The following is a 230,686-nucleotide window of genomic DNA, read 5'->3' as shown; positions in this document are numbered from 1 at the left end:
GTTGGAGGAGATGCGCGACTGGCTGTCGTCGGCCGAGGCCAGGCACACCCCGCTCGCGCTGCATGGTCTGGGCGGCGTCGGCAAGAGCCAGATCGCCCTGGAGTACGCCTACCGCTTCCGCGCCGAGTACGACGTCGTCTGGTGGATCTCCGCACAGCAGCCGAGCGTGATGCGGCTCGCCCTGGCCTCGCTCGCCGACCGGCTGGCTGCCAAGGCGGACACGCCACTCGGGGGCAACGTCGCCGAGCGGGTCCAGTGGGTGCTGGACGCCCTGCGTCGGGGCGACCCGTACCGGCGGTGGCTGTTGGTGCTGGACAACGCCGACGACCCCGCCGAGTTGCACGACCTGATGCCGCAGGGCTCCGGGCACGTGCTCGTCACCACGCGCAACCACGTCTGGGCACGGCATGCCCGCAATCTCGAGGTGGGCGCCTTCGACCGGGCTGAAAGCACCACGTTGCTGCGTCGGCGGATTCCCCGCCTGCCCCTGGCCGACGCGGAGATGGTCGCCGCGCGCCTGGGCGACCTGCCGCTCGCCGTGGAACAGGCCGGGGCGTGGCTGGCGACCACGGGCGAGTCGGCCACCCAGTACCTGCGGCGGCTACGCCGCTACCTGCCCGGCATGCTCTCCGACGAGTTGCCCACCGACTACCGGCAGACCGGCGCGGAGCCGTGGCTCGTCTCGCTGGAGAGCCTGCGGGAGCGCAACCCTGCGGCGGCGAAGCTGCTGGAGGTCTGCGCGTTCTTCGCCGCCGAGCCGATCCCGATGTCGCTGCTCTACGACGACAGCTTCATCGACGTGCTGCTCCCCTACGATCCCTCGGTTCGCGATCCCCTGCTCATGGGGCGCGCGTTGCGGGATGTCGGCCGATACTCGTTGGCCCGCATCGACAACGTGCGCGGACGCACCTCGGACCGCGGTGACGACGGCAACCAGGCCAGCCTTCGTATGCACCCACTGGTGCAGGAGCTGATCCGGGAGTCGCTGTCCGACGAGGTCAAGGCGGAGAACCGGCGTCACGTGCACGCGATCCTCGCCGCCGCCAACCCGAAGGACCCCGACCAGCCCCGCAACTGGCCGATCTACGCCGACCTCTGGCCCCACCTGCTGCCGTCGAAGACCCTCAACTCACCGCAGCCGGAGGTTCGGCAACTGTTGCTGGACGTGGCCCGGTACATGTGGACCCGGGTCGACTTCGCCACCTGCTCCGAGCTGGCCGAGAAGGCGATCGAGGCGTGGCGGGCGGAGCATGGCGCGGACGACCCGCCGACCCAGATGATGCGCTTCCACCTCGCCAACGCGCTGCGCCTCGAAGCCCAGTACCAGGCCGCGTACGACATCGATCAGGACGTGTACCAGCGGCTCTCCGACACTCTCGGCGAGAACCACGAGTACACGGTGATCGTGGCCGGCAGCCTCGCCGCGGACCTGCGCGCGCTGGGGTTCTTCGAACGGGCGCGCGAGTTGGACACCCGGACGGAGGAGTTGGCCCGCGAGGTGTTCGGCGAGGAGCACTCGCGGGCGCTCATCGCCGCGCACAATCTGGCCCTGTCGCTGCGTCTGGTCGGCGACCTGCGCGGGGCGTTGCGGCTCAACGAGCGCACGTTGACCCGCCGCCGCGACACCCTCGGGCCGATGCATCCGTTCACTCTTTTCTCCGAGGGGCAGTACGGCCGGGACCTCCGCGACACCGGTGACCTCAGCGAGTCCCGACGGGTCCTGGAGGCGGCCGTGCAGGCGGACCGGCAGGTGCTCGGGGAGGAGGACAGCGAGACCCTACGGGCGAGCAAGAGCTACGCGGTGACCCTGCGGAAGCTGGGTGAGTTCGAGCGGGCCCACGCGTTGAGCGCGGACGTGCTGGTCCGGTCCCGCCGCCGGCACGGTCCCGATCATCCGGACGTGCAGGCCGCCGCGATGAATCTGGCCTGTGACGAGTCCGCCCTGGAGGACGACGCGGGGGCGCTTCGCCGGGCGCGCCCGGTGTACCGCTGGTATCGGGATGCGATGGGCGAGGACCATCTGTTCACCCTGGCGTACGGCAACAATCTGGCCATCTTCCTGCGGAAGGCCGGGGATCTGGACGCGGCGTTCGCGTTGTCCGACGAGGTCGTCAACCGGTTCACCGAGCAGATCGGTGCCGACCACCCGTACACGCTGGCCGCGAACATCAACCTCGCCAACTGTTGGTACGGGCGTCGGGAGTTCGCGGCGGCCCTCGCCACCGACCAGGACTGCTACGAGCGGGCCCAGCGCATCCTCGGCCCGTCGCACCCGGACACTCTGGCGGTGGCGAACAACTTGGCCACGAGTTTGAGTGTCGCCGGGGACCACCGAGGCGCCCGCGCCCTGCGCGACTCGGTGATGCCGCTCTTCCGCCGTGTCCTGGGCGAGCACCACCCGAACACCATCGCTCTGGTCGAGGCGAACCGCCTCAACTGCGATCTGGAACCGCCACCGACGTGACCGAGGGTTCTCCGTCGGGTTCGATGCCCGGTGCCGCCACGCAGGTCACCGGCGCGAGCCAGCGGGCCAGCTCCAACGGGTCCTCGGGGTGCCCGTCCGTACGCAGCTGGCGGTAGACCGCGCGGCACAGCTCGGGGTCGGCCCCGCCGGTCTTCTGCGCCGCCGCCAACCGCTGTTCGGCGAGGGCCAGTCCGACCCAGGCGGACAGCAGTTCCGGGTCGACGCACACCTGCCGGCGGTAGCTCTCGCGCGCGGCGAGGTCATCCCCGGCGGCGAGGGCGAGGTCCCCGTCGGACGCCGTGGGCAGTGCGTCGACGAGGGGTTCCGCGCCGGTACGCAGCCGCCTGAACCGCTCCGGATCGGTCAGCCGTAGCCGGACCAGGTCGAGTCGCGGGCTGAGGCTCAGCCAACGGCCGTCGGCCGGCTCCACCCGCAGCACGACGGTGACGGCGGGGCACGGCAGTCCGGCCGCACGGGCGGCGGCGAGCTGGTTGACGACGTGTGGGTCGGGTCGGCGGTTCCGCAGCCGCCAGACCGTCCAGTGGTCCTCGGCGGCCTCCCGGGCGAGTTCGGCCGCTCCCTGATCCACCGGGTCCCGCCAGTCGTCGATGACCCGCCGCAGGCCGGCGACGAACTCGCGGCCGGCGGGGGTCAGGCGGCCGAACGACTCGATGTCCGCGCAGGTGCGGGACACCCGGTCGCGCCAACGGGCGAACTCCACCTCGGCCATCCGGGCCGGGCCGCCGCTGAGCAGCGCGCGACGACCCCGCCAGAACTCGGTCACCGCGATGAACGCGTACACGCCCTGGAGGGCGGCCCCGAGAGGGCGCGGGTCGTCGCGCCAGGGGGCGTAGTAGTACCGGCGGTCGTCGCGGTCGTAGAGGGGTTCGACGTCGAGCGTCGCACCGAGCTTGGCGTGCTGGAACTCGTGCAGCAGGCCGAGCGCGAACGCCTGCCCGTCGATCGGACGGGTCATCGAGACCGAACCGAACGCGTCCATGCTGGTGACGTTGACCCCGGCGCTGACCGAGTCGGCGACCAGCGGCACGAGCCAGCCCAGTCCCTCGGCGATCGCCTCGGCGTGCCGGCGGTGGTGGCGTACCAGGATCGGCCACGCGTCGTCGAGCAGCCGTTGCCACTCGGCGACCTCGGCGGGTGTGAGTCGCTCGGCGGCGCAGAGCCGGTGCCGGTCCCGGTAGGGGTCGAGGTCGTCGAGGGTGATCCGCAGCGTCAGCCCGTCGGCCGTGCTGCGCAGTCGGTGCAGGCCGGACCAACCGGCTGTCTCCGCGCCCGGCCCCGCGTCCGACGGTGCAGCCGGTGACACCTCGACCGGCCCGATCAGGAGCCGCGACCCCACCCGCGAGATGGTCACCCGCTGCGCGCCCCCGACCCGCGCCAGCCCGAGCGTGGGCAGGTAGACGGCGCCGTCGCGCGGCACGACACTGAGCTCGAAATCCATTCCGGCCCGGAGGGCCGCCACCGCGGCGAGCGACCCGAGCGCTGTCAACTCGGCTTCGACGGGCGGTTCCGGCGCCGTCTGCACCAGCAACCCGCCGGTCGTACGGCCGGCTGCCGCGTCGGGCGCCGGAGCGGACGGCGTCGGTGAGCGCAGTCGCCGGAGCGCGCTGGCCAACCAGGCGCCGGTGTGCGGCAGGGCCAACACCGACGGCCCCGCCTCGGGTGACCGGCCCGCCGCCGTCGCCCAGAGCCGGAAGTGCCGGTGGGTCTCCTCCGAATCCACGGTGTCGAGCAGGACGCGCAACTGGAGCATGCGTTTGCTCACCTGGCCGTCGCGCAGCAGTCGGATGGTCCGCTGGTCACCGAGGCCGGCCGCGAGCGCCGCGAGGTCGTCGGAGGTGAGCCGGTGGTATCCCGTCACGAGCCCCCCCGGGGCATGGCTGCCAGGTCCGTTCGGAGGCGTCGCTCGACGTGGGCGATGAGGTGCAGAAGGTCGGGACAGTAGACGGAGGGGTTGGCGAAGCTCCCCGCCCGGTACCGGTGCGGATAGTTGCCGCCACCGCAGACCCGGTGCACCGGGCACGTACGGCAGGTGGCGGCGAGCGCGTCCACCCCGATCTGGCGGGCGATGACAGCGGGGTGGTGCAGCACGTCGTCGAAGGTGTCGGTGAAGACGGTCAGGTCGGTGCCGACCGCGCCGGGGTAGGTGGAGCGCAGCGTGTCCACCTGCTCGTACGCCCCGTCGGTGTTGATCACCACGGCGGCCACGGGGCTCAGCCCGAGGGACTCTGTTCGGCTGCGCCCGCCGAACAGCAGGTTGATGAGTTCCTCGAAGAGTCGGACCCGGGTCAGTCGGGGCGAGGTGTCGTACCAGGCGTCGAAGGCCGCCGCCAACCAGGTGCCGTAGGGGCTCCGGTCCGCACCTCGCCGTGGCGGCGGCGCCTCCCAGTTGGCGTGCGGGAGCAGGAAGTCCACCATCGGCGGCCGGTACGACAGCAACGCCTCGTAGGTCTGTCGGGGGTCGGCGGCGAGGTCCACGACGCAGAGCACACCGGCGTACGCGTCGGGCCGCTCGGCGAGCAGGCGCAGGGCCCGGTCGACCTCGTCGTAGCTGCTGCGGCCCGACGCGTACCGCCGGTGCCTGTCGTTCGCCGTCCGGTCGCCGTCGAGGCTGACGCCGACCCGCACCTGGGCGTCGGCGAGCAGGGCGAGGGCGTGTCGGGTCAGGAGGGTGCCGTTGGTCTGCACGGTGATCTGAGCCTGCGACGGGGCGAGTGCCTCCCGGAGTCGGCTCGCCATCCGGACCAGGTTGGGGGCGCCGACCAGGAGCGGTTCGCCGCCGTGCAGGACGATCCGTACGGCGTTCTGTCGGTGGGCGTGGACGTGTTCGCGTATCCGCCGGCAGACGTGGTCGAAGACGTCCGGGGCCATCAGCAGCGGGTCGGCGAGGGCGCTGCGGTCCGCCAGTTCGTACATGTAGCAGTAGTCGCAGGCCAGATTGCACCGGCTGTGGACCTTGAGGATGAACTCCGAGAACGGGACGGGCCGTGGGCGGGTGGACACGCCGCCCTCGGCTACCGTGGCGGCCCCCGTCGAGCCGCGCCCGCCACCCGGCATCCTCACATCGCCGAATTCCACCCGGCGACCGCCTCCTGCGGGCGATCGATCTCGTCGAGAATTCGGCGTAGCGAGTGGGCGAACACCGACTGGTCCAGCTCCTGAAGGTCGGCGAGGCTCACCTCGCTGAGGTCCACGAGGGTGCCCTGAGGTGCGCCATCGGTCGTATCCATCATGATCCGTCCACCCGCGAAAAGGACTCGCGCCCGAGTGAGCAATGAATTGTGCGGAAGCCGCCGGGCCGAGACCCGTCACAACGCCGACCCCGCCGACGAACCGGGTCATCCTAGCGGCCGCACGCTGTTTGCGCGGTGGGTCGGGCGGGTCATCCGGTTCAACGCCACAGTGCGGTCCGCAGACATTGTTCTCGGCCATCCGTCCATGGAGAATCCGGCGTCCGGACGGGAAGGACCATCGATCCGGTGACCGGCTACGGCGACACGTTCGATCAGCTCCGACCGCAGCGCCGGCAGGTGCCACGGCGACGCAGGTGGTACGCGTAGGTCGCCGCGCCGAGCGCCACGCCCCAGAGCGGCCAGAGCAGCATCGGCGCCCCGGTCAGGCTGAGCCCGCCGGTGAGTTCCCAGAACTTCGGGTTGCTGAGCAGCCCCAGCGAGGCCGCGGTCACGGAGATGGCGACCAGGGCGGCGGGCAGCACGGCCAGCCTCACCGGCACCCGCCGGCCGGCGAGACCGAGCATCCAGCGCGGGAACCGCTCGCCCCAGCGCTGCGCCAGCCCGAGGGTGAGGATCGCGCCGACGGTGGCGAACGCGGCCAGCCCGAACCCGGCCCAGACCAGCCCGGTGTCCTGCATCTCGGTGAGGAACTCGCGGGAGATGCCGAGCGGGATGCCGGCCGCCCAGGCGAACCGGGTCACCGCGTACGTGAACGGGATGGCCGCGGCGATGCCCACGGCCCACCGACCCCAGCGGGTGGCGGCGGCCGGCGTGGTCCACCGTGTGCCGGTGTCGGCGCGACCGCAGCCGACGCAGGCCCCGGTGGTGCGGCGCTGCCAGGTGAGCACCGCCCCGGCCAGCAGCAGACCGCCGGCCAGCGCCGCGAACCGGGCGAACAGCGCCCAGTTGAAGACGTCGGCGTAGTCGACGGGCGGCCAGCCGAACGGCGCCCCGACGATCAGTATCGGCAGGTAGCCGAGGACGATCAGTACTCGGACGTCCGGCACGACCAGGACGAGCGCGAACGCCACCGCCCAGCCGTACCCGGCGAGCAGAGCCCGCAGCGGGCCGGGCGGGCGCACCGCCGGGCGGCTCATCGCCAGGGCGGCCACCGCGGCGGTGAGCAGCACGGCGGCGAAGAGCGGGGTGGCCACCTCGACCGGGACCAGGCGCAGCAGGCTGACGTCGCCGCCGTTGGGGTCGTTCGGGCCGAGCGGGTAGCCGCCGTCGGTGAGCATGCTGACCAGGGCCAGCACGCCCCACAGGCCGAGCCAACCGGCGGCCAGCGGGGCGAGCCGGTCCGGCCGGCGGGAGTCGGCACGGGGAGGGGAGACATCGAGTTCCGTCATGCTCCCAGCGTCGACGGACAGCTGCCTGATTCCCTCCCGGCAAGCGGTGAACCCGCTCCCCCGGGTGAGGGACCCGTCAGCCGGACGGGGTGACGAAGCCGGACTCGTAGGCGGCGATCACCGCCTGCGTGCGGTCGCGGGCGCCCAGCTTGGCCAGCACGTTGCCGACGTGCGTCTTGACCGTCTCCACACCGACCACCAGGTGCGCGGCGATCTCCGGGTTGGACCGGCCGGTGGTCATCAACCGCAGCACCTCGGCCTCCCGTTCGGTGAGCCGGGCGGCGCGCAGTCGGTCGCCGCCCACCGGCCCGTACGCGCCGACCAACTGGCGGATCGCGGCCGGGAACAGCAGTGACTCCCCCGCCGCGACCACCCGGACGGCCTCCACCACCTCGGGGGGCCGGGCCCGTTTGAGCAGGAAGCCGGAGGCGCCGGCGCGCAGCGCCTCGTAGACGTACTCGTCGTTGGCGAACGTGGTGACCACCAGCACCCGGGGCGGGTCGGCGGAGGTGGCCAGCAGGTGCCGGGTGGCCTGGATGCCGTCGATGCCGGGCATCCGCACGTCCATCAGCACCACGTCGGGCCGGTGCCGGGCCACCAGCGGCGGCACCTCGGCACCGTCGGCGGCTTCGGCGAGGACGCGCAGGTCGGGTTGGGCGTCGATGATGGCCCGCAGCCCGATCCGGATCAGTTCGTCGTCGTCGACGATGAGCACGCCGGTGGTCATCGGGCCTCCTCGTAGGGCAGGCGGGCCCGGATCAGCCACCGGTCGCCGTCCGGTCCCACGGTGATCCGGCCGCCGAGCAGCAACACCCGCTCCCGCATGCCGTCCAGACCGCGACCGCCGTGGCCCAGCGGGGTCCGACCGGGGCGGCTCATCGCGTTGACCAGCTCCAACTCCAGTGCCTCCGGGTGCAGGTCCAGCCGCAGCGCCACCGGCCCGTCGCCGTAGCGGGCGGCGTTGGTCAGTCCCTCCTGGACGATGCGGTAACCCTCCCGGGAGACCGCCGGAGGGACTCGCGCCGCGTCGCCGACGCGATGCGCGTGCACCACCAGCCCGGCCGCGCGGGCGTCGGTGACCAACCGGTCCAGGTCGGCGAGGGTACGCTGCGGCGCCACCACGGGGCGTCCGTTGCCGGTCTCCCGGAGCAGCCCGAGCACGTGGTCCAGCTCGTCCATGGCGGTCCGCCCGGTCTCCTCGATGGCGGTGAGCGCCCGCCGGACGAACTCCGGGTCGGTGTGCAGGACCTCGCGGGCGGCCCCGGCCTGGAGGGTGGCGACTGTCAACGCGTGGCCGATGGAGTCGTGCAGCTCCCGGGCCAGCCGGTTGCGTTCGGCGAGCCGGACGGCCTCCGCCTCCAGGGCGGCGATCCGCTCCGCCGGGGCCGGCCCGAGCAGCACCGGCGCCATCGAGCCGGCGAGCGCGCCGAGCCCGGCGACCGCGTAGCCGAGGCCGACCAGCAGGAGCACCCCGCTGACCGTCAACCAGCCGCCGTCGCGCCCGTCCAACGGCCCGAACCGTTCCCGGCTGATAAGTTCGGTGCCGATGCCGAACTGCTGGGCGATGAAGGCGAGCGCCATCGGCAGGGCGCTGAACAGCGCGATCATCACCACCGCACCGACGATGAGATGGGTGGCGATCCAGAGCGCGCTGCGCAGCCGGGTCTCCCGGTCGCCCCGGTGCCCGGGCGCGGGTTCGGGCAGGTCGACGCCGAGCAGGGCCCGTACGGCGGCGATCTCCAGTGCCCGGCTGCCGTCCAGCAGCAGCGGCAGCCCGGCGATCAGCGCCGCGATCACCAGCAGGGCGTAGACCAGTGGGCGGGGGATCGCCGAGTCGGCGAACAGTTGGGCGAAGGTCACCGCGAGCACCCCGTACGGCAGTGCCAGCACCCCGCCGAGCAACAGGAAGACGCCGCGTCGCCAGGTGGTGCCGGCGACCAGCGGGGTCAGCGCCGCTCGGACTGTCACCTCGTCATTCTGCTGCCGAACCGGGCTCGGGCGACTCCCCCGTGCCGGGGAGATCTCAGCGGTGGTCGGCGACGTACTGCTGCGGGTCCTTGTCGCGAAACGGCAGGTTGCGGCCGTTCTTGTGCTCGCCGTAGAAGGTCAGCCAGCGTTGCCCCAGCTCGGCGCGGAGTTCGACGCTGGCGTGCCGGCGGAAGTCGGGCAGCGCCTCGTCCTCCTCCTCGGCGAGGTGCTCGCTGTTCTCCCGGCGGGCCGTGCCGACCGCCGCCCACCACTCGTCCGAGCCGACCGGGTGCAGCTTCGCCTCGGCGATGGCGTCCCGGATCTTGTTGTGGTCGCCGATCGCGTCGGCGGTCTCGTCCTCGCCGTCGTCGCCGTGCTTGACCAGGTGCGGGTAGAGGATCGCCTCCTCCGCCTCGGCGTGGATGTCCAGGTGCAGGGCGAGGGCGTCCCAGACGGCGAGCATCTCCTGCTCGTCGCGGGCGTCGTCGAGGCGGGCGAAGCCACGCCGGAAGGCGGCGTGGTCGTCCAGGATCAGTGCGGTGATGTCGTCCACGTCGCTCACTTCCGCTGGGCCGGGGCCGGTCGTCGCGTCGAAACTACCGCGATGTCCGGGTTCGCACGCCCGATCCCCGGCAGCGCCGGCCAGAGCTAGGCTCATGATCGTGACCTACCTCGCCGCGGATGACCGCTACGACTCCATGACCTACCGGCGCAGCGGGCGCAGTGGCCTGCGGCTGCCCGCCGTCTCCCTCGGGCTCTGGCACAACTTCGGCCCGGACCGCCCGTTCGAGCGGCAGCGCGACATCGTGCGACGCGCCTTCGACCTGGGTGTGACCCACTTCGACCTGGCCAACAACTACGGTCCGCCGCCCGGTTCGGCGGAGGAGAACTTCGGCCGGATGCTCGCCACCGACCTGAGGGCGTACCGGGACGAGCTGATCATCTCCAGCAAGGCCGGATACCTCATGTGGCCCGGCCCGTACGGCGAGTGGGGTTCGCGCAAGAACCTGATCTCGTCGTTGGACCAGTCGCTGGGCCGGATGGGCTTGGACTACGTCGACATCTTCTACTCGCACCGGTTCGACCCGGACACTCCGCTGGAGGAGACGATGGGCGCGCTCGACGCCATCGTCCGCTCCGGCAAGGCGCTCTACGTCGGCATCTCGAACTACGACTCCGAGCAGACCACGCGGGCCGCCGCGATCCTGCGTGACCTGGGTACGCCGCTGCTGATCAACCAGCCGTCGTACTCGATGCTCAACCGCTGGACCGAGTCCGACGGCCTGCTCGACACGCTGGAGCAGGTCGGCGCGGGTTGCATCGCGTACAGCCCGCTGGCCCAGGGCCTGCTGACCGACCGCTACCTGGGTGGCATCCCGGCCGACTCGCGGGTGCGCACCAGCGTCTTCCTCAGCGAGAGCGACCTCAGCGACGAGAAGATGGCCACCATCCGGGGCCTCGGCGCGGTCGCCGAGCGGCGCGGCCAGTCGCTCGCGCAGCTCGCGCTGGCCTGGGCGCTGCGCGACCCACGGATGACCAGCCTGATCATCGGGGCGAGCAGCGTCGAGCAGTTGGAGACGAACATCGCCGCGCTCGACAACCTCGACTTCACCGCCGACGAGTTGGCCGAGATCGAGCAGCACCTGGGCTGAGCACCGCCGGGTTGCGGGCGGCCCGGGTCACCAGATCCGACGCCGCCCGGCCCGGTGGTTACGTACCTCGCACTGGCGGCCCTCGGGTGCGGCGGCGCCGCGACGGCGCAGGTTCGCGCCGACCAGCAGCAGCAGGACCAGCACGACGGCGGTCCCGGCCAGCACCGGCCACCGGCCGCCGAGGTCGGTCACCGACGCCACCGGCACGCCCGGGTCGGCGGCCGCCGCCACCGCCGGGCCGCTGGCCGTCGGCTCGCCGGCGGCGGTACGCGGCGCGCCGGTCGTCGCGGCGGCGGCCTTCGACGGGGTGGCCTTCGACGGGGTGGCGGTGGCCTTGGCACCACGGAACACCACGTCGGAGCAGGAGTAGTAGGTGTCCGGGGTGGTGGAGTTCTGCCAGATCGTGTAGATCAGGTGCCGGCCCGTACGACCGGCCGGCAACCGGCCCGCCAACTGGTACGCCCCGGCCCGTACCGGTGGGTCTGTCAGCGTCAGAAACGGACGCGCTTCCAGGTCCGCCCAGGTCAGCGGGGCTTTGGGGTCGTAGTCGCGGGTGGTGACGTAGAGCCGGAAGGTGCCCCGGTGCTCGATCGTGGTCCGGTACCGGAAGGTGAACGTCGCGCCGCTGGTCAGCTCGGTGCTCGGCCAGTCGGTGCGCGGCAGGTCCAGCCCCCGGTACGCGGACAGCCCACCGCTGCACAGTTCACCGTCCGGGATCCGTTCCCGGTCCCGGCCGTTGATCGCGGCGACGCGTACGTTGTCCCATTCGCGGACCGCCGCACCCGCCTTCACGGCCGCCCGGCAGGCGCTGGTGGCGGCGTACCGGCCCTCGGGCCCACAGGCCGCCGCCCGGCTGACCGGGTCGGTGGGCGCGCCGTGGGCTGCGGCGGGCGTGGCCGCCCACGGCACTGTCGCGGCGACGACCAGCGCCAGGGCGAAGATCCGGCGTACGGGCATGGGATGACCTCCGCCCACTGGTACGGCCCTCGCTGGGCAAAGGTTCGACGGCGACCGGCGGGAATCCCCGGGGTGGGCGGGGCGTTTCGATACCCGGAACCGCTTGCACCGAGGAGGCAGAGATGAAGGTACGTAGCTCGTTGCGTGCGCTGAAGCAGAAGCCGGGTTCGGTGGTGGTCCGCCGTCGCGGCCGGACGGTCGTGGTGAACCGCGCCAACCCGCAGTGGAAGAGCCGCCAGGGCTGACCCCGGCCCGTACCGGACATACAGTCGACAACCGCCCTGACCGGGTCTCCCGGTCAGGGCGTTTCGTCTGTCGGCCCCACCGTCACGAATCGTCAAGAAGCTGCGCGAGTCGACTCTTGTCCGGTTTGCCGCTCGGCGCGAGCGGAACCCGGTCGACGACCGTGACGGTTCGCGGCACGGCAGCATCGTTCACCTGCGCGGCCACGAGCTTGCGTAACACGTCCGGGTCAGGCGTTCTCCCGGCCACCGGCACCACGAAGGCGTGCACGGCCTCGCCGGTCATCTCGTCCGGGCGCCCGACGACGTACGCCTCGCCGACCGCGGCGTCGGCGACGAGCGCCCGTTCCACCGGTCCGGCGTGGACCAGCTGCGCGTTGACGATGATCACGTCCCGGGCGCGCCCGAGCAGCCGCAGGTAACCGTTCGCGTCGAGCTCCCCCAGGTCACGGGTACGCACCCAGCCGTCCACGAACACCTCGGCCGACTCGTCCGGGTCCTGCCAGTACGAGGACGCCTGCCCGGGTGTGCGGGCATAGATCTCACCGTCGCGAATGGAGACGTCGACGGCCGGGCGACCGACCGTGGCGAGCGTGGCGGCGTCTCCCACCATCTCGGCGGGGGTCACCATGGCGATCATCGACGTCTCGGTCTGCCCGTACCCGTGGAAGAGCACCGGACCCAGCAGGTCGAGGGCCTCCGCCAGTCGGCCCGGCGCGAGTGGCGACCCGGAGACCATCAGCGCCCGCAGGTGACGCAGGTCCACCGGGTGGGAACGCTGGTCCCGGATCAGCTGGTGCAACTTGCCGACGGTGATCACGCTCGCCGTGGCCCGGTGTTCGACCAGGGCGTCCGGGAAGACCGGCCGGGGTGCCACGACCAGGGTGCCGCCGGCCGCCAGGGCGACGACGCCGTACTCCAGCATCACCTGACTGGCCAGCGAGCCGAAGACCAGGTAACGCTGCATCCGGGTGGCCAGGTCGGCGACCGCCGGCGGCCACCGGTCCGGGTACGGGGCCCAGGCCGCCGACATGGCCGCGTACGTCTGGACCACACCCTTCGGCGTTCCCGTACTGCCACTGGTCCAGGTGATCCGCGCGGGATCCTCGGCCCGTCCCGCCGCGACGAGTGGCAGCCCGTCGTCGGGATGCCCGGTGAGCGAGGCCAGCCTGGCCGAGTCGACGAGGAGGGAGCCGGACAGCTGTGCCGGGCGCAGATCGGCACGCCACCCGGACACCCGCGCCCCGACGGCGAAGGCGGCCATCGTGGCGGCGAAGGCGGCGGCGGTGACCGGCAGATCGAGCGTCACACCCACTCCGGGCCCCGCGCCGGTCGAGCGCAGCCCGGCCGCGACGCGCCGGATCAGACCCGCCATCTCCGCAGCGGTGGTGACGACCGGCCCATCCTCGAAGACCGGCCGGTCCCCGCCGGCCGCCAGGAGGTCGAGGACGGGCTGCGGCCAGACGTCACCGGGCATCGGCGAGGACACCCTTGACGAAGACCTCGAGGGGCTGCCGGTGCACGGTCGGCAGGTCCCAGGTGTTCTCCAGGTTCTCCGCCAGGTGGTGCTCGGCGACGACCTGCCCGTCGCGCAGCACCCGGACGACGGGGTGGAGGTAGCTGGCGTCGTGCGCGGCGTTCGCGTCGTTCTCGGCCGGACGCGGCACGGTGATGTCGAACGGGTCGACCTGGTCGTGGTCGGGGCCGTACTCCAGGGTGACCAGGAACGCGAACAGGTCCGGCTCCGCCTCCCGCAGATACGCGACCGGCACCTCCTCGCGGTAGCGGGCGGAATCGCTCTCGACCGTGATGACATCGCCGAGCACCGAGAACTGTTGCCACAGCGCCGAGGTCACGTTGATCCGGGCGATGATCGAGTCGGCGATCGCCTCCGGCGTCAGGGCGATCCGCCGGGACGGCCAGGGCTGCCCGTGGTGCCGCTCGCGGAGGATGTGGTGCAGGGCGCGGGTGGCGTACCGGAAGCCGTGGATGAAGCCGTTCGTGGACTTCTTGAAATCACGCTGCTGGCTGAGGGTGCCGGCGAAGTAGAGACCGCTGACGTTCACCGACTCGAAGGCCGGCGTCTGCGCCGGGAACCGGTCCTTGATGACCAGCTCCGGCCGGGCGGACTCGGCGAAGATGGACGCGTCGAAGCGGAATCCGGTGCAGAGGACGACCCGGTCGTACTCCAGCTCGCGCAGATTCTCGACCGTTCGGGCGTACCGGAAGAGCACCCGGAACCCACCGTCCTCCCGCCGGCTGATCTGCTCCACCGTGCCGTCCAGTACGGCGTTCTGCGACTTCAGTTGATAGGTGTCCAGGAAGTTGTTGTTCACCGCGCGCAGGTGCCCGACGTAATGGGACTGCCAGGCCAGCTTGATGGAGTGCGGCCCGGCGACGTGAATCGTGGCGGCGGTCTCGACGAGCGCGTCCGCGGTCTCGAAGGCCGAGTTGCCCTTACCGATGATCAGCACACGCTGGTTGACGAAATCGGCGGGGTCGACGCTGACGGTGTCGTAGCGCTCGGCCAGGTCGGCGCCCTCGATCGGCGGCACGTAGAGCTGGGAGACGCCGGTGGCGACGACGACTCTCCGTGCCGCCCAGCTCTGGTCACCGGCCTGCACGGTGAACACGTCGGCGGTCTTCGACACGGCTGTCACCCGGGTGTCGTAGCGGACGCGCAGACCCCGCGCGAAGTCGGCGAGATAACGCACGAGGTCGTCCGCGGCCGGGAAGTAGCGCGTGCTGTAGTTCTTGAAGAGCAGCGCCGGATCGTCGGTCAGCAGCGAGTTCCAGTCCGACCGTAGGTTGAACTCCGGATCCGTCGACCCGGTCCACACCTTGTTGATCGAGATCAGTTGGCGGTGCCGGGGATAGGTCTCGAAGAACGTGCCCGGCCGCGGGCCGCCCTCCAGCACCACATAGTCGTGACCGTCGCGCTCCAGCAGGGCCGCGAGCTGCAGACCCGCCGGCCCGGCTCCGATGATCAGGCAATCGTGCGTCATGTGGCGCAATGTACTGAGACGATTTCAGAGCGCTCTGAGAACCCGTCTCTAGCATCCGCTTCCATGACGATTGAGGTGGATCTGGCAGCTCCGCTGCGCCCCGCCGACCTACGCGTCGCGGCGGGCCCGGTCACTGTGGTGATCGGCGACGAGGTACGCAAACGGGTGGCGACCGGCCGCACATTCCTCGGCAAGGCACTCGGCGACGACCGGGCGATCTACGGTGCCACCACCGGTTTCGGGGCGCTGGTCGGCTACGCGGGCCGAGCCGACCAGCGCGACCAGGCCGACAACACCCTCGCCCACCTCGGAGCGGGCCAGGGCCCGGACCTCGCCCCGGAGGTCGTACGCGCGACGCTGCTGGTCCGCGCCTGGTCCCTGGCCCGGGGCGCGTCCGGGGTCTCACCGCACGTGGTCGACGCGCTCGCCGCCATGCTCGGTACGACGTTCACACCGGCCATGCCCAGGTTCGGCTCGGTGGGGGCCAGCGGCGACCTGATCCCGCTCGGCGCCGCCGCTCAGGCGCTGCGCGGTCGCGGGTACGCCTATCTGGACGGCGTCCGGATGCCCGCCGGTGAGGCCCTGACGAAGGCCGGCCTGGAGCCGTTGCCGCTCGATGGTCGCGACGCGCTCGCGCTGGTCAACGGCACGTCGCTCACCACCGCGGCGCTGACCCTCGCCCTGGACCGGGTCCGCACCTCGCACCGCGTGGTGCGGACGCTGAGCTGCCTCCTCGCCGACCTGCTCGGCAGCGATCCGCAGTTCCTCGATCCCGCCCTCCTCGACGCCTACGGTCACCGGGGCGCCGTCGAGGTCGGCGCCGCGATGCGAGCGACAGCCGCCGGTCTGCGGGCGTCCGGCACCAGACCGCTGCAGGAGCCCTACAGCATCCGCTGTGCGCCACAGTTGCTCGGAGCGGCCGAGGACGCCCTGCGCTACGTCGACGGCGTCGTGGCGGCTGACCTGCGCGGGGTGAGCGACAATCCGCTGTTCTTTCCGAACGACGACAAGGTCGTGCACGGCGGCAACTTCTTCGGCCAGCCCGCCGCTTTCGCCTCCGACGTCCTGTCCATGGTGATCGCCCAGGTCGGCAACCTCGCCGAGCGGCAGCTCGACCTGCTGGTGGATCCCGGGCGAAACGGCGGGCTGCCGCCGATGCTCGCGGCGGGGCCGGGTCAGCAGCACGGGTTGCAGGGCGTACAGCTCGCGTCGACGGCACTCGTCGCCGAGATCAGGCGCGACACCGTGCCCGCGAGCGCGCAGAGCCTTCCCACCAACCTGCACAACCAGGACGTCATCCCGCTCGGCACACAGGCCGCGCTCCGCGCTCTGGACCAGGCGGAACTCCTGCGCCTGATCACCGGGTCACTCGGGCTGGGACTGCGCCAGGCGGTGCACGTGGGGGCACGCCGGCCCACGGCGATGGGCTGCGACCGTGTCCTTCGGGCGTTGGAGGAGGCGATCCCCCCGATCGACCCGGACCGGCCGCTCGACGGTGACGTGCGAACGGCGGCGGCAGTTCTGGAGGAGCTTGAAAATTCTCTGAATTCCCGCTCGTACGGTGAGCGCCGTGACGCTTGATTACCTGATCATCGGAGCCGGTCCGGCCGGCCTTCAGCTCGCCGCCCTGCTCGAGGCCGACGGAAAGCGTGACTATCTGGTGCTGGAGGGCGCCGACGGGCCGGGGGCGTTCTTCGCCACCTATCCGCGGCACCGGCAGCTCATCTCGATCAACAAACCGCACACCGGCACCGACGACCCCGAACTGAATCTGCGGCTCGACTGGAACTCCCTGCTCACCGACGACCCGGCGCTGCTGTTCACGCAGTACACCGAGCGGTACTTCCCGGACGCCGACGTGATGGTGCGCTACCTCGCGGACTTCGCCGCGAAGACCGGCGTCAAGGTCAGTTACGGCACCCGGGTGACCCGGGTGTCCAAACACGACGACGTGTTCACCGTCGAGGCCGGCGATCGGCGCTGGGCGGCCCGCGCGGTGATCGTCGCCACCGGCGTCTCGAAGACCTACGAGCCGGACATCCCGGGATTCGAGCTGGCCGAGGGGTACGACGTGATGAGCGTCGAGCCACGTGACTACCTCGACCAGAAGGTGCTGATCATCGGCAAGGGCAACTCCGCCTTCGAGACCGCCGACAACCTCATGGAGACCACGACACTGATCCACCTCGCGGGGCCCAGCTCGGTCCGGATGGCGTGGCGCACCCATTACGTCGGGCACCTGCGCGCGGTCAACAACAACTTCCTCGACACCTATCAGCTCAAGTCGGCGAACGCGATCCTCGACGGCACGATCAAGAGCATCGAGCGCGACGGTACGGGCTACCGGGTGGCGTTCAGCTTCTCCCGGGCCAACGAGGTCGTGAAGGAACTGCATTACGACCGGGTGTTGGCGTGCACGGGATTCCGATTCGACGACTCGATCTTCGACGCCTCGGCCCGGCCCCGACTGGCCATCTCCGACCGGTTCCCGGCGCAGACCGAGGAATGGGAGTCGGTGAACGTACCGGGGCTGTTCTTCGCCGGCACGATCTCGCAGCAACGCGACTTCAAGAAGTCCACCAGCGGTTTCGTGCACGGCTTCCGCTACGCCGTACGCGCGCTGCACCGGATCCTCTCCCGCCGCTACGACGCCGAGGACTGGCCGTCCACGCGGCTCACCGCCGACCCGGCGGCCATGACGGCGGCCGTCATCGAGCGGGTCAACCGCACCTCGGCCCTGTGGCAGCAGTTCGGGTTCCTCGCCGACGTGCTGACCGTCGCCGGGGACGAGGCCCGCTACCACGAGGAGGTGCCGGTGGACTACTTCACGTCGACCGGTCTGCGCACCGCCGAGCACGACTACGACCAGGCGTTCGTGATCACGTTGGAGTACGGCCCCGACCACGACCAGGTCGACCCGTTCGACATCACCGTGACCCGCGTCGCCCAGGACGTGGTCGGGCAGGCGCACGACGCGGCGTACCTGCACCCGGTCGTCCGTCACCACCGCGCGGGCCGAGTGGTCGGCACCCACCACCTCGCCGAGAACCTGGAGAACCGGTGGGACCGACCCGAGGTCCACGTGCGGCCGCTCCAGGAGTTCCTGAGGCGCTGCCTCTCCGGCGCCGAGGGCTGACATGGACCCTGTCCACCAGGACTTCTTCGAGGGCGGCGCCGGGCGGGAACGCACGGTGGCCGCCAACGAGCGGGCCTTCGAGCGACGGTGGATCGTGCCACGAGTGCTGCGGGCGACCGGCGAGCGGGACCTGCGGACCACGGTGGCCGGCACATCGCTGGCCGCCCCGGTCCTGGTCGCTCCGACAGCCTTTCATCGACTCGCACACCCGGACGGCGAGACGGCCACGGCGCGCGGGGTCGCGGCGGCCGGGACCGCGATGGTGGTCAGCATGGCGGCCACCCAGCCGGTCGAGGAGATCGCGGCGGCGGGCGCGTCGCTGTGGTTCCAGCTGTATCCGCAACCCGATCTCGCCTTCACGGAGTACGTGGTCAAGCGTGCCGAGTCGGCGGGCTGCCGGGCGCTCGTGGTGACAGTGGACTCCCCGGTGTTCGGGCGGCGCGAGCGTGACCTGCGCAACGGCTTCACCGACCTGCCACCCGGCTACGCCTGCGAGAACATGCGCGACGCGACCGGCCGGGTGCGCTCGATCGCGATGGACGCGACGGCGGGGTGGGATCGGATCTCCTGGCTGCGTGGCGTCACGGGACTACCGATCCTGCTCAAGGGGATCCTGCATCCTGCGGACGCCCGCCTCGCGGTCGAGCACGGCGTCGTCGGCGTGATCGTGTCCAACCACGGTGGGCGACAGCTCGACGGGGCGATCCCGACACTCGACGCGCTGCCCGGAGTCGTCGCAGCCGTGCGCGGGCAGATCCCGGTGCTGCTCGACGGGGGTGTGCGCTGCGGCACCGACGTGCTGATCGCGCTCGCGCTCGGGGCGCGGGCGGTGCTGGTGGGGCGTCCGGTGGTACGCGGGCTCGCGGCGGGCGGCGCGGCGGGCGTACGGGAAACACTCGAACGACTGACGACGGAGCTGGATCAGGCCCTCGCCCTGGCCGGGGCGCGGCGGCCGACCGATGTGACGCCCGACCAGGTGGTGAGCCGGTGAAGGCCGTGGTCACCCTCCGGGAGTGGATCTTCGAGCGGGTCAACGGGCCCGAGGGCGTTCCCGTCCCCGGGCCGCTGGTGGGGCCGGAGGACTTCGAGCGGGTCTACAGCGACCCGGCCGCCGACGGGCGCAGCCGCGGAGCGGGCCTGTCGGACCTGTTCTGGTACTGGCTCGCGCCCGGTCCGCAGATGCACCAGGAGCACCTGGAGCCCGGCGAGCGGTACCGGACGGTCGCGCGGACGACGCGTCAGGTGCTCGCCGTCCCACACGCTCGCTCCGACGAGCTGGCCACGGCCGCGACCCGGCGGATCCTCGACACACTGCCGACCGGCCGGATCAGTCACGTGCGGCTACGGGACCTGATGATGCCGATCTGGGCCGAGGTCTCCTACGAGCTGGTGTTCGGCGCGCCCTGCCCGCGCGACGTGCGGGAGCTGGTGGTGGCGAACGCGGACGACGTGGTCACCGCACTGAAGGGGATGAGTCTGCGGCACATGTCCCGGCGGGACCGCCTGACGCGTTACCTGCTGGACCGGATCGACGCCGGGACGTGCCCGGTCGTGCTGCCACCGCCGTTCACCGCCCTGGAGACCGCCTGGTATCTGCAGGGTGCGTTCTTCAACACGGCGGTGGTGCAGATGTCGGAGGCCATGACGCACATCCTGCTGTGCGCCGGGGCCGTCACGGACACCTCCGACGGCTCTCTCGACCGGCTCATCGACGAGACGCTGCGGGTGTACCCGCTGTTCGGTATCGCGCACCGGATCACCTCCGGACCCATCACCGTCGGCGATCACGTCCTCCCCACCGGATCGGTGCTGCTCTTCAACTATCCGGCCTACCAGCGCACCGGCCCCGCGGCGGACGCCGAGTTCAACCCGGACCGCTGGTCGACGTTGCGTCGGCAGGACGCGCATTTCATCCCGTACGGCGTCACCGCCAACCGGGCCTGTCCGGCGCGCGGCTCGGCCCCCGTCCAACTGCGCGCGGCGACCCGCGAGGTGCTGCGGCGCTTCTCGGTCAGCTCGTCGGTGGCGCACACCCGCTCCCTGCCGAGCCGCGGTCCCGCGTACCTGACACCCTGCGGCCTCCCCGGTCCCGGCCGCGACCGGCTCGCCCTGATGCGGCAGCGCGACCGGTTCTTCGACGTGGGGCGGTCGGTCAAGCAGCTCGTCTGCGGCACCTGGATGGTCGTCGACGCCCGGCGACAGAAGTTGTGCACCCGATTCTTTGAGGAGGCAGGCCCGTGACCCCCACCGAACTCGCCCCGCGGTTCTTCATCGCGGTCACGGTCATTCTGCTCTTCTGCAAGTTGGTCTCCTGGCTGCTCGGCAGGGCGGGTCAGCCTCCGGTGGTGAGCGAGATGCTCGCCGGGGTGCTGCTCGGCCCGTCGCTGCTGGGCCTGCTGTGGCCGGGCGCGCAGGCCGCGCTGTTCCCCGCGCCGCTGCTGCCGATCCTGTACGTGGTGGGCCAGGTCGGTCTGGTGCTGTTCATGTTCCAGGCCGGGTACGCCTTCACCTCACACCGGGTGACCGGGCTGGCGGGCACGGCGGGAGCGGTGTCGCTGGCGGGTGTCACGGTTCCGCTGGTGCTGGGGGTCCTGTTGGTCCTGGGCATGGCGGGGTTCGTCCCGATCCGCGCGGAGGGCGTGTCGCTCGGTGTGTCCGCGGCGTTCGTCGGTGTGGCGCTGGCGATCACGGCCTTCCCCATGCTCGCCCGCATCATCACCGAGCGCGGCCTCGCCGGCACCCGCTTCGGGCTGCTCGCCCTGGCCTCCGGCGCGATCGACGACATGGTCGCGTGGATCATGCTGGCCGTGGTGCTGGCGTTCGCCTCGGGCGCGGTCGGCCCGGCCCTGGTCTGCGCGGGTGGCGCGGCGCTGTTCGCGGTGGTGCTGTGGCTGGGCGGGCGGCGGGTGACCGGTTACGTCATGGGGCTCCCGGGCGACCGTGCGCGGCTGCTGGGCACCGTGGCGCTGCTCTTCCTGGTCGCCTGGTACACCGACGAGATCGGGCTCTACGCGGTCTTCGGCGCCTTCGCGGTCGGCGTGGTGATGCCGCACTCCGCCCAGACCGACAAGGTGGTGGACACGTTGACGCCGATCGCCGCGACGGTGTTCCTGCCGCTGTTCTTCACCTACTCCGGGCTGCGTACCGAGTTCGCGCTGCTGGGCAACCCGGCCGTGCTCGGCTTCGCCGCCGCGTGCGTCGCCGTGGCGATCATCGGCAAGTTCGGCGCCTGCTGGGGCGCGGCCCGGTTGATGGGCGAGCCGAACGGTGTCGCGTTGCGCGTCGGGGCCCTCATGAACGCCCGGGGCCTGATGCAGTTGATCGCTCTCAACGTGGGGCTGGAGGCGGGCATCGTGAACTCGTCGCTCTTCACCGTGCTGGTGCTCGTCGCGCTCGTCACCACACTCATGACGACACCGCTGCTCAGCTGGATCGAGCGGCGCGAGGCGCGCACTTCCGCCGCCACACCGTCGCTCGTGACCACCGGAAGCCGGTAGATTGTTTGTTTGAGGCGACAAGTTTTCCGGAACATAGAGACTTGTCGATGCATCGGTGTCACTATCTAGGCATGACTCGACTCCTGCTCGTCGAGGACGACTCGGAGCTACGCGGCATGGTCGCGGAGACCCTGACCGACGAGGGATACGTCGTCGACCAGGCCCCCGACGGCCAGCGCGGCCTCCACCTGGGGCTCACCCGGCCGTACGACGTGATGGTGATCGACCGCCTGCTCCCCGCCCTCGACGGGCTGGATCTGGTCGTCCGGCTGCGTTCCCGCGCCGTGGTCGCCCGGGCGCTGCTGCTGACCGCGCTCGGCACCGTCCACGACCGGATCGCCGGGCTCGACGCGGGCGCCGACGACTACCTGACGAAACCCTTCGACCTCGACGAGCTGAGCGCCCGCATCCGGGCCCTCTGCCGCCGGACCTCCGAGTCGACCGAGGTGCTGCGGCTCGGCCCGGGCCAGCTCGACCTCTCGGTACGTGACGTCGTCCTGCCCGACGGCACCCGCATCGCCCTGTCCGCCCGCGAGTTCGAGCTGTTGCGGGTGCTGGCGGCCCGGCCGCACACCGTCCACTCCCGATCCGAGCTGCGCAGCCGGGTCTTCGACGAGGCGGCAGCGGCGTCCCTGGTCGACACGTACGTCTACTACCTACGGCGCAAACTCGGCCGCTCGGTGATCCGGACCGTGCACGGTCTCGGCTACCGACTGGGGACACTGTGAGCTTCGAGGACACCATGCTGCGCCGGGCCCGGGTGCGGGTCAGCATGCTCGTCGGGCTCACCATCACAGCGCTGCTCGCCCTGGGCGCCGCCATCTCCTACGCCACGCTGCTGCACAGCCAGCACGAACAGATCGAACGAGAGCTCACCTACGGCGCGGTCAACGGCACCATCGACGGGCCGCCGGGGTGCAACTGGATCATCCTGTACGAGGGCGGCACCATCGACTCGGGCCGCAACCCGCCACCTCCGGGCTTCCCACTGCGCTCCGCCATCGACGCGGTGGCGCTCGACCGCCAGGTCCGCAGCGACAAGGTCGACCGCAACGGCACGACCTACTACGTACGCACCCAGCCGCGCGGGACCGGCGTCGTGCAAGCCGTGTTCGACGCGCGCTTCCAGGTCTCCGACCGGCGTCACCTGCTCGCCGCGTTCCTCCTCGCCGCGATCGTCGGCCTCGCCGCGGCGGCACTCACGGGCATCACCGTGGGCCGCCGGGCGGTGGCACCGCTCGCCGAGGCGCTCGGCCGGCAACGCCGCTTCGTCGCCGACGCCAGCCACGAACTGCGCACCCCCATCGCCCAGGTCCACACCCGCGCCCAGATCCTGGCCCGCCGCGCCGGTGCCGACCGCGCCGACTACGACCGCCTGATCGAGACCACCGGCCGCCTCGGCGAGATCGTCGACGAACTCCTGCTCTCCGCCCGCCTCGCCGCCACCCCGGCCGAACGGCAACCCTCCGAGCCCGTCAACCTGGCCCGCCTCGCTGCCGAGGCCGTCGACTGCGAGGCCGACCGCGCCGCCGAGCAGGGCGTACAGGTGCACCTGACCGTCCCGGACACTCCGGTCCTGGTCCCCGGCGTCGCCTCGGCCCTGCGCCGGGTGGTCGGCGAGCTGCTCGCCAACGCCCTCACCCACACCCCGGCGGGTGGCCGCATCGACGTCGCCCTGCGCGCCTCCCGGCGTAGCGCGGAACTGGTGGTCACGGACAGCGGAGCCGGCTTCGACCCCGCTGACGTGAAACACCTCTTCGACCGCTTCCACCGTGGCGCCGGGGCCAAGGGCCGGCGCTTCGGCCTGGGTCTGGCCCTCCTGCGCGAGGTGGTGACCAGCCACGGCGGGACGATCTCCACCGACAGCCGGCCCGGCGCCGGGGCGACCTTCACTGTCTGCCTGCCGACGATCCCGCCACGCACATCCGCAGCGGAAACAGATCAGCGGCCCGGCTTGATGAGCATCAAGCCGGGCCGCTGACCGGTAAAACAAGGGTGGAGCCGAGGGGACTCGAACCCCTGACCCCCACACTGCCAGTGTGGTGCGCTACCAGCTGCGCCACGGCCCCTTGCTGTCGCCCGGTCGCCCGGGCACTCGGAAACTATACACAGACCGGCCGGCATGGTCATCTCGCGGGGGTCCCCCGCCGATGTCGGGTCAGTTGAGCGCCACGTCCGGCGGGAAGTGCGCGACGGCGGCCATCATCCCGCCCTGCCGGCGCAGGACCATCGGCCACAGGTCGTCGGGCCGGTCGACGAAGGCGTCACCGGGCAGCGCGTCCAGCACGAACCAGGAGCCGTCGGCGATCTCCTGCTCCAACTGGCCGCCGCCCCAGCCCGAGTAGCCGGCGAAGACCCGGATGCCGCCGATGCCCTCCCGCAGCCGCTCCGGGTCGACCGAGAGGTCGATCGTGCCGACCGCTCCGGAGACCTGGTGGAAGCCTTTGAGCCGACGCATCGGGTGTCGCATGCGGGCCAGGCAGATGGCCGAGTCGGGCTGCACCGGGCCGCCCTCGAACAGCACCGCCGGGTGGCGGGCCAGGTCACTCCAGTCGCCGAGCACGTCGGCCACCGGCACCTCGGTGGCCCGGTTCAGCACCACGCCGAGCGCGCCGCCCGGCTCATGGGCGACCAGCAGCACCACCGTACGGTCGAAGTTCGGGTCCTTGAGCGCCGGAGTCGCGACCAGCAGCCGCCCGGTCATCGACTCCATCGCTCGTCCGCCGATCGCCTGGCCCTCTCCCTGCATCCCACACACCCGTCAACCGTGAGCCGGCGCCGGGGATCGGTCATCTGCCGGATCCACCCGGTGCGCCGGAATCAGCCGCGCTGTCAACGCCATGCCTGGCACCATAGCCTGCGTCCCCGGTGCTGGCTAAGGTCTGACCGGCAGGTGATCGGACAGTTGAGACGGAGATTCGACACCCCCGGCGACGAACCTCCTGGTGATCGATGCTCTTGGCCACAGTCGGTGGAGAAACGCCCGAAAGGTCCGTCACATCCCGATAGATTCGGCTGATCGGGAGGGTGACCACGGTCGTCCCTGCCCGCGACACGGAGGCGGGTGGCGATGGCAACGGTCCGGGACGCGACGTACGACGTGCTCCGCACCCTCGGCATGACCACGGTCTTCGGCAACCCCGGATCCACCGAGGAGCCGTTCCTCCAGGACTTCCCCGCCGACTTCCACTACGTCCACGCGCTGCACGAGGCGTCGGCGGTGGCGATGGCCGACGGGTACGCCCAGGCCCGTGGAGTACCGGCGCACGTCAACCTGCACACCGCTCCGGGCACCGGCAACGGCATGGGCAACCTGGTCACCGCGTGGCACAACAAGACCCCGCTGATCGTCACCGCCGGACAGCAGACCCGGGAGATGCTGCTGCTCGAACCCCGGCTGGCCAACCGTCGCCCCACCGAACTTCCGCAGCCGTACGTCAAGTGGGCCTACGAGCCGGCCCGAGCGCAGGACATCCCCGCCGCGGTGCTGCGGGCGTACGCGACGGCTGTGCAACCACCGGCCGGACCGGTCTTCCTCTCGCTGCCGATGGACGACTGGGCCCAACCGGCCGACCCGCCGCCCGCGCCGCGCTCGGTCGCCACCCGGTTCGCACCGGATCCGGAGCGGTTGGACGAGTTCGTCCGGGTCCTCGCCGGCAGCCGCAACCCGGTGCTGGTGTACGGGCCGGGGGTGGACCGCTCCGGCAGTTGGTCGACAGCCGTCGCGCTGGCCGAGCGGCTGGCCGCACCGGTCTGGTCGGCTCCCGCCCCCGAGCGTGCCGTGTTCCCGGAGGACCACAGCCACTTCCGTGGCGTGCTGCCGTACGCGATCGGTCCGCTGGCCGAGGCGCTACGGGGGCACGACACCGTGCTGGTCGTCGGTGCCCCGGTGTTCCGCTACTACCCGTACGTACCGGGCGGGCACCTGCCCGACGGGGCCCGGCTGCTACACGTCACCGACGACCCCGACGAGGCCGCCCGCGCCCCGGTCGGGGACAGCCTGCTCGGCGACCCGGGGTTGACCCTGACCGCGTTGACCGAGCGGGTGCCACCGGCCGACCGGCCACCGCCCGCGCCCCGGGAAGCACCGGCGGCACCCGATGTCACCGCCCCGCTGAGCGCGGACGCCCTGTTCGCCGCGCTGGCCGCGCACTGGCCGGCGGACGGCGTACTGGTGCAGGAGTCACCCTCCAACCTGTCCGCGCTGCGCCGCCGGCTCCGAATCAACCGCCCGGCGTCGTACTTCACGATGGCCAGCGGAGGGCTCGGCTACGGCCTGCCGGCGGCGATCGGGGTGGCCCTCGCCGAGCGGGACACCGGGCGTGGACGACCCGTGGTGGCGGTGATCGGCGACGGTTCGTTCCACTATTCGGTGCAGGCGCTGTGGACCGCCGCGCGCCTCGCCCTGCCGGTGGTGGTCGTCGTCCCGGTCAACCAGCAGTACGCGATCCTCAAGGCGTTCGCCGAGCTGAAGGACACGCCCGGAGTGCCCGGACTGGACCTGCCGGGGCTGGACGTCGTCGCGATCGCGGCCGGCTACGGCTGCGCGACCGAGGTGGTGGAGACCCCCGACCACCTCGGCGCCGCGCTCGCCGCCGGACTGCGCGCCGACCGACCCACCGTGCTGCCCGTGCCGATCAGCACCGACGTGCCCAGCATCCTCTGAGCCGACCGGTCAGCGCGGCGCGATCGACAGCGCGGCGCCGCTGGACACGTCCAGCACCGGCCGGGCGCCCAGCGGCGCCGCGAGGGTGACGGTGACCGGTTCCATCTTGAGGATGGCGGGGCAGACGTCGGTGCTCCGGGTGACGCTGCCGCCGACCACCACGACGTCCGGCCGTTCCCACACCAGCGGAGTGATCGCGGTGTCGCAGGCACCGACGCCGAGCCGCACGATCAACCGGGCACCGTCGACCGCCGCGAGGTCCTGAGCGGACACCAGCCCGTCCGGCAACGGCTCGGCTGGCGCGGTGGGCTCGGGCACCCGGCCCACCGCTGTGGGCGCGACGGCGAGCCGGGCCACCGGGGCGGCCAACTCCTCGACGTCGAACAGCCAGGCCGGGACCTGCGCCTCACCCCGGCTCGTCCGGACCGGCACGCTGCCCAGCGTGACCCCGGTGACGGTGAGCGAGCGGCAGGCGGTCGGGGCCGCCGTGCTGGTGGTCCAACCATCCGGCCCCGGTTCGACGGTGGGGCCGCCGGGGGTGGGCAGGCCGGGTCGCTTCGGTCGCCCCGGGCAGGGCAACGGGTCACCCTGGTCGAGCTGGCGGTACGCCTCGGCGGCGCTGACCAACGGCAGCGTCAGTCGGCCGTCCGGGAATCGGATCTCGCCGCCGACCCTGGTGGGGTACAGCGGAACCTGCGCCTGGTACCAGCCGGCCCGGAAAGCCGCCTCCGTGTCGGGGGTGAAGCGCGGGTCGCCGGTGAGGACGGTCGGCCCCTCCAGGGGGACGTACCCCGTGCGCCACTCCGGGCCGGGTTGCCACGCCTCGGCCACCTGGGCGGCCCGCTGGTCGAAGGCTTCGGCACGCTGTGGGTCGCTGGGACCGTCGAACAGATCCGCTCGGGTGGGGGCACAGCCGGCCACGACCAGCAACGGGAGGACGAGCAACAGGACCGGTCGACGCATGACCGGTTCGACGCGGCCACCGACCCCACGGTTCCCCGAGGTGGGCTCAGGTCTCGCCGCCCAGATCCGTCTGGTACGCCTCCCAGAGCAGGTCCGCACCGCGACGCCGATGGCGGGCCAACTTCCGCAGCAGGTGCCCCGCCCGATGTCGTAACTCGTCCGGGTGCGCCTCGGGCTGCTCGGCGATCCGCTGGACCGCGAGGAGCGCGGCCACGATCGGCGCGTGCTCCCGGGTCAGCAGGCGCACCCCGTGTTCCAGCCGTGGCGACTGGGTGAGCAGCTCCCGGTAGAGACCTCCGGGGCCCTCGGTGACCCGGACGTGCTCGGCGAAGCCCTGCCGCACCGGACGCAGCCGTGACAGGACCTCCTCGCGCCAGCGCGGCTCGGTGGTGGGGACGGCGACGGCCCGGCCGAAGGCGTGCACGTCTCCGGCGAGCCCGGCCGGGCGGGGTTCTCCGGGTAGCCCGACGGGATGTGGATCGACGGGGTGCACGGCACGCGGACGGGCGACGAGTGACGGCTGCTGGACCGGACCGGTGACCATGGCACCTCCCGCGCGACGCTGCTATCCCATACCGCGATGGTGAGGCTCACCGGTCGGCCCTGTCCAGGGCCCTCAGGCGGCTCATCTGCCCCGTTGGCCCCGCTCGCCCCATCCGCATCAATGGTCACCGGTTACGGGGCCAGGAGTGGCCTAGCGAGGGTGTGCCGCCAGGCGGTGCAACTCGTCGGCGACGGTGTGCGCGGGGTCGTCGCGCCCGTCGGCCGGTCGGCCGGTCGTGATCGCGTCCGCCAACGCGCGCAGCTCGGACGGGGGCAGGTTGTCCAGGCCCATGCCGCGCAGGGGGATGACCACCCGCGGAGCGCCGGTCCGGTCGACGGCGACGACGACGGAACGCAGCCGCTGCCCGACCGTCGGAGCGTCGTCCCCGCGCTGCGACACCCCGTCGGCGTCGATCCGGGCCGTGGCGAGGTCGACGGTACGGGTACGGAACGCGCCCCGGACCCGTACCCGGGTGCCGTCCAGCCACGCGGCGGTGCGGAGCACCCGCAGCACGAGGTAGACGCCGAGCAGGACGAACGGCAGGCCGCACAGCCCGACGACCGGGGCGAAACCAGACTGGTCCGCGCCGTCGGCGGAATCCCGCAGACCGGGCGGCAGCATTCCCGGCGGCAGATCGCGGGCCTCCTCGTAGGAGGCGAACGCGTCCCCGGGACCGGTCAAGCGACGCAGCAGCCCGCCCGCGAGCAGGGGCAGCGCCACGAACGCCACACCGACGGCCGCGACGAAGACACCGGACAGGACCGCCACGGTGCGCTGAGCGGGTGACGCGCCTACCGACAGGCGAAGCTCCTCGTGGCTCACAGCAGGCAGCGTAGGACCTCCGACACGACGAAGCGCCCCGGCTGGTGGGCCGGGGCGCTTCGTTCGAGGTGGTGGAGGTGCCGGGAATCGAACCCGGGTCCTTCGCCGGTTTGTCAGGGCTTCTCCGAGCGCAGCTCGCTGTGCCTCTACTCGGCCCCACCGCTCACGCGAGCAAGTTGGTGTGACGGGCCCAGTCGCTGATTGATCTCGCCGCACGGACCCCGCGACCGGGTCCGATTGGCCAGCCTTCTAGCTGATGCCGGCTAACTGGGTCGAAGGCGCTCCCAGGCCGACAGACTTGCTACTCGCCTCAGGCGGCGAGAGCGAAGTCAGCGCGAGTGTTCTTGGCGCTTATTGGTTTCCGACGACCGATTCTCGAGACGACGTCGGCTTCCTCGGCTCGCTTCCCCTGTCGCTGCGTACGAAGTCGAAACCAGTCACCCCCTCGACAGGCCACCGATGTGGTGGCACTGACAAGACTAACGCCTGGCGCAACGGCTTTCATCCCGAGCCCCAGGGCGACGCGCCGACCCGGACAAACAGGATGAATCAGTCGTCCATGCCCTTGCCGCGTCGACCGGACACCCGGGCGATCTCCCGGTCCGCGTCCCGCTTCGCGAGATCCTGACGCTTATCGTACGCCTTCTTGCCCTTGGCCAGGGCGATCTCGACCTTGGCCCAGCCGTCCGAGAAGTAGACCTGCAGCGGGACGATCGTCAGACCACCCTCGCGGGTCTTGCCGACCAGCTTGTCGATCTCACCCCGGTTGAGCAGCAGCTTGCGCGTACGCCGGGGCTCGTGGTTGGTCCAGGTGCCCTGGGTGTACTCCGGGATGTGCATGGCGTGCAGGTACAACTCGCCGTCGCGCTCCTGGGCGAAGGCGTCGACGAGCGACGCGCGCCCGGCCCGGAGCGACTTGACCTCGGTGCCGGTCAGCGCCATGCCCGCCTCGTAGGTGTCCAGGATCGCGTAGTCGTGGCGCGCCTTCTTGTTGGAGGCGACCACCTTGCGCCCTTTCTCCCGTGGCATCGGTGCCACCCCCTCTCCGGCGTCGGTGGCCGGGCTCACCCCGGCCGGACAACCGATCATGTTACAAGGACCCTCCCGCGCCGTTTATTTCCGGCTGCGGGAGGGTCCTTGAGGAGACCACGGGACGACCCGTACGGTGCCTAGACCCGCAGGTAGAAGCGCAGGGTGATCCAGGCGGTGCCCGCGCTGACCAGACCACCGACACCAGCCATCACCGGGAAGATGAACAGGATGTCACCCCAGGTGATCGGCGAGAGCAGACCCTGCAACGCGCTCAACGAGCCGTCGAAGAGCAGATACTTCGCCGCGATCAGGGCCACCAGACCGAGCAGCGAGCCGATCAGGCCGGCCACCACGGCCTCCAGCACGAACGGCGCCTGGATGAACCAGTTGGACGCGCCGACCAGCTTCATGACCGCGACCTCCCGCCGCTTGCTGTACGCGGCCACCTGAATGGTGTTCGCGACCAGCAGCAGGGCGGCGATCGCCATCACGATGGCGGCGGCCAGTGCGATGTTCTGGATCGACGTGAGGATGTTGAAGATCTTGTCGAGCAGCTTGCTCTGGTCGACGATCTCGTCGACGCCCCCGGTCTCCTTGTACTGGTCGTAGATGTTCTTGTACTGCTCCGGGTTGTTCAGCGTGATCCGGAAGGACTCCGGCAGCTGGTCCGGCTTGACCGCGTTCACCAGGTCCGGAGCGTCCTGGTACATCGTCTTGAAGCGCTCGTACGCCTGGGCCTTGTCGACGTAGATGACCTCCTTCACCAGGGGGTCACCGTCGAGCTTGGTCCGCAGATCGGTGCGCTCCTGCTCACTCACCTCCTGGTTGAGGAAGATCGCGACCTGGATGTTCTTGAAGTAGAGGTCCTTCATGTCGTCGACCTGGCGGTACATGAGACCGCTGGCGCCGAGCATGGTCAGCGAGACCGCCATCGTGATGATCATCGCGATGGACATGGTCACGTTGCGCCACAGTCCGACCAGTACCTCGGACAGGACGTATTTCACGCGCATCGGGATTTCCTCCGGGTCTCCGGCATGAGGTGTTCGTCGTCAGGCTGCGCAAGGGTGAAGCGTCGGCTCACCCGTAGACGCCGCGGGCCTGGTCACGCACGATGCGACCGCTCTCGATCTCGACGACGCGGCGGCGCATCTGGTTCACGATGTTGGAGTCGTGGGTGACCATCACGACGGTCGTGCCGGTGCGGTTGATCCGGTCCAGCAGGCGCATGATCTCGATCGAGGTGTCCGGGTCCAGGTTTCCCGTGGGCTCGTCCGCCAGCAGGATCAGCGGACGGTTCACGAACGCCCGGGCGACCGCGACCCGCTGCTGCTCACCACCGGAGAGCTCGTGCGGGTAACGGTGCTCCTTGCCACCGAGCCCGACCAGCTCCAACACCTCCGGCACGACCCGGCGGGCGACCGCCTTGGTCTTGCCGATCACCTCGAGGGCGAACGCCACGTTCTCGTAGGCGGTGCGGTTCGGCAGCAGCCGGAAGTCCTGGAAGACACAGCCGATGGAGCGCCGGAAGTGGGGTCGCTTCCAGGAACGCATCGACGTGACGTCCTTGCCGTTGACGACGACGCGCCCCTTGTTGGGGGCCACCTCGTGCAGCAGCATCTTGATGATCGTGGACTTGCCGGAGCCGGATGGACCGATGAAGAAGACGAACTCGCCCTTCTCGATCGAGACGGACACGTTGTCGAGCGAAGGCCGGGACGCCTTCGGGTACGTCTTCGTCACTTGCTCAAGCTGAATCACGGGTGGTGAGTCTACGCGGTGTAACAACTGAGCCAAGCCCCACGCCCCGCCGATCCGTCACGAGTCGCCGAATCAGGCTCCCACCTGGAGATCGATGACGCGCTGCGCCCACGCGCCGTTACGCACCGTCGTCAGCCAGTTGCCGCTGCTTGCGCCAGCGGATGCCCGCCTCGATGAAACCGTCCAACTCGCCGTCGAAGACCGCACTCGGATTGCCGGTCTCCTGCTCGGTTCGGAGATCCTTCACCATCTGATACGGGTGCAGGACGTAGGACCGCATCTGGTCGCCCCACGAGCCGGCCGCGTTCTCCTTGAGACCTTCGAGCTTGGCCTGCTCCTCCTGGCGCTTGCGCTCCAGCAGCCGGGCCTGCAACACCCGCAGCGCGGAAGCCTTGTTCTGCAGCTGGGACTTCTCGTTCTGGCAGGTCACCACGATGCCGGTCGGGATGTGGGTCAGCCGGACCGCCGAGTCGGTGGTGTTGACGCTCTGCCCGCCGGGGCCGGAGGAACGGTAGACGTCGACGCGTACCTCGTTCTCCGGGATGTCGATGTGGTCGGTCTGCTCGGTGACCGGCAGGACCTCGACGCCCGCGAAGCTGGTCTGCCGGCGGCCCTGGTTGTCGAACGGGCTGATCCGCACCAGGCGGTGGGTGCCCGACTCGACGCTGAGCGTGCCGAACGCGTACGGCACCTTCACCGCGAAGGTGGCCGACTTGAGGCCCGCCTCCTCGGCGTACGAGGTCTCGTAGACCTCGGTCGGGTAACCGTGCCGCTCCGCCCAGCGCAGGTACATCCGCAGCAGCATCTCGGCGAAGTCCGCGGCGTCCACGCCACCGGCACCCGCCCGGATGGCGACCAGTGCCTCCCGGGAGTCGTACTCGCCGGAGAGCAGGGTGCGGACCTCCATCTCCTGGATGGCCTTGGTCAACCCGGTGATCTCCGACTCGACCTCGGCCAGCACGCCGGGGTCGGACTCGGCCTCGGCCAACTCCAGCAGCACCTGGGCGTCGTCGAGGCTGGAACGGAGGCTGCCCAGCTTGCTGATCTCGCCGTTGACGTACGACAGCTGCGAGGTCACCTGCTGGGCCTTGGCCTGGTCGTCCCAGAGGTCGGGGGCGGAAGCCTCCTGCTCGAGGCGGGCCTTGTCCTCGTGGAGCCGGTCGATGTTGAGCACGGCCTCGATGTTGCGCAGGGTCGCGTCGAGTTCCTTGAGCTGTTCGGCGTAATCGGCAGCGGTCACGACAGACAAGCGTACTGCGCGGGCGACGAGTGAGCTTGCGAGGCCCGCAGTTCAGCGCAAACGTGGCGTGGCGACCCGGAAGGCACGGCCGGGTCCCGGCCGGCGAACCCGCCGGAGATCACCCGACCGGGGCGGACTTCAGCCAGGACAGGGCCGCCTTGTGGTAGGCGACGGCGAACTCCAGCGCGCTGGCGTCGTACGTCTCGCCGTCCCGTTTGGCGTTCTTGACCTGTTCCCGGACCTGGGCGAGGGCCTCGGTGTGGTATTCGTTGGCCGAGGCGTACAGGCCCTTCAGCTGGCTCGCCGAGTGCAGGTTGCCGAAGGCCATCCGCAGCGCGATCGGGTTGCGGATCGTGTCCCGCCCCGGGTTCTCCGCCAGCCAGCGGGAAAACGTCCGTTTCCCGCTGGCGGTGAGTGCGTACGGCTGGCTCATCCGCGGCCCCGGCTTACCGAGACGCACGAAACCCCGTTCGGCCAGCACCGGCAACTCGCGGTAGACCTGACTGCGGGTCATCGACCAGTACGGCGCCAGACGGCGCTCAGCGGCGGCCATCAACTGACCGCCTGTCATCGGGCCCTCGTGCAGGAGCCCGAGCAGGGCCGCCGCCGTGGGGTTGACTCCGGAATCCGCCATGCCCACTACGCTGCCACTTTGCGCACCCGGCGTCCAGGATTTGCCAGTTTGCCACCCGACAGGACTTCCTAAGTGCACTGTCGGCGGCAGACTGTCCGTTCAGGACTATCGATGGATTGCGGCGGATCGGCCGACCGCCGGCAGCGCCGCGCGCCGCCGGCGGTCGTCGCCGGTCAGCCCATGTGGGGGTACGTGTGGTCGGTCGGCGGCACGAAAGTCTCCTTGATCGTCCGCGGTGACAGCCACCGGACCAGGTTGAGCCAGGAGCCCGCCTTGTCGTTGGTGCCGCTCGCCCGGGCACCGCCGAAGGGCTGCTGGCCGACCACCGCGCCGGTCGGCTTGTCGTTGATGTAGAAGTTGCCGGCCGCGTACCGCATGCGCTCGGCGACCGCGTCGACCACCCGGCGGTCGGTGGCGAACACCGAGCCGGTCAACGCGTACGGGGCGATCGACTCGGCCTGCGCGACCACGTCGTCGAAGCGGGCGTCGTCGAACACGTGCACGCCCAGGATCGGCCCGAAGTACTCGGTGGTGAAGGTCTCGTGGGCGGCGTCGGAGCACTCGAACAGGGTCGGCCGGACGAAGTAGCCGACCGAGTCGTCCGCGGTGCCACCGGCCAGCACCCGGCAGGAGTCGTCACCGGCGATCAACTCCAACGCGGCGGTGTGCCTGGCGAACGCCTTGTCGTCGATCACCGCGCCGCCGAAGTTGCCGAAGTCGGCCACGTCCCCGTAGGTGAGCGAGTCGGTGGTGGCGGCCAGCCGGTCGCGCAGCCCACCCTCCCAGATCGAGCGTGGCACGTACGCCCGCGAGGCCGCCGAGCACTTCTGACCCTGGTACTCGTACGCGCCGCGGATCAGGGCGGTGTGCAGGGCGTCCACGTCAGCGCTGGTGTGCGCGACGACGAAGTCCTTGCCGCCGGTCTCGCCGACCAGACGCGGGTAGCCCCGGTACCGGGCGATGTTGTCGCCGACGGTCCGCCACAACTGCTGGAAGACCTTCGTCGACCCGGTGAAGTGGATGCCGGCCAGGTCCGGGTCGGCGAGCACGACGTCGGAGACCTCCTCGCCCCGCCCGGTGACCATGTTGATCACGCCGGGCGGCAGGCCGGCGGCCTCGAACAGCCGCATCGTGAAGTGCGCGGCGAACTGCTGGGTCGGGCCCGGCTTCCAGATCACCGTGTTGCCCAGCAGCGCGGGCGCCGACGGCAGGTTGCCCGCGATGGCGGTGAAGTTGAACGGGGTGACCGCGTAGACGAAGCCCTCCAGCGGGCGGTGGTCGAACCGGTTCCAGACGCCCGGCGAGGACGCCGGCTGCTCCTCGAGCAGACGGCGGGCGAAGTGCACGTTGAACCGCAGGAAGTCGATGAACTCACACGCCGAGTCGATCTCCGCCTGGATCGCGGTCTTCGACTGGCCGAGCATCGTGGCGGCGTTGAGGGTGTCGCGCCAGGGACCGGCCAGCAACTCGGCCGCACGCAGGAAGATCGCGGCGCGCTCCTCGAAGGGCAGCGCCCGCCACATCGGAGCGGCGTCCTTGGCCGCCTTGATCGCGGCGCGGGCGTCGTCGTGGGTCGCGTGACCCGTCACGCCCAGCACGTGCGCGTGCTTGTGCGGCTGGACGACGTCGATCGAGTCACCGGCGGCCATCCGCTGCTCACCACCGATGGTCATCGGCAGGTCGATGCGCTCGGCGGCGAGTTCGGTCAGCCGCCGCTGGAGCCGGTCCCGGTCGGGGCTGCCCGGCTCGTAGTTGCGAACCGGCTCGTTGCGCGGCTCGGGAACGGAGAACACGGCATCCATCAAGGCTCCTGGCGATCTCGACAGCAGTGGCGAAACCGGACCCGCGGGCACCGACCGGACGGCCGGACACCGGACGCCACCCGGGGGCCGAGCAGCGGCGGGACCTCCCGTGATTCTCCCATGGAGAGCTGCGCGCCCCACCTCCGCCATCACCTTCAGCCAAGGACCGGCCCACCCCTTCTCCCCTTACCGACCGGGCTCGATCCGGCAACTCGACCCCGGTGCCGGTCATCCGCCCTGCGCGTACCCCCTTCCGGTCCTCCCGGGGCGGCGGGCGGCCCAGCGGGCCCGCGTACCCTGAATGGTCGGTGACCTGCCGCCTCGAAGGGGAGACGATGACCAAGCAGCCCGGCCGCGTCCCGGCCGCGGAGTCGGACGACCCGGCGGCCGAAGCGGCCACCCCCACCAACCGACCGCTGCCCGCGCCCGGCGCGGCGGTCCTCGCGCTGCTGGCACTCGGGTGGTTGACCGCCATGCTCTGGTCCACCCGGGAGGCCATCACCTCGGCGGCGGCCGGGGTCACCGCGATCAGCCTCTCCGCGTTCGCGCTGCCCGGCGTGATCTCGGCCGCGCTGGTGGCCGGGGCCGCCGTCGCGCTGGCGGCGGGCAACCTGCTGGCCCGTCGGTACGGCGACTGGGCCACGCTGCGCTTCACCGGGGCGATCGGCGGCGGCATGCTGGTCGGTCTGGGTTCCGCGCTGGCGATCAACCTCACCTACTTCGACACCTCGACCACCAACGTGATCGCCGGCACCACCGCGGCCGCGGCGATCATCGGCGGTGCCGTGGCCGCCGCACGCACCGCCCCGGCGGTCGGCGCGGTGGTGACCGCCGCGCTGGGCACGCTCCTCTTCGTGGTCGCCTTCAGCCAGGCCCGGGACCCGCTGTTCGACCTCTTCGGGGCCGGAGACAGCCAACAGTCGGTGGTCGACGCCGCCAAGTGGGTGTCCCGCACCGAGTCGCTCGTCGCCGGGCTGCTCGCCGGGCTGCTCGCCTACGGCTACCTGACCTGGTCGCGACGGCGAGCCCTCCGCCACGACCCCGAGGCTCCGGCGCTGCGCTGGCCGGCGTACCTGCTCGCGGGCGCCGGGCCGGGGCTGTTCCTGCTGCTCGCCGAGGTGATCATCCGGGTCGGCGGCCGGTCGCTGCTCGACCTCGCCAGCGCGCTCAGCGAGGCGGACGCGGTCGCGCAGACCTCCCTGGGCACCTCACGGGTCGACAACGGCATCTGGGTGCTCTTCGTCGGGGCGCTGACCGCGCTCATCGCGTTCGGCCGCACGCTCGGCCCCGCACACAACGACGACGAACCGGCCGACAGCCCGGAGCCGGTCGCCTCGGAGGCCGCCGAGCCGGACCCGGCCGAGGTGTTCGACAGGCTCGACACCGACCCGGCCAAGGCCGACCCCTCCCGCTGACCCGCGGTTCACGTCCGGCTCGTGGCGGGTCGGGCTGAAACCGGCCTGGCGCCTGACCGGCGGGCCCCGCACCTCGCGGCGTCGCTTCAGCGCCTGACCGGCGGGCCCCGCACCTCGCCCGCTCGCGGCGGCGTCCGGCTCAGCCGGCTACGCGCAGCAGCAGGTCCAGCTCCGTCACGTCGTACCACTCCAGCTCGTGGTCCTCAGCGCCGTCGACGGCGAACTGCGCGTCGGGGTCGCCAGCGGCGGCCTCGGTCACCACGTCGGCCGCCGCGGTGACGTCCTCGACCGCCTCCGCCCCATCCACGTGGATGGCCGCGATGGCACCGACCTGCACCGCGTCGACCAACGTCACCGTGCTGGAACCCAGCTCACCGTCGCCCCGCCCGACCGCGCCCGCCGGCAGGTCGACCGAGACGACGACACGGCGGCGGGGAGCGCTCGGGTCGGCCCGGAGCAGGTGCAGTGCGTCCTGGGCGGCTCGGGTGAACGCGACGTACTCCAGCTCCTCCTCGTCGCCCTCGGCGTACCACTCGCGCAACGCCGGAGTCACGGCATGCGCCTCGTCGGCGGCCAGGCCCTCCGTGCGCAGCCGGGCCAACATCGGTACGGTCGCCGGCACGTACACCCGGACAAGCTCGTCGGTCACCGGTCGTCTCCCCGCATCGTCCACCGCCGGCGGCCGCCGGCACGGGCGCAGATCATGCCGCACGCCGTGACCGTCATACACCCCGCCTCCGGCCGGTGGAAGTTTCCGGCCGGTGTGTCTCGCGCGGTCCGGCCTGCCATCGGAGAAGCCGGGTGCTGGGCGGCACGGGCCGTCGGTGGCAAACTGAGCCAAACGACACCAACCCCGGGAGTTCCTGTGGAGCCGAGGTTCCTGCTGCTCTCCGACGTCGCCGCCGAGCTGAACGTGTCGGACTCGCAGGTCTACCACATGGTGCGCAGCGGCGAACTGCCCGCGATCAAGATCGGTGGACGCGGCCAGTGGCGCGTCGAACGCGCGCGCCTGGAGGACTACATCGCGCGCAAATACCACGAAACAGCGGAATGGGTACAGAGCAACCCCCTGGTCGACCGCGACCCGGAGTAAGTCAGGTTCCTCACCTGCGCCGCACCCCTTGATCCACTCCACATCGGCGAGGTTGGGGTGTCCGCGCCGCCGGGATACCGCGATGTCGGCGAAGTCGCGTGGATCAAGCCTTTCGGGGCCGGCCGACCCACCCTCAAGGCATTGACCGAAGCCGTTTCGTCGCCCAGAATTGGTTTCATCGTAGGCAAACGAAGGCAAACGCAAGATCAAGGAGGGGTGATGAGCGAGGCGCGACCCGGGCCTTCCCGACCACCAGTGCGGTTGCGCCCCGTCCCGCCCATCGATCCGCCCTACGCCGACGAGGTCGACGACTCGTACTGGCCGGCTCCCGTCCACGGCCAGCTCGCCCTCGACCTGTTCGCCTCGACCCGACCAGACCCGGTGCGACCACCCGAGCGCCGAGCCGCCCTCCGCCCAGTGCGCACTCGGTCCACCACGCACCCGGTCACATCGCTCCCCCCGGCGACCGCCCCGGAGTCCACCCGAGCCGCGCATCGGTTCGTCGGCACCTGCCTCGAAGTGATCAACGGCTACCGCTCGCCGGCACAGCTACGTGCCTTGCTCGACCCACCACGAGCGGGTGACCTACTGGCCGAGCTGGCCCGCGCCTCCACGCGAACCGGCGCACCTCGCCGCCGCGCCACCCGGCCGACGGTCCGACTGCTCCGGCTGCGCGTCTGCGAGCCTCGGGAAGCCGCCGTGGAGGCGGCTGCCGTCCTCACCGGCACAGCCGGCCAGAGCTGGGCGATGGCGCTCCGCCTGGAACATCGTCGGGGCCGCTGGCTCTGCACCGCCCTGCACGTCCTCTGACCGACCCACCCGAGCCAGCCCAGGCCGAGCGAAGCCGGACCGGACCAGGCCGGGCCAGGCCAGGCCGAAACCGGACCGGACCGAAGCCGGACCGGACCAGGCCGAAGCCGGACCAGGCCGGGCCAGGCCAGGCCGAAACCGGACCGGGTCAGGCCGAGCAAAGCCGAAGCCGGACCAGGCCATGTCAGACCACGCCAGCGCCAGCCGCGCCGGCAAGGGTTGATCGACTCGGGTTCTTGGAAGTCGGGCCATCAACCCGTCGATGACACCCCGACTTCCTTGAACACGAGACGATCATCGGGGAGGTGCGGGGAGGGGCGAGAGGGGTGAGAGGCCCGCGCAGACCGCGGACGACGGACGGCCGGAAACGACGAACGGGTCCCGGCCTTGTCGGCCGGGACCCGATTCGTCAGGTGCTGATGGTCAGTTGCCGCCGTTGGGGGCGCCGTGGCAGCGCTTGTACTTGCGACCCGAGCCACACGGGCACGGCGCGTTGCGGGACGGGCCGTTGCTCGCTTCCGCCTGGTTCGGTGCCGGACGACGGGAGCCCGCCGTCGGGAGCGCCGGGCCGCGAAGGCCGGATGCGGGCCGCTGCGGAGCGGACGGGGCGGTCTGCCCCGGTGCCGCCGGAGCGTTCGAGGCGGGTCGGCCCACGCCGAGCGCCGGAGCCTGCTGCTCGGCCTGTTCGACGGCGACCGCACCCGGGCTGGCCTCGCCATCGATGGTGGGAGCGGAGTATTGCAGGCCCTGCCGCCGCGGCGCCTGGTTGAGGCCCTTGGCCCGGATCTCCACCGGCTTGTCGAGCAGGGTGACCTCGTCGGCCCCCTCCTCCGGCTCCGGCTCGGTCACCTGGACGTCGATGTTGTAGAGGAAGCCGACCGTCTCCTCCTTGATGCCGTCCATCATGGTGGCGAACATGTCGAAGCCCTCGCGCTGGTATTCCACCACCGGGTCGCGCTGGGCGTACGCCCGGAGGTTGATGCCCTCCTGGAGGTAGTCCATCTCGTAGAGGTGCTCGCGCCACTTCCGGTCGATGACCTGGAGCAGCACCATCCGCTCCAGCTGGCGCACACCCTCGGTGCCGAGCTGCTCCTCGCGCCGGTCGTACGCGGCGTTCGCGTCGTCCTTGAGGCGGGCGACCAGGAAGTCGGCGTCCATGCCGGCACGCGAGCCGCCGGCCTCCTCCTCCAGCTCCTCGATCGTCACGCCGACCGGGTAGAGCTGCTTCAGGCTGGACCAGAGCTGCTCGAGATCCCAGTCCTCGCCGTAGCCCTCCGAGGTGGCGCCCCGCACGTACGCCTCGACGGTGTCGTCGATCATGTTGCGGACCTGGTCGGAGAGGTCTTCGCCGTTGAGCACCCGGAGCCGCTCGGCGTAGACGACCTGGCGCTGCTTGTTGAGCACCTCGTCGTACTTGAGGACGTTCTTGCGGATCTCGGCGTTCTGGCCCTCGATCTGGGCCTGGGCGCTCTTGATCTGCCGGGTGACCATCTTCGACTCGATGGGCACGTCCTCAGGGATGTTGAAGCGCTCCATCACCGCCTCGACCGCGCCGGCCCGGAAGCGTCGCATCAGCTCGTCCTGCAGGGACAGGTAGAAGCGGGACTCGCCCGGGTCACCCTGCCGGCCGGCACGACCGCGCAGCTGGTTGTCGATCCGGCGGGACTCGTGCCGTTCGGTGCCCAGCACGTACAGGCCACCGGCGGCGGCCACCTCTTCCGCCTCGGCGTCGCAGGCCTGCTTCCACGTGGGAAGGACCTCCTCCATCGCCTTGGCGTACTCCTCCTCGTTCTCCAACGGGTCGAGGCCGCGCTGGCGCAGCTCGTTCGCGGCGAGGAACTCGGCGTTGCCGCCGAGCAGGATGTCCGTGCCACGGCCGGCCATGTTGGTCGCCACGGTGACCGCGCCCTTGCGCCCGGCCTGGGCGACGATCTCGGCCTCCCGGGCGTGGAACTTGGCGTTCAGCACGTTGTGCGGGATGCCGCGCCGACGCAGCAACTGGGAGAGGATCTCCGAATTCTCCACCGAGACGGTGCCGACCAGCACCGGCTGACCCATCTGGTGCCGCTCGGCGATGTCCTCGATGACGGCGTTGAACTTGGCCTTCTCCGTCTTGTAGATGACGTCGGGCCGGTCCTCGCGGACCATCGGGCGGTGGGTCGGGATGGTCACGACGCCGACCTTGTAGACCTTGTTGAACTCGCCGGCCTCGGTCTGCGCCGTACCGGTCATGCCGGACAGCTTCTCGTAGAGGCGGAAGTAGTTCTGGAGGGTGATCGTGGCCAGGGTCTGGTTCTCCTGCTTGATCTCCACCCCCTCCTTGGCCTCGATCGCCTGGTGCATGCCCTCGTTGTAGCGGCGGCCGTGCAGGATGCGACCGGTGAACTCGTCGACGATCAGGACCTCACCGTCGTTGACGATGTAGTCCTTGTCGCGCTTGTAGAGCTCCTTGGCCTTGATGGCGTTGTTGAGGTAGCCGACCAGCGGGGTGTTGACCGACTCGTACAGGTTGTCGATGCCGAGCCGGTCCTCGACCTTGGCGACACCGCGCTCGGTCACCGCGATGGTGCGCTTGGAGTGGTCGACCTCGTAGTCGCCCTCGCCGTCGGTGCCGGGCTGGAGTCGGGCCACCACACCGGCGAACTCGCCGTACCAGCGGGCGGAGTGCTCGGCCGGGCCGGAGATGATCAGCGGGGTGCGGGCCTCGTCGATCAGGATGGAGTCGACCTCGTCGACCACCGCGAAGTTGTGCCCGCGCTGCACCAGCTCGTCCTTCGACCAGGCCATGTTGTCGCGCAGGTAGTCGAAGCCGAACTCGTTGTTGGTGCCGTACGTGATGTCGCACTCGTACGCGGCACGGTGCTCGGTGGCCGGGCGGTTGGGCAGCACCACGCCGACGGTCAGGCCGAGGAACTCGTGCACCCGGCCCATCCACGCGGCGTCGCGCTGGGCGAGGTAGTCGTTGACCGTGATGACGTGCACGCCCTTGCCGGACAGCGCGTTGAGGTAGACGGCCATGACCGAGGTCAGCGTCTTGCCCTCACCGGTCTTCATCTCGGCGATGTTGCCGAAGTGCAGCGCCGCGCCGCCCATCACCTGGACGTCGTACGGACGCTGGCCCAGCACCCGGGCGGATGCCTCGCGGGCCACCGCGAACGCCTCCGGCAGGAGGTCGTCGAGGGTCTCCCCGTCGGCGAGCCGTTCCCGGAACTGTTCGGTCATGCCGCCCAGTTCCTCGTCGCTGAGGTTGACGTAGTCGTCCTCGATCGAGTTGACGGCGGCGGCGATGGCCTTCAGCCGGCGCACCATGCGCCCCTCGCCTGCGCGAAGGACCTTTTCCAGAATCGACACGGATCAACGCTCCCCTAGACGGTCTCGAACCATCGTAGGCGCTCCATCGGCGTGATGGTCACTGGTAGCGGCGGTCCATCGCGCCGAACCAGACATAACTCGCGTAGCGGGTACGCCGGGGACGTTATCCGGTTACGCCGTCGGCGAACGGTGCGGCACGATGCACGGGTGGAGCCTGCGGAGATCATCGAGGACGGCGTACTGCTGCGGCCCTGGCGGGAGGCGGACGCCGAGGCCGTGCACCGAGCCTGCCAGGACCCGGACATCCAGCGCTGGACCACGGTGCCGCGCCCGTACCGTCCGGAACACGCACACGGATTCGTCACCGAGATGAGCCGGAAGGCCTGGGCCGAGGGCACCGGGGCGCCGTTCGCGGTCTGCGACCCGAGCACCGGCGAGGTGTGGGGTTCCGCCGGGCTGATCTCGATCGACGGGAACGGCACCGGTGAGGTCGGCTACTGGACGGCGCCCTGGGCGCGCGGTCGGGGCGTGATGACCCGGGCCACCCGGGCCGTCGCCCGCTGGTCCTTCGACACCCTCGGGCTTCGTCGGCTCATCTGGCAGGCCGAGGTGGGCAACCACGCCTCCCGGCTGGTGGCCCTGCGGGCCGGTTTCCGGGTCGACGGCCGGTTGCGGCTGGCCGATCCGGCGCCGCACGGCGCCGCGGACGGCTGGATCGGCTCCCTGCTGCCCGGCGAGGTGCCCGCCCTCGGGTCGACCGGTCCGGCCGGACCAGGCACCCTCGTCGCCCGGCGGGCCGCCGTCTTCGGCCGCCCGCAGCCCGTCCTGTTCGCCACGGCCGCGACCGGCGAGCTGCGGCTGCGGCCCATGGAGGAGCAGGACCTGGACGCCGTGGTGCGGACCTGCCAGGACCCGGAGAGCATCCGCTGGACGACGGTGCCGGACCCGTACGACCGCACCGACGCGCAGGGCTACCTGGCCTACGGCCGGGACGCCTGGGCTCGGGGGGACGCCGCCTGCTTCGTGATCGCCGACCCCGACGACAGGTACGTGGGCACCATCGACCTTCGACTCTCCCCCGGCGACCCGCTGCTGGCGGACGTGGGGTTCATGACCGCCCCGGAGGCCCGTGGCCGGGGATACCTGCCGGCCGCGCTGGTCGCCCTCAGCGCCTGGGGCTTCAGCACGGTGGGCCTGGCCCGCATCGAGTGGCGGGCGAACGTCGGCAACACCTCCTCCCGCCGGGCGGCGGAGAAGGCGGGCTTCACCGTCGAGGGGACCGCCCGGGCCGGGGTGCAGCACCGGGGCGAGCGCGTCGACGTGTGGGTGGGCGCGCTACTCGCCAAGGACCTGACATGAGCTTCGAACAGGTCGTCGAGGCGTACGGGGTGCGGCTGCGGCCGTTCCGCACCGAGGACATCCCCGATGTGGTCGACGGCTGCGCCGACCCGGTCAGTCAACGGTTCGTGTCGAGCCTGCCTGCGCCGTACACCGAGGTCGACGCCCGCTGGTGGATCGACGCGGGCGCCCCGGCGGCCTGGACCGGCGGCGGCGCGGCGTACGCCGTCGCGGACCCGGCGACCGACCGGCTGCTCGGCACCGTGGGCCTGTCCAACCCGGTGCCCGCGCGGGGGCAGGCCGAGATCGGCTACTGGTTGCGACCCGCGGCGCGCGGACGAGGCGTGGCCACGGCGGCGACGCGTGCGCTCGGCGAGCACGCGTTCGCCTCGGGGACGGCTCGACTGGAGCTGCTGACCCACCCGGAGAACACGCCCAGCCAGCGGGTCGCGCTGGCCGCCGGTTTCCGCTACGAGGGTTCCCGCCGGTCGGCCGCCGTCGCCCGCGACGGCAGTCGGCACGACCTGCTGGCCTGGGTACGCCTCGCCGACGATCCGCCCGGCCCGGCCGCCCGACTGCTGCCCGACCTGCCCGACGGGGTGCTCACCGATCAGGTGGTGGCGTTGCGGCGACTCGCGCCGGACGACGCGGAGCTGATGCACCGGTTGCACACTCGACCCGAGGTGGTGGCGAACCAGGCGCCGCCCGTGCCGCCGACGCGGGAGGCGATCGAGCGGCGCTGCCGTCTCGCGGAGAGCGGATGGCTGACCGGCGAGATCGCCCGACTGCTGATCACCGACGTGTCCAGCGGGGAGCCGGTGGGCAGTTGCGGGCTGTCGTACACCGATGTGGCCGGTGGCGAGGCGTCGGTGGGCTACGCCCTGCTGCCCGACTGGCGCGGCCGGGGGTACGCGACGCGGGCCGTCCGACTGCTCGCGGCCTGGGCGTTCGGCGTGGTCGGAATCGCTCGGCTGGGCGCCGGCACGGTGCCGGACAACATCGCGTCGCACCGGGTGCTGGAGCGGGTCGGGTTCCACCGTGAGGGCCTACAGCGTGGCCGCCTGCCGGGCCTCGACGGCACCCGTCTGGACGATCTGACGTTCGCGCTGCTCCCCGGCGATCTGCGCTGAGACCGGACCAGGGAGTTGTGGCGGGACGTCCCGCCACAACTCCCTGATCGACGCGGTCAGGTGGCCAGGGAGATGATGCCGTAGTCGTAGGCGTGACGCCGGTAGACGACGCTGGGGCGGCCGGACTCCTTGTCCTGGAACAGGTAGAAGTCGTGGCCGACGAGTTCCATTTCGAAGAGCGCGTCGTCGATCGTCATCGGCTCCGCCGGGTGCACCTTCTCCCGGGCGATGTGCCAGGGCTGCTTGTCGTCGTACTCCTCTTCGACCCGCTCCGCGACGGCGGTGCCGGCGCGGGCGCCGTCGGCCGGGGCGCTCAGCGCGGGGGCCACCAGGTCCGCGACGGGCAGGCCCGCGGTGGCCTCAGCGACGGAGATCGGCGCGTGCCGCCCCCGGTGTACGCGGCGACGGTCGGCCGCGCGGCGCAGCCGGGTGTCGAGCTTGGCGATGGCGGCGTCGAGCGCGCTGTAGAAGTCGTTCGTGCAGGCCTCGGCCCGAATCACCGGGCCCCGGGAAATGCAGGTGATCTCCACCCGCTGGCAGTGGTCGGCCTGGCGCGGATTGCGCTCGTGAAACAGCTCGACATCGACACGAATGAGTTTGTGGTCGTAGCGTTCGATCTTTGCGAGTTTCTCGGCTACGTGCACCCGGTAATGGTCCGGTACTTCGACGTTTCGGCCCTTGACCACGATGTCCACGTGACCTCCCTTGTTCGGACGGTCTTCGATCCGGTTGACCCGGTCGCGCGCCGTGGGGAGACCCGCTGGCGTCGACCGGTTGGTACGGCTACGCCTCCTCTCACCGCCAGGGGCGGGTGGAACGACCTCCTACCCCCGACAGCGAAACGCTAACTCCTGTTCGCTCGACAGTCACCCCATGTCGCCGAGACCGCCCAGGATTTTTCGCAGCTCGTACACCAATGGGTGAAACGGAAACACGATCGGTTACGAGTGGTGTCTTTTCTCGGTCGCCGCGAGCACCGCGGCGACACTCGGTGCCCAGCCGGTGGCGGTCAGCACCCGGGCTGCGGCGGCCAGGGTGACGCCGGTCGTGACGATGTCGTCGAGCAGCACCACGACGGGTGCCCCGCCACCCCGGCCCGGCGTGGTGGGGCGGGGCCGGAACGCCGCCTCGGCCGCCGCCGCCCGCCCCGCGCTGTCCAGGGTGACCGAGTCGGGCCGGGGCAGCGCCCGCAGCGGACGGTGCACCCGCACCACCCAACCGCTGCGGGCGAGGCGGGCCGCGCAGTGCCGGGCCAGCCGGTCCAGGTGGTCCCCGTACCGGGAGCGGGCCGCTGCCGCCGTGTCCGGGACCGGGACCAGCGCCAACGGACGGGCCCCGCCGACCGCCGCCGCGACGACCTCCGCGAGTAGTGCGCCGAGCGGACGGGCCAACCCGTGCCGACCGTGGTCCTTGTACGCCAGCAGAGCCTCACGCAGCGGGCCGGCGTACGGGCCGAGCGCGACGCAGGGCGGCAGGCCCGACGGGGCGGGTGTGGGCCGGACCGACAGGGGACGCAACGCCTCCAGCGCCGCGACGCAGGCCGGGCAGACCCCGTGCCGCAGGCCGGGCCGGCGCTCCCGACAACCCGCGCAGGTGGTGGGCAGAACCAGGTCGGCGAGGTCCGCCCAGAGCCCGCTCACCGTGTCAGTAGAGGAAGAAGGGCGCCGACGGGTTGCTCGGGCGTACGCCGGCCGGCACCGGTGCGATGTCCCGCACGCGTTCGGGCTCGATCCGCTCGAACGGGCTGCTGCGGTAGGCCACCCCGTTGGCCTCGTACATGTAGGCCCCGCTGGGTGATCGCACGGTGCGGTTCGTCGGGTACGCCGTCAGGTGGTTGACCTTGGCTCCGACGTCGGTCCGCAGCGGTGTCTCCAGGGCGCCGTCGACGCTGATCTCGTAGATCGCCTGCTGGCCCGCCGTCCCCGCCACCACCAGCCGGTCCTCCCGGCCCCAGTCGACAGCCGTGAGGCCGGTCTGCGAGGTGGCCAGTTGCCGGGGCGGCCCGATCGAGACCCCGCCGCCGTCGAGGTTCACCGCGGCGACGTAGAGCCGGCCTCCCGCGATCAGCGCCACCCGCTGACCGTCGAGCGCTGCGGCCACCGCCGTGACGTTGCCGGAGGGCAGGTTGAGCGGCACCTGGTACATGCCGGCCGCCTCGTCGAAGCGGTAGAGCTGCCCGTCGGCGACCACCAGGCCGCGAGCGGCCCGGGTGTCGGCGGTACGCAGCCAGACCGGGCGACTCATCGAGGAGTACTCCGTCTCGCTGCGGCTCACGCCGGTGACCGGCGCGGCGCCCGTGCCGACCGACAGACGGTACCGGCCGTTGCTGCTGCCCGTGGTGATCATCGCGGCGAGGATCCGCCGGTCCCTGGCCACAGCGAGGTCGGCGGAGACGATGTTGCGGTTGACCTCGGGCGTCAGCGGCACCGCCCCGCTGAGCTCGCCCTCGAAGTCGAGCGGGTGGATCGCACCCTCGTACACGCCGTACCGCCGCGGGCTGTCGGCGTTCGGGTAGAGCTGCTGGGCGCTTCGTCGCTCGCTCAGATCCTGCACGGGTTGCGAGTTGTTACGGATCTTCAACTCCAGCTTGCCGGTCAGGTCACCGAGCGACCAGGCGAGTTGGGTGATCAGCTGGTCGATCCCGTTCCGGTCGTCACCGGACATGTCGAGGTTGACCTCCCACCGGCTGTCCGCGCCGGTGGCGTTGTTGATCAACTCGGTGCGGTCGGGCAGCCCGACGACCCCCGGCCGCAACCAGTCGGACGGGCCGCCGACCAGCCACTTCACCACCTCGTTGACCCGGCGTTCGCTGGGCACCGCCAACGGCCGGTAGCGCTGGTCCGGCACCAGGCGGCTGCGGTCGGAACTCCAGAAGTAGATCGTCTCGTCCTGGTAGTACTGCTTGAGGGCGACGTCGCTGAGCAGCAGCACGTTCGGCGGGTCGAGGACGTAGAGGCCGGCACGGTCGTCGTTGGCACCACCGTCGAATGCCGCGCTGCGGAGTCGGAACTCGTACTCCGACTCGGTCGCGACGGGTGGGGCCAGGACCCCGTTGGCCCGCAGCACGCCGATCTGCTGCACGGTGATCTTCACGGTGGTGGTGGAGTCGCTGTTCAGGGTGTAGACCGCCTCGCGCAGCCGGACCACGTTCAGCGCGACCTCGCTGCCCTTCTTGTCCTGCAGGCGAGATTTGGACTCCGGGGCGACGTACGCCTTGACCCGCTCGTAGGCCCGGTCCGGCTCGCCCGCGGCGGCGGACAGGAAGTTGCGCACGAACATCTCGTTGTCGCTGCCGCTGGACGTCCGCTTCGGCGGCTCGCCGCTGCGCAGGTCGACCACGCCGGCCCCCGTCGCCGCCCCACCCTTGCCGTCCACCCGCACGTCGGAGCCGGCCGGGATGCCGCAACCGGCACCCAGCATCACCACCACACCGAGCGCCCCGAAGAGGGACTGCCGTCTCATGAGCGCACCTCCGCCCGCTGCTCGTCCCCGGCCGGAGCCGGACCACCCGCCGACGCTCCACCGCCGCCGGGGCCGCCGCTGCCAGGGCCGCCGCTGCCGGGGCCGATCGCCAAGGCGCCGCCGGTGCCCGGGCCGATGGCCAGCGGGCCGCCGTCGCGCGGGCCACCGAAGGGCAGCGCGGCGTCGGCCGGGACCAGTCGCAGCGGTGAGGTGGTCAGCCGGTCGCCGGCGCGGGCCGGCAGCGTGAGCCGGAACTGTGCGCCCTGCCCGGGAGCACCCCACGCCTCCAGCCAACCGCCGTGCAACCGGGCGTCCTCCAGGCTGATCGACAGGCCCAGCCCGGTGCCACCGGTCTGCCGGGCCCGGGACGGGTCCGCCCGCCAGAACCGGTTGAACACCAACTTCTCCTCGCCCACCTTGAGCCCCACCCCATGGTCGCGGACGGTGATCGCCACGGCGGTCTCGTCGACGCCGAGGGTGATCAGCACCGGGCGGGCCTCGCCGTGCTCGACCGCGTTGCCGACCAGGTTGCGTAGGACCCGCTCGACCCGGCGCGGGTCCACCTCGGCGATCACCGGTGCGCTCGGCAGGTCGAGCTCGATCGGGACCCCCACCCGCTCGGCCAGCCCGGCCAGCCGGTCGACCACCCGGTGCACCACCGGCACCAGGTCGGTCGGCTCGGAATCCAGCATGGCGAAGCCCGCGTCGAACCGACTGATCTCCAGCAGGTCGGTGAGCAGCTCCTCGAACCGGTCCAACTCGGCCTGGAGCAGCTCGGCGCTGCGGGCCACCGCCGGGTCGAACTCGTCGCGCTCGGCGAAGATCAGGTCAGCGGCCATCCGGACGGTGGTCAGCGGCGTACGCAGCTCGTGCGAGACGTCGGAGGTGAAGCGGCGCTGCAACCGGGACATCTCCTCCAGGCGCAGGATCTGCCGTTGCAGGTTGGTGGCCATCTGGTTGAACGAGGCGGCGAGCAGGGCGAGGTCGTCCTCGCCGTTGACCACCATCCGCTGGTCGAGCAGACCGGCGGAGAGCCGCTGGGCGGTCCGCGCGGCGACCCGGACGGGGTTGACCACCAGACGGGTGACCAGCGCCGCGAGCAGCCCGAGCAGGATCACCAGGGCGACCCCGGTGGCCACCACCGTGGCTCGGGCGTCGGCGGCGGTGACGTCCTCGCGGGTCAACGGAACCAGGTAGTAGATCTCGATCTGACCGAAGCGGGTGGGCACCGGTGAGCCGTAGACCAGGTATTTGGTCGGCTCGCCGGTGAGCCGCCCGGTGCGGATCTGGCTGGCCACCTTGCCGTCGGCGATGGCCGCGCGCAGCTCCGGGCTGATCAGCGGTCGGACGTTCGCGGCGGGCGCGGTGCGCGTCTGGATCTGGTCGGGATAGCCGTTGGCCGTGATCGCCACCACCACGCCGCTGGTCTGCTGCGGGTCGCCACCGGCGAGGTAGTTGACGGTGTCGTCGATCGTCTCCTGGAGCTGCGCCTCCTGCGGCTGGCCGTAGAGCGAGACCTGCTTGGTGGCGTAGCTGGCGCCGCTGGTCACCCGTTGCCGGACGTCACTGCGGGCGTTGTCCAACAGGATGGTGGTGATCTTGTCAGCGATCAGGAACGCGAAACCGCCGACCAGCAGACTGGACGCGACGAGCGTGATGGTCACGACCCGGACCTGGAGCGATCGACGCCAGGTCTGGTGCACCCGGGCCACGACCCGGGCGACCCGGCCGCTCACGGCACGCCAGACCTCCCCGCCGACGCTGAGCCGGCGGGCTGACGTGCTCGGGGAGGGTGTGGGCGGCGAGGTCGACACAGTGCGACCAGGCTATCCGGTCCCCGCCTTGTAGCCCACGCCCCGCACGGTGAGGATGATTTCCGGCCGCTCCGGGTCTGGTTCGATCTTGGCCCGCAACCGCTGGACGTGGACGTTGACCAGACGGGTGTCGGCAGCGTGCCGGTAACCCCAGACCTGTTCGAGCAGCACCTCACGGGTGAAGACCTGACGGGGCTTGCGGGCGAGCGCGACCAGCAGGTCGAACTCCAGCGGAGTCAGCTTCACCTCCTCGTCGTTGCGGCTCACGGTGTGCGCGGGCACGTCGATGGAGATCTGGTTGTCGGGCGGCCCGATGGTCAACATCTCCGGAGCCACGTCCTCGCCACGGCGCAGGCGGGCCCGCATCCGGGCGACCAGTTCCTTGGGCTTGAACGGCTTGACCACGTAGTCGTCGGCACCGGACTCCAGGCCGAGCACGACGTCCACCGTGTCGCTCTTGGCGGTGAGCATGACGATCGGCACGCCGGACTCCGCCCGGATCGACCGGGCGACGTCGATACCACTCATTCCGGGCAGCATCAGGTCAAGCAGCACGATATCGGGGCGACTATCACGGAATGCGGCCAACGCCCGCTCGCCGTCCGCCACGAACGAGGGCAGGAAACCCTCACTGCGCAGCACGATGCCGAGCATCTCGGCGAGCGCGGGGTCGTCGTCGACCACCAGTACGCGGGCTCTCATGGGATTAATATTGCATCCTCATTCAGTTCGGTGGGACCGGCGTCTGCCTGGCTGTCACCATGATCCCCCTTCGGCGCCGCCCGGCGCCACCGCAGCCCCGGCCGTTTCCGCTGTCGCCATCCGGACGGCGGTCAGTCGAGGAGCGGCACAGCTCTCTGCCCCGGTGGGCCCCGCGTGCGGACCGATCAGTGCGGGACGGCTGTGGGAGGATCCCCGCCGTGAAGGGATTCCTGCCGTGGCTGGCGGTGCTGGCCGTGGTGCTGCTGCTCAGCGCACTGCGCATGCGGGCGCTGGCCACCATCGTGTCGCTCGGCTGGCTGGCCTGGTGCGTCTGGACGTGGTTCCGACCCACCCGGCGTGACCCCCGCTCCGGCTGAGCAGACGGCGGAGACGACGAACCGGGCCGGCTGCGAACAGCCGACCCGGTCCGGAACCGTCGATCAGTAGCGGTAGTGGTCCGGCTTGAACGGACCCTCCGGGGAGACACCGAGGTACGCGGCCTGCTCCTTGGTCAGCGTGCTCAGCTTGGCACCGAGCGCGCCCAGGTGCAGCCGGGCCACCTTCTCGTCCAGGTGCTTGGGCAGCACGTAGACGCCGATCGGGTAGTCCTCGGTCTTGGTGAACAGCTCGATCTGGGCGATCGTCTGGTTGGCGAACGAGTTCGACATCACGAAGCTCGGGTGGCCGGTGGCGTTGCCCAGGTTCAGCAGGCGACCCTCGGAGAGCACGATGACGGCGTGGCCGTCGGCGAAGCGCCACAGGTCGACCTGCGGCTTGATGTTGACCCGCTCGACGTCGGAACGCTTGGCCAGACCGGCCATGTCGATCTCGTTGTCGAAGTGGCCGATGTTGCCGACGATGGCCTGGTGCTTCATCCGAGCCATGTGCTCGTTGGTGATGACGTCGAAGCAGCCGGTGGCGGTGATGAAGATGTCCGCCTGCTCGACGACGTCGTCCAGGGTGGCGACCTGGTAGCCGTCCATCGCGGCCTGCAACGCGCAGATCGGGTCGACCTCGGTCACCACGACCCGGGCGCCCTGGCCGCGCAGCGACTCGGCGCACCCCTTGCCCACGTCGCCGTAGCCCATCACCACGGCCATCTTGCCGCCGATCAGCACGTCGGTGGCCCGGTTGATGCCGTCGATCAGCGAGTGCCGGCAGCCGTACTTGTTGTCGAACTTGCTCTTGGTCACCGAGTCGTTGACGTTGATGGCCGGGAAGAGCAGGGTGCCCGCGCGGTGCATCTCGTAGAGCCGGTGCACGCCGGTGGTGGTCTCCTCGGTCACGCCCTTGATGCCGGCGGCGATCCGGGTCCACCGCTGGCCGTCCTCGGCGAGCGAGCGGTGCAGCAGCTCGAGGATGACGGCGTACTCCTCGGAGTCGGCCGACTCGACCGGCGGGACCACACCGGCCTTCTCGAACTCGGCGCCCTTGTGCACCAGCAGGGTGGCGTCACCGCCGTCGTCGAGGATCATGTTCGGGCCCTGCCCGTCCGGCCAGGCGAGCACCTGCTCGGTGCACCACCAGTACTCCGGGAGGGTCTCGCCCTTCCACGCGTACACCGGAACGCCGGCCGGGGCCTCGGGCGTGCCGTTCGGGCCGACGACGATCGCCGCGGCGGCGTGGTCCTGGGTGGAGAAGATGTTGCACGACGCCCAGCGCACCTGCGCGCCGAGCGCGACAAGCGTCTCGATCAGGACGGCGGTCTGGATGGTCATGTGCAGCGAGCCGGTGATCCGCGCGCCGGCGAGCGGCTGCGCCTCGGCGAACTCCCGCCGAATCGCCATGAGGCCGGGCATCTCGTGCTCGGCGAGCTGGATTTCCTTACGCCCGAACTCGGCGAGCGACAGATCCGCCACCTTGAAGTCGCCGTCGGCGAGCGTGCTCGGCCGGGCCTCGGACGACGTACCGCTGGCGGCCGCCGGGAGGGTGCTGGTCATGAAAGCTCCTGTCGAACGATGTCTGCGCCGACCCTCCACCTTACGCGCGTCGGCGGCGGGCATCCGGGGGACGGGCCGCGGAACAGCGCACGGGGCGGTCGGTGGTGGACAGACTCAGCCGCCCACGTCCCGCCCGCCCCGTGCATCCCCCCGGTTTGGTTCCCCCGCACGTTCTCGGACCGTCGTCGCGATAACGCTGCGTACTCATAGAGTCACACTCAGGCAGGGTCGCGTCAAGCTATTCCGGAAAAGTCGGACTTGTGTCGTGGTCCGGACAGCCGTCAGCTCAGCCCCGACGTCGCCACGTACGCGTCACCGTCGCCACTGATCCGCAACGGTTCACCCGCCGCCGTGCCGATCGCCGCCTGGCCGGACACGAGCGTCACCGCTCCGGCGCCATCGTCCACGGTGATCGACCCACCACCGCAGAGCACCACCCGGGGACCGGGCAGCGGCAGCGTGACCGAGGGCACCGCCGCGTCGACCCGTACGTGGTGCAGCGCGAAGTCGTCCACCGGAACGGGCCACCAGTCCACACCCGGGCCGACCGGCTGGGCGGAGCGCACCGGATCGTCGAGCACCTCGAAGCGCAGCACCCGCAACAACTCGTCGACGTCCACCCGCTTCGGGGTCAGGCCGCCGCGCAGCACGTTGTCACTGGCCGCCATGATCTCCACACCGCAGCCACTCAGGTAGGCGTGCAGGTTGCCCGCCGGCATCCAGATCGCCTCCCCCGGGACCAGCCGCACGTGGTGCAACAGCAGTGCCACCAGCGCGCCCGGGTCGGCCGGGTACGCCTTGGCCAACCGGTGGACCAGCTCCGCGTCCGGACCGTCGGCCGAGGACGCCAGCACCGAACCCAACAACGCCTCGCGCTCGGCCACCGGCCAGCCGAGCAGCGTCCGCACCGCCGTCCGCAGCCCCGTCGGCCCGTCACGCAACGCGGTGACCACCGGCGTCAACTCCGGTACGCCGAACGCGGCGAGGGCCTCGGCCGACTCCGTCGGGTCCCGGAAGCCGCACAACGCCTCGAACGGGGTGAGCGCGACGAGCAACTCCGGCTTGTGGTGCGGGTCGGCGTAGTTGCGCTCCCCCTCGGGACGCCCCTGCTCGGCCGCGTAGCCGACCCGGGCCTGTTCGGCGTCCGGATGCGCCTGCAGGCTCAGTGGGGCGTCGGCCGCGAGGACCTTGAGCAGGAACGGCAGGCGGTCACCGAAGCGCTCGGACACCCGCTGGCCGAGCCACTGCCCCGGCTCGTCCCGCACCAGGTCACAGAGGCTCACCCGCAGGCCGGCACGGGCCACGCTGGCCGGGGCGCCCGGGTGGGCGCCCAACCACAGCTCCGCCTCCGGCCCCTCGCTGGGCACCGGCCGCCCCTGCAGGAGAGCGATGGCGGAGCGGGACCCCCAGGCGTAGTCGCGGATCGGTCCGTACAGCGGTTCCACCCGTCAGCCTCCGGCCCGCCCGGCCGCCTCACCGGCCGCGCCCTCTGCCGGCGGCACAGCGGTGTCGGCGGCGGCGCCGGTGCCGGCGTTGGCGGCGGCGACGCTGTAGACGTCCGGCTCCAGGTAGATCACCCGGGCGATCGGCACCGCCGCGCGGATCCGCGCCTCGACGGCGTTGATGCCGCGCGCCAGGTCGTGGGCGTTCTCCCACTCCGGCACGGCGATCTTGGCAGCCACCAGCAGCTCTTCCGGCCCCAGGTAGAGCGTCTTCATGTGGATGATCCGCTCCACCTCGGGGCCGTCGGTGACGGCCCGCTCGATGGCGGCCAGCTCGGACGCCTCGGCACCCTCACCGAGCAGCAGGCTCTTCGTCTCGATGGCCAGCACCACGGCGATGACGACCAGCAGGATGCCGATCATCGCGGTGCCGGCGGCGTCCCACTCACCGTTGCCGGTGATCAGCGTCATGGTGACGCCGAAGAGCGCGAACACCAGACCGACGAGCGCCCCGAAGTCCTCCAGGAGCACGACCGGCAGCTCCGGTGCCTTGGCCCGGCGGATGAAGCGCACCCAGGACTGGTTGCCCCGGATGTGGTTGGACTCCTTGATGGCGGTCCGGAAGGAGAACGACTCCATGACGATCGCCACCACGAGCACCACCACCGGCAGCCAGTGCCAGGACTCGATGCCGTGCGGGTCGTGCCACTTGTGGTACGCCTCGTACAGCGCGAACAGGCCACCGATGCTGAACAGCACGATGGACACGATGAACGCGTAGATGTAGCGCTCCCGGCCGTACCCGAACGGGTGCTCCGGGGTGGCCGCCCGCTTCGCCCGCTTACCGCCGAGCAGCAGCAGGCCCTGGTTGCCGGAGTCGGCGACCGAGTGGACCGCCTCGGCCAACATCGACGACGAGCCGGAGAGCAGGAACGCAATGAACTTGGTGACGGCGATGCCGACGTTGGCCAGGAGGGCGGCGACGATCGCCTTCGTCCCACCGTTGGCGCTCATGCCACCGCTCCGCTTCGCCGTACGAAGCCGACCGGCCCGCGCATGACGCGCCGCCCCCTACGTCCGTTCACTGGTTCGACAGCTCCTTCATCTCGGTGATGGCCGGCACGGCCATCGGGTCCAACCCGTGGGCCAGGGCAAGGTAGATCGAGGCGAAATCCGGGACCGCGACCAGCGAGGCCAGCCGCTCCAGCGCGGAGCCACCCTCGGCGGTCACCACGTCGCACCGCACACCGCGACGCTCGGCGAGGGTCTGCACCGCGTCCGCGCGGCGCTCCTCGACGGCGAAGGGTTCGTCGGTGTCGTCCTCGGCGTTGAGCCCGCCATCACGCAGCAGCACCAACCGCAGTCGGGTGCCCTCGCCGTCGGTCTCGGTCGGGTCGGCGAAGATGTCGCGCTCCCCCTCGGCCAGGCCACCGAAGACGCCGTCGAGCAGCCCGACCCGACCCCGACCGGCCTCACCGAGCGCTCCGGTGACCACCGGGTAGCGGGCGTTGGCGGACAGGGTGTCGCCGAACCGGCGGGCGGCGACGGTCGCCAGCGGGGACGAGCCCCACACGATCGGGATCGAACCGGCCAGCCCCAGGGCCAGCGACTTGGCCGGGTTGACGAACGACTCGGCGGAGGACCGGCAGCGGTCTGCCTCCGCGTCCAGCCGGGCCGCGGTCTCCGCCAGGTCCGCCTCGTTGACCTTCACGAGCCCGAGGGAACGGGCGGCGAGCAGGACCGGCACGGTGAGCGCCCAGAGGCTGGCCCGCGCCGGGGCACGCCGAGGCACCGGAATGAACGGCGCCCGAGCCTGCTCGGCGATCGACTGCAACTGCGAGTCGGGAGCGCCCACGGCCACCAGTCGGGCACCGCGCCGGTGCGCGGCCTCCGCCGCGCCGAGCGCCTCCGGGCTCCGACCGGACGCGCTCACCGCGATCACCACGTCGGCCGCGCCCACCCAGCCGGGCACACCCGCGCTGCGGTGCGCGATGACCGGGACCGGGCAGCGCGGCCCGGCGACAGTGGCGAGCACATCCCCGGTACGCCCAGCCGTGCCGATGCCGGCGATGACGACGGCTCGGGGCCGCCCGTCGTCGGCGAGGACCGACAGGTTCGCCTCAGCAGCCAGTGCGGCGCTCTCGCGGACCTGCGCGCCGGCCGACGCGGTGTGCCGGAGCATGCCGCCCGGGTCGTGCTCGGCCAGCGCGTCCGGGTTGTCGAGCAGGGCCTCGTCCGCTTCGCGACGGCCGCTGACCCCAGCCGTGCCGTCGATCATGAGGGCTGCCCAGGGCCGCCGCGCGCCTCGTCGAGCAGCAGCACCGGCACGTCGTCGCGGACCTCGAAGATCCGACCGCACTCCGTGCAGGTCAACGTCTGCGCCTCGGCATCGTAGGTGAGCGGGGCGTGGTGCGTGTCCGGACAGGCGAGAATCTCGAGCAACTGCGGATCCAGGGCCATGGCACGGCTCCTTCCACGTGTGCGGCTTCACCGACGGCGGTGCCGACCGGCGCAGGCGATCTTATCGGCGAACGCGCTCGAGCACGTCGTCCCGGAGCGAGACCATCCGATCACGGGAGGGTGCCTCGACGTTGAGCCGCAGCAACGGCTCGGTGTTGGACGCGCGCAGGTTGAACCACGCGCCGTCGGGGAAACGCAGGGTGAGCCCGTCCATCTCGTCGGCCACCGCCTCCGGGTACGCGGCCCGCACCTCGGCCACCGCCGCCGCCTGGTCCGCGACCGTCGAGTTGATCTCACCGGAGGCGATGTAGCGCTCGTACTCGCCGGCCAACACGGACATCGGCAGGGACTGCTCGCCCAACGCCGCCAGGGTGTGCATCGCCGCGAGCATGCCGGTGTCGGCGAACCAGAAGTCGCGGAAGTAGTAGTGCGCGGAGTGTTCGCCGCCGAAGACGGCGTTGGTCCGGGCCATCTCCGCCTTGATGAACGAGTGCCCGACCCGGGCGACGACCGGCTCTCCACCATGCTCACGGATGATCTCCGCGACCGCGCTGGAGGTGATCAGACCGTGGATCACCGTGGAACCCGGGTGCTTGGCCAGCTCACGCGCGGCGACGAGAGCGGTGATCGCCGAGGGCGAGACCGGCTCGCCGCGCTCGTCCACCACGAAGCACCGGTCGGCGTCGCCGTCGAAGGCCAACCCGATGTCGGCGCCGTGCTCGACCACCGCCCGCTGGAGGTCGACCAGGTTCGCCGGGTCCAGTGGGTTGGCCTCGTGGTTGGGGAAGCTGCCGTCCAGCTCGAAGTAGAGCGGCACGATCTCCAGCGGCAACGGCGACAGGGCGGCGTCGCCCAGCACGGTCGGGACGGTGAAGCCACCCATCCCGTTGCCGGCGTCGACGACCACCTTCAGCGGCCGGATGCCCGAGAGGTCCACCAGCTTGCGCAGGTAGCCGGCGTAGTCCGGAAGCAGGTCACGCCGCTCGGCCGGCCGGGTCGGCTCACCGGCCGGACGGGCTTCGCCCGAATCCAGAAGGGCCTGAGCCCGGTCCCGGATCTCCGCCAGACCGCTCTCCTGCCCGATCGGACGGGCACCGGAGCGGCACATCTTGATGCCGTTGTACTGCGCGGGGTTGTGGCTGGCAGTGAACATCGCACCGGGCAGGTCGAGCGAGCCGGAGGCGAAGTAGAGCAGGTCGGTGGAGGCGAGACCGATCTCGATCACCGAGCGGCCCTCGGCGCGTACGCCGGCGGCGAACGCGGCGGCCAGCCCGGGCGAGGTGGCCCGCATGTCGTACCCGACGACAACCGCGTCGCCCGGCTCGTCAGTGGAGTTGAGCAGCTGGGTGAACGCGGCCCCGAGCGCCTCGGCGACCCTTTCGTCCCACTGGTCCGGTACCGTCCCTCGAACGTCGTACGCCTTCACGATCTGGGACAGATCAGACACGTGTTCCACTCCTTGGCCGCAAGTTAGACACCGAGCCTGAGCCTAACGGAGGCGGCAGGTCCAGCCTCGCTCAGCCGGGGAGCCGGGGAATGAAGACGGTGTGGCCGCCCTCGTCGGTCGGCGGCGTCCCGGTCGGCGGTCCGCCGGGCATCGGCTGCGTCGCCTCGGGAGTGGTGCCGCCCGGCCGTGCACCATAGACCCCGCCGCCGGCCGGGGGGCGCGGCGACGGCACGGCACCCCAGCCGGCGGCCGGTGGCTGCTGGCCGTACACCTGGCCTGGGCGACCGGGCGCGGCCGGTGACCCACCACCGACGCGGTAGGTGGTGCCGCCGGGGTTACCCGGAAGCGAGTCCGGTGACTCGTCGGACGGCTTGCGGTCCTGCCGCGAGCGACGCAACAGCAGCACGATGAGCAGCAGACCGACCGCCACCATCACGATGCCGAAGAACATCACCGGTGATCCACCGCCGGACGACTCCGCGGCAGCCGCCTTGGTGTCCGGCGCGTCGGACACCAGGGCTGCCGGGGTCACCGCCTCGTCGACGGTCGCGACCTCGGTGGGGGTCGGCGTGGGCGACGGCGTCTTCGACGGCGTCGGCGACGGCGTCACCCGCCCACCGGTGACCCGGGCCGCGTCGCTGTGGTGACCCAACGTCTGACCTTCGGCGCTGAGACCCACACCGGTCACGACGAGCCGACCACCGGGGGCGCCCGCGGCGATCGCCACCCGGTACCGCATCGTGATCGCCTTGCCCTTGCACAGCCTCGGCTTCGCGGGCGACGTCTGCGCGGTCTGCACCGTGCCAGTGCCGCCCGACACGCCCACCGGAAGCCAACGCCCATCCGCGGCGACTTCGACCTTCACCTGGTCCGGTTGAAGACCGTCAAGGCGCAGACCCAACGTGGTACGCAGCAGGACGCACCCGTCGGTGCGCTTGCGCACCGCGACGTTCACCCCCTGCGGGGAACCGCCGGCGGCGAAGCTGCTGGCCGCACCGACCCGGACCACGTCGCTGTCGGCGGACGCCGGCGACGCGCCGAGCAGCACCAGGCCGCCCACCAGCGCGCAGACCGCCGCGAGCCGCGTCGTGCGTCGACGCACCGTCATGATCACCTCGCCGTTCTCCCCGGGTGGGGTCCGCGGGACAGGCTACTACCGGCCCATCAGGGCCGCCGGTCATAGAGCGGGCCGGATGTGTGCGGCGTTACGGTTTACGACCCTGTTTGCGACCCGGCCCGTCGACCGGCGGAGAGGATCAGCATCGCCGCGGTTCGCCGCAGGTGGAGGGCCCGCCCAGGCAGGGTGGACCGGCCCGCGCTGTGCGCGCTCGGGCGGTCGGCGGCCTGCCTCAACGCGGGCGCTCGGGCGGTCGGCGGCCTGCCTCAACGCGGGCGCTCAGCCACGGTCAGTCGGCTTGTTGGGCTTGGGCTTGAGCCTCGGCGAGGGCGTCGCGGCTGAGGCGGTCGGCGGTGCGGGTGGTCTCCGGCAGCCGGTAGCGCGGTGTCAAGGCGAGCACCTGCGCTGTCGCGTTCTCCAGGCTCATCCGATGCCCGACGCTGACGAAGACCGGCTTCACGCCGTCCTGGGTCCGCAGCACCCGGCCGACGACGTCACCGCCGTCGCGCAGCGGCGACCAGGCGCCCCGCTGGCCAGCCGGCGGATCCCACGTCCCGACCAGTGGCGTCTTCCCCACCCCGATCGCGGGCAGCCCGGTGACCACCCCCAGGTGGCAGGCCAACCCGAACCGACGCGGATGGGCCAGCCCGTGCCCGTCGCAGACCAACAGGTCCGGCACGACGGTCAGGCGGTCCAGTGCGGCGAGCAGCGCGGGCAACTCACGGAACGCGAACAACCCCGGCACATAGTCGAACGCGGGCCGCCCCACGCTGACCGCCGATTCGGTCACCTCCAACGTCCGGCCGTCCAACACCGTCACGGCCGCCGCCAGAAGGTCACCACCCAGGGAGTACGCGACATCCAGGCCGGCCACCGTCGCAGGCGCGCTCGGCCCCGGCCCGACCAGATCGACCAGCGGCCGCAACTCCTCCTGTACGGCCAACGCCTCGGCCACACCGCCCGGCCCCGCCGGCTGCGCGCCGATCACTGGGCTTGCGCTGCCATGTGGCTGTGCGCTGGTGCCCGGCTCGGCGCTGGTGCCCGGCCGTGCGCTGGCGCCTGGACCGGCGCTGGCGCCCGGCCGTGCGCTGATGTCCGGCTCGGCGCTGATGCCCGGCCGCGCGGTCGTCCACGGCCGTGATCCACTCGAGTTCATGGAAACCGGGCCATCCAACGCCGCTGGATGCCCCGTTTTCGTGAAACGCGAGTCGATCATGGTCAGAGGGGACGGTCCGGGCCCACGCCAGTGGCACTGCCGTCCGTCGCACCCTTGGTCGACTGATCACGGGCGTCGCCCTGGTCGGGAAGACCTGCCTGAGCAGCCTCGACGGTGGACTTTCGGTCTCTGATCGCGCCAAGGCCGACCGCGAAGGCAACGCCGAGGGCGACGCCGAAGGCCACTCCACCCTTCGCGCCGAACACGGGGATGCCGACGGCCAGACCGACCGCGATGCCGACCGGCCATGCCCAGACAGTGGACCAGATGCTCTCCGAGCCGGATCTCGCCATGCGTCGATCTTATTCGGCAGTGCCTACCCCGCGCCTATCCGGTCCGTGCCAACTCGTGCCTGTCCAGGCCGCCCGCGTGGCGCTCCTGTTCGCTGACGCCGGTGGCTATCGACCAGTATCATCTGAATCGGACGGAAACATGGCGCGGATGCTGTCCTCATCAAGCAGAGGGCTACCGCCAGTGATGGCCTCGGCCACTCTCTCAGCCGTCGACCTGTTGACTGTTTCGAACCGATCATCGTTCCGGTAGTCATTAACGAAACGTGCCACAAGGGCAGGGTCGAAGGCCCAGCCTCCGCGTCGGTGATCCCACAGGATCGCGTTTCCGGTACCCGCATCAGCCACGAAGAGTCCGGCCGCCCCTCCCTCCCTCTCGTCATTGCGATAAATTACGTAGTACGTCAACAATTTCTTTCTCCAACTTGACGGCAACATCTTCCGCTATTGGGAAGTCGCTGGAATCCAGCCCCAACTCTTCAGCTATCTGCGAGAAGCTAGCCCCTTGACGATCAAGCCACGATTGATACTTGCTCCACGCATCTCCGTTTCTGCTCAGCCACTTGGCGAAGCTCGCGTCCTTGGTTGGAAAGCGATCCGCCAAACCGGGGGGCACACATTCCGACATCCGGCGCTCGCGGTTCGCGGCAAGCATCCTCAGAAATGCGTGCACGTGCTCCTCTGGACTACTCCCGACCCGACGCAGAATCTCATAGTCGACATGAGTCTGCATCCATGCCGCTCGTGAATCTCGGGTGTGCAGTTGCAACTCGACAAGAAGGCCGTCGGGAGACTGGAGCGTGCAATTGAATCCGTAAAACCTGTTGCCCGCCCGCCAGAAGTTCTTGAGCTCCGCCGGCGGGACGGAAAAACCTGCCTCCGTGAGACTTGCGAGCACTAACTCAACACCAACCCGATATTTTTCGCCAGGCGGCATCTCGAACAAGAACCGCAGAGCGTCGTTAACGGTACCCGCGAATTGCTCAACGCTGATGGCCAAACTCCGCGCCTCGTCGAGGAACTTCCGCGCCAAAGAGTTCAGACCTTTGACACGAGTGCCCTTGTCACGCAACTGGATCGGCTGTGGGAGGCCCATCGCCTCCGACACGATCCGCCCAACTTGAGCAAGTTCCCCCTCAACATGATTGGCAACCGCGATCGCTCGTTCACGAAGGTCCGTCAAGCCTGCCAACTCCTCTGCCGTGAGCTGCGCCAACTCAACGTCTGGAGGATGCGATCCGCTTGCTTCGTCCTCGTCGCCGACCGGCGTGACCGGGTGCTGCGCCGAGCCAGGGCCGTCCAGGAGTAGGTACATCCGGTTGACGTACGGGTCGCCGTGGCCGGCGTTGTCGTACGTCGAGGGGTGGTCCGGCAGGTCCGGCCGCTCGCTGAACCGGCCCCGGGGCAGCCCGCCGAGCGGCATCGGTCGGCCGGTCCCGTCCAGCACCAGGGCGTCGATGCCGCTCACGTCGGGGTACAACGGCCGGTCGCGGACCACACCGGTCTGCGGGTCGACGTAGAGCACTGTGCCGTTCTGGTTGAGCGCCACCCAGGCGTGCGATCCGCCGTGTGCCCACTCGGTCACCAGGAACGCGTAGCTGCCGTGGCCTCCCAGGAGCAGTTGGTCGTGCAGGTTGCGGTACCCCCGGTCGGCGGCCTCCCGGCTGTGCTCGGCATAGGTGCGTTGACCGGACGGGGCGAGGAGTTGTTGGAAGCGCCCGCCGGTGACGTCCTCCACCCGGCCTGGGCCGCCTGCCTCGCCCCGGATGGGTCGGCGGATGTCACCGTTGAGGTAACCGTCGAAGGTACGTGGTGCCGACACCCGTGGCCGCCCGTGCACCCAGGTCTCGAACAACGACAGGGTGCAGTCCAGGCAGTTGATGCCCCGGGTGGCGTCGGCGGCGGGACCTCCGTCGTTGAGGAGCCGGAACCAGCCGCCCCGTCGGGGGTCGGCGGTGCGGGTGATGGTGCCGTCCGGCTCGCGGGGCATCTGCCGTTCGACGTCCACCTGGTGCAGGGCGAGCGGCGGACGTAGTCCGCCGGGCTTTCCGTACGGTCGGGAGTCGTCGATCGGTGGCGGATGGTCGTCGCCGGTGAGCCGGGACGGGCCGCCGGTCTCCACCGCGCCGAGCGCGAGGGCGCCCACGTCCCGGTTGGCATGCTCGAAGGTGGCCGCACCGAGGTCCACGACCTGCGGTGCCGTGGTGCCGGCCAGCACCGCGTCGGCCAGGTCACGCCATTGGGCGTACGCGCGTGCCTCGTCGTTCGCGGCTCGCTGCCAGCCGTCGGCCCACTGCCGGTTACCCGCGCGGTGCAACTGTCGGGCGTAGGTGGCGTACTCGACGGCCCGACGATCGTGCTCCGCCGCCCGGGCGCGCAGACGGATCGCCTCCGCCTGGCGGCGATTGCGTTCGAAGCCGGTCCGCTGTGATTCGTAGTGGCCCTGGTAGCGCCGCCGCTCGGCGGCTTCGGCCTCGGCGGCCCATTGCGCCGCGTAGGAGTCGTCGGCCTCGGTCGCCGGCACCACCGGGTCACCGAAGACCAGCTCGACGGGGATCGACGCCCTGCCCCGGGCCGGGTGCTCGGCTGCTGGTGCCGGTGCGCGCACGCCTCGTGCCGCTGGGCGGGACGGCACGGTGGACCGGCCGACCACTGTCGGGGTCGTACCGATCAGCGGGGTAGCGACGGTGCCCGGCGGCATCACGCCGGGCGCTGTTGTCGGTGCGGGCGCGCCGGTCGAGGGAGACCAGGCGACCGGGCCGGCGGTGTGTGGCGGGTTTCCCGGCTGGCCCGGCGCGACACCGGTGACCGGCTCAACGGCCCCGGGCGTGGTCATCGCAGACATCCTCGGATCCGGGGCCACCGACGACAACGTCGGATCGGCAGCCACCGTCGGCACACTCCGACCAACGTCTGCCGACGACACGGCCGGATCACCGATCACCGGCGGCAGAGCCGGATCAGCAGCGTCCGTCGGCAACACCCGACCCGCATCCACCGACGACGACGCCGGATCAGCAGCGTCCGTCGGCAACACCCGACCCGCATCCACCGGCAACGACGCCGGATCAGCAGCCACCGACGGCAACACCCGACCCGCATCCACCGACGACAGCGTCGGGTCGGCGGCGATCTGCTGTGTGGCGCTCACGTCCGTCGGGTGAAGTGTGTTCGGCTCGGGGGCACGCAGCGGACTGTCGAGGCCGTCCATGTCGGACCCGGCGGCCACCGATGGTGACGCCGACACGTTCACGTCGGCGGCGGGTGGCCGGTCGGCGCGGGGCGGGGCCACCTGGTCCGGTGGCGTGGCCTGCGTCGGAACGACCGGAGACACCCCGGCCGGATCCGCCTCGGGAGGCGGGAAGGAGACTGGTGCCGCCACGGACGGCAGCGTGGGGCCGACGAGTGACGCCCCGGCGAGGGCGTCGGCCTGGGCGTCGAGCCGGGCGCGTAGGGCGTGGTCGGTCTGGCCGGTCACCGAGCCGGTGGCCCCGGAGGCGGCGGCCCGGGCCACGTCCTCCATCGAGGTCAGGCCGTGGCCGGTGGCGAGGCTGGCAGCGCTGTCGGCGAGCACCTCGCCGGTCATCTCCCGCCCCAGGTGCTCACCGACGCGGGCCGCTCGCCCGGTCGCGTGTCGGCCGAGGCCGGCGAGGGGCGCGACCGCCCCACCGGCGAGCCCACCGACCGCCGAGGCACCGAGGTCGGTCAGGTCCAGGCCGTGGGCCCGGCCGGTGGAGTTCTGGTACGCCTGGGTGGCCAGCGTGACGCCGCTCTCCTCCGCGGCCTCCTCCAGCCCTTCCCGGGCGGCCCGCTTGGCGAGCCCTCGCACCCCGTCTCGGGCGACCTCCTTGGCGGCTCGCTCGCCGGCCTCCCGGAGCCCGTGTTTGAGGGACTTGCCGGCCAGTTGACCCATCAGCCGCTTGATGATCTGTTGGACCAGCAGCCTCGTGGCGGTGATCGCCGCCCCGGCGGCCGGGGTGGCGGCACCGGCGGTCAGCACCGCCGCGACCGCCACCGAGAGCAGCTCGATGACGAGGATGCCCAGCTCGATCCAGACTTCCAGCTTGGCGCCCTCGATGTCGCAGCCGCACTCCTCGACCAGTCGGCCGAGATCGGCGGTCACCGCGAGCAGCACGGGCAGCGGCGCGTCCGCGCCTTCGGCGATGCCCCGCCAGGCGGCCTCGAACGCCGCGTCGACCGCCCCGACCCCGCCGTACCCGTTGCGCACCTCGACGGCGGCCGCGGCGGCGTCGGCATGCGGACCGGCGAGCACGGCGGCGACGTCGTACCACTGGTCGGCGACGTCCCAGACGGCTCGCTCGTCACCCTCCGGCCACTGCACACCGACCACCCAGTCGAGGGCCTCGTAGATCCACCCTGGAACGTCCCAGGGTGCGAGGTCCAGTGGGTGCGGAATCGGGCTGGGCAGCACGGTCATCGCGATCCCCGGCCGTCAGTGCCGGTCGGTGATCCGAGCGAGCCGACCGGCGTTGGCAGCGTCGGTCTGCACGCTCGCGTCGACGGCGCGAACCACGTCGCCGCCCAACTCGGTGAGTCGGTGCCCGACCCCCGCCCAGGCCCGCATGACGATCTGCTCGATCTCGCGGTAGTTACGCTCGAACGCCGCGCCGATGTCGTCGCGACCCCACGGCCTGGCACCGCTCGCGGCCTCGATCGCACCGCCTTCGGCCGCTCGACGGGCCGTCACCGCCTCCCCGGCGAGCGCCAGGTCGGCGCCGCCTCGACACGCCCGGGACGGATCGAGCCAGAGTCGCCCGTCGGTCATGGCTGCCCCTCCCGCCTGCCGAGCACCGCGTCGGCTCGACCGAGCAGGGCCGCGTAGTCGCCGGTACGCAGGAACTCCACCGAGCCGGACCTGGCCGGCATGCTCTCCGCGACGAGGTCGCGAGTGGCGTCGACGGCGGCGGTCGCGGCGGCGTGGACTGTTTCGGTGATTTTTCGGCCGAGCGCTGCGGCGTCGCGCTCGCGGTAGACGGTCGACGCCAGCTCCACCTGGATCAACTCGCCGCGTGCGCCAACTGTCGCGGTGACCTGACCGTCGGCCGATCGCCGGGTGACCCGCAGCTCGGCGAGCCGTGTCTGCAGATTGTCCAAACCGGACCTGAGCTGCTGATACTGCCCGTACACGTCGTCGAATCGGGCCCGCAGCTCGCGGTTGGCGTGCCGGTCCACGTGTTCGCTCACCGCCGTTCCTCCCGTCACCGTCGGTAGAGCAGCACCATACCGGCTGCCATCGATCCGTGTAGTCCGGTAGTTTCAGAGCGTGATCGACCGTCAGCAGGCCGAGCAGCTCGCCGCCACGTGGGCCCGCCGCGACTCGCAGCGCCTGGGCCACGAGTGCACAGCGATGGTGGACGAGTTCGACCTCGGGTACGTCATCACGTCCGTCGTGCCCACCGAGGTGCGGACGGTCCCCGGGGACCTGCCGACGACAGTCATCGACAAGCAGACCGGCACGGTCACCACCTGGCCACGGGTGCCGAGCGATGTGGTGGCGGAGTTGTACCGGCGCAGTCAGCCGGCCGGGCCGACCGCTCCCCGCACCGTCGACCCGTCGAGGCTGCTGGTCCGGGAGATCCACCGGGTGCCCACCCCGAACACGTCGGCGCACCTGACGATCGACGGGCGGATCTGGACGGCGGAGGGCGCGAAGGGCGACGTGCCGCTGAATCATCACCCGCTGGTCCGCACCTATCTGGACCAGTTGCCTCCGGGCGAGCTGGTCCGGGGCGGGGACGCCCACGCCGAGCTGATCGTGGTCTCCGACGTGCTGCACGAGTACGACCACCGCCGGGCCGCCGAGGGCATCGCGCCGATGGGTCGGGCCGAGGCGGCGGCGTTGCTGGAGGGCGCCCGGTTCGAGATCTTCCGAATCCGGGAGCCCGGCGATCCAGCCGGTGGCCCGGCGGAGCTGCCCTGCGACTCGTGCATCAGCTTCCTGGTGCGCGCCAACGTCCTACCGGAGACGGCTCGGGCGTACACCGAGACCTGGCGCGCTCCGGCGGCGACCGACCCCGACCCCGGGCGCTTCCCGGCGGAGGTGGCCAACGCGCTGGTCGCGGCCGGCTGGCGACCGCACATCGGCGACCAGATCATGGCCGCCGCGGCGGTACGGGACGTGACAGCGGTGCCGGGGGCGACCCATCGACACTCGGTCTTCCCGGCCGCCGTGGAGGCGCTGACCGCGTTTCCCAGCCTGGTCGGTGCCCGGCGCGGCCGGGGCGAGCAGGTGTGGATCTCCCGTTTCGACATCCGCCCGCACACGATCGCGCACACCGCCGACACGCTCGCGGACTTCGGTGCGGTGCTCGGCGTACGCCTCTTCCCGATCGGCACCGAGCAGCAGGACAGCATCCTGGCCGTCGACGAGCGGGGGCGGGTCTTCGCGCTCGACCAGGCCGGAGAGTGGTTCCTCGGCGACACCATCGACGCCGCACTGACCACTCTGCTGCTCGGCCGCGCCCCGGCTCGGGTCCGCGACAACGGCACCTGGCAGGCGGACTAGTACTCCGACGTCACTCGTCTAGGGCTCGAGCGTGGCGGGCATGCTGAAGGCGGCGACGTGACGGGCACCGATGAAGGCGTTGCTCTCTACGATCTTCCCGTTCTCGATCCGGAGTACGTCGACGACCAACGCCTCGTAGTGCGGGCTGCCGGGCCGGCGGAGATAGTTGATCAGTGCCGGGCGCCCATTGGCCGAGGTGGGGAACGTACGCCAGTCGAGCGGTCGGCCGAGGAACTCCGCGGCCGCGTCGATCCCGACGACCGGCGGCTCGGGCGGCATCGTGATCCGTACGTCCTCGGCGAGCAGTGCCCGGATCGTCTCCGGGTCCTTCGCGTTGGCGTAGCGGCGCAGGATGTCTTCGTCCTCACTGGTGAGCTGCGGGCGGCGCCAGTCCTTCGGGTCCGACGGAGCGCGCCCCCGGAGGGTGTGGCGGGCCCGCTGGAGGAGGCTGTTGACGGCCGCTACGGCGGTGTCGAGCGCGGCGGCGATCTCCTGCGGTGTCCAGCCGTAGACGTCGCGCAGCACGAAGGCCGCCCGCTGCCGCGGCGGCAGGTACATGAGCGCCGCGATCACGGCCAGTTCGACGGTCTCCCGGGCGGCGAGACCGGTCTGCGGATCGTCGGCCAGCAGAGCGTCGGGATAGGGACCAAGCTCGGTGGACCACTCCAGCGGATCACCGTACGGCACCGTGCGGTTACCGGCCGCCTTGCGGCTGTCGAGGAAGACGTTCGTGGCAATCCGGTAGAGCCAGGTGCGCGCCGACGCGCGACCCTCGAAGCGGTCGCGAGCCCGCCAGGCACGCAGGAAGGTCTCCTGCACCAGGTCGTCCGCGTCGGTGACGTTCCCGGCGAGGCGGTAGCAGTGGACGTGTAGCTCATGTCGGTGCTCGTCGAAGGCGCGCTGCAGCCAGACCGCCTGCTCGTCAGGCGAGTCGGGCATGTGATCTCCCCGGGGCTGATCGGTTCTCACAACCGTACTGACGACAGCGGACCCCATCCGTCATCGGTCAACGATGACGATCGCCGACTCCGTCGTCTGTACCTGTGACCGATCCCCACCCCACGAAGGAGATAGCCATGACGGCAACCCCCGCCTTCAGCGCCGCCGCGCCCCCGGTCGTCGACCGGGAGACCTGGCTGCGTGAGCGCGACGAACTGCTGGTCCGGGAGAAAGCCCATACCCGCGAAGGAGACGCGATCGCAGCCGCTCGCCGTCAGCTGCCGATGACCTTGATGCCGACGGTGGCGGTGCGGGGCGCTGGCGGGGACACCCCGCTGGTGGAGGTGTTCGAGGGCCGCCGGATGCTCATCGCCTACTTCCACATGTGGCACGACGGCAAACCGTACGAGCATCAGTGTGAGGGGTGCACCTTCTCGACCTGTCATGTGCAGATGCTGGACTACCTGCACGCTCGGGACGTCACCTACGCCGTGTTCTGCCAGGGCCCCTACGACGAAAGTGCTCCGTTCGCGGAGTTCATGGGCTACCGGTTCCCCTGGTATTCGGCGAAAGACTCCGACCCGGTTCTGGTCGACGGTCGCGGCTTCGGGTTCATCGCGTGCTACCTGCGCGACGGCGACGAGGTCTACGAGACCTACTGGACCACCGGGCGGGGCGTGGAGGCCTTGATGACCACCTACCACGCCCTGGATCTCACGGTGTACGGCCGGCAGGAGAACTGGGAAAACTCGCCTGAAGGCTGGCCGCGGGTCACCGGGCACCCGTGGCGCCTCAACGGCCGCCCCACCGCGCAATGGTCACGCCCCGGCGTCGCACCGCGATGACGTCCCGATGATCGAGGTGATCATGCTCGGGTCGGCCGCGGTGTCAGCCTGCTGCTGCGTCGTGCCGCGGGCGGGCGCTTCCCGCAGAGCCCGCATGGTTGCGGGTGCGATGGTGGCTGTCATGGCCGCCGTGGCCCTCGACGCCGCACCGGTTGTGCAGTACGCGGGCACGCTGCTGCTCCTGGCCTTGGCGGTGGCAATCGTCGTCGGCGGTCCGACCGAGCGCGGCGCGGAGGTGGAGTGGCACCGTACGGCCGGGGCCGTGCTCATGGCGCTCGCCGTGCTGATGCATCAACCCGCCGAGTCGATGGTTACCCACCACATGACCGGCGGACCCCGGACGGACCACGGCACCGGCCCCGGCCACGACGCGGCGCTTGTGTTGCTACGCGCCGCCATGGCGGCTTACCTCTGCTGGATGGCAACCGCACTAGTCCGGCTGCGCAGTACACCGATCACGAACCTGCTCCGTTGGGAGCACCTGGCCATGGGGGCGAGCCTCGCGGCCATGATCTTCCTCATGAGCTAGCCGAGCAGGCCAGACGGCGATCACCTGACGTTGGAGTAGGGGCCCGATGCACGGGCCCCTACTCCGGGATCAGCGAAGCACCTCGACGGTGTTGCGGCGGACCAGGTTCTTGCCCGGCTCACGGATCTGCTCCATCGCGGCCGAGTTGAGCAGCACACAACTGCCCGACGGGCCGGTCACCGTGACGGTGGTCGCCCGGTTGTTGTCCAGGTTGGTCACCCGCAGCCGGGTGCCCACCGGGAACTGCCCGCTGGTGGCCGCCGGACCGGCGGCCTCCTCGAAGAAGGTGATCGCACCGGAGCAGGCCGAACGGGGTGCCGGGCCGGACGCGCCGGGTGAGGCGGCGCCGGGGCGTACCGTTCCGGGTGCCGGCGCGGCGGCGGGCGGCGCGGCACCGTCGAGGCGTTCCACCACGTTGCGGCGGATCACGTTCTTCCCGGGCTCCCGGACCAGCTCCATGGCCGCGGCGTTGAGCAGGACGCAACTGCCCGACGGGCCGGTCACCGTGACGGTGGCCGCCCGGTTGTTGTCCAGGTTGGTCACCCGCAGCCGGGTACCCACCGGGAAGCGATCGCTGGTCGCCGCAGGCGCCCCGCCCTCCGCGGAGAAGGTGACCGAACCGGAGCAGACGGACGACCGTGTCGGGGAGGTGCCGGCGAACCCCAGGTTGGTACCGACCGCTACACCCGCTGCGGCGAGCACCGCCACGCTCGCCGCCAGCACGTGCTTGCGCTGCACCCTCATCGCCGTCACTCCCGTCCTCGGTGTTTCCGTCACCGCCTGGTACGGACGGGAGCGCCCTACCGTTCAGCCGGGACGGGAATCGATCGGGCGACGGTCAGGTCCACCGGCCCGTACCTGGTGCGTGGCGCGCCGGTGCTCAGCGCCCAGTAACGGTCCCCGTACGACCAGTGCCACCACTCGGTCGGGTAGTTCACCATCCCGACACCGCCGAGGGCGTCCACCATGATCTGCCGGTGCCGACGGGCGGTCGCGCTGATGGTGGGCGCGTCGGTGAAGCAGGCGTCGGCGCTGTCCTCCGGGGTGGCGTCGATGGCCGTGCCCAGGTCGAGTTCCACGCCGTCGTCGGTACACAGTGTCAGGTCGACGGCCCCGCCCGTGCTGTGCGGGGCCACCTCGACCGGTGAGACGAACTTGGTGGTCTCCCGGTGCAGCCGCTCGGGGGACCAGTCCGGGTGCCGACGACGCAGCTCGTCGCGGTAGCCGGTGAAGATGGCCAACTGCGCCTGGTACGGCCGGTAACCCTCGACCACCAGCAAGCGTAGACCGCCGGGCAGGGCACGCTGCGCGGCCAGCAGGCGGTCCACGACCCCGGCGCGCAACCGGGCGTACGCCCCGGCGGGGTCGGCGGCACGGCCGTCGAGGCGCAGCTCGGGCAGGGCCCGCAGGTCCACCAGCGGGTCGCCGTCGTCGGCGCTGGGCACGGCCGCCACCCGGGGATCGGAGAGCAGGATCATCGGACGCTCCCCGCCGTCATCGCGGGCCGTCCGCTGTGCCGGACGCGGGCCAGCTCGACGAGTCGGTCCACCACCTCCCGGTACCCGACACCGACGGCAGCCCATACCTTCGGGTACATCGAGTGCGCGGTGAAGCCGGGCATGGTGTTCAGCTCGTTGACGTACACCGCGCCGGTCTCCTCCTCGTAGAAGAAGTCGACGCGGGCCAGGCCCCAACCGCCGATCGCGGCGAACGCGCGCAGCGACAGGTCACGGATCCGCTCGGTCACCTCGTCCGGCAGGACGGCGGGGACGATCATCGGGTCGGCGACGCCGAAGTACTTCTGCTGGTAGTCGAACCAGCCGCCGACGACCTGCACCTCACCGACCGCCGACGCCTCGGGGCGCGAGCCGCCGAGCACCGCGCACTCCAACTCGCGACCGGTGACCCCCTGCTCGACCATGACCACCTGATCGTGCCGGAGCGCCTCCGCCACGGCGGCGGCCAGGTCGTCGCCCTCCCCGACCCGGGTGATGCCGATCGAGGACCCCATGCCGGCCGGTTTGACGAAGAGGGGTCGGCGCAGCCCGGCGACGAGTTCCTCCGGGTCGTCGACCGTCCGGAAGGTGTGCGAGTCGAAGGCGACGTACGGGGTGACCGGAATGCCCTCGGCCCGCAGCGCCCGCTTCATCGCCACCTTGTTCATGCCCACCGCGGAGGCGAGGATGCCGCACCCGACGTACGGCACGTTCAACGACTCCAACAGCCCCTGGACCACACCGTCCTCACCGAACGGGCCGTGCAGCACCGGGAAGACCACGTCCAGCTCGGCGTGCACCGCCCCGGGTGCGTTGGCGGCGGCCACCTGCACGACTCCGGGGCGCGGGCCGCGACGCAGCTCGACGGCCGGGCCGGTGACCGTCAGTTGGTCGTCGATGGCCCGCTCGGCGGATGGCCGGTCGCGCAAATCGGCCAGGACCGCGTCGGGCATCAGCCGGAACCCGCCACTGCGGGTGACGCCGATGGCGACCGTGCGGTAACCGCTGCCGGTGAGCGCCCGGGCGACTCCGAGCGCCGACGCGCAGGACACCTCGTGCTCGGCCGACGGGCCGCCGAACAGGATGCCGATCCGAACGGGTGCGCTCACGCCGCCACCCCCTCCGCCGCCGTCACCGCGACGGGCCGCTGGACCACCAATCGGGCCAGCAGCGACGCCTCGACGTTTCCGCCGGTCAGCACCACACCGACCGTCCGCCGCCGACCGAAGCCCACACCCGCGTCGCCGGTGAGCCGGAGCGCACCGGCCAGCCCCGCCGCACCGGACGGCTCGGCGAGCACCCTGAACTCCATCAGGATCAGCCGGAACGCCGCGCTGATCTCGTCGTCGTCGACCCGGACGACCCCGCGCAGCACATCGCGCACGATGGCGAACGGCAGCTCACCCACGCAGGTCGGCCGCAGCCCGTCCGCGATCGTGGGCGCGGGCGCGACCGGCACGCGCTCACCGGCCGCCAGGCTGCGGGCGAGCGAGTCGCAACCCACCGGCTCCACGCCGTACACCTCGATGCCTTTCCCGGCCGCGGCCAGGCACGCGCCGGCCACCCCACCACCACCACCGACGGGTACGACGAGCGCGTCCAGCGGTGTGCCCGCGCGCTCGGCCTCCTCGATCAGCTCCAGGCTGGCCGTCCCCTGCCCGGCGATGACGTCCGGGTGGTCGTACGCGTCGACGACCGGATGACCGGTCTCGTCGCTGAGCTTGTCGGCCGTCGCCACCCGCTCCCGCACGTCGGTCCCCGCGAGCACGACGCGCGCCCCCGCCGCGCGGGCCCGGTCGACCTTCGTCGGTGCCGCGTCGACAGGCAGCACCACGGTCGCGGCGAGCCCGTGCTCCCGGGCGGCCAACGCCACCGCGATCGCGTGGTTCCCGGTGCTCTGGGCGATCACGCCGGAGTGGCCGTCCGCGGCGAGCCGACCCACCGCCCGCAGCGCGCCCCGCATCTTGTACGAGCCGCCGTTCTGGAGGTTCTCGGCCTTCAGCAGGATGCGCGCCCCGGCCAGATCGTCGATCACCGGGGACCGCAGCACGGGGGTGCGGACCACCCGTCCGGCGAGCCAGTCGGCGGCCTCCCCGACATCGACCCGGACCCGGCCAACGGTGCGTGACATCGTTTCTCCTTTCGGGCACGCCGCAGGTGGGGTCCAGCGGTACGCGGACCCGAGCGGTGTGGTGGAAGCGTCAGTGCGTGTCGGGTAGTCGGACGTCGACTCTCAGGCCGCCGTGCTCGGCGGGCCGGGCCGCGATGGTGCCGTCGTGTGCCTGGGTGATCGAGCGGGCGATGGCCAAGCCCAGGCCGGCGCCCCCACCCTGCGCGGTGCGGTCCCGGGCCAGTCGGCGGAACGGCTCGAAGAGACCGGCCACCGCTTCGGCGGGTACGGGCTGGCCGGTGTTGACCACGGACAGCGCCGGTTCGCCGCTCACCACGACGGTGAGTGAGCCGCCGCGCCGGTTGTACTTGATCCCGTTCTCCACCAGGTTGGTGACCAGGCGTTCCAACAGCACCCGTTCACCGACGACGATCCGGGGCGCGAGGTGGGTGTCGATCGTGACGTCGGCTTCCCGGGCCCGGTCCTGATAGCCGGCGAGCACCGCCTCGACGATGGTGTCGAGGCGCTGCGGTATCCGTGACCGCAGGCCCTGGTCGCTCTCGCTGAGCGCGAGCAGACCCTCGATCAGCCGCTCGTTGCGCTCGTTGGTCTCCAGTAGTTGGCTGGTCAGCAACTCCAACTGTTCGCCGCTGAGCGCTCGGGCCATACCGACCTCGATGAGGGTCCGCTGCACGGCGAGGGGCGTGCGCAACTCGTGCGAGGCGTTGGCGGCGAAGCGCCGCTGCCCGTCGTACCCGGCGGAGATGCGTTCCATCATCGCGTCGATCGCCCGGGACAGCTGGGCCAACTCGTCGCGACCCCGGGGCCGGATCCGGTGACCGAGGTTCTGCGGGCCGACGTGCTCGATGGGCCCGGTCAGGTCACGGACCGGACGTAGGCACCACACCGCGCCGAGCCAGACCCCCACCAGCGCGGCCACCGTCACGAGCAGGACGGCCGCCAGGGGCAGCACGAACGCCCCCGGGCGTACGTCCGCGCAGACCGTGTACAGCCCGGGTATCGGCAGGTCGCAGAACTGCTGCCCCCAGGTCCAGGTCACCCCCGTCAGCCATGTGCCCAGTGTCGGCAGCGCGGGCCCGGCCAGCAGGGCCAGCAGACCCACGAGCAACACCCGACGTCGGGGCGTCCAGGTCACGCCGTCCCGCCGATGCGGTAGCCGGCCTTCGGAACGGTGTGGATGATCGCCGGGTCGCCGAGCTTCTTGCGCAGGGTCATCACGGTGACCCGTACGGCGTTGGTGAACGGGTCCGCGAACTCGTCCCAGGCCTGTTCCAACAGATCCTCGGCACTGACGACCTGGCCGTCCGCGCGCAGCAGCACGTGCAGCACCGCGAACTCCTTCGGGCTGAGCGGGAGCGGGCGGCCGTCCCGGGTGGCCGTGTGCCGACCCACGTCCAGCACCACGCCGTCCTGGGCGAGCACCGGCGGCAGCGCGGGCGTGGACCGGCGGCCGAGAGCCTGTACCCGGGCGACCAGTTCGGCGAAGGCGAACGGCTTGGTGAGGTAGTCGTCCGCGCCGAGGCCGAGACCCTCCACCCGGTCGCGGATGCCGGCGGCGGCGGTGAGCAGCAGCACCCGCGTGCCGACCTGGGCGTCGGTGATGCTGCGGCACACCTCGTCGCCGGTGTGCCCGGGCATGTCCCGGTCCAGCACCGCGACGTCGTACCGGTTCACCCCGATCCGCTCCAGCGCACCGTCACCGTCGTAGCAGACGTCCACGGCCATCGACAGGCGGCGCAGCCCTTCGGCCACCGTGTCCGCCAACAACCGCTCGTCGTCCGCCACCAGCACCCGCACGTCGTCCGCTCCCCCGAGTTCCGCTTACCCGGCATACCGTGGCAGGCCCGGGTTAAGGGTTCTGTAAGCACCCGCCGACAGCCATCGTCCACGGCATTGCCCCAGGGACAAGTAGCCGCGACCCAGGTGGCCGCCGGATTCGTCCCATTCCCGCATCGCCCACGCCCCGAATCCCGCCCGCCCCGACGGCAGGTAACGGAAAGTGAGCCGCGTCACCCGGGCACCGGGACCGTTCGGCCCGACAAGCGATATACCTCTGAGTCATAAATATGACTCAGAGGTATATCGCTCTCTGCCCTTCCTTCCTCGGGGGAGGTGACGCCGCGTGAGCACGGGTCGCCGGGCGGGTCAGTCGCAGGCCGTGCCGTCGCCGTCGCGGTCCAGGTCGTAGATGTCGGACCCGATGACGCGGATGGGGCCGCTGACGTAGGCGGGTCCGTTGCCGCTGCCGCCCGCGCAGTCGACGTCGCTGGCGATCGGGACGCAGCCGCTGTAGTTCGGGTCGCACTTCGACGACTGCGGCTTCTTGGTGCCGACGGCGACGACCTGGGTCACGGGCTGCTTCGTCACCGTGGACTTGACCAGCTTCCGGGCCGTCCGCACCCCGTCGGTGGTGGTCACCTCGTAGGTCAGGGTTCGTACCCCGTTGACGCCCTTGGTCCGGACGACCCGCTTGCCCTCGGCCAGAGACGAGTCCTTGACGGTCTTTTCGGCGTACCGGATGGTGGCCTGCTCGGTCTCGGTCGTCACCTTGACGACCGGCGCGGGCGCGGCATCCGACGGGCTGGGCGAGGCCGTTGCCGACGGCGCGACGGCGTCGGGTGTGGCAGTCGGCGCGGCGGCCGGAGTCGAGGTCTCTTCGGTGGGCTCGACGGACGCCGCCACGATGGGCTGCTGCGCCTGGTCGGCGGCGGTGCCGGTCTTGGTCGGCTCCGGATCGCCGGTCAACGCGCCGATGATGGCGGTGCCGGTGCAGCAGAGCAGCAGGATCGACAGGGTCACCGAGCCGAGGATCACGGCGGTACGGCTGGCGGGACTGGCCCGACGGAACCAGTTCGGGCGGGCCGCCTGACCAGACGACGGGTACGGCGGGCCCGGATTCTGTGGTGGTTGCATCGTCACGGCGATGAGTGTCGTCGCAAACACCGTCCGCAATATCATCCGTCGCGCTCGTCACCTGCGCCGTTCGCTTCGCACCGATGATCCGTGGGCGCGTCCTCGGACGACGAGACGTCACCCGGGGCAGCCCTCCAGGCCGGTCGGCCACGGCCGATCGTGCGGCTGCATTTGCCGCCAACCACGGCAAATCCGCATCCACCACACCCTCCTGCGGTCCACCAGCGGAGGAGGACCGGGGATGTGTCGCGATGTCGTCAGCAGACGGGCTCAGCGGCCCGAGCCGACCCGGCGATCCGGCCGACCCCGCAACGAGCTGAGCCCGACCAGCAGCAGCGCGATCGCGAACATCGCGGTGCCGATGACGTTGACCTGCGGCGGGATGCCCCGCTGGGCAGCGCCCCAGACGTACATCGGGAAGGTGACAGTGGTGCCGGCGTTGAAGTTCGTGACGATGAAGTCGTCGAAACTCAGCGAGAAGGCCAGCAACGCGGCGGCCACGATTCCGGGCAGCACCAACGGCAGGGTGATCCGGCGGAACGTCTGCCACTCGCCGGCGTAGAGGTCCATCGCGGCCTCCTCCAGCCGCCGGTCCATCCCGGCCAGCCGCGCCTTCACGGTGACCACCACGAACGACATGCAGAACACCACGTGTGAGATCACGACGGTCCAGAAGCCCTGTGGCACCCCGGCGGACACGAACAGGGCCAGGAGCGACGTGCCCATCACCAGCTCCGGGGTGGCCAACGACAGGAAGACCAGCAGGTTGATCCCGGTCCGCCCCCGGAAGCGGTGTCGGACCAGCGCGAACGCCATCAGGGTGCCGAGCACGGTGGCCACGGCGGTGGCGAGGAACCCGATCTGCACGCTGCGAACCACCGCGTCGCACATGTCCGAGGTGGCGCACGGCCGCCGCCAGTTGTCCAGAGTGAACTCGTGGAAGTCGTACGACAGCCGGTTCGACGGGCGGTTGAACGACAGCGCCGCCACCACCAGATTCGGCAACGCCAGGTAACCGAGCACCAGCAGCGCCACGATCAGCACCCAGCGGTCGGCCAGCCAACGCGCGATCCTCACCGCATCTCCTCCCGGCCGACCGTGCGGAGATATCCGTAGACCACGGCGAGGATCGCCGCCATCAGGAGGACCGACAGCGCGGCGCCCTGCGGGTAGTCCAGCCGGACCAGGAAGGCCGAGTCGACCACGTTGCCGATCATGTACTCGTTCGGGGTGCCGAGCAGCTCCGCGTTGATGTAGTCGCCACTGGCCGGGATGAAGAACAGCAGCGTGCCGGCGACCAGACCGGGCATCGACAGCGGCAGCGTCACCCGACGGAACGCCCGCGTCGGGCTCGCGTACAGGTCGCCGGCCGCCTCCAACAACCGGGGATCCAGCCGCTCCAGGCTCGCGTACAGCGGCAGCACCAGGAAGGGCAGAAAGGTGTACGTCAGGCCGAGCACCACCGCGAACGGGGTCGCCAGCAGGCGACCCTCCGGTGCGAGCAGGTGCACGTCCCGCAGCACACCGACGAGCGCCCCGTTGTCCGACAGGACCGTCTTCCAGGCCAGCGTCCGGACCAGGAAACTGGTGAACATCGGTGCGACCACGCACACCAGCAGCAGGTTCCTCCACCGACCGGCCTTCACCGCGATCGCGTACGCCAGCGGGTAGCCCAGCAGCAACGCCACCACCAAAGCCGATCCGGCGTAACCGAACGAGCGGAGGAACTGCGGCCAGTACGCCCGCACCACGTCCGGGTAGTTGCCGAACGCCCACGTCATCGCGTAACCGGTGGTGAGCGAACCGCTGGGGTCGTAGAGGCTGGCCGCCGCGAGCTGCGCCAGCGGCACACCGAAGAAGAGCAGCAGCCAGGCCGCGCCGGGGAACACCAGGAGGTACGGCAGGAGCCGCAGTCGCGCCCGCCGGGTCACGACGACGCGCTCAGCAGGAACGCGTGCCGTGGATCCCAGTGCGCCACCGCCGTACTGCCGACCGCCACCCGCGTCGACGTTCCACTGTTGGCCGCGAACACCGACAGCTCGGCGCCCCAGCCGGTACGCAGCAGGTACTGCGTGCTGACCCCCACGTAGGAGGCGTCGGTGACCACCCCGGTGACGTGTTGATGCCCCACGGGCACCTGGTCGGCGGAGCCGACCAGAATCAGCTTCTCCGGGCGTACCCCCAGGTGGACCGGCCCGTGGTCGGCCCGGCAGCGGCCGACGGGCACCGAGAAGCGCGCGCCGTGCGCCGTCACCGTGACGTCGCCGCCGCTGACGCCGGTGGCCTCCCCGGCGAGCAGGTTGGACTGGCCGAGGAAGTTCGCGACGAACGCGGTGGCGGGGAACTCGTAGATGTCGGCGGGCGCGCCGAGTTGCTCGATCCGGCCGGCGTTCATCACCGCGACCGTGTCCGCCATGGTCATGGCCTCCTCCTGGTCGTGGGTGACGTGCACGAACGTGACGCCGACCTCGGTCTGGATGCGCTTCAGCTCGATCTGCATCTGCCGCCGCAGCTTCAGGTCGAGCGCGCCCAGCGGCTCGTCCAGGAGCAGCACCTGCGGCCTGTTGACCAGCGCACGGACCAGCGCGACCCGTTGCTGCTGGCCGCCGGAGAGTTCGGCGGGGCGACGGCTGCCGTAACCGTCGAGCTGTACCAGCGAGAGCATCCGGTCGACCTCGTCGTCCACCGAGCGGATGCCGCGTCGACGCAACCCGAAGGCCACGTTCTCGAACACGTCGAGGTGCGGGAAGAGGGCGTAGCTCTGGAAGACCGTGTTGACCGGTCGCTGGTGCGGGCGCAACCGGCCGATGTCCCGGTCGCCGAGCAGCACCTGACCGCTTGTCGGCTGCTCCAGACCGGCGATCATCCGCAGGGTGGTGGTCTTGCCGCAGCCGGAGGCACCGAGCAGCGCGAAGAAGGAGCCCTGGGGAATCGTCAGGCTGAGGGCGTCGACAGCGGTACGGGTGCCGAACCGCTTGGTCAGGTCGGCCAGCCGCAGGTCACCGCCCGGTGTCTCGCGCGCCATCCGCGTCACGCTCCGATGACCTGCTGGAACTTGCCCTCGTACTCCCTCTCCTGCTTCTCGTCCAGGGTCATGAACACCGTGGCCCGCGACAGCAACGCCTCGTCGGGGAAGATCAGCGGGTTGGCCGCCAAATCCGGGTCGATCTTCTCCATCTCGGCCTGGGCGCCCCGGACCGGGCAGATGTAGTTGACGTACGCGGCGACCTTCGCGGCGACCGCCGGCTCGTAGTAGTAGTTGACGAGTTGCTCGGCGTTGGCCTTGTGGGTGGCCTTGTTGGGCACCAACATGTCGTCGCTGTAGAGCATCGCGCCGGAGTCGGGGGCGACGAACCTGATCTTGTCGTCCGCACCGGCGAGTTGGATGACGTCGCCGGACCAGCCGATGCACGCGGCGATGCCACCCTTGGCCAGCTCCGGCGCGTAGTCGTTGCCGGTGAACCGGCGGATCTGCCCGGAGTCGACGGCCTTCCTGAGCTTGCTCAGCGCGTCGTCGAACTGGGCGGGTGTGAAGTTCGCCGGGTCGTGCCCGTTCGACGCGAGCAGCAGGCCCATGGTGTCGCGCATCTCGCTGAGCGCGGTCACCCGGCCCTTGAGGTCGGGGCGGGTGAGCAACTCGTCGACAGTCCGCAGTTCCTTCGTGACGTTGCCGTTGTACGCCAACCCGGCGAGACCGGACTGCCACGGGATGGAGATGCGGTTCTCGGGGTCGAAGGAGCGGTCGAGCAGCGACGGGAGCAGGTTGGCCCGTACGTTCGGGATCCTCGCCGGGTCGAGCTTCTGCACCCAGCCGAGCCGACTCACCCGGGCCGCCATCCAGTCACTCAACACGATGATGTCCCGGTCGATGCTCTGGCAGGCGGCGAGCTGGTTCCGTACCTTGCCGAAGAACTCGTTGTTGTCGTTGATGTCCTCGGTGTACGTGACCTCGATGCCGGTCTTCGCGACGAACTCGTCCAGACTGGGCCGCTTGGACTCGTCGGTCTCGTCCACGTCCAGGTACTGCGGCCAGTTGGAGAACGCGAGCTTCTTCTCGGTGCCGGACAGGTCCTCGCTGACGCAGCCGGCCTCGGTCTGCTGGACGCCCTCGGTGCCGCAGCCGGCCAGGCTGCCGCCCGTGGTGAGCAGGGCGACCGCGCCCAGAGTGCCGGTGAGTAGTCCACGCCGGGAGAGGGGCCGGAGGGGCGCGCGCATCAGTTTTCCTCAGGGTCGGTGCGGTGGACGCCTGACACGATGACAAACCCGCAGCGCCGAAAGAGCATCGGGGCCAGCGTGTCACCACTCGTGCAGGAGGCCGTCACGCTCAGCTCGCCTCGCTCGCCTTCCGAGGGCTTGGTCGGCTCGCCATCCCGGCCGGGCTTGGTCGAGTCGCCTTCCCGGGCGGGCTCTGTCCACTCGCCCCCCGGCCGGGCTTGATCGACTCGCCTTCCGAGGGCTTGATCGACTCGCCTTCCGAGGGCTTGATCCACTCGCCTTCCGGGAAACCGGGCCATCCCCGCGCCGTGATACCGCGCTTTCCTTGAACCCGAGTGGATCAGCGGTCGGCCGGGCGGCCAGCGATCAGCGGTCGGCCAGGCGGCCAGCGATCAGCGGTCGGCCGGGCGGCCAGGCAACGGCAGTCCTTCAGCCGACCAGCGATCAGCAGGCAGGCAGGCGGCCAGCGATCAGCAGCGGGGCAGGCGGCCGGGGCTCAGCGGCCGGGCCGACGGACGCCCTCGACGAACGCCGACCAGGCGGTCGGCGCGAAGGTCAGGGTGCCGCCCTCGCGGTCCTTGCTGTCTCGCACCAGCACCCGACCGGGCAGGTTGTCGGCCACCTCGACGCAGGCACCACCGTTGTTGCTGCTGCGGGTCGCGGTGCGCCAACGGGCGTCGGTCATGTCCATGTCGTGGCCACTTCCCTGATCAGCTCGGTCGACCGGCGTTGAGGTAACGCCTCGCCGGTGACGCTCTCCCACCTGCGTCCCAGGCTAGCGACATCGACGGGATCGGTCACGATCTGGCCGCGGAGCTGGTTGTCGAGATACGCCAATTCCGTCCCGTCGGGCAGACGGCCCAACACGAAGGGGCCGGCCAGACCGGTGTGCCATGGACTGTCGGCCGGGATGACCCGAACCTGCACGTGCTCACACTCGGCGACCGCCGCCAGGTGGGCCAACTGCCCGGACATCACCGCGCGGTCGCCGACCAGGCGGCGCAGCACCACCTCGTCGATCACCACGACGAGCTGCGGCGGGGCATCGCGATCGAGGACCGCCTGCCGTTCGAGACGGCTCGCAACGATCAGGTCCACCTCGGACGGTGCGACCAGGCCGCCGGTGCCCAGCACCGCGCGAGCGTACCCCTCGGTCTGCAGCAGGCCCGGCACGAGCAGCGGCTCGTACCATCGGATCGAGATGGCGTCCTGTTCGAGGTCGGCCCACGGCCGGAACCACGGCAGGTCACGGCGGCGGAACGGCTCCGGCCAGAGGTCGGCCGCGTCCCGGCCGAGGACCTGGGCCACCGCCACCCGAGTACGCGGATGCGGGATGTGCCCCACGGCAAGCCACCGCGCGGTCGTCTTCGGGTGCACGCGAACCTTCTCCGCCAGCGACTCGACAGTCTCCCCCGCCTCAGCCATCGCCACCCGCAACGCCTCGTTCGCCACCGGAGCCTCCCGCCCGCCAGGCGCACACCGTGACCTCGTTCGATGTACGTTGCGGCGCATGGTAACCACGCTGCGTGGCGGTGTCTGCGGCCTACCGGCGTGTGGTGGTCGGACGTTTCGGCGCACTTTCAGAACGCCCCCGGAACGCCCCCAAGCCGCCCCACCAACGCCCCCGACCAGCCAGCGTGCCCGTAGCGACGGACCAAGCCCCCCGCGGCGATTGATCCACTCCACATCGCCGATAAGGCGGTATCAACCAGCCCCAACACCGCCACATCGCCGATCTGCTGTAGGCCACCCAACGCCACACCCCCGCGCCCACCCCACACCCCGCCCACTCCTGTTGATCAAGAGGTTTCGGTCAAAGACCGGCGCATTCTTGACGCAAACCTCTTGATCAACACCGAGGAGGGCGGGGGCAGCCCGGGGGGGGCGGGACCAGCCCGGGGGGGCGGGACCAGCCCGGGGGGCCCGGGGGGGCAGCCACGGGCGGGGGCAGCCGGGGACAGGGGGCGGGGCGCCCGGAGGGGGATGGCGCGCGCCGGGGGGATTAGTGGTTCGGGGGGATTACCCGGAGGTGGCCTCGGCGGCCGGTGGAGTGGGCCTGGTCGGGGTGCGACCGGTCGTGGGGCTCCTCCGGAGGGCGGGGAGCCGGGCGGGCGGCTTCGCGGACCGCCTCGGCGAGCGCGACCAGGTCGTCGGTGGTGGGGGGCGGGGGCTCGAACTCGCCCTCGTGCCGGACCACATCCCAGCCCCGCGGTGCGGTCAGGCTGCGGGCGTGCGGCTCGCACAGGTCGTACGTGTGCGGTTCGGCGAACGCCGCCAGCGGCCCCACCACCGCTGTCGACTCGTTGTAGACATAGGTCAATGTGGCGACCGCTTGCCGGGGGCAGCCGTTACGGGAGCAGCGCCGTGGTGACCTCACGGCGGCAGGGTATCTCCATTACCGGGTCCGGCGCACCGCTTCGCGTTGCGACACGCCCGTCATGGTGATCACAGTTGACCGTTCTGGGCGCGCCGCGCCACAGGAGCGGCGCTACCGCTGACCAGCCCGGCACGGGCGCTACCCTTTGCCTCATGACAAGCCCGGAACACCGCCGCCCCGGCTCCGGCCGGCGTGCGCACCGCGACCGGCACGGGCGCGGCCTGCGCGGGCGGCTGGTGCCGGCGACCGTGCCGTTGGCACGGACCAAGGCCGAGGTCTTCGACGACCTGGTTCTGGACACGGTGGAGACGCTGGAGCGCCGGTTCGCCAAGGAGTTGGCCGGGGTCGAGTTCGCTGTCGAGGACGTCCCACCGGACCTCAACGTCTACGACTCCGACGTCCTGGAGGACGGCGAGGTTCCGCTGGCCCGACTGCTGCCCGGTCGCCCGGGCCGACAGGAGGTGCCTCCGAGGATCGTGCTGTATCGGCGACCCCTGGAGTTCCGGGCGATGGACCGTGAGGATCTCGCCGACCTCGTCCACGACGTGATCATCGAGCAGGTGGCGAACCTCCTCGGGGTCGACCCCGACGAGCTGGCCTGAGCAGCCCGGCCGTGCGCCGCGCGATCAGCTGGCCGAGCGCGCAGACCGAACACCGCACCGCACCGAGCGACCAGGACGAGCGCCGCACCGAGCGATCCGGCGCCACACTGCGCCGCGCTGGGCGATCCATCCGAGCGGAGCAGTCCGGCCGTGCGCCGCGCCGAGCGGCCTGAGCCGCGCGCTGCGCTGAGCGACCCCCCGCGGGCCGGACTCCGCTTCGGTCGAGCTGCCTGCCGGGTGTGCTGTCGGGCGGCCCCCACCGCCGACGACCGCACACCGCTCAGGCGGCCCGCCGCTTCAACTTGCGCCGCTCCCGCTCGGAGAGCCCACCCCAGATGCCGAACCGCTCGTCGTGGCCCAGAGCGTATTCAAGGCATTCGGTCTTGACCTCGCAGCGCCCACAGATCCTCTTCGCCTCGCGGGTGGAACCGCCCTTCTCGGGAAAGAACGCCTCGGGGTCGGTCTGCGAGCACAGTGCTCGCTCCTGCCACTCCGGCGCGTTTCCGAGCAGGTCGGCCACCTCAAGCTGGCCGTCCATCAAATGCCTCCTTGTCGCGCACCGGCGTCATCGCCGCTGCAACCCCCCACGCGAAAGGCGTGCTTGTCCGTCCGGTCCCGTTTTGTTGCGTTCCGTGCGAACAACCCCATTCAAATTACACGCGTGTAATACGTGCGCCGTCAAGCCAAACTTGATAATGGAGTCGCCCTCCCGACACCCCCGGCCGGCCTTCCAGGCCGCCCAGCCTCGCAACCTGCCCTATCGATTCAGACCCCGGCCGAGTAACGCCCTCCCCGGCGAGTCGCCCGACTTTTCTGCCGTGGCGCTCCCCTGACGGGTCGCCACCAGGCACCTCCACCCTCAAGCTGATCTTGGTGGGGGACAGGTTAACGCGGCACGGCACAGACCGCCCGCCGAGCAGTGGACAGCACGTACGCCCCGTCCACGATGTGGACGGGGCGGGACGCGCGAATCGGGGCGGAGAGGTCAGCCGGCGGCCCCGAAACCGCTGCTCGGCCACACGAACTCGGCTATCACTCCACCATGGACAGAAACCGTCCCGGCGGAGGTCTTCTCGTCCCACCAGACGGTATAAATTCCGGCCGGTAGATCCGGGTAGACCGCACTGTGGAACGAGCCGTCCCGTACCCGGCGCTCACGAACCGCCGAGTGGACCCGACGGTCCTCGTCCCGGCTGATCTCGATCTCCCGGCCGTGCAGGTCCCGGCTCGTGTAGACGATCAGGGCACCGGTGTCGCCACCCAGTTCGAGAACGACACTCCCGGTCTCGGACGGCCCGTACGCGTGCTCGTGCACCCGCTGCTCCCCCGCGCCGATCAGGACCCCGCCGACGGGTTGTTGAACCCGTCGTACGGCGTACCCAGGTAGGGGAAGGTGGCGAGGAACGGCGCCGTCACATCGGCGGCGCTCAACCCCGGGGTTACCGCGGCGGCCGCCGCGTCCGGGCGGAACGTCTTGTCCACCAGCGGGACGGTCAGCCCGGCGATCGCCCGCAGCGCGATGCTCACCACGTCGTCGCCGACCCGCCGCCCGTTCGGGAAACCGGCCAGGTCACCGCCGAGCACCCCGAACCGGTCCGGGCGGGCAGCCGGCCGGATCGCGGTGTTCAGCCGCAGCATGTCCGCCTGCACGTCGCCGGTGGCGTTGGTGAAGCCGTCGATCAGCCCGGCCGGTACGCCGGTGAGCAGGATCGCCACCAGGTCGGCGCGGGCCTTCTTCGCCTTGGTGAGCTTGTCCAGGTTCGGGAACACGTCCGGGTAGAGCGCCGGCAGCAACGCGGCCAACTCCGGCTGCTCGACGAACTGGGCGAACCGCTTGTCCTCCGACGGCGGCAGCGAGTTCCACAGGTCCTTCTTGGACATCGGCACGATGACCTCGTTGAACAGTGGATTGCCCAGCCGGGAGACCTGGGTGAACGGGCCGGTGGCGGTGTCCGCCGCGCCCCGGTCGCCGAGCACCCGCACCTGCCGACGCGACGCCGAGGTCCACACCCCGATCACCGACGCCGGGTCACCGACGCCGTACCGGCTGGCACGCCGACGCACCCGGTCCAGTGGCACCTGGACGGCGATGCTGTGCACGTTCATCCGGTCGGTGGCGTTGACCGGCTCCCCCTCGGCCTTGAAGATCTTCTTCCCGGCGACGTGCAGCTGCTGGAACGGCCGGAGCGTGCCGAGATCGAAGATCGCCCCCAGGTCGACGAAGAAACCGTCCGCGCGCTGCCCGGCGAAGACCCGCTCCCCGGTGGACAGGGAGTAGGTCGCCTGCCGCACCAGGTCGGCGTACTTCGGGGTGGACAGCGGGCCGACGTTGCACGGCGGGCAGGGCAGGCGATGCGCCAGCCGCTGCTCCCGGCCGTCGGCCACCCGGGTCAGGCTGTAGAACTGCCGCCGGTTCCAGGTCTTGCTGTCGAGCGAGTCGATCGGGCCGGTGTTGTAGAGAAAGCTGTTCGGGTTGGTGATCTCGGTGGTGAATTCGAACCGGTAGGTGACATCCGGGCGGCCGTCGCCGTCGTTGTCGATATGGATCTCGTAGCGCACGTCGTCGCCGAACTCGAAGAAGTTCGGGCCCCCGGAGGGCAGCTGCAACGGAACGTAGTTGGCGATCAACGTGACCGTGTCGCGCTTGTCCGGGCTGACGAACGCGTACAGGTCGGAGCTGTCGGCGACCGGATCCTTGGCGATCTCCGGGGCCTCGCGGTGGGAAGACATGGCGGACCAACCTCACTGGGCGGGATCGGGGAGCGGAGCGGGGTGTCGGGTCAGCGCCGGGCGGCGCGTCGCAGTCGATCCGCCAGGCCGCGGTCGCGTACCTCGATCCGGGTCTCACCGACGAAGACGTCCATCGTCCCGGAGGCGGCGTCCCGCAGGTGCACGATGATCGGCTCGTCGGCCCGCTTGGCCGCACCGGGGGCGTTCTGGGCGGCCGACAGACCCGGCACGGTGAGCGCGGCGGCGCCCAGGGTGGCGGTGGCCGCGGCGGTCAACGTCTGCCGGCGGGTCAGTCGCGGCCACTGCCGCTTCCGCTGATCACTGGTCATGGGCAACCTTTCCGGCGGCGGCGCGAACGCGCCCGCGAGGACGGACGGGTCCGGTGCCGTCCAACGACGCCGGGCCCCGAGGGGGACACCGGCGGCGGTCCTCGCCGCGACCGCCACCGGCATCGCGTGGTACGGCCGGGGGCGGGGAAAGGTTCGACGTCAGCGCCGGGCGTGACCGTACGCAGTCGTCCGCTTGCGCGCCGGCCGTCCGGCCGCGGTGGCGATGGCCCGCAACTGCTCCTCGGTACGCGCCGAACCGTTGCCGGAGCCGGCCATCCGGGAGATGGTCTCCTCCATCAGCGTGCCGCCCAAGTCGTTGCAGCCGCCCTGGAGCATCGCCACGGTGCCCTCGTCGCCGAGCTTCACCCAGGAGCACTGGATGTTGTCGATCCGGCCGTGCAACAGCAGCCGGGACATGGCGTGCACCACCCGGTTCTCCCGCCAGGTGGGCCCGGGACGGGCGATGCCGGCCAGGTAGATCGGGGCGTTGGTGTGCACGAACGGCAACGCCACGAACTCGGTGAACCCGCCGGTACGGTCCTGTACCCCGGCCAGCACCCGGAAGTGCGCCAGCCACTGCCCAGGATGGTCGACGTGGCCGTACATCATCGTGGAGCTGGACCGGATGCCCAGCTCGTGTGCCGTGCTGACCACCTCGACCCAGGCGGCGGCGGGCAGTTTGCCCTTGGTCAGCACCCAGCGCACGTCGTCGTCGAGGATCTCGGCGGCGGTGCCCGGGATGGTGTCCAGCCCGGCCTCGCGCAACTGGGTCAACCACTCGCGGACCGGCACGCCGGCCTTCGCGGCGGCGGTGACGATCTCCATGGGCGAGAACGCGTGCACGTGCATCTCGGGCACCCGGGCCTTGATCGCCCGCACGATGTCGGCGTACCCGGTGACCGGCATCTTCGGGTCGATGCCGCCCTGCAGGCAGACTTCGCTGGCCCCGGCGGCCCACGCCTCCTCGGCCCGGTCGGCGACCTGGTCGACGGAGAGCCGGTACGCGTCGGCGTCCCGTTCACGCTGCGCGAAGGCACAGAACCGGCAGCCCACGTAGCAGACGTTGCTGAAGTTGATGTTGCGGTTGACCACGTAGGTCACGTCGTCGCCGACCACGTCCCGGCGCACGTCGTCGGCCAGACGGCACAACTCGTCGAGCGCCCGCCCGTCCGCGCCGAACAACGCCAACGCCGCGTCGGCGTGCCGGGGGTCGAGCAGCGCCGCCGGGTCGTCCGCCGCGAGCCGCAGCCCGGCCGACAGGTCACGGTCCGCGGCCACCATCGGGGGTACGCCCGCGCGACGCGCGACCGCCTCCGGGGCGACCTTGCCGGCCACCTCGGACCAGTCCCCGTAGACGCTGTCGAAGTCACCCCGCCGGTCGTCGGTCCGACCGGTGGTGTCGATCGTGGCGTGCAGGTCGACCCGCCCGCCGAACGTCTCCTCCGGCTCCTGCCACGGAAGACCCTGCGGCCGAGCCGACTCGACAGCCATGCCGGTCGCCGGATCGGCTAGCGCACTCACGTGCGGCAGCAGCCGAGGATCGAGCCACGGGTCGCCCGCGCGCACGTACTCCGGGTAGATCGTCAACCGCTCCCGCAGCGTGAACCCGGCCGACTCGGTGTGCCGGGCCAACTCCTCGATCCGCGGCCACGGGCGCTCCGGGTTGACGTGGTCCGGGGTGAGCGGCGAGACACCACCCCAGTCGTCGATGCCGGCCCGCAACAACAGGTCGTACTCGCCCGCGATGAGGTTCGGCGGAGCCTGGATCCGGGCCTTCGGGCCGAGCAGCAGCCGGGCCACCGCCACCGTCGCGGCCAGGTCGTGCAACTCCGCGTCGGGCATGCCGCGCATCGCCGTGTCCGGCTTGGCGCGGAAGTTCTGCACGATCACCTCCTGGAGGTGCCCGTACTCCCGATGTGCACGGCGGATCGCGAACAGCGCGTCCACCCGCTCCGCCGGGGTCTCCCCGATGCCGATCAGGATGCCAGTGGTGAACGGCACCCCCACCCGGCCCGCGTCGTCGAGCACCCGCAACCGGACCGCGGGCTCCTTGTCCGGTGAGCCGAAGTGCGGGCCTCCCGGCTCGGACCACAGCCGGGTAGCCGTCGTCTCCAACATCATGCCCATGCTCGGGGCGACCGGCTTGAGCCGCTGCAACTCCGACCAGGACAGCACCCCCGGGTTGAGGTGCGGCAACAACCCGGTCTCCTCCAGCACCGCCACCGCGCAGGCGCGCAGGTAGTCCAGCGTGGAGTCGTAGCCCCGCTCGTCCAACCAACTCCGGGCCGCCGGCCACCGCTCCTCCGGCCGGTCACCCAGGGTGAACAGGGCCTCCTTGCAGCCCTGCGCGGCACCCTCCCGGGCGATCGCGAGGACCTCGTCGCGGTCCAGGAACGGCGCCGGCAGCCGGTGCGGCACCGTCGCGAACGTGCAGTAGTGGCAGCGGTCCCGGCACAGCCGGGTCAGCGGGATGAAGACCTTCTTGGAGTACGTGACCACACCCGGCCGCCCGGCGTCGCGCAGCCCCGCGTCCCGGATCCCCCCGGCCACCCGCAGCAACTCGTCGAGCGCGTCACCTCGGGCGGACAGCAACGCGGTCGCCTCGTCGACATCCAGCGCCCTCCCGGTCGCGGCTCGGCCCAGCGCCCGCCGCACACTCGCGTCGCTCGGGCCGGGGTCGCTGCCCGCGCCGGAGCCGCCGCTCGGACCGGAGCCGCTGCCCGGGCTGGAGTCGCCGCTCAGACCGGAGCCGCTGCCCGGGCTGGAGTCGCCGCTCGCGCCGGAGTGGATGCGATCAACCATCCGCTCAGCCTATGCGCAGCGCGAGCCCGCTCGACCGGCCAGTGCCCGCACCGTGAGAAACGGCCCACCTCGGCTCCCGCCCGGCTCGGCACCGGCGTGGTGACGGTGCCCGCTGATCTCGCCGCGCCGGGCGCTGCGATCCACATACCTGGTGATCAAATGATGAAAAGTAGGTCCCAGAGCGTCTGTGGACCTACTTTTCATCACTTGATCATGGAGTCCGACTCAGCAGGGCTGGTCGGGGTGCTCGCCGGGCTTGATGTGCTGGGTGCGGTCGTCGTCCGAGTCGGCGGGGCGGGTGATCGCCTGCGTCGGGTCGGCCGGGCGGGGAATCGCCTGGGTCGGGTCGGCCGCGGCCGGGTCGGCGGGGCGGGTGATCGCCTGGGTCGGGTCGGCGGCGGCCGAGTCGGCGGGCTGACGCGGGATGGCCTGCGTGGGATCGGCCGACGGCGGCTGCCCGAACGGCGGCGCGGCAGGAGACGGCGGTGCCTGGTTGACCGGCGGGGCGGACTGCGGGAACGGCGGTGCCGACTGCGGCGCGGACTGGAACGGCGGCGCGGACTGCGGGTGCGGTGCCGACTGGAACGGCGGCCCGGACTGCGGGTGCGGCGGTGCCGACTGCGGGGCCTGGAAAGGCGGGGACGGCTGACCGAACTGGCCCGGGAACTGCGCCGACGGGTACCCGCCCGGCTGGCCGGGAGTGGGCCAACCGCCCTGCGGCTGCCCACCGGGCTGACCTGGCCAACCACCCTGCTGCTGCGGCCAACCACTGTGCGGCTGACCGGGCTGCGGCTGACCGTAGACGCCGGGCTGGGGCTTGGGCCGCGGCACGTAGTAGTGGGCACGCCAGACGGTGTAGACGACCCACGCGGCGACCGCGAAGACGACCATCCAGGCGAACCGGGTGAGCACGCCGAGCAGCGCGTCGAGGATCTCGGCCTGAGCCAGGCGGCCGACGGTCCAGATCAGCATGGTCAACGTTCCGAAGAACGCACTGACCGCGTACTCGACGAGGGCGACCTGCGTGATCAGCTTCGCCTTCGGCAGCACCGGCGAGATGTGCGTGGCGAGCAGCACGGCCAACAGCGGCAGACCCACCGCCTCCACCCCGATGAACGAGTAGAAGGCGCTGCCCGACCGGTCGGTGAAGGTGCCGTAGTCGCTCGGAGCGATCAGCCGGAGCAGGCCCACGAAGAGGAACACGGCGTTGGCGCCGAGCAGCGCGAGCGCGGCGAGCTCGCGTAGTGGCTTGGTCAGCTGACGGGCCTGCGACGCGTCGGTCGACGCGGGCTCGGCGGGGCTGGTCACGAACTCCCCCTCGGGGCAGGAACGGACAGGGCGCACGTGAGCCTAGTCTCCCGGGTCACCGGCGGACCGGAGGCGTCACGTGCGCGAGGATGGTCGACATGCGCATCGTGGTTCTGGCCGGCGGCATTGGTGGCGCCCGGTTCCTGCTCGGCGTCCGGGCGTACGCCCGGGACGTCGGCGCGGAGGTGACCGCCGTTGTCAACGTCGGCGACGACCTGTGGCTGCACGGGTTGAAGATCTGCCCCGACCTGGACAGCGTCATGTACACGCTCGGCGGCGGCGCCGACCCGGAGCGGGGCTGGGGTCGGGTCGGCGAGAGCTGGACGGTCAAGGACGAGCTGGCCGCGTACGGCGCACAGCCGACCTGGTTCGGCCTCGGCGACAAGGACATCGCCACGCACCTGGTGCGTTCCACCATGCTCAACGGCGGTTACCCGCTGAGCGCGGTCACCGAGGCGCTGTCCACCCGCTGGGAGCCGGGGGTACGCCTGTTGCCGGCCACCGACGACCGGCTCGAGACGCACGCCGTCGTCGAGGACGAGCAGGGGCAGCGGGCGATCCACTTCCAGGAGTGGTGGGTGCGGTACCGGGCGGACATCACCACCAGGCGCTTCGTGTTCGTCGGCGCGGAGACGGCGAAGCCGGCACCCGGGGTGCTGGAGGCGATCGGTTCGGCCGACCTGGTGCTCGTCGCGCCGAGCAACCCGGTGGTGAGCGTCGCGCCGGTGCTGGCCGTACCGGGGCTGCGCGAGGCGGTCGTGGACGGCCCGGCGCCGGTGGTGGGTGTCTCGCCGATCATCGGCGGCGCTCCGGTGCGCGGGATGGCCGACCGCTGCCTCGCTGTGCTCGGCGTCGAGTGCAGCGCCGCCGGGGTGGGCCGCCTGTACGGAGGCCGGTCGGACGGTGGCCTGCTGGACGGGTGGCTGGTGGCCGAGGAGGACGCGGGCACTGTGGTGCCCGAGATGACGGTCCGCGCGGTGCCGCTGCGGATGACCGACGAGGCGGCGACGGCGGCGATGGTCCGCGCCGCGGTGGAGTTGACGTGAGGCTGGAGATCCTGCCGGTGCTCGGCATCGGCCACGTGACCGAGGGTGACGACCTGCCGGCGGTGATCGCGACGGCGGCGCCGTGGCTGCGCGACGGTGATGTGCTGGTGGTGACCAGCAAGATCGTTTCCAAGGCGGAGGGGCGTCTGGTCGACGTCCCGGCGGACGGGCCGGAGCGGCTGGTGGCGCGGGACGAGATCCTGGCCGGTGAGACCGCCCGGGTGGTCGCCAGCCGAGGGCCGACCCGGATCGTGCAGACCCATCACGGCTTCGTGATGGCGTCGGCGGGTATCGACGCGTCGAACGTGGACAAGACCCGACTGGTGCTGCTGCCGGTCGATCCGGACGCTTCGGCACGGGCCCTGCGCGAGGCGCTGCGGGAACGCTACGACCTGGACGTCGCGGTGATCATCAGCGACACGATGGGTCGACCCTGGCGCAACGGGCTGACCGATGTGGCGCTCGGGGTGGCGGGAATGCCGGCCATCCGCGACCACCGGGGCGAGGTGGACCCGTACGGCAACGAGCTTCAGTTGACCCAGATGGCAGTGGTGGACGAACTGGCGGGTGCCGGCGAACTGATCAAGGGGAAGTGCGACCAGGTTCCGGTCGCGGTGGTGCGGGGCTACCTGTCCGCCACCGACCCGGATGACGCCGCCGGTGCGCGGGTCCTGGTCCGCGACGCCGCACAGGACCTGTTCTCGCTCGGCACCGCCGAGGCCCGGGCCGCCGGGCTCGCCGACGCCGCCGCGCTGACCGACGCTCTCGGCTCGACGCCGGCCGACCTGGGCGCGGTACGACGGGCGATCGACGCGATCGCCGACGTCGTCGCCCCCGGCACGGTCTTCACCCTGGTGGACGAGGCGGAGGTACGCGCCGGACTGGTCGCCGAGATGCCGGGCTGGCCCGAGGGTGCCGCGCTGGTGTTGGGTGAGGCTCCGACGCCCGTCGAGCCGCTCGGTCTGGTCCGCTTCGGCGCCGACCTGCACCGACTACGCGTCGCCCTGGCCGCCGAGGGGGTCCAGTCGACCCTGTTGCCGCCGCCGCCGGGCAGCCCGGCGAGCGCCGCACTCGCCCTGTGAGCGACGGCCGGGTCAGGCGTCCAGCATGGCTCGGCCGAGCGGCGTCAACATGTGCAGCACGCTGTTGCGCTCCCGGTGACTGACCAGCAGGCCCGCGTTGCGCAGCACGGTGGCGTGCTGGCTCGCCGCGGCGGGCGAGATGTTGAGCTGGCGGGCCACCTCGCCGGTGGTGCAGCCCTCGTCGCTGGCCTGCAGAACCGCGGCCCGGGTGCGCCCGAGCAGCGCGGCGAGTGAGTCGCGGGTGGCACCGGACGGGGCAGCACCGATGCCGTTGGCCGGTGCCAGCCCACCCAGCCGGTCCACCGGGTAGACCAGCACCGGCGGCAACGCCGGGTCGAGCAACGCGACCGGAGTGCTCGCACAGAAGAACGACGGCACCAGCAGCAGCCCTCGACCGTCCAGGTGCATCTCCCGGCTGTGCGGGTAGTGCCGGACCTCCAGCACCCCATTCTCCCAGCGCATGGCCGGCCGGAGGCTGGTGAGGAGCCCTTCGACACCGCCGTCGAGCAGCGCGCGGGCTCGGCGGGCCCGGTCGGCCGCCACCGCGGCCTGGATCCGACTCCAGTACGGGCTGATCGCCAACGACCGGTACTGATGCATCGACTCGGCGAGGTGGTGCAGCACCGCCACCTCGCCGCGGGCCAGCGCGGCGGCCGAGGAGGGCAGCTGGTTCTCGGCGGCCAGCACGCTCAGGTCCCGGTGCAGCAGCTCGGTGGGGGTACGGCGAAGCGCGTCCAGCCCGGCCTCGAAACCTTCCACGCTGGCGTACGGGGTGAGGAAGTCGGGGAAGTAGCCGCGTGGCGGGTTGAGCGCGAACAGCAGTCGGAGCTGCTCGGACGCGGCGTTCTGACGCAACCCCCGGGACACGGTGCGCCGCCAGTGCGCCGTCAACGGATCACGGTTGCGGCCCTGGAGCACGTGCAGGCTGAGGACCAGCTCCCAGATCGGGTCCGCAGCCGGTGCCACCCGGGTCCGGAGGATGTCCTCCCCAGAAAAGTAGATCTTCAGCATGGTGCGCTCCCGTGTCGCCGGCAGGGGGATACCGGGTGACCGTTCGACTCTACCTGGACGGCACTAATCTCCATCTTTAAGCCTGAGCTGAAAAACCTCGACGTGCTCCCGGCCGGTTCGGCATGCTTCCAGTGCTCGAACAGGTGCCGGCGCGTCCTCGACGCTTCCGGCCCTTGGGCACCGGGACCGGGGAGGCCCCGGTGATCGGGCGGCACCACGAGGGTCTGCGGCCCCTTGCTCCGCAGAGGTGCCGCCCGGTCACCCGAATACACGCACCCACCCGTTGTCGGCCGACGGATTCGACGAGTCGCCGCGTCACCGAGCCGGCCTACGGAGCGCACCCTCGTACAGTGTCGGGGTGCCCGACACCGCGATCCCCGGACCGACCGTCCACCCTGCCGATGCCGCGACGTACGCCGCGTTGCACGCCGACGCCACCGCGCTGCTCGACGGCTGGCAGCCCACCAGCCCGGACGCGGCCCGCGCACGGGACCGCACCCTCCGCCTGCTCGACGCCGGCCCGGTCGCGATGAGCAGGCAGCACCGTCCCGGGCACATCACCGCCAGCGCCCTGGTCCTCGACGCCACCGGCTCGCGTGTGCTGCTCTGCCTGCACGGCAAGTTCGGGCGTTGGGTGCAACTCGGCGGGCACTGCGAGCCGGTCGACCAGACGCTGGTGGCCGCCGCGCTCCGGGAGGCCACCGAGGAGTCCGGGATCGCCGGCCTCCGCATCGACCCGGTGCCGATCGACGTGGACGTGCACCCGGTGCAGTGCCAGGGCGGCTCCCTGCACCACGACGTCCGGTTCGCCGTACTCGCCCCGCCCGCTGCGGTGGAGCAGGTCAGCGACGAGGCCGAGGAGTTGGGCTGGTTCCCGCCGGACCACCTGCCCGAGCCGCTGGCCGGCGGGACCGTGCAACTGGTCGCGCCGGCCCTCGCCGCCCTCAGACGTAGCCCTCTTCGCCTCGCTCCTTGAGCTCGTCGACCAGGGTTTTGACGTCCTGCGCCCGGTCGCGCGGGCAGACCAGCACCGCGTCCGACGTGTCCACCACGATCAGGTCACGCACCCCGAGGACGGCCACCAACCGCCCCGACTGCGGCACGACCACCAGGTTGGCGCTGTCGCGCAGCAGCACACCCGGCTTCGCGTCGGTGCCGAGCACCACGTTGCCCGCGTCGTCGCTCGGCAGCACGTCGCCGAGGGTGTGGAAGTCGCCGACGTCGTTCCAGCCGAAGTCACCCGGCACGGTCGCGACCCGACCGGCGGTGGCGGCGCCCTCCATCACGGCGTAGTCCACCGAGATCTTCGGCAGGGTCGGCCAGATCGCGCCGAGGACCTCGTCCTGCTCGGGGGTGCCCCAGGCGGCGGCGATCGCGGCGACCCCCGCGTGCAACGCCGGCTGCTGGCGGGCCAGCTCGGCGAGGAAGACGTCCACCCGCCACACGAACATGCTCGCGTTCCACAGGTGCCGGCCCGAACGGACGTACGCCTCGGCGACCTCGGCGGCCGGCTTCTCCTTGAACTCGGCCACCGGCCGCCACGGCGAACCGTCGGTCTCCTCGCCGGTCTCCAGGTAGCCGTAGCCGGTCTCCGGTCGGGTCGGGGTGATGCCGACGGTCATCAGCATGCCCTGCTCGGCCCCGCGGACGGCCTCCTGGACCGTGCGAACCCAGCTGTCCGGGTCGCGGATCAGGTGGTCGGCCGCGAAGCTGCCCATCACCGCGTTCGGGTCGCGCACCGCGATGACCGCCGTCGCCAGCGCGATGGCCGCGCAGGAGTCCCGAGGCGAGGGCTCGACCAGGATGTTCTCCTCGGGCAGACCGGTCAGCTGCCGGGCCACCGCCGCGACGTGCGCGGCACCGGTGACCACAAGGGTCCGATCCGGTGTGGTCAGCGGCGCGAGCCGCTCCACGGTCGCCTGCAGCAGCGAGGCGCTGGTGCCGGTCAGCGGATGGAGGAACTTGGGGTGGCCGGCGCGGGACAACGGCCACAGCCGTGTACCGCTGCCACCTGCCGGGATGACCGCATAAAGCATCCGCACATCATGCCCGACGAACCTGCACGAAGTGGCACGGGTCACCACCCGGGCCGGAGGGTCAGGAACGAGCCCGACTCCAGGCGGCGATGTGCACCTCGGCGCTGGACTCCCAGGTGAACTCCTTCGCCCGGTCGAAACCCGCCTTCGCCAGTGACAACCGTCGTTGCTCGTCGTCGAGAAGGGCGGCCAGGTCGGTGGCGATCTGGTCCGGGTCCTCAGAGGTGTACGCGACGGCGTCGCCACCCACCTCGGGCAGTGACAGCCGCGGCGTCGTCAGCACCGGGGCGGCGCACGCCATCGCCTCCAGGATCGGCAGACCGAACCCCTCGCCGTAGGAGGGGTAGGCGGCGACCAGCGCACCACCGAGGAAGCCCGGCAGGTCCCCGTAGCGCAGGTAGCCGGGACGCAGCAGACGCAGGTGCGACGGGACCTCGGCGACGGCCCGGTCGATGTCGTCGTCGTGCCCCTGCCCACCGGCGATCACCAGGGCCGGCGGGTCGGACCGGTCGGCCACCGCCCGCGCCCAACCACGGATCAGATTGGGTACGTTCTTGCGCGGCTCCTTGGCCCCGAGGAACGCGACGTAGCTGCTGTTGCCGAGCCCCAACCGGGCGCGGACGCGGGCCTTCTCCTCCTCGGTGGGAGCGTGGAAGGCCGCCTGGTCGACACCGTGGTAGGCCACGTCGATCCGCGTCGGGTCGGCGTCGAGCAGCCGGATCAGCTCGTCCCGGGTGGCCTTGCTGGGCACGATCACCCGGTCGGCGCGGCGCAGCGAGGTCTTGATGGCGCTGCGGAAGAACGTGCGGCGGGACTTGTCGTAGTGCTCCGGCTCGGTGAAGAACGTCGCGTCGTGCACGGTGACGGTCACCGGACAGCCGGCCCGCAGCGGGCAGGTGTAGAAGGGCGAATGCAGCACCTGTGCGCCGACCTGCTGGGCGAGCAGGGGCAGGCCGGTCTGCTCCCAGGCGAGCCGGGCCGGACGGTGGGCCACGGCGGCCGGGGCCGGGATGATCTCCGCGCCGGGCAGCATCCGGGTGTAGCGCTCGAGGTCGGTGCGGAGGCTGACCACCGCCAGCTCCACCCCCGACCCGCACACCTTGCCGAGGGCACCGAGCAGACCGTCGACGTAGCGACCGACACCACCACGGTCGGCGGGGACACTCGTGGCGTCGATGAGCACGCGGGGCGGGCGACCGGCGGTCACGGGGCGACTCCTTGCACTGGCGGGTCTGTGGGGAAAAACACTCCGGGGGCCAAGCCTACGCCGGAGCGCGGGGGCGGCGCTGACTGCGACCCGACGGTACGCCGACTTGTCATCGTCATCGAGTACGGGCGGCAGGGGCGTATCGTTCGCGCCGATGGCCGACAATATTGCCCGGGTCTTCGCCGACGCGATCGCTACCGACCCGACCAGACCGTTGCTCACCTGGTACGACGATGCCAGCGGGGACCGCACCGAACTTTCCGGCGCCACCCTGGCGAACTGGGTGGCGAAGACCGCCAATCTTCTCGTCGACGAGGTCGGCCTCGCCCCGGCCGCCCCGGTCGGCGTGTTGTTGCCGCCGCACTGGCAGGCCGCGGCGGTGCTGCTGGGCTGTTGGTCGGCCAAGCTGAACGTCGTCGACACGCCGGGAGACGTGGACGTGCTCTTCGCCGCCGTCGACCAACTCGACGAGGCACAGTCGTGGGCGGCCGACGAGCGGTACGCCCTCGGGTTGGCCCCGCTCGCCGCCCCGCTGCGGCAGGTGCCGCCCGGGTTCGCCGACTACGTCGTGGAGGTACGCGGACACGGCGACCACTTCACGCCGCAGCCTGGTCCGGGCCCCGCCGACGCGCGCCTGCTGACCCGGGCCGGGGCCCGCGCCGACGAGCTGGGCATCGAGCGTGGGGCACGGGTCCTGGTCGACGCCACCCGCTACCCGGACCCGATCGACTGGCTGCTGGCCCCGCTGACCCGGGCCGCCACAGTGGTCCTCTGCGCCAACCCGGACCCAGCCCGCCTAACCACCCGCCTGAGCACCGAAAAGATCACCCACCCCCTCCCCTAACCCCACCCCACCCGCCCCCAGCCCCAGCCCCGCCCTCAGCCCCAGCCCAGCCCCGCCCTCAGCCCCGTCGATCATGGAGTTGTGGTGAGGGACTCCTGCGACTACGCCCCTTTTGTGAACACCACAACTCCATGATCGACCAAGAGGGCGGCGGGGCTTGCGGCAAGATCCACTCCACATCGGCGATCTGGCGGTATCCCGTGGCCCGGATACCCCAAGGTCGCCGATGTGGAGTGGATCATCTACCGGCGCGCCCCGACGGCTGTGCGGTCCGGGGCAGGGGCCGGGGCCCAGGGCAGGGGCCGGGGCCCAGGGCAGGGGCCGGGGCCCAGGGCAGGGGCCGGGGCCCAGGGCAGGGGCCGGGGCCCAGGGCAGGGGCCGGGGCCCAGGGCAGGGGCCGGGGCCCAGGGCAGGGGCCGGGGCCCAGGGCAGGGGCCGGGGCCCAGGGCAGGGGCCGGGGCCCAGGGCAGGGGCCGGGGCCCAGGGCAGGGGCCGGGGGCCGGGGCCGGGGCGGGGCCGGGGCCGGGGGCAGCCGCCCTAGGCGGGGGTTCTCGACTGGGCGAAGGTGGCGAACGCGGTCAGGGACTCCGGGTTGGCCAGTGCGCCCTTGGCGGCGGCCTGGTCGACCGGGGTGCCGGTGAGGATCTTCTTGACCGGCACCTCCAGCTTCTTCGCCGACAGGGTGCGGGGCACCGAACGCACCTGGTGGATCTCGTCAGGTACGTGTCGGGGCGAGAGCGCGGAGCGCAGTTCGCGGCAGATCGCCGCGCGCATCGGGTCGTCCAACGTCAGGCCGTCGGCGAGCACCACGAAGAGCAGTAGCTCGCCGGCGCCGCCCTCGTCGTCCTCCAGGTGCACGACGACGGAGTCGAGCACCTCGTCCAGCCCTTCGACCACGGAGTAGAACTCGGCGGTGCCCAGCCGCACCCCGCCCCGGTTCAGGGTGGCGTCGGAGCGTCCGGTGATCACGCAGCCGCCCCGCTCGTTGATGGTGATCCAGTCCCCGTGCCGCCACACGCCCGGGTAGACGTCGAAGTACGCCTCGGCGTAACGGACGCCGTCCGGGTCGTTCCAGAAGCCCACCGGCATGCTCGGCATCGGCTCGGTGATCACCAACTCGCCCAACTCGCCGATGACCGGGGTGCCGTCGGCGGAGCGGGCCTCCACCTTGGCGCCCAGGGCACGGCAGGCGATCTCACCGGCGTACACCGGCAGCAACGGCACCCCACCGACGAAGCCGGTGCACACGTCGGTGCCGCCGGAGAGCGACTGGAGTTGAAGGTGGTCGCCGACGGTCTCGTACACCCAGCGGAAGCCCTCGGCGGGCAACGGCGCACCGGTGGAACCCACCCCGCGCAGCGCGGACAGGTCGGCGATCTCCCGGGGGACCAACCCGGCCTTGCGGCAGGCCAACAGGAACGGTGCCGAGGTGCCGAAGTACGTGGTGCCGGTCTCCGCCGCCAACCGCCACAGCCCGCCGAGGTCCGGGTGACCCGGGTTGCCGTCGAAGAGCACGATCGTCGCGCCCACCGCCGGGCCGGAGACCAGGAAGTTCCACATCATCCAGCCGGTGGTGGTGAACCAGAAGAACCGGTCCGCCGGGCCCAGGTCGTGGTGCAGGGCGAGCATCTTCAGGTGTTCCAGCAGGATGCCGCCGTGGCCGTGCACGATCGGCTTGGGCAGCCCGGTGGTGCCCGAGGAGTAGAGGACGTAGAGCGGGTGATCGAACGGCACCGGCGTGAACGTCAACGGCTCGTCGGTCGGCGCGGCCAGCTCGGCCCAGCCCAGCGCCCCGTCCGGCGGTGTGCCCTGCCGGTCGAGGTAGGAGATGCTCACGGTGTGCCGCAGCGACGGCAGGGCGGCCCGGATCGCGGCCACCTCGGCGCGGCGGTCCACCGGCTTGTCGCCGTAGCGGTAGCCGTCCACGGCGACCAGCACCGTCGGCTCGATCTGCTGCCACCGGTCGGTGACACTGCGGGTGCCGAACTCGGGCGCGCAGGACGAGAAGATCGCGCCCAGGCTGGCGGCGGCCAGCAGGAGGACGTACGTCTCACCGATGTTGGGGGCGTACGCCGCCACCCGGTCACCGGCGGTGACGCCGAGGCGACGCAGCCCGGCCGACACCCGGCGGACCTGCTCACGCAACTCTCCGGCGGTCAGCGTGACCGGCGGTCGGGTCTGCCCGTGCGCGATCACCACCGGGTCGTCGTCGGCACGCCCCGGCATCCGCAGCACGTTCTCCGCGTAGTTGAGCGTGGCCCCGGGGAACCAACGGGCCCCGGGCATGCTCCGCTCGGCGAGCGTGGCGGTGGGCGGGGTGTGCGCGATCACCTCGAAGTGGTCCCAGATGGAGCGCCAGAACCCGTCCAGGTCGGTGGTGGACCAGCGCCACAGCGCGTCGTAGTCGGCGAAGTCCAGCCCCCGGTGCTCCCGCAGCCAGCGCAAGTAGTCGCCGATCCGGGACCGCTCGCGTACGTCCGTCGGCGGCGCCCACAGCATGTCACCCACTGGTCCACCCTCCCCTGGCCCGGCACGACACTGTGTTTGGGCCGTGGCGCCATCTTGCCCTACCTCGAAGCGCCATTCTGCGCAGCGGGTACGCCGACCGACGCGTGCCCGTCCCACACTCCACCCGGCCGACCTGTGTGGGTCAGCCGGCGCGATGGGCCTGGATGGCGCGGCGGCGGGCGAGGCGGTGCGCCCGGCGGATCTCCGCCTCCTTGTACCGGCGCTCGTCCTCCGCCGTCTCCGGCAGCACCGGGCGGACCACCCGCGGCGCCCCGCCGACGTCCACCCCGACGAAGACCAGGTACGCGGTGGCCACCCGGACCGCGGCGTCCTCGGCCGAGTCCCACCGTTCGGCCACCACCCGCACGCCGACCTCCATCGAGGTCTGGCCGGTCCAGTTCACCTGCGCGTGCGCGTGCACCAGGTCACCGACCCGGACCGCCTCGGAGAAGACGATCTCGTCGATCGCCGCGGTGACCGCCGTGCCGCCACTGTGCCGGGCCGCGGCGGCACCCGCCACGTCGTCGACGAACTTCATCAGTACCCCGCCGTGCACGGTGCCGTACAGGTTCACGTCCACCGCGGTCATGATCTTGCTTAGCGTGACCCGCGAGTACGACGTCGGCTTGCCGATCGGAGCGGCGGAGAGGTGCTCAGTCATGTCGAAAACGGTACGGTGCGCGGATGCGACATCTCTGGAGCTTCCTCGCCGGGCTGGTGGTGGCGCCCATCACCTGGGTGCTGGTCACACTGGGGCAGGACGGGTCGAGCCGGACGGTCGACCGCTGGGTGGAGATCGGCACGTTCAACACCGCCAACCTGATCGAGCCGGCCGTGTACCTCGGTGTCGGCGGTGTCCTGTTGGGCCTGCTCGGCACGCTGCGTTTCTCACCGCTGGGCCCGCTGGTGGCCGGATTGCTGCTGGTCACCCCGTACATCGGGATGTTCGTGGCGCCGTTCACGGTGCGGGACGCGATCCCGCACGAGTGGAAGGTGTTCGGCGATCCCCTGCCGCTGCGGCTGCCGGTGGAGAACGGCACGCTCTTCCTGATCGGCCTGCTGCTGCTGATGGCGACGTTCAGCATGCAGCGGTGGCGGCAGTGGCCCAGCCCGGCGACCGAGCCGGCCGCGACGCCGGCCCCCGCGCCGGACGGAGGCCCCCGCAACGACGACTTCACGCTCACCGACTGGCCGCCGGCCACGCCGGCGGAGCGGGACACCGCGCCCCTCACTCTGGGTTACCCGGCCGATTCGCCGACCGAGCCGCTACCGCGCCGGGTCGGTGGGGAATCGCCCTGGTCCGCTCCGCCGCGCGGTCAACCGCGTCCGGAGGACACCACCGAGATCCGCTGAACCGTCGGGCGGGCCGGGGTCACCCGGCCCGCCCGCTGTCTCGCCCGGCTAGTGCACCGCGACCGCGAGGTCCGGGTCGACGGTGCCGAGACCGGCCCGGGGAACCACGACGAGCATGACGGCCAGCGAGGCGGCCATCCCGCCCGCGATGACGATCGCCATCGGCACGCTTCCGGTGCCGAACAGACCCGCCAGCGGCGCGGACAACGCACCGATGCCGAACTGCACAGCGCCGAGCAGCGCCGCGGCGGTGCCCGCGGTCTCGCTGTGCCGACTCATGGCCAGCGCCGGGGCGTTCGGCAGGGCCAGTCCGGCGGCGGCCAGCACGAGCCACAGCGCGGCGAGCAGGGTGCCCAGACCGCCGAAGCCGGTGGCCGCGAACAGGATCAGCAACAGCCCGGCCGCCGTGCCGGCGATCAGGGCGCTGACCAGGATCTGCTGCGGGGTGTAGCGACGCAGCAGCCGCACGTTGAACTGGGTGGCCGCGATCAGGCCCACCGCACCGGCCCCGAAGGCCACACCGAACTCCTGCTCGTCGAGGCCGTACTCCCGCTGGAGGACGAACGACGACCCGGAGACGTACGCGAACAGGGCGGCCATCGCCAGCCCGGCGACCAGCACCAGCCCGACGAACGCCCGGTCGTTGAAGAGTCCCCGGTAGTCGCGCAGGGTGGCAGCCAACCCTCCGTGCCGTCGACGCGCCACCGGGAGGGTCTCCTGGAGCCGGAGTGCGGCCACGACGATCAGCAGCACGCCCAGCACCGCCAGGGCGGCGAAGACGCCCCGCCAGTCGGTCCACCGCAGCAGGCCGCTGCCGAGGGTCGGCGCGAGGATGGGCGCCAGACCCATGACGAGCATCAACCGCGAGAAGATCCGCGCGAAGGAGGCCCCGCTGAAGAGGTCGCGGACGACCGCGGTGGCGACCACGGTGGCGGCCGCGACACCGAGCCCCTGGAGGACCCGCAGCGTGCCGAGCACCGCGATGTTGGGCGCGAAGACGCACAGCACGGAGGCCACGATGTGCGCGGCCAACCCGGCCAGCAGCGGAGTGCGCCGTCCGACCACATCGGAGAGCGGGCCGATCAGCAACTGGCCCAGGGCGAGGCCGACGAGCGTGCCGGTGAGCGTCAACTGCACAGCGGTCTCGGTGGTCTCAAGACCCGCCGTGATGGCGGGGAGCGCGGGCAGGTACATGTCGATGGTCAGCGGCCCGATCGCGATCAACGCACCCAGGACGAGGACGAGTTGCGCCCGCTGACGGTTGGTCATCAGATCGCCGGGCAGGACGCTCGCGGTGGTCGTCGGATCTGCCGTGCGGGTGCCCGCTCCGGTCTCTTCCACGGACTGCTTCATCGTCTCGTTCTCTCTGCGGATGTGACGAGCGGGGGTCGTGGTGGAGGTGAACGCGCGGAAGGCGTGCGGCGTTCCCGATGTGTGGAGAGTCACCGATGCCGGGTGTGACGACGGTCACGGTCCAGAGAGAACCCAAGCAGGGGTACGCGTCGTCTTGCCTTTCGTGAGACGAAGTCTGGACGGGCTCGACGAGGGCGAACTGCTCCGCCGGGTCGCTCGGGGCGACCGGCGCGCGTTCGACGCGCTGTACCGGCGTACCGCCCCCTGGTTGACCGCACGCCTGCGGCGGCGCTGCGCCGACGAGGACGTGGTGGCCGAGGTGTTGCAGGAGACGTACCTGGCGGTGTGGCGGTCGGCCGGAAGCCAGGCGCGGTCGTCCTCCGCCTCCGGCAGCGCGGTGGGCTGGTTGTGGACGATCGCCGCCCACCGGCTGGTCGACGCGTTCCGCCACCGGGCTCGGCGCGAGCGGATCCCGGCGGTGCAGACCTTCGAGACGGTGGCCCCGGCCGCCGAGGAGGAGGCGCTGGCCGGGGGGATGGACGCGAACCTCGAAAAGGCCCTGCACGCGCTACCTCCGGAGTTACGACAGGTGCTCCGCGCGATGGTCCTCGACGGTCTGACCGCCCGGGAGACGTCGCTGCTGCTCGGCATGCCCGAGGGCACCGTGAAGACCCGTGCGCGACGGGCCCGAATCGCACTCCGGGAGGCGCTGTCATGACCACTCACCCCACAGCCGCTCTCATCTCCCACTACGCCTCGGGCGGTGTCGGCGTCGACGACCCGACCATCTGGGCGGTGGAGGCGCACCTGGAGACCTGCGCCGACTGCCGAGGGCTGCTGGCCGACGCGGTCGACCCCGGCACGCGTGAACTGCTGGACCGGGTGGCCGGCGTGGTCGCCGCCGGGATCGCCGGCGGCCCCGGACCGGTGCGTCCGCGACGGTTACCACGTACCGGGGTCGCCGCTCGGACCCTCCCCTGGCTCGCCACCGCCGCCGGGCTGATGCTCGCCGCGGTCCTGTTCGAGAAGACCTTCGCCAGTCTGCCGTCGCTGGTGCTGCTGGTCGCTCCGGTCGCGCCACTGCTACCGGTGGCCGCCGTGTGGAGTCGACGAGTCGACCCGGCCTGGGAGTTGGCGGCCACCACCCCCCGTACCGGCCTGCCGCTGCTCATGCGCCGCACGTTGGGGGTGCTGGTCGCGGTCCTGCCGGTGCTGGCGGTCGCCGGTTGGGGCACCGGCCACTCCCCCGGCCTCTGGTTGCTTCCGGCGCTGGGCTTCACCGCCGGGGCGTTGGCGCTCGGCACGATGCTGGGGATCGACCGCGCCGCGCTCATCCTGGCGCTCACCTGGTCCGCGGGCGTGGTGGCGCCGAGCCTGGTCGGCGGGCGACTCCCGGCCGTCCTCGCGGGCGGCAGTCCGACCGGTTGGACGCTCGCCACAGTGCTGTTGCTGGCCGTGGTCCTCGTCCAGGCCCGATGGCGGTCGCAGCTACCCACCAGCACCTTCCGATGACGAGATACGGAGAGATGATGATGCGTACGGTCAGCGTGGCGGAGACCGCGCCGTCGACGTACCCGTGGGCGGTGCACGCCGAGACGTTGCAGGTCAAGGCCGGTCGACACCTGGCGGTCAACGGTCTGGACCTGTCGTTGGGCATCGGCGTGCACGGGCTGCTCGGCCCCAACGGCGCCGGCAAGACGACGTTGATGCGGGCCCTGGCCACCGTGGTGAAGCCGGCCGCCGGCCGGCTCACCCTGCTGGGCGCGGAGGTCACCGCCGGGGCGGACCTGCGCCGGGTACGACGTGGCCTGGGCTACCTGCCGCAGCACTTCGGTTTCTACCCGCGTTTCACGGTCCGGGAGTTCGTCGAGTACCTGGCCTGGCTCAAGGAGATGCCGAAATCGGTCATCCCCGGTGCGGTGCAACGGGCCATCGAACGGGTCGGGCTGGCGGATCGCGCCGACTCCCGGATGAAGACGCTGTCCGGCGGGATGCTGCGCCGCGCCGGCATCGCCCAGGCGATCGTCAACGACCCGCAGGTGCTGCTGCTCGACGAGCCGACCGTCGGCCTGGACCCGGAGCAACGCCTCGACTTCCGTGAGCTGCTGCGCGAGATCGGCCTGGACAGCTGCGTACTCGTCTCCACCCACCTGGTCGAGGACGTGGCGGTGGCCTGCACCGACGTGGTGCTGGTCAGCGAGGGCCGGTTGGTGTGGCAGGGCAGCACCGGTGAGCTGGCCGAACAGGGCGGCGCCGACGACGCCGGTGACAGCGCCACCGAACGCGGCTACTCGTCGGTGCTGCGCGCCTACCGTGGCCGGGTGTCGGCGTGACCGGACGAATTCTGCGCATCGAACTACGCCGGTCGGCGGCGGTGGCCATCGCCCTGCTGATACTGGTGACCGGCACGGTGCTGCTGCTCACTGCCACCCAGTTCTTCGCCGGGCGCTGGATGCAACTGGCGGTCACCACCCGGACGATGCTGATGGTGATGCTGCCACTCGCGCTGGCCGGCGGGGCGTTGCTGGGCCGCCGCGACGCCCGTTGCCGGGTCGACGAGTTGTTCGCCAGCACCGTCCGGCCACGGTGGCAGCGCGTGGGCCCGACCGCCAGTGCGCTCGCGATCTCGGTGGCGACCGCGTACCTCCTGGTGTTCCTCATCGCGGCCGGGTGGGTGGTGCGGACGTCGGGTTACTTCACGGTCGCCGCGATCGTCGTGACCGCGGTCGGCGTCCCGGCGTTGGTCGCCGCGGCCTGGCTGGGCATGGCCGCCGGCCGGGCCGTGCCCCGGTTGATCACCGCACCCATTCTCGCCGTGGTTGGTTTCGTCCTGGTGGGGCTGGTACCGGACCTGGTCATGCTGGCTGACACCGCCTCGACTCTGACCAGGTTCCGGCCGGAACCGTCGGCCGTGCTGCTCATCCCGGTCTTCAGCGGCGGCGTGGACGACTTCCAGACGGTCGTCAACCGGGTCAGCCTGCTCCAGATGGTGTGGCTGGTGTCCCTCGCCGCCACCGGGCTACTGCTCCTGGGCGCGGTCCGGCGTCGGGCCATCGCGCTGGCAGTGCTCCCCGCGGTGCTCGGCGCCGCCGTCACGGTACCGCTGCTGCCAGTGGGCGGAACCCGCGGCGCTGTCGCTACCGACCCGGTCGCCGTCGAGCTGGTCTGCGACAGCAACGGCCCGCAGGTCTGCGTGACCCGCGCACACGCTGGAACGCTGCCCGACGTCGTCGGCCCGGCCCGGGAGGCCCTGGCCTTGATGGCAGCGAAGCTACCCAACGCCCCGGTCCGGGCGGTGGAGACCCAACAGGTCGCCTATTGGGCGCAACTCTCACCCGACCTGTCACCGCCCCGGCACCCCGTCGACACGCTCGTCTTCGAGGCCCCGACGATCAACCGCAGCGGAGGTGCCGACCTGTCCGACGGTTACTTCGTGCCGTCGCTGCTGCGGGCCGTCTGGGAGCAGGAGTGCGGCGAAGGGCCGGAGGACGACGAGCCCCTCGCCCGGATGGTCGCCGCCGCCTGGCTGACCGACCAACCACCGACACTGGAGTCCTGGTGGGACCGCGCGGACGCCGAGCGGGCACAGCGTGCCTACCAGGCGCTGGTGAGCCTGCCGCAGGCCGAGCAGCGGCAACGGATGGCAGCGGCACGGGAGGCAGCGCTGGACTGCCGGACCGACGCCCTGCTGGCGCTGCTGCCCGAGGACAAACCGTGAGATGGCTTCAGCTGTACCTGCGCTCCCGTCGGGTGCCCTTCGCCCTGGGCACTGCGACCGCGATGATCACGCTGGTGTGGGCGATGTCCCTGGCCTACACGGACGCGACGACCATCCACGCGCGCGCGGCCAGCCTCGCCATCATGCTGGCGGTGGCCGCCGTCGGCACCACCCTCAACGGTGCCGACGACGCCCTCGACCACACCGCGTCGGTCAACTGGCCGCTGCGGCGGGCCGGGCACCTGCTCCTCGCCGCCGCCGTGATCACCGCCCTGCTGTCGCTCAGCGCACTCACCGACGTGCGGTACGAGCCGCTCGCCCTCGTGCTGCGCAACACCGCCGGCCTGCTCGGGCTGACCGCGCTCGGCACCGCCCTGTTCGGCGCCGCGCTGTCCTGGATCGCCCCGCTCACCTGGACCCTCATCGCGGTCCTGCCGTTCCTGGGGCCAAGCACTGACGTGCGCGTCCAGGTCGCCAGTTGGCTGACCCAGCCCGCCGGCACCACCGCTGCCACCGCCTGCGCCACAGTGCTGGCCGTGACCGGTCTGCTGGCGTACGCGCTGCGCGGCGGCCCGCTGCGACCCGCCAGCGAGACGACCTCCGACCGGTGACGACATCGTCGGTGGTCGGGGCTGCCGACGCCGGACGTTCCGGTCGTTCCCGTCCGACCCGGGTCCACCCCGGAAAACCACCTCAGACCCGACCGCAGAGACTCTATTCTCATCCGGTAGTCACCGGACCCGGAGGATCGTCGCCTTCCGCCACCTGCGGGAGTGCCGACTGCTCAGATGCCGGGGCGTGGTGACGTCGCCCGGTACAAGTTGCGTCGGCGCAGCCGGTCTGACGAGAACTCACAACGACGGGGCATGAGGCCCGGCCACCCCATCGAACCAGACGGACACCGTGGCCGCTTCCGACGCGGGCTCGCGGTCGTCCTGCTGCTGACGGGGCTGCTGACCACCGTCGCCCCGGCATGGGGGGCCGACGGTGGTCCGACCGGCAGCGCCGGGGCCATCTCCGACGGGGCGGTCTCCGACGGGGTTGCGGTCGGCACCCCCACACCCCTGCGCAACGTGCCCTCGGTGATCGCCGACGTGGCCGACGGCCAACTCATCGTCTACCGGATGCCCGGCATCCGGGGAGACCAGATCAACGCCACCGCCATGCTGTTCCTCCCCACGCAGGCGCCCCCGGCCGGTGGGTGGCCGCTCGTGGTCTGGGGGCACGGCACCGTCGGTTGGGCCCCGGAGTGCGCGCCGAGCGTGCAACTTCAGGAGCATGGCAAGTGGGTTGACGGGCCGAACGCCGCCCTGCTGGCGGCCAATCTGAGAATGAACACAGCCGTGGTCGCGCCGGACTACGAAGGACTCGGCCCGGTGGCCGAGGGGGTCCCGGAGGGGCACGGCTACTACGAGTTGTCCAGCGAGGGAAAATTCGATGGTCTTCGCCGCGGTCGCCGCGCAGCGACTCCTCGGCGACCGGCTGTCGGGTCAATGGGTGCCGGCCGGATGGTCGGAGGGAGGCTTCGCCGCCCTGGCCGCGGTGTCGGTGGTGCGGGAGCCGCGCATGGTCTTGCCGTCCACGGCGACCGCCCGTCTGCCCGCCGGTGATGTGGCCGCAGTTCGCGCGGCGAGCCAGCCGCTGACGGCAGTGGTGAGACGGTCCGGGTCCAGGGCCTGCAGCAAGCGGCGGATCATCGCCTCCGACGGACGCCGGTGCGGGGCGATACCCAACGCCAACGCGGTGGTGTCCGGGACGTCGGCGACCCACTCGGCGATCGCGGTGTAGGAGCGGTAACGAGCCACCACAGCGCACACCGCCGCGGTCACCACAACTACCAACCCGTGCCGCACGCGGCGGGTACGGGGATCCAGCAGGTTGGCCAGCGCTGCGGCCAGCCCAGCAGCGGTTTCGGGCACCGTGACAGCCGGTGCGCAGGGCAAGGACGAGATCAGCGATGATGGCAGCGCGGGCAGGGCTCACTTAGGACGATCAAGGCTTCGACACCCTGATGATCATCTGAACCGGTCATGCCCGCCCTGCTGCTCGCAACTCCGGCGCTTCTCAGCCGAATGCCTCATCCCGGACGCGTCCACGACTTTGCCGGGGCCCAGGGCCACTACGACGTGCCTCTGAGCTGGGAGAACTCGCCCTCACACCGTCCTCTCCCGGCTTCCCCAGAGCTAGCCATCATTTGTACAGTCCCGGCATGCCCGGCTGGGCTCTCACAGGACATCAGCTGCGTAGGGCCTCAGCCGGGCCGACCCGACTCGCCTTCCATGCCGGCATCACGCCCGCCACTGTTCCGATCAGCAGCCCCAGCACCGGAGCGGCTAATAGCACCTGCGGTTCCAGCACCACGAGCCACTCCCGCCAGAGAGCGACGGCGACGGTGACATCAACCGCAACCACCGTCCCGAGGATGCCGCCTGCCAGGCCGAGGAAGCCCGACTCCACCAAGAACTGCAACGCCACACCCCGTCGGGATCCACCGATCGCGCGCCTCAGGCCAATCTCCGCCCGCCGTTCGAGGACGGCGACCATCATCGTGTTGGAGACCCCGAGAGCACTGATCGCGAGTGAGACGAGGGCCAAGCCGAGGAACAATGCCTTGGTGTCCGCCTCGACGCCCTTGCGGAAGGTCCGCAGGTCCGGCGGGACGAGGGCGACCACGGCAGCGGGATCGGCCGGACTGACCGCAAGCCGCCCCTCGGCTGCCACCTGGTCGGCAGCACCGAGGGCGGTCCGCACCACCGCGTCCGGAGGTCCAAAGGCCCAGCCCAGCCCTCGCTCCTCGGCACAGCGCTGGTAGGGCACGACGACGGCACCAGTCAATCTGACCTCACCCGCCGGTGCCGCGTATACGCCCAGGACACTTACCGGCACCCCGTCCACGTAGATGAGCTGACCAGCGTGGTGGATTCCGAGATCCCGTGCCGTGACGCTGTCCACCACCGCCACCGGGTCCGCACGCTCGCCGTGCCCCTCGTCGAACATCCGGCCGGTCAACAGTCGGGTGCCCATCGCGGAGAGCGCCGACGCCTGCGCCGCTACGAGGTTCACCCTCCGAGACAGGGACGTTGAGTGTTGTGGTGCCAACATTGTGGCCCGGTGTTCGTCCCGGCTGGCCCCACAGAGCAGGCCGGCCGCGATGACGCCGTTGAGCCGGGTGACGGCGGCGAGCACCGACGCCGGCGGCCGGGGCGCGCCGTCCTTCCACCGCAGCGTGACGCTTGTGGCACGCACGGCATCGAATTTGTCCGAGATAGCGGCGGACGCAGTCGCCGTCACCTGAAGCGTGGCGACGGTGGCCGCGACACCGAGGCCGACACCGATGGAGGTGAGCAGTGAACGCGTCCAACGCCCGACGACCGCCAAGTGCGCCTGCTCGAGAACGTCACGTAGCCCCCCGAGACCCACACCGCCCATCGCGCACCTCCACCCGTCGGTCCGCGCAGTCCTGGACCTGCTGGTCATGCGTGACGATCACCACTGCACGCGTGACGGAGACGAGTCCGCGGAGCAGCTCGAGGATGGCATCCGTATTCTCGCTGTCGAGGTTGCCCGTCGGCTCGTCGCACAGCAGGACGGGCGGATCGTGCACCAGTGCACGGGCGATCGCCACCCGCTGCTGCTCGCCACCGCTGAGGGTGCGCGGCGATGCGTGCTGCCGATGCGCGAGACCAACCCGGGTGAGGGCCGCTTCGGCCCGTTCGCGCCGCGTCGCCCGCGCCGCGTGCTGGTGTACCAGCGGTAGCATGACATTGTGCACCACGTCGAGGTGACGGACGAGGTGGAAGGCCTGGAAGACGAAACCGCTGCCCCGTGACCGCAGGCCGTCCCGCTCGCGCTCGCGCAGGTCGGCGGTGTCCACGCCGTTGAACCGCACCAGGCCCGTCGTCGGCGTGTCCAGCAGCCCCATAATGTTGAGCAGCGTGGACTTGCCGGACCCGGACGCACCGACCACCGCCACCAGTTCCCCCCCGTTGAGGTCGAGGTTCGCGTCGCGCAGGGCGTGCACCTGTGGCGGACCGGGGAAGGTGCGGCTGACCCCGACCACGGACAGGAAGGGCTCACCCATCGGTCACAACCACCTGATCGCCGTCTCTCAACTCGCCGGTGACTGCCGCCTCGCCGCCCACGGTAAGCAGCACGTCGACCGGTATGTCAATGATGGAGGTCCCGCTCACGACCCGGACGTGGACCCGCCCGTCCGTACCCGTCCACAGTGCAGACACCGGCACGACGGTGCTCCGGTCGCGACTTCTCGCGCGCGTCATGACCACCTGTTGCGCCTCCCCGAACCGGACGGCCGCCCGGCCGGCAACGCTGAACACAGCGTGTCGCTTTGCTGGCGTGCCGCCGGACGCCGGAACCTGTTGGATCTTCATCAAGTCGGTGCGGCGGTCCTTGAGTGGACCCTGACCGAACGCGAGGCCGGGCCGGTCTGCCTCGCCGAGCATCCGGGCCGTCTCGTCGTCGAGTTCGACGCGCACCTGCCAGCCGCCGAAAGCCAGGGTCGCCACCGGGCCGTCAACCGTCGTGCCCACTGCGGCAGGCAGCGCGGTCACGGTGGCCGGCAGGGTGCAAAAGGCGATCTCCCCGGACGGGACCAGGAGGTGATGCCCGACGGCGGCCGGAGTGTTTGCCGGCCGGTCCGCAGGAGATCCCTCGGCCGGCGAAACCTCGGCCGGTTGATCAGTCGGCACGGGCTTGGTCGCACGGTACGCCGCTCGGTAACCGGCACGTTGGTAGAGCCGACGCAGATCCCTCTCGGTTCGCTCGTCGAAAGCGCCAGTGACCGGCGTGCCGTAGCGGATCCCCAGGGCGGCCTGGAGTTGTCGGACGTCGGGGCCGGCGTCACCCGGGGCGAGATCGCGGTAGGCCGGGAACCGGCCTGGCAGCACGATGACAGGCCGGCCGGAGATCTCGACAATCACGTCACCGGCGTCGATCTTGTCACCAACCCGCACGGGAGCATCGGTCACGACCAGCCTGGTGGCGCCGGCCACCGCAGCGGGACCGATGACGTCGGCGCTCACCCGAGCCTCTACCACGCCGTCCAGCACCGTCTCATCGACCAATTGGCCATAGCGTACGGTCGCGGTTACGACCGAGGGAGTCGGCGGTCCGGCCGAGGCGGCCCTCTGGCTCGGGGTTCGCGCGCGGCCGGCCGCAGCGATGCTCGAGCCCGTGACCGCGACCAGGCCCACGATCCCACCGGTGACGAGCAGTCGTCGTCGCCTCACCAGTCATCTCCGCGTTCGTGTGCGAGAGCGCCGATCTGGACGGGCGCCGCGCCGCAATGAGGAAGTCGAGTCGTCATTCGCGTCAGATCCAGCCGCGCTTGGCGGCGTTCGTGCCCGCCTGAAAGCGGCTACGGGCTCCGAGCCGCACCATCAGTTGGGCCATGATCCGACGTACGGTCCGCAGCGAAACGCCAAGTTTGCGCGCTATATTCTCGTCGGTTTGGCCGGCGGCCAGCATCCGAAGAATCTGCTGTTCCGTCAAGGAGACCCCGTCCTGGCTCAACGACGCCGCACATTCAGGCGCGACGGCAGCGGTCCACATCTCCCTGAACAACGCGATCGCCAGGGTGACGACCCCGGGGCTGCGCACCTCGATCGCCCCTCGGCCCGCCTCGTCGGGGTCCATCGGCATCAACGCGACATGTCCGTCGACTATGAGCAGAGGCTGCGGAAGGACAGGCATGGCGCGGACCTCGCCGCCGCGTTCGGCGAGCCACCGCGCGACCTCGGCGGCAGCCGGGCTGCGGAGCACACAGTCCTGCCAGACAGCCCGGACTCGTACACCGCGTCCCACGGCATCACCAACAATCTCGCCGGCTGTCGCGCCGGGCTCCCACATCTCGAATCCGCCCGGCGCCAACACCAGGTACTCCTGCTGTGCCGAGGTGCCCAGCCCGACGAGGCGTTCTCGAACGGCGTCGACGCCGTCGAGGCGAATAATGGTCTCCTGCACTCGGCCCGCATTCTGCTCCGCTGCGAGCGCGAGCATGGCGGCCCGAGCATGGTCGATTTGCTTGACTTTGTAATCGACATGGGCCTCGGCCTTGGTCAGCAGCCAGGCCAGACCTACCTCCGGGCTGACCGGCAAAAGTTCCTGCGGGTCATGCCGCGCCGGACGCACGAGAGACGCCCGGGTGAGTTCGTCCAGTGCAGTCCGAACCGCGTCCTCCGGCAGGAGCAACTCGGTTACCAGGCCCTCCGGCCGACATCCGGGCCGCGCCAGCAACGCGCGATATACAGACTCCGCCTCGGGCGTGAGCCCAAGCACCTCGAGCATACGATCCCCCGTGATCCATCGAATTGTGGCGATCAGAGGATCACGGGTTACATCCAAAGACAATTAGACGTATAGGCAGTGGCATGATCCTGCCACGCAGGATGCTGACAACGGCCGCGGTTGCGGGAACAGAGTGGCTACCGGATATTCCTGACATGACTCACTCGTCATTGGTTCCGGCCCGGCCGAGGGCACCATGAGCTCCATCGTCACGTTGTCCGGCGCGGTCGCGGGTGCCCTCTTGTTGCTCACTGCCGGCATCCTTCACGTTCGTGCACCCCGCGAGTTCCGGGCAGCCCTCGCCGGGCACCGCATCCTTCCCTTCCGCTGGCAGCGGACGACGGCGAGACTGCTACCGGCCGTCGAGATCATCGTGGGCGCCGTGGCGCTTACGACTATCGTGACTGGGCTTCCGGGGGCCACGCCGGCGCTGGCGGCCCTCTGTTTCGTCTACGCAACATTCACCGCATACAGCTACCTGCTGTTGCGGCGGGGCAATGCCGCAGCCTGCGGCTGCTTTGGCGGACGGGAACCGGTCACCCTCGCCACGGTGCTACGCAACGCCCTGCTCGCGGTGACGGCGGCGGGCAGCCTCATCCCGGCGGTCACCACGCCGACCGGCCCCGCTCTGGCGCTGACACTGGCCGTCGGACTGGTGGTCGCGGTCCTCGGCTGGATGTGGCCCGCCCTGTTTCGACCCTGACCGACGGCAGGCGCGCCGCGCCTGGACGTACGACCGTCCAGGCGCGGCACACATCACAGGGTCTTCTTGCAGATCGACAGGAAGTTCGACCGCTCTCCACAATAATTGGCGTTGGTTCTGCCGTCGGAGCAGCGGTAGCCGCCCCACACCCAGGCGTTACGACCGGTACCGGTCTTGCCGACACAGGTGTAGTGCTCCACCGAGTAGTCCTCGTAGTCGCACCCGGCCTTGAGCGAGTCGTCCCGGTGGAAGCCGGCGCCGTTGCAGTAGCCGCTACTGATGACGCCGCCCGTGCAACTGACGAAGTTGTGCGTTGAGCAGGAGGTCCAGGTGGGGTACGTCGAACTCCAGCCAGCGTGGGCGGAGCGGGCGAACGGCAGCGAACCGATTGCACCGACCCCTATCGCCATCCCGGCCCCCAGCACCGTGCGCAGCAGGCCCCGCCGGGACATGTCGACATCCCGCAGGTAGTTTCCGACTGCCGAAGGATCCGGGTTCTCCGGCGCCCGGTCAGCGTCCGGAATGGTCGTCGTCATGAGGGACATGTTCACTCCCAATTGGTGTTGGCGCGGTCAGGGCCGGGTCCAGGCGACGCCGGACAACCGGTCGAGGAACTGCAGGCGTGGCGTCTCATCGGGGTTGTTCGCCTCAGGATCGACGATTGTCACTGTCGTGGTCGTGGCGTGCAGCAGGAGGGTCCGCGTTCCCTGGTCGGAGACCACCTCCTTGCGCCACACCTCTCCAGAGGCGACCTGGGCGCCGCGGTGCCGGGGCACCAGGTCGACAGCCTGTTCCGCCGGAAGGATGCTCAGGTTGCCCACACCGGGCACGGTCTTGTAGACGCGCTCAGCGAACATCGTCTCCGCCGGGACAGGGCTCGTCCGGACTCGCAGGCCGACCGGCGAATCCTGGAAGGAGAGCCGGTCGAAGCGACGCAGCGCGTCCAGACTGGTGACCTCCGGGTCCTCGATGAAATCGAAGACTTCGTGCCAACGGCCCTGCCAGACCACGATGGTCGAGCCGGTCAGATCGCTTCGTGCGACCAGGAACCGTCCGCCCTGCCCTGACGCCTCCTCGACGATCCGACCCTTGATCACGCGCTCGATGATGCCCTTGCAGTTGCCCGAACGGGCGATCTGTAGCGCACGTTCCTGCAGCGACGGGTTGGTGCCGACGTAGGGTCTATCCAGGCGCAGGCGGAACCCGCACAGCCAGGGCTCGCCCAGGTCGTAATCGGGGGCATCGATGCTGACCACCCCCCCGCTGGGCGCCATGAATCGAGGTAGCGCATCCGGAATGGAGCGCGCCCAATTCGGTGCAACTGTCATCTGACCTTCCTCTCTCTAGACACCGTCTCCGATTGCCCGATGATCCGATCCCGCATGGGACCGCCAATGCGGGCCAGTTCTCGTCACCGACTTAGAGCGGAAGCAGGGCAGCTGCCAGGGCTGCCGTCGACGCCGCCAGGAGCAGGACCCGGATCAATCGGTCGTGACGGGTCAGCGCCTCGTCCCACGCCTCGGCGCCGACATGCCAATGCCGTCCGAGAAACATCCAGGACCGGCCGGCGCCGAACGCGATGCCGGCAGCGAGCCCGGTCCGCCAGTCGGCCAGCAGTAGCAACCCAATCGCGAGCACGTGTGGCAGCCCGGATGTCATGTACGTGCGGACGCCCGTACCCATCTCGAAGCCAAACTGCAGAGGGCCCCAGAACTGACCGTCCCACATGATCGACCGCGGTACCTGACGGGCGTTCTGCGGAAGCGGCAGGCGGTAGAGGCCGAGTTCCTGGAGCGCGACCGCCGCGAACGCGACGGCGAGCAGGGTCGTCGCAATCACCGCCGGTACCAGTGGCCGCAAGAACGCGCCCACGAGGACAGCAAAGAAGGCGGAGGTGAGTCCTCCCAGCAGGAGCCCGGCCGGGAACCACCACTGAGCATTGCCACGCCAGACCGACGTGGTCAGCAGCATCGCTGAGTTGTAGCTTCAAACGGATCCGGAAATCGAGTAACCGGCGGCGAAGGCGAGCGCGATCCAGGCCAACACCATGGGCACGCCAGCCACCACGTCCGCCACGAGGAGCGCGAGTCCGGCGGCGGCGATCAGGGCGGCCGAGCCGGCCGGATGGGTGACCCGGCCGAACACGCGTGTCGCCGACGGGAGCGTCCGCACGACGGCCTACCTCGCCCGGGTCCGGGTGTCGGTGACCCGATCGACGACCGACCTCAGCGCGGCTTCGGATCCGGCGGGCTCGGCCAGCAGGATCTCGCCGTCGCGGTCGACGAGCGCGACGGCGGGTCGCCAGCCCGGATCGAGAATGTGGTAGCCAACACTGTCGGCTAGGTAGCCGACGCCCTCGACGGCCGAGAACTTGTCGCTGCGGGCCGCGCTCAACAGGGTGAACATGATGTCGCCCTGGTGTGCGGCCGCCAGCTCGGCGAATACCGGCGTGACTTCGGCACAGACGGCACAGCCTTCGTCGACGAGCAGGACGAGGCTGAGGTTCTTGTCGCCGGTAGGCAGGATCGTGCCGGGTAGCTGCCGTTGTGGCACCAGACCAGTCCGGTGTCCCTGCAACGTGGCCTGGATGTCCCGGATCTGCCGCAGCACCCCGGCTAGGGCGAAGGCGAGCAACACCAGGACGATCCAAGCCAGGATCACCGCGGCGGTGATCAGGTCCATACCGAACTCCTTCCTGCCGCTTCTTACAAGCAGTTCTGCGTGCAACGACGGTCCCAGGCCAGCGGAGTTCTCGTCACCGGGTGCGCACTGGCAGCAAGATGCATGACAGCTTGTGGACGCCGCGCCTGGTCAGGTTGCTGCCCGGCAGCATGCTGTCGCGCCCTGCGTCGTGACTTCCCCGGCGCCGACAGACAAGACTCCTGTCGCACACCGCACCGGAGGTGCAATCGATGCAGGGGGTCAGATGCCGCGTCAGCGACGCTCGACGGCCGTCCTGTTGATGTTGATCGCCCTGGTGACGCTGCGCATGGACGCCGGCATCGCGAACCGGACCGCCGCCGCCGCGCTCGACGATCCGCCTCCCGGTCCAGACACAACCCGCCTGGAGTTGGTCGACTGGGCCGAGCAACAGCTCGTCGCCGAATGTATGCGCCAGCGCGGTCACCGGTACCACATCCGCTGGCACCGGGCCGCCCAGCCTGCCCCACCTGCAGGTTGGCGTTATGGAAGCGACGACGTGCAGTTGGCGCGCCAGACCGGATACGGCTCAACCCGGTCGCAGCCACGCACAAATGACAGCCCCAACTCCCGCTACCTGGCAGGATTAACTCCCGGGCAGTTGGACGCCTACACCTTCGCCCTACATGGGGGCCGCTCGGATGTCGTGACCGTGGCGCTCTCGGACCAGGGCCGAATGAGCATGAGTCGGCTCGGATGCCTTTCGGCCGCCCGCCGCACCCTCTTCGGCGACTTCGACCGCTGGTTCGAAATCACCACTGTCCTGACCAACCTGCAGGTCGAGTACGTGCCGGCGGTTCTGCAGGACGCGCGGTACCGGATTGCCCTCGCGGACTGGCGGGCGTGCATGCACGACGCCGGAAGACCGTACGACGACCCGTCGGCGGCCCGGCAGGACGCGATGGAGCGACCGCAGTCGGCGGTCGACATCGCCGTCGCCGACGCGACCTGCGCCGCCCGAAGCCAGCTGATCGCCGTGGCCGTCGCCGTCGAGGAGCGCGAGCGCGCCCGGGCGGAGCAGCGGCACCAGGTGGAGCGGCGGGAGCTCGAAGCGATGTACGCCACCGCCGAGGCGTACGCCCAGACCCTCCTGCGCCGGACGCAGGAGCAGGTTTCGCCACGATCGGAAGGAGCTCACGGGTGAGCAGACTGAGAATTGCCGCGGCGGCCGTCCTCGCGACGGCAACCCTGCTGTCCACCAGCACACCTGCCGGCGCCGGACTCCGCATCCGGGTCGCCGACCGCACCTGTCAGACCGGCTACCTGTGTGCCTGGGTCTTCGACAACTTCGCTGGCTCCGGAGTCGGCTTCTACAACACCGAGGCCGACTGGGGCGTCGGCTCGTACAACTACATCAACAACAACTCGTGGTCCTGGGCGAACAGCGGGGTGAACGACGTTTGGATCCACGACGTCCCTGGCAACCAGGACCACCGGGTCGAGGCGTGCCTCCAAAGCGGCGGCTGGTACCAACTCGCCGACCGGTCGCACATGAAGGACAAGACGTCAGCCAACCTGTTCACGCCGAACTGCTGAGCGATCCTGCCCGAAGCCGCTACCCGGGAACGGCTTGCGGCTTCGGGCACGGGACGAGACGAGACGAGACGAAGGGATACGACGATGAGGGGTGGCATCGCCGTCGCCGGCGTCGCCTGTCTGATGCTCGGACTGACATCGTGCACCTCGCCAGCGAAGGTACCGAGCCCGGCGACCGGAGCGACGGTGGGGCGGCATGGTGAGGCGGCCTATCGGGAGGTGCGCCAGCGGGTTCGGGAGGCCGAGGAGGTGAAGGAGCGACTGATCGAGCGGTGCATGACCGATAAGGGCTTCACCGTCCATCACCCGGTCTGGCTCCCCCCGGAGGTTGATCCACTCGCCTATCCGGACGTTGACGCACCGTCCGTCGGGGAGGCCGAGCGGACCGGATACGGGATCGGCCGGGGGCACACGCCGACGTCCGCCAAGGAGGATCTGCCCGGCCTGGCGGAGTGGACCCAGTTGCCGCAGACCGAGCGCGAACGGTACCTCCGGGAGCGGGAGGGTCGCGTGGATGAGTTCGCCCTCGAGGACGGGACGCGGCTGTCGGTCAGTCGAGGCGGTTGCGCCGGCGAGGTGGTTACCTCGCTCTACGGCGATCCGGCGGCCTACGTCCGTCTGCGGTGGCTCACCGACGGCGGAGCAGCCAACCACCTGCGGTTCGCCCTGCGGGACGACCCCCGGGTTCGGGACGCTACCGCTGGTTGGGCCGAGTGCGTCGGCAGCCAGGGATTTCAGGGTGTCTCCGTGCCGGAGGACGCCCAGGAACTGGCCTCCATGGCGTATCTCGGTGGCGAGGGCGCACTGCCGCTGGAACCCACCGCAGCCCGCGAGCGGGAGGTTGCGATCGCGACCGCACACGCCCGTTGCGCCGAGAACGAACGCCTCAACGAGATCAGCCGGGCAGTCTTCGGCGAGCTGCGCGCCAGCTACGTAGTCGAACACGAGACAGAGATCATCGCATACCGGGATCTCATTGTGGCGGGCATCGACCGGGCGCAGCGGCAGTTGCAGACCGGGTGACCGGTGAGTCGTGCGCCCGTCCGCGATGGCCGGTCCGGACCCCGGACCGGCGCCGAGGGTGCCGGAACATTCCGGCAGTCCGCCGACTCAACCTCGGGACGGGCGGACGGCGTTAATACGGGTAGGACGCAGAAGGGGGCAGGATGAGTGATGCGGACAGGTACGCCGGGTTCCGCGAATTCGCCATCGCGCGCGGATCGTCCCTCTCGCGGACCGCCTACCTGCTCGTCGGCGATCACCAGGAGGCGCAGGACCTGCTTCAGGAGGCGCTGGCGAAGACGGCCCGGCACTGGCGTCGGGTGCAGGCCGGCGGCCACCCGGAAGCCTACGTCCGCACGGTGATGCTCAATCAGCTCCGCTCCTGGCGCCGCCGGCGGCGACCTACCGAGGTGACCTCCGAGGCGGTTCCCGACGCGACGTCCGGCGACGACCTCGCCGGCGACACCGCCACGCGGGTCACCGTGGCAGGCGCACTCGCTACCCTGCCCGCGCGCCAGCGGGCGGCGCTATACCTGCGCTTTTACGAGGATCTTTCGGAAGTGGAGACCGCCCGTCAACTGGGGTGCAGCGTCGGCACTGTGAAGCGGCACGTCCACGACGCCCTGGTCCGCCTACGACGGCACATTCCCTCAGCTCCGCCCACCGCGTTCGAAGGCGTCCAGCCGTCGGAGGTTGACCATGTCTGACGCGTTCCGTCGTGTTTACCAAGATCTGGCCGAGCACGGCCGCAACTACGCCGATCCCGACCGGGCGATCGCCGCCGCTCGACGCCGCCGGATGAACCTCACGGTCGGGGTGTCTGCCTGCGCCGGGGTCCTTGCGGTGATGACGGCGGCGGGGGTGGTCATGCAACCGCTCGGGGAGGTCGGCCCGAGCACGCCGGGGTCGACAGCCTCCGGCACGCCGGCCGGCCTCGCACCGCTGGCGGTCAATCCGCTCGCCCCGGCGCCAGCACTGCCGTCCACGGGCGTCGGCCACGCCACTCTCGTCTACGCCACGTGCGCGGCCGGTTGCGCACCACGGCTCCTGCTCCCGGACGGCCAGCAGTTCACACTTCCGGTGGCCAGCCCGATCGGCGTGGCTCTGTCCCCCGACGGACGGTGGTTGGGCTATCCCGACGCAAGCCGGTACTTGGTACGCGACCTGGAAGGCGGGCAAGTCCTGTCGATCGAGCCGAAGTCCACGGGTGGTCGGGTCACCGGACGGGCCTGGTCTCCGGACTCGGGCTGGCTCCTCCTCGACGAATCCGCGTCGGTAGAGGGCGGAGAGTTCGTCCTCGTCCGTCTGAGCTCCGGCACGCAGCGACGGATCATGGGTTCACCAACCGAGGTGATCGGGGTGCTGCGGGGAGGCGAACCGCTGTCCGTCCCGCGCCGGCGGGATCAGACGCGCCTGACCACGCTGACCGTCACCGCCGGCCTGGCGGGCACGTCGCCACCAGTCACGGTCGAGGTCAGGGACCGGATCGGACCCGACGAAACGATCGACCGGTCCGGCATGGTGTATCCGAGCCGCGACAGCCGGCTACGGGTCGTCGTCACAACGATGGACGGTGATCGTCCTACTCGGGTGCTCGATGTCGACCTGAGCGGTCGGATCCAATCCGAGCAGCAGGTACCGATGGACTCCGGCCGCTGGTACGTCATCGGCTCCGACGGCGAGCGGATCTTCCTCGGCCGACAGATCAATCTGAGCTCGGACGGCCCTCGGACGATCGTGCTGTCGATGGACGGCCTTAACTTGCGTGAGGTGGCCACCCTCCCACAGGACGCCATCGTGGTGATGCCCGGCGGACGCACCGGCTGACCCGACCTCGGCTGCGGTACCGCACCTGCGCGGCCATCGGCACCGGTGTTCAGATGCGTGTCGGCGGGAAGCGGCCGCCAGGTCTCTACCTGCGGAAACGCTCCGGCGCGGGCATTGCCGGAGCGCATCCGTAGAGTACTCACATCTCGGTGCCGCACCAATCACTCCGCCGGATAAAAATACGTCAACATCAGTGCTTTGGCCTGCGCAGACGTAGCCTCTCAGTCCTTCAGGAGCTGCCTCGCCATGACGATTCGCTGCACCTGGTTCGTTCCTTCGTAGATCTGGGTGATCAACGAGGGACTGGCTTCTGAGCTGGTAAAACTCTGCCGTCCGCCGCGTGCCCCAGGATTTCCCCAGAGTGCGTGTAGGCCCGGAACGGAGAAACTTGCTTACTGTGCGCGACCTCGGTGCCCAGTCAACGACCCGCAAGGTGCAGTACCGACTGAAACTAGGTGGGGTCTCCCGAGCAGAACCGCGCCACCTTCTGGGACAGTAGACAGAACGCGCCACTACCTAACGTCACGACATTTGGAACACGACTATAAGGGACGCGTGGTAGTCGGGATGCTCGCCCGGCCCGAGAACCGGGCGCAGCCACCCGCGCCATCGCGCTGGGCTACCCACTCAGGAGTTGTGATCCTCGCCCGGTGTCCGGGGACCGGGCACAGCTGGCGCAGCGCGCCGGCTGGTCTGCGCGCGGTTGCGGCCGTTGCGATCCTCGCCCGGTCCGAGAACCGGGCGCAGCGTGGTCGCCGTTGGACGCGGAGATGTCGTTGTTGGAGTTCCGATCCTCGCCTAGCGGAGGTCGTGCGCAGCTAGCCCTCAGCATGGAACCTTAGGCGGGCAATCCGAACGGCGGGTCTTGAGGCCGGGCGCGAGTCTGGCTTTCGGCCTGGCTCGTGGGGTCGGCCAGCGGATGCCGAATTTAGGGAGTGCGCGACCGGCCGGCTTGGCGACCCCAGAGACCGGGCCTAGCGATCCGTACGGCAACCCGTGCGCCCTGGGCGAGGAGCAACGCTCCTCCACCGTCTTTCGGCGTCAAGCCCCCATCCGCTGTCGCACGAGGCGACGACCTACTTGTCGGTTCCGCCTGAAAACTGACCCCGTGGTTCCGGCTGAATTTTGACCCCTTCCGGAAGCATCGGGAGGTGCTGAGCGTGGAGGACTGGGCGGAGATCCGTCGGTTGCACCGGGCGGAGCAGATGGCGATCAAGGCCATCTGCCGCCGGCTGGGGGTCTCGCGGAACACGGTGCGCAAGGCCTTGGCCAGTCATGAGCCGCCCCGCTATCAGCGGGTAGCGAAGGGCTCGATCGTGGATGCGGTCGAGCCGCAGATCAGGGCGTTGTTGACGGAGTTCCCGGACATGCCCACGACGGTGATCATGGAGCGGGTCGGGTGGACCCGCGGCAAGACGGTGTTCGCCGACCGGGTGCAGCAGCTGCGGCCGTTGTTCCGGCGCCCGGACCCGGCCCAGCGGACGGAGTATCTGCCGGGAGAGCTGGCGCAGTGTGATCTGTGGTTCCCGTCGGCGGACGTGCCGTTGGGCTTCGGGCAGGTCGGCCGGCCACCGGTGCTGGTGATGGTCTCGGGGTATTCGCGGTGGCTGTCAGCGGTGATGATCCCGACCAGGCAGTCACCGGACCTGCTGGTCGGGCACTGGACGCTGATCTCCGGCTGGGGGCGGGTGCCAAAGGCTCTGGTGTGGGACAACGAGTCTGCCATCGGGCAGTGGCGGGCCGGCAGGCCTCAGCTGACCGAGGCGATGAACGCCTTCCGCGGCACCCTCGGCATCAAGGTGATCCAGTGCCGGCCGGCGGACCCGGAGGCCAAGGGCCTGGTCGAGCGGGCCAACGGCTATCTGGAGACCTCATTCCTGCCCGGCCGCCGCTTCACCTCACCCGGCGACTTCAACGCCCAGCTCACCGAGTGGCTGGTGCGGGCGAACAACCGCCAACACCGGATGCTGGGCTGCCGCCCGCTGGACCGGTGGGACGCCGACCGGCAAGCGATGCTGCCACTGCCACCGGTGGCGCCGGTGGTCGGGTGGCGGCAGGCCACTCGGCTGCCTCGCGATCACTATGTTCGCTTGGACGGCAACGACTACTCGGTGCACCCGTCGGTGGTCGGCCGGCGGGTCGAGGTCACCGCCGACGGCAACCACGTGACGGTGCTCTGCGACGGCCGACCCGCAGCCCGACACGACCGCTGCTGGGCGAAGCATCAGAGCATCACCGACCCCGCCCACCGCAGGGCCGCCGCGGACCTGCGCGTCGCCGCCCAACGCACCCCGACGACCGCCGTCGACGCCCAGGTCGAACGCCGGCCGTTGAGCGACTACGACCGCATGTTCGGCCTCGATGAGGTGGCTGCGTGATGGCCACCAAGACCAGCCGCAACGTCGCATCCGAGATCGCGTTCCTCACCCGGGCCCTCAAGGCGCCGTCGCTGGCTGCCTCCGTCGAGCGCCTGGCGGAGCGGGCCAGAACCGAGTCCTGGACGCACGAGGAGTTCCTCGCCGCCTGCCTGCAACGCGAAGTCGCCGCCCGTGAAGCCCACGGCGGTGAGGGACGCATCCGGGCAGCGAGGTTCCCGGCCCGCAAAAGCCTGGAGGAGTTCGACTTCGAACACCAACGCTCTCTGAAGCGGGAGACGATCGCTCACCTCGGCACGCTCGACTTCGTCGCGTCGAAGGAGAACGTGGTGTTCCTCGGCCCGCCCGGCACCGGCAAGACCCACCTGTCCATCGGCCTCGGTATCCGGGCCTGCCAGGCCGGACACCGGGTCGCGTTCGCCACCGCCGCCCAATGGGTGTCCCGCCTCGCCGACGCCCACCACGCCGGCCGGCTCCAGGACGAGCTAGTCAAACTCGGCCGGATCCCGCTGCTGATCGTCGACGAGGTCGGCTACATCCCCTTCGAAGCAGAAGCCGCGAACCTGTTCTTCCAGCTCGTCTCCAACCGCTACGAACGCGCCTCGCTGATCGTCACCAGCAACAAGCCCTTCGGACGGTGGGGCGAAGTGTTCGGCGACGACGTGGTCGCCGCCGCCATGATCGACCGCCTCGTCCACCACGCCGAAGTCATCTCGATGAAGGGCGACAGCTACCGGCTCAAGGACCGCGACCTCGGCCGCGTCCCCGCAGCCACCAAGACCAACGACTGAACATCAACAACCAGCGAGGGGGTCAACATTCGGCCGGAGCAGAGGGGTCAAAGTTCAGCCGGCGTTGACATGCTCAATCCTGACCAGTAGGTGATCAGGCACCCGCTCACCGTGATGCGTCACCTACGCATTGTGTCCCCGTGGTCGCTGGAACGCTCAGTTCGGCAAGTGGTGTGTCGACGGGTAGGCCGGATAGCCAGTAGCCGGTGGGTTCGTCCTGGTCAGCCCGGTCACGAAGTCCTCCAGCCGTGTCCGCACCCGTGTGAGTCCTCGCTCGTCCACGGACGCGAGCCAAACACAACCCCAAAAGCCCCACAAGACCAGAACAACCTAACTAAGCACTACTAGACCGGCGGGAACACCGTGCCGGCCGTCGCCCGCCTCGTCCAGGCCGATGAGACACGATCCGACAGTTCATCCACCGGTTCAACGAGATGGGGATAGCCAGCCTGGCAGCGGGTGCTAGCGCTCGACGAGTTCGGGCCTCTGGCGGTCCGCCCGCTGGCCGGCGCAGGCCGGGCACCCGCACCGCCTGCCCGCGAACTACCAGAAGCTGCACGAGGTACGGCAGTTCCGTGGCTGCTACTTCGCTGGTGACGACCAGTTCTAGGGCGTCGTCGCAGGCGCAACAGCGCCGCGAACACACTCGCCGCACTCAAGTCGATACGCGCAGCACATCCGCACGAAGCACCGATCTACGTGATCCTGGACAACCTAGGCGGGCCAAGGCATCAAGATCCGCAGGTGGGCGGCCCGGAACATCGTGGAACTCTGCTTCACCCCGACCTACGCCTCCTGGGCCAACCCGATCGAGGCCCAGTTTGGGCCGCTACGTGCCTTCGTCATCGCGGGCTCCAACCACCCGAACCACCCCACACTGACCCAGCGGCTGCAGAAATCTACGTTGAGGCTGTAATGCCGGAGCAGTTGGTGCCATGAGTGGTGGTAGGGCTACCGGAAGGAGTCGTGTGGGGGCGGATCAGGAGCAGGTCGTGTTCGAGCGCATGTTCGCGGCGAGTTATCACCTGGTGCTGCGCTACTGCTACCGCCGTCTCGGCGATATGGAATCCGCACGGGAGTTGGCGCAAGAGACGTTCGTGGTGGCGTGGCGCCGGCGTCGTGATGTACCAGCGATGGCGATGCCGTGGTTGTACGGAATCGCTCGGCGAGTACTCGCTGATCATTGGCGGGCCGGGCGGACCCGCCCGGTGACTGTGCCGATGGCCGACAGTTTCGACGTCGGCGACTGCGACGAATCGTTCGAGGCGGTGACATTGGCGCAGGACCTGCGGCGGGCGTTCGCTCAGCTGTCCGAATCGGATCGCGAGGCGCTGCGACTAGTGACGTGGGAGAACCTAGACATGGAGGGAGTGGCGCGAGCACTGGGGTGCAATCGCGCGGCAGCGGCTGTTCGGGTGTTTCGGGCCCGCAAGCGACTGGCCCGCTTATTGGAGGCGCCCCCGGCGGGGGCGCCGATGAAGGGAACATCCCCTACATCGGTACGTGGAGGTGTGCGATGAATAGGGTTCCAAGCATGCTCAGGCATCTAGACCCGGCGCAGGAGATCGACCAGTGGCCAGCGGCTCCGCGGGTGGAATGGGCCACGGTGGCCGGTGGACCCCGGTCACAAGACGATCGGCGTATATGGAGACGCCGCACGGTACTGGGTGCGGCGGTGACGGGTGCGGCAGCGATCGCCGCAGCCGCCGTGATGGTGCAGGTCGCCGGTCCGTCGGCGCCGGTGTACGCAGCGACGCCGCCACCGCTACCGCTTGAATACGAGACCGGAGCACCGCCAGCTCGCAACGCCCTGCTTCAGCTTGCTAACGACATCCAGAATGCTCCCGATGCGAATGAGCGGGCCGGGCGGTTCAGCTTTGTCCGGGTCGGGCAGTGGTCGCTGGACATGGCCTCGGGTAGCGGCAGCACGACGGTATCGGTTGTCCCGCAGGTGATTTCGACATGGCGGGCACCTGACGGGTCGGGCAAGATCTCCACGGTCAGTCTGGACCGATCCGATATCGGGCAGCGACCAGATGCCGACGCGGTCGTCGCAGCAGCATCGCGGGGTGCTGCTGAGGTGGAAATGTACTCCGCCGGGGAGTTGGCGGCCGTTATCCCCGATCCGGTTCCTGACGATGTTAATGCTCTCGAGAAGGCTTTATACGCCCACCAGCCTCGCGCTAATGGGCCCGAGTCCGCACTTCGCGCGGTCGCGGACCTGTACCGCGGCACCGCCGTTGACCGGGAGGTCCGGGTAGCAGCGCTCCGGTTCCTTGCCCGCACGGACGGGGTGTTACTGCGCGGCAGAGTCACCGACCGGCTCGGACGCAAAGGATTGGCAGTAAGCGTGGACTCAAAGAGAGATGGTACTCGGGATTTGCTAGTTATTGACCAGGAAACCGGGTGGCTGCTCGCCTCCGAGTCGGTGTTCCTCCGGCGTCCTGAGCGGCTCCAGGTACGCGTACCCGCCGTGTTCTCCTACACGCTATACCTGGAGCTCGGTCGCCGAGCAACCATGTCTTAACAAGGAGAACGACGGGGTGTCCCGCAACCTCGGGGCACCCCACTCCTCCTCTTCCTGGCAGTAGGGGGCTTAGTACTCCCACGTCACTTGGCCTTGGCGTTGGTCGTGGCGCGGGCATGAAGACGGCCACTGCGCTGATCATCGATGTTTGTGAGGACAACCGAGAATCGTGCGGCGGCCGAGTGCCACAGCGTAGACCTTGGCTATTGGCGGATCATTCTGGACGAGGCGGTGACGCGCGTCGCTGACCGGTTCGTGCGGGCGGAGCCCCGTCGGCCTGCGTGGCAGTTCGTGGAAGGGCTGCTGTCGGCTGTGGAACGCAAGATCTGCTGGCCCCCTCGCGGAACGGGGAGGCCACGCTGATCCGCAGACGATGCAGCGGCTGCTACGCACGGCGGTGTGGGACGCCGACGCCGTCCGCGACGACGTTCGGGCCTGGCTGATCGAGCAGCTCGGGCACCCCGACGCGGTGCTGGCCTGCGACGAGACCGGTTTCTTGAAGAAGGGTCTGTGCTCGGTCGGGGTGCAGCGGCAGTACACCGGCACAGCCGGTCGCGTCGAGAACAGCGAGTTCGGGGTGTTCCTCGCCTACGTCGCGCCTCTGGCGAGCGATGATCGACCGCCGGCTTTACCTACCCGTGACGACCGGGTGCGCCACAGCCCGAGCGTCTCACCGCCGCCGGCGTCCCGGACGATGCGGGGTTCGCCACGAAGCCGGCCCTGGCCCGGCAGATGATCGCCGCCGCGGTGGATGCCGAAATCCCGTTCGCGTGGCGGACCGGCAACGAGGTCTACGGCACCGACCCCGGCCTGCGCGCCGACCTCGAACACTGTGGGATCGGTTACGCGCTGGCCTTCGGCTGCGACCGACGCGTGACGGTCAACGACGGCCGCAGCCTCATGCGCGTCGACGAACTCGCCGAGCGGATACCACCCGCGAATGGGAGCCCCACATCTGCGGGCCGGACGCGAAAGGTCCCCGCGACTACCTGTGGGCCTGGATCACCACGGCCACCCACCTGGTGAGCACCGGTGGCTGCTCATCCGCCGCACATCGGCGAGCTGGCCTTCTATCGGTGCTGGTCACCCCGCCCAGGGCCGCTGCACATCCTCGTGACCGTCGCCGGTTCCCGCTGGAACATCGAAGAGCTGTTCCAGACCGGCAAAGGCCAGGTCGGCCTGGACCACTACCAGGTCCGCAGTTGGACCGGCTGGCACCGCTCCATGACGGTGGCCATGCTCGCCCTGGCCGTCCTGACCATCCTCGCCGCCCAACAGCCCGACACCGACCCGAAGATCGTCGCGCTGACCATCGCCGAGACCCGCCGATTCCTCAACGCCTTCATCCTCGCCACATCGTTGCTACCGGAGCACACTTTGCCCTGGTCGATCTGGCGACGAACATCCCAAGCCCGCGCCCGCCGATCCCACAATCCTGGCTGGAACAGTAGTGTTGACAGGTGCCGGGACGGCGCAAGCCGCACCTTCACCTGGCCCGCAGGAACGGGTTAATGGCGAGCGCTACATCACCACGAAGGTCAACGGCAAGGAAACTCGCTACCTAGCGCCAGCTCGGAACGATAGGGAGCTGCAAGCTCAGATTGACGCCTACCTCAAGCGGGCTCCCAGCGGGAAGCAGATCCAGAAGAACCAGATCGCGTACAACGGCGGCAAGTTCATCGTCACTTTTGCCCTCCCAGGGCAGGTTGAGGGAACGGATCCGAATCGCGTCGTCAGTGATGACTTTTCCACGCTGAGCACCAAGTGCGATCGGCATTGGTTCTGCTTCTTTGATGGAGCCAACTACGTCTATCCTCGCGGCCAACTGAGCGACTGTGGATGGCAAGACCTAAATGACTTCGGCTGGATTGACCGGACTGAATCGGTTGCCCAGAACCTCGTCGTGGGATGGGTTCAGTATCTGAACCACACCACCGGGGGGCACGAAAACGACGTAACGCTCTTCTGGACGGATACGAACGCGGACCAGCGCAGCACTGTCCCGTATCCGAACATGGCGGACCACGTCAGATATAACTGCTAACAGGCCCTCACGAACAAGGCGTCCCGCCGGCTGGCGGCCACACCGGCGCCGAGCACACCCCCGGGTGTGCCAGCTGTGGTCCCAGCCGGCGAGTCGACCACGTTGAGCCCGCCGCCGGGCAGATACCCACGTCGCCGGGCGCGGCTGTCGCGTGAACGTGCCCGACCGACCGGGTAGCGCTTGGCGCGAGAGGCGTGCCGGTCCGGCGGCGCTGCCGGAGTGCCTACTGCTATTCCGGGTCCGATTGAGCCGCGGGTCTGCGGTCGTAGTCCAGCCTCTTGTCCAGGTCGAGCTTGAACGTGCCGTGCAGCCCGACGCTGGATCAGAACAGCGGTGTCAGCCCGCGCCGGTCGTGCTCGGTGAGCGACCGTGCAGGTGTTGACCAGCACGAGCGCGGACTAAAGCAGGTGGAGGGCGAGCACGGAAATCTTCTGCGCTTCCCCGTCGGCGCCGGACAGGTCGGCTTCGCGATCATGTGGATGGCTACGATCGCCCGCCAAGTTCCACTGCTCGACGACCTGGAGCCCTTCGTGGATCTCAGGGCGCGGACCCGGGTCGGCGAGGTAGTCGGCGATGAACGCCGTACGGACGCCCGGCCCAGCTCCTCGATTGCAGGGATGGTGGGTTGCTTCGCCACCGCGGCCTCAGGATCGAGGTCGAATGCTTCGACCAGCCTGGCGGCTGCCTTGTGGCGCGCAGCGATCGGGGCGAGTTCCGCCAGCTTCCCCAAATGGCGGTGCGGATCGTGGTCGTGGACGGCGACCGACTCGTCGGTTGTCGTGGTCATCTCAATGCCGCCCGGCGGTCGCACGGTTCACCTCGGCTCACCGCTGCCTCCTGCGCCAGCCCCTTCGCCGTTTGTGAGCTACGAGGGTCGTCCGGCGCCGCCGACCCGGCCCGCCTGCCTTTCGTGCCGCCCCGCCGCCAGGCGTCGCTCAGTCGATCACAGCACTTTGGCGAAGCCTGCCGCTCCCTGTCGGCGAAGGTTGACGCCTGCGCGCAGGGACGCCTGCCACGACATCTGCCCATTCGGCGATTCGGCGATTCGGCGGACACTCCTCGCTTCAGACCCGGCATGGCGCACATCGCCCACCACTCTCACTCTAGGTGACCGCCGCTCCGATCCACACCAAGCAGCCCATCGATCGAGCTCAAGCGCATCCTTCGATGAACCAACCCGCGTTCCAGCGGGGCACGACGGTCCACCATGTAAACCATCCATGCAGATAGGCCGATAGAGTTCCCCGGGATTTCCCCAGAACGCCAACCGAAAGCGTTCTGGGGCGACCGAAAATATCCCGCAAAGTAACCGATCAGTCACGCTTCGCTACCGCACTGATAGACTCGGCTACACCCACTCTGAGCTGCTGAAACGGCCCCGGATCAGCCCTTCAGGAGCTCCCGCGCCATGACGATCCGCTGCACCTGGTTCGTCCCTTCGTAGATCTGGGTGATCTTGGCGTCCCGCATCATCCGCTCGACCGGGTAGTCCCGGGTGTAGCCGTAGCCACCGAGCAACTGCACCGCGTCGGTGGTGATCTCCATGGCAGCGTCCGAGGCGAAGCACTTGGCCGCCGCGCCGAAGTAGGTGAGGTCCGCGTCGCCCCGCTCGGACCTGCCGGCGGCCGCGTACGTGAGCTGGCGGGCCGCCTCCAGCTTCATCCCCATGTCGGCGAGCATGAACTGGACGCCCTGGAACTCGGCGACCGCCTTACCGAACTGTCGGCGCTCCGTCACGTACCCCTTGGCGTAGTCGAGCGCGCCCTGGGCGATCCCGACAGCCTGGGCGGCGATGGTGACGCGGGTGTGGTCCAGGGTCTTCATCGCGGTGGCGAAGCCGGTGCCCTCGGCGCCGATCATCCGGTCGGCCGGGATCCGCACGTTGTCGAGGTAGACCTCGCGGGTCGGCGAGCCCTTGATGCCGAGCTTCTTCTCCGGCGCGCCGAAGCTCACCCCGGCGTCGGACTTCTCGACCACGAAGGCCGAGATGCCCCTGGACCGCGCGGACGGGTCCGTGACGGCGAAGACGGTGTAGAACTCGGACACCCCGGCGTTGGTGATCCAACGCTTCACCCCGTTGAGCACCCAGTGATCCCCGTCACGCACCGCCCGGGTGGTCATCGACGCCGCGTCGCTACCCGCCTCGGGCTCGGAGAGGCAGTACGAGAACATGGCCTCGCCCGCCGCCACCGGCGTCAGATAGCGGCGCTTGATCTCCTCGGAACCGGACAACAGCAGCGGCATCGTGCCGAGCTTGTTCACCGCCGGGATCAGCGAGGAGGACGCGCAGGCACGGGCGACCTCCTCGATCACGATGGCGGTGGCCAGCGCGTCAGCGCCCGCGCCGCCGTACTCCTCGGGGATGTGGGGAGCGTGGAAGTCGGCCGCGCGCAGCGCGTCGTAGGACGCCTTGGGGAACTCCCCGGTCTCGTCGGCCTCGGCGGCGTGCGGGGCGACCTTCGCCGTGCAGACCTCCCGGACCGCCTCCCGGATCGCCAGATGCTCATCGGGCAACCGGTAGACGTCGAACGACTCCCCTGCGGCCATGTCGGCCCCTCCCCTTCACCGCTATCATGCGCAGTCTGTGACGACTCCTGACCGCCGACCGCGCAGACTGAAGACTAGCGACTGCAGTTCAGGAGATGTTACCGGCGCGTAGGCATGGGCATGAGGGTGCACCCACGCCGCTGGGCGATGATGGAGACCAGACAGTGAGCCACCCCTCCGGTGCCCCGCCCAGGCGCCGCAGCAGAATGCGACGCGACGAGACGACGCGACGCCAGTGCGAGCGGAGAAGACAGGCGTGACGATCCCCTATCCCACCATCCAGCCGACCCCCGCCATCGCCGCGGTGACACCGCCCTCGGGCGCACCTCGGCCGCGGGTGACGTTCCTGGGGACCGGCTACCTCGGTGCGACGTACGCCATCTGCTACGCCGAACTGGGCTACGACGTGCTCGGGTTCGACGTCGACGCGGACAAGATCGCGATGTTGAACGCCGGTCAGGTGCCGATCCACGAGCCCGGCCTGGACGAGCTGCTCCGGCGCAACCTCGCCGCCGGACGCCTGCGCTTCAGCACCGACATCGCCGAGACCGCCGAGTTCGGTGACGTGCACTTCATCTGCGTCGGCACCCCCCAGCGGGCCGACGGGATGGGCGCCGACCTGTCGTACGTCGAGGCGTCCGTCACCGGCCTCGCCCAGCACCTGACCCGCAAGGCACTGATCGTCGGCAAGTCCACCGTGCCGGTGGGCACGGCCGAGTGGGTGGAGCAGCTCGTCGGCAAGCACACTCCCGACGACCTCGGCGTCGAGGTGGCCTGGAGCCCCGAGTTCCTCCAGGAGGGCTTCGCCGTCGACGACGTCCTGCGCCCCAACCGGATCGTGGTGGGCGTGAAGAGCGAGTGGGCCAACGGCATGCTCTACGCCGCGCACAAGGGCGTGTTCGACCTGGCCGCCACCGAGGACCGCGAGGTGCCCCTGGTGGTCACCGACTTCGCCACCGCCGAGCTGGTCAAGGTCGCCGCGAACGCCTTCCTGGCCACCAAGATCTCCTTCATCAACGCGATGGCCGAGGTGTGCGAGGCGTCCGGCGGCGACGTCACCCAACTGGCCCGCGCGATCGGCTACGACCCGCGTATCGGCAACCGATTCCTCCAGGCCGGTCTCGGCTTCGGCGGCGCTTGCCTGCCCAAGGACATCCGGGCGTTCCAGGCCCGGGCCCAGGAGTTGGGCGCCGGCGAGGCGCTGCGTTTCCTGCACGAGGTCGACCTGATCAACCTGCGTCGCCGTACCCGGGTGCTGAACCTCGCCGCGGATCTGCTCGGCCGCCGCTCCGGCCCGGCCGGGCCGGACCTCTCCGGCACCCGCATCGCCGTGCTCGGCGCCACCTTCAAGCCCAACACCGACGACGTCCGCGACGCCCCGGCGCTCGCCGTCGCCGCGCTGCTGCACAAGGCCGGGGCCGACGTGCACGTGTACGACCCGCAGGGCACCGACAACGCCCGCCGCGCGGTCCCCGAGCTGACCTACGAGACGGGCATCAACGAGGCGGTCACCGACGCCGACCTGGTCTGCGTCCTCACCGAGTGGGCCGACTTCCGTAACGCCGACCCGGTCGCCCTCGGTGAACTGGTCAACGGCCGCAAGGTGGTCGACGGCCGCAACTGCCTCGATTCGGCACTGTGGACCCAGGCCGGCTGGGAGTACCGGGGCATGGGCCGCCCCTGACCGGACGACCTCCACCGGCCGGCCACCGAGCGTCTCGGGGCCGGCCGGTGTCGTTGTTTGCCCCGGACCCGCCGACAAGAGTCGAAATCCGCGCCGGCTTTGGGCATGCTGCGACAGTGGGAGTCCACAGTGCGGGTGGAGGGGTGTCGTGGCGACCTTTCAATGCTCCTCGTGCGGCCGGGAGATCAAGCCGGCCGTGCGATGCCCGCACTGTGGGGCTGACCAGCCACAGTGGGTCGAGCACCTGGCGGACATCGAACGTTCCATCGCGGAGATGAAGGCGCGCGACGCCGCCATCGCCCGTGAGCAGCGGCAGATCGCCGCCAAGATGCAGGCCGCCCTCTTCCAGCGGGACATCCTGGCCCACGCGGGCGAGGAGCGGGTCAAGCAGGCCACCCGGCCCCGTCGGGTGCTGCGGCGCCGCCCCGGCCGGCGGCCACCGACCGCCACCACCGGCGCGCCGCCCCGGGTGCCCCGGCAGAACACCCCACCCGCCCCGGATGACCCGCCGCCTCCCCGGGGGAGCTGGCTCGGCCCGGACGACCCGGCGCACCCGCCGGAGGCCTCGTCACGCGAGGTGCAGAACATCCCGCTCGGGCTGGGCGCGCTGCTGCTCGGCGTGGCCGCGGTGGTCTTCGCCGCGGTGGCGACCAGCTCGATGGACGCGGTGGCCCGGCTGGGCATCCTGCTCCTGGCCACCGTGCTGATGCTGCTCGCCCCTCCGGTGCTGGCCCGGCGCGGGCTCACCTCGACCGCCGAGACCATCGCCGCGGTCGGCCTCCTCCTGGTGCCGCTCGCCGGCAACGCCCTCTGGGCGGTGGACCGCATCGGCACCGGCGGTGTCTCCGCCACCGTCTTCAGTGGCGTGATCTTCGCGGTCACGGCGGGCGTCGCGTTCGGGTACGCCGGCTGGACGGGCCTGCGCGCGCCCCGTTTCGCCACCGTGCTCGCCGCGCAGCCGGTGCTGCCGCTGCTCGCGTACGACCGGATCACCGGACCGGGCGGTTGGGCACTGGTGTTGGCCCTGGTCGCCCTGGTCGACCTCTGGCTGGTCCGCTCCGTCGTGGTCATGGAACGCCCCGTCCGGCAGGACCTGCCCCTGCCGGGCACCTCGTCGGCGCCCCGCCAACGCAGCGCCGAGAGCCGGCCGGAGGGTGATCCGGAGGAGGCCGCCGAGCTGGTCGACGCCGGTGCGGGTTCCCCCGACACACGACCGGCCCGCCCGGTGCCCGGGCTACGCGAGCTGACCTGGTTGCTGCACGCGGTGGCGGTCGCCGGCGCCCTGGCGTACGCGGTCACCGCCCTGCTGCGGGCGCAGACCGTGCCGACGGCGACCGGTGCCGGAACGGTGCTGCTGCTGGCCGCCGCAGTCGGGCTGGCCGGTGCGCTGGTGCTGCGTCGACCACCGTTGCCCGACGTCGCGGCCGGCATCGTCACCCTCGCCGTGATCGGTGCGCTCAGCCGGATCGCCTCGGTGGCGCTGCCCGGCCAGGCGCTGCTGGTGATCGCGATGGTGATCACGGTGACCGGGCTGGCGGTCCGCGCGGTCCCCGAGACCGCCCGCCGTGGCCCGCAGATCGCCTCGGCGGTGGCGCTGACCGTCAGCGGTCTGGTGGTCGCCGGAGGCGCACTACGCGCCGGGGTCGCACCGGTTCGGGCGGCGTTGCCCGCCTGGGGTGCCGACCTCAGCCGGTACCCGGCCGAGCTGGCGGCGGCGGTCGGTCCGACCACCTGGCAGCTCGCGGCCGCCGCGTTCTTGCTGACCATCGCGGCGGTGCTGGCTCTGCCCCCGGAGATCCGCCGCGAGTTCGCGGTCGCCGGCGCGGCGCTCACCGCGCTCGCCGTTCCGGCCTCGTTCGGTCTCGGCTGGGCGGCGGCACCGTGGCCGATGGTGATCACCGCGATCGGGATCGGTGTCATCGGGCTCTCCGCCCGCAGCGACCGTGCCGCCGTCGCGCACGCCGTCGGCGCGGCGGTGGTGGGCCTCTTCGGCGCCGGCGCGAGCCTGGCCCGCCCCACCCTCACCGCTGCGGTCCTGATCGCCCTGTTCGTGGCCGGCGCGCTCGTCGCGTCGGCCCCCCGAATCCGGATCGCCTCGGCCGCCTCCGACACGGTCACCGCCTGGGCCGCCGGTGGTGCCGCGTTCGCCCTGCCCGGGGCGGTGGCCGCGTTCGTGACCGCCACCATGCCGAAAGATCCGACTCCCACCCCGGCCAGCCTGCGGGAGGTGACCGTCCCGGTCCTGGCCGCCAGCTTCCTGGCCGTCTGTGTGACCCTCGGGTACGCCGCCGTCGTGCAGGTCTCCCAGCGTCGCATCCCCGTTCCGCTGTCGGTCGGCGCCGGGTTGGGCGCGCTGCTGGTCACCGCCGCCGCGTTCGGCGCGCCCGGCGCCACCGTCGCCGACGCCTGGGTCGGCGCGCTCCTGCTGGTCGCGGCGGTGTTGCTCTTCCTGGCGCCCTCCATCGACGCCGGGCGGCGCGCCGACCTCAGCCTCGACGGCTCGGACCTGGCCGCCGCCGCGGTCACCACCGCCCTGGTCGCCACGCTGGTCCGGATCGGGGCGGTGCTAGCGCCGGGCGGGCAGTTGGCGGTGGCCGCCGCTCTCGTCCTGGTCGTCGCGGTGGGTGCCCGCAGCATGCCGGAGGAGTGGCGACGCGGGCCGGTCCTCGGCCTCGCCGTCGGTGGTCTGCTCATCGGGGTGCTCGCCGGCTGGTCGGCGGTACGCGGCGGTCTCGGCGTGCTCGCCACCCCCGGCCCGATCTGGAGAGGCGACCTGAGCGGCTGGCCCGCCGCCCCGGTCGGTGGTTCCACCTGGCAGGCACCTGTCGCGTTGGCACTGTTGGCTCTCGCCGCCGCCATCCTGCTCCCGCCGCCCTGGCGCTGGGACGTGTCAGGTGTGGCGGCGGTGCTCGCCACGATCGGCGCGCCCGCGGCGTTCGACCTGGCCTGGTGGTCGCCGGTGCTGATCGGCGGGATGGTCGCCACCGTGTACGGCATCGCGGCGGTCGCCACCGAGGAGGCCCGCGCCGGGCTGTCCCGCGCCACCGTGGCCGGGGTGGTCGCGTTGCACGCCGCCGGAGCCGGGTTGGTCCGACCGTGGACCACCGCGCTGGCCCTGGGCAGCATCGCGCTCATCGGCGTGGTGGTGGCCACGCTGGCCCGCGTCCTGGCCGGTCCGCAGGTGACCGACATCGACACCGAGGGGATGCCACCGCACCTGGCGCAGATCGGCGGCGCTGCCCTGGGCGCAGCGCTGCTGGCCCTGCCCGGCGCGGTGGCGGCGTTGGCCGCCGAGTTCCAACACTCGGCTCAGGTGGTGCTGACCGCGGCGCTCGCCGCGTCCAGCCTCGGCCTCGCCGCCGTGGCCGCGGTCCGCCGCGAGGTGCCGCAATACCTGCCCTGGGTCAGTGCCGCGGTGGTCGGCGGGGCCACCATCAGTGCCCTCGCCGCCATCCCCACCGGCCTCGCCGCGGGCGTCTACGCCGCTGCGGCGGCCCTGCTCGGCGTGCTGGCCGAGCTGATCCGAGCGGCCACCGTGCCGCCCACCGGCGCCGCCCAGCCGGTCCGGCGGTGGGCGGTACGACTCGACGGCGCCCTACGGCGGCTGCCGGACGACCCGGAGCGACGGCGGTGGCGGTTCAACCCCGCCGCCGGTGCTCTGGCCGCAGCGGCCCTCCCGACCGCCCTGGCACTCGCCTCGATCGCCCCCGCGCTGGTCGCCGCACTGGTCGAGCCGCACCGCACCCTGACCCGGATCTGGGAGGGCCCGCCGCCGGAACTGCTCACCCCGCCCCCGGACGTGGTCGACCCCACCCACGTGCTGACGGCGCTCCTGCTCACCGCGACCGCAGCGCTCGCGGCCACCGGCTTCAGTGGTGGCCGACGTTCCCGCGCCGTGCCGGTGGTGCTGCCCGGGGCCGCCGTCACGCTGTTGATCACACCCATCGCGCTGGGCAGCGGATGGCCGGCGAGCACCGTCGCGGCGCTCTCCGTCTTCACCATCGCGATGCTCGGCCTCGCGCTGACCCCACCGCCGCCGCTGGTCGAACGGGCCCGCTCGCTGCGACTGGCCCGGGTCCTGGTGTTCGTCATCGGGTTGGCCGGCGGCAGCGCCGGGCTCGCCGGCAGTCTCGCCGACCGGCAGATGACCCTGTTCACGCTCGGCAGCGCGGTCGGGGTGGGCGCGGTGGCGGCGCTGTTCGGCGCCACCCAGCGGGCGCGCATCCTCGGCTGGCTGTTCGCCTCACTCATGGCGCAGCTCTTCGTGCTCACCCTCGGCCTGGTCGCCGGGCTGGCCGCGGTCTGGTCCGCGTTCGGTGTGCTCGCCGTCGGGGCGGTCCTGCAGGTCCTCGCCGCGACCCTGCCCCGGCTACGCCGCCCCGAGGCGCAACGCGAAGCCTCCACCGTGGAATGGACCGGGTACGCTGCGGCGCTCATCGCGCTGGCTCTCGCCTTCGACTCGCCCCGACACATCGCCGCCCTGCTGGCCGCCTGGGGCGCGGTCCTCGGGGTGGCGGCGACCCGGCCCGGTCGACGCCCGGTGGAACGCCGGATCCTGTTCTGGGCGGTGGTGGTCTGCGAGATCACCGCCTGGTGGATCCTGATGCGGGTCGCCGACGTCGCGCTGCCCGAGGCGTACACGCTGCCGTTCGCCGCGCTGGCGCTCCTCGTCGGAGTGCTCGAACTGCGTCACCGACCTGATCTGAGCAGCTGGGTGGCGTACGGGCCGGCGCTGGTCACCGCCTTCGTCCCGACCCTGGCGATCGTCCTGGCCACCGAGTCGAGCACCTTACGGCAGATGTTGTTGCTACTCGGCGCGGTCGCGGTGCTGATCTTCGGCTCGTCCACCAGGCAGCAGGCCCCGGTGATCGTCGGCGCGTCGGTCACCGCGATCGCGGCCATCCACGCACTGGTCAGCCTCGGCCCCTGGCTGGCACTCATCCCGGTCGGCATCCTGCTGCTCGTGCTCGGGGCGAGCAACGAGCGGCGCCGCCGCGCCCAGGAGCGCCTGCAGACCGCGCTGCGCGGCATGAGGTGAAATCAGAGGGTCACGGCGGGGTGGGCGACGACGCAGGCTGAGCGGGCACGGTTTGCGGGCCCGCCGCGGTCGGCCGGCGCGGTGCGGGGGCCGCTCAGGCTTAGCGGAGGGTTTGCTGCAGGGCGGCTTCCTTGGCGGCTACCAGCTCCTCCAGATCCCGCTGGTAGGCCGCCATCCTGGTGCGCAGCCCCTCGTCGGTTGCGCCGAGGATTCGTACGGCCAGCAGGCCGGCGTTGCGGGCGTTGCCGATGGACACGGTGGCGACCGGGACTCCGGCCGGCATCTGCACGATGGACAGCAGCGAGTCCATGCCGTCGAGGTGCTTCAGCGGCACCGGCACACCGATCACCGGCAGCGGTGTCACCGAGGCCACCATGCCCGGCAGCGCGGCGGCCCCGCCCGCCCCGGCGATGATCACCTTGAGGCCACGGTCGGCGGCGTCGCGGCCGTACTCGATCATCGCGACCGGAGTCCGGTGCGCCGAGACCACCCGCACCTCGTACGACACACCGAAGTCGTCCAGGACCTCGGCGGCGGCCCGCATGGTCGGCCAGTCCGAGTCGCTGCCCATGATCAACCCGACCGTGCTCACTGCGGCCCTCTCCTCGTTCCCGCTCACTCGTGGCCCTCGCGCAACCAGCGCGCGGCTCGTGCCGCCCGTGCCCGAAGGTCGTCCAGGTCGTCCCCGAGCACCGTGACGTGCCCGATCTTCCGGCCCGGTCGCACCTGTTTGCCGTAGAGGTGCACCTTGGCGCCCGGCTCGGCGGCGAAGAGGTGGTGCAGCCGCTCGTCGATCGACATCCCGCCGGGCTCGCCGCCGAGCACGTTCGCCGACACCACCACCGGCGCGGTCAGCGCCGTGTCGCCCATCGGGTAGTCCAGCACCGCCCGCACGTGCTGCTCGAACTGGGAGGTCCGGGCACCCTCGATGGTCCAGTGCCCGGAGTTGTGCGGACGCATCGCCAGCTCGTTGACGACGATGGCGGGACGACCGGCGTCGTCACGCACCTCGAACAGCTCCACCGCCAGCAGGCCGATCACACCCAGCGCGGTGGCCAGGTCGATGGCGAGCTGCTGGGCGGAGACCGCCAGCTCCTCGTCCAGGTCCGGTGCCGGTGCCAGCACCTCAACGTTGATGCCGTCGCGCTGCACGGTCTCGACCACCGGGTACGCGGCCACCTGACCGAACGGCGACCGGGCCACCTGCACGGCCAACTCGCGACGCAGCGGCACCCGCTCCTCGACGATCAGCCGGGTGCCACCGGCCAGCAGCGTGGCCGCCAGCTCGGCTGCCTGGGCGGCGTCGTCGACCATCCAGACGCCCCGACCGTCGTAGCCGCCACGCGCCGCCTTGAGCACGACCGGCCACCCGACCTGCTCGCCGAAGCCGACCAGGTCGGCGGGCTCGCCGACCGGCCGCCACGCCGGGTTGGGCGCACCCAGCTCGGTGAGGCGCTCCCGCATCAACTGCTTGTCCTGGGCGTGCAGCAGCGCGTCCGCCGGCGGGTAGAGGGTCACCCCTTCCGCCGCCAGCGTGCGGATGTGCTCGGAGGGCACATGCTCGTGGTCGAAGGTGACGACGTCGCAGCCCTTGGCGAAGGTGCGCAGGGCGGCCAGGTCGGTGTGGTCGCCGTACTGGACGTCGGCGGCGACCAGCGCCGCGCCGTCGTCGGGGGCGGTCGCAAGCACACGCAGTGACTGGCCGAGGGCGATCGCGGCCTGGTGGGTCATCCGGGCCAACTGGCCGCCACCCACCATGCCGACAACAGGCAGACCGGTACGGGAATCCATAGCGCGGCCAGCCTATCCGGGCCCCCGGCGCGCCTCCCCGGGAGGGCCGGTGACCCCGGGCCGCGCACCGTGTGGCAGCACCGGCCCCGCCCACCGACGACTACTGGGTGCTACCGGCGTCCCCCAGCTCGGCGACCAGCTCCTCGACCGAGGTGACCGGCCGCTGACAGACGAAACCCCGGCAGACGTACGCGGCGGACCGCCCGTCGACCAGTGGGCGGTCGGCGAGCAGTGGCACACCCGGCTGGTCCGGACGTCCGGCGACGACCACCGCCCCGGGCGGGGCGTGGCGACGGGCCGCGGCCACCAGGGGGTCGCCCTCCGGGTCCTCGGTCGCCACGGCGATCTCGTACGGCCCGGAGAGCAACGCCTCGCCGGCCATGGCCGCGTACCCGGTGAACCGGGCGTGCCGCCCGACGATCGGCGCGACGGTGGCGAGCGCGGCCTCGGCGGCCTCCCGGTAGCGGGTCTGCCCGGTCAGCGCCGAGTACGCGACCAGCCCGGCGACCAACGCGGACCGGCCGGACGGGGTGGCGTTGTCGGTCGGGTCGGCGGGTCGGGCGACCAGCCGTTCCGCGTCGTCGGCGGTGTCGTAGAAGGCACCACCGGGTGCGGCGAAGCGTGCCAGGGCGGTGTCCAGCAGGTCGCCGGCCAGTGTGAGCCAGCGCCCCTCGCCGGTGAGCTGGTGCAGCGCGCAGAAGGCCTCGGCCACGTTGCCGTAGTCCTCCAGCACACCCGCCGGTTCGCCGACAGTGCCGTCCCGGGAGACCCGGCGCAGCCGCCCGTCCACCAGGTGCACGGTGGCCAGGTGCTCGGCGGCCTGACGCATCGCCCCGTCGGCGACGATCGTCACACCGTCCATCAGGTTGGCGTCCTCGTCCTGCGGAGACGCGTACAGCGCGGCGACCTGAACGAACTCGGCGATGGCGGTGATCGCCAGCCCGTTCCAGGCGGCCACCACCTTGTCGTCGCGGGCCGGCTGCGGGCGGGTGTCCCGGGCCGCGAGGAGCCGTCCCACCACCTGCTGCCAGCGGGCCCGGACCTCGGGCGCGGCATCGTCCACGTCCCGAGCGAGCCGCAGCACGCTCGTGCCGTGTTCAAAGGTGCCTTCATCCGTCACCGTGAACAGGTCGGCGGCCCACCTACCGTCCTCCTCGCCCAGCGCCTCCACGAGCTGTGCGGGCGTCCAGGCGTAGGTGAGGCCCTCGACGCCCTCGGTGTCGGCGTCCAGCGCCGAGGCGAACCCCTCGCCCGGTCGGTGCAGCTCGTCGGCGAGGAACCGGGCGGTGTCCCGAGCGACCCGGCGGGCCAGCGGGTCACCGGTGAGCCGCCACAGCTGGGTGTAGAGGCGCAGCAGGAGCGCGTTGTCGTAGAGCATCTTCTCGAAGTGCGGCACCGTCCAGTGCGCGTCCACCGAATACCGGGCGAAGCCCCCGGCGAGCTGGTCGTAGATGCCGCCACGGGCCATCGCCTCGGCGGTGTGCCGGGTGATCTCCAAGCTCTGCGGGTCGCCGGTGCGCTGGTGGTGGCGCAGCAGGAAGAGCAGGTTCATGTGCGGTGGGAACTTCGGGGCACCGCCGAAGCCGCCGTTCGTCGCGTCGTACTCCTTGGCCAGTTGGCCGGCTGCGGCGTCGAGCAGCGACGCGTCCAGCGGCGCGGTGGGGCCACCCACGGCCTGCGCGCCGCCGATCGCCTCGACCACCGCGGACCCCTGGCGCAGCACCGCCTCGCGCTGCTCCCGCCAGGCGGTGGTGACCGACTGGAGCAACTGGACGAAGTTGGCCTTCGGGAAGTAGGTGCCGCAGAAGAACGGGGTGCCGTCCGGGGTGGCGAAGACGGTCATCGGCCAGCCGCCCTGGCCGGTCATCGCCTGGGTCGCGGTCATGTAGATCGCGTCCACGTCGGGACGCTCCTCGCGATCCACCTTGATCGACACGAAGTTGTCGTTCAGCAGGGCCCCGACCTGCTCGTTCTCGAACGACTCGTGGGCCATCACGTGACACCAGTGACAGGCGGCGTAACCGACCGAGATGAGCACCGGGACGTCGCGCCGTCTCGCCTCGGCGAACGCCTCGTCGGACCACTGCCACCAGTCGACCGGGTTGTCGGCGTGCTGGAGCAGGTACGGGCTTGTGGCGTCGGCGAGTCGGTTCACCCGACGACCATAACCACCCCCGCCCAGGCGTGCCCGGCGGTCAGGAGGCGCCGTCGGCGCGCAGCCGGAACACGTTCGACTCCGCCGAGTCGCGCAGCGACCCCAGCACCGCGCCGATCTTGTCCGCCGGCATCGGCTTGAAGAAGTGGTAGCCCTGTGCGGAGGTGCAGCCCAGCTCGGCCAGCGCCATCCGCTGCTCGGCGGTCTCCACCCCCTCGGCGACCACCCGCAGCCCCAGCTCGTGGGCGAGGCCCACGGTCGTGCGTACGATCGCCGCCGCCTCCGGCGAATCCACCATCTTGATCACGAACGAGCGGTCCACCTTCAACTCGTCGACGGCGATGCGGGTGAGGAAGGTCAGCGACGAGAAGCCGGTGCCGAAGTCGTCCACGGCGAGTTGCACACCCATCGACCGGAGCGTGGCCAGCACCTCGTCGATGATCTCCAACTCGCTCATCACCACCGTCTCGGTGATCTCCAGGACGAGCCGGTGCGGTGGCACCTGGTGCCGGCGCAGCGCGTCGGCGATCTCCGCGGGCAACCGGGGGTCGAGCAGGCTACGCGCCGACAGGTTGACCGAGATCGGGACGTCCAACCCCTCCCGGGCCCAGCCGGCGGCCACCCCGAGCGCCTTGTCCAGCACGTAGCGGGTGAAGGTGCCGAGCTGCTCACTGTTCTCCACCGGGCGGATGAAGTCCGCCGGGTTCAGCCACCCCCGCCGGGGATGCTGCCAGCGGATCAGCGCCTCCACACCGGTGGGGGCACCGGTGGTCAGATCGACGGCCGGTTGCAACGCCAGCACCAGCTGGTCGTCGACCGTCAACGCCTCGCGAAGCTCGGCCAGCAGGGCGAGCTGATCGGTGCTGGCCGCGTCCCGGGTGCCGTCGTACGCGGCGACGTTGCCGCCACCCTCCTTGGCCTGGTACATCGCGATGTCGGCGCGGCGCAGCAGCTCGGTCAGGTCGGCGGTGCCCGCGTCGGCCACCACGACCCCGACGGAGACCTCGATCGACATCCGGACGCCGGCCACCTCGGTCGGCGCGGCCAGCCGTTCGGCGACCTCCCGGGCCTGGCGCAACGCGTGGGCCATCGGGGCGGCCCGGTCACCGAGCACCGGCACCTTGGTCAGGAGCAGGGCGAACTCGTCGCCGCCGAGGCGGCCGAGCAGGTCGCCGGGGCGGACCAACGCTTCGAGCCGGTTCGCGGTCAGCCGCAGCAACTGGTCGCCGGCGGCGTGACCGAGGGTGTCGTTGACTTCCTTGAACTGGTTGATGTCCAGCAGCAGTAGCGCCACCGGGTGATCGTGCGCGAGCTGCCGCAGCGACTGGTCACCCTTGCCGAGCATCGCCGCCCGGTTGACCAACCCGGTGAGCGGGTCGTGCACCGCCTCGTACGACGACCGGGCGGTCACCAACCGCAGCTCGCGGTGCGTTGCGGCGTCGTGCAGCGCGGCAGCTAGCGCGTCGCCGAACGCGGCGACGGCGTCGCGTTCGCGGGCGGTGGGCGGCGCCGAACGGGGAAACCGCACCCGTAGCCGCCCCACCGGCGTGTCGCCGACGACCAGTGCCCGACTCAGCTCGTGCTCGTGCTCGTCCGGCTCCGTCCCGTCGGGTGGGACCGTCTCGCGGTCGGCCAGTTGGCCGCTGGCGTCGCCCCGGTACCGGTGCCACCGGCCGTCGGCGCGGGCCACGTCGACGTCCACCAGTTCGGCGTTGAAGAGGGTCAGCGCTCCGGTGACCGCCGCGCTGGCGACACCGCGCTCGTCGAGCTGGTTGAGGGCGGCGGTGGCCTCGGCGAAGGCCCTCCAGGTGCGGCGCTCCAGATCGGAGCGCAGCCGGTAGCGGTAGGTCTGCTGGAGCAGCCACAGCAGCGGCGGCAGCAACAGCAACCAGCGCGGGTCGAGCTCCAGCAGGGCGACCACCACCAGGCCGACCGCCACGTTGCCGACGAACATCAGCAGTTTGCCGCGCAGCGCGGCGAGGAGCGGCGGCCCGATCGGCAGGCCGTGCCGCAGGCCCAACGTCACCCCACCCAGCCAGGCGGTCACCAGCAGATAGGTCACCGAACCGGCGAGCACGGCCAGCGACAGCATCGGGGTGGGTGGGGAGAGCAGCGGCCGGCCGAGCGCCGTGGTCACGGAGACCGCCAGCGCTGACGCGGCGGTCAGCGAGGCGGCGATGCGGACGATCTCCAGAATCGGACGGCGGTCGTTGTGCAGCGAGAGCATCGTCCAGGCCAGCCCGGTGCCGAGCAGCGTGGCGGACGGGAGCCAACCGGCCGGGGCCAGATAGAGGCAGACGATCAGCGCCGCCTCACCCCAGGTGATGCTGACCATGCCCGCGGCCGAACGGAATCGGAGCCGGGCCAGCTGGGCGAGGCCGAGGACGGCGACCGCGATGGCGAACCTGGCCGGACCGCCGAGTGGGTCGTCGGCCGGCAGCGTGGCGGGGAGGGTCAAGCCGACGGCGGCGGCGACCACGGCGGTCAGGGTGACGGCCGCGGTGAGCACGAGTAACCGGCCCGGAGTGCCTCGCACCCCGAGCCGGTCGAACGAGTCGTCGGCTGAACCGGAGGTCATCGACCTCCCCCGTCAGCCGGCCGGCCGAGGTTACGGCGGGCGGCCGGTGCTGTGCTGGTCATCGGCGCCCCCTCCCGCACACGGCTCGGAGACTTTTGGTCCCCCGGCGGAAGGCTAAGCCAAACCGGGTGGCCGCAACAGGGGGCGACCAACCGGTTCGGCGTGATTCATGGGGCGACTACCCGTTCCGGTGCTGCTGGCGCCCATTGGGAGCGGGCGTGGATGAATCACGCCCCCCGGTCCCGTCTGTCGGATCGACGACTGCCGCGTCGGCCCTGGTCGGGTCGGTCGGCCCCGCCTGCTGCGGGAACCGGTCCGGCAGGCGGCGCAGCCGGGAGTTCATGTTGCGGATCAGCAGGATGGTCGCGGTGGCCAACAGCAGGATGAGGAACAGGCCCATCGGGCCGGCCAGACCACCCGTGCGGGTGTCCCCGAAGTTGTTCTCCGCGAGCACCTGGGCAGCGGTCAGCATGGCGTTCCTCCGATGTGCGGTTGGTAACCAGGGTAGACCCGCCCGGAATCAGCGTGCGTGCGCCGTCTCCCGCACCCCGGCGAAGAGATCCGACTCGGGCAGCGGGCTGTCGACCATCGAGCGGGCCAGCTCGTAATCCTCGGTCGGCCAGGCACGCTGCTGAAGCTCCATCGGCACGTGGAACCAGAAGCCGTCCGGGTCGACCTGGGTGGCGTGGGCGCGCAGCGCGTCGTCACGGACCGGGAAGTATTCGGCGCACTCGACGCGGGTGGTGATCCGGGGGCCCTTGTCGGGCCGGTCCTCCCACCGCTTGAGCCACTCCTCGTAGGGCGACTCCAGCCCCGCGGCCAGCATGCCCTCGTGCAGGGCCATGATCTTGCCCTTGGAGAAGCCGATGTCGTAGTAGAGCTTCAACGGCTGCCAGGGCGCTCCCAACTCCGGGTAGCGCTCCGGGTCACCGGCGGCCTCGAAGGCGGCCACGCTCACCTTGTGGCACATGATGTGGTCCGGGTGCGGGTAGCCACCCTCTTCGTCGTACGTGGTGACCACGTGCGGACGGAACTCGCGCATCAACCGCACCAGGGGCCCGGCGGCCACCTCGACGTCCTGCAGGGCGAAACAACCCTCGGGCAGCGGCGGCAGCGGGTCACCCTCGGGCAGACCGGAGTCGACGAAACCGAGCCACGCCTGGTCGATGCCGAGGATCGCCCGGGCGGCGTCCATCTCGGCACGCCGGATGTCGGCGATGTTGGCCCACACGTCCGGTCGGTCGAGCTTCGGGTTGAGCACGCTCCCGCGCTCACCGCCCGTGCACGTCACGACCAGGACGTCCACCCCCTGTGCGACGTATTTCGCCGTCGTCGCCGCGCCCTTGCTCGACTCGTCGTCCGGGTGCGCGTGCACGGCCATGAGACGCAGTTGCTCTGCCAACTTCGGCGCTCCTCGTCTGTGCCGGACGGTGGACCCGACCGGGCTCGACCGGCTGACCTGCCGGGATCTTCTCGCCGCACCCTTGCCGCCGGTCAGCAGCGCTGGCATGACCTGCCATTCCTGCCGCTGAGCCGGGTGGGAGGATGGGACTCTGCCATTCTTGCCGATGCCGCCGACAACAACGCCAGGAGATACCCGCCGGTGACCGAGACGCACGCCACAATTTCCTCAGGCGCGCCGGTTTTCCCGGCCGGGCGCTACGGCCGCCGCCGGGCACCGGGCGGGCGGAGGCGACGCACGCTGCTGGCGGCACTGGTGCTGCTGGCGCTCGTCGGGACGCTGACCGTGATCTCGGTACGGCTCTACCGCCAGTACGGCGATCCGGTCTACGACGCCCAGGTGATCACTTACACGGACATCACCGACAACCAGGTGCTTGTCGACTTCCGGGTGACCGTGCCAGCGGGTGGATCGGCTGTCTGCGTACTGCGCGCTCGCGACCGCGCGGGTGCCGAGGTGGCCCGGGAGCAGGTCACGGTGACGGCCGAACCCGGCAACCGGCACGTGACGACCCGGCACCGCCTGGCCACCACCGCACGGCCGTTCATCGGCGAGGTCCTACGCTGCCGACCACCGTCCTGACCTGCGGAAACAACGCTCTGACCGAGGGCCGGAGCCCATCTACGCGCGGTGTCGGATCCGGGCACCCGCGGTGATGGCCGACACGCTGTGTCGTACCGCACTGGTAACTTGGTAGTTCACCTGTCAGCCAGCCACGCACAACTGAGGAGAACGCCTGTGTCCACTGGCAACGAGGCGCCCGCCACCTGGCTGTCGCAGGACGCGTACGACCGCCTCCAGGCCGAGCTCGACGAGCACATCGCCAACCGACCGGCCATCGCCGCCGAGATCAACGCTCGGCGCGAGGAGGGCGACCTGCGGGAGAACGGCGGCTACCACGCCGCCCGCGAGGAGCAGGGCAAGGCCGAGGGCCGCATCCGCTACCTGACGGAGCTGCTGCGCACCGCGAAGGTCGGCGAGGCGCCGACGGCGGACGCGGTCTCGCCCGGCATGGTCGTGACGATCTACTTCGACGACGACACCGACGACACCGAGACGTTCCTGCTCGGCTCGCGGGAGATCGCCGCCACCACCGATCTCACCGTCTACAGCCCCGAGTCGGCGCTCGGCAAGGCGATCCTCGGCGGCCGGGCCGGGCAGACCTGCACCTACACGGCACCGAGCGGTGCCGACATCAAGGTGACGGTGGTCAGCTTCGAGCCGTTCTCCGGCTGACGTCGCCGACCGCACCACCCGACTCCGACGCGAGTTCCCGAGGCGTGACACCCACCGGTGTCACGCCTCGGCCGCGAAGACCACCTGGTAGCCGCTGGCCCGCAAGGCGCTGATCAGCGTGTCCGAGTGCTCCACGCCCCGGGTCTCGACCGACAGCGCCACCTCCACCTCGCCCAGGCCGAGGTGGGGGTTGGCTCGTTGGTGCTCCACGTCGACGACGTTGGCCCGATGCTCGGCGATCTGGCTGAGCAACGACGCGAGCTGCCCCGGCCGATCCGAACACCGCACCGTCACCCGCAGGTAGCGACCCGCGGCGGCCAGCCCGTGCTCGATCACCCGCAGCATCAGCAACGGGTCGATGTTGCCACCGGACAGCACCGCGACCACCGGCGTCTCCACCTCGACCGCGCCCGCCAGCAGCGCGGCGACACCGACCGCCCCGGCCGGCTCGACGACCTGCTTGCCGCGTTCCAGCAGCATCAGCAGGGCCCGGGAGATGTCCTCCTCGGAGACCGTCACGACCTCGTCGACCAGTTTGCGCACATGGTTGAAGGTGATCTCGCCCGGACGGCCGACCGCGATGCCGTCGGCGATGGTGGCGAAGGTCGGCAGCCGGACCGGCTCCCCGGCCACCAGTGAGGGCGGGAACGCCGCCGCACCGGCCGCCTGGACGCCGATGATCCGCACCTCCGGCCGCAACGCCTTCGCGGCCACCGCCAGGCCCGAGATCAGACCACCGCCGCCGACCCCGGTGATGATCGTCTTCACGTCCGGGCACTGTTCGAGGATCTCCAGCGCGACAGTCCCCTGGCCGGCGATCACGTCCCGGTGGTCGAACGGGTGGATCAGCACCGCCCCGGTGCGCTCGGCGTACGTGTGGGCGGCGACCAACGACTCGTCGACGGTGTTGCCGGCCAGCTCGACCTGCGCGCCGTACCCCTTGGTGGCCGCCACCTTCGGCAGCGGCGCGTTGATCGGCATGAAGACCGTGGCGTGCGTGCCCACCAGGCCGGCGGCGAGGGCCACGCCCTGCGCGTGGTTGCCCGCGCTGGCGGCGACCACACCGCGCTCCCGCTCCGCCGCCGACAGCCGGGAGATCCGCACGTACGCGCCCCGCACCTTGTACGAGCCGGCACGCTGCACGTTCTCGCACTTGAGCCAGGTCGGCCCGCCCAGCGCGGCACTGAGCGGACGAGAGGGTTCCAGCGGGGTGGTCCGGACGACGCCGGCTAGCAACTCCCGCGCGGCCCGCACGTCGTCGAGTCCGACCAGTTCCGTCATGCCCCGATCGTGCCACCCGCCTCCGGGGCCCTTCGCGGCGACACCGGCTCGATCACCTCGACATCGCCGATGCGGCGGTAACCACCCCACCTCGATACCGCCACGTCGGCGATCCCGAGTCGATCAGGACCACGGGGCGGTCGATCATGCGACGGCCGGCGACCCCGTTCCGATCCGGGGATAACCGGGGGCGTGGCGCGCCCACGGGGCGGCCATCTCGAACTGGCCGGCCACACCGAGCAGCAGCAGCTCCGAGCCGGGCGGGCCGACGAGTTGCACCGCGACCGGCAGACCGTCCGGGCGCCGGCCCACCGGCACCACCACCGCCGGCAGACCGGCGATGTTCCACGGCGCGGCGTACGGGGCGTACCGGATGTTGGTCGTCATGTTCGCCCGCCAGGACCGCTCGGACCAGCGCGCGGCTTCCGGCGGCGCGGTGGCCAACGCCGGGGTGAGCAGCAGGTCGATCGAGTGGTCGCCGAAGAAGTCGACGGACCGTTGCCGCCACGCGACCCGGTCGGCCTCCCGCACGTAACCGCGGCGTTGTGCCCACTCGCCCAACGCGACGTGCCGACGGGTACGCCGTTGCAGGTCACGCCGGTCCAGCCCGGACGCCCGGACGTCGGTTGCCGCGGCGGCGAGCCAGGTGGCGATGCCCTGCAGGCCGAGCGCGGTGGGGTAGACCGGATCGGCGGGCACGGTGTCGTGCCCGGCGGCGGCGAGAAGCCGGCCGGCGGCGGCGACCGCGTCCCGGTTGGGCGCATCCGGTGCGACACCACGCACCGGGGAGCGCAGCGAGACGCCCACCCGCAGCCGCTGCGGCGGGACCAGCTTCTCGGGACGTCGACCGGCGAGGACCGAGAAACCGACCGCCGCGTCGGCGACGGTGCTGGTGAGCATGCCGTGCTCGGTGAGGCCGAACCAGTCGTCCGCGCCGAGCTGGCAGGGCACCACACCCCGACCCGGCTTGAGCCCGACCAGACCGCAGCAGGCCGCGGGGATCCGGATCGAGCCGAGACCGTCGTTGCCGTGCGCGATCGGCACCAGCCCCGCGGCCACCGCGGCGGCTGCGCCGCCGGAGGAGCCACCGGGGGTACGCGTGCTGTCCCACGGATTGCGGGTCACCGCGCTGTCGTCGTCGGTGAGCGCCCACAGCCCCAGCTCCGGCATCCGGGTCACGCCGAGGATCACCGCGCCGGCGCCACGTAGCCGCCGCACCACCTCGTGGTCGGCCTCCGCGACGTCGGTGCGGGCGGCCGACGACCCGTTCCAGGTGGGCAGGCCGGCGACCGGGGTGTTCTCCTTCACCGCCACCGGAACCCCGGCCAGCGGCAGGTTGGCGAGGTCCTCCTGCTCGTCGACCTTCTCCGCCTCGGTGATCGCCTCGCCGCCGCGAACGGCCCGGAACGCGGCCAGCTCACGGTCGGCTCGGGAGATGTACTCGAGGTGGTCGGCGACGACCTGGGTGGCCGAGACGTCACCCCGGCGTACGCCCCGGGCGATCTGCTTGGCGGTCGCCCCGACCCAGGTCGCCATGATGTCCTGCACGGCCATCCTCCCCAGCGGTCAGCCCAGTGCCTGCTCCAGATCGGCGAGCAGGTCGTCGACCGTCTCGATGCCGACAGACAGTCGCACGAGATCCCCGGGAACTTCAAGCGGCGAGCCCGCAGCACTTGCGTGTGTCATCCGGCCCGGGTGCTCGATCAGGGATTCCACGCCACCCAGCGACTCGGCGAGCACGAAAAGCTTGGTGCGGTTGCAGATCTCGACGGCGTGGTCCTCACCGCCGGAGGCGCGGAACGAGATCATGCCGCCGAACCGGCGCATCTGCTTCGCGGCGACCTCGTGACCGGGGTGCGAGGGCAGCCCGGGGTAGATCACCTGGGCGACCTTGGCGTGCCCGTCGAGGTACGCGGCGAGCCGCTCGGCGTTGTCACAGTGCCGGTCCATGCGTACCCCTAAGGTCTTGATGCCGCGCAGCGTGAGCCAGGCGTCGAACGGGCCGTTGATCGCACCCATCGCGTTCTGGTGGTAGCGCAGCTCCTCGCCGAGCCCGGCGTCGGCGACGACGAGCGCGCCACCGACCACGTCGGAGTGCCCGCCGATGTACTTGGTGGTGGAGTGCACCACCACGTCCGCGCCGTGCGCGATCGGCTGTTGCAGGTATGGCGAGGCGAAGGTGTTGTCCACGACGAGCAGCGCGCCCGCGTCGTGTGCCACGGCGGCCAGGGCGGCGATGTCGGCGATGCCGAGCAGCGGGTTGGTCGGCGTCTCCAGCCAGACGATCTTCGTGCGGCCGGGCTGGACGGCGGCCCGGATCGCGTCCGGGTCGGACACCTTGGCCGGGGTGAACTCCAGGCCCCAGCGCTGGGCGACCCGGGCGAAGAGCCGGTACGTGCCGCCGTACGCGTCGTCCGGGATCACCACGTGGTCGCCCGGCCGGCACACGGCCCGCAGCAGGGTGTCCTCCGCCGCCAGGCCACTGGCGAAGGCCAGCCCCACCGGCCCACCCTCCAGCGCCGCCAGGCACTCCTGGAGCGCGTCGCGCGTCGGGTTGCCGGAACGGCTGTACTCGTAGCCGAGCCGGGGCGCACCGACGGCGTCCTGCGCGTACGTGCTGGTCTGGTAGATCGGTGGGATCACCGCACCGGTGCGGGCCTCAGGATCCTGGCCGGCGTGGATGGCGAGCGTCTCGAAGCCGTGGTTCATGGTGGTGAGGCTAGTGCCCCGTCCCGACTGCTGGACAAGAACCTGTCCGGCACGGCCCCGCGCACCGGCCGGCGCTGGACGGGCGTCCCGCGCGGGTGCGGCATAGCCTGTGCCGATGAGCGGGTGCGTGTTCTGCGGGATCGTGGCGGGTGAGGTGCCGGCGTTCCGGGTGGCCGACACCCCGGACGGGGTGGCGTTCCTGGACACCCGGCCGGTGTTCAAGGGGCACGTGCTGGTGGTCCCCCGGACGCACCTGGTGACCCTGGCCGATCTGCCGTCCGACCTGCTGCCGGGCTATTTCGCGCTGGTCCAACGCTTGGCAGTGGCCGTGGAGTCCGGTCTGGGGGCTGGCGGGACGTTCGTCGCGATGAACAACAAGGTGTCCCAGTCCGTCCCGCACCTGCACACCCACGTGGTGCCCCGCACCAAGGGAGACGGGCTGCGGGGGTTCTTCTGGCCACGTACCCGCTACGAGGACGACACCGAGGCCCAGACCTACGCGGACCGGGTCGCCGCCGCACTCTGCGGCGCGGCCTGACTCACACTCGCGCGGGTAAGGAAGGTGGACCCACCGGTGTTGCACGCTGCGAGAGGTACGAGAGGAGATCCCCACCGTGTTTTTGCGCCGTATGAACGCCGAGATGGTTTCGCCCGACCAGGCCCTGCCCGGCCGTCCGATCGCCATGCCGGTCGCCGACCGGCACGAGGTTCTGGGCACCCCGTTGAAGGGCCCGTTCCCGGAGGGCCTCCAGGTAGCGGTCTTCGGCATGGGCTGTTTCTGGGGCGCCGAGCGGCTGTTCTGGACGCTGCCCGGCGTCTACACCACCTCCGCCGGCTACGCGGGTGGCATCACCAAGAACCCGACGTACGAGGAGACGTGCTCCGGCCGGACCGGTCACGCCGAGGTCGTCCAGGTGGTGTACGACCCCAGCAAGATCAACTACGAGGACCTGCTGAAGGTCTTCTGGGAGAACCACGACCCGACCCAGGGCATGCGCCAGGGCAACGACGTGGGCACCCAGTACCGGTCGGCGATCTACACGACCACCGACGAGCAGCGGGCCATCGCGGAGTCGTCCCGGGACGCGTTCCAGCCGATCGTGACGCGGGCCGGCAAGGGTGAGATCACCACCGAGATCGCTCCGCTCGGCAGCTACTACTTCGCCGAGGACTACCACCAGCAGTACCTCGCCCCGACCAAGAACCCGAACGGGTACTGCAACCACGGCCCGAACGGGCTGAGCTGCCCGGTCGGCGTGGCCCGCGTCGGCGGCTGACCTCTCTGCCACCCGTGGGCGTGCCCGGTCGCCGATGAGGCGGCCGGGCATTCCCGTTCGGCCTGTGATCGAAATCCGTTGCAGAGCCCGCCGAGAACTCGATAGCGTGGCCGTACACGTGAAAGGAGGTGGTCCAGACTTGTATAGCAATCGGACTCGTGAGGTGGCTGTCCGCTAGCCGCTGTCCTCGACAGTGATCGGTCCGCCGACAGGCGGGCACCAGCACCATCGTCGAGACCGTGTGGCAGCGGTGCGGCGAATTCCAGACAGCCACCCGACCCCCGGGGTGCCGGCCAAGTCCAGCCGGCCCGCGCGCGAGCGCGGAGCGCCCCGGGGGTCGCTCCATATCCGGAGGCCCCCGATGTCGATGCGCGAACTGGTGGTGCTGGGGACGGCCAGCCAGGCACCGACGCGGCAACGCAACCACAACGGGTACGTGCTGCGCTGGGACGACGAGGTGATCCTCTTCGACCCCGGTGAGGGCAGCCAACGTCAACTCCTGCACACCACGGTCACCGCCAGCGACCTGACCCGGATCTGCGTCACCCACTTCCACGGCGACCACTGCCTCGGCCTGCCCGGCACCATCCAACGGCTCTCCCTGGACCGGGTGCCGCACCCGGTCGCTGTGCACTTCCCCGCCGGGGGCGCCGAGTACTTCGCCCGGCTACGGCACGCGACCTCCTTCTACGAGACCGCCGAGTTGCGGGTCGAACCCATCGAGGCGGACGGGCAACGGATCACCCTGACGTGCGGCACGCTGGAGGCACGCCGACTGCGGCACCCCATCGAGACGTACGGCTATCGGCTGATCGAGCCGGACGGCCACCGGATGCTGCCGGAGAAGCTGGCCGCGTACGGCATCGCCGGTCCGGCCGTCGGCGAGCTGATCCGCGTCGGCCACCTGGACCTCGACGGACGTCGCGTCACCCGCGACGAGGTCAGCGAGCCCCGGCACGGGCAGCGGTTCGCGTTCGTGATGGACACCGGCCTCTGCGACGGGGTGTACGCGCTCGCCGAGCACGCCGACCTGCTGGTCATCGAGTCGACGTTCCTGGAGTCGGAGGCCGCGCTCGCCGCCGAGGTCGGCCACCTGACCGCGGCGCAGGCCGCCCGGGTGGCGACCGAGTCCGGGGTACGCCGGCTCGTGCTCACCCACTTCTCCCAGCGCTACCCCGACCCGCGCCGGTTCCACGACGAGGCGCGCGCACACTTCGACGGTGATCTGATCGTCGCCGAGGATCTGACCACCGTGCAGCTCCCACCCCGCCGGGTAGCCTCGGCCTGGTGACCGTCACGCTCCGCCCCGCCACCGGCGACGACCTGATGGCGGTGGGTGCCCTGCACCAACGCTCCCGGGTCGCCGCGTACTCCGCCTTCCTGCCGCCCGAAGCCCTGGCCGACCCGACACCGGAGGCGATGGGACGGTACTGGGTCGAGCGATGGCACTGGGAGCGGGACAACCACCGGATGACGGTGGCGGAGCGGGCCGGGGCGCTGGTCGGGTTCAGCCACCTGGGCCCGGACGACGAGGACGACCCCGCCACCGGGCTGCTCAACGCGATTCATCTCGACCCCCGCGAGCAGGGCCGCGGCACCGGTCGCGTGCTGATGGTGGACGCCCTGGACGCCATGCGCGCTCGGAGTTGGCGTCGCGCGGTGCTCTGGGTGCTCCGGGAGAACGCCCACGCCCGCTCCTTCTACGAGCGCGGCGGCTGGACGTCGACGGGCATCGAACGCGAGGAGCAGATCGGCACCGCCCTCACCCCCCAGGTCCGCTACACCCGCCCCCTCTAACCCCGCCCCGCCCCGCCCCCGTCCCTCTTCGCGGCGTCGATCATGGAGTTGTGGTGGGCGATTCAGGGGCTTATGCCGCTTTTGTGGGGCACCACAACTCCATGATCGACGGGGCGAGAGGGGGGACGGGCGGGGGGCGAGGGCGGGCGGGGGGGCGGGGACGGGCGGGGGGGGCGGGGGCGGTTAGTGGGCTCCCAGGTGGGCCAGGAGGTCCTGGCGGGTGAGGACGCCCTTGGGCTTGCCGTCGACGAGGACGAGGGCCGCGTCGGACTTCTCCAGCAGCCCGACCGCCTCGCTCACCGGCTGGCCACCACCGATCATCGGCAGCGGGTCGCCCATGTGCCGCTCGATCGTGTCGTGCAGGTGGGCCTGCCCGGTGAAGAGCGCGTCGAGTAGATCCCGCTCCGCGATCGAACCGGCGACCTCACCGGTCACCACCGGCGGTTCCGCCTTGAGCACCGGAAGCTGCGACACCCCGTACTCCCGCATGTAGTCGATCGCGTCGCGGACCGTCTCGGTCGGGTGCACGTGAACCAACTCGGGCAGACCACCCGGCTTGCCGGCCAGCGCGTCGGCCACCGTCGGCTCGGCGCCGGAGTTGTCGAGGAAGCCGTACCGGGCCATCCACGAGTCGTTGAAGATCTTCGAGAGGTAACCCCGGCCGCCGTCCGGCAGCAGCACCACGACCACGTCGTCCGGGCCGGCCTTGCGGGCGACCTCCAACGCGGCGACGACCGCCATCCCGCAGGAGCCCCCCACCAGCAGCCCTTCCTCGCGGGCCAACCGCCGGGTCATCTCGAAGGACGCCTTGTCGGACACCTCGACGATCTCGTCGGCGACCCCCCGGTCGTACGTCTCCGGCCAGAAGTCCTCGCCGACGCCCTCGACCAGGTACGGACGGCCGGTGCCGCCGGAGTAGACCGAACCCTCCGGGTCCGCCCCGATGACGCGCACCCGACCGTCGGACGCCTCCTTGAGGTACCGCCCGATGCCGGAGATCGTGCCGCCGGTGCCCACGCCGGCCACGAAGTGGGTGAGCCCACCCTCGGTCTGCTTCCACAGCTCCGGGCCGGTGGTCTCGTAGTGCGAGCGCGGGTTGGCCGGGTTGCTGTACTGGTTGGGCTTCCAGGCTCCGGGGATCTCCCGGGTCAGCCGGTCGGACACGTTGTAGTACGAACGCGGGTCCTCGGGGGCGACGGCGGTCGGGCAGACCACCACCTCGGCACCGTACGCCCGCAGCACGTCCTGCTTGTCCTGGCTGACCTTGTCCGGGCAGACGAAGACGCACCGGTAGCCCTTGAGCTGGGCCACCAGGGCCAGCCCGACACCGGTGTTGCCGCTGGTCGGCTCGACGATGGTGCCGCCGGGCTCAAGCAGGCCGGCGGCCTCGGCGTCCTCCACCATCCGCAGCGCGATCCGGTCCTTCACCGAGCCGCCCGGGTTGACGTACTCCACCTTGGCGAGCACGGTGGGCTGGATGCCCGCAGTGACGTTACGCAGGCGGACCAGCGGGGTGTTGCCGATCATGTCGACGACGTTGTCGTAGTACTGCACGGTGTGCCCTTCGTTGCGGCGCCGGCGACGGCGGCCGGGCAGACGGTTCCTCGCGCCCAGCGTACGTGCCGTCAGGGCACCAGCCCGCCCGGGATGACCGAGCTGCGGCGGGCTTCCCACTCCAGGAAGCGATCGGTCTCGGCGAGCACACTGCCGGCCAACCAGGTGATCATGACTGCGTCGTCGGCGAGCCCGAAGATCGCCAGCGGGATCTCCGGCAGGAAGTCGATGGGCGAGACGATGTACGCCGTGGCCGCGGTCATCAGGGCCAGTCGGAGACCGCCGTCGTACTCCCCCTTCGTGGTCGCCCGGATCATCCGGGGCAGTGCGGCCAGGCGGGTGCCCAGCGACGGCCCACCCCGGGCCCCGGCCGCCAGTGCCCGTGCCAGGGCGGCGAACGCCGCACTGCGCTTCAGTGTCTTCCCCATCGTCGTGCTCCTCTCCGCCGGACCAGCGTGGCGGGTCGGCGCAAGTAGGCCGGCCGGCCCTGGACAGATACCCCGTAGCGTCGATTTCCAGGCACCCGAGTGCCGTCGCGACGACAGCGGCGTGTCGGGCCGGCGCGATAATGTCGCGGTATGGGGGTGGCTGATTCCGTCGTACCCGGTGGTACGAGGTGGCGGCAGGCCCGGCGGTTCGCCCGCCTGGCGGCCATCGGCACGGGCGCTACCGTGGCGGCCGCGGTGGCGACCGGCGGGGTGCTGCTCGGCCAGGCCCGGCAGGCTCGGCGCACCATCCCGATGGCCGAGGCGCCGCCCCCGCGCTGCGACGGCGTCTACGGCGCGAAGTTCCCCGGTCCCGCGCTCACCATGGTCGTGCTCGGTGACTCGTCGGCGGCCGGCTACGGGGTGCACCGCCGTCGAGAGACACCCGGGGCCCTGCTCGCCACCGGTCTGACCCGTCGGCTGCACCGGCCGGTGCGGCTGCACCGCTTCGCGGTCGTCGGTGCCATCTCCTCGGCACTCCGCCACCAGGTCGAAGCGGCGTTGGAATGCCGACCCGACATCGCGGTGATCCTCATCGGCGGCAACGACATCACCAACCGCACCCCGCGCGGGCTGGCGGTGCGCTACCTGGTCGAGGCGGTGCACACGTTGCGCGACGCCGGGTGCGAGGTGGTCGTCGGCACCTGCCCCGACCTGGGCGCGATCCGCCCGATCCAGCCGCCGTTGCGGTGGCTGGCGCACCGGTGGAGCCGGCAACTCGCCGCCGCCCAGACGGTCGCCGTGGTCGAGGCGGGCGGTTGGACGGTCTCCCTGGGTGACCTGCTCGGCCCCCGGTTCACCGCCGAGCCGACCCGGATGTTCGCCTGGGACCGGTTCCATCCGTCCGCCGAGGGTTACGCGATGGCCGCCGCCGCGCTCCTGCCGACGATGCTCTCCGCGCTCGGCGCGGGGCAGGAACGACGGGTTACGCCGACGCCGGGCGAGGGCGTACGGTCGCTGCCGGAGGCCGCGCAGGAGGCGGCCCGGCACGCCGGCACGGAGGTCAGCGGCACCCGGGTCCGGGGCCGCGACCGAGGGCCGGAGGGCCGGTGGGCGCAGTTGCGTCGCCGCGCGTTCTTCGGTGTGGGCGCGGTGCCGCAGCACGGGTCCGCCTCGGACACCTCGACAGTGGAGGGACTGGCATGAACGAGCGCACAGTGCGGGGCGTGAACGCCGGCCTCGCCGGCCGGCTGGGCCGGGCGGCGGCGTTATCGCTGCTCGCCGGCACCGTGGGAGGCGCTGCCGTCCTGGCCGGCGAGGCATTCGTCGCCCGACACCGACGCTACGCCGAGCCGGAGTTGGGGCTGGCCCTGCGGGCCACGATCGGCCGGGCCGAGGCTCCGCCGCTGCGGCTGGTGCTACTCGGTGACTCGTCGGCCCTGGGCGTCGGTGTCGACCGTCTTGAGGACACCATCGGCGGGCAGTTGGCACACCTGCTCGCCGAGGGCCCGACCGGCCGTCGGGTGCACCTGTCCAGCGTCGGCGTCTCCGGGTCCCGTTCGACGGACCTGGCCACCCAGGTGGCCCGGTCCCTGCTCGGGGAGCGGCCCGACGTGGCGCTGATCCTGATCGGCGCCAACGACGCCACCGGGCTGCGCCGTCCCTCCGACGCGGCGGCCTACCTGGCCGCGGCCGTGCACCGGCTGCGGGAGGCACGGGTCGAGGTGGTCGTCGGGACCTGCCCCGACCTCGGCGCGGTGCGGGCCATCGCCCCTCCGCTACGCCAGGTGGTCGGCTGGTCCGGGCGGCGGATGGCCCGCGCACAGACCACTGCCGTGCTCGACGCCGGTGGCTCGGTCGTCGACCTGGCCGCCGAGACCGGGCCGGTGTTCCGGGCCGACGCGGGCACGCTCTGCCACGACGGCTTCCACCCCTCCGCCGACGGCTACCGGGTCTGGGCGCACGCGCTGCTGCCCGCCGTCGCCGCCGCCGCGACGGTCGCCACCCGGCGCTAGATCAGTCCGGCGGGGGGGGGTGACATTTCCCGCCGCGCCCGCTCCTTCCGCGCCTTGTTACTGGCGGGTTAACGTTGGTCCATGCCGATTGAGTCGTCCCGCGACGCCGTCATCGTCGCCACCGCCCGCTCCCCCATCGGCCGGGCGCACAAGGGGTCCCTGCGCGACGTCCGCTCCGACGACCTCGCCGCGACCATCGTCCAGGCGGCCCTGGACAAGATCCCCGCGCTCGACCCGACCACGATCGACGACCTCTACCTCGGGTGCGGCCTGCCCGGCGGTGAGCAGGGCTTCAACATGGCGCGGGTGGTGTCCACGCTGCTCGGTCTGGACACGGTGCCCGGCGCCACGCTGACCCGCTACTGCGCCTCGTCGTTGCAGACCACCCGGATGGCGATGCACGCGATCCGGGCCGGTGAGGGCGACGTCTTCGTCTCGGCCGGTGTGGAGATGGTGTCCCGCTACGCCCGGGGCAGCTCCGACGGACTGCCCCCGGAGGCACAGGCCCTGGTCGGCGGCGGCTGGGAAAATCCCCGCTTCGGCGCGGCCGGCGAACGCTCCAGGCAACGCGCGCAGGGCGGCGCCGAGGTGTGGACCGACCCGCGCGAGACGGGCGACCTGCCCGACATCTACCTGACCATGGGGCAGACCGCGGAGAACCTGGCCCAGGTGTACGACGTCACCCGCGCCGACATGGACGAGTTCGGCGTACGCAGTCAGAACCTCGCCGAGAAGGCGATCGCCGACGGTTTCTGGGCCCGGGAGATCACCCCGGTCACCACGCCGGACGGCACAGTGGTGAGCACCGACGACGGCCCCCGCGCCGGCGTCACCCTCGACGCGGTAGCCGGCCTGAAGCCGGTGTTCCGCCCGGACGGTCGGATCACCGCGGGCAACTGCTGCCCGCTCAACGACGGCGCGGCCGCCGTCGTGGTGATGAGCGCCCAACGGGCCGAAGACCTCGGGCTCACCCCACTGGCCCGGATCGTCTCCACCGGCGTGACCGCCCTGTCGCCGGAGATCATGGGGCTCGGGCCGGTGGAGGCGTCCCGGCAGGCGCTGCGCCGGGCCGGGATGACGATCGACGACGTCGACCTCGTCGAGATCAACGAGGCGTTCGCCGCTCAGGTCATCCCCTCCTACCGCCAGCTGGGCATCCCGGAGGAGAAGCTGAACGTGATGGGTGGTGCCATCGCCGTCGGTCACCCGTTCGGCATGACCGGCGCCCGGATCACCGGCACCCTGCTGAACGCGCTGGAGTGGCACGACAAGACCATCGGCCTGGAGACGATGTGCGTCGGCGGGGGCCAGGGCATGGCCATGGTGCTCGAGCGGCTGAGCTGAGCCGCCGCCGGCCGCTCCCGCCGATTCCGGAGTCGGCCTCAGAGCGCGTTACGGGTCGCCGTCACCTCGGCGGCGGCCCGCGCCAGCACCTCGTCGTCGGCCCCGGCGGCCAACAGGTCCGCCACCACCACCCGCATCTGGTCGGGTAGGGCCAGGTCGTTGTCGAGCCGGGGGACCGTCCGGCGCGGCTCCCCCTCGGCGTAAGCGGCCAGGTTGGCGATCTCCTGCACCAGCCGGTGCACCAGGTCGGCGCGGGACACGTTGCCGGCGGTCGCGACCGCCGCCCAGCGCGGCTGCTGCCAGTGCACGACCTGACGCACCAGCAACGTCGCGACCTTGTCCAACTCCGCTGCGCTCATCGCCGCCGAGTCTACGGCCGACCGGCGCCACTGCCGAGATCGACTCGGCCTCCTGGAAATCGGGGCATCACCGCGCCTCGGACACCCCGACTTTCACGAAACCGAGTCGATCATGCGGGTCAGCGGCGCAGGTAGCTGAGCAGCCGCAACAGTTGCCAGTAGAGGAAGACCAGCCCGGTGAGCAGGCCGAACGCGCTCAGCCACGCGTACCGGCGGGGTCGACCGTCCCGCACCGAGCGCTCGACGAGATCGAAGTCGAGGATGAAGCTGAACGCCCCGGCGATGATGGCGACGACCGAGAAGGCGTACGGCAGCCAGCCGACCTCACCGCTGACGCTGTAGACCGCGAGACCCGGCCGCCCGGAGATCAGGTACGACACCAGGTTGACCACGCTCAGCACGGCGATGCCGAGCAACGTACCGATCACCAGCCGGGCCAGCCGGGGCGTGGCCCGGACGATCCGGGCCCGGTAGAGCGCCGCCATGCCGAGGAAGACGCCGAAGGTGCCGGCCACCGCCTGCACCACGATGCCCGGATAGACCTGCTCGAAGGCGCGGCTCGCCACCCCGAGCAACAGACCCTGAAGCAGGGCGTAGCCGAGGATCGGCACCGGATTGGTGATCGCACGCAACGAGATGACCAGGACCAGCGCGATCGAGGCGAGCGCGCTGCCGGCCAGCGCGGCACCCAGCCACACCGCGTCGGGGATCACCGCCCAGGACACCGCCGCCACCGCGCCGGTGACGAGCAGCAACCCGACGGTACGCACCACCACGTCGTCGACTGTCATCGGCTCGACGTCGCGGGAGCCGAGCACCCGAGCCTCCACCCGGCCGGTCTCGTCCAGCCGGTTGAGCACCGGGTTGTTGCTACGCACCGCCGCCTCCTTCGCCCGCCCAGCCCGCGTACCCCTGCAGTCACTCTGCCCCGGGCGGACCGGCGGCGGCGGGAAAACGGCACGTACGACGGCGCCCGCCCCCACCACAGCGGGGACGGGCGCCGGTCGGCAGTGCGGACGAGGTCAGTCGTCGCCCTGGAAGTAGCTCAGCAGGCGCAGGATCTCGATGTAGAGCCAGACCAGGCTGACCAGGATGCCGAACGCGGCCACCCAGGAGTAGCGCTGCGGCAGGCCCATCCGGACGCCGTCCTCGATCTCCTTGAAGCTGAGCACGAAGCTCAGCGAGGCGACGACGATGCAGACCAGGCTGAAGCCGATGGCCAACGGGCTGCCGTCACGCAGGCCGGTGTTGACGCCGAAGAGCGCCAGCACCAGGTTGATCATCATGACCGCGAAGAGACCGACCATCACGGCGATCATGCCCTTGACGAAGGCCGGGGTGGCCCGGATGACCTTCGCCCGGTAGAGCATCGCCATCAGGAAGAAGATGCCGAAGCTGGCTGCGGCGGCCTGGAGCACGATGCCGTCGTACGCGGTCTCGAACGCCTTGCTGACCATGCCGACGAAGACGCCCTCGACGACCGCGTACGCGATGACCAGCGCGGGGTTGGCCATCCGGGAGAACGAGATGATCAGGCCGAGGACCAGGCCGACGACCGCCGCGCCGATCCAGGCGGGCCCGACCAGCGCGTCGGGCACGAGCACCCAGGCGGCCGCGGCGGTGATGCCGAGGATGCCGAGCAGGGCGACCGTCTTGACGACCACGTCGTCGACGGTCATCGGCGCCACGGTGGGCGGCGCGGCCGGGTAACCGGCCTGGGACGGGTACTGCTGGGGAATGCCGGGCTGTCCGTACGGCCCGGCCGGGGCGTACCCGGCGGAGCGCTCCCGCTCGGCCGCCTGGCCGAGCCGGGCGAGCACCGGGTTCGAGGTCTTCACTGTCTGGCCTCCCTCAGGGGGTCGTGTGCACGTGAACGTGCCCTCCAAGAGTAAACGGCGCAGGCGACTCCTGGTGATCACGAATGAGAATGCGTGAGAGTGCCCGGGGCGGGGGTCGAACCCGCACGCCTTTCGGCAGCCGCTTTTAAGGCGGCCGTGTCTGCCTTTCCACCACCCGGGCGGGTGGCACCGGCGCGCCGACACGCACGGTGCAGTGTCACCGTAGCCGGTCTGCGGCGACCCGGCGTACCCCGTCGGGTCGGCCACATTAGGGTCGATGCCGTGAGCAGCGCAGCCCCCACGGCCCCCGACGCCGCCCCTGAGCAGGCCGTCCGTCTCGCCGACCGGGTCGACCGTCGGCGTCGGGCCGCCCGGCTGCTGGCCGCCGTCGGCCGACACCGGGGCGATCTGCTCGTCGCTCTGCTCTGGGTCGTGCTGGCCGGCTGGCTCACCCACGGCCTGTGGCCCGACCCCGCGAGCCGCGTCCTGTCGCTCAACCCGGAGGACCAGGCTCTCTACGAGTGGTTCCTCGCTGTCGACGCCCGTGCGCTGCTCGGCGACTTCGACCTGCTCAGCGACCGGCTCAACGCCCCGGACGGCGTCAACCTGATGGCGAACACCACGGTGATCGCGCTCGGCATCGCCTTCGCGCCGGTCACCCTGCTGCTGGGGGCACCGGTCACCTTCGCGCTGCTCGCCGCCGGCAACCTCGCCGGTACCGCTCTCGCGTGGTACCTGCTGTTCCACCGGACGCTGCGGGCCCGTCGGCTCGCCGCCGTGCTCGGCGGGGCCCTGTGCGGATTCGGCCCGGGAATGGTCTCGCAGACCAACAGCCACCTGCACATGACCGCCCAGTGGCTGGTGCCGGTGATCGTCTGGCTGGTGGTCCGGCTGCTGCGGGCGTCCGACCCGGGGCCGGCCGGCCCCGCCCCGGACCTGGCCGACGGACCGGACCGCCGACGGATGATCACCTCCGCCGCCGGGCTCGCGGCCGCGGTCACCGCGCAGGTCTTCATCGGCGAGGAGGTGCTCTTCCTCGCCGCCGTCACCCTGCTGGTGATGGCGATCGGCTACGCCGTGGCGGACCGGGACCTGGCCCGGCGGGCGCTACCAGGTTTCGCCGGCGGGCTGGCCATCGCCGCCGGGTTGGCCCTGCTGGTGCTCGGCTACCCGCTGTGGTTCCAGTTCGCCGGCCCGCAGGGTGTCGCCGACGGCATGTTCACGCCCGCCTACTTCTCCGCCGACCTGAGCAGTTGGTGGACGGTCTCCCCGCTGTCGGTGGCCGGCAGCGCGGAATCGGCCCGACTGACCACCGGCCCGGCCGAGTACAACACGTTCCTGGGTTGGCCCCTGCTCCTGGTCGCCGCGGCCTGCGCGATCTGGGCCGGGCGACGTCGGCTGGTCTTCGCCTGCGTCGTGGCGGGCCTGGCGATGGGTGCGCTCTCCCTCGGCCCGGAGGTGGTGTTCGGCGGCACCAGGACGGCGATTCCCGGCCCGTACGCCCTGATCGGCGGGCTGCCGGTGGTGGACGGCGCGCTGCCGATGCGGTTCGCGCTGGCCCTACTGCCGATCATCGCGACACTGCTGGTGCTGGCGGTCGACCGGGCTCTGCGCAGCACCGGTCGGGCCCGACGGCTGATGCCGCTGGCGGTCGGCGCGGCACTGCTGCCGATCTTCCCGACCCCGCTGCCGACCGCCGAACGGCCGGACGTTCCGGAATTCGTCAGCGGCGGGCACTGGCGGCAGTGCGTACGCCCCGGCGGGGTGCTGGTCCCGGTGCCACTGCCCACGCCGAAGGAGCCCTGGCCGATGCGCTGGGCGACCGCCGCCGACGCCGCCTTCGGTCTGCCGGAGGGCTTCTTCATCGGCCCGTACGGGCGGGGCGGCACCGCGGCGATGGGCACCTTCAAGCAGCCCACGTCCGCACTGCTGGCGGACGTCGCCCGGCGCGGTGACCAACCGGCCATCGGCGACGAGCAGCGCCGGCAGGCCGCCCGGGACGCCGATTTCTGGGGCGCCTCCTGCGTCGCGTTGGCCGACGACGCCCCACACGCGGAGAGCCTGCGGTCGACCCTGGAGCAGCTCTACGGCCCGGCCACGCGGATCGCCGACGTCTGGACCTGGCGGGTCTGACGGTCTGTCCAGACATGAAGAAAGGGCCCCTTCCGATGAAAGGGGCCCTTTACTTCAGAGCAGAGCCGGGTCAGACGCGGGGGGCGCCGACCGGCTGGGACGCCTCGGAGAACTCCTCGCGCGGGTCGTGCAGCTGACCCAGGGCGACCACCTCACGCTTGAGGACGAACGCCAGCGTCCAGTCCACCACCACGCGGACCTTGCGGTTGAACGACGGGATCCGGCTCATGTGGTACGTCCGGTGCATGACCCAGGCCGGCCAGCCGGTCATCTTGATCCCGTACACCTGGGCGACACCCTTGTGCAGGCCGAGGCTCGCGACGCTGCCGACGTGCTTGTGCTTGTAGTCGACCGGCTCGCGGCCCCGGATCACGGCGGCGATGTTGTCGGCCATCCGGGCTGCCTGGCGCACCGCGTGCTGCGCGCTCGGCGAGCAGAAGTTGCCCGGCTCCTTGGTCAGGTCGGGCACCGCGGCGCAGTCGCCGGCGCTCCACGCGCCCTCGACCACCCGGTCGCCGTCGACCACCTGGAGCGTGGGCAGGCAGGTGATCCGCCGACGGTCGTCGCGCGGGAAGTCGGTCGCGTCCAACATCGGCGAGGGCTTCACGCCGGCCGTCCACACGATCGTGTCGGACCGGAAGCTGTCCCCGTCGGAGAGCTTCACCACGCCGTCGACGCAGGACTCGAGCCGGGTGTCCAGCCGGATGTCCATGTTCCGCTTCATCAACTGCTGGACGGTGTACGCGCCCATGTCCCGGTCGACCTCGGGCAGCACCCGCTGGGTGGCCTCGACCAGCACCCAACGGACCTCGTCCTGGTTGAGCTCCGGGTAGTAGCGCAGGGCGTCGCGAGCCATGTCCTCCATCTCGGCGAGCGCCTCGATGCCGGCGTAGCCACCGCCGACGAAGGTGAAGGTCAGCGCCGCGCGCCGGACGTCCGCATCGGGCGTGGCGGCCGCCACGTCGAGCCGGTCCAGCACGTGGTTGCGAAGGTAGATCGCCTCACCGATGGTCTTGAACCCGATGCCCTGCTCGTGCAGGCCGGGGATCGGCAGGGTGCGGGACACCGAACCCGGAGCCACGATCACGTGGTCGTAGGTGATCTCGCGGGCCGGGCCGCTGATCGGCTGCACGGTCGCCACCTTGCGGTCGTGCTCGATCCGCGTGACGGTGCCGGCCACCATCTTGCAGCGCTTCAACTCCCGCCGCAGGGGCACCACGGAGTGTCGCGGGGAGATGTTGCCCGCCGCCGCCTCGGGCAGGAACGGCTGATAGGTCATGTGCGGCTGGGGATCCACCACCATGACCTCAGCCTCACGGGAGCTGAGCTTCTTCGACAGGCGCAGGGCCGCGTACAGACCGACGTGCCCGGCACCAACCACAAGGATCCGCTTCGGATTCACGTCGTCTATCTTTCCCCGGCCGGCTCAGGTAATCCCGCTCGCGCCCCCCATCTGTGACGGAGCACAACCCCTGTGACCTGCGTAACCCTCTCGTACCAGCGGTCACCGCCGCCGCAGCAGCCAGCCCAGCAACGCCGCCGTGCCCACGGCGAGCAGCAAACCAAGCACCGTCACCCACTGGTGGCCGCTCTCCCCACCCATGCCCGCGGCCTGCAACAACAGCACCCCCAGCACGGCGGTTCCCAGCAGGACCGCCGCCGAGCGCAGCAGCCATCGGGTGATCAGCTCGGGGTCCACCACCGCGTCGTACGGCAGCAGCGCGGCCAGCGCGCAGAGGGTGTGCGCCAGATAGAGCAGGGCGGCGAGGGCGAGCAGCCGCCAGAGGGCCACCGGACGGCCGTACCCGTCGGTGGCGAGCAACCAGCCGCCGATGGTGACCAACGTCGTGAACGTCGCCCACACCCGACGCGGGCCGAAGGCGGGAAACAGCGCGGCAACCGTCAGGAACAGGATCGGACGCCCGGGAAGCACCTCGGCGGGGAAGGCGAGGACGAACCCGGCAAGCACGACGACGAAGATCGCGCACCGCACCAGCAGCGGAGCGAGGCTGATCCGGGTCACCGCGTTCTGAACCGCCCGGACGCGCCCGGTCACGACGTCGATCATCTGCACCGCCTTTCGTTCGCGACTGCGGGGCTCGCAAGCTCACTCCTCGCGCTCACCGCGCACCTTTCGTTCGCGACTGCGGGGCTCGCAAGCTCACTCCTCGCGCTCACCGGCCGCCCACCCTCGGGGCCGTCGCCAGCCTCGCCACATCCCGCAGCACCTGGTCCAGGCTGCCGGCGCCGGCCCACCGCACCACCGGTACGCCGTGCTCCCGGAGCTGCCCGATCATGACCTCGCGGTCCAACCGCCACAGCCGGTACGCAACCTCCGCCCACCCCCGGTCCTTCGGCGACGCCAGGTCGGTCGGCAACGTGTCGACGGCCACCACGAACCGGCCGGCCCGGGCCAGTCGGGCGAGCATCTGCGCCGACCGTTCGTCGAGCAGCGGGGTGAGCACCACCACCAGCGCGTCCGAGGAGAGCAGTTGCGGGCCGAACACCTGGTCGTACGGCTCGTGCGAAGACGCCGTGACGTGAATGTCGAGCAGCCACTCCAGGACTGTCAAATACTGACGTCGCCCCGCCGCCGGGCGGAGTCGACGGGCCGCCGGCCCGTACTCCAGCAGCGAGACCCGGTCGCCGCGGTGCAGGTAGTGCTCGGCGATCGCCGCGGTGGCTCGGACCGTGGTGTCCAGCACCGACGCGGCACCGTCCACCCCACCGGAGCGGCCCGCCTCGGCGAGCACGTCGAGCAGCACCACCACCTCCGCGTCCCGGTCGGAGAGGGTGGCGGCCACGTGCAACTGGCGGGCGCGCAGCGAGACGCGCCAGTCGATCCGGCGCAACCGGTCCCCGGGAGCGAAGACCCGTACGCCGGCCAGCTCACCGCCCTCACCGGGACGCCGCGAGTGGTGCGCCCCGACCAGACCGGCGGCCCGAGGCATCGCCTCCACCGCCTCGAACGGCTCGGTACGCGGGTACACCCGCACGCGGACCGGCTCGACGATCACCGCGCGGGAAACGAGCAGGCCGCCCGCCGTGGCGACCCGCGCTCCGGCCGGGCCGATCGGGTGCCGGCCCCAGCGCAGGGCACGGCCGACCAACTCCAGGTCCACCGCCGAAGCGACCGGCACCGACGTCACGAACGGTCGGTCGGCTGCGGAACGACCCGTGCCGCCGGCCGCCGCCGACTCGCCACTGTTCGCCGACGAGTCGGCGGAGGGCTCGTCGCGGGCGAAACCGGCCCGGAGGATCCGCAACCACGGCGACACCCGGGTACGTAGCACGACCAGGTCGTAGTCCACCGTGTCCGGGTTACCGACGCTCACCGCCGCCGTCGCGTCGCCGCCCTCGACCAGCGGCCCGTCGTCACCCGAGGTGATCCAGACCTGGGGCAGCGCGGTGGGACGGCGACGCAGCGCGTACGCGGTGCCCAGCGCGAACGGGGCGGCCAGCACGATCAGGTCGACCCGCCCCAGCAGCACCCCCGCCACGAGCAGCAGACCGGCGAGCAGCACCGCCCGACCGAGCGCCGGAGTGGGCGCCCAGCCGGCAGCCGGTTCCGGTTCGGTGGGGCTCGACACCGTCGGTTCGGTCATCAGTGCCGGGGCCCGCCGGCGGCGTAGCTGGGCAGCGCGCCGCTCGCCGGGGCCGGGGTCCCTTCCAGCACCTCGCCGACCACGAACGCCGGGTCGACCCGGCGCAACCACATCTCCGGGCGCAGGGTGATTCGATGGGCCAGGGCGGGTGCGGCGACGTCCTTGACGTCCTCCGGCACCACGTAGTCCCGTCCGGCGAAGACGGCGCGCACCCGGGCCAGCAGCAGCAACGCCAGCGAACCACGTGGTGAGGCGCCGACCAGCACCGACGGGTGCTCCCGGGTGGCCGCGGTGAGAGCCACGATGTACCGGCCGATGGAGTCCTCCACCACCACGTCCTCCAGGGCGGCCTGCATCGCGCGCAGCGTGGCGGCGTCGACGACCGCCTTGATGTCCGCCTCCTCGCGGCGACGGCTCATCCGGCGGCGGAGCACCTCCCACTCCTCCTCGTGCTGCGGGTAGCCGAACGAGACCCGGAGCAGGAACCGGTCCAGTTGCGCCTCGGGCAGCGGATAGGTGCCCTCGTACTCGATCGGGTTGGCGGTGGCCAGCACGTGGAACGGCTCGTCCAGCTTGTAGGTCACACCCTCGACCGAGACCTGCTTCTCCTGCATCGCCTCCAGCAGTGCGGACTGGGTCTTCGGCGGCGTCCGGTTGATCTCGTCGGCGAGGAGCAGATTGGTGAAGACCGGACCGGCCCGGAAGGTGAAGTCACCGTTGCGCTGGTCGTACAGGAACGATCCGGTGACGTCGGCGGGGAGTAGGTCGGGGGTGAACTGCAACCGACGGAAGTCCAACCCGAGCGCCTGGGCGAACGAGCGCGCGGTGAGCGTCTTACCCAACCCGGGCAGGTCTTCCAGCAGGACGTGCCCACCCGCGAGGATGCCGGCGAGGACCAGCTCCAACGCGTCCCGCTTGCCGACCACGACGGTGCCGACCGCGTCCAGGACGGCCCGGGCGAGGTGACCGACCTCGGCGGGGGCGATGCTCCGGTCCACGTCCTTCATCAGATTTTCTCCAGTTCGGCGACGATCAGCGCGAGATCGCGCGGTGACGGGGTGCGGCGGGGCGGGGTCTCCAGGAACGTCCACAGCCGGTCACCCAGCAGGGCACGGGCGCGGGCCGGATCCGACTCGCGGGTGACGCCGTGCTTCAGGCGCATCCGCTCGTCGGCCAGCTCACCGATCCGGGGCAGGACCGTGCCGGTGAAGCGTTCGGGTCGGGTCGCGGACCAGTCCAGGGGCCACTCCCACCGGTTGATGGCGGTCCGCAGCGCGTCCCGGGCACCCCAGTTGTAGCTGCCGTCCTCCTCCCCCGGAGGCGTCCGGGCACCGGCCGGTGACGGGGGTGGCGGCGCGAGCAGGGCGGTGACCCGGCGGACCGCCAGGACGGCGAGCACACCGGCGATCAGCACCGGCAGTGAGATCTGGAGGCCGACCGCACGGAGACCGACGAGCAGCACCGCGACCAGCGCGGCGGCCCACCCGAGCATCCGCAGCACGGGGCCCGACCGGGAGCGGCGCTCCGGCGGACCGGACGGCGCCGCCTCCTCCTCGAACGCGAGCAGGTCGTCGATGCTGGTGCTGCTCACGGGGTCACCACCGTCGAGGTCAGCTCGCCGCGCAGGCGGCGCAACGCGGCGCGGGCCTGGTCGCGGGTGCGTTCGTCGACCGGGCGGGTGGCGTACCGGGCCTCCCGGTAGACGTGCGCGAACTCGGCCAGCACGTCGGCGCTGACGATCGCCGGCACGCCGGCCGCCGGGTCGCCGCGCAGCAGTCGGCTGACCAGGTCGGTGGGGGTGTCGCCGGCGAGCCGGGGCACTCCCGCCGCGGCGGCGGCCTCCTCCAGGCGCACCCAGCAGGCGATCACCGCCACCCGTGGGTCGGTGTCCCGGTCGTCCAACTCCACCAGGCCGGCGTCGAGGGCGGCGACCACCTCGCGGGCGGTGCCCTCGGCGGTACGTCGGGCCCGCTGCGTCGGCAGCGTCCGGGTGGTACGACGCAGCGCGCCCCGGATCAGCACCCAGGTCAGGTAGCCGAGAGCCGCGAGGATGGCCAGTCCGAGCAGGACCATCGCCACGGTGGCGATCCACTGCGGGATGTGCGCCTGGGTGGCCTCGCCGGCGTCGCGTGGCTCGACCGGGATCGACGCCGACGGCTCGACCGTCGGGTACTCGGGCACCCAGGGGACGTTCTCCGCGGCCGGCGGGATCCGGCTGGTCCCGAGCGACGAGTTGGCGGACGCCATCGCGGCCCCGCCGAGCAGCACGGCGACCGCGGCGACCGGCCACCACCGACGAAGCAGGCCGAGCGCCGGGCGCAACACACCGGACTCGACGGCCGGTGACGGCGCGGGTGGGCGTGTTCCGTCTGTCATCGCCACCGCCCCACGCGTTCTCAGTCCACCCCGGCCAGCTGTTTAGCCTGGTCGAAGACGTCGTCCAGCATCTTTGGCGTCAACCGCCCGGTGAAGGTGTTCTGCTGGCTGACGTGGTAGCTGCCCAGCAGGTCCGGAGCGGCTGTGCCGGACCAGTGTGCCCCATGACCGAACGCCGGTCGCGGGCTGGGCGGGCGCAGCCCGTACACCTGACGGAGCACCGGCCACCACGCGGCCCAGGCGAAGGCTCCCAGCGCGACCACGACGCGCAGCGTGGGCCGGATCAGCGCGACCTCGCGGTGCAGCCAGGGCGCGCAGGTGTCCCGTTCCTGGGGGGTCGGCTTGTTGTCCGGCGGCGCACATCGGACGGCCGAGAAGATCCGAAGGTCGCGCAGCGCGAGCCCGTCGTCGGCGGCGACGCTCGTCGGTTGGTTGGCCAGCCCGGCCCGGTGCAGCGCGGCGAACAGCACGTCACCGGAGCGGTCGCCGGTGAAGATCCGACCGGTGCGGTTGCCGCCGTGTGCGGCGGGCGCCAACCCGAGGATCGCGATCCGCGCGTCGGCGGCACCGAAGCCCGGCACCGGCCGACCCCAGTATTCCTGGTCGCGGAAGGCGGCCCGGCGGGTGCGGGACACCTCCTCCCGCCACCGGACCAGCCGGGGACAGGCGAAACAGTCGCTGACGCCCGCGTCGAGGTCGGCCAGGTCGGTCGCCCGCGCTGCGCGGGCGACCACCTGTGACGGGGTACGCGACTCAGCCAAGCTTGGCCCGGAAGAGTTCCAGGGTGCGGGCGAAGGCCGTGGCGGCGGCGCGCTGGTCGAACGCCTCCGGCCGGTCGTCGTTGAAGAAGGCGTGCGACGTGCCCGGGTAGTCGTAGAGGTGGCAGTCGCCACCGGCCTCCTCGATGGCCCGGCGCGCGGCTTGTACGCCCTCGGCCGCCGACGTGCCGTCCTCTTCGGAGCAGTGGATGACCGCGGCCTTCCCGGCGTAGTCCGCCCAGTCGGGACGCATCGACTCCCAGGGCAGCACGGGATAGAAGCCGGCGGTGGCGACGATCCGCTCGGAGATGGTGGCCGACCAGAGGGCGAGGCTGCCACCGGCGCAGAAGCCCACGGCACCGACCTTACCGGTGACCTCGGGCCGCCCGGCGAGATAGTCGGCCGCGCCGGCGATGTCCTTCGCCGCCTCGTCCATCCGCATCGCCATCAGGAGTCGCTGCGCCTCGTCGGGTTCGCTGGTCGTCTCACCGTGGTAGAAGTCCGGGGCGAGGGCGACGAAGCCGGCCTCGGCGAACCGGTCCGCCACCGAGCGGATGTGCGGGACGAGGCCCCACCACTCCTGGATGACGACGACGGCAGGGCTGGCCGTTCCGCTGGCGGGTATCGCGAGATACCCCTCGCTCGTGCCCCCGTTGCTGCGGTAGCTCACCATCTCGCCCATGGGCCGTCCTCCTAGCGGTCAGTCATCGTTGGCTGGTCGCCCAGTGGTCCTACGTGCCGGTAGCCTGCCACGCCGCGCGGCCGTCGGGAAGACGCCGGAACAGTGGCATTCACCTCCTGTTCGCCGACTGGTGACTGCGGGTACGCCGACGGCGGCGGGATCCGCTCCCGCCGCCGTCGATGCCGGCCGATCGCCCTGGTCAGGCCTTCGTGGTCAAACCTTCTTGGTCAGGCCTTCTTGGTCAGGCAGAGGACGTAGCCCGTCTTGCCCGGCTCGATGCTGGAGAAGACGTACCCCTCCTCGCCCTCCTTGAAGAACTGGTCGCAGGCGGTGCCGGCCTGGGCCTGAGCCTGGCTCTGGTCGTTCACCCGACCGACCACGGCGTACGCGGCGTCGGTGGAGGTGCAGGACACGACCTTGGCGCCCGTGACCTCCTCCTGCTCGGTCCCGGTGACCTCGGGCAGCTCGGCGATGCAGTCGCCGACCTTGGCGTCAGCCGTCTCGTCCTTGTTGAAGTAGTCGCCGATCGCCGAGGCGATGCCGAACTTCAGGCCGGCGATGACGACGACAGCGAGGATCGCGCCGATGATGCCCAGCGCCTTCTTGCCGCCGGACTTCTCCGCCTCCGGCTTGGCCGCATCCGACTCCGTCCCGGCCGGGACGGCCGCGTCCGGAGCGGAGCTGTTCGGTGCGGTCGCGTCAGGTGCGGTCGGCGCGGTCGCGTCAGGTGCGGTCGGCGCGGTCGGCGCGGGTGCGGTCGGTGCGGTCGCGTCTGGCGCGGGGGTGTTGGGCGCGGTCGCATCCGACGCGGGCCCGTCCGACGTGGCCGTCTGCGGCTGGGCCGACGTCGGCTGCGGCGTCTCGACGGCCGGCTGGGATGCTGCGGCGTCGGGCGCGGAGGGCGGTGCGACCTGCTCTGGCACGGTGGTTCCTTCCGAGGGGTTGATGAGCAGACGACACCGTAACGATCATTGATTTCCGGTGCCGTCCCGCTCCCCTCGTCCGTTCAGCCATTTCCCAGCTTCGACCGCATGATCCAGTTCACACCCGTGGCTCAGCTCGTCGGGGTCGGTGTCGGCGTCCCACCCGGTGCCCCGGTGGGGTCGGCCGGAGGCACGCCGGTGACCGTCCCGCTCGGCTGTGGCGCGCCGGGCGTACCCGGGTTGGCGCTCGGCTCCGGCGTGGCGGTGGGCGTCGTCAGCGGAGCGGCCGGTGGCGTGAGCGGAACGGTCGCCCCCGGGGCGCGGGGCCCGAAGGGCGCCTGCTCCGGGCAGTACGGGTACGGCCGCAGCAGCGGGTTGCCGTACTCGTCCATGTTGCCCCCGCAGACCGGGTAGCCCAGCCGGATCGGGTTGCCGTTCTGGTCGAAGAGTCGCGCATCCTCCACCAGCCGACCCTCACGGTCGTAGACGTAGACGTCCCGGATCTGGCTGTACTGGCTGTCGACCGAGGTCTGGTCGTAGTAGTAGTCGCGATCGAGACGGTCCTCCGCGTGGCCGAGTGCGGCGAGCGCGAACACCACCAGGACGAACGTGCCGCCGTGCAGCGCCCATCGTGGCCAGCCGGTCAACCGGGCGGATCGACGACCGATCCAGATGGAGGCGAGCACGAACGCGACGAGCATGACCAGGCCGGCGAGCAGTTCTCCCCCGAACCGGGGCAGCAGCCCGTAGCTCCCATTGGTGCTGATCATCGTCACCAGCATCGCCGCCAGGTAGCCGCGCAGCACCCACCAGGCGGGCCGCAGCAGGCGCAGGAACTCGCTCGCCGTCTCGTACCCGAGCGTCGGGCCGAGTCGGACGTCGACCGCGCGCAGCCGGGCGCGGACCCGGACCATCGCGGTGGCGACCCGCTGGTCGAGGTTGCGCCCACTGGCGCTGGCGGCGCCGGCCGCGGAGCGCAGTTCGGCGGCGTACGTCTCCGGCTCGCCCAGGCGCTCGACGAGCGTGCCCTCGGACTCGGCGGCGACCTCGGCGAGATGGTCGGCGAGGTCCTCGGTCAGCTCGTCGCGTTGGGTGGGCGGCAGGTCGGCCAGAGCGGCCCGGACCCGTGCCACGTAGTCGGTGATCTCCTGCTCCGTGACGGTCATGCCGCCATCCCCCGATCGTCGAGCAGACTGTCCATTGTGGTGGCGAACGAGCGCCAGAGCTTGCCGGAGCGGGTCAACTGGTCACGCCCCGCGGCGTTGAGTGAGTAGTACTTACGGTGCGGCCCGGATTCGCTCGGCACGACGTAGGTGGTGAGCAGGCCGGCGGCGAAGAGACGGCGCAGCGTCCCGTAGACCGAGGCGTCACCGACCTCCTCCAGGCCGGCTTCGCGCAACCGGCGCAGAATGTCGTAACCGTAGCCGTCCTCCTCTCGAAGCACGGCCAGGACGGCCAGGTCCAGCACACCCTTCAGCAACTGTGTGGTGTCCACGCATTAGACACTAGTGTGCAATGCGCAGTAGCGTCAATGATCTCGCTCCGACACGCCCGAGGGCGGGGCGCAGGGCGCGGCGGGGCGCAGGGCGGCGCGGCGCAGGGCGGCGCGGCGCAGGGCGGCGCGGCGCGGCGCGGCGGGGCGCGGCGCGGCGGGGCGCGGCGCGGCGGGGCGCGGCGGGGCGCGGCGGGGACGGCCGAACGGCGCGCGGCGCGGGGACCTCCGCGCGGACAGCCGAGCTGCGCGGCACGGACAGCCGAGCTGCGCGGCACGGACAGCCGAGCTGCGCGGCACGGACAGCCGAGCTGCGCGGCACGGACAGCCGAGCTGCGCAGCGCGGACAGCCGAGCTGCGCGGCACGGACCTCGGCGCGGACGGCCGAGCACGGAGCACGGGGACCTCCGCGCGGACAGCCGAGCGCCGAGCGGACGCCATTTGATCGTGCTCGATCAAGGATGTAGTGGCCTCGACGCTGCAGGTTCACCACTACTTCCATGATCGAGCGCGATCTTGGGGTGTGCAGGGAAGTCAAGGTCCGCCCGACGAGGAAGATCCGCGCAACATCGGGGATGTTGCTGTCTCCCGTGCGCCGCAGGCAGCAACATCGGGGAAGTTGCGCGGATCTTGGCGCGGACGCGGGGCGCGGACCCGGGGCGCGGACCCGGGGCGCGGACCCGGGGCGCCGACCCAGGGCGCCGACCCGGGGCGCGGACCCAGGGCGCGGACCCAGGGCGCCGACCCAGGGCGCCGACCCAGGGCGCGGACCCAGGGCGCGGACCCAGGGCGCCGACCCGGGGCACGGACCCGGGGCACGGACGCGGGGCGCGCGGCACAGACACGGGCGAGATCGACTCGGGTTTGGTGAACTCGGGGTGTCCTGACGAGGCGGACCCCGCAGTTCCAGGGGAAGTCGAGTTGATCAAGACCGCTAGCGGGTGGCGGGGTGGAGGCTCCAGGCGATGCCGTCGAGGATGTCGTGCTCGGAGGCGACCACGGACGGCATTCCGGCCCGCTCCATGATCACGCGAAGCACCAGCGCGCCCGCGCCGATCACGTCGGCCCGGCCCGGGTGCATCACCGGGTTCGCCAATCTCTGCGCCCGGGTCTGACCCAGCAGGTCCGCCGTCACCTGGGCGACCGCCTCGTACGACACCCGGGCGTGGTGGATGCGCTCCGGGTCGTACTCCTGGAGGTTCTGGGCGATGGCGACCACTGTGGTGACCGACCCGGCGAGGCCGACCAGGGTGGCGGCTTCGCGGCCGGGCACCACGGCGAGCGCCCGGTTCACCGCGGCGGCGATGTCGGCCTGCGCGGCGGCGACCTGCTCGGGCGTCGGAGGGTCACCGGGCAGGTGCCGCTCGGTCATCCGGACACAGCCGATGTCCACCGAGATCGCCGCGCGCACCCCGGCGTCCCGATCGCCGACGACGAACTCGGTGGAACCGCCGCCGATGTCGACGACCAGGAAGGGTGCCTTCGCGTCGGCCGGGAGCCCGCGCACCGCACCGGTGAAGGACAGCCGCGCCTCCTCGTCACCGGTGACCACCTCGGGAGCGACACCGAGGGTGCGTTGCACCATCTCGGTGAAGTCGGCCGCGTTGGCGGCGTCCCGGGAGGCCGAGGTGGCGCACATGCGGACCCGGTCCGCACCCAGCTTCTCGATGTCCGCGGCGTACGAGGCCAACGCCACCCGGGTCCGTTCGATCGCCTCCGGGGCCAACCGGCCGGTGCGGTCCACGCCCTCACCGAGCCGGACGATCTCCATCCGTCGGGTCAGGTCGACGAGCGGCGCGGGCGACCCGGCCGAGTCGTCGGGCAGGTCGGCGACCAACAGTCGGATCGAGTTGGTCCCGCAGTCGATGGCCGCCACACGCGTCGTCACGGCAGCAACCCTACGGCAGGACGGGCGGCCACCTGACGGCCTGGCACGGCGAGGGACTCGTGGCGCACTGTTCGCCCGACACACCCCGCAGCAGGTTCGCCCCGAGCGTGGTCAGGTGATGTCGGACGGCCCCGCCCTCCCGTTCGCTGGCCACCAGGCCGGTGGCCCGCAGCGCGCTGGCGTGCTCCGACGCCGAGGAGAGACTGATCCCGACCGCCCGGGCCAGCACGGTGGTGGTCAACCCGCCCTCGACCGCCAGTCGGCGCAGGACCAGCGCCCGAGTGCCGCCGAGCAGCCGGCCGAGGGCGTCACCCTCGGCGGTGGCCGGGCGCACGGGCATCGCCGCCGGGTAGACCAGCAGGATGGGGCGACCCGGCTCGACCAGCACCCGGGGCCGGGGCCCGGCCAGCGGGGAGGGCAGCAGGAGCAGGCCGTGACCGGTGCCCGGCAGGTCCCCGTCCCACCACGTCCGTATCTCCAGCACCGGCTCCCGCCAGCGGATCGCCGGGTGCAGGCCCGCGAACAGGCCGGTCAGGCCGTGCTGCGCCAGCCGCTGACCGGCGCAGGTCACCTGCTGGCGGTACGCGGACACCAGATCGGCCCAGTGCGGCGCGAGGACGGCGTCGAACCAGGTGCGGACGGCCCCGCCGAACAGGTCCAACACCTCCGGGTCGGCCGCCGCGAACCGTCGCCGCAGAGGGGTGGCCGCCACGTCCGCGTACGCGGCGCTGACCTCCTCGCGTACCCGCGGTGCCGGGGTCGCCTGGATCGCCTCCAGGCCGGCGGTCAGCGACTCCACCCCGTCGAAGGGCGTGACGAAGTCCGGCAGACGCCCCCGCGCCGGCAACAGGTGTCGCAGGATCGCGGTCGCGGCCTGGGCCGGCCCCGTGCCCTCGACTGCCGACGCCCGCTCGGCCAGGGCCGGTGCCATCACCGCGACGGTCGGGTCCCGCAGCCACTGCCCGGCCAGCAGCGCGGTGCCGACCGGGTGCAGCCGGTCGCCGAAGCGCACCCGGCAGAGATCCGCCGACCCGAGATGGAGGCGAAGCATGGGAGTCAGCCTGCCTCCCTTCGCCCAGGACCGAAAGGGTTGTTTCCCGAGTCGGTCACCCGCAGGGTGGACGGCGGGGTCGACGGGGGGTGGCCGACGTGCGGCCCGACGGTGGCAGTGTTGACGGGGCTCTGTCTCACCGTCGGGGCCGCAGCTCGTGTTGAGCGGGGGCAACCCCCGTCGGCCCCGACCTACCCGGCTACAGGCGCAGCAGCATCCGGGTGTTGCCGAGCGTGTTCGGCTTGACCCGCTCCAGGTCCAGGAACTCCGCGACACCCTCGTCGTACGAGCGCAGGAGCTGCTCGTACACGGGTTGCGGCACCGGTGCGCCGTCGATCTCCTGAAAGCCGAACGCCCCGAAGAACCGCGTCTCGAAGGTCAGCACGAAGATCCGGGCCACGCCCAACTCCCGGGCCGCGTCGATCAGCTCGCCGACCAGCCGGTGCCCGATCCGCTGACCGCGACACGACGGGTCCACCGCGACCGTACGGATCTCGGCCAGGTCCTCCCACATCACGTGCAGCGCGCCGCAGCCGACCACGACGTCGTCCTCGGCACGGACCGCGACCCGGAACTCCTGCACCTGCTCGTAGAGGGTGACGGTGGCCTTGCTCAGCAGCCGCCGGTCGTTGGTGTAGGTGTCCACCAGCCGCCGGATGCCCCGGACGTCACCGGTGCGGGCCCGCCGCACGGTGATCTGGTCCGCAGTCGGCGTGCTCACTCGCCCGCCGGCACGTCCACGCACGGGCCGGCCGCCCACCAGGGCTCGACCAGCTCCAACGTCTCGTCGCCGAACGGGTTGACCCCGGGACCGGCACCCAGCGCGTGCCCCAGGTGCACGTGCAGGCACTTCACCCGGCCGGGCATCCCGCCGGCCGAGATACCGGCGATCTCCGGCACCTCGCCGATCGCCTCCCGACGGGCCAGGTAGTCCTCGTGCGCGGCGCGGTAGTGGGCGGCCAACTCCGGATCGGTCGTCAGCCGGTCCGCCATCTCCTTCATCAGCCCCGCCGACTCCAGCCGACTGCACGCCGCGGTGGCCCGGGGGCAGGTCAGGTAGTAGAGCGTCGGAAACGGTGTGCCGTCGGCCAGGCGCGGGGTCGTCTCCACCACATCCGGGAGGCCGCACGGGCACCGGTGGGCGACCGCCCGGGTGCCCCGGGGCGTCCGGCCGAGCTGCGCCGCGACCGCGGCCAGGTCGGCCTCGGTGGCCGGCTCCCGCTGCGGCAGGGGTACGGAATCCGCAGCCGGCTCCGACGGTGGTACGACAGTCACGGTGCTCAACTCTCCTGGTGCGCTGATCGGTGGTTCACTTGCCCGGCTGCTGGCTGTCGGCTGCCTGCACGCTCGACCAGAGCGTGTCGTACCAGGTGGTGGGCCCGGCCGGGGGCGGCGAACCGGCCGACTTCCCGGCGTCCCGGGCGGCGCCCTCCGGGTCGTACAGCACCACCATCATCTTCTCGCCCGGCTCGCCCATGAAGAACCGCTCCCGAGCCTGCGTCTTGATGTACTCGTCGTCTTTCCAGTTGGCCGCCTCGGCGGTGAGCTTGGCGATCTCCGCCTCCTGCGCCGCCTGGGCCGCCTCCATCCGCTCGATGTCGGCCTGCTGGTCGAGGTAGACCCGGACCGGGTACGTGTAGGCGAGCGCGAGCGCGATCAGGACCGCGAACAGCACGGTGGCCCGACCGGTGAAGCGACGAGGGTGGGGTGCGGCGAGCCGTTTGACGGCTCCACCGGCGGCGGTACGCCGAGCGGCGGCCGGGCGGTTCGCCGAGCGGACGCCCTCGGCGCCCCGGGCGGCACCCGGCGCCCGACCGGCGGCGGCACGGGGTTCGGCGCGTACGCCGGTCTCCCGCACCGACCCCCGCGTGGAGCGGCCACCGCCCGGCCGACCGGACTGACCCGGCCGACGGGCGGGACGCTGACCACCCGGTGTGCGGCGCTGCTGCATCGTCACACCCCTCCCCCGAGGCTTCGTGCGTTACGGAGTTCGTCGGGAAGCCCCGCGGCGGGGCTTCCCGGCAGCGTCTCAGGCCGAACGGTAACGCGGGAACGCGCCCGCACCGGCGTAGCGCGCCGCGTCGGCCAGCTCCTCCTCGATCCGGAGCAGCTGGTTGTACTTGGCGACGCGGTCCGAACGGGCCGGGGCACCGGTCTTGATCTGGCCGCAGCCGGTGGCGACCGCCAGGTCGGCGATGGTGGTGTCCTCGGTCTCGCCGGAGCGGTGGCTCATCATGCACTTGAAGCCGGCCCGGTGGGCCAGGTCCACCGCGTCCAGGGTCTCGGTCAGCGAGCCGATCTGGTTGACCTTGACCAGGACCGCGTTCGCCGCCTTCTCGGCGATGCCGCGGGCGATGCGCTGCGGGTTGGTGACGAACAGGTCGTCACCGACGATCTGCACCCGGTCGCCGATCGAGGCGGTCAGCGTCTGCCAGCCGGTCCAGTCGTCCTCGGCCAGCGGGTCCTCGATCGACACGATCGGGTACTCGTCGGCCAGCTTCGTGTAGTAGGTGCTCATGTCCTCGGCGGACTTCGCGGCACCCTCGAAGGTGTACGTGCCGTTGTCGAAGAACTCCGTGGCCGCCACGTCGAGCGCGAACACGATGTCGCTGCCGAGCCGGTAGCCGGCCTTCTCGACCGCCTCGGCGATCAGGTCCAGGGCCGCCGCGTTCGTCGGAAGGTTGGGCGCGAAGCCACCCTCGTCACCGAGGCCGGTCGACAGGCCCTTCTTCTTCAGCACCGACTTGAGCGCGTGGTAGACCTCCGCGCCGGAGCGCAGCGCCTCGCGGAAGGTGGGGGCGCCGATCGGCGCGATCATGAATTCCTGGATGTCGACGTTCGAGTCGGCGTGCGCGCCACCGTTGAGGATGTTCATCATCGGCACCGGCAGGAGGTGCGCGTTCGGGCCGCCCAGGTAGCGGAAGAGGCTCAGCTCGGCGCTGCCGGCAGCGGCCTTCGCCACCGCCAGGGAGACCCCCAGGATGGCGTTCGCGCCCAGCTCCGACTTGCTGTCGGTGCCGTCGATGTCGAGCATCTTCTGGTCGATGAGCCGCTGTTCGCTGGCCTCGTACCCGATGATCTGGTCGACGATCTTGTCCTCGACGTTGGAGACCGCCTTCTCCACGCCCTTGCCCTGGTAGCGGTCGGCGTCACCGTCACGCAGCTCGATCGCCTCGAACGCGCCGGTGGAGGCGCCGGAGGGCACTGCGGCGCGAGCCACCGTGCCGTCGTCCAGGCCGACCTCGACCTCGACCGTGGGGTTGCCCCGCGAGTCGAGAATCTCCCGGGCGACGATTCCCTCGATGGTTGCCACTGAGTCGCTCCTCGTTGTTGTGATCCGGTCCGTGGGTGGGCCGCGACGGTGCGGCTGAGGCAGGTGTTGAACGCAGCGTATCGGGCCACGGGAAACGGCACGGCGTCGCCCGCGCACCCGAGTCGCCCCGCACTGACGGACATTCCCGGATTTCCGGGCGTCAACCGGCAACGGGTTTGCGCTGCGCGGACCAGATCCACCAGGCTGGTCGGCATGCCCGCCGCCTCGACCACCCTCCGCATGCTCGCCGTGTCGGTCATCGCGTCGCTCACGGTCACTGGCTGTCAGACATTCGAGGACGCCGGAGTCGCCATGGGGCGCTCGGAACTCGTCAACGACCTCGCCGCCCGGCTCGACCGGGCGTTGGAGTTGACCTACTCGGCCGACTACCAGCTACCCGGCGGCCAGAGTGCCGCGATCGTGCAGGCGCAGGATCCGGTGCGCTCCGCGTACACCTATCCGGGGGGACGGCTGACCGTCACCCCGGAGGCCGTCACCCGGTGCACGACCACCGGCCCGCGACCGGAGTGCACCCTGGCCAGCCCGCCCACCCCCGGCAGCAAACCCACGGTGACCCTCTTCGGGGAGGCCAACAAGCAGGGGCTGGTCACACCGCCGGTGGTGGTCGGGCTGCTGACCGCCGCAGCGCTCGACCCGCAGGCGGTCATCAGGCAGAGCGACACCACGATCGCCGGCCACCACGCCGCGTGCGTGGACGTGCAGAGCTCCTCCGGTGACTTCACCGCCTGCGTCACCACCGAGGGCGTGCTCGGCAGCTTCACCGGCCCGGTCGACGGCAAGCCGACGGAGCTGGCGCTGAGCCGCTACTCCGCGACCGTGGACAAGGGCGCGTTCGACCCGCCGGCCGGCGCCGGAGTCGTGGACAACCGCCCGGGTGGGTCGTGAGCGGTCCGACGGTCGTGCGGGCGTTCGACGCACCCACTGGTGGTTTCCGGCCCGGGGCCGGGCCTGGGCGGCTGCCCGCCGCCGGTGACCTGGCGCTGCCGGTGACCGGCGCGAAGCTGCTGACCGACGTCGACGGCCGCCCACTCCACGTCGCCGACCTGCCCACCGACACCGACTGGGTGCCGCTGGGCACGCTCGACGGGGTGCCCGCCTGGGCCACCGACCTCACCGCCACACTCCCGGGGCGGGCACGGGGCTGGGCGTCGCTCGCCGCCGAGGTGCCGGAGCCGTACGCCACGCTCGCCGGGCGGGCGTTGGCGGTGATCACGTGGCGGCGTACCCACCGGTGGTGTGGCGCCTGCCGGGCCGAGCTGACCGACCAGCCCACCGAGACGGCCCGGCGGTGCCCCGACTGCGGTCTGTACGTCCCGATGCAGCTCTCCGCCGCGGTGCTGACGGCGATCACCCGGCCCGGTCGAGCCGGTAGCGTCGACGAGCTGCTGCTGGTCCGGCACGCCACCGGACCGACCGGGCTGTGGGCGCTGGTGGCCGGCTTCGTGGAGGCCGGCGAGACACTGGAGGCGGCGGTGCACCGGGAGGTCGGCGAGGAGGTCGGGTTGTCAGTCGACCGACTGGCGTACTTCGGCAGCCAGCCGTGGGCGATCTCCGGCCCCGGCGTGCTGCTCGCCGGTTTCACCGCCCGGGCCGCCGACCCGCACGCCGAGCCGGTGGTCGACGGCCGGGAGCTGACCGAGGCCCGGTGGTTCGGCCTGGATGCGCTGCCGGCGGAACTGCCGCCCGCGTACTCCATCTCCCGCTGGCTGATCGACGCGACGGTGACCGCCGCGCGGGCCTGAACCCGCGCGGACCCTCAGACCCCGAGCAGGGTACGCAGGTGACGCGGCGGCGGGCAGTCGTGGGCGAGCATGGCGTCGTGCCAGTCGCGCACCGACACCCCGGCCGGTCGGGCGGCGGCGATCTCGGCGACCTCGCTGTAGCCCACGAAGTACGTGGAGAGCTGGGTGGACGTGAGCAACGCCCGACGCCACTTGCCGGCTGCCTCGCCCTCCTCCTGGAAACCGCGCCCGATCATCAACGCCATCGCCTCGGCCTCGGGCAGGCCCTCGGCGTGCACCAACTGGTCGAGCAGCGCGTTGATGGTCATCCGGAGCTGCATCTTGAGCTGCTGCAACCGGACCGGCAGGCCGCCGAAGCCGAGGCCCGTCATCAACTCCTCCGCGTAGACCGCCCAGCCCTCGATGAACGGGCCGGACTCGGCCAGCGCCCGGACCCGGGTGCCACCGACGTAGCGGCGGGCGTGCGCGAGCTGGAGGAAGTGCCCCGGCATCGCCTCGTGCACGGTCAGGTTGCGGATCATGTGGTCGTTGTATTCGCGGTAGAACGACTCGACGCGCTGGGCGGGCCAGTCCGCCGGGGTGGGCGCGATGCAGTAGAAGGTCGGCACGGCCGCCGTCTCCAGCGGGCCGGGCGCGTCACAGTAGGCCACCGCGACACCCCTGGCGAACTCCGGCATCTCCTGGATCACACACCTGTCGTCGACCAGGGTGACCAGGTCGTGCGCGCGGACGAAGTCGGTCGCCTCGTCCAGGGTCACCCCGGCCAGCTCGACGATCGTCGCGTCGTTCGGGTGCTCGGCGGCGAGCAGGTCCAGCGCCCGGCGTACCGTCGCGTCGTCGGCCGGGCCGCCGACCAACTCGACGGCCGCCTCGCGGATCTCCGCGGTGACCCGGTCCAGGTTGGCCCAGGCGCGGCGCTGGATCTCGGCGGCGCCCAACTCGGTGTCGAGGGTGTGCCACAGCCGCGCCTCCCAACGGCGGCGCCCCAGCCGGGGATCACGCCCGGGGCCGGTGTCGGCGGCCAGGCCGGTGCGCAGCCACGCGACGAACTCCTCCAGCGCGGCGATCGCCGCCGTGGCGGCCGGCTCGACCCGGTCCAGGCCGCCCGGCGCCTGGGCGAGCAGGGCCGGCAGCTCGTCGCGGATCAACGCGGCCGTGCCGGCGAACTGCCCGACCGCCGTCTCGGCATGGATCCGCGGCATGTCGCGCACCGTCGCGCGGGCGGTGGCCAGGGCGTCCGGTACGGCGGCGAGCCGACCGGCGAGCTGGGTCAGTCGCACCTCCACCGGGGCGTACGGGCGGGTCAGCAGCGGATGCAGCAGCGCTCCGGGGTTGTGCCGCAGCGGATCCCACTCGTGCGACCGGATCTCGGTCAGCTCGAACAGCTCGCGGTCCACGAAGGAGGTGAGCAGCGCGTGGTCGACCTGCTCGGGCACGTCGAGCGAATCCGGGTCCAGCTCGGACAGCGCGTTGGCCGCGTCGGAGAGCATCGCCCGATCGGCCGCCAGCGCGTCGGTGGACAGATCAGGAAGCCGATCGTCGAAGCGGTGGTCGCCGGCGGCGGTGGCCACCCCCGGCCGTGACTCCAGCAACGCCTCGACGACCCGGTCGGCCAGCACCCCAAACGCTTCCACCGGCCCACCCTACCGACCACCCCGGACAACGCCGCAGCTCCCGCCCCCTGCGCCGACGCCCACCCGTCCCCCGCCCGCCCCCGTCGATCATGAAGTTGTCGCCACGACACGCCGCGGTGCGAGGCGCCAACTTCATGATCAACGCCGGTCTGAGGGTGGCGGTTCGGTGGCGCGGAGGGCTTCGGCGTAGGCGAGGGTGGTGCGGCGGAGGGCCGCTTCCGGGTCGATGCCCGCTTCGCGGGCTGCGGCCACCGTTGCCAGGAGGCTCGCGCCCAGCCTCGCCTCGGCGTCCACCTGGGTGTCCGCAAGTGGAGGTGGAACAGCCAAGCCGGCGCGGGCGGCCCGGCTGAGGATCTGCGTGGCCAGGGCGAGAGCGGGTTGGCTCAACGCGACGCCGTCCAGCACCGACTTCCGGGCCTTCTCCGCGCGCTTGATCCGCTCCCAGTTCTCGGTGATCTCCTCCAAGGTGCCCGCCTCCGCACCGGCGAAGACGTGCGGGTTACGGCGGATCATCTTGTCGACCAGGCCACCGGCCACGTCGTCGATGCTCCACCGCTCGCCCTCGGGCAACTCCTCGGCGAGTCGCGCGTGCAACACCACCTGCAGGAGGACGTCGCCCAACTCCTCACGCAACGCGTCGGTGTCGTCGGCGTCGATCGCGTCGTACGCCTCGTAGCTCTCCTCCAGCAGGTAACCGGCGAGGCTGCGGTGCGTCTGCGCACGCTTCCACGGGTCACCACCCGGCGAGGCCAGCCGGTCCAGCACGGCCACCGCGTCGAGCAGCCGCGCGCCCGGCAGGTCCCACGAGCCGTACATCAGCTCCATCTCGGCCAACCCCGGTTCCCGGGCCAACCGCAGGCCCAACTCCCGGGCAAGGGCCTCGTCGCCGGCCGGGCCGGCCAACCAGACCGCGGTGCCGTGCGCCGCCACGGTGTCCAGCAGGCGTTGCGTCGCCGGGCCGTCCACCACGACGACCTCGGCGCCCGCCTGGCGCACCGCCGTGACCAACTCGCTCTCCGCGCCGGTCAGCACCGGGTGCCGGCGTACGACGTCCCAGGCCGCCGCCGTCAGCAGACCGGCCGGTAGCCGGGGCGACGTGACCAGCAGGACGATCCGTGCCGTCATGGTCAGCCGGCCGCGCCCTCGGCGTCGGGGGTGGCGGTCGACTCGACCGGCTCCGGGGTGGAGATGTCGGTGACCATGTCGGAGCCCGGCTCACCCAGCGGCACGCTCACGGCGGGGATGTCACCGGGGAAGCTGAGCACCGGGAACTCCAGCGGGCGATACCGGGGGCTGACCGTCACGTCGTAGCGCTCGACCGCCTCGACCAGCGACCGTCGGGTGGCCAGCGCACCACGCAACTGGTCGCCGTCGAGCTGGCGGACGGCCTCCTCGTCGCTCATGCTGGCGGGGATCTGGGCCGCCTCGCGGCCCACCGCGATCAGGGTCCTCATCTCCTGCTCGGTGGGCGCGACCGACTCGGACGGCACCCCGGACAGGCAGGTGTAGAGCGCGGACACCTGCTGCACGTACTCCGTGTCGGGCGTCAACTGGAGCGCCTGGGCGACCTGGTCGGCAGCCACCTGGCCACGCGGCTGGTAGTTCTTCTCGGCCGAGACCTGCTTGCACACCTCGCTCAGCACCAACACGCTGGCCACGTCGGCCGGGCCGGTCGGCTTCGGCGCCGCCTGGCCGGGTTGAGCTGCGACGGGCGGCTCCGGGTTCTTGTCGCGCAGGTCCTTCAGCACGGCGGCGACCCGCTCGTCGGTGATGCGGTGGTCACCGATGTAGGCGGCGATGCCGGGCTCGGCACGACAACCGGAGAGGGCGATGAGACCGACCGCCACGCTGGCGACGGCGACAAGACGGCGAGCACGCATGACGGTCACTCTCTCACGGCAGGGCACGTCGCTGTGACGCCCCCCACCGGACGAACGACTCCGACCGTCGCCCCCGCCGCCACGGCGGGGCACTCAGACCGGTACCCCGCCGTCACTGTGCCGCTCAGACCGGCGCCCCCGCCGCCACTGTGCCGCTCAGACCGGCGCCCCCGCCGCCACTGCGGGGGCACCGAGCACATCGGAGAGCAACTGCGCGCACCACTGCAGCAGCGCCTGGTCGCGCAACGGCTCGCCGCCGATCCGACGGGTGGTCGGTCGGGGCACGCTGACCTGGTCGGTGGCCTGCTTGTAGACGGCATCCGGGTGGTAGCGCTTGAGCCGCAACTGCTTCGAATCCGGCAGCGGCAGCGGGCCGAACCGGACGTGCTTGCCCTGCATGGACACGTCGGTCAGGCCGTACCGGCGGGCCAGCAGGCGGAACCGGGCCACCTCCACCAGGTTCTGCACCGGGGCCGGAGGCTCGCCGTACCGGTCGGTCATCTCGGCGACCACCTCGCGGAGACGGTCCTCGTCGCGCGCCTCGGCGAGCTTGCGGTACATCTCCAGGCGCAGCCGTTCCACACTCACGTAGTCGTGTGGCAGGTGCGCGTCGACCGGCAGATCGATCTTGACATCGACCTCCTCCTCCGGCCGCTCACCCTTGAACGCGGAGACCGCCTCGCCGACCATCCGCACGTACAGGTCGAAGCCGACGCCCTCGATGTGCCCGGACTGCTCACCGCCGAGCAGGTTGCCGGCGCCCCGGATCTCCAGGTCCTTCATCGCCACGTACATGCCGGCGCCCAGCTCGGTGTGCTGCGCGATGGTCGCCAGCCGCTCGTGGGCGTGCTCGGTGAGCGGCTTCTCCGGCGGGTAGAGGAAGTAGGCGTACGCCCGCTCCCGACCCCGGCCGACCCGGCCCCGGATCTGGTGCAGCTGCGCCAGGCCGAGCAGGTCGGCCCGCTCCACGATCAGCGTGTTGGCGTTCGGGATGTCGATGCCCGACTCCACGATCGTGGTGCAGACCAGGACGTCGAACTCCTTCTCCCAGAAGCCGACCATCACCTTCTCCAGCGCGTCCTCGCTCATCTGGCCGTGCGCCACCGCGACCCGCGCCTCGGGCACCAACTCGCGCAGCCGCCGCGCTGCCCGGTCGATCGACTCGACCCGGTTGTGCAGGTAGAAGACCTGCCCGTCGCGGAGCAACTCGCGGTGGATGGACGCCGCCACCTGTCGGTCGTCCTGCGCACCCACGAAGGTGAGCACCGGGTGCCGCTCCTCCGGTGGGGTGGCGATGGTCGACATCTCCCGGATGCCGGTGATGGCCATCTCCAGGGTCCGCGGGATCGGGGTGGCCGACATGCTCAGCACGTCGACCGACGCGCGCAGCGTCTTCAGGTGCTCCTTGTGCTCGACACCGAAGCGCTGCTCCTCGTCGACGATCACCAGACCGAGCTGCTTGAACCGGGTGGCGGTCTGCAACAGACGGTGGGTGCCGATGACGATGTCGACGGTGCCGTCGGCGACCATCTCCAGCGTCCGCTCGGTCTCCTTCGCGGTCTGGAACCGGGACAGCTGCCGGATCTGCACCGGGAACTGGCTCATCCGTTCGGCGAACGTGTTGTAGTGCTGCTGCACCAGCAGCGTGGTCGGCACCAGCACCGCCACCTGCTTGCCGTCCTGCACCGCCTTGAAGGCCGCCCGGACGGCGATCTCGGTCTTGCCGTAACCGACGTCGCCGCAGATCAGCCGGTCCATCGGCACGGTCTGCTCCATGTCCCGCTTGACCTCGTCGATCGCCGCGAGCTGGTCGGGCGTCTCCTGCCAGGGGAAGGCGTCCTCCAACTCCCGCTGCCACGGGGTGTCCGGGCCGAACGAGTGGCCCTTGGACGCCTTACGGGCGGCGTAGAGCTGGATCAGCTGCGCGGCGATCTCCCGGACCGCCTTGCGGGCGCGGGCCTTCGACTTCTGCCAGTCCGAACCGCCCATCTTGTGCAGGGTCGGCTGCTCCCCGCCCACGTAACGGGAGAGCTGGTCGAGCTGGTCGGTCGGCACGAACAGCCGGTCGCCGGGCTGGCCGCGCTTGCTGGCCGCGTACTCGATGACCAGGTATTCACGGCTCGCGCCGTTGACGGTGCGCTGCACCAGCTCGACGTACCGGCCGATGCCGTGCTGCTCGTGCACCACGTGGTCGCCGGCCTTCAGCTCCAGCGGGTCGATGGTGTTGCGCCGCCGGCTCGGCATCTTGCGCATGTCCCGGGTCGACGTGCCCCGGCCGCCTGTCACGTCGTTGCCGGTGAGCAGCACGAAACGGGACGCCTCGTCGACGAACCCGCTACTCAACGCGCCGCAGGTGACCACCAGCTCACCGGGGACCGGCGCGGTCGGCACCTCCTCGGTCAACCGGGCGCCCAGCCCGGCGTCACGGAGCACCTCCACCGCCCGCTGGGCGGGACCGTGCCCCTCGAACACCAGCGCGATCGACCAGCCCTCGCCGGCCCAGCGCTTCAGATCGTCGACCACCCGGCTGGTCTCGCCGTGGTACAGCGGGGCCGGCTGAGCGCCGAGGGTCACCGCGATGGCGTCGTCCGGGGTGACGGCGACCTCCTCCGGCGAGTCCTCCCAGGGCTGCCGCGTCTCGGCCGTCTCCCCCTCGGTCAGGCCGAACGGAGACAACGTCCACCACGGCTGGCCGAGCTTGCCGGCGGCCGCGCGCACCTCAGCGAGGGTGCGGAAGGCGGCCGCGCCGACGTCCACCGGGGCCTGGCCGCCGACCGCGGCGGCGGCCCAGCTGGCCTGCAGAAACTCCTCCGAGGTACGCACCAGGTCGTGCGCCCTCGTGCGGATCCGCTCCGGGTCGCACAGCAGCACGTGGGTGCCGGACGGCATGACGTCCAGCAGCAACTCCAGCGAGTCGGGGCCGACGAGCACCGGTGCCAGCGACTCCATCCCCTCCACCGGGATGCCCTCGGCCAGCTTGTCGAGGATCTCGGCCAACTCCGGGTGCTGCTCCGCCAGCGCGGCGGCCCGCTCACGGACCGCCGGGGTGAGCAGCAACTCCCGGCAGGGCGGCGCCCACAGCAGCGGAACCTGCTCGATGGTCCGCTGGTCGGCCACGGCGAAGGTGCGGATCTCCTCCACCTCGTCGCCCCAGAACTCGACCCGGGACGGGTGCTCGTCGGTCGGCGGGAAGACGTCCAGGATGCCGCCGCGCACGGCGAACTCCCCACGCTTGGTGACCAGGTCGACCCGGGCGTACGCCATGTCGATCAGTCGGCGGGCGACCTCTTCGAGATCCGCCTCCTCGCCAGCGGCGAGCTGCACCGGCTCCAGGTCACCGAGCCCCTTGAGCTGCGGTTGGAGCAGCGAACGGACCGGGGCCACGACCACCCGCAGCGGCCCGGTGCCGCCGTGCGCATCGGTGGCCTCCGGGTGCGCCAACCGGCGCAGCACGGCCAACCGTCGGCCGACCGTGTCCGAGCGGGGCGACAGACGCTCGTGCGGCAGCGTCTCCCAGGAAGGGAAGACGACCACCTGCTCGGCGGGGAGCAACGCACCCAGGGCGGCGGCCAGGTCGTCCGCCTCCCGGGTGGTGGCGGTCACCGCCAGCACGGGCCGCCCGGCCCCGCCACCGGCACCGTCGGCGGTGCTGCGCGCGCTGCCGGGGCCGGCGTCGGTGCTGCTGGTGCTGCCGGGGCTGCCGGGGCTGCGGGTGCTGCCGGAGCTGGCGGGGCTGCGGGTGCTGCCGGGGCTGGCGTCGATGGGGTCGGTGCTGCGGGTGCTGGCGGGGTCGGCGTCGATGGGGTCGGCCGCGACGGCGGCGACAGCGAACGGGCGCAGCGCCGCCGGGGCGGTGATGTCGAGGCCGTCGACCTGGGCGGCACCGGAGCGCGCCAGGTCACGCGCCCGGGCCAGCCCGGGGTCGGCCAGGGCGGCGGTGAACAGACCGGTGAGCAAGGGAATCCTTCCAGGGGAGTCGACGCACACGACGGCGGCCCCTCGTCCAGCCGGACGGGGGGTGCACGACAACCAGCCTATCCCCGTCGACCCACACACACCCCCTTCCTCCAGGTCGCCGCGCCCCGGCGCCCCGCGCCCCGCGCCCCGCGCCCCGCGCCCCGCGCGCAAGATCCGCACGACATCGGCGATATTGCTGCCTCCAACACGCGGGAAACACCAACATCGCCGATGTTGCGCAGATCTTGACGACGACCACCGCCCCGGAGATCGCAAGCGCGGCGTGGGGCACCAGCGCCGCCGAGGTCACGCTCGAACAAGGAAGTAGGGGCCTCACCGACGAACGACACCACTACAACCAGGATGTTGCGCGATCTTGGAGCCGGAACGGCCTTCGGCGCGAGCATCCGCCGATCCGCACACCCCCCTCCAAGATCCGCGCAACTTCGGGGAAAGTGCTGTCTCGCCGGGCGCTGAGGCAGCAACTTCACCGATGTTGCGCGGATCTTGGGCCGGACGGCCCGCACGCCGGACGCGGGTCCCGCACGCCGGACGCAGGCCCCGCACGCCGGACGCCCCGCAGACCGGACGCCCCGCAGACCGGACGCAGGCCCCGCACACCGGACGCGGGCATCTCGCAGACCAGGGCAGGTGGGTCCCGCTTGACCCGGGCGCTCCGGTCGGCCAATCACGTTCGCGGATCTTGACCGACTGCCGGCTGGCGTGGTCGGGTTTCGGGATGGGTGAGCAGTGGCGGGCACAGTTCGACGCGGAGGTGAGCTTCGCCAACGGCGGAGGGCTGCGTACCGAGGGGTTTCGGCTGGACATTCCTGGTCAGGAGATCAGCGACGAGGACCTCGCGGCGTTGTTCGTCCGGCATCTCGGGTTGCTGATGGTCGCCGACGTCCGGATCAGCGCGAAGACGATCATCGAGGAGCCGCACAAGGGCGGCCGGGGCGTAGCCGTCGATCAGCCCACGTCCGGGCGCAGACCGATCGAGCTGAGCCACGTGATCAGCGATGGGATGACCACCCTGCCGGGTTGGCCGGGGCCGCGGATCACCGACTGGCTGACGTTCGCGGCATCCCGGGAGCGGTACTCCCCGGGCACCGAGTTCCACGTGGCCCGGATCGACCTGATCGCCAACACCGGCACGTACCTGGACACTCCCGCCCACCGCTGGGCCGGTGCCGACGACCTGACCGGGGTGCCGCTGGATCGTCTCGTCGACCTGCCCGGGGTGGTGGTCCGGGTGCCGGCCGGCACCCGAGCGGTGGACCGGCTCATGCTGGCCCCCTACGAGGTGGCCGGTCGGGCGGTGTTGCTGCACACCGGGTGGGACGCGCACTTCGGCACCGAGCGGTACGGCGCGCCGGAAGCGCCGTACCTCACCGGGGACGCCGCCCAGGCGCTTGCCGACGCGGGGGCGGCCCTGGTCGGCATCGACTCGGTCAACATCGACGACATGAGCCCGGCGGCCGGCGGCGTACGCCCCGCGCACAGCACACTGCTCGCCGCCGGCATCCCGATCGTGGAGCACCTGACCGGCCTGGACGCGTTGCCGCCGACCGGGTTCCGGTTCACCGCGGCACCGCCGATGGTGGCCGGTATGGGCACCTTCCCGGTCCGCGCCTTCGCCGTCGTCAACAGCTGAACAAACCCGACACCACAAACCCCGACACCACGAGCCGGAAGCGACAAACCGCAGGGCGCCACAAGCCATCGCCGACACGGGTCAGTAGCGCACCGAGATCCGGCGCGCTACGGCGTCCACCCGTACCTCACCCCCGTACGGGATGATCAACTGCGGGTCGGTGTGACCGAGGTCGACGTCGAAGACCACCACCGCGTCCGGGTTGTACGGCGTGAGCGCACGCATGATCGCCTCCCGCTGGGCCTCGCCCCACGCCTGCCGTTCCGGCACGGACAGCGGCTTGTCGAAGTCCCACGTCTTGGGGCGCCCGACGATGACCGCTCCGAAGGCGGCGAGCAGCCCCCGCTCCCCCATGTTCCGCACGATCCGGAACACCTCCCGGGCGCTCGGCATCTCCTGGGAGGTCTCGACGATCAGCACGGACCCGGCCACCTCGTCGGCGGTCGGCACCCGGTCGGCGGCCATCAGCCAGTGCAGGATCTCCAGGTTGCCACCCCAGGTGCACCCCTCCACCACCCGCTGCGGGCCGTGCCAGCGCCAGCCCTCGCCGGGCAGCATCTCCGGCTCGTAGGCCAGCGTCTCCGGCTCGGTCCACGGGTTGGGCCGGTCACCCCAGGTGGGCGCGGGCGTCAACTCGTACCAGTCGGTGGTGAACAGCGCGGCGCGCAGCGAGCCGAAGGTCAACGGGTGCGACGCGCCCGGCCGGCCGAGGTGTACCAGCACCGATCCACCGTGGTACGCGACGATGCCCAACCGGTACAGGTGGTTGAGCACGTTCGTGTTGTCGGAGTACCCGAAGTAGGGCTTGGGGTTGGCCCGGATCACGTCGCCGTCGAGGTGCGGGGTGACCGTGATCAGGTCGTCGCCGCCGACCGTCGCGAGCACCGCGGTGACGCTCGGGTCGGCGAACGCGGCGGTCAGGTCGCGGGCCCGGTCACGCGGGTCCGCCCCCATGATCCGAGTGGTCGGGTACTCCACCGGCTCCAGGCCGAACTCCTCGCGCAGCCGGCGCAGCCCCAACTCGTACACGTGGGGGAAGAGACCCGGCAGGCCGGCGGAGGGTGAGACGACGGCGACCCGGTCGCCCGGCCGTGGTTTGGGTGGATAGATCAACGTCCCCATGATCGAAGGCTAACTGCCCGGCCAACCGGTTTCCGTCCTGCCGCCGCTGAAACGGAAATTAGGCTTTCGATGTGGATGAAGCACCGCAAGGTCGCGACTGGGCCCCGCGCAGCATCGGGCTGCTCATCGGCACGCTCGCGCTGGCCACCGCGTTCATCGCGGCCTACGTCGGTGCACTGCACCAGCCCACACCCCGCGACCTGCCGACCGGCGTCGTCGCGAGCGACCAACGCGCGCGGGCCACGCTCGACGCCGTCCGCGACCAGACCGACATCCTCAAACCCATCGAGTACGAGGACACGAGCGCTGCCGAGCACGGTCTGCTCAGTCGCGCGGTGTACGCCGTGCTCAGCACCGGCCCGGACGACGGCCTGCTCCTCACCGTGGCGAGCGCCTCCGGCCCCTCCGCCACCAGCGCGATCAGGGAGGTCCTCAGTGCCGCCGCCACCCGCACCGGGACCCCGTTGCGGATCGTCGACCGGGTGCCGGTCACCTCGGCCGACCCGCGCGGTGTGGTGCCGTTCTACCTCAACGTCGGGTACGTGCTCGGCGGGTACCTCGGTTCGACAGTGCTCGGGATCTCCGCCGGCACCACCCCACGGACGGCGCGGCGGGCCGGGCTACGCGTCGCCGCCCTGGCGGTCTACAGCGTGCTGCTCGGCATCGCCGGCGCGGTGGTGGTCGGGCCGGTCCTGGACGTCTGGCAGCACGACGTGCCGACGATCGCCGCGATCGGCGCGCTGGCCGTCCTCGCCGCCGCGATGTTCGCCAGTGCCATCCAGGGATGGCTGGGTGTCGCGGGCACCGCGCTGGTCATCCTGCTGCTGGTGGTGCTCGGCAACCCCGGCTCCGGCGGCATCTACGCGCCGGAGTTCCTGCCCGGGGTGCTGCGCGGCATGCACCGGTGGAACATCCCCGGGCTCGCCAACGACCTCACCAAGGCGGCGGTCTACTTCGACTGGCGATCCGCCGGCTGGCCGGCGAGCGCCCTCGCGCTCTGGGCGGTGGCCGGCATCGTCGGGTTGGTCAGCGCGAGCCTCGTGCGGGGCCGCCGCGCCGCCACCACCGCCCCCGGACCGACCGCGCCGCCCGGGTAACCCGCCAGGCCGCCAGGCCGCCAGGCCGCCAGGCCGCCAGGCCGCCAGCAAGCCCACCCCGACCCCCGACCGGTCCGCCACCGGCCCCCTGGCCGCCCAGCCCGCCCCGAGCGACCCACGCCACCCCACTGACCAGCCCATCCTGGCCGTGGACCGGCCTACCCGGGTCGGCGCGCCAGCCGGGCACGGTGGCTGAGATCACGTCGGAAACGCCGCCCCGAAGCCACTGGATCACCCGGGGGCCCTCCAGACATCCGGTCCGCGCGGATACCATCCAGTAAGTCGGACAGCGCTGTCCTTCGTCACCACGTAAGGGAGCGCATCGTGACCGATCAGCACGACCACGACGGCCCGGACGCCGCGCTGCGTGCCGACATCCGCCGACTCGGCACCCTGCTCGGGCAGACGCTGGCCCGCCAGGAGGGTCGCCCGCTGCTCGACCTCGTCGAGGAGATCCGCGCCCAGGTCCGCACCGACGCCCCGGCGGCCGCCCAGCGCCTCGGCGGCCTCGACGTGACCACTGGCACCAAGCTGGCGCGAGCCTTCTCCACCTACTTCCACCTGGCCAACATCACCGAGCAGGTGCACCGTGCGCGGGATCTGCGCCGCCGCCGCGCGGTGCAGGGTGGGTGGTTGGACCAGGCCGCCAAGATGATCGCCGAGCGTGGGGTTCCGGCCGAGGAGATCGCCAACGCGGCCCGCCGGTTGGCGGTCCGGCCGGTGTTCACCGCGCACCCGACCGAGGCGGCCCGCCGCTCGATCCTGTCCAAGCTGCGGGCCATCGCCGACGAGTTGGACACCGAGACCGCCAACGCGATCCTCTACGGCGCCAGCGACGAGGGCCCCGCCAACCGCCGCCTGGCCGAGTTGCTGGACCTGATGTGGCAGACCGACGAGTTGCGGCTCGACCGGCCGGACCCGACCGACGAGGCCCGCAACGCCATCTACTACCTGCGCGACCTGTACGCCGAGGCCGCCCCTCAGGTGCTCGACGACCTGGCCGACACGCTGCGTACCCTCGGGGTGGAGACCTCGCCGACGGCCCGGCCGCTGAGCTTCGGCACCTGGATCGGCGGCGACCGGGACGGCAACCCGTTCGTCACCCCGGCGGTCACCCGCGAGGTCCTGACCATCCAGCACGAGCACGGCATCGCCGCGACCGAGAAGGCGATGGACCACCTCATCAACGAGGTCTCGGTCTCCCGCCGGCTGCGCGGGGTGTCCCTGGACCTGTCCGCCAGCCTCGCCGCCGACCTGGACGCGCTGCCCGAGGTGGCGACGCGGTTCCGTCGGGTCAACGCGGAGGAGCCGTACCGGCTCAAGGCGCGCTGCGTGAAGGCGAAGCTCGCCAACACCCGGCAACGGCTGCGCCAGGGCACCGCGCACGTGCCGGGCCGGGACTACCGGGGCTCCGCCGAGCTGATCGCCGACCTGGACCTCCTGCGCGCCTCGCTGGCCCGCAACTCCGGGCAGCTCACCGCCGTCGGCCGGCTGGCCTCCACCATCCGTACGGTGTCCGCGTTCGGGCTGCACCTGGCGACAATGGACGTCCGGGAGCACGCCGAGGCGCACCACGCGGTGCTGGCCCAGCTCTACGAGGCGGTCGGCGAGGTCTCCGACTACCCGGCGCTGACCCGGCTGGAGCGCACCAAGCTGCTCGCCGACGAGCTGACCGGTCGCCGGCCCCTGTCCACTCTGGACACGGCGCTGACCGAGCCGGCCCGCAAGACGTTCGACGTGTTCGGGACCATCCGGGAGGCACAGGACCGGTTCGGCACCGAGGTGATCGAGTCGTACATCATCTCGATGACCCTGGGCGTCGACGACGTGCTGGCCGCCGTGGTGCTGGCCCGCGAAGCCGGTCTGGTGGACGTGCACAGCGGGCGGGCCCGGATCGGGTTCGTGCCGCTGCTGGAGACCCCGGCCGAGCTGAACGCCGGCGGTGAACTCCTCGACGAGCTGCTCTCGTTGCCCGCGTACCGGGCGTTGGTGACCGCTCGGGGCGACGTGCAGGAGGTGATGCTCGGCTACTCCGACTCGAACAAGGAGGCCGGGATCACCACCAGCCAGTGGTCGATCCACCGGGCGCAACGCGCGCTGCGTGACGTGGCCGCCCGGCACGGGGTGCACCTGCGGCTGTTCCACGGCCGGGGCGGCACGGTCGGGCGCGGCGGCGGGCCGACGCACGAGGCGATCCTGGCCCAGCCGTACGGCACGATGGACGGCGCGATCAAGGTGACCGAGCAGGGCGAGGTGATCTCCGACAAGTACACCCTGCCGTCGCTGGCCCGGGAGAACCTGGAGCTCACCCTCGCCGCGGTGCTCCAGGCGACACTGCTGCACACCGCGCCCCGGCAGCCCGCCGAGATGCTGGAACGGTGGGACGCCACGATGGACGTGGTCTCCGAGTCGGCGTTCCGCTCCTACCGGTCCCTCGTCGAGGAGCCGGACCTGCCGGCGTACTTCTGGGCGTCCACCCCCACCGAGTTGCTCGGCGCGTTGAACATCGGCTCCCGTCCGGCGAAGCGCCCGAACACCGGGGCGGGCCTGTCCGGTCTGCGGGCGATCCCGTGGGTGTTCGGCTGGACGCAGACCCGGCAGATCGTGCCGGGTTGGTTCGGTGTCGGTTCCGGGCTGGCCGCAGCACGCGAGGCCGGTCTCGCCGACGTGCTGGCGGAGATGCACCGCAACTGGCACTTCTTCCGCACGTTCCTGTCGAACGTCGAGATGATGGTGACCAAGACCGACCTGAACATCGCCCGTCGGTACGTGGAGACCCTGGTGCCGAAGAAGCTGCACCCGATCTTCGAGCAGATCGAGCAGGAGTACGAGCTGACGAAGCGCGAGCTGCTGACGGTCACCGCCTCCCCCGCGCTGCTGGAGAACTCGCCGGTCCTCCAACGCACCCTGGCCGTCCGCGACACCTACCTGGAGCCGTTGCACCATCTCCAGGTGGCGCTGCTGCGGCAGTACCGGGAGTCCGGAGCCGCCGGACGTGCGGTGGCCACCGCACCGGGCGGCCGACGCGCGCCGAGCGACGGCACCGCCCTGGAGCGGGCGCTGCTCACCACGGTGAACGGCATCGCGGCCGGCATGCGCAACACCGGCTGACCCGAGGGCCCGGACCCGGCCCCGGGCCAGCCCGGTCGATCATGGAGTTGTGGTGCCTCGCAAAAGCCGCTGACTAGGGCGACGCGGTCACCACAGCTCCATGATCGACGGACCGGGCGGGGTCAGAAGTCGCCGCCACCGAAATCGCCGCCACCGAAATCGCCGCCGAAATCGCCACCGCCGAAATCGCCACCGCCGGCGTAGTCGCCGCCCTGGTCGCCACCGCCGTAGTCGCCGCCCACGTCGCCGCCCTGGTCGAACCCGTCACCGAAGCCCTCCTGGTAGCCGGCGTCGTAGCCGTAACCGGGGTCGGCGAAGGCCGGCGAGAACAGCGCGTCGGCGATCAGGATGCCGCCGAGCACGCCGGCGCCGGCGCCCAACGCCGTCTTCCACCAGGGCGTCGAATACCACCCCGCCGGCACCGGCCGGCCCTGATAACGCCCACCGGGGTAGTAGTAGGGCGTTTCCCGGCCGGGCTGCGGGCCGGCGCGGAAGGTCTGCCCCTGCACGTCGACCTCGCGCTCCTTGGTGAGCTGCCCGACGCCGTGGGCGGCGGCCAGCGCCGGCACCTCGGGGCCCGGGTCGATGCCCAACGCGGTACGCGCCGCCCGGATGTAGGCCAGCCCTTCCAGCGCGGTCTCCCGGGCCAGCGCGAACTGGTGCGGCGTACGCGCCTGCTCCAGCTGTGAACCGGCCGCGTTGTACCGCTCACCGGCATCGGCCAGCGCCTGACGGACCGCCGGGTCGTCGCCGTGCAGGTTGATCAACTGGCCGCCGAGGCGCTCGTACCACCGTTGCGCGTCGGCGCGGGCGTCTCCGAGTGCGGTGCGTCGACGGGCGTTGGCCCTCGTGCCGGCCAGCACGCCGGCACCCACCACTGCGATGAAGACGACCGCGAGGCACAGGACAGCTTCCATGCCCTCGAACGTACCCGCGGGTGCCACGTCGTATCCGTCTGGCAAGCTCCAGTGATGGACGTCTCCACGCTGCTCCTGGTGATCGTGTGCCTCGGCGCCGGCGGGGCCGTGGGCTGGCTCGCGGCGCGGTCCCGGTCGGCGGCCGACATCGCCCGCCTCGACGCCACCCTGGCCGCCACCCGGGAGGGCGAGGGCCGGTTGGAGCAGTCCATGCGGGCGCTCAGCTACGAGGCCACCGCGCAGTCGCAGGAGGCGGTGGCCCGGGCGGTCGCCCCGCTGCACGACACGCTGCGCCGCTACGAGCAGCGGGTGGCCGAGCTGGAGCACGACCGCGTCGACGCGTACGCCGAGCTGCGCGAGCAGGTCCGCTCGATGAGCACCGTCTCCGGTGAGCTGCGCACCGAGACCAAGCAGCTGGTGGCGGCGCTGCGGGCGCCACAGGTGCGGGGCCGGTGGGGCGAGCACCAGCTACGCCGGATCGTCGAGGCGGCCGGGATGCTGGAGCACTGCGACTTCGCCGAGCAGGTCACCGCCACCACCGACCAGCAGGTCGTCCGCCCGGACCTGGTGGTCCGGCTGCACGGCGGCCGATCGGTGGTGGTGGACGCCAAGGCGCCGTTCGACGCGTACCTGACGGCAATGGAGTCGCGCGACGAACGCGGCCGGGACACCCATCTCGACGCGCACGCCCGACACCTGCGTGGGCACGTCGACGCCCTGGCCGCGAAGTCGTACTGGTCGGCGTTCGACAGTTCACCGGAGTTCGTGGTGCTGTTCGTCCCCGCCGACCCGTTCCTCGACGTCGCCCTCCAACGTGACCCGACCCTGCTGGAGCACGCCTTCACGCGCAACGTGGTGCTGGCCACTCCGGCCACACTCGTCGCCCTGCTCCGCACTGTCGCCTACTCCTGGCGGCAGGAGGCGCTGGCCCGTAACGCCCTGGCGGTGCACACTCTGGCCCGCGAGCTGTACGGACGGCTCTCCACGCTGGGCGACCACGTGGGCAAGCTCGGTTCGTCGCTGGCCGGTGCCGTGACCGCGTACAACCGGGCGGTCGGCTCGTTGGAGGCGCGGGTGCTGGTCAGCGCCCGCAAGCTCGCCGAGTTGGGCGTCTCGGACGAGGAGTTGGCGACGCCCCCGCAGGTCGAGTCGACACCCCGGCAGCCGCAGGCGCCCGAGCTTGTCGACCCCACCGACGAGCTCCCGGCCCGCCAGCCAACCATGTGACAGTGCGTATGCATGCATGTCACGAAGTGGTCACAAGGGACTGACCAGTAGTGACAGTGCTCGTCGATACACCGAAGGATTCTGCTCACCCACGCGCCCTCGCCCTTGAGGGCCCTGTTCTCTGGAGGAAAGAGAACGTGAGCAAACCCCGAGATCTGCGTCGGCGTACCTCCGCCGCGCTCTTCGCGTCGGTCCTGGCGGCTGGCGCCGTGACCGTCGTGGGTGGTGTCGCCACCGCGGCCGCCGCTCCCGTCACCACACCTGACGCTTCCCCAGCCACCGCTGCCGAGACGCTGGGCGCTCACGACGCCAAACTGCTCAGCGAGGCCCGGGCCAAGAAGGCCCCGACCGTCACTCTGATCGTCTCCACCGAGCAGGGTGAGGCGGGGGACGTCGCCGACAGCCTCACCAAGCTCGGCGGCACGGTCAGCCAGCGGCAGGACAAGGTCGGCTTCGTGCTGGCCAAGGTCCCGACCGACAAGGCCCTCACCGCGGCGCGGCTGCCCGGTGTGTCGGCCGTCGACCTGGACGAGGTCATCCACCTGCCCGACCCGGCACCGGAGAAGACCCCCACCGGCACCGCCGGCGCGCGGCAGGCCACGGTGGACGCACCGGGTGAGGCCACCCGGGCGGACAACCCGTACATGCCGACCAATGAGACGGGCGCAGTCAGATTCACCGACGCCCACCCGGAGTGGGACGGCCGGGGCGTGACGATCGGCATCATGGACTCGGGTGTCGACCTGGCCCATCCGGCGTTGCAGCGGACCACCACCGGCGAACGCAAGATCGTCGACTGGGTGACCGCGACCGACCCGCTGGAGGACGCGACGTGGCGGCGGATGCAGACCGAGGTCACCGGCCCGTCGTTCGCCATCGCGGGCGGCACCTGGACGGCACCGGCCGGCACGTACCGGTTCAACCTGTTCAGCGAGTCGGTCACCAGCGCCAGTGACGCCCGGGGTGACGTCAACCGTGACGGCGACACCACCGACACCTGGGGTGTGCTCTACGACCCGGCCACCAACAACATCTGGGTCGACGCCAACCAGAACCGCGACTTCACCGACGACGCGATGATGCGGCCGTACAAGGAGAAGTACGACGTCGGTTACTTCGGCACCGACAACCCGGCGACCCCGGTCGCCGAGCGGCAGCCCTTCGTCGTCGAGTTCCGCAAGAACGTGAACACCACGCCGATCGGCCTCCCCGGCCTGTGGGACTACGTCAACATCGGCATCGTCGAGAGCACCCACGGCACCCACGTCGCGGGCATCACCGCCGCCAACGACATGCTCGGCAACGACGTCTTCGACGGCGCGGCCCCGGGCGCCAAGCTGGTCTCCGCCCGTGCCTGCTCCTGGGGCGGCGGCTGCACCGCGGCGGCTCTCACCACCGGCATGATCGACCTGGTGGCCAACCGCGGGGTCGACATCGTCAACATGTCGATCGGTGGCCTTCCCGGTCTGAACGACGGCAACAACGCCCGGTCGAACCTCTACAACGAACTGATCGAGACGTACGGCGTGCAGTTGGTCATCTCGGCCGGCAACTCCGGCCCGGGCCTCAACACCGTCGGCGACCCGTCCGTCGCCAGCAACGTGATCAGCGTCGCGGCCAACATCAGCAAGGACACCTGGCTGGCCAACTACGGCTCGGTGGTGCGGAAGAAGAACGCCCTGTTCAACTTCTCCTCCCGTGGCCCGCGCGAGGACGGCGGCTTCAAGCCGAACATCGCCGCCCCGGGCTCGGCCATCTCCACCGCGCCGACCTGGCAGCTCGGGGCCCCGGTCCCCGAGGCCGGCTACGCGCTGCCCCCGGGCTACGCGATGCTGAACGGCACCTCGATGGCGTCCCCGCAGACCGCCGGTGCCGGCGCGTTGCTGCTGTCGGCCGCCAAGGCCACCGACCGGGGCGTCAGCCCGGCCGCCCTGCGGCGCGCGCTGTTCACCTCGGCCAAGCCGATCGCGGACGTGCCGACGTACGCGCAGGGCTACGGCATGGTCAACGTCCCGGGCGCCTGGCAGCTGCTGCGCCAGGGCGTCGAGACCCGGTCGTACGTCTCCGACGCGGCGGTCTGCAGCCCGCTGGCCGACCAGCTGACCATCTGGAACGGCGTGAAGTTCGTGCCGAACCCCGGTCGGGGCACCGGCGTCTACAACCGTTGTGCCGCCTCCGACGGCGGTCACAAGGTCGGGCAGAGCAAGACCTACCCGGTCAAGATCACCCGTACCAGCGGCCCGGCCGGCACCATCAGGCACGACATCACGGTGCAGGGCGACGACGGCACGTTCAAGGCACCGAAGACCGTCGCGTTGCCGCTGAACAAGGCCGTCACCGTCAACGTGACCGCCAAGCCGACCGTGGAGGGCGCGCACGGCGCGATCATGCGGATCGACGACCCGGCCACGAACGTCGTCGACTTCGAGGTCTCCACCGTGGTGGTGGCCTCCAACGACGTGAAGAAGCCGACCTTCGCGTACGCCAACGAGGGCTCCGTCGACCGCAACGGCTACACGTCGTACTTCGTGACCGTGCCGGAGGGCGCCAAGGCGCTCCAGGTGAACCTGTCCGGGATCGCCACCGGTTCGCAGACCCGGTTCATCGCCATCAACCCGCTGGGTGTGCCGGTCGAGGCGACCACCAGCACCGTCTGCTACACCAACTTCTCCGACGTCAACGTCTGCAAGCCGCAGGAGCGGGACTACCAGAACCCCCTGCCCGGGGTCTGGGAGATCGAGGTGGAGTCGCGGCGGACCTCGCCGGCACTGAACAACCCGTTCAAGCTCCAGGTGCGGGTGCAGGGCCTGGCGGTCGAGCCGGCGCTGGTCGAGCTGCCCAGCGTCGAGGCCGGCGAGCCGACCAACGTGAGCTGGGACGTGACGAACGTCTTCGGCCCGGTCTCGGTCAGCGGCCGTAGCGGCGCGTTGACCGGTGTGCGCACCGAGCGTCCGACGATCACCGAGGGCGGCCCCAACCAGGAGTGGACCGTCGAGATCCCGGCGGGCACGTCGACGTTCACCGCCCGGATCGGCAACCCCGCGAACGCGGGCGCCGACCTGGACCTGTACGTCTACCGAGGCACCACCGAGGTCGGCCGGGCCGCTGACGGCGACTCGGAGGAGGCGGTCACGCTGACCAACCCGCCCGCGGGCACCTACCGCGTGGTGGTGGAGCCGTACGGGGTCGACGGGCCGGGCACCAGCACCGCGTACGACTACTACGACGCGTTCGCGTCCGCGTCGCTGGGCACGATCACCGCCCCGGCGACGGCGGTGCCGCTGATGCACGGCGATTCGACGACCATCACCGGCACGGTGACGGCGGTGGCCGTTCCGGCCGACGGTCGTCAGCTCTCCGGTGAGTTGGCGATCGTCACCACCGAGGGCGCGGTCGTCGGCCGCGGCACCGTGTCGATCGGCACCGTGAACTGATCGCTGCGTAAGACCAGCAGGAGCCCGTCCCCGGATCCGGGGGCGGGCTCCGGTCTGTCAGAGCGAGGGGTTGCCGTGCGAGCCGCGTTGAGCCGGCCGACCCTCGACGGCGTCAGGACCGGTGGGCGGCCGACACGACGAAGGGGGTGCCCTGCTGGCAGGTCGTCATCATGCCGGGCTCCACCCGACCGGTGACCTCGACCCGCGCGCCGGGCGTCAGCACGTCACGGGGACCGCCGAGAAGCAGGTAGCCGTCGAGCAGTACGCAGCCGGGCTCCACACCACCCTGCACGGTGCCGCTCAGGGTCGTCGCGCCGACTCCCGGTGGCGTGCTGGGGCCGCCCGGCTTCGGGACGCTCGGAGTCTTCGGGCCGGCCGGCGGGGTGGGGTCGATACTCGATGGCGAAGCGGTCGGGTCGGGCGTGGGCGAGCTGGTCACCGGCTGCGCTCCCGTCGGGGTCGGGGTGGGTGTGCCACCTCCGGTGTCCTGGCTGCCGCAGGCGCTCAGCGCCAGGCAGACGGCCAGCGCGGAGACGGCGAGCCGAAGAGTCCTCATACCGAATCTGACGTACGCCGGGTCGGGTTCGTTCCCGCTCTCAGCCGCGCGCCGCGGCGGCCTTCATGTCCCGCTTCAACTCCTGCGGGAGGGAGAACGTCAGCCGCTCGTTGGCGGTGGTGATCTCCTCGACGTCGCCGAAGCCCCGGGCGGCGAGGTGGGCCAGCACGTCCTGGACCAGGTCGTCCGGGACGCTCGCGCCCGAGGTCAGGCCGACCGTGGTGGCCCCCTCCAGCCAGGCGTCGTCGATCTCGTGGGCGAAGTCGACCAGGTGACCGGCACGGGCGCCCGCGTCCAGGGCGACCTCGACCAGGCGAACCGAGTTGGAGGAGTTGGTCGACCCGACGACGATCACCACGTCGCAGTCGGCGGCGATCTCCTTGACCACGTGTTGCCGGTTGGAGGTGGCGTAGCAGATGTCGTCGCTGGGCGGGGACTGCAGCAGCGGCAGCCGCTGCTTGAGCCGGGCCACCGTCTCCAGCGTCTCGTCGACCGAGAGCGTGGTCTGGGAGAGCCAGACCACCTTCTCCGGATCACGGACGGTGACCTTGTCGGCGCCGTCCGGGCCGTCCACCAGCTGGATGTGCGCAGGGGCCTCGCCTGCGGTGCCGATGACCTCTTCGTGCCCCTCGTGACCGATGAGCAGGATGTCGTAGTCCTCGGCGGCGAACCGCTTCGCCTCGTGGTGCACCTTGGTGACCAGCGGGCAGGTCGCGTCGATCGCCTTCAACGAACGCGCCTTGGCCTGCTCGTAGACCTCGGGGGCAACGCCGTGCGCGGAGAAGATGACCGTCGACCCCTCCGGCACCTCCTCGTTCTCCTCCACGAAGATCGCGCCCTGGGCCTCGAGGGTCTGCACCACGTGCTTGTTGTGCACGATCTGCTTGCGTACGTAGATCGGGGCACCGTAGAGCTTGAGCGCCTCCTCGACGGTCTGCACCGCACGGTCGACGCCGGCGCAGTAACCGCGGGGCTTCGCCAGGAGCACGCGCTTGCCGGTCCGGGGAGTCGCCTCAGCCTCAGTCACCCGCCCATCCTACGTGCACCCCGCAGAACCACCATCGGACCAGAACCCCCACCCCGACCCGCCGCACGCCCATTGATCATGAAGTTATCGCCGCGACACGCCGGTACCAGGGGCAACAACTTCATGATCGACGGGCCGGACGGGGTGGGTCGTAGGGTGGGCGGGTGAGTTCGGGTGACGGGGCGGGGGCAGCGGCGCGCAGCAGCGCCGAGGAGCCTTGGCCGGTGCGGGTGGTCAGCCAGAAGGTGGGGGCCTGGATCGCCAAGCTGGGCTGGGTGTGGGTGGACGGGCAGGTGGCGCAGATCAGCCGCCGCCCGGGAGCCGGCACCGTGTTCCTCACCCTGCGCGACCCGTCGGCGGACCTGAGCCTGACCGTCACCACCAATCGGGACGTACTGGACGCCGGTGCACCGGAGCTGCGTGAGGGCGCCCGCGTGGTGCTGCACGCCAAGCCCGAGTTCTACGCCGCCCGGGGCACGCTGAGCCTGCGGGCCGACGAGATCCGCCAGGTCGGGCTCGGTGAGTTGCTGGCCCGGCTGGAGAAGCTCAAGAAGCTGCTCGCCGCCGAAGGGCTCTTCGACCGTGCCCGCAAGCGCCGACTGCCGTTCCTGCCCGGCCGGATCGGGCTCATCACCGGTCGCGCGTCGGCGGCGGAGCGGGACGTGCTGACGAACGCCCGGCGGCGCTGGCCCGCCGTGGAGTTCCGCACTGTCAACGTGGCCGTGCAGGGCCCGTCCGCCGTGCCGCAGATCGTGGACGCGCTCAAGGTGCTGGACGCCGACCCGACCATCGACGTGATCATCATCGCTCGGGGCGGTGGCGGCATCGAGGACCTGCTGCCCTTCTCCGACGAGGCGCTCTGCCGCGCGGTGTTCGGCTGCCGTACGCCGGTGGTCAGCGCGATCGGCCACGAGACCGACGCCCCCCTGATCGACTACGTCGCCGACGTCCGCGCCTCCACGCCGACCGACGCGGCCAAGCGGGTCGTCCCCGACCTCACCGAGGAGGTACGCCTCATCGGTCAGGCCCGGCACCGCCTCGAACGGGCGGTCCGCAACCTGGTGGACCGGGAGACCCACCGGCTCGACGGGCTGCGGTCCCGGCCGGTGTTGGCCCGCCCGCAGGTGATGGTGGAGCAACGGGCGACCGAGCTGACCGCGTTGCGCCAGCGGGCCGGCCGCTGCTTGGAGCACCGGCTCTCCGCCGCCGACGACGACCTGCGGCACACGGTGGCTCGGCTGCGCGCGCTCTCCCCCGCCGCCACCCTCGACCGGGGGTACGCGATCGTGCAGCGCGCCGACGGCCACGTGGTCCGCGCGGCGGCGGAGGTCGGCAAGGGCGACCCGCTGCGGGTACGACTGTCCGACGGTGAACTCGCCGCCACGGTGGACGGGTGAGCGCCGACCTGATGGAACGGGTCAGCGCCGACCGATGGAACGGCTGCGCGCCGACCGATGAGACGGGTGAGCGCCGATCGGGTGGGACGGCCGAGTGGCGACGCGGCGGCCCGGCCGAGTGGCGACGCGGCGGCCCGGCCGAGTGGCGACGCGGCGGCCCGGCCGAGTGGCGACGCGGCGGCCCGGCCGAGTGGCGACGCGGCGGCCTGGGGAGCGGTGTGTTGAGATGGAAGCGATGACTGACGACACGAAGGCCGGGCCGGACGAGCGGCTCAGTTACGAGCAGGCCCGCGCCGAGCTGGCCTCGGTGGTCGAGCGGCTGGAGGCCGGCGGGACGTCCCTGGAGGAGTCCCTGGCGCTCTGGGAGCGCGGTGAGGCGCTGGCGGTGATCTGCCAACGCTGGCTGGACGGCGCGCGGGCGCGGATCGACGCCGCCCGCCAGGAGCCGGCCTCCTAAGAGCCACCACCGCGCCGCCGATCCCCAAGATCCGCGCAACATCAGGGATGTTGCTGTCTCCTTCAGGTCGGAGGCAGCAACATCCGGGTAGTTGCGCGGATCTTGGCGGGTCGGCGATGCGGACCGGGCCGTTGACGGCGCTGTCGCCGGATCGGCGGGTGAACAGCACGTCGGAGGCAGCAACATCCGGGTAGTTGCGCGGATCTTGACGATTGGCGGGCGAGCAGCGAGCGCGGGTGGGGCGGCGGAGCCGCCCCACCCGCGTACGTCAGTTGAAGAGGTTGTACAGCTCGGCCGGTGCCTCGACGACCTGGTCGGCCGGCGGCTTCTGCGCGGCGGTGGCGGCGCCGTAGTCGGAGTACGTCATCTTGATCTCCTGGGCGGCGGTCTGCCCGGCGGCCGGCAACTGCAGCACGAGCTCGCTGAGCCGGCCCTGCGGGTCCACCTTCGCGGTGAACGGGACCGTCTTCGCCTGGGTGCCCAGCGCGGCGATCGTGGCGGCGTTGAGGGAGCCGGCCTCGGCGGCCTTGGTGACGTCGATGGTGCCGGCGTACGCGCCGGTGCCGGTGCTGCGTACCTCGGTGATGCCCTGGGTCAGCACCGCGCTGCCCGCCGGGTCGACCTTCTCGAAGTCGAAGCCGAGGTTGCGGTTGCCCTTGATCCGGGCCTGGTCCAGGTGCTGGTACTTGCCGAGGTTGAGCTGCTTGATCTCCGGCAGGCTGTTGGCGGTGGGACCGCTCAGCTCCAGCTTGACCCAGCTGTCCGGCTTGTAGTGGATCACGTCGAGCTTCATCGCCAGGTCGGACGAGGGGCCGCCGATGGCGATCTTCATGGCCGCGCTCTGGCTCGGCTGGTGGACCTGCCCCTCTACGGTCGAACCGACCCCGGTGAGGGCGAACCGGAAGTTGCCGTTGCTGATCTCCTTGGTGGAGTCGAGCAGGGCCTGCTTGGCGTCACCCGCCGCCGGGGCGCCGGACGGGCTCGCCGTGCCGGACGCGGTCACCGTCGGGGTCGCGGTCGAGCCGGCGGTGCCGGTGCCACCGTTGCCGCAGGCAGCCAGGGCGGGCGTGATCAATGCGGCGGCCACCAGGCCGGCGCCGAGTCGTCGGACAGTCATACGTGTCTCCCAAGAGGGTCACCCGACGACCTGGGCGGCGCCGGAAACCGGGCGACGCAGCAGCACCGTCGGCTGCGTCGCGCGACCCGGGCCGAGCAACGCGCCCGGGTCACTCCCTCTTTGTTCCCGCTTGACGCGTCGGACAATCACCCTTCTGTCCGGTTGCCCATATTCGCTGCCCACCAGGGGTCGGGTCAGCGCAGCGAGCCGGCCAACTCGCGCAGTTCGTTGTCCCGGGCGTCGCCGACGACGATCACCGTACGGTTCGGCTCCAGCAGGACCAGTGCCTGCTGGTTGTCCCGGGCGGTGTAGCGCTGCCAGGTGCGCCCGGCCAGCTCGGTGGGCCCCTGCGGCTGGGCCCGGTCGGTCAGCTCGGCGGGGAGCAGCCGCTCCGCCGGCACGCTGCTCTGCAGGAGCTGGACACCCTGGCCCTCCGGGGTGAGGTAGCCGAGCCGAAGGTTCGCGCCCCCCTCGACGGGCTGGTAGCGGGCGCTGACCGTCGACCAGTCGGAGCCGAGCCCTTGCGGCTGGCTCACCGGAAACACGTTCGCCGACCGGGCCTGCTCGATGGCCGGGGCCGGATCGACGGTCGTGGGCTGGTCACCACCGAGGAAGCCCCGGTAGAACGCCAGCAGCAGCGCGATCGGAACGAGCAGCACCAGCAGCGAGATCGCCATGTCCTTCGGCGAGCGCTCGGACTTGGCGGACACCACCGGCGGCGGCGTCGGGTCGATCGCGGCGGGCTCGCCACCGGCGCCGCTCGGGGCGTCGACCGGCGGCTGACCGTCGGGCGGCGTGCGGTCGGCGGGGGCGCGGTCGGCTGGCTGTGCGGGTTCCACCCCTCCATCTTGGCAGCAGCCCGACCGGCGGTATCCGGGCCATCACCGCCCCGCGCCGACGCCGGGTCGGCCATCGTGTGAGGATCAGCGACAAAGCCGACAGCGGGGACCGCCCCGCCGTCGGTCGTCCCCGCACCGTCGCGAGGAGGAGCAGCGTGATGACGAACACCAGGACGCGGATCCCGCAGGATCTCGACCGAAACCTGGCCCTCGACCTGGTACGGGTCACCGAGGCGGCGGCGATGGCCGCCGGTCGGTGGGTGGGCCGAGGCGACAAGGAGGGCGGCGACGGCGCCGCCGTCGACGCGATGCGCAAGCTGATCAACTCGATCCAGATGCGCGGCGTGGTGGTGATCGGCGAGGGCGAGAAGGACAACGCCCCGATGCTCTTCAACGGCGAGCACGTCGGCGACGGCACCGGTCCGGAGGTGGACGTCGCCGTCGACCCGGTCGACGGGACCACCCTGATGAGCAAGGGCATGCCGAACGCGGTGGCGGTGCTCGCCGTCTCCGAGCGGGGCGCGATGTTCGACCCCAGCGCCGTGTTCTACATGGAGAAGCTCGCCGTCGGCCCGGCGTACGCCGACGTGATCGACATCAACGCCGGGGTGGCCGCCAACCTGCGCCGGATCGCCAAGGTCAAGGGCACCGACGTCTCCGAGGTGACGGTCTGCGTGCTGGACCGCAGCCGCCACGACGACCTGGTCGCGCAGATCCGCCGGACCGGGGCGGGTATCCGGTTCATCTCCGACGGCGACATCGCCGGCACCATCGCGGCCGCCCGGGGCGAGTCGGACGTCGACGTGCTGATGGGCATCGGCGGCACCCCGGAGGGCATCATCTCCGCCTGCGCGCTGAAGTGCATGGGCGGGGCGATGCAGGCCAAGCTCTGGCCGCGCGACGAGCAGGAGCGGGAGAAGGCGATCGCCGCCGGGCACGACCTGGACCGGGTGCTGGGCACCGACGACCTGGTCACCGGGGACAACTGCTTCTTCGTGGCCACCGGTGTCACCTCCGGGGACCTGCTGCGCGGGGTGCGCTACCGGGCGGGTGGCGCGTACACCCAGTCGATCGTGATGCGGTCGAAGAGCGGCACCATCCGGGTGATCGACTCGTACCACCGGCTGGAGAAGCTGGCGCTCTACTCCGCGGTCGACTTCGACGGCCGCCCGTTGGCCGAGCAGGAGTGACCACCGCCGACACGGCGGCCCCGCAGGTTCTGTCGGCCACTCGCCGGATCACCGGTGTCGCGCTGGCATCGATCTCCGGGGTCGCGGTGGCGGTGCAGTCACGCATCAACGGCGAGTTGGGGGTACGCCTCGCCGACGGTTTCGCCGCAGCGGTGGTGTCCTTCGGCGTGGGCCTGGTGGTGCTCCTGGTGCTGGTGCCCGCCACTCCCGGCGGACGGCGTGGCCTGGTCGCCTTGCGGCGTGCGCTGGCGAGCGGCGCATTGCGACCCTGGCAGTGCCTCGGCGGGATGTGCGGGGCGTTCCTGGTGGCCACCCAGGGCCTCACCATCGGTTCGCTGGGCGTGGCCGTCTTCACCGTCGCGGTGGTGGCCGGGCAGACCGGCAGCAGCCTCGCCGTGGACCGGGCGGGGATCGGGCCGACGGGCCGACAGCCGGTCACCCGACAGCGGCTGGCCGGCGCGGTGCTCACCGTGCTGGCTGTCGTCCTGGCGGTCGGTGACCGGCTCGAAGACCCGGGCATGCTGGCGCTCGCCCTGCTGCCCCTGCTCGCCGGGGTGGCCATCGCCTGGCAACAGGCGGTCAACGGACAGGTCCGGGCCGCGGCCGACAGCGCGTTGACGGCCACCCTGGTCAACTTCACCGTCGGCACTGTCACCCTGCTCGTGGCGTTCACGATCGACACGGCGGTACGCGGTTGGCCCACCGGGCAGTTACCCACCGAGCCGTGGCTCTACCTGGGCGGCCCGATCGGCATCGTGTTCATCGCGATCGCCGCCGCGATCGTGCGGTTCACCGGGGTGCTGCTGCTCGGTTTGGCCACCATCGCCGGGCAGATCGTGGGGGCCGTGCTGCTGGACCTGCTGCTGCCCACCGCGGCCTCGCACCCCGGCCTGAACACCCTGCTCGGGGCGGCGCTGACGATGGTCGCCGTGCTGGTCGCCGCGCTGGCGCCACCCGCCCGCCGCTGACACCGGGTCGGGGTCAGGGCGGCGGCACCCGCTGGTGCGGATGCGGCGCGTACGGCGGCGGATAGGGCGGACTGGGCAGGTAGGGCGGCTTGTTCCGTCGGCCGCGCGTCGGGGTCGGGTCGACCAGCCCGGAGGTCAGGACGGCCAGCACCAGGCCCGGCACGGTGGCCAGCAGAGCCAACGACACGGCCGACCGGGTGTCCGGCGGGTTGCCGTTCACCCAGCCGATCAGCGGCACTCCGGCCAGGAGGACGGTGAACACGAGGCCGGCCAGCGTCCAGCCGACCCAGCGCGTCGTCGCGCCCTGGTACCAGGCGCGAACGGACACGACGACGGCCGGCGCGATGCCCACCGCCAGGGTGGCGGCCAACATGAACGACACCCCGACGAAATCGTCAGCCCGGGGCCAGAACGCCGACAACGCGAGGCCCGAGAGCAGCATCGGCAGGGCTCCGACCAACCCCCACCGGATCCCGCCACCCGCACGGCGGACGGCGAGCGAACTCGCCACCAGGACGACCAGGGCGCCGAGGCTCACGGCGAGCACCACGGCGAGCAGCAGATCGAACGTCCGGGTGCGAGGGCTGCTGCCGTCCAGGCTGGGCGGGTCCTCCCAGTGGATCGCGCTACGGCCGCCCTCGAACAGGAAGCCGTCCCGCTGCCATTCCCCGTCCGGCAGGCGACGGAGGAAGCCGTCCCGGCCGTTGGCGACCAGCACCTCGTGGCCACCGCCGGCGAGGGGATGGACGATCAGTTCGCGGGAGGCGAAGTGGCGGCCGATGTCGCCCGGATTGTCTGACTGGCGGGCCAGCGCCTCCCGCTTCCCGTCCGGCACCTCCCAGGCCACCCGCCAGGTGACCCCGGCGTCGTCGCTCTGCTCCACCCGCAGGTGCCCGGTGACCACCCGGTAGCAACGGCGGGAATCGTCTGGTGCGCAGCCCTGCCGACGCGGCGAGTCCTGATCGTTCAGCCGCTGCTGCTCGTCTACTGTGGCCGCCCGCCAGGTGGCCGCGCCGCTGTCGCTGACCGCCCACACCCCGTCCGACGGACTGGTCGGCCAGTTCTGTGAGCTGTAGCCGCTGCCGACCGAGATCGCAGGCTTGCCGTCGAGCATCGCGGTTCCCAGGGCGTAGGGGTACCAGACGGCGCTGGTGGCGGCCACGGCCAGCAACGCCGGTGGCAGCACCACGAGCATCCGGGCCACCCGCGCGGCCCGCTGCCGCACCGGACGCTCGCGGGCTCGCGTCCAGCTCCACGAGGCCAGGCCGAGGGCCGGCAGGGTGAGCAGGTCGGTCCAGTCGGCCCGGACCAGCGACGGCCCGGCCAGCACAGTCCAGGCCGAGGAGGCGAGTTCGGCCGCGTACCCGTTGGATTTGACCATCGCGAACCCGGCGCCCACCGCGACCAGGCCGGCCACCGCGGCGATCCGGGCCGGCATTCGCGGCACCAGGAGGGTCAGCAACACCGCGACCAGCGGCGGAGCGAGCACCAGCCCGGCGACGTCGCTCAGCTTGCCGGTCAGCAGCCCGGGGAAGGCTGGCTTCCACACGTGGTCGTTGACCAGCAGCAGGACCAGGGCGAGCAGCGTGGTGGGGTGGCAGAGCCAGGACAGGGTCGTCGGTGCGCCGTCGAGCCGTGCCTCGGGACCGGTCATTCACTCAGGGTCCGGTGAGTGCGTCTCGGTCCGGCTACGGGCCGGTCTGCTTCCGGTACCGACGGTCAGCCGGCGTCGGAGGAGTGCCCCGGGAAGAGGTGTGCGCTCGGGTCGATCGCCACGGCGGCGTTGTTGACGGCTGTCGCCGCCTCGCCGAAGCCGGTCGCGATCAGCCGGACCTTGCCCGGGTATTCGGTGATGTCACCGGCCGCGAAGACCCTCGGCAGGTTCGTCGCCATCGCGCTGTCCACCAGGATGTGCCGCCGGTCCAGGTGGAGCCCCCACTCGGCGAGCGGGCCCAGGTCGGCGGTGAAGCCGAGGGCCGCCACCACGATGTCCACCGGCAGCGTCTCGGCCGCGCCGCCCCGCACCGTCACCTCGGCGCCGGTCACCGTGGTGTCGCCGAGCAGCCGGGTGACCTCGGCGTTGACCACCACGCGTATCGGCAGCGACAGCACCCGGGCGACAGTCGAGGCGTGGGCCCGGAACTTCTCCCGTCGGTGCACCAGGGTCACCGAACGGGCCAACGGTTGCAGCGTCAAAGCCCAGTCGAAGGCGGAGTCGCCGCCGCCGACGATCAGCACGTCCCGGTCGGCCAGCTCGGCGGGCTCGGTGACGAAGTAGACGATCCCCGTGCCGGGAGCCCCGTCCGCGCACGGCAGCGGCCGAGGGCTGAAGCTGCCGAGCCCACCGGTGATCACGACCGCCCCGCAGCTGAGCTGCTCGCCTCCGGCCAGGCCGAGCACCGGTCGACCGTCGGCGTACGAGAGTTTCTCGGCTCGGCTGCCCAGCAGGTATCGGGGATTGAACGGAGCCGCCTGGGCGACGAGGTTGGCCACCAGGTCACGGCCCTTGACGGCGGGAAAGCCGGCCACGTCGAGGATCAACTTCTCCGGGTACATCGCGGTGACCTGACCGCCCGGCTCCGGCAGCGCGTCGATCACCGCCACCGACAGACCCCGGAACCCGGCGTAGTACGCGGCGAAGAGCCCGGCCGGACCGGCCCCGATCACGGCGACATCGACCTCACGCATGGCGCACCGTCGCTTTCCGCTTACGGATCAACGCTTGCTGATCTCGACCGTAGGCGGGCGGCGGCGGTCGGGCAAGGACGTCCCAGGGGCGCGCCGAGGATTCGGTCAGGGCAGGCTGAGGGTGGAGCCCGAGTAGTCCGGCCCCTCCACGGTGGGCCGCCGTCGCCGGAACAGGATCGCCGCGACGACACCGCCGAGCAGCCCGAACAGGTGCCCCTGCCAGGAGATCCGCTCGTCGGTGGGGAGGATGCCGACCAGTTGCCAGCCGTAGAGCAGGCCGACCAGGAGGACGACAGCGAAGTTCCACCAGCTCCGCTCGACGATGCCCCGGGTGAGCAGGATGCCGAGGTAGCCGAAGATGACGCCGCTCGCGCCGACCACCACCGAGTTGGGCGAGCCGGTGAACCAGACGCCGAGACCGCTGACCAGGATGATGACGAGCGTCGACCAGAGGAAGCGGCGCGCTCCGGCGGCCAGGACGAACGTGCCCAGCAGGATCAGCGGGATGCTGTTGCTGTAGAGGTGGTCGAAGCCGTGGTGCAGGAACGGGGAGAAGAAGACACCGTCCAGCCCGTCGATGCGTTGCGGGATGATGCCGGCCGTGGCGTCCAGGCCGAACGCGAGGCCCTGGTCGGCGGCCTCGATGAGGAAGAGGAACGGGACCACCGCGCACATGGCGACGAAGGCCCGGCCGAGCGCGGCGTAGAACGCCTCGGTGCCGAACCGGTAGGGGTCGCCGTTTGACGGGTGCAGGGTCACGCTACAACTGCTATCAGCAAAAGCGGGCGACCGCCACTCGCGTCCCGTACGAGCAGACCGCTGTACGGGCGACGGCAGGGCGGTGGACTGCCACCCGCCCTGCCGTCGATCCGCCTAGTAGTGGTTGTTGTTCTGGAAGTAGGTCCAGGCGCCGCAGGGCGTCTTGTACCGGCCCTTGATGTAGCTCAGCCCCCACTTGATCTGGGTGGCCGGGTTCGTCTGCCAGTCGTCGCCGAAGGCGCTCATCTTGTTGCCCGGGTACGCCTGCGGGATGCCGTACGCGCCGGACGAGGAGTTGCGGGCCTTGTGGTTCCAGCCGCTCTCCTTGTTCCAGAGCTTCTCCAGGCAGGGGAACTCGGCGATGCCGAAGCCCGAGTCGATCATCAGTGCGCAGCCGATCTTGCGGTTGCCGCTGTACTCCTCGCAGGACGCCGGGATCGGCCCGTCGTACGGCTTCGTGGGAGCGTTCGCCGCGTCGCGCTCGCGCTTGCGGGACGCCGCGGCGGCCTCGGCCCGGCGGGCCCGCTCGGCGGCTTCCTTGGCGGCCTGCGCCGCGCGCAGCTTGGCCTGGTATTCGGCGGCCCGCTGCTGGGCGAACTTCACCTGGTGGGTGGCCTGCCGCTCGCGCTGGTACGCGAGATCGGCCCGGTCGACCTCGTGGCTGACCTGCTCGGCCAGACCCTGTTGCTGGGTTTCCCGGTTCTCGCCCAGGTAGAAGCCACCGGCCACGCCCACGGAGAGCAGGGCAACGGCGGCCGTACGGGCACCCAACCGGCTCCACAGCCGACTCACGAAGTGGTCCCTTCGTCGGGGGCAAGGACGTGGCCCGGCGCTGGCCGCAGGGGCCGTCAGCCGTGCCACGAGCGCCCCGACCGGTTGCCGGTCGCGCCGACGCACCGACCGCCGCCGATGCCGTCCCGCTCGGGACGAACGATCACCAACGATGCGCATGGTGCGTGGACGCTCGTGGGACACGATTGCGCACAGTGAGGCCGATGGGAAACCGGACGACAGGTTTGTGATCTGCGCCACACTGAAAATGCTGACAAAAGCGCCTAAAGGGTCGTCAGATCGGGATGTCCTCCAGCAGATCGGTCACCATCGCGGCGATCGGCGAACGCTCCGAACGGCTGAGCGTGACGTGCGCGAAGAGCGGATGGCCCTTGAGCGCCTCGATGACGGCGGTGACCCCGTCGTGCCGGCCGACCCGTAGGTTGTCCCGCTGGGCCACGTCGTGGGTGAGCACCACCCGGGAGCCCTGCCCGATCCGGGACAGCACCGTCAACAGCACCCCACGCTCCAACGACTGGGCCTCGTCCACGATCACGTAGGCGTCGTGCAGGCTGCGGCCCCGGATGTGGGTCAGCGGCAACACCTCGAGGATGCCCCGCGAGGTGACCTCCTCCAGCACGTTCTCGTGCACCACCGCGCCGAGGGTGTCGAAGACCGCCTGGGCCCACGGCGACATCTTCTCCGACTCCGAGCCCGGCAGGTAACCCAACTCCTGTCCACCGACGGCGTAGAGCGGGCGGAACACGATCACCTTCTTGTGCCGGCGGCGCTCCATGACCGCCTCCAGCCCGGCGCAGAGCGCCAGCGCCGACTTGCCGGTGCCGGCCCGGCCGCCCATCGAGACGATCCCGATCGACTCGTCGAGCAGCAGGTCGAGCGCTATCCGCTGCTCGGCCGAGCGGCCGTGCAGCCCGAACGCCTCCCGGTCGCCCCGGACCAGCCGGACCGACTTGTCCGGCAGCACCCGGCCGAGCGCGGAACCACGACCCGAGTGCAGCACCAGGCCGGTGTGGCAGGGCAACCCGGCCGCCTCGTCGAGGTCGAGCGTCTCGCCGCCGTACAACCGGCCGATCTGCTCGTCGCTCAACTCCATCTCGGACATGCCGGTCCAGGTCGGGTCGCTGGCCTGGCCGTGGCGGTACTCGTCGGCGCGCAGACCCACCGAGGCCGCCTTGACCCGCAGCGGCATGTCCTTGCTGACCAGGGTCACCTCCCGCCCCTCGGCGGCGAGGTTGAGGGCGACGGAGAGGATCCGGGCGTCGTTGCTCTCGTTGCGGAAGCCGGGCGGCAGCACCCCGTCGTCGGTGTGGTTAAGCTCCACCCGCAGGGTGCCGCCCGCGTCGTTGGCGGGCACCGGAGTATCCAGGCGGCCGTGCCGGATGCGCAGGTCGTCGAGCATCCGCAGGGACTGCCGGGCGAACCAGCCCAACTCCGGGTGATGCCGCTTGCCCTCCAACTCGGTGATGACGACCAGGGGCAGCACCACCTCGTGCTCGGCGAACCGGTGGAACGCCGCCGGATCGGAGAGCAGCACGGACGTGTCCAGGACAAAGGCCTGGCCTGCTGGTCGCGGCTCCTTGGGGTCGGCCGGCGCGGCGGCCGCCGAACGGCGGCTCCTGGTGGCACGGCGGGTCGTGGCAGTCGCGGCCGGGGTCTGGTCGGCACCGGCAGGGGTACGGCGAGTCGTCACAGGCCTGCTCCGACGGATGGGCACCCGCCACCCGCGTTCCGCCTCCTCCGGTGCCCGGGGACACGGGGTCGGATGCGGAACCCCGTGCGCGAGGTCGCAGATCCGGGCGGACCGGCTGGCTCGGGAGAACCCCGTGCCATGCCTAGACGCTAGCCGCGCCGGACCCTCTCGGCTAGGGGCTGTTTCATGAGGGCAGCCGAGCCGAGGCGGAGTCCGGGCGGCGATCCGGCAAGGCGCGGTCACGTTCGGATACCGGTGTCGTATCCGAACGCGACCGCAACGCCGCCGGGCGTCGTCCGGGCCCGCCGCAGGCCGGCCAGTTCTTATGAAACAGCCCCTGGAGGTCGGACGTGGATCTTTCAAGACCTGTGGGTGAACGCCCCTCCGTCGGGGCGCTCACCAACCGGAAGGCACCGCGGCGGGCGCGGCGGAACCGGCCGGGATGCATGCCCCCTGCGCGCATCCCGGCCGGTGGGGCCACCGTCACCGGTCTGACGTGACCCCGACGGTGCGTGTCCGCCGCGGACGACGCACCGCGTTCGTGGCGGCGGTCGGCGGGCGTCGCCCGCGGACCGACCTCAACCGGTACGTCGGACGAGCGTGCCGGTCGGGTGCCGCCCGGTGATCGGGGCGGCCGGTGTGGTGAACGACGAGCCGGTGTACGTGGTGCCGGGCCGGGGGGCGACAGCGCCCGAGCGGGCGACGCTCGCCGGCGCGACCGACAGGGCCGACGCGATCGCCGCCTGGGCGTCGCGGCGGCGCCTGTTCCAGGCGCCCCGGTCGCCGTCGAAGTAGCCCTGCCGGTAGCCGAAGCGGTAGCCGATGCGGTAGCTCAGCTGCCCGTGCAGGCGGCCGGCGGCATAGCTGGTGGCACCGAGCACCAGGACGAGGAAGACCGCGAGGAAGGGGCTCATCGGGCAGCTCCGGCCCCGCTCGGACGCCGGGTCATCGCTCCTCCGGCTCGATCGTGGTGGGATCCGCGACGAGCAGCCGGTCCAGGTCGTCGGTGCTGACCTCCTCGACCAGCTCGACGCTGATCCGACAGCCGTCGAGGACGACCTCGGCCACCGAGGAGCGGCGGATCTCACCGCCGGCGTCGTAGACCCGGACGCTCAGCTCAGGGCAGCCGAGATGGGTACGCCAGGCGTTCCACTCGGCACGATCGCCGACACTCAGCGACAGATAACGGCAGCCTCGGGCGAGGTAGAGGCGCCAGGGGGCGGTCAGCCCCGCGGCCACCCCCTCGGCGATCAGCCCGAAGGCCTGGGCGCGGGTGGCGAGCTCGGTCACCACACCCCCTCGGCACCGGGGGCATGACGCATGTGAGCACCAATCGTCTCATGCACGTGACACACCGTAGATTGTCCCATGGGCGTGACAGTATCAGCTTTTCGTCCCCTTACGTTGACCACTACGGGCATCTATTCTGCCCGCGTGACACCCCTCAACAAAGCAGTCGAATCGTTTACCGGAAATCCGAAGGTACCGTCACGTCCGCGTGACAGTGGCGAGCCGGGGCGCGCGCTCGACTCCGGCTGGCCGTACGGTCACGGGGTGACCGAGACGGCCAATGCGCGGAAGATCGCCTTCGCCACCTTCGTCCGGCGCGCCCTGGACGAGGCACGGGCGACCCGTGCCTGGAGCGGCACCGAGGTGTCCCGGCGCACCGGCGTCTCCCGACAGACGATCAACCGGTGGGTCCGGGGCGACTGGGCCAGCGACCCGGAGGCCGAACGGGTGGTCGCCTTCTGCGAGGGCCTGGGGTTGAACCCCGCCGCCGCGTTCGCGGCGCTCGGCTGGGACCGCACCGCGACCGGTCCCCGCACCGGTCAGCCCGCCCCTCCGATGGACCCCGACGTCGAGGCTCTGCTGCGTCGACTGGTCGACCCGAACGTGTCGGACGCGGAGAAGTTCCACATCCGCGAAACCATCAGATACCTCGCATACCGCCCAACGTTGCCGGTCGATGTCCGAAAAAGGGGCAATCAAGCAGGGTAGTTCCTCAGATAGCGAAAGAACGCCTGGTCAGGTTCATTCGTTTACCTCCGGGGCAGGAACGGGCACGCTAGCGTCCCTATTCGTACTGCTTGGGCTCGTCATCGGCGGGGGGACGGGACAAGGCCGAACCCAGCCCTGCGGGACAGAAGGAGGGGTCTGTCCATGACCCTGAAATGGTTGGCAGTCGTGGTCGCGACGGTGTCGATGACACTGTGGGCGACCGGCAACGCGGTGACTCTCGCAGTCGAGGGCGGGCAACTTCCGCTGCTCGTCAATCTCTTCGCGCTCATCGCCGCCGGCACCGCGGTCGTCCTGGCCGTCGTCGCCGAGCTGCACGAGCGTCTGAACGACCGGATCACCGCCCTCACCGAGTTCCTGGTGGCACGGCTCAACGAGATCGAGAACCACACCGGTGATCGCAACACCGGGTTCGTGGAGGGCTACCTGCTGAGCCACGGCCAGGAGGCAGCGGTGGTGCCGTTCGGGCGGCGCGGACGGGGAGCCGCCGAACGCTGATCGCCCACCGCCGAACGGGTCCGCTCGGCCAGGAATGAGCCCCGATCGCCGGGGTACGCTGACGCGCGTGCCGCCGTTGAATCTGGGCAATCAGCAGCCGAGGACCCCGTTGAACGCCGACCAGGCCTGGCGGACGACCGCCAGCCGGGCGGCCGGGACCGTGCTCTTCTTCGACTTCGACGGCACGCTCGCGCCCGTCGACGACGATCCGACCGCGGTACGCCCGGCGCCCAAGGCGCTGACCGCGATCGAGGCGTTGGCCCCGGTCGTGCGGCGGGTGGCGATCGTCTCCGCCCGACCCGTCGAGTTCCTCCGGGATCAGCTCGGCGGGCTCGACGGCGTGGACCTCTACGGCCTCTACGGGTTGGAGCACAGCCATTCCGGCGGGGAGACCGTCACCGAGCCGGCCGCGCTGCCCTGGGTGCCGACCATGGCGGAGCTGGCCGACCAGGCCCGGGCGGAGCTGCCACCCGGCACCCTGGTGGAGTACAAGCGGCTGTCCGTCGCGCTGCACTGGCGCACCGCCCCGCAGCTCGGCTCGACCGTGCAGCAGTGGGGTGAGACCCAGGCCGAACGGTTGGGCTTGCGGGTGCAGGCCGGGCGGATGGTGCTGGAGCTCAAGCCGCCCGTCGACCGGGACAAGGGCATGGTCATCGGCGAGGCGATCAAGGACGCCACCGGCGCCTGGTACTTCGGTGACGACGTCTCCGACATCAAGGCTTTCGCCGCGCTGCGTGCCCGCGCCGCCGCCGACCCGGACTTCCTCGGCGTGTGTGTGGCGGTGGCCAACCCGGAGACCGGCCACGAGGTGGCCAACGCCGCCGACCTGACCATCGAGTCGCCGGCCGCCCTGGGCGACTTCCTCACCCAGGCACTGACCCACCTGTCCTGACCGACCGGGTCGGCGACGGTCGCGTCGCCGGCCCGTTCAGGCGCCGTAGCGGCGTTGCCTGGTGGCGTACGAGCGGAGTGCCCGCAGGAAGTCGATGTGCCGGAAATCCGGCCAGTTGAGTTCGCAGAAGTAGAACTCCGAGTGCGCGGACTGCCAGAGCATGAAGCCGGACAGCCGCTGCTCGCCACTGGTGCGGATGACCAGGTCAGGGTCGGGCTGGCCCCGGGTGTAGAGGTGCTCGGAGATGTGCTCGACGTCCAGCACCTCGGCCAACTCCTCGAGCGTGCCGCCGGAGGCGGCATGCTCCAGCAGCAGCGAGCGGACCGCGTCGGTGATCTCCCGGCGACCGCCGTACCCCACGGCGATGTTGACCTCCGCGCCGCCGCTGCGCTCGCGGGTGCGCTCCTCGGCGCCCTTGAGGGCCGCCGCGGTCTGCGCCGGCAGCAGGTCGAGCGCCCCGACGATACGCAGCCGCCACGGGTTTCCCTCCTCGGCCAGCTCCACCACCAGGTCCTCAATGATCTTGAGGAGTGGGTCCAGCTCACTGGCCGGACGGCGCAGGTTGTCGGTGGCCAGCAGATAGAGGGTGACGTGCCCGACGCCGGCCTGGTCGCACCAGCCGAGAACGTGCTTGATCTTCGCCGCGCCGACCCGGTGCCCGTCGTTGGGGTCGACGAAGCCCATCTCCCTCGCCCATCGGCGGTTGCCGTCGCACATCACCCCGACGTGGCGGGGCACCGGCTTACCGGCGAGCTTCGCCGTGAGCCGGCGCTCGTACACGGAGTAGATAAGGTTCCGCAGCGTCATCACCTTGCAGCGTAGCGACCCTTCTCCCAGATCACTGCCTCGGAGCCCCACCACGGCCGGCCAGACCGATGCCGATCATCGCAAGTGTGCGTCCGTTGAGGCGCCCGTCACCCAGGCCCAGCTCGACCACGTCGTAGAACACCCGGTCGTCCCGGCGGGCAGCCCGGACAGCCGCGTCCACCACCCGCCGCCGCCGCGCCAACCAGGCGGCGAACGAGCTGTGCCGCAGGTGGGTGCCGAGGCGGCGACGCAGTCCGTGGGCGTAACGGGTGGCGGCCTCCTCGGGTGACCGGGCCGCTGCCGCGCCGGCCAGCGCACCGGACAGCAGCGCGTAGAAGATGCCCTCACCGGTGAACGGATTGATCAAAGACAGCGCGTCCCCGGCCAACAGGGTGCGACCCCGACCCGGTGCCGGTCGGTGGGTGGACAGGGGCAGATGGTGGGCCCGCAACGCGGTCACCGTCGCCAGGTCGGTGCCGGGCAGCAGTGCGGCCAGCCGGTCCAGCAGGTAGGCGCGGCTCAACGGCTCACCGCGCAGCACCTCCCCGTACCCGACGTTGGCCCGCCCGTCGCCGATCGGGAACGACCAGGCGTACGCCGGCCAGCGCGCCTGCGAGGTGACGATGAGCTGCTCGGACGGGCCGGGCAGAGCCGGGGCGTACCCCCGGATGGCGAGCGCCAGGTGCCGGTCGGGATTCTGCGGGTGACCGAGCGCACGCCGCACCACCGACCCGGCGCCGTCCGCGCCCACCACCACCCGTCCGGACAGTTCCCCGTCGAGCACCACCCGGTCGGCGCGCGGCTCGACCCGGCGCACGGTGTGCCGACGTAGCTGGGCGCCGGCCGCCACGGCAGCCGCCACGAGACGCGCGTCGAAGACCTCCCGCGGCACGGTGTACGCGGGTCGGGGCAGCGCCCGGGCCACCGCACCGCCCCCCGGCGCGATCATGCGTAACGCGGGCAGCGGCGCGTATCCCGCCACCGCCTCGGTCACCCCCAACTCGGCGAGCACGTCCACCGAGTGCGCGGCGATCCCATCGCCACACGCCTTGTCGCGGGGGAAGTCGGCCCGGTCCAATAGCAGCACGCTGGCACCCGCCCGGCGAGCGGTGAGCGCGGCGGCCGCCCCCGCCGGACCGGCTCCCACCACCACCACGTCGAACTCGTCGCTCACCGCGCCTCCCTCCGGTCCGACCCGGCGCGTCCGCTTCCGCCGCCGTCGACGCGGTCGGCCTTGCGGTCGGCCGGGCGTCGGCCGCTGTGACCGACGCCACCCGTCATCCTGCCCCCTGTCCGCCCCTGACGACCGCTCCCGCACCGGCCCGGCAGGTCTCACCCGCCCCCTTTGCTCTGCACCCACGGAGGCGACGGTTACCGTCCGCAACCGGTGCATATAGGAGTGCAGAGCAAAGGAGGGAATGGGCAAGGGCTGGGCCGTGGTCAGCCGACGGGTCGGCGTCCAGCGGCGTCGGTGTGGGGCCCGCCGTGATCAGGGTTGACGTTCGGGTCGGGCTGCGTCGGAGGCACGGCCCGCCCGGCGCAGGCCGTAGAGGGCCAGCGCCGCGGCGGCGAGCAGCGGGCCGCCGTCGCGGACCAGGCCGTCCACGCCCAGCAACCACCAGCACAGCGGCAGGTCCACCGCGAGGACGGCCACGGTGACGGCGACCAGCAGGCCACGCGCCCAGTCCTTGTCCCGCATCAGGAAGGCGGTGCAGAACAGCACGGCGTAACTGGCGGCGATGCCCGCTCCGAACCAGAACAGCACTGCCGGTACCGCGCTCAGCCGCCCGTCCAGGATGGATCCCCCGGCCACCAGGGCTGGCACCAGCATCAGCGGGCTGTAGGTGAAGGCCGCCACCCGGCTGGTCAACAGCCAGGCGTTGGCCTGCGGTCGGCGCGGAGGGGTATCCCGCCAGGAGATGCCGGCCCGGTCGATGACGAGCCGGGGGCGGTGCCGGACCAGGTGGCCGGCCAGCGCCGACGAGCGGTAGAGCAGCCAGACCACCGTGGCGCAGAGCGCGCTGAGCACGGCGAAGCCGAGCAGGCCGGGCAACGGCGGCACCCCCTGCCGGGGCACGATCAGGCGGCCGACCGCGAAGACCGTGGTCACCGCGAGGATCAACCCGAACGGTCGGGCCACCGTGCGGCCCCGCCGCACGTGCCCGATCAGCAGCAGGAAGCCGAACGAGCGCAGCATCGCCCAGCCGGTGCGTACGGCCAGACCGAAGCCCTGCTCCGGGGCGTACCACCAGTTGAGCAGCTCGACCGCGACGGTGGCCGCCGCCGTCGTCGCCAGCAGGATGGTGAGCGCCCGGACGGCGGACGGCCGCCGGACCTCGGTCTCGGCGGCCGTCCTCATGGGATCCGATGATGCCCGAAGGGGCAGGTCTTCACACCTAGCGCTGCGGCTGCACGGCGTCCAGACGGGCGCGCAGCGCGTCCAGCTCGGCCCAGAGCACGCCGGGCAGCTTGTCACCGAACTTCTCGAACCACTCGGTGATCATCGGCAGCTCGTTGCGCCACTCGTCCGGGTCGACCTTGAGGGCGATCCGGACGTCCTCCGGGGTCATGTCCAGACCCTCGACGTCCAGCGCGTTCGGCGCGGGGACCATACCGACCGGCGTCTCGACCGCGTCGGCGGTGCCCTCGATCCGCTCGACGATCCACTTGAGCACCCGGGAGTTCTCCCCGAATCCCGGCCAGAGGAACGAGCCGTCCGGGTCCTTACGGAACCAGTTGACGTAGTAGATCTTCGGCAGCTTCGCCTCGTCGCCGTCGGCGCCCTTGCCCATCTCGATCCAGTGCCGGAAGTAGTCGCCCGCGTGGTAGCCGATGAACGGCAGCATCGCCATCGGGTCGCGGCGGACCACGCCGACGGCGCCGGACGCGGCCGCGGTGGTCTCCGAGGAGAGCGTGGCACCCATGTAGACGCCGTGCACCCAGTCGCGGGCCTCGGTCACCAGCGGGACGGTGTCCTTGCGGCGCCCACCGAAGAGGATCGCGTCGATCGGCACGCCGTTCGGGTCGAAGTACTCGTCGGCGAGGATCGGGCACTGGGTGATCGGGGTGCAGAAACGGCTGTTCGCGTGGGAGGAGAGGCTGTCGCTCTCCGGCGTCCAGTCGTTGCCCTTCCAGTCGATCAGGTGTGCCGGCGGCTCCCCCATGCCCTCCCACCAGATGTCACCGTCGTCGGTGAGACCCACGTTGGTGAAGATGGAGTTGCCCCGGTCCAGGGTGCGCATGGCGTTGGCGTTGGTCTTCCAGTCGGTGCCGGGTGCGACACCGAAGAGGCCGTACTCCGGGTTCACCGCGTACAGGCGGCCGTCCGGGCCGAACCGCATCCAGGCGATGTCGTCGCCGATGGTCTCGACCTTCCAACCCGGGATGGTCGGCTCCACCATGGCCAGGTTGGTCTTACCGCAGGCGGACGGGAACGCGCCGGCGATGTGGTAGACCCGGCCCTCCGGCGAGGTGATCTTGAGGATCAGCATGTGCTCGGCGAGCCAGCCCTCGTCCCGGCCCATCACGCTGGCGATCCGCAGGGAGTAGCACTTCTTGCCGAGCAGCGAGTTTCCGCCGTACCCCGAGCCGTACGACCAGATCTCCCGGGTCTCCGGGAAGTGCGAGATGTACTTGGTCTCGTTGCACGGCCAGGCCACGTCCTGCTGTCCGGGGGCGAGCGGCGCGCCGATCGAGTGCAGGGCGTGCACGAAGTCCGCGTCGTCACCCATCGCCTCGAGGACCCGCGCGCCCATCCGCGTCATGATCCGCATGGAGGCGACCACGTACGGGCTGTCGGTGATCTCGACACCGAACATCGGAGACTCGGCCTCGACCGGGCCCATCACGAACGGAATGACGTACATCGTGCGACCGCGCATCGAGCTCCGGTACAGATCCGTCATCGTCCGCTTCATCTCAGCCGGCGCCATCCAGTTGTTGGTGGGGCCGGCGTCCGCCTCGTCGACGGAGCAGATGTAGGTGCGCTCCTCGACCCGGGCGACATCCGACGGGTCGGTACGGGCGTAGAACGAGTTGGGCTTCTTCTCCGGGTTCAGCCGGACCAGCGTCCCGGCCTCCACCAGCTCGTCGGTGAGGCGGCGCCACTCCTCGTCGGACCCGTCCACCCAGACGACACGGTCGGGGGTGGTCAGTTCTGCGACCTCACGGACCCAGGCGAGCAGTTTCGGGTGGGACGTCGGGGCCTGATCGATACCCCGCACAACAGCCGGAGCAACCATGACACATCTCCTTGTGGTCGACGCTGACCGATCTATGGGATGCACGAGACTCAGCGGCGCGATGCGTCGCCTTCGTGGAAACCTGGGATTGGCCTCAGCGTAAACCGGACAGCCTTCCGAGTCAGTGGGACTGGTTGTGAAGAACTGCACAAGCTACGGCTACGCTGCGGCATCGCGAACTAATACCCGCTTTCCCGCGCAGTTTCACGCAAATCTTGTTGTGCACTCCGGCGGACTCTTGGTGCGGTCGGGGGTGGCCATGCCCTGCCGACCGGTGCGTGGATTCCCGTTCCGGGCCGCGACAGTCCTCCTAATTGGTTACGCTGCGTTCAACCGTTCCGCACACGGCGCTGGGCTCCCGTGTGCGGCCACACCCGCTCGCGGTTGCTACCCCGCTGACCGGGCCACAGCCGGTAGGCTCGCCCCGTGGCCGCCACGATGACCGGGGAGCAACCGGGTTCCCGGCAGACCCGAACGGGTCTGGTCGGCAAACTGCTGGACCGTTTCGGTCACCTCGTCCGCGAGATGAGCAAGTTCGCCACCGTGGGCGGCATCGCCTTCCTCATCGACTTCGCGCTCTTCAACTACCTGACGAGCAGTCGCGGCGTGGAGGAGTTGACGGCGAAGACGATCTCCACGGTGATCGCGGCCTCCGTCGCCTTCCTGGGCAACCGGTTCTGGACGTGGCGCCACCGCCAGCGCAACAACCCGGCCCGCGAGTACGCGCTGTTCTTCCTGTTCAACGCGGTCGGCCTCGGCATCGCGGTGGCCTGCCTCGCGATCAGTCGGTACGGGCTCGGCAGCATCTGGCCAGCCGTGTTCGAGACGCGCCTGGCCGACAACGTGGCCAGCTACATCGTCGGCACCGGGCTCGGCACGCTGTTCCGATTCTGGTCGTACCGGCGGTTCGTCTTCGTCGAAGCGGGAACCCCAACCCTTCCGCCGGTCATGCCCGACCGTGACCACGGGGCGTGACCTGCCGCCTACCCTGTTCGGCCGGTGATCGCCGGCCGCCACGACTGCCCTAAGGTGTTTCACATGCGTCTTGTCCGTCTGCTGCCTGAGCGCTGGCAGAAGTTCATCCACGAGGCGCTCAAGTTCGGCATCGTCGGCGGCATCAACACCGTCATCAATTACGCGGTGTTCAATGCCCTTGCACTGACCGTTTTCGTCAACGGCCAGTTGAAGGCAACAGTGGTCGCGACCATTGTCGCCACGATCACGTCGTACCTCATGAATCGGCACTGGACGTACCGGGATCGCCCGAAATCGGCACTTCGTCGGGAATACCTCCTTTTCTTCCTCTTCAATGGTGCTGGCCTGCTCATTGAGCTCGGCGCGGTGGCTGCCGCCAAGTACGGCCTCGGCGTGCACGGCCTGCTCGCCCTGAACGTGGCGAAGACCGTCGGCGTCCTGCTCGCCACGCTGTTCCGGTTCTGGTCCTACCGGACGTTCGTCTTCCAGCCGGTCGCGGCGGTCGAGGACGAGACGAAGCCGGATTCCACCTGGCACGACATCCCGCGCGACGAGTGGGACACCATGGCCGAGATGGACCCGGTCGCCGAACTCGCCGAATCCGTCTCCGAGTTGGAGGAGGCGGAGGCCGCGCACCGCGGCGACCCACCGCCGGGCGCCCCCACCCAGGGGCGGCCCGCCCGGCTGAGCGTCAGCCCCGCCGCCGACCTGGACGCGGAACTCGCCGCTGAGCTGCACGTCGGCACTCGCCGCTCACCCCGCCGGTGACGGCACCCGCCGCACGCTCCGGCACCGGGCAACCCGCCGAGCTGTTCTTCGAGGATCTCGTCCCCGGGCTGACCGTCGACCTCGGCGTGGTGACCGTGGACGGCGACGAGATGGTCGCGTTCGCCCGTCGCTTCGACCCGCAGTGGTACCACGTCGACCCCGACCTGGCCGGGCAGAGCCGGCACGGCGGACTGATAGCGAGTGGTTTCTACACGGTCAGCCTGTTCATGCGCGCCTACGTCGACCATCTGCTGTCCCGGGCGGCGGCGGACGCCTCGCCCGGCCTGGAGGAGCTGCGCTGGCTCGCTCCCGTGCGTGCCGGCGACCGGCTCGCCGTACGGGTCGACGTGATGGGTGCCCGACCGTCCACCGCCCGGCCGGGGCTCGGCACCGTCAGCCTCACCGGCACCATGCTCCGCCTCGGCCCGGACGACCGGCCCGAGCAGGAGGTGCTCCGGACCCGGTTCCGTGGCTGGTTCGCCGCGCGACCGACCGGGGGCGACACTCCCGCCCAGGACCTGCCCGATGCCGGCGCACCGGCGGCCGACCAGCCGCCGTCCACCAACCCGGCCCAGACCGACCCGGCCCAGACCGACCCGGCCCAGACCGACCCGGCCCAGACCGACCCGGCCCAGACCGACCCGGCCCAGACCGACCCGGCCCAGGCCACTCCGGCCGGGGCCGTGCCGCCCGCGAGCGGCCCGCCCAGCGTCGAAACCCGGAACTGACCCGCCCCGACGTCGGTCCGGGCGGGTCACGGTCGTCGCTGACGGATCAGGTCGTGGTGTCGCGCAGCGGCTTACCCTCGCGCATGTCGGCGAGGATGTCGCGCATCTCCCCGTCGCCGAGCGAGTGCTTGTCGTGCTGCGCCTCGACCAACTCGTAGAGGGTCGTCTGCACCCGGCTGACCCCGGGCACGTCGGCGAGCACCGACTGGCCACGCTCCCCGGCCGACTCGATCGTGAGCGTGCCGCAGCCCAGCAGACGCTCGAAGAAGTGCTGGTTCATCGAGTGGTCGTTGATCCGGGTGAGCGGGAGGTCCCGCCGGTCCCGGGAGAAGACACCCTGCTGCAACAGCACACGCTCGTTGGTGAACAGGTAGTGGGTGGTACGCCAGACCAGGAACGGCCACAGACCGAGCCAGAGCACCGCGACCAGGGCGATCGCTCCGATCACGGCCAGGGCGATCGAACCGCCGCTGCTCTCGGGCAGCAGCAGCACGCCGACCACCACTGCGGCGATGGCCAGCACCAGCACCACGATCGGCCGGATCAGCGCCTTCCAGTGCGGATGCAGGTGCAGCACGACGTGCTCGTCCTTGGTGAGCACGTCTTCGGGAAACGCCACGGCAAACCTCCAACGCCATCTTCTCGACGCGCAGACGGTAAACCCCGCAGAGCCCACCACGACATCCGCCACGCGGCCCCACCCCACACTTCACGATCTTGCAAGGTGGGCGGCCGGTCGCGGCCGTCGTGCGTTCGACGCCGGTCGTGCGATCAGCGCAGGTGCAGGACGTCACCCGCGGCCAGAGTGCGGGTGGTGGCGGCGGTGGCCACCTGGAGTTGGCCGTCCCGGTCCACCCCCGTGGCGGTGCCGGTCAGCACCTCGCCGTCGGGGAGCATGACGCGCACCTCACGGCCGACAGTCGAACAGGCCGCCAGGTAGGCGTCCCGCAGGCCGCTGGCCACCGCGTCCCCGCCCGCCGAGCGCCACCTGTCGTACCAGTCGGCCACCGAGCGGAGCAGGGCCCGCAGCAGCGGATCCCGGTCGGTGGCCGCCGCGCCGGCGAGCTGAAGCGACGTGGCCGGCAGCCCGGTCGGGTTCACCGGCAGCTCGTCGGCGCGCAGCGTCACGTTGAGCCCGATGCCGAGCACGATGGCCGCCGGTTCGTCAGCCGAACGCCCCGGCACCACCTCGGCCAACACGCCCGCGCACTTCGCGCCGTCGATCAGCAGGTCGTTGGGCCACTTCAGGGCGGCCTCCAGCTCGGCCAGCCGGGCCACCGCCTCCACCAGCGCCACACCGGCCAGCAACGGCAGCCACCCGTACCCCGTCGGTGGCACCGCCAGCCACCCGCGGTCCGGCACGGCCTCGCCGGGCCGCAGCAGCACGCTCGTGGTGATGCCGGCCCGAGCCGGCGACTGCCAGACCCGACCGCGACGGCCACGCCCGGCGGTCTGCTGCTCGGCGACCACGACCAGGCCCTCGGGCTCACCGACCCGAGCGGCCTCGGCCACGTCGGCGTTGGTGGAGCCGGTCTCGGTGCGCAGCTCCAGCCGGGCCCACGGCCCGTTCGGCGCGACCAACGCGCGGCGCAGCCGGGCCGCCGACAGCGGCGGGCGATCCAGATCGGTGTACGGGGAGCCCGGCATCCCGTCAGCCTACGGCGGCGGCCGTGTCGGCACTGAGGCGTACTGCACAGCGGCACCCACCTGAACCATCGTTATATTCCCTGGGTGACTACCGAGACCGGGACCAACATCCACAGCACCGCGGGCAAGCTGGCGGACCTGGAGCGCCGGGTCGACGAGGCGGTGCACGCCGGGTCGGCCCGCGCGGTCGAGAAGCAGCACGCGCGCGGCAAGAGGACCGCCCGTGAGCGGATCGAGATGCTCCTCGACGAGGGCTCCTTCGTCGAGCTGGACGAGCTGGCCCGGCACCGGTCCACGGCCTTCGGGTTGGAGAAGAACCGCCCGTACGGCGACGGGGTGGTCACCGGCTACGGCACGGTGGACGGCCGGCAGGTGTGCGTCTTCGCACAGGACTTCACGGTCTTCGGCGGCTCACTCGGTGAGGTCTTCGGCGAGAAGATCGTCAAGGTGATGGACCTGGCCATGAAGATCGGCTGCCCGGTGGTCGGCATCAACGACTCCGGTGGCGCCCGCATCCAGGAGGGCGTGGTCTCGCTCGGCCTCTACGGGGAGATCTTCTTCCGCAACGTACGGGCCTCCGGTGTCATCCCGCAGATCTCACTGGTGATGGGCCCCTGCGCCGGTGGCGCCGTCTACTCGCCCGCGGTCACCGACTTCACCGTGATGGTCGACCAGACCTCGCACATGTTCATCACCGGCCCCGATGTGATCAAGACGGTGACCGGCGAGGACGTCGGCATGGAGGAGCTGGGCGGGGCCCGCACGCACAACTCCCGCAGCGGCAACGCGCACTACCTCGCCAGCGACGAGGAGGACGCCGTCGACTACGTGAAGGCGCTGCTGTCGTACCTGCCGTCGAACAACCTCGACGAGCCGGTCGTCTTCGACGCCACCGCCGCGCTGGAGATCAGCGACGAGGACCGTGAGCTGGACACCCTGATCCCGGACTCCGCCAACCAGCCGTACGACATCCACACGGTGATCGAGCACGTCCTGGACGACGGGGAGTTCCTCGAAGTCCAGCCGCTCTACGCGCAGAACATCGTGGTCGGCTACGGCCGGGTCGAAGGGCGGCCGGTGGGCGTGGTCGCCAACCAGCCGATGCACTTCGCCGGCACCCTGGACATCGCCGCCTCGGAGAAGGCCGCCCGGTTCGTCCGCACCTGCGACGCGTTCAACATCCCCGTGCTGACCTTCGTGGACGTACCCGGCTTCCTGCCCGGCACCGGCCAGGAGTGGGACGGCATCATCCGTCGGGGCGCCAAGCTCATCTACGCGTACGCCGAGGCGACCGTCCCCAAGGTCACCGTGATCACCCGCAAGGCGTACGGCGGGGCGTACGACGTGATGGGGTCCAAGCACCTCGGCGCGGACCTGAACTTCGCCTGGCCGACAGCGCAGATCGCGGTGATGGGCGCGCAGGGCGCGGTGAACATCCTCTACCGCTCCGAGCTGGCCGGTGCCGACGACCCGGCGGCGGTCCGGGCCGAGAAGATCGCCGAGTACGAGGACACCCTGGCCAACCCGTACGTGGCCGCCGAACGCGGGTACGTCGACGCGGTCATCCCGCCGCACGAGACGCGTAGCCAGATCGTGCGAGCGCTGCGCGTCCTGCGTACCAAGCGGGAGACCCTGCCCCCGAAGAAGCACGGCAACATCCCACTCTGAGGCTGGTCGCGTCGCCCTCAACAGTTCGGGGGTGGGGCGTTGGCGTTCGCGCACAGGCGCGCCACGGCCGCGACGGCGAACTGTTGGAGTTCCGCCTCGGTGCCGTCGCGACCGAGGCTGAGCACCGAGACGAGATCGCCGACCTGCACCACCGCCGTGTTGGTCGGGCGCGTCTCGTCGTTGAGCGTCGCGCCGGTGTTCACATCCCGGGCCTGGGAAACCGTGTGGGTCAGCAGGACGCCGCCCTGCCCCCCAGAGTCCAGCGGCCGGACCTGCCACCGGTGCACCGCCTCCGCCGTACCGGTCTGCCCCTTCCGCTCGTACGGCCCGCGGCTGCGCCACTCGTCGCACGGGTCCACCAGACCTTGGAGGGTCACGAGGGCCAACGTCGCCTCGTCCTGTGTTGCCATCCGGTAGACGTCCTGCATCACGAGGACGTCGGCGTTGCCGGGCTCGGTTCCGGCGGGACGCGCCCGAAGCAGGGTCTGTGAGCGGGACAGGCGGGAGAACCGCCACCCCTCCGGCAGCCCCAGGTTCGCCCGGCACTGTTCGAGCATCGCGTCGACCCGGACCGGCTCCCCCATGCCCGCCTGGCTGAGCTGCACCTCGATCGGGCGCGTCAGGTCGGCCGGCTGGAGCAGGGCGTCGGTGGTGATCTCGTGCTGGGTCGGCGTGGCGTCGGGCGCGGCCGAGGCGGCCGGTGTCGACGGCGCCGGAGATCCGCCGGTTGCGACGAGCGCAACGGCGGTGCCCCCGGCGAGGGCCAGTACGGCGGTGGCCGCCACTATCCTGCGCTGGCTGCGGCGGCGGGCCCGGGCCCGGATCTCCTCCGGAGCGGGCCAGCGCACGTCCTGCAGGTCTCGCCGGACCTGTTCGACGAACGTCAGGTCGTCACGCATCGGTGGCCTCCTCCAGGTCAGAGACGGCGAGCAGGCCGGCGAGCGCGGCACGCCCCCGGGAGAGTCGGGCCTTCACCGTGCCCACCGGGGCATCGGTCTCCCGTGCCACCTCGGCGACCGGCATACCCATCAGGTAGTAGAGGGCGATGGCGACGCGTTGCTCCTCTGGCAGCCGACGCAGGGCGGCGACCACCTCGACGGTGTCGGTGCCCGGGCCGGGAACGCTCTCGGTGGCGCCGTGCCGCAGGTACGCGCGGGCCCGGCTGCGCAGGCTGCGCCACCTGCTGACGGCGATCCGGCTGGCCACCACCCGTACCCACGCCTCCGGGTCGTCGTAGCCGCTGACCGTGGACCAGCGCTGCCACGCCCGGATGTACGCCTCCTGCACGGCGTCCTGCGCCTCACCCCGGTCGCCGGTGAGCACGTAGACGAACCCGAGCAGCCGTTGCCGACTCCCCCGGTAGAACTCGTCGAACCCGTCGACGTCCGGCACCCTCCACCTCCCCGTGTCGGTCGCAGGGAACACGCACCGGGCAGGGGCGCCGGTTGCCCCGATCAGGCGATCATCTTCTCCAGCTCGGCGAGCGGGAACGCGCCGGCCGGGATCCGCTCCCGGACCGCCCGGCGCACCGCCCGCTGGACGGCGACGTTGGCCGGCGTCGGTACGCCGTGCAGCCGGCCGAGCAACGCGATCTCCCCGTTGAGGTGGTCCACCTCGGTCGAACCGGTGCCCCGGGCCAGGCTCTGCCAGGTGGAGCCACCGGATCGGGCCTCGCCGTCGACCGGGCGCTGCCCGACCAGGTCACCGCGTTCGGCCTTCTCCTCCTCCGGGGTGGTGTGCGCGATCCCGGCGGCGGCGAGCGCTGCGACGCCTTCGGCGCGTACCCGCCCGGCCAGCTCGTCGGGGATGTCCCCGCCGAGCAGCGCCTGTAGGCCGTTGCCGAGGTTGCTCAGCAGCTTGCCGTACTTCCAGCGCATGACGTCCGCGCGTACCGGGGCGACGAAGCCCGCGGCGTCCAGGTCGGCGGCGATCGCCCGGTCGGTGTCGTCGGCGCCGCTCGGATAGCGGCCGATGTGGAGCATCCCCGGGTGCGGGTAGCCGTTGGCCACCACCACGCCCGGGTCCAGGTGGGTGGCGGGCAACCAGACGCAGACCGGGTGTACGTCGGCGAAGAGACGCAACGCGGCTTGCTCGTTCGCCACCCCGTTCTGGGCGGTGACCAGTGGCAGCCGCTCGCCCGCCGTACCGCCGCCCGCCACCGGCGCGTCCACCCAG

General features: G+C 71.3%; 208 protein-coding genes, 2 tRNA genes, 1 other RNA gene and 4 pseudogenes (2 of these 215 cut by a window edge). 78 read left to right on the top strand and 137 right to left on the bottom strand.

What is annotated here, in order from left to right:
- A protein-coding gene (gene fxsT / locus O7616_RS10190) for an FxSxx-COOH system tetratricopeptide repeat protein (protein ID WP_282306560.1) crosses the window boundary here: on the top strand, positions 1-2,464 show its 3' portion. It extends 1,580 nt beyond the left edge of the window; only the last 2,464 of its 4,044 coding nucleotides appear in the window; its start codon lies off the left edge, out of view; it ends in the stop codon at positions 2,462-2,464.
- On the opposite strand, the gene O7616_RS10185 is transcribed toward fxsT, so the two are convergent.
- From O7616_RS10185 to O7616_RS10155, 7 genes are all read right to left on the bottom strand, one after another.
- On the bottom strand, positions 2,433-4,343 hold the full coding sequence (locus O7616_RS10185) for an HEXXH motif domain-containing protein (RefSeq protein WP_282306559.1): 1,911 nt from the start codon (positions 4,341-4,343) through the stop codon (positions 2,433-2,435). The two genes, fxsT and O7616_RS10185, sit on opposite strands and share 32 nt — an antisense overlap.
- Positions 4,340-5,485: an FxsB family cyclophane-forming radical SAM/SPASM peptide maturase gene (locus O7616_RS10180; RefSeq protein ID WP_282306557.1), complete on the bottom strand. Its 1,146-nt coding sequence runs from the start codon at positions 5,483-5,485 to the stop codon at positions 4,340-4,342. Before O7616_RS10180 ends, O7616_RS10185 begins: the two co-directional genes overlap by 4 nt.
- Before the next feature lie 56 nt (positions 5,486-5,541).
- Complete coding sequence (gene fxsA / locus O7616_RS10175; protein ID WP_231924423.1) at positions 5,542-5,712, bottom strand: FxSxx-COOH cyclophane-containing RiPP peptide; 171 nt, start codon at positions 5,710-5,712, stop codon at positions 5,542-5,544.
- A gap of 275 nt (positions 5,713-5,987) precedes the next feature.
- Positions 5,988-7,064 carry a hypothetical protein gene (locus O7616_RS10170; protein WP_282306556.1) on the bottom strand — a complete coding sequence of 359 codons (1,077 nt, stop codon included), beginning with the start codon at positions 7,062-7,064 and terminating at the stop codon, positions 5,988-5,990.
- 76 nt (positions 7,065-7,140) lie between these two features.
- The gene (locus O7616_RS10165) at positions 7,141-7,791 is read right to left on the bottom strand and encodes a response regulator transcription factor (RefSeq protein ID WP_282262378.1); all 651 of its coding nucleotides are present in this window, start codon (positions 7,789-7,791) and stop codon (positions 7,141-7,143) included.
- A complete protein-coding gene (locus tag O7616_RS10160) occupies positions 7,788-9,032 on the bottom strand; it encodes a histidine kinase (protein ID WP_282306555.1) in 1,245 nt (414 codons plus the stop codon). Before O7616_RS10160 ends, O7616_RS10165 begins: the two co-directional genes overlap by 4 nt.
- Positions 9,033-9,087: 55 nt before the next feature.
- On the bottom strand, positions 9,088-9,585 hold the full coding sequence (locus O7616_RS10155; RefSeq protein WP_282306554.1) for a hemerythrin domain-containing protein: 498 nt from the start codon (positions 9,583-9,585) through the stop codon (positions 9,088-9,090).
- A gap of 103 nt (positions 9,586-9,688) precedes the next feature.
- On the opposite strand from O7616_RS10155, the gene mgrA reads away from it, so the two are divergent.
- Positions 9,689-10,684 (top strand): L-glyceraldehyde 3-phosphate reductase, encoded by a 996-nt coding sequence (gene mgrA / locus O7616_RS10150; protein ID WP_282306553.1) that lies wholly within the window; start codon positions 9,689-9,691, stop codon positions 10,682-10,684.
- 27 nt (positions 10,685-10,711) lie between these two features.
- Here the strand turns inward: mgrA and O7616_RS10145 are convergent, their stop codons facing one another.
- Positions 10,712-11,641, bottom strand: coding sequence for a lytic polysaccharide monooxygenase (locus O7616_RS10145; RefSeq protein WP_282306552.1), 930 nt, complete (start codon positions 11,639-11,641; stop codon positions 10,712-10,714).
- 122 nt (positions 11,642-11,763) lie between these two features.
- On the opposite strand from O7616_RS10145, the gene O7616_RS10140 reads away from it, so the two are divergent.
- Positions 11,764-11,886 carry a 50S ribosomal protein L36 gene (locus O7616_RS10140; RefSeq protein ID WP_030331473.1) on the top strand — a complete coding sequence of 41 codons (123 nt, stop codon included), beginning with the start codon at positions 11,764-11,766 and terminating at the stop codon, positions 11,884-11,886.
- Between the two features lie 82 nt (positions 11,887-11,968).
- Here the strand turns inward: O7616_RS10140 and O7616_RS10135 are convergent, their stop codons facing one another.
- Positions 11,969-13,360: a fatty acid--CoA ligase family protein gene (locus tag O7616_RS10135; protein WP_282306551.1), complete on the bottom strand. Its 1,392-nt coding sequence runs from the start codon at positions 13,358-13,360 to the stop codon at positions 11,969-11,971.
- Positions 13,350-14,888 (bottom strand): NAD(P)-binding domain-containing protein, encoded by a 1,539-nt coding sequence (locus O7616_RS10130; RefSeq protein ID WP_282306550.1) that lies wholly within the window; start codon positions 14,886-14,888, stop codon positions 13,350-13,352. Before O7616_RS10130 ends, O7616_RS10135 begins: the two co-directional genes overlap by 11 nt.
- A 63-nt stretch (positions 14,889-14,951) precedes the next feature.
- Here O7616_RS10130 and O7616_RS10125 point away from each other — a divergent pair, with 63 nt between their 5' ends.
- The 7 genes from O7616_RS10125 (at position 14,952) to O7616_RS10095 (ending at position 23,502) form a co-directional block, all read left to right on the top strand.
- The gene (locus tag O7616_RS10125; RefSeq protein WP_282306549.1) at positions 14,952-16,469 is read left to right on the top strand and encodes an aromatic amino acid ammonia-lyase; all 1,518 of its coding nucleotides are present in this window, start codon (positions 14,952-14,954) and stop codon (positions 16,467-16,469) included.
- A complete protein-coding gene (locus O7616_RS10120) occupies positions 16,459-18,024 on the top strand; it encodes an NAD(P)-binding domain-containing protein (RefSeq protein ID WP_282306548.1) in 1,566 nt (521 codons plus the stop codon). Before O7616_RS10125 ends, O7616_RS10120 begins: the two co-directional genes overlap by 11 nt.
- Position 18,025: 1 nt before the next feature.
- Entirely contained in the window at positions 18,026-19,015 is a 990-nt protein-coding gene (locus O7616_RS10115) for an alpha-hydroxy acid oxidase (protein ID WP_282306547.1), read from the top strand.
- Positions 19,012-20,265, top strand: a complete 1,254-nt coding sequence (locus O7616_RS10110) for a cytochrome P450 (protein WP_282306546.1) — start codon at positions 19,012-19,014, stop codon at positions 20,263-20,265. Before O7616_RS10115 ends, O7616_RS10110 begins: the two co-directional genes overlap by 4 nt.
- Positions 20,262-21,521, top strand: coding sequence for a cation:proton antiporter (locus tag O7616_RS10105; protein WP_282306545.1), 1,260 nt, complete (start codon positions 20,262-20,264; stop codon positions 21,519-21,521). Before O7616_RS10110 ends, O7616_RS10105 begins: the two co-directional genes overlap by 4 nt.
- A 71-nt stretch (positions 21,522-21,592) precedes the next feature.
- Complete coding sequence (locus O7616_RS10100; protein WP_282262390.1) at positions 21,593-22,249, top strand: response regulator transcription factor; 657 nt, start codon at positions 21,593-21,595, stop codon at positions 22,247-22,249.
- The gene (locus O7616_RS10095) at positions 22,246-23,502 is read left to right on the top strand and encodes a HAMP domain-containing sensor histidine kinase (RefSeq protein WP_282306544.1); all 1,257 of its coding nucleotides are present in this window, start codon (positions 22,246-22,248) and stop codon (positions 23,500-23,502) included. The genes O7616_RS10100 and O7616_RS10095 overlap by 4 nt, the downstream gene beginning before the upstream one ends.
- Before the next feature lie 15 nt (positions 23,503-23,517).
- Here O7616_RS10095 and O7616_RS10090 read toward each other — a convergent pair.
- Together O7616_RS10090 and O7616_RS10085 are read right to left on the bottom strand one after the other, a co-directional pair.
- Positions 23,518-23,590: transfer RNA gene (locus tag O7616_RS10090), tRNA-Ala, on the bottom strand.
- An 89-nt stretch (positions 23,591-23,679) separates the two neighbouring features.
- On the bottom strand, positions 23,680-24,270 hold the full coding sequence (locus tag O7616_RS10085; protein WP_088986211.1) for a YqgE/AlgH family protein: 591 nt from the start codon (positions 24,268-24,270) through the stop codon (positions 23,680-23,682).
- Positions 24,271-24,591: 321 nt separating this feature from the next.
- On the opposite strand from O7616_RS10085, the gene mdlC reads away from it, so the two are divergent.
- Positions 24,592-26,187 (top strand): benzoylformate decarboxylase, encoded by a 1,596-nt coding sequence (mdlC, locus tag O7616_RS10080; RefSeq protein WP_282306543.1) that lies wholly within the window; start codon positions 24,592-24,594, stop codon positions 26,185-26,187.
- A gap of 9 nt (positions 26,188-26,196) precedes the next feature.
- Here mdlC and O7616_RS10075 read toward each other — a convergent pair whose 3' ends face one another.
- From O7616_RS10075 to pruA, 10 genes are all read right to left on the bottom strand, one after another.
- Positions 26,197-27,150 (bottom strand): hypothetical protein, encoded by a 954-nt coding sequence (locus O7616_RS10075; RefSeq protein ID WP_282306542.1) that lies wholly within the window; start codon positions 27,148-27,150, stop codon positions 26,197-26,199.
- 46 nt (positions 27,151-27,196) lie between these two features.
- Positions 27,197-27,694: a hypothetical protein gene (locus O7616_RS10070; protein WP_282306540.1), complete on the bottom strand. Its 498-nt coding sequence runs from the start codon at positions 27,692-27,694 to the stop codon at positions 27,197-27,199.
- Positions 27,695-27,844: 150 nt separating this feature from the next.
- Complete coding sequence (locus O7616_RS10065; protein ID WP_282306539.1) at positions 27,845-28,516, bottom strand: hypothetical protein; 672 nt, start codon at positions 28,514-28,516, stop codon at positions 27,845-27,847.
- A 69-nt stretch (positions 28,517-28,585) separates the two neighbouring features.
- Positions 28,586-28,961, bottom strand: a transfer-messenger RNA (tmRNA) gene (gene ssrA / locus O7616_RS10060).
- Positions 28,962-29,065: 104 nt separating this feature from the next.
- Positions 29,066-29,545: an SsrA-binding protein SmpB gene (gene smpB, locus O7616_RS10055; RefSeq protein WP_145786434.1), complete on the bottom strand. Its 480-nt coding sequence runs from the start codon at positions 29,543-29,545 to the stop codon at positions 29,066-29,068.
- Between the two features lie 140 nt (positions 29,546-29,685).
- On the bottom strand, positions 29,686-30,561 hold the full coding sequence (gene ftsX, locus O7616_RS10050) for a permease-like cell division protein FtsX (protein ID WP_282262397.1): 876 nt from the start codon (positions 30,559-30,561) through the stop codon (positions 29,686-29,688).
- 67 nt (positions 30,562-30,628) lie between these two features.
- A complete protein-coding gene (gene ftsE, locus O7616_RS10045; protein ID WP_030331491.1) occupies positions 30,629-31,309 on the bottom strand; it encodes a cell division ATP-binding protein FtsE in 681 nt (226 codons plus the stop codon).
- A gap of 118 nt (positions 31,310-31,427) precedes the next feature.
- The gene (gene prfB, locus O7616_RS10040) at positions 31,428-32,549 is read right to left on the bottom strand and encodes a peptide chain release factor 2 (RefSeq protein WP_282262398.1); all 1,122 of its coding nucleotides are present in this window, start codon (positions 32,547-32,549) and stop codon (positions 31,428-31,430) included.
- Between the two features lie 118 nt (positions 32,550-32,667).
- Entirely contained in the window at positions 32,668-33,183 is a 516-nt protein-coding gene (locus tag O7616_RS10035) for a PadR family transcriptional regulator (RefSeq protein ID WP_030490856.1), read from the bottom strand.
- Positions 33,184-33,356: 173 nt separating this feature from the next.
- On the bottom strand, positions 33,357-34,985 hold the full coding sequence (pruA, locus tag O7616_RS10030; protein ID WP_282306538.1) for an L-glutamate gamma-semialdehyde dehydrogenase: 1,629 nt from the start codon (positions 34,983-34,985) through the stop codon (positions 33,357-33,359).
- Positions 34,986-35,320: 335 nt separating this feature from the next.
- On the opposite strand from pruA, the gene O7616_RS10025 reads away from it, so the two are divergent.
- The gene (locus O7616_RS10025) at positions 35,321-36,400 is read left to right on the top strand and encodes a hypothetical protein (RefSeq protein ID WP_282306537.1); all 1,080 of its coding nucleotides are present in this window, start codon (positions 35,321-35,323) and stop codon (positions 36,398-36,400) included.
- 139 nt (positions 36,401-36,539) lie between these two features.
- Here O7616_RS10025 and O7616_RS10020 read toward each other — a convergent pair whose 3' ends face one another.
- Entirely contained in the window at positions 36,540-37,049 is a 510-nt protein-coding gene (locus O7616_RS10020) for a hypothetical protein (RefSeq protein WP_282306536.1), read from the bottom strand.
- Positions 37,050-37,265: 216 nt separating this feature from the next.
- Here O7616_RS10020 and O7616_RS10015 point away from each other — a divergent pair, with 216 nt between their 5' ends.
- On the top strand, positions 37,266-37,493 hold the full coding sequence (locus O7616_RS10015) for a helix-turn-helix domain-containing protein (RefSeq protein WP_282262403.1): 228 nt from the start codon (positions 37,266-37,268) through the stop codon (positions 37,491-37,493).
- Positions 37,494-37,712: 219 nt separating this feature from the next.
- Positions 37,713-38,303, top strand: coding sequence for an Rv3235 family protein (locus O7616_RS10010; protein WP_282306535.1), 591 nt, complete (start codon positions 37,713-37,715; stop codon positions 38,301-38,303).
- Positions 38,304-38,726: 423 nt separating this feature from the next.
- Here the strand turns inward: O7616_RS10010 and secA are convergent, their stop codons facing one another.
- Positions 38,727-41,654, bottom strand: coding sequence for a preprotein translocase subunit SecA (secA, locus tag O7616_RS10005; RefSeq protein ID WP_282306534.1), 2,928 nt, complete (start codon positions 41,652-41,654; stop codon positions 38,727-38,729).
- 168 nt (positions 41,655-41,822) lie between these two features.
- Here secA and O7616_RS10000 point away from each other — a divergent pair, with 168 nt between their 5' ends.
- Together O7616_RS10000 and O7616_RS09995 are read left to right on the top strand one after the other, a co-directional pair.
- Positions 41,823-42,974, top strand: a complete 1,152-nt coding sequence (locus O7616_RS10000; protein WP_282306533.1) for a GNAT family N-acetyltransferase — start codon at positions 41,823-41,825, stop codon at positions 42,972-42,974.
- Positions 42,971-44,083: a GNAT family N-acetyltransferase gene (locus O7616_RS09995; protein ID WP_282306532.1), complete on the top strand. Its 1,113-nt coding sequence runs from the start codon at positions 42,971-42,973 to the stop codon at positions 44,081-44,083. The genes O7616_RS10000 and O7616_RS09995 overlap by 4 nt, the downstream gene beginning before the upstream one ends.
- Before the next feature lie 56 nt (positions 44,084-44,139).
- Here O7616_RS09995 and raiA read toward each other — a convergent pair whose 3' ends face one another.
- The 5 genes from raiA to mtrA form a co-directional block, all read right to left on the bottom strand.
- A complete protein-coding gene (gene raiA, locus O7616_RS09990) occupies positions 44,140-44,778 on the bottom strand; it encodes a ribosome-associated translation inhibitor RaiA (protein WP_282306531.1) in 639 nt (212 codons plus the stop codon).
- A 246-nt stretch (positions 44,779-45,024) separates the two neighbouring features.
- Entirely contained in the window at positions 45,025-45,723 is a 699-nt protein-coding gene (locus O7616_RS09985) for a ComF family protein (protein ID WP_282306530.1), read from the bottom strand.
- A gap of 4 nt (positions 45,724-45,727) precedes the next feature.
- Entirely contained in the window at positions 45,728-47,545 is a 1,818-nt protein-coding gene (locus O7616_RS09980; protein WP_282306529.1) for an LpqB family beta-propeller domain-containing protein, read from the bottom strand.
- Positions 47,542-49,359, bottom strand: coding sequence for an MtrAB system histidine kinase MtrB (gene mtrB / locus O7616_RS09975; protein WP_282306528.1), 1,818 nt, complete (start codon positions 49,357-49,359; stop codon positions 47,542-47,544). Before mtrB ends, O7616_RS09980 begins: the two co-directional genes overlap by 4 nt.
- A 12-nt stretch (positions 49,360-49,371) precedes the next feature.
- A complete protein-coding gene (gene mtrA, locus O7616_RS09970; protein WP_278150699.1) occupies positions 49,372-50,061 on the bottom strand; it encodes an MtrAB system response regulator MtrA in 690 nt (229 codons plus the stop codon).
- A gap of 218 nt (positions 50,062-50,279) precedes the next feature.
- Between mtrA and O7616_RS09965 the strand changes: the two genes are divergently transcribed.
- Positions 50,280-50,438 carry a hypothetical protein gene (locus tag O7616_RS09965; protein ID WP_282262420.1) on the top strand — a complete coding sequence of 53 codons (159 nt, stop codon included), beginning with the start codon at positions 50,280-50,282 and terminating at the stop codon, positions 50,436-50,438.
- A gap of 63 nt (positions 50,439-50,501) precedes the next feature.
- On the opposite strand, the gene ahcY is transcribed toward O7616_RS09965, so the two are convergent.
- The 12 genes from ahcY to O7616_RS09905 form a co-directional block, all read right to left on the bottom strand.
- The gene (ahcY, locus tag O7616_RS09960; protein WP_282306527.1) at positions 50,502-52,001 is read right to left on the bottom strand and encodes an adenosylhomocysteinase; all 1,500 of its coding nucleotides are present in this window, start codon (positions 51,999-52,001) and stop codon (positions 50,502-50,504) included.
- Between the two features lie 281 nt (positions 52,002-52,282).
- Entirely contained in the window at positions 52,283-53,446 is a 1,164-nt protein-coding gene (gene manA / locus O7616_RS09955; RefSeq protein WP_282306526.1) for a mannose-6-phosphate isomerase, class I, read from the bottom strand.
- Positions 53,447-53,449: 3 nt separating this feature from the next.
- Positions 53,450-54,457, bottom strand: coding sequence for a cation diffusion facilitator family transporter (locus O7616_RS09950; RefSeq protein ID WP_282306525.1), 1,008 nt, complete (start codon positions 54,455-54,457; stop codon positions 53,450-53,452).
- Positions 54,458-54,524: 67 nt separating this feature from the next.
- The gene (locus O7616_RS09945) at positions 54,525-55,721 is read right to left on the bottom strand and encodes an SIS domain-containing protein (protein ID WP_282306524.1); all 1,197 of its coding nucleotides are present in this window, start codon (positions 55,719-55,721) and stop codon (positions 54,525-54,527) included.
- Positions 55,718-55,903: a Trm112 family protein gene (locus O7616_RS09940; protein ID WP_030490836.1), complete on the bottom strand. Its 186-nt coding sequence runs from the start codon at positions 55,901-55,903 to the stop codon at positions 55,718-55,720. Before O7616_RS09940 ends, O7616_RS09945 begins: the two co-directional genes overlap by 4 nt.
- Before the next feature lie 61 nt (positions 55,904-55,964).
- Complete coding sequence (locus tag O7616_RS09935) at positions 55,965-57,350, bottom strand: phosphomannomutase/phosphoglucomutase (RefSeq protein ID WP_282306523.1); 1,386 nt, start codon at positions 57,348-57,350, stop codon at positions 55,965-55,967.
- 70 nt (positions 57,351-57,420) lie between these two features.
- Positions 57,421-58,452: a hypothetical protein gene (locus O7616_RS09930; RefSeq protein ID WP_282306522.1), complete on the bottom strand. Its 1,032-nt coding sequence runs from the start codon at positions 58,450-58,452 to the stop codon at positions 57,421-57,423.
- 304 nt (positions 58,453-58,756) lie between these two features.
- Positions 58,757-59,455, bottom strand: a complete 699-nt coding sequence (locus O7616_RS09925) for an endonuclease V (RefSeq protein WP_282306521.1) — start codon at positions 59,453-59,455, stop codon at positions 58,757-58,759.
- 230 nt (positions 59,456-59,685) lie between these two features.
- On the bottom strand, positions 59,686-59,976 hold the full coding sequence (locus tag O7616_RS09920; protein WP_282306520.1) for a hypothetical protein: 291 nt from the start codon (positions 59,974-59,976) through the stop codon (positions 59,686-59,688).
- Between the two features lie 376 nt (positions 59,977-60,352).
- Positions 60,353-64,411 carry a toxin glutamine deamidase domain-containing protein gene (locus tag O7616_RS09915; RefSeq protein ID WP_282306519.1) on the bottom strand — a complete coding sequence of 1,353 codons (4,059 nt, stop codon included), beginning with the start codon at positions 64,409-64,411 and terminating at the stop codon, positions 60,353-60,355.
- Positions 64,412-64,426: 15 nt separating this feature from the next.
- On the bottom strand, positions 64,427-64,759 hold the full coding sequence (locus O7616_RS09910; RefSeq protein ID WP_282262437.1) for a hypothetical protein: 333 nt from the start codon (positions 64,757-64,759) through the stop codon (positions 64,427-64,429).
- Positions 64,756-65,178, bottom strand: a complete 423-nt coding sequence (locus O7616_RS09905) for a YbaB/EbfC family nucleoid-associated protein (RefSeq protein ID WP_282306518.1) — start codon at positions 65,176-65,178, stop codon at positions 64,756-64,758. The genes O7616_RS09910 and O7616_RS09905 overlap by 4 nt, the downstream gene beginning before the upstream one ends.
- 79 nt (positions 65,179-65,257) lie before the next feature.
- Here O7616_RS09905 and O7616_RS09900 point away from each other — a divergent pair, with 79 nt between their 5' ends.
- Positions 65,258-66,499, top strand: a complete 1,242-nt coding sequence (locus O7616_RS09900) for an SUKH-3 domain-containing protein (protein WP_282306517.1) — start codon at positions 65,258-65,260, stop codon at positions 66,497-66,499.
- 18 nt (positions 66,500-66,517) lie between these two features.
- Here the strand turns inward: O7616_RS09900 and O7616_RS09895 are convergent, their stop codons facing one another.
- A complete protein-coding gene (locus tag O7616_RS09895; protein ID WP_282306516.1) occupies positions 66,518-67,438 on the bottom strand; it encodes an RNA polymerase subunit sigma-70 in 921 nt (306 codons plus the stop codon).
- A 137-nt stretch (positions 67,439-67,575) separates the two neighbouring features.
- Between O7616_RS09895 and O7616_RS09890 the strand changes: the two genes are divergently transcribed.
- Positions 67,576-68,283, top strand: coding sequence for a DUF899 family protein (locus O7616_RS09890; protein ID WP_282306515.1), 708 nt, complete (start codon positions 67,576-67,578; stop codon positions 68,281-68,283).
- Positions 68,284-68,290: 7 nt separating this feature from the next.
- A complete protein-coding gene (locus tag O7616_RS09885) occupies positions 68,291-68,812 on the top strand; it encodes a hypothetical protein (RefSeq protein WP_282306514.1) in 522 nt (173 codons plus the stop codon).
- Between the two features lie 69 nt (positions 68,813-68,881).
- On the opposite strand, the gene O7616_RS09880 is transcribed toward O7616_RS09885, so the two are convergent.
- From O7616_RS09880 to O7616_RS09815, 14 genes are all read right to left on the bottom strand, one after another.
- On the bottom strand, positions 68,882-69,556 hold the full coding sequence (locus O7616_RS09880) for a hypothetical protein (protein ID WP_282262446.1): 675 nt from the start codon (positions 69,554-69,556) through the stop codon (positions 68,882-68,884).
- A 56-nt stretch (positions 69,557-69,612) separates the two neighbouring features.
- Complete coding sequence (locus tag O7616_RS09875; protein ID WP_282306513.1) at positions 69,613-70,290, bottom strand: M15 family metallopeptidase; 678 nt, start codon at positions 70,288-70,290, stop codon at positions 69,613-69,615.
- A complete protein-coding gene (locus O7616_RS09870) occupies positions 70,287-71,417 on the bottom strand; it encodes a D-alanine--D-alanine ligase family protein (RefSeq protein WP_282306512.1) in 1,131 nt (376 codons plus the stop codon). The genes O7616_RS09875 and O7616_RS09870 overlap by 4 nt, the downstream gene beginning before the upstream one ends.
- On the bottom strand, positions 71,414-72,439 hold the full coding sequence (locus tag O7616_RS09865; RefSeq protein WP_282306511.1) for a pyridoxal-phosphate dependent enzyme: 1,026 nt from the start codon (positions 72,437-72,439) through the stop codon (positions 71,414-71,416). The genes O7616_RS09870 and O7616_RS09865 overlap by 4 nt, the downstream gene beginning before the upstream one ends.
- 70 nt (positions 72,440-72,509) lie before the next feature.
- Entirely contained in the window at positions 72,510-73,574 is a 1,065-nt protein-coding gene (locus O7616_RS09860; protein ID WP_282262450.1) for an ATP-binding protein, read from the bottom strand.
- On the bottom strand, positions 73,571-74,236 hold the full coding sequence (locus O7616_RS09855; RefSeq protein WP_282262452.1) for a response regulator transcription factor: 666 nt from the start codon (positions 74,234-74,236) through the stop codon (positions 73,571-73,573). The genes O7616_RS09860 and O7616_RS09855 overlap by 4 nt, the downstream gene beginning before the upstream one ends.
- 348 nt (positions 74,237-74,584) lie before the next feature.
- Positions 74,585-75,352: a G5 domain-containing protein gene (locus tag O7616_RS09850; protein ID WP_282307582.1), complete on the bottom strand. Its 768-nt coding sequence runs from the start codon at positions 75,350-75,352 to the stop codon at positions 74,585-74,587.
- Positions 75,353-75,622: 270 nt separating this feature from the next.
- Positions 75,623-76,429, bottom strand: a complete 807-nt coding sequence (locus tag O7616_RS09845) for an ABC transporter permease (RefSeq protein WP_282306510.1) — start codon at positions 76,427-76,429, stop codon at positions 75,623-75,625.
- Complete coding sequence (locus O7616_RS09840) at positions 76,426-77,283, bottom strand: ABC transporter permease (RefSeq protein ID WP_282306509.1); 858 nt, start codon at positions 77,281-77,283, stop codon at positions 76,426-76,428. Before O7616_RS09840 ends, O7616_RS09845 begins: the two co-directional genes overlap by 4 nt.
- A complete protein-coding gene (locus O7616_RS09835; RefSeq protein WP_282306508.1) occupies positions 77,280-78,377 on the bottom strand; it encodes an ABC transporter ATP-binding protein in 1,098 nt (365 codons plus the stop codon). The genes O7616_RS09840 and O7616_RS09835 overlap by 4 nt, the downstream gene beginning before the upstream one ends.
- A 5-nt stretch (positions 78,378-78,382) precedes the next feature.
- Positions 78,383-79,567: a spermidine/putrescine ABC transporter substrate-binding protein gene (locus O7616_RS09830; RefSeq protein ID WP_282306507.1), complete on the bottom strand. Its 1,185-nt coding sequence runs from the start codon at positions 79,565-79,567 to the stop codon at positions 78,383-78,385.
- Between the two features lie 496 nt (positions 79,568-80,063).
- Positions 80,064-80,258 (bottom strand): DUF397 domain-containing protein, encoded by a 195-nt coding sequence (locus O7616_RS09825; RefSeq protein ID WP_282306506.1) that lies wholly within the window; start codon positions 80,256-80,258, stop codon positions 80,064-80,066.
- Positions 80,249-80,992, bottom strand: a complete 744-nt coding sequence (locus O7616_RS09820; RefSeq protein WP_282307581.1) for a DUF5753 domain-containing protein — start codon at positions 80,990-80,992, stop codon at positions 80,249-80,251. Before O7616_RS09820 ends, O7616_RS09825 begins: the two co-directional genes overlap by 10 nt.
- A 577-nt stretch (positions 80,993-81,569) precedes the next feature.
- Positions 81,570-81,944 (bottom strand): DUF3499 domain-containing protein, encoded by a 375-nt coding sequence (locus O7616_RS09815; RefSeq protein WP_282306505.1) that lies wholly within the window; start codon positions 81,942-81,944, stop codon positions 81,570-81,572.
- Between the two features lie 152 nt (positions 81,945-82,096).
- On the opposite strand from O7616_RS09815, the gene O7616_RS09810 reads away from it, so the two are divergent.
- Entirely contained in the window at positions 82,097-82,546 is a 450-nt protein-coding gene (locus O7616_RS09810) for a metallopeptidase family protein (RefSeq protein ID WP_074316962.1), read from the top strand.
- Between the two features lie 280 nt (positions 82,547-82,826).
- Here the strand turns inward: O7616_RS09810 and O7616_RS09805 are convergent, their stop codons facing one another.
- From O7616_RS09805 to O7616_RS09780, 6 genes are all read right to left on the bottom strand, one after another.
- Positions 82,827-83,084 (bottom strand): WhiB family transcriptional regulator, encoded by a 258-nt coding sequence (locus O7616_RS09805; RefSeq protein ID WP_088986255.1) that lies wholly within the window; start codon positions 83,082-83,084, stop codon positions 82,827-82,829.
- Positions 83,085-83,531: 447 nt separating this feature from the next.
- Positions 83,532-83,861, bottom strand: a complete 330-nt coding sequence (locus O7616_RS09800) for a phospholipase (protein WP_282306504.1) — start codon at positions 83,859-83,861, stop codon at positions 83,532-83,534.
- 20 nt (positions 83,862-83,881) lie between these two features.
- Positions 83,882-85,276 (bottom strand): DUF4331 domain-containing protein, encoded by a 1,395-nt coding sequence (locus O7616_RS09795; RefSeq protein ID WP_282306503.1) that lies wholly within the window; start codon positions 85,274-85,276, stop codon positions 83,882-83,884.
- Between the two features lie 50 nt (positions 85,277-85,326).
- The gene (locus O7616_RS09790; protein ID WP_282262462.1) at positions 85,327-85,605 is read right to left on the bottom strand and encodes a hypothetical protein; all 279 of its coding nucleotides are present in this window, start codon (positions 85,603-85,605) and stop codon (positions 85,327-85,329) included.
- A gap of 159 nt (positions 85,606-85,764) precedes the next feature.
- Entirely contained in the window at positions 85,765-88,407 is a 2,643-nt protein-coding gene (locus O7616_RS09785; protein ID WP_282306501.1) for a bifunctional FO biosynthesis protein CofGH, read from the bottom strand.
- A 225-nt stretch (positions 88,408-88,632) separates the two neighbouring features.
- Positions 88,633-89,715: a hypothetical protein gene (locus O7616_RS09780; protein WP_282306500.1), complete on the bottom strand. Its 1,083-nt coding sequence runs from the start codon at positions 89,713-89,715 to the stop codon at positions 88,633-88,635.
- A 98-nt stretch (positions 89,716-89,813) separates the two neighbouring features.
- Here O7616_RS09780 and cofD point away from each other — a divergent pair, with 98 nt between their 5' ends.
- Together cofD and O7616_RS09770 are read left to right on the top strand one after the other, a co-directional pair.
- Positions 89,814-90,761, top strand: coding sequence for a 2-phospho-L-lactate transferase (gene cofD / locus O7616_RS09775; RefSeq protein ID WP_282306499.1), 948 nt, complete (start codon positions 89,814-89,816; stop codon positions 90,759-90,761).
- Positions 90,758-91,843 (top strand): coenzyme F420-0:L-glutamate ligase, encoded by a 1,086-nt coding sequence (locus O7616_RS09770; protein WP_282306498.1) that lies wholly within the window; start codon positions 90,758-90,760, stop codon positions 91,841-91,843. The genes cofD and O7616_RS09770 overlap by 4 nt, the downstream gene beginning before the upstream one ends.
- Positions 91,844-91,855: 12 nt before the next feature.
- Here the strand turns inward: O7616_RS09770 and O7616_RS09765 are convergent, their stop codons facing one another.
- Positions 91,856-92,854, bottom strand: a complete 999-nt coding sequence (locus O7616_RS09765; protein WP_282306497.1) for a winged helix-turn-helix domain-containing protein — start codon at positions 92,852-92,854, stop codon at positions 91,856-91,858.
- Positions 92,855-93,212: 358 nt separating this feature from the next.
- Between O7616_RS09765 and O7616_RS09760 the strand changes: the two genes are divergently transcribed.
- Complete coding sequence (locus O7616_RS09760; RefSeq protein WP_282306495.1) at positions 93,213-93,830, top strand: NUDIX domain-containing protein; 618 nt, start codon at positions 93,213-93,215, stop codon at positions 93,828-93,830.
- On the opposite strand, the gene O7616_RS09755 is transcribed toward O7616_RS09760, so the two are convergent.
- Together O7616_RS09755 and O7616_RS09750 are read right to left on the bottom strand one after the other, a co-directional pair.
- The gene (locus tag O7616_RS09755; protein ID WP_282306493.1) at positions 93,799-94,890 is read right to left on the bottom strand and encodes a sugar phosphate nucleotidyltransferase; all 1,092 of its coding nucleotides are present in this window, start codon (positions 94,888-94,890) and stop codon (positions 93,799-93,801) included. The two genes, O7616_RS09760 and O7616_RS09755, sit on opposite strands and share 32 nt — an antisense overlap.
- Before the next feature lie 61 nt (positions 94,891-94,951).
- On the bottom strand, positions 94,952-96,097 hold the full coding sequence (locus O7616_RS09750) for a glycosyltransferase family 1 protein (RefSeq protein WP_282306492.1): 1,146 nt from the start codon (positions 96,095-96,097) through the stop codon (positions 94,952-94,954).
- A 154-nt stretch (positions 96,098-96,251) separates the two neighbouring features.
- On the opposite strand from O7616_RS09750, the gene O7616_RS09745 reads away from it, so the two are divergent.
- Positions 96,252-96,941 carry a TIGR03089 family protein gene (locus O7616_RS09745; protein ID WP_282306491.1) on the top strand — a complete coding sequence of 230 codons (690 nt, stop codon included), beginning with the start codon at positions 96,252-96,254 and terminating at the stop codon, positions 96,939-96,941.
- A gap of 537 nt (positions 96,942-97,478) precedes the next feature.
- Here the strand turns inward: O7616_RS09745 and O7616_RS09740 are convergent.
- Together O7616_RS09740 and O7616_RS09735 are read right to left on the bottom strand one after the other, a co-directional pair.
- The gene (locus tag O7616_RS09740) at positions 97,479-99,449 is read right to left on the bottom strand and encodes an acetoacetate--CoA ligase (protein WP_282306490.1); all 1,971 of its coding nucleotides are present in this window, start codon (positions 99,447-99,449) and stop codon (positions 97,479-97,481) included.
- 142 nt (positions 99,450-99,591) lie between these two features.
- Positions 99,592-100,110: a hotdog domain-containing protein gene (locus O7616_RS09735; protein WP_088946282.1), complete on the bottom strand. Its 519-nt coding sequence runs from the start codon at positions 100,108-100,110 to the stop codon at positions 99,592-99,594.
- Between the two features lie 23 nt (positions 100,111-100,133).
- On the opposite strand from O7616_RS09735, the gene O7616_RS09730 reads away from it, so the two are divergent.
- On the top strand, positions 100,134-100,802 hold the full coding sequence (locus O7616_RS09730) for a hypothetical protein (RefSeq protein WP_282306489.1): 669 nt from the start codon (positions 100,134-100,136) through the stop codon (positions 100,800-100,802).
- Between the two features lie 48 nt (positions 100,803-100,850).
- On the opposite strand, the gene O7616_RS09725 is transcribed toward O7616_RS09730, so the two are convergent.
- On the bottom strand, positions 100,851-102,071 hold the full coding sequence (locus O7616_RS09725; RefSeq protein WP_282307580.1) for a multidrug effflux MFS transporter: 1,221 nt from the start codon (positions 102,069-102,071) through the stop codon (positions 100,851-100,853).
- Between the two features lie 247 nt (positions 102,072-102,318).
- On the opposite strand from O7616_RS09725, the gene O7616_RS09720 reads away from it, so the two are divergent.
- The 5 genes from O7616_RS09720 to O7616_RS09700 are packed head-to-tail and all read left to right on the top strand — an operon-like array spanning position 102,319 to position 106,484.
- Positions 102,319-102,873, top strand: a complete 555-nt coding sequence (locus O7616_RS09720) for an RNA polymerase sigma factor (protein WP_282306488.1) — start codon at positions 102,319-102,321, stop codon at positions 102,871-102,873.
- Positions 102,870-103,667 (top strand): zf-HC2 domain-containing protein, encoded by a 798-nt coding sequence (locus tag O7616_RS09715; RefSeq protein ID WP_282306487.1) that lies wholly within the window; start codon positions 102,870-102,872, stop codon positions 103,665-103,667. Before O7616_RS09720 ends, O7616_RS09715 begins: the two co-directional genes overlap by 4 nt.
- Before the next feature lie 20 nt (positions 103,668-103,687).
- The gene (locus O7616_RS09710; RefSeq protein ID WP_282307579.1) at positions 103,688-104,488 is read left to right on the top strand and encodes an ABC transporter ATP-binding protein; all 801 of its coding nucleotides are present in this window, start codon (positions 103,688-103,690) and stop codon (positions 104,486-104,488) included.
- A complete protein-coding gene (locus O7616_RS09705; protein ID WP_282306486.1) occupies positions 104,485-105,873 on the top strand; it encodes a hypothetical protein in 1,389 nt (462 codons plus the stop codon). The genes O7616_RS09710 and O7616_RS09705 overlap by 4 nt, the downstream gene beginning before the upstream one ends.
- On the top strand, positions 105,870-106,484 hold the full coding sequence (locus tag O7616_RS09700) for a hypothetical protein (RefSeq protein ID WP_282306485.1): 615 nt from the start codon (positions 105,870-105,872) through the stop codon (positions 106,482-106,484). The genes O7616_RS09705 and O7616_RS09700 overlap by 4 nt, the downstream gene beginning before the upstream one ends.
- 879 nt (positions 106,485-107,363) lie before the next feature.
- Here O7616_RS09700 and O7616_RS09695 read toward each other — a convergent pair.
- From O7616_RS09695 to O7616_RS09675, 5 genes are all read right to left on the bottom strand, one after another.
- Positions 107,364-107,792 (bottom strand): transposase family protein, encoded by a 429-nt coding sequence (locus O7616_RS09695; RefSeq protein WP_282306484.1) that lies wholly within the window; start codon positions 107,790-107,792, stop codon positions 107,364-107,366.
- 316 nt (positions 107,793-108,108) lie between these two features.
- Positions 108,109-109,302 carry an ABC transporter permease gene (locus O7616_RS09690; protein ID WP_282306483.1) on the bottom strand — a complete coding sequence of 398 codons (1,194 nt, stop codon included), beginning with the start codon at positions 109,300-109,302 and terminating at the stop codon, positions 108,109-108,111.
- Positions 109,271-109,954: an ABC transporter ATP-binding protein gene (locus O7616_RS09685; RefSeq protein ID WP_282306482.1), complete on the bottom strand. Its 684-nt coding sequence runs from the start codon at positions 109,952-109,954 to the stop codon at positions 109,271-109,273. The genes O7616_RS09690 and O7616_RS09685 overlap by 32 nt, the downstream gene beginning before the upstream one ends.
- On the bottom strand, positions 109,947-110,957 hold the full coding sequence (locus tag O7616_RS09680; protein ID WP_282306481.1) for a hypothetical protein: 1,011 nt from the start codon (positions 110,955-110,957) through the stop codon (positions 109,947-109,949). The genes O7616_RS09685 and O7616_RS09680 overlap by 8 nt, the downstream gene beginning before the upstream one ends.
- Before the next feature lie 247 nt (positions 110,958-111,204).
- The gene (locus tag O7616_RS09675; protein WP_282306480.1) at positions 111,205-112,179 is read right to left on the bottom strand and encodes a helix-turn-helix transcriptional regulator; all 975 of its coding nucleotides are present in this window, start codon (positions 112,177-112,179) and stop codon (positions 111,205-111,207) included.
- Between the two features lie 196 nt (positions 112,180-112,375).
- Between O7616_RS09675 and O7616_RS09670 the strand changes: the two genes are divergently transcribed.
- Positions 112,376-112,882, top strand: coding sequence for a MauE/DoxX family redox-associated membrane protein (locus tag O7616_RS09670; RefSeq protein ID WP_282306479.1), 507 nt, complete (start codon positions 112,376-112,378; stop codon positions 112,880-112,882).
- 53 nt (positions 112,883-112,935) lie between these two features.
- Here O7616_RS09670 and O7616_RS09665 read toward each other — a convergent pair whose 3' ends face one another.
- The 5 genes from O7616_RS09665 to O7616_RS09645 form a co-directional block, all read right to left on the bottom strand.
- Positions 112,936-113,418, bottom strand: a complete 483-nt coding sequence (locus O7616_RS09665) for a hypothetical protein (protein WP_282306478.1) — start codon at positions 113,416-113,418, stop codon at positions 112,936-112,938.
- A gap of 36 nt (positions 113,419-113,454) precedes the next feature.
- Entirely contained in the window at positions 113,455-114,210 is a 756-nt protein-coding gene (locus tag O7616_RS09660; RefSeq protein ID WP_282306477.1) for a hypothetical protein, read from the bottom strand.
- Between the two features lie 91 nt (positions 114,211-114,301).
- Positions 114,302-114,853, bottom strand: a complete 552-nt coding sequence (locus tag O7616_RS09655) for a hypothetical protein (RefSeq protein ID WP_282306476.1) — start codon at positions 114,851-114,853, stop codon at positions 114,302-114,304.
- Between the two features lie 15 nt (positions 114,854-114,868).
- Entirely contained in the window at positions 114,869-115,027 is a 159-nt protein-coding gene (locus O7616_RS09650; RefSeq protein ID WP_282306475.1) for a hypothetical protein, read from the bottom strand.
- A gap of 33 nt (positions 115,028-115,060) precedes the next feature.
- Entirely contained in the window at positions 115,061-115,609 is a 549-nt protein-coding gene (locus tag O7616_RS09645; protein ID WP_282306474.1) for a hypothetical protein, read from the bottom strand.
- A gap of 199 nt (positions 115,610-115,808) precedes the next feature.
- Here O7616_RS09645 and O7616_RS09640 point away from each other — a divergent pair, with 199 nt between their 5' ends.
- From O7616_RS09640 to O7616_RS09580, 14 genes and pseudogenes are all read left to right on the top strand, one after another.
- Positions 115,809-116,726: a hypothetical protein gene (locus tag O7616_RS09640; protein ID WP_282306473.1), complete on the top strand. Its 918-nt coding sequence runs from the start codon at positions 115,809-115,811 to the stop codon at positions 116,724-116,726.
- Entirely contained in the window at positions 116,723-117,118 is a 396-nt protein-coding gene (locus O7616_RS09635) for a peptidase inhibitor family I36 protein (protein ID WP_282306472.1), read from the top strand. The genes O7616_RS09640 and O7616_RS09635 overlap by 4 nt, the downstream gene beginning before the upstream one ends.
- Before the next feature lie 84 nt (positions 117,119-117,202).
- A complete protein-coding gene (locus O7616_RS09630; RefSeq protein WP_282306471.1) occupies positions 117,203-118,141 on the top strand; it encodes a hypothetical protein in 939 nt (312 codons plus the stop codon).
- Positions 118,142-118,284: 143 nt separating this feature from the next.
- Positions 118,285-118,827, top strand: a complete 543-nt coding sequence (locus O7616_RS09625) for a SigE family RNA polymerase sigma factor (protein ID WP_282306470.1) — start codon at positions 118,285-118,287, stop codon at positions 118,825-118,827.
- Between the two features lie 373 nt (positions 118,828-119,200).
- Complete coding sequence (locus O7616_RS09620; RefSeq protein WP_282306469.1) at positions 119,201-119,947, top strand: hypothetical protein; 747 nt, start codon at positions 119,201-119,203, stop codon at positions 119,945-119,947.
- A 1,151-nt stretch (positions 119,948-121,098) separates the two neighbouring features.
- On the top strand, positions 121,099-122,325 hold the full coding sequence (gene istA, locus O7616_RS09615; protein ID WP_282302844.1) for an IS21 family transposase: 1,227 nt from the start codon (positions 121,099-121,101) through the stop codon (positions 122,323-122,325).
- Positions 122,325-123,113: an IS21-like element helper ATPase IstB gene (gene istB / locus O7616_RS09610; protein ID WP_282302843.1), complete on the top strand. Its 789-nt coding sequence runs from the start codon at positions 122,325-122,327 to the stop codon at positions 123,111-123,113. The genes istA and istB overlap by 1 nt, the downstream gene beginning before the upstream one ends.
- A 465-nt stretch (positions 123,114-123,578) precedes the next feature.
- Positions 123,579-124,011: pseudogene (locus tag O7616_RS31150) on the top strand (transposase); the annotation flags it as partial.
- A 94-nt stretch (positions 124,012-124,105) separates the two neighbouring features.
- A complete protein-coding gene (locus tag O7616_RS09605; RefSeq protein ID WP_282306468.1) occupies positions 124,106-124,633 on the top strand; it encodes an RNA polymerase sigma factor in 528 nt (175 codons plus the stop codon).
- Positions 124,630-125,640 (top strand): CU044_5270 family protein, encoded by a 1,011-nt coding sequence (locus O7616_RS09600; protein ID WP_348773860.1) that lies wholly within the window; start codon positions 124,630-124,632, stop codon positions 125,638-125,640. The genes O7616_RS09605 and O7616_RS09600 overlap by 4 nt, the downstream gene beginning before the upstream one ends.
- A 373-nt stretch (positions 125,641-126,013) precedes the next feature.
- Positions 126,014-126,376, top strand: coding sequence for a transposase (locus tag O7616_RS09595; protein ID WP_282306465.1), 363 nt, complete (start codon positions 126,014-126,016; stop codon positions 126,374-126,376).
- Positions 126,355-126,666, top strand: a pseudogene (locus tag O7616_RS09590) (hypothetical protein); the annotation flags it as partial. The gene O7616_RS09595 and the pseudogene O7616_RS09590, both read left to right, overlap by 22 nt.
- A 6-nt stretch (positions 126,667-126,672) precedes the next feature.
- The gene (locus O7616_RS09585) at positions 126,673-127,152 is read left to right on the top strand and encodes a hypothetical protein (RefSeq protein ID WP_282306464.1); all 480 of its coding nucleotides are present in this window, start codon (positions 126,673-126,675) and stop codon (positions 127,150-127,152) included.
- Positions 127,091-127,684: a hypothetical protein gene (locus O7616_RS09580; protein WP_282306463.1), complete on the top strand. Its 594-nt coding sequence runs from the start codon at positions 127,091-127,093 to the stop codon at positions 127,682-127,684. Before O7616_RS09585 ends, O7616_RS09580 begins: the two co-directional genes overlap by 62 nt.
- Positions 127,685-129,067: 1,383 nt before the next feature.
- Here O7616_RS09580 and O7616_RS09575 read toward each other — a convergent pair.
- On the bottom strand, positions 129,068-130,231 hold the full coding sequence (locus tag O7616_RS09575) for an acyl-CoA dehydrogenase family protein (RefSeq protein WP_282306462.1): 1,164 nt from the start codon (positions 130,229-130,231) through the stop codon (positions 129,068-129,070).
- A 256-nt stretch (positions 130,232-130,487) separates the two neighbouring features.
- Between O7616_RS09575 and O7616_RS09570 the strand changes: the two genes are divergently transcribed.
- A complete protein-coding gene (locus O7616_RS09570) occupies positions 130,488-131,915 on the top strand; it encodes a UDP-glucose/GDP-mannose dehydrogenase family protein (protein WP_282306461.1) in 1,428 nt (475 codons plus the stop codon).
- A 148-nt stretch (positions 131,916-132,063) separates the two neighbouring features.
- A complete protein-coding gene (locus O7616_RS09565) occupies positions 132,064-136,953 on the top strand; it encodes a permease (protein ID WP_282306460.1) in 4,890 nt (1,629 codons plus the stop codon).
- 100 nt (positions 136,954-137,053) lie between these two features.
- On the opposite strand, the gene purE is transcribed toward O7616_RS09565, so the two are convergent.
- The 6 genes from purE to mca all read right to left on the bottom strand — a co-directional run bounded on the left by purE (position 137,054) and on the right by mca (position 144,879).
- Positions 137,054-137,545: a 5-(carboxyamino)imidazole ribonucleotide mutase gene (purE, locus tag O7616_RS09560; RefSeq protein ID WP_282306459.1), complete on the bottom strand. Its 492-nt coding sequence runs from the start codon at positions 137,543-137,545 to the stop codon at positions 137,054-137,056.
- A 23-nt stretch (positions 137,546-137,568) separates the two neighbouring features.
- Positions 137,569-138,744, bottom strand: coding sequence for a 5-(carboxyamino)imidazole ribonucleotide synthase (locus O7616_RS09555; RefSeq protein ID WP_282306458.1), 1,176 nt, complete (start codon positions 138,742-138,744; stop codon positions 137,569-137,571).
- A 100-nt stretch (positions 138,745-138,844) separates the two neighbouring features.
- Positions 138,845-140,899, bottom strand: a complete 2,055-nt coding sequence (locus tag O7616_RS09550; protein WP_282306457.1) for a thioredoxin domain-containing protein — start codon at positions 140,897-140,899, stop codon at positions 138,845-138,847.
- A 40-nt stretch (positions 140,900-140,939) separates the two neighbouring features.
- The gene (locus O7616_RS09545) at positions 140,940-143,477 is read right to left on the bottom strand and encodes a bifunctional diguanylate cyclase/phosphodiesterase (RefSeq protein WP_282306456.1); all 2,538 of its coding nucleotides are present in this window, start codon (positions 143,475-143,477) and stop codon (positions 140,940-140,942) included.
- Between the two features lie 178 nt (positions 143,478-143,655).
- Positions 143,656-143,949 (bottom strand): hypothetical protein, encoded by a 294-nt coding sequence (locus tag O7616_RS09540; RefSeq protein WP_282262485.1) that lies wholly within the window; start codon positions 143,947-143,949, stop codon positions 143,656-143,658.
- Between the two features lie 48 nt (positions 143,950-143,997).
- Positions 143,998-144,879 (bottom strand): mycothiol conjugate amidase Mca, encoded by an 882-nt coding sequence (gene mca / locus O7616_RS09535; protein WP_282264669.1) that lies wholly within the window; start codon positions 144,877-144,879, stop codon positions 143,998-144,000.
- Positions 144,880-145,080: 201 nt separating this feature from the next.
- Here mca and O7616_RS09530 point away from each other — a divergent pair, with 201 nt between their 5' ends.
- Both O7616_RS09530 and greA read left to right on the top strand, forming a co-directional pair.
- Positions 145,081-145,521 carry a DUF4307 domain-containing protein gene (locus O7616_RS09530; RefSeq protein WP_282262486.1) on the top strand — a complete coding sequence of 147 codons (441 nt, stop codon included), beginning with the start codon at positions 145,081-145,083 and terminating at the stop codon, positions 145,519-145,521.
- A 156-nt stretch (positions 145,522-145,677) separates the two neighbouring features.
- Complete coding sequence (gene greA, locus O7616_RS09525) at positions 145,678-146,175, top strand: transcription elongation factor GreA (RefSeq protein ID WP_088986285.1); 498 nt, start codon at positions 145,678-145,680, stop codon at positions 146,173-146,175.
- 60 nt (positions 146,176-146,235) lie between these two features.
- On the opposite strand, the gene ilvA is transcribed toward greA, so the two are convergent.
- From ilvA to O7616_RS09510, 3 genes are all read right to left on the bottom strand, one after another.
- The gene (gene ilvA / locus O7616_RS09520) at positions 146,236-147,456 is read right to left on the bottom strand and encodes a threonine ammonia-lyase (protein WP_282262488.1); all 1,221 of its coding nucleotides are present in this window, start codon (positions 147,454-147,456) and stop codon (positions 146,236-146,238) included.
- A gap of 144 nt (positions 147,457-147,600) precedes the next feature.
- Positions 147,601-149,010, bottom strand: coding sequence for an amidase family protein (locus O7616_RS09515; protein WP_282306455.1), 1,410 nt, complete (start codon positions 149,008-149,010; stop codon positions 147,601-147,603).
- Between the two features lie 12 nt (positions 149,011-149,022).
- On the bottom strand, positions 149,023-150,165 hold the full coding sequence (locus tag O7616_RS09510) for a cystathionine gamma-synthase (RefSeq protein ID WP_282262491.1): 1,143 nt from the start codon (positions 150,163-150,165) through the stop codon (positions 149,023-149,025).
- A 115-nt stretch (positions 150,166-150,280) separates the two neighbouring features.
- Between O7616_RS09510 and O7616_RS09505 the strand changes: the two genes are divergently transcribed.
- The 4 genes from O7616_RS09505 (at position 150,281) to O7616_RS09490 (ending at position 153,239) form a co-directional block, all read left to right on the top strand.
- On the top strand, positions 150,281-150,703 hold the full coding sequence (locus O7616_RS09505) for an HIT family protein (protein ID WP_282262492.1): 423 nt from the start codon (positions 150,281-150,283) through the stop codon (positions 150,701-150,703).
- Positions 150,704-150,779: 76 nt separating this feature from the next.
- A complete protein-coding gene (gene msrA, locus O7616_RS09500) occupies positions 150,780-151,442 on the top strand; it encodes a peptide-methionine (S)-S-oxide reductase MsrA (RefSeq protein WP_278143937.1) in 663 nt (220 codons plus the stop codon).
- 361 nt (positions 151,443-151,803) lie between these two features.
- Positions 151,804-152,733, top strand: a complete 930-nt coding sequence (locus O7616_RS09495) for a ribonuclease Z (RefSeq protein ID WP_282306454.1) — start codon at positions 151,804-151,806, stop codon at positions 152,731-152,733.
- On the top strand, positions 152,730-153,239 hold the full coding sequence (locus O7616_RS09490; protein ID WP_282306453.1) for a GNAT family N-acetyltransferase: 510 nt from the start codon (positions 152,730-152,732) through the stop codon (positions 153,237-153,239). The genes O7616_RS09495 and O7616_RS09490 overlap by 4 nt, the downstream gene beginning before the upstream one ends.
- A 183-nt stretch (positions 153,240-153,422) precedes the next feature.
- Here the strand turns inward: O7616_RS09490 and O7616_RS09485 are convergent, their stop codons facing one another.
- Both O7616_RS09485 and O7616_RS09480 read right to left on the bottom strand, forming a co-directional pair.
- Positions 153,423-154,793: a cystathionine beta-synthase gene (locus O7616_RS09485; protein WP_282306452.1), complete on the bottom strand. Its 1,371-nt coding sequence runs from the start codon at positions 154,791-154,793 to the stop codon at positions 153,423-153,425.
- Between the two features lie 71 nt (positions 154,794-154,864).
- Entirely contained in the window at positions 154,865-155,221 is a 357-nt protein-coding gene (locus O7616_RS09480; protein WP_282306451.1) for a YkvA family protein, read from the bottom strand.
- A 150-nt stretch (positions 155,222-155,371) separates the two neighbouring features.
- Between O7616_RS09480 and O7616_RS09475 the strand changes: the two genes are divergently transcribed.
- From O7616_RS09475 to O7616_RS09465, 3 genes are all read left to right on the top strand, one after another.
- Entirely contained in the window at positions 155,372-156,424 is a 1,053-nt protein-coding gene (locus O7616_RS09475; protein ID WP_282262501.1) for an SGNH/GDSL hydrolase family protein, read from the top strand.
- Positions 156,421-157,233: an SGNH/GDSL hydrolase family protein gene (locus O7616_RS09470; protein WP_282306450.1), complete on the top strand. Its 813-nt coding sequence runs from the start codon at positions 156,421-156,423 to the stop codon at positions 157,231-157,233. Before O7616_RS09475 ends, O7616_RS09470 begins: the two co-directional genes overlap by 4 nt.
- An 81-nt stretch (positions 157,234-157,314) precedes the next feature.
- The gene (locus O7616_RS09465; protein WP_282306449.1) at positions 157,315-158,577 is read left to right on the top strand and encodes an acetyl-CoA C-acetyltransferase; all 1,263 of its coding nucleotides are present in this window, start codon (positions 157,315-157,317) and stop codon (positions 158,575-158,577) included.
- A gap of 38 nt (positions 158,578-158,615) precedes the next feature.
- Here O7616_RS09465 and O7616_RS09460 read toward each other — a convergent pair whose 3' ends face one another.
- From O7616_RS09460 to O7616_RS09445, 4 genes are all read right to left on the bottom strand, one after another.
- A complete protein-coding gene (locus O7616_RS09460) occupies positions 158,616-158,936 on the bottom strand; it encodes a hypothetical protein (protein WP_282306448.1) in 321 nt (106 codons plus the stop codon).
- Between the two features lie 119 nt (positions 158,937-159,055).
- Positions 159,056-159,814, bottom strand: coding sequence for a Bax inhibitor-1/YccA family protein (locus tag O7616_RS09455; RefSeq protein WP_282306447.1), 759 nt, complete (start codon positions 159,812-159,814; stop codon positions 159,056-159,058).
- Positions 159,815-159,958: 144 nt separating this feature from the next.
- On the bottom strand, positions 159,959-160,774 hold the full coding sequence (locus O7616_RS09450; RefSeq protein ID WP_282306446.1) for a Bax inhibitor-1/YccA family protein: 816 nt from the start codon (positions 160,772-160,774) through the stop codon (positions 159,959-159,961).
- A 100-nt stretch (positions 160,775-160,874) separates the two neighbouring features.
- Positions 160,875-160,955 (bottom strand) — tRNA-Leu (locus O7616_RS09445).
- A gap of 101 nt (positions 160,956-161,056) precedes the next feature.
- Here O7616_RS09445 and O7616_RS09440 point away from each other — a divergent pair.
- Positions 161,057-162,907 carry a hypothetical protein gene (locus O7616_RS09440; protein WP_282306445.1) on the top strand — a complete coding sequence of 617 codons (1,851 nt, stop codon included), beginning with the start codon at positions 161,057-161,059 and terminating at the stop codon, positions 162,905-162,907.
- Positions 162,908-162,977: 70 nt separating this feature from the next.
- Here the strand turns inward: O7616_RS09440 and O7616_RS09435 are convergent, their stop codons facing one another.
- The 17 genes from O7616_RS09435 to eno all read right to left on the bottom strand — a co-directional run bounded on the left by O7616_RS09435 (position 162,978) and on the right by eno (position 178,995).
- The gene (locus O7616_RS09435; RefSeq protein ID WP_282262514.1) at positions 162,978-164,309 is read right to left on the bottom strand and encodes an NAD(P)/FAD-dependent oxidoreductase; all 1,332 of its coding nucleotides are present in this window, start codon (positions 164,307-164,309) and stop codon (positions 162,978-162,980) included.
- 102 nt (positions 164,310-164,411) lie between these two features.
- Entirely contained in the window at positions 164,412-164,975 is a 564-nt protein-coding gene (locus O7616_RS09430; RefSeq protein ID WP_282262515.1) for a hypothetical protein, read from the bottom strand.
- Positions 164,976-165,081: 106 nt separating this feature from the next.
- Entirely contained in the window at positions 165,082-166,512 is a 1,431-nt protein-coding gene (locus O7616_RS09425; protein ID WP_282306444.1) for a DUF58 domain-containing protein, read from the bottom strand.
- Positions 166,512-167,519, bottom strand: coding sequence for a MoxR family ATPase (locus O7616_RS09420; RefSeq protein ID WP_282262519.1), 1,008 nt, complete (start codon positions 167,517-167,519; stop codon positions 166,512-166,514). The genes O7616_RS09425 and O7616_RS09420 overlap by 1 nt, the downstream gene beginning before the upstream one ends.
- Positions 167,519-168,103 carry a hypothetical protein gene (locus O7616_RS09415; RefSeq protein ID WP_282306443.1) on the bottom strand — a complete coding sequence of 195 codons (585 nt, stop codon included), beginning with the start codon at positions 168,101-168,103 and terminating at the stop codon, positions 167,519-167,521. The genes O7616_RS09420 and O7616_RS09415 overlap by 1 nt, the downstream gene beginning before the upstream one ends.
- The gene (locus O7616_RS09410) at positions 168,100-168,888 is read right to left on the bottom strand and encodes a DUF4129 domain-containing protein (protein WP_282306442.1); all 789 of its coding nucleotides are present in this window, start codon (positions 168,886-168,888) and stop codon (positions 168,100-168,102) included. The genes O7616_RS09415 and O7616_RS09410 overlap by 4 nt, the downstream gene beginning before the upstream one ends.
- 20 nt (positions 168,889-168,908) lie before the next feature.
- Positions 168,909-169,622: a uracil-DNA glycosylase gene (locus O7616_RS09405; protein WP_282306441.1), complete on the bottom strand. Its 714-nt coding sequence runs from the start codon at positions 169,620-169,622 to the stop codon at positions 168,909-168,911.
- A gap of 19 nt (positions 169,623-169,641) precedes the next feature.
- A complete protein-coding gene (locus O7616_RS09400; protein ID WP_282306440.1) occupies positions 169,642-170,328 on the bottom strand; it encodes a dienelactone hydrolase family protein in 687 nt (228 codons plus the stop codon).
- A 227-nt stretch (positions 170,329-170,555) separates the two neighbouring features.
- Positions 170,556-171,251, bottom strand: coding sequence for a hypothetical protein (locus O7616_RS09395; RefSeq protein WP_282306439.1), 696 nt, complete (start codon positions 171,249-171,251; stop codon positions 170,556-170,558).
- A gap of 131 nt (positions 171,252-171,382) precedes the next feature.
- Positions 171,383-172,417 carry a hypothetical protein gene (locus tag O7616_RS09390; RefSeq protein ID WP_282306438.1) on the bottom strand — a complete coding sequence of 345 codons (1,035 nt, stop codon included), beginning with the start codon at positions 172,415-172,417 and terminating at the stop codon, positions 171,383-171,385.
- The gene (locus tag O7616_RS09385) at positions 172,414-172,746 is read right to left on the bottom strand and encodes a PadR family transcriptional regulator (RefSeq protein ID WP_074316865.1); all 333 of its coding nucleotides are present in this window, start codon (positions 172,744-172,746) and stop codon (positions 172,414-172,416) included. Before O7616_RS09385 ends, O7616_RS09390 begins: the two co-directional genes overlap by 4 nt.
- A 931-nt stretch (positions 172,747-173,677) precedes the next feature.
- A complete protein-coding gene (locus O7616_RS09380) occupies positions 173,678-174,619 on the bottom strand; it encodes a Ppx/GppA phosphatase family protein (protein WP_282307576.1) in 942 nt (313 codons plus the stop codon).
- Positions 174,620-174,641: 22 nt separating this feature from the next.
- Positions 174,642-175,682, bottom strand: a complete 1,041-nt coding sequence (locus O7616_RS09375; RefSeq protein WP_282306434.1) for a helix-turn-helix transcriptional regulator — start codon at positions 175,680-175,682, stop codon at positions 174,642-174,644.
- Positions 175,683-175,881: 199 nt separating this feature from the next.
- Positions 175,882-176,403, bottom strand: coding sequence for an amino-acid N-acetyltransferase (locus tag O7616_RS09370; protein WP_282306433.1), 522 nt, complete (start codon positions 176,401-176,403; stop codon positions 175,882-175,884).
- Positions 176,400-176,957, bottom strand: coding sequence for a DUF501 domain-containing protein (locus O7616_RS09365; protein WP_282262534.1), 558 nt, complete (start codon positions 176,955-176,957; stop codon positions 176,400-176,402). Before O7616_RS09365 ends, O7616_RS09370 begins: the two co-directional genes overlap by 4 nt.
- Before the next feature lie 34 nt (positions 176,958-176,991).
- On the bottom strand, positions 176,992-177,633 hold the full coding sequence (locus O7616_RS09360; protein WP_282306432.1) for a septum formation initiator family protein: 642 nt from the start codon (positions 177,631-177,633) through the stop codon (positions 176,992-176,994).
- 78 nt (positions 177,634-177,711) lie between these two features.
- Positions 177,712-178,995, bottom strand: a complete 1,284-nt coding sequence (eno, locus tag O7616_RS09355; RefSeq protein WP_282262535.1) for a phosphopyruvate hydratase — start codon at positions 178,993-178,995, stop codon at positions 177,712-177,714.
- Positions 178,996-179,208: 213 nt separating this feature from the next.
- Between eno and O7616_RS09350 the strand changes: the two genes are divergently transcribed.
- Together O7616_RS09350 and nudC are read left to right on the top strand one after the other, a co-directional pair.
- Positions 179,209-179,901, top strand: a complete 693-nt coding sequence (locus tag O7616_RS09350; RefSeq protein ID WP_282306431.1) for a hypothetical protein — start codon at positions 179,209-179,211, stop codon at positions 179,899-179,901.
- The gene (gene nudC / locus O7616_RS09345) at positions 179,898-180,758 is read left to right on the top strand and encodes an NAD(+) diphosphatase (protein ID WP_282306430.1); all 861 of its coding nucleotides are present in this window, start codon (positions 179,898-179,900) and stop codon (positions 180,756-180,758) included. The genes O7616_RS09350 and nudC overlap by 4 nt, the downstream gene beginning before the upstream one ends.
- Positions 180,759-180,772: 14 nt before the next feature.
- Here nudC and O7616_RS09340 read toward each other — a convergent pair whose 3' ends face one another.
- The 4 genes from O7616_RS09340 to mfd all read right to left on the bottom strand — a co-directional run bounded on the left by O7616_RS09340 (position 180,773) and on the right by mfd (position 188,187).
- Positions 180,773-182,392, bottom strand: a complete 1,620-nt coding sequence (locus O7616_RS09340) for a DUF885 domain-containing protein (RefSeq protein ID WP_282306429.1) — start codon at positions 182,390-182,392, stop codon at positions 180,773-180,775.
- A gap of 138 nt (positions 182,393-182,530) precedes the next feature.
- Positions 182,531-183,517, bottom strand: coding sequence for a nucleoside triphosphate pyrophosphohydrolase (locus O7616_RS09335; protein WP_282306428.1), 987 nt, complete (start codon positions 183,515-183,517; stop codon positions 182,531-182,533).
- A 2-nt stretch (positions 183,518-183,519) separates the two neighbouring features.
- Entirely contained in the window at positions 183,520-184,272 is a 753-nt protein-coding gene (locus O7616_RS09330) for a hypothetical protein (RefSeq protein ID WP_282306427.1), read from the bottom strand.
- A gap of 156 nt (positions 184,273-184,428) precedes the next feature.
- Positions 184,429-188,187, bottom strand: coding sequence for a transcription-repair coupling factor (gene mfd / locus O7616_RS09325; RefSeq protein WP_282307574.1), 3,759 nt, complete (start codon positions 188,185-188,187; stop codon positions 184,429-184,431).
- 781 nt (positions 188,188-188,968) lie between these two features.
- On the opposite strand from mfd, the gene O7616_RS09320 reads away from it, so the two are divergent.
- A complete protein-coding gene (locus O7616_RS09320) occupies positions 188,969-189,883 on the top strand; it encodes a cyclase family protein (protein ID WP_282306426.1) in 915 nt (304 codons plus the stop codon).
- 81 nt (positions 189,884-189,964) lie between these two features.
- Here O7616_RS09320 and O7616_RS09315 read toward each other — a convergent pair whose 3' ends face one another.
- Positions 189,965-191,005 carry a S66 peptidase family protein gene (locus O7616_RS09315; RefSeq protein WP_282306425.1) on the bottom strand — a complete coding sequence of 347 codons (1,041 nt, stop codon included), beginning with the start codon at positions 191,003-191,005 and terminating at the stop codon, positions 189,965-189,967.
- Positions 191,006-191,076: 71 nt separating this feature from the next.
- On the opposite strand from O7616_RS09315, the gene O7616_RS09310 reads away from it, so the two are divergent.
- Together O7616_RS09310 and ppc are read left to right on the top strand one after the other, a co-directional pair.
- Positions 191,077-192,102, top strand: a complete 1,026-nt coding sequence (locus O7616_RS09310; protein WP_282306424.1) for a hypothetical protein — start codon at positions 191,077-191,079, stop codon at positions 192,100-192,102.
- A 324-nt stretch (positions 192,103-192,426) separates the two neighbouring features.
- Entirely contained in the window at positions 192,427-195,213 is a 2,787-nt protein-coding gene (gene ppc, locus O7616_RS09305) for a phosphoenolpyruvate carboxylase (protein WP_282306423.1), read from the top strand.
- Positions 195,214-195,335: 122 nt separating this feature from the next.
- Here ppc and O7616_RS09300 read toward each other — a convergent pair whose 3' ends face one another.
- Entirely contained in the window at positions 195,336-196,130 is a 795-nt protein-coding gene (locus O7616_RS09300) for a hypothetical protein (protein ID WP_282306422.1), read from the bottom strand.
- Positions 196,131-196,184: 54 nt separating this feature from the next.
- Between O7616_RS09300 and O7616_RS09295 the strand changes: the two genes are divergently transcribed.
- Together O7616_RS09295 and O7616_RS09290 are read left to right on the top strand one after the other, a co-directional pair.
- Positions 196,185-197,357 (top strand): DNA recombination protein RmuC, encoded by a 1,173-nt coding sequence (locus tag O7616_RS09295; protein WP_282306421.1) that lies wholly within the window; start codon positions 196,185-196,187, stop codon positions 197,355-197,357.
- A 137-nt stretch (positions 197,358-197,494) separates the two neighbouring features.
- The gene (locus O7616_RS09290; protein ID WP_282306420.1) at positions 197,495-200,791 is read left to right on the top strand and encodes a S8 family serine peptidase; all 3,297 of its coding nucleotides are present in this window, start codon (positions 197,495-197,497) and stop codon (positions 200,789-200,791) included.
- A 112-nt stretch (positions 200,792-200,903) separates the two neighbouring features.
- Here the strand turns inward: O7616_RS09290 and O7616_RS09285 are convergent, their stop codons facing one another.
- Positions 200,904-201,347: a hypothetical protein gene (locus tag O7616_RS09285; RefSeq protein ID WP_282306419.1), complete on the bottom strand. Its 444-nt coding sequence runs from the start codon at positions 201,345-201,347 to the stop codon at positions 200,904-200,906.
- 40 nt (positions 201,348-201,387) lie between these two features.
- Complete coding sequence (locus tag O7616_RS09280) at positions 201,388-202,374, bottom strand: 4-hydroxy-3-methylbut-2-enyl diphosphate reductase (protein ID WP_278143903.1); 987 nt, start codon at positions 202,372-202,374, stop codon at positions 201,388-201,390.
- Positions 202,375-202,538: 164 nt separating this feature from the next.
- Between O7616_RS09280 and xseA the strand changes: the two genes are divergently transcribed.
- Genes xseA through O7616_RS09265 form a run of 3 tightly spaced genes read left to right on the top strand, consistent with a single transcriptional unit; the run spans position 202,539 to position 204,228 of the window.
- Positions 202,539-203,771: an exodeoxyribonuclease VII large subunit gene (gene xseA / locus O7616_RS09275; RefSeq protein ID WP_282306418.1), complete on the top strand. Its 1,233-nt coding sequence runs from the start codon at positions 202,539-202,541 to the stop codon at positions 203,769-203,771.
- Entirely contained in the window at positions 203,768-204,010 is a 243-nt protein-coding gene (locus O7616_RS09270; RefSeq protein ID WP_282306417.1) for a hypothetical protein, read from the top strand. The genes xseA and O7616_RS09270 overlap by 4 nt, the downstream gene beginning before the upstream one ends.
- Positions 204,007-204,228 (top strand): exodeoxyribonuclease VII small subunit, encoded by a 222-nt coding sequence (locus O7616_RS09265; protein WP_030328827.1) that lies wholly within the window; start codon positions 204,007-204,009, stop codon positions 204,226-204,228. Before O7616_RS09270 ends, O7616_RS09265 begins: the two co-directional genes overlap by 4 nt.
- Positions 204,229-204,496: 268 nt before the next feature.
- Here O7616_RS09265 and O7616_RS09260 read toward each other — a convergent pair whose 3' ends face one another.
- Positions 204,497-205,345 (bottom strand): hypothetical protein, encoded by an 849-nt coding sequence (locus tag O7616_RS09260; protein WP_282306416.1) that lies wholly within the window; start codon positions 205,343-205,345, stop codon positions 204,497-204,499.
- A gap of 194 nt (positions 205,346-205,539) precedes the next feature.
- Positions 205,540-206,184 carry a DUF4245 domain-containing protein gene (locus O7616_RS09255; RefSeq protein WP_282306415.1) on the bottom strand — a complete coding sequence of 215 codons (645 nt, stop codon included), beginning with the start codon at positions 206,182-206,184 and terminating at the stop codon, positions 205,540-205,542.
- A gap of 158 nt (positions 206,185-206,342) precedes the next feature.
- Here O7616_RS09255 and glpX point away from each other — a divergent pair, with 158 nt between their 5' ends.
- Both glpX and O7616_RS09245 read left to right on the top strand, forming a co-directional pair.
- Entirely contained in the window at positions 206,343-207,374 is a 1,032-nt protein-coding gene (gene glpX / locus O7616_RS09250) for a class II fructose-bisphosphatase (protein ID WP_282306414.1), read from the top strand.
- On the top strand, positions 207,371-208,342 hold the full coding sequence (locus O7616_RS09245) for a DMT family transporter (protein WP_282262558.1): 972 nt from the start codon (positions 207,371-207,373) through the stop codon (positions 208,340-208,342). The genes glpX and O7616_RS09245 overlap by 4 nt, the downstream gene beginning before the upstream one ends.
- Positions 208,343-208,355: 13 nt before the next feature.
- Here O7616_RS09245 and O7616_RS09240 read toward each other — a convergent pair whose 3' ends face one another.
- The 7 genes from O7616_RS09240 to O7616_RS09210 form a co-directional block, all read right to left on the bottom strand.
- Positions 208,356-209,996, bottom strand: coding sequence for a hypothetical protein (locus O7616_RS09240; protein WP_282306413.1), 1,641 nt, complete (start codon positions 209,994-209,996; stop codon positions 208,356-208,358).
- Between the two features lie 65 nt (positions 209,997-210,061).
- Positions 210,062-211,030 carry an NAD(P)/FAD-dependent oxidoreductase gene (locus O7616_RS09235; protein ID WP_282306412.1) on the bottom strand — a complete coding sequence of 323 codons (969 nt, stop codon included), beginning with the start codon at positions 211,028-211,030 and terminating at the stop codon, positions 210,062-210,064.
- Positions 211,031-211,135: 105 nt separating this feature from the next.
- Positions 211,136-211,789 (bottom strand): rhomboid family intramembrane serine protease, encoded by a 654-nt coding sequence (locus O7616_RS09230; RefSeq protein ID WP_278137494.1) that lies wholly within the window; start codon positions 211,787-211,789, stop codon positions 211,136-211,138.
- Between the two features lie 114 nt (positions 211,790-211,903).
- The gene (locus tag O7616_RS09225) at positions 211,904-212,581 is read right to left on the bottom strand and encodes a transglycosylase SLT domain-containing protein (RefSeq protein ID WP_282262566.1); all 678 of its coding nucleotides are present in this window, start codon (positions 212,579-212,581) and stop codon (positions 211,904-211,906) included.
- Between the two features lie 274 nt (positions 212,582-212,855).
- On the bottom strand, positions 212,856-214,271 hold the full coding sequence (locus tag O7616_RS09220; RefSeq protein WP_088986339.1) for a PhoH family protein: 1,416 nt from the start codon (positions 214,269-214,271) through the stop codon (positions 212,856-212,858).
- 578 nt (positions 214,272-214,849) lie between these two features.
- Positions 214,850-215,185 carry a hypothetical protein gene (locus tag O7616_RS09215; protein WP_282262569.1) on the bottom strand — a complete coding sequence of 112 codons (336 nt, stop codon included), beginning with the start codon at positions 215,183-215,185 and terminating at the stop codon, positions 214,850-214,852.
- Positions 215,186-215,216: 31 nt separating this feature from the next.
- Positions 215,217-215,561, bottom strand: coding sequence for a hypothetical protein (locus tag O7616_RS09210; protein ID WP_030328857.1), 345 nt, complete (start codon positions 215,559-215,561; stop codon positions 215,217-215,219).
- Between the two features lie 264 nt (positions 215,562-215,825).
- Here O7616_RS09210 and O7616_RS09205 point away from each other — a divergent pair, with 264 nt between their 5' ends.
- From O7616_RS09205 to otsB, 3 genes are all read left to right on the top strand, one after another.
- Positions 215,826-216,269, top strand: a complete 444-nt coding sequence (locus O7616_RS09205; protein WP_282262570.1) for an XRE family transcriptional regulator — start codon at positions 215,826-215,828, stop codon at positions 216,267-216,269.
- Between the two features lie 162 nt (positions 216,270-216,431).
- Entirely contained in the window at positions 216,432-216,785 is a 354-nt protein-coding gene (locus O7616_RS09200) for a hypothetical protein (protein ID WP_282262573.1), read from the top strand.
- A 67-nt stretch (positions 216,786-216,852) separates the two neighbouring features.
- On the top strand, positions 216,853-217,677 hold the full coding sequence (gene otsB, locus O7616_RS09195; protein WP_282262574.1) for a trehalose-phosphatase: 825 nt from the start codon (positions 216,853-216,855) through the stop codon (positions 217,675-217,677).
- A gap of 36 nt (positions 217,678-217,713) precedes the next feature.
- Here otsB and O7616_RS09190 read toward each other — a convergent pair whose 3' ends face one another.
- From O7616_RS09190 to O7616_RS09175, 4 genes are all read right to left on the bottom strand, one after another.
- A complete protein-coding gene (locus O7616_RS09190) occupies positions 217,714-218,484 on the bottom strand; it encodes an isoprenyl transferase (protein WP_088986344.1) in 771 nt (256 codons plus the stop codon).
- Positions 218,485-218,515: 31 nt separating this feature from the next.
- Positions 218,516-219,658: a geranylgeranyl reductase family protein gene (locus O7616_RS09185; protein WP_282306411.1), complete on the bottom strand. Its 1,143-nt coding sequence runs from the start codon at positions 219,656-219,658 to the stop codon at positions 218,516-218,518.
- 315 nt (positions 219,659-219,973) lie between these two features.
- Positions 219,974-220,843, bottom strand: a complete 870-nt coding sequence (locus O7616_RS09180; protein WP_282306410.1) for a hypothetical protein — start codon at positions 220,841-220,843, stop codon at positions 219,974-219,976.
- A 37-nt stretch (positions 220,844-220,880) separates the two neighbouring features.
- Positions 220,881-222,725, bottom strand: a complete 1,845-nt coding sequence (locus O7616_RS09175) for a phosphoenolpyruvate carboxykinase (GTP) (RefSeq protein WP_282306409.1) — start codon at positions 222,723-222,725, stop codon at positions 220,881-220,883.
- Positions 222,726-222,861: 136 nt separating this feature from the next.
- On the opposite strand from O7616_RS09175, the pseudogene O7616_RS31145 reads away from it, so the two are divergent.
- From O7616_RS31145 to O7616_RS09160, 4 genes and pseudogenes are all read left to right on the top strand, one after another.
- Positions 222,862-222,951: pseudogene (locus O7616_RS31145) on the top strand (GtrA family protein); the annotation flags it as partial.
- 182 nt (positions 222,952-223,133) lie between these two features.
- Positions 223,134-223,700: pseudogene (locus O7616_RS09170) on the top strand (GtrA family protein); the annotation flags it as partial.
- Positions 223,701-223,763: 63 nt separating this feature from the next.
- Positions 223,764-224,468, top strand: a complete 705-nt coding sequence (locus tag O7616_RS09165; protein ID WP_282307573.1) for a GtrA family protein — start codon at positions 223,764-223,766, stop codon at positions 224,466-224,468.
- The gene (locus tag O7616_RS09160; protein WP_282306407.1) at positions 224,465-225,196 is read left to right on the top strand and encodes a MaoC/PaaZ C-terminal domain-containing protein; all 732 of its coding nucleotides are present in this window, start codon (positions 224,465-224,467) and stop codon (positions 225,194-225,196) included. The genes O7616_RS09165 and O7616_RS09160 overlap by 4 nt, the downstream gene beginning before the upstream one ends.
- Before the next feature lie 46 nt (positions 225,197-225,242).
- On the opposite strand, the gene O7616_RS09155 is transcribed toward O7616_RS09160, so the two are convergent.
- Complete coding sequence (locus O7616_RS09155) at positions 225,243-225,815, bottom strand: PH domain-containing protein (RefSeq protein ID WP_282306406.1); 573 nt, start codon at positions 225,813-225,815, stop codon at positions 225,243-225,245.
- 152 nt (positions 225,816-225,967) lie between these two features.
- A complete protein-coding gene (locus O7616_RS09150; RefSeq protein ID WP_282306405.1) occupies positions 225,968-226,843 on the bottom strand; it encodes a biotin--[acetyl-CoA-carboxylase] ligase in 876 nt (291 codons plus the stop codon).
- Positions 226,844-226,927: 84 nt separating this feature from the next.
- Here O7616_RS09150 and O7616_RS09145 point away from each other — a divergent pair, with 84 nt between their 5' ends.
- On the top strand, positions 226,928-228,511 hold the full coding sequence (locus tag O7616_RS09145; RefSeq protein ID WP_282306404.1) for an acyl-CoA carboxylase subunit beta: 1,584 nt from the start codon (positions 226,928-226,930) through the stop codon (positions 228,509-228,511).
- A gap of 17 nt (positions 228,512-228,528) precedes the next feature.
- Here the strand turns inward: O7616_RS09145 and O7616_RS09140 are convergent, their stop codons facing one another.
- The 3 genes from O7616_RS09140 to O7616_RS09130 form a co-directional block, all read right to left on the bottom strand.
- Complete coding sequence (locus O7616_RS09140) at positions 228,529-229,410, bottom strand: hypothetical protein (RefSeq protein WP_282306403.1); 882 nt, start codon at positions 229,408-229,410, stop codon at positions 228,529-228,531.
- Positions 229,403-229,903 (bottom strand): SigE family RNA polymerase sigma factor, encoded by a 501-nt coding sequence (locus O7616_RS09135; protein WP_282262586.1) that lies wholly within the window; start codon positions 229,901-229,903, stop codon positions 229,403-229,405. Before O7616_RS09135 ends, O7616_RS09140 begins: the two co-directional genes overlap by 8 nt.
- A 62-nt stretch (positions 229,904-229,965) precedes the next feature.
- Positions 229,966-230,686, bottom strand: the 3' portion of a protein-coding gene (locus O7616_RS09130) for a 2-dehydropantoate 2-reductase N-terminal domain-containing protein (protein ID WP_282306402.1). It continues 263 nt past the right edge of the window; 721 of the gene's 984 nt are visible here — the last part of the coding sequence; its start codon lies beyond the right edge, outside the window; it ends in the stop codon at positions 229,966-229,968.

Source organism: Micromonospora sp. WMMD964, assembly GCF_029581455.1.
Taxonomy (GTDB): Bacteria; Actinomycetota; Actinomycetes; order Mycobacteriales; family Micromonosporaceae; genus Micromonospora.
Note: the sequence above shows the minus strand (reverse complement) of the source record. Positions and strands in the feature narration are given on the sequence as shown.

What these genes read in the sequence shown, in the direction of transcription:
- O7616_RS09640 (WP_282306473.1), top strand. Translation starts at nt 115,809, where the DNA reads ATGCCGCGTCAGCGACGCTCGACGGCCGTCCTGTTGATGTTGATCGCC.
- O7616_RS09715 (WP_282306487.1), top strand. Translation starts at nt 102,870, where the DNA reads ATGACCACTCACCCCACAGCCGCTCTCATCTCCCACTACGCCTCGGGC.
- O7616_RS09165 (WP_282307573.1), top strand. Translation starts at nt 223,764, where the DNA reads ATGCGTCTTGTCCGTCTGCTGCCTGAGCGCTGGCAGAAGTTCATCCAC.
- O7616_RS10130 (WP_282306550.1), bottom strand. Translation starts at nt 14,888, where the DNA reads ATGACGCACGATTGCCTGATCATCGGAGCCGGGCCGGCGGGTCTGCAG.
- O7616_RS10085 (WP_088986211.1), bottom strand. Translation starts at nt 24,270, where the DNA reads ATGCAGGGAGAGGGCCAGGCGATCGGCGGACGAGCGATGGAGTCGATG.
- O7616_RS09810 (WP_074316962.1), top strand. Translation starts at nt 82,097, where the DNA reads ATGACAAGCCCGGAACACCGCCGCCCCGGCTCCGGCCGGCGTGCGCAC.
- O7616_RS09410 (WP_282306442.1), bottom strand. Translation starts at nt 168,888, where the DNA reads ATGACAGACGGAACACGCCCACCCGCGCCGTCACCGGCCGTCGAGTCC.
- O7616_RS10165 (WP_282262378.1), bottom strand. Translation starts at nt 7,791, where the DNA reads ATGACCACCGGCGTGCTCATCGTCGACGACGACGAACTGATCCGGATC.
- O7616_RS09400 (WP_282306440.1), bottom strand. Translation starts at nt 170,328, where the DNA reads ATGGGCGAGATGGTGAGCTACCGCAGCAACGGGGGCACGAGCGAGGGG.
- O7616_RS09945 (WP_282306524.1), bottom strand. Translation starts at nt 55,721, where the DNA reads ATGATCGACGGCACGGCTGGGGTCAGCGGCCGTCGCGAAGCGGACGAG.
- O7616_RS09360 (WP_282306432.1), bottom strand. Translation starts at nt 177,633, where the DNA reads ATGCAGCAGCGCCGCACACCGGGTGGTCAGCGTCCCGCCCGTCGGCCG.
- O7616_RS09475 (WP_282262501.1), top strand. Translation starts at nt 155,372, where the DNA reads ATGGGGGTGGCTGATTCCGTCGTACCCGGTGGTACGAGGTGGCGGCAG.
- O7616_RS09350 (WP_282306431.1), top strand. Translation starts at nt 179,209, where the DNA reads ATGCCCGCCGCCTCGACCACCCTCCGCATGCTCGCCGTGTCGGTCATC.
- O7616_RS09920 (WP_282306520.1), bottom strand. Translation starts at nt 59,976, where the DNA reads ATGGCGAGATCCGGCTCGGAGAGCATCTGGTCCACTGTCTGGGCATGG.
- O7616_RS09745 (WP_282306491.1), top strand. Translation starts at nt 96,252, where the DNA reads ATGGCCGACAATATTGCCCGGGTCTTCGCCGACGCGATCGCTACCGAC.
- O7616_RS09175 (WP_282306409.1), bottom strand. Translation starts at nt 222,725, where the DNA reads ATGGTTGCTCCGGCTGTTGTGCGGGGTATCGATCAGGCCCCGACGTCC.
- O7616_RS09685 (WP_282306482.1), bottom strand. Translation starts at nt 109,954, where the DNA reads ATGGGTGAGCCCTTCCTGTCCGTGGTCGGGGTCAGCCGCACCTTCCCC.
- O7616_RS09315 (WP_282306425.1), bottom strand. Translation starts at nt 191,005, where the DNA reads ATGGGGACGTTGATCTATCCACCCAAACCACGGCCGGGCGACCGGGTC.
- cofD (WP_282306499.1), top strand. Translation starts at nt 89,814, where the DNA reads ATGCGCATCGTGGTTCTGGCCGGCGGCATTGGTGGCGCCCGGTTCCTG.
- O7616_RS09940 (WP_030490836.1), bottom strand. Translation starts at nt 55,903, where the DNA reads ATGGCCCTGGATCCGCAGTTGCTCGAGATTCTCGCCTGTCCGGACACG.
- smpB (WP_145786434.1), bottom strand. Translation starts at nt 29,545, where the DNA reads ATGCCACGGGAGAAAGGGCGCAAGGTGGTCGCCTCCAACAAGAAGGCG.
- pruA (WP_282306538.1), bottom strand. Translation starts at nt 34,985, where the DNA reads ATGGATGCCGTGTTCTCCGTTCCCGAGCCGCGCAACGAGCCGGTTCGC.
- O7616_RS10170 (WP_282306556.1), bottom strand. Translation starts at nt 7,064, where the DNA reads ATGACGGAACTCGATGTCTCCCCTCCCCGTGCCGACTCCCGCCGGCCG.
- ftsX (WP_282262397.1), bottom strand. Translation starts at nt 30,561, where the DNA reads ATGCGCGTGAAATACGTCCTGTCCGAGGTACTGGTCGGACTGTGGCGC.
- O7616_RS09980 (WP_282306529.1), bottom strand. Translation starts at nt 47,545, where the DNA reads ATGAGACGGCAGTCCCTCTTCGGGGCGCTCGGTGTGGTGGTGATGCTG.
- O7616_RS09235 (WP_282306412.1), bottom strand. Translation starts at nt 211,030, where the DNA reads ATGCGTGAGGTCGATGTCGCCGTGATCGGGGCCGGTCCGGCCGGGCTC.
- O7616_RS09430 (WP_282262515.1), bottom strand. Translation starts at nt 164,975, where the DNA reads ATGATCGACGTCGTGACCGGGCGCGTCCGGGCGGTTCAGAACGCGGTG.
- O7616_RS09330 (WP_282306427.1), bottom strand. Translation starts at nt 184,272, where the DNA reads ATGCGTGCTCGCCGTCTTGTCGCCGTCGCCAGCGTGGCGGTCGGTCTC.
- O7616_RS09200 (WP_282262573.1), top strand. Translation starts at nt 216,432, where the DNA reads ATGACCCTGAAATGGTTGGCAGTCGTGGTCGCGACGGTGTCGATGACA.
- O7616_RS09300 (WP_282306422.1), bottom strand. Translation starts at nt 196,130, where the DNA reads ATGGAAGCTGTCCTGTGCCTCGCGGTCGTCTTCATCGCAGTGGTGGGT.
- O7616_RS09240 (WP_282306413.1), bottom strand. Translation starts at nt 209,996, where the DNA reads ATGACCGGTCCCGAGGCACGGCTCGACGGCGCACCGACGACCCTGTCC.
- O7616_RS09710 (WP_282307579.1), top strand. Translation starts at nt 103,688, where the DNA reads ATGCGTACGGTCAGCGTGGCGGAGACCGCGCCGTCGACGTACCCGTGG.
- O7616_RS09670 (WP_282306479.1), top strand. Translation starts at nt 112,376, where the DNA reads ATGAGCTCCATCGTCACGTTGTCCGGCGCGGTCGCGGGTGCCCTCTTG.
- O7616_RS10140 (WP_030331473.1), top strand. Translation starts at nt 11,764, where the DNA reads ATGAAGGTACGTAGCTCGTTGCGTGCGCTGAAGCAGAAGCCGGGTTCG.
- O7616_RS09215 (WP_282262569.1), bottom strand. Translation starts at nt 215,185, where the DNA reads ATGAGCCCCTTCCTCGCGGTCTTCCTCGTCCTGGTGCTCGGTGCCACC.
- O7616_RS10035 (WP_030490856.1), bottom strand. Translation starts at nt 33,183, where the DNA reads ATGGCGGATTCCGGAGTCAACCCCACGGCGGCGGCCCTGCTCGGGCTC.
- O7616_RS09390 (WP_282306438.1), bottom strand. Translation starts at nt 172,417, where the DNA reads ATGACCGTCACGGAGCAGGAGATCACCGACTACGTGGCACGGGTCCGG.
- O7616_RS09630 (WP_282306471.1), top strand. Translation starts at nt 117,203, where the DNA reads ATGAGGGGTGGCATCGCCGTCGCCGGCGTCGCCTGTCTGATGCTCGGA.
- O7616_RS09335 (WP_282306428.1), bottom strand. Translation starts at nt 183,517, where the DNA reads ATGACGGCACGGATCGTCCTGCTGGTCACGTCGCCCCGGCTACCGGCC.
- O7616_RS09505 (WP_282262492.1), top strand. Translation starts at nt 150,281, where the DNA reads ATGAGCGGGTGCGTGTTCTGCGGGATCGTGGCGGGTGAGGTGCCGGCG.
- ahcY (WP_282306527.1), bottom strand. Translation starts at nt 52,001, where the DNA reads ATGACCAGCACCCTCCCGGCGGCCGCCAGCGGTACGTCGTCCGAGGCC.
- O7616_RS09540 (WP_282262485.1), bottom strand. Translation starts at nt 143,949, where the DNA reads ATGCTGACCGCTGCCCAGGTGCTCGCGGAGAACAACTTCGGGGACACC.
- O7616_RS09665 (WP_282306478.1), bottom strand. Translation starts at nt 113,418, where the DNA reads ATGACGACGACCATTCCGGACGCTGACCGGGCGCCGGAGAACCCGGAT.
- O7616_RS10070 (WP_282306540.1), bottom strand. Translation starts at nt 27,694, where the DNA reads ATGGTCACCGGTCCGGTCCAGCAGCCGTCACTCGTCGCCCGTCCGCGT.
- glpX (WP_282306414.1), top strand. Translation starts at nt 206,343, where the DNA reads ATGACGAACACCAGGACGCGGATCCCGCAGGATCTCGACCGAAACCTG.
- O7616_RS09830 (WP_282306507.1), bottom strand. Translation starts at nt 79,567, where the DNA reads ATGCGCGCGCCCCTCCGGCCCCTCTCCCGGCGTGGACTACTCACCGGC.
- O7616_RS09470 (WP_282306450.1), top strand. Translation starts at nt 156,421, where the DNA reads ATGAACGAGCGCACAGTGCGGGGCGTGAACGCCGGCCTCGCCGGCCGG.
- O7616_RS09460 (WP_282306448.1), bottom strand. Translation starts at nt 158,936, where the DNA reads ATGAGCGCAGCGGAGTTGGACAAGGTCGCGACGTTGCTGGTGCGTCAG.
- O7616_RS09795 (WP_282306503.1), bottom strand. Translation starts at nt 85,276, where the DNA reads ATGTCTTCCCACCGCGAGGCCCCGGAGATCGCCAAGGATCCGGTCGCC.
- O7616_RS09790 (WP_282262462.1), bottom strand. Translation starts at nt 85,605, where the DNA reads ATGACCAGTGATCAGCGGAAGCGGCAGTGGCCGCGACTGACCCGCCGG.
- O7616_RS09295 (WP_282306421.1), top strand. Translation starts at nt 196,185, where the DNA reads ATGGACGTCTCCACGCTGCTCCTGGTGATCGTGTGCCTCGGCGCCGGC.
- O7616_RS09875 (WP_282306513.1), bottom strand. Translation starts at nt 70,290, where the DNA reads ATGATCCTGCTCTCCGATCCCCGGGTGGCGGCCGTGCCCAGCGCCGAC.
- O7616_RS09140 (WP_282306403.1), bottom strand. Translation starts at nt 229,410, where the DNA reads ATGCGTGACGACCTGACGTTCGTCGAACAGGTCCGGCGAGACCTGCAG.
- O7616_RS09150 (WP_282306405.1), bottom strand. Translation starts at nt 226,843, where the DNA reads ATGCCGGGCTCCCCGTACACCGATCTGGATCGCCCGCCGCTGTCGGCG.
- O7616_RS10125 (WP_282306549.1), top strand. Translation starts at nt 14,952, where the DNA reads ATGACGATTGAGGTGGATCTGGCAGCTCCGCTGCGCCCCGCCGACCTA.
- O7616_RS09690 (WP_282306483.1), bottom strand. Translation starts at nt 109,302, where the DNA reads ATGGGCGGTGTGGGTCTCGGGGGGCTACGTGACGTTCTCGAGCAGGCG.
- O7616_RS09480 (WP_282306451.1), bottom strand. Translation starts at nt 155,221, where the DNA reads ATGGGGAAGACACTGAAGCGCAGTGCGGCGTTCGCCGCCCTGGCACGG.
- O7616_RS10135 (WP_282306551.1), bottom strand. Translation starts at nt 13,360, where the DNA reads ATGCCCGGTGACGTCTGGCCGCAGCCCGTCCTCGACCTCCTGGCGGCC.
- mgrA (WP_282306553.1), top strand. Translation starts at nt 9,689, where the DNA reads ATGATCGTGACCTACCTCGCCGCGGATGACCGCTACGACTCCATGACC.
- O7616_RS10145 (WP_282306552.1), bottom strand. Translation starts at nt 11,641, where the DNA reads ATGCCCGTACGCCGGATCTTCGCCCTGGCGCTGGTCGTCGCCGCGACA.
- O7616_RS09320 (WP_282306426.1), top strand. Translation starts at nt 188,969, where the DNA reads ATGGGTGAGCAGTGGCGGGCACAGTTCGACGCGGAGGTGAGCTTCGCC.
- O7616_RS09660 (WP_282306477.1), bottom strand. Translation starts at nt 114,210, where the DNA reads ATGACAGTTGCACCGAATTGGGCGCGCTCCATTCCGGATGCGCTACCT.
- O7616_RS09995 (WP_282306532.1), top strand. Translation starts at nt 42,971, where the DNA reads ATGAGCTTCGAACAGGTCGTCGAGGCGTACGGGGTGCGGCTGCGGCCG.
- O7616_RS09420 (WP_282262519.1), bottom strand. Translation starts at nt 167,519, where the DNA reads ATGAAGGACGTGGACCGGAGCATCGCCCCCGCCGAGGTCGGTCACCTC.
- mtrA (WP_278150699.1), bottom strand. Translation starts at nt 50,061, where the DNA reads ATGAGAGCCCGCGTACTGGTGGTCGACGACGACCCCGCGCTCGCCGAG.
- O7616_RS09265 (WP_030328827.1), top strand. Translation starts at nt 204,007, where the DNA reads ATGACTGACGACACGAAGGCCGGGCCGGACGAGCGGCTCAGTTACGAG.
- O7616_RS09735 (WP_088946282.1), bottom strand. Translation starts at nt 100,110, where the DNA reads ATGACTGAGCACCTCTCCGCCGCTCCGATCGGCAAGCCGACGTCGTAC.
- O7616_RS10075 (WP_282306542.1), bottom strand. Translation starts at nt 27,150, where the DNA reads ATGCGTCGACCGGTCCTGTTGCTCGTCCTCCCGTTGCTGGTCGTGGCC.
- O7616_RS09285 (WP_282306419.1), bottom strand. Translation starts at nt 201,347, where the DNA reads ATGAGGACTCTTCGGCTCGCCGTCTCCGCGCTGGCCGTCTGCCTGGCG.
- O7616_RS09890 (WP_282306515.1), top strand. Translation starts at nt 67,576, where the DNA reads ATGACGGCAACCCCCGCCTTCAGCGCCGCCGCGCCCCCGGTCGTCGAC.
- O7616_RS09835 (WP_282306508.1), bottom strand. Translation starts at nt 78,377, where the DNA reads ATGGCGCGCGAGACACCGGGCGGTGACCTGCGGCTGGCCGACCTGACC.
- O7616_RS09950 (WP_282306525.1), bottom strand. Translation starts at nt 54,457, where the DNA reads ATGAGCGCCAACGGTGGGACGAAGGCGATCGTCGCCGCCCTCCTGGCC.
- O7616_RS09575 (WP_282306462.1), bottom strand. Translation starts at nt 130,231, where the DNA reads ATGGCCGCAGGGGAGTCGTTCGACGTCTACCGGTTGCCCGATGAGCAT.
- O7616_RS09190 (WP_088986344.1), bottom strand. Translation starts at nt 218,484, where the DNA reads ATGACGCTGCGGAACCTTATCTACTCCGTGTACGAGCGCCGGCTCACG.
- O7616_RS09625 (WP_282306470.1), top strand. Translation starts at nt 118,285, where the DNA reads ATGAGTGATGCGGACAGGTACGCCGGGTTCCGCGAATTCGCCATCGCG.
- O7616_RS10100 (WP_282262390.1), top strand. Translation starts at nt 21,593, where the DNA reads ATGACTCGACTCCTGCTCGTCGAGGACGACTCGGAGCTACGCGGCATG.
- O7616_RS09820 (WP_282307581.1), bottom strand. Translation starts at nt 80,992, where the DNA reads ATGGCTGAGGCGGGGGAGACTGTCGAGTCGCTGGCGGAGAAGGTTCGC.
- O7616_RS09850 (WP_282307582.1), bottom strand. Translation starts at nt 75,352, where the DNA reads ATGCAACCACCACAGAATCCGGGCCCGCCGTACCCGTCGTCTGGTCAG.
- O7616_RS09675 (WP_282306480.1), bottom strand. Translation starts at nt 112,179, where the DNA reads ATGCTCGAGGTGCTTGGGCTCACGCCCGAGGCGGAGTCTGTATATCGC.
- O7616_RS09495 (WP_282306454.1), top strand. Translation starts at nt 151,804, where the DNA reads ATGTCGATGCGCGAACTGGTGGTGCTGGGGACGGCCAGCCAGGCACCG.
- O7616_RS09180 (WP_282306410.1), bottom strand. Translation starts at nt 220,843, where the DNA reads ATGAGGACGGCCGCCGAGACCGAGGTCCGGCGGCCGTCCGCCGTCCGG.
- O7616_RS09260 (WP_282306416.1), bottom strand. Translation starts at nt 205,345, where the DNA reads ATGACTGTCCGACGACTCGGCGCCGGCCTGGTGGCCGCCGCATTGATC.
- O7616_RS09515 (WP_282306455.1), bottom strand. Translation starts at nt 149,010, where the DNA reads ATGGCCGTGCAGGACATCATGGCGACCTGGGTCGGGGCGACCGCCAAG.
- O7616_RS10025 (WP_282306537.1), top strand. Translation starts at nt 35,321, where the DNA reads ATGACCAAGCAGCCCGGCCGCGTCCCGGCCGCGGAGTCGGACGACCCG.
- O7616_RS09825 (WP_282306506.1), bottom strand. Translation starts at nt 80,258, where the DNA reads ATGGACATGACCGACGCCCGTTGGCGCACCGCGACCCGCAGCAGCAAC.
- O7616_RS09545 (WP_282306456.1), bottom strand. Translation starts at nt 143,477, where the DNA reads ATGACCTCCGGTTCAGCCGACGACTCGTTCGACCGGCTCGGGGTGCGA.
- O7616_RS09510 (WP_282262491.1), bottom strand. Translation starts at nt 150,165, where the DNA reads ATGAACCACGGCTTCGAGACGCTCGCCATCCACGCCGGCCAGGATCCT.
- O7616_RS09725 (WP_282307580.1), bottom strand. Translation starts at nt 102,071, where the DNA reads ATGACCAACCGTCAGCGGGCGCAACTCGTCCTCGTCCTGGGTGCGTTG.
- O7616_RS09595 (WP_282306465.1), top strand. Translation starts at nt 126,014, where the DNA reads ATGCAGCGGCTGCTACGCACGGCGGTGTGGGACGCCGACGCCGTCCGC.
- O7616_RS09865 (WP_282306511.1), bottom strand. Translation starts at nt 72,439, where the DNA reads ATGTCACGCACCGTTGGCCGGGTCCGGGTCGATGTCGGGGAGGCCGCC.
- O7616_RS09755 (WP_282306493.1), bottom strand. Translation starts at nt 94,890, where the DNA reads ATGCTTTATGCGGTCATCCCGGCAGGTGGCAGCGGTACACGGCTGTGG.
- O7616_RS09885 (WP_282306514.1), top strand. Translation starts at nt 68,291, where the DNA reads ATGATCGAGGTGATCATGCTCGGGTCGGCCGCGGTGTCAGCCTGCTGC.
- O7616_RS09895 (WP_282306516.1), bottom strand. Translation starts at nt 67,438, where the DNA reads ATGCCCGACTCGCCTGACGAGCAGGCGGTCTGGCTGCAGCGCGCCTTC.
- O7616_RS09915 (WP_282306519.1), bottom strand. Translation starts at nt 64,411, where the DNA reads ATGACCGTGCTGCCCAGCCCGATTCCGCACCCACTGGACCTCGCACCC.
- O7616_RS09765 (WP_282306497.1), bottom strand. Translation starts at nt 92,854, where the DNA reads ATGCTGAAGATCTACTTTTCTGGGGAGGACATCCTCCGGACCCGGGTG.
- O7616_RS09785 (WP_282306501.1), bottom strand. Translation starts at nt 88,407, where the DNA reads ATGGTTGATCGCATCCACTCCGGCGCGAGCGGCGACTCCAGCCCGGGC.
- ilvA (WP_282262488.1), bottom strand. Translation starts at nt 147,456, where the DNA reads ATGACGGAACTGGTCGGACTCGACGACGTGCGGGCCGCGCGGGAGTTG.
- O7616_RS09880 (WP_282262446.1), bottom strand. Translation starts at nt 69,556, where the DNA reads ATGAGGGTGCAGCGCAAGCACGTGCTGGCGGCGAGCGTGGCGGTGCTC.
- O7616_RS09910 (WP_282262437.1), bottom strand. Translation starts at nt 64,759, where the DNA reads ATGACCGACGGGCGACTCTGGCTCGATCCGTCCCGGGCGTGTCGAGGC.
- O7616_RS09465 (WP_282306449.1), top strand. Translation starts at nt 157,315, where the DNA reads ATGCCGATTGAGTCGTCCCGCGACGCCGTCATCGTCGCCACCGCCCGC.
- O7616_RS10115 (WP_282306547.1), top strand. Translation starts at nt 18,026, where the DNA reads ATGGACCCTGTCCACCAGGACTTCTTCGAGGGCGGCGCCGGGCGGGAA.
- O7616_RS09555 (WP_282306458.1), bottom strand. Translation starts at nt 138,744, where the DNA reads ATGGATTCCCGTACCGGTCTGCCTGTTGTCGGCATGGTGGGTGGCGGC.
- O7616_RS10010 (WP_282306535.1), top strand. Translation starts at nt 37,713, where the DNA reads ATGAGCGAGGCGCGACCCGGGCCTTCCCGACCACCAGTGCGGTTGCGC.
- O7616_RS09805 (WP_088986255.1), bottom strand. Translation starts at nt 83,084, where the DNA reads ATGGACGGCCAGCTTGAGGTGGCCGACCTGCTCGGAAACGCGCCGGAG.
- O7616_RS09730 (WP_282306489.1), top strand. Translation starts at nt 100,134, where the DNA reads ATGCGACATCTCTGGAGCTTCCTCGCCGGGCTGGTGGTGGCGCCCATC.
- O7616_RS09600 (WP_348773860.1), top strand. Translation starts at nt 124,630, where the DNA reads ATGAATAGGGTTCCAAGCATGCTCAGGCATCTAGACCCGGCGCAGGAG.
- O7616_RS09375 (WP_282306434.1), bottom strand. Translation starts at nt 175,682, where the DNA reads ATGCTTCGCCTCCATCTCGGGTCGGCGGATCTCTGCCGGGTGCGCTTC.
- istB (WP_282302843.1), top strand. Translation starts at nt 122,325, where the DNA reads ATGGCCACCAAGACCAGCCGCAACGTCGCATCCGAGATCGCGTTCCTC.
- O7616_RS09425 (WP_282306444.1), bottom strand. Translation starts at nt 166,512, where the DNA reads ATGACCGAACCGACGGTGTCGAGCCCCACCGAACCGGAACCGGCTGCC.
- fxsA (WP_231924423.1), bottom strand. Translation starts at nt 5,712, where the DNA reads ATGGATACGACCGATGGCGCACCTCAGGGCACCCTCGTGGACCTCAGC.
- mdlC (WP_282306543.1), top strand. Translation starts at nt 24,592, where the DNA reads ATGGCAACGGTCCGGGACGCGACGTACGACGTGCTCCGCACCCTCGGC.
- O7616_RS09655 (WP_282306476.1), bottom strand. Translation starts at nt 114,853, where the DNA reads ATGCTGCTGACCACGTCGGTCTGGCGTGGCAATGCTCAGTGGTGGTTC.